The sequence below is a fragment of the Brevundimonas alba genome, assembly GCF_011927945.1.
GTDB classification, from domain to species: Bacteria; Pseudomonadota; Alphaproteobacteria; order Caulobacterales; family Caulobacteraceae; genus Brevundimonas; species Brevundimonas alba.
Map to the genome: position 1 here is coordinate 1 of NZ_JAATJM010000001.1, position 227,879 is coordinate 227,879.

Sequence of the window (227,879 nt, forward strand, 5' to 3'; positions counted from 1 at the left end):
CTGAGCAGCTCGCGGATTTCCATCTCGACCAGCTCGAGCAGCTCGGCGTCGTCGACCAGGTCCACCTTGTTCATGAACACCACCAGCGCCGGCACGCCGACCTGACGGGCCAGCAGGATGTGCTCGCGCGTCTGCGGCATCGGGCCGTCGGCGGCCGAAACCACCAGGATCGCGCCGTCCATCTGCGCCGCGCCCGTGATCATGTTCTTCACATAGTCGGCGTGGCCCGGGCAGTCGACGTGGGCGTAGTGACGGTTCGCCGTCTCATATTCCACGTGCGCCGTGTTGATCGTGATGCCGCGCGCCTTCTCTTCCGGCGCCGCGTCGATGTCGGCGTAGTTCATCGCCTTGGCGCCGCCCGCCTTGGCCAGCGTCATCGTGATCGCCGCCGTCAGCGTCGTCTTGCCGTGGTCAACGTGACCGATCGTGCCGATGTTGCAGTGCGGCTTGTTACGTTCGAACTTTTCCTTGGCCATTCTCTTCTCTCCGTCCCCTGAACAGGGGGCTTGTCCAGATTTTCAGGGGCCCCGGCGGACCATAGGTCCGCCGAAAGCAGGTTGGGTTAAGCGGAATACTTCTTGATCACTTCGTCGGCGACGTGTTGCGGCACCGGCTCGTAGTGGTCGTACTGCATGGTGAAGGCGGCGCGGCCCTGCGACATGCCGCGCAGCGTGTTCACATAGCCGAACATGTTGGCCAGCGGCACGAAGGCGTTCACGACGGTGGCGTTGCCGCGCATGTCCTGACCCTGGATCATGCCGCGACGGCCATTCAGGTCGCCGATGACCGAACCGAGGTAGTCCTCGGGGGTCACGACCTCGACCGCCATGATCGGCTCGAGCAGCTTGGGCGCGCCCTTTTCCTTCAGTTCGCGGAAGGCGGCGCGGGCCGCGATTTCGAACGCCAGCACGCTGGAGTCGACGTCGTGGAACTTGCCGTCCGTCAGGGTCGCCTTGAAGTCGATCAGCGGGAAGCCGGCCAGCAGGCCGCCGTCCTTGATGGACTCGAGGCCCTTCTGGACGCCCGGGATGTATTCCTTGGGCACGGCGCCGCCGACGATCGAGTTCTCGAACACGAAGCCCGAGCCGGGTTCACCCGGCTCGAAGGTGATCATGACGCGGGCGAACTGGCCCGTACCGCCGGTCTGCTTCTTGTGCGTGTAGTCGATGTCGACCTTGCGGCCGAGCGATTCACGATAGGCCACCTGCGGCGCGCCGATCGTGGCGTCGACCTTGTAGGTGCGGCGCAGGATGTCGATCTTGATGTCGAGGTGAAGCTCGCCCATCCCCTTGAGGATGGTCTGGCCCGACTCGTGATCGGTCGAGACGGTGAACGAGGGATCTTCCGAGGCCAGCTTGGCCAGGGCGACGCCCAGCTTCTCCTGGTCGGCCTTGGTCTTGGGCTCGACGGAGATCTCGATGACCGGCGCCGGGAATTCCATCTTCTCGAGGATGACGGGCGACTTCAGGGGATCGCACAGGGTGTCGCCGGTGCGGGTGTCCTTGAGGCCGGCCAAGGCGACGATATCGCCGGCGTAGGCTTCCTTGATGTCTTCGCGGTTGTTGGAGTGCATCTGCAGCATCCGGCCGACGCGTTCCTTGCGGTCACGGCTGGAGTTCAGCAGCGACATGCCGGTTTCCATCTTGCCGGAATACAGGCGGCAGAAGGTCAGGGAGCCGACGAAGGGGTCGTCCATGATCTTGAAGGCGAGCACCGACAGGGGCTCGTCGTCCGAGGCGCGGCGCACGACCGGCTCTTCGGTCTTGAAGTCGATGCCCGGGGTCGGCGGGATGTCCATCGGCGACGGCAGGTAGTCGACGACGGCGTCCAGCAGCGTCTGCACGCCCTTGTTCTTGAAGGCCGAGCCGCACAGGATCGGATAGAAGGCGCCGGTCAGCACGGCCTTGCGGATGCACTTCTTCAGCACCTCGGTCGAGGGCTCCTGACCGTCCAGGTAGGCTTCCATCGCCTCGTCGTCGAGTTCGACGGCGTTGTCGATCAGGTACTGACGGGCGGCCACGGCCTTGTCCATCAGGTCGGCCGGAATCTCGCCGACGGTGAAGTTGGCGCCCAGGGCGTCGTTGTCCCACACGACCGAGGTCATGGTGACCAGGTCGACCAGGCCCGACAGCGAGCTTTCGGCGCCGATCGGGAACTGGATCGGCACGGCCTTGGCGCCGAGGCGGTCACGGATGGACTCAACCGAGGCGTCGAAGTCGGCGCCGATCTTGTCCATCTTGTTGACGAAGACGATCCGCGGAACCTTGTACTTGTCGGCCTGACGCCAGACGGTTTCGGTCTGCGGCTCGACGCCGGCGTTGCCGTCAAGCACCGTCACGGCGCCGTCGAGGACGCGCAGCGAGCGCTCGACTTCAATGGTGAAGTCCACGTGCCCGGGGGTGTCGATGATGTTGAGGCGCTTTTCTTTCCAGAAGGCGGTCGTCGCGGCCGACGTGATCGTGATGCCGCGCTCCTGCTCCTGGTCCATCCAGTCCATGGTCGCGGCGCCGTCGTGGACTTCGCCGATCTTATGGTTCTTGCCGGTGTAATACAGGATCCGCTCGGTCGTCGTCGTCTTGCCCGCGTCGATGTGGGCCATGATGCCGAAGTTGCGGTAGTCCTCGAGCTTGTGCGTGCGGGCCATGAAAGCGTGCCTTGAAGTGAGTTCAGGACGCGTCAGGCGCCCTCGGGGAGATCGTCGATGTTCGGATAAGCGGGCGCGGGCGATTTAGCTCAAACCGCCCGCGCCGGATAGTCACTAGATAGGCGCCGAAGTGGGCGCCTTGAAGGCGTTTACCAGCGGTAGTGGCTGAAGGCGCGGTTGGCCTCGGCCATCTTGTGGGTGTCTTCGCGCTTCTTGACCGCGGTGCCGCGGTTGTTCGAAGCGTCCAGCAGCTCGGCGGCCAGCTTTTCCGTCATGGTGTTCTCACCACGCTTGCGCGCGGCGTTGACCAGCCAGCGGATGGCGAGGGCCTTGCGGCGGTCGGGGCGAACCTCGACCGGCACCTGATAGGTGGCGCCGCCGACCCGGCGCGAACGGACTTCGACCGCCGGAGCGACGTTTTCCAGCGCGGTGTGGAAGGTCGCGACGGGCTCCTGGTCCTTCTTCTTGTCGGCCAGGATGTCGAACGCACCGTAGACGATGTTTTCGGCGACGGCCTTTTTGCCCTCGTACATGACGTAGTTCATGAACTTGGTGACGGTCAGATCCTTGAACTTGGGATCCGGCAGAACTTCGCGCTTCTGTGCGCGGTGACGACGGGACATGGGCTGGGCCTTCTAAAGCGGTGTCGGACGGCCGGGCCAAAAGGAGAATGGCGCCGGCGAATGGAATGGGCGGTTCGCTTACTTCGGACGCTTGGCGCCGTAGTGCGAACGGCGCTGCTTGCGGTCCTTGACGCCTTGCGTGTCGAGCACGCCGCGCAGGATGTGGTAGCGAACGCCGGGCAAGTCCTTGACGCGGCCGCCGCGGATCAGGACCACCGAGTGCTCCTGCAGATTGTGGCCTTCGCCGGGGATGTAGCACACGGCTTCGATGCCGGTGGTCAGACGCACCTTGGCGACCTTACGAAGCGCCGAGTTCGGCTTCTTCGGGGTCGTCGTATAGACGCGGGTGCAGACGCCGCGGCGCTGCGGGCAGCCCTTCAGGGCCGGGACCTTGTTACGGACCGGCTTGGGGGCGCGCGGCTTGCGGATCAGCTGGTTGATAGTCGGCATCGAGTACTCGTTCTTCCAATCGATGGGGGCGTGTGCCTTTCGGCCGGAGCGCCCCGGTGAGCCTTCTTTTCGGACGACGCTGATGCGCCGCCCCGGGTTTGGTTTCGAGCAAGGACCGCGACAAACAGAAAAGCCGGAACGCGCGCTTCGGGCGTTCCGGCGGGCACAGCCCGGTCGTTCGATTGTCACGATCTCGATGAACGCTGACGCGCCCGCCTCGAAAGTGGGCGGCTTCTACGCCGGGAGGGGCGCGGGGTCAAGCCTGGCGGTCAGTGCAGCCGCCAGACGATGCGTTGCCGCACCAGCTGCCGATAGGGACGGCCCTCGATGGTGAAGGGCGAGGTCACGAGCGTCTCGGCGATGGCGACGGAGGGTGGACCGAATCCGCGGCCGCCGGGGTCCTCCCCGATGACCGTGCAGTTCTCCAGCGGCCCGGTCGCCGCCTGTGCGATGCACTCGAGGGTCACGGTCGCCTCGACGCCCGCCTCGAGAGCTCCCGGCGGATAGAGCCGGCTCATCATCTCCGGATCGGGCTGGGACAGGGTGACCGGATTTTCGGAGGCCGGCTCCGCCCCCAGCGTGGCGCCCCCGTCGAAGACGATGTTCAGGCGGACGAAGCGCCCGGCGCTTGCGGAGCCGTCCGCCGCCGCCGGTTCGAGCCGGACGTTGGCCGCCACCGCCCGGGCCCGGTTGGCGATCACCGTTTCCATCTCTTCTTCGATCGGTCGCTCGAAGATGCAGAGGTCGAGATAGCCGTCGGCCCGAACGCCGCACTGGAGCGGGATTTCGCCCGTCATCAGGGTCCGCCGTTCGGGCGGGGCGGGCAGGTAAGACAGATAGGGATCGAGGCTTTCGAGCGGGATAGACCAGACCGGGTCCGTCAGTTCAGGCCACCAGAACTCCCAATGTCGGTCCGTGTCGCGCACCGCCGTCGGCTGGGCCTCACCGGGCTTGAATTCCAGCGCGACGCGCCGGCGCAGCCCCGTGCCGACGAGATCGGGCCTCGGTCCGGTCCGGGTTTCCAGCCATCGGCCCGCATCTTCGGGCAGATCGAACCCATCCCGTGCGGCCGCGTCGCACCGGCGGCCCCCGCCGGCTTCGTACCGGCACCAGAAATCGATGGTGACGCTGGCGCGGCCTTCGAATGACGGGAAGGGTCTTTCCACGACGGGCGGCGCGACCTGCTGACCACCCCCGGCGGCCGCAAGCGTCATGGCCGCCGCAAACATGGCCTCGATCATCACCCCGCCCCGTTCCTGCCCTGCCTGCCTCGCTGCCCATTGCACGGCCAACGAGCCGGGCGTCAACGGTGCAACCCGAAGAGGCCGCAATACCGCCATGCTCGGCCCCTCCATTGGTCGCCGTGAGGACGGAGGGAGGATGCGCGAGCTCAGGCTGGTCTGGCCGTCGGGGGCCGAACGCTGGCGCAAGCCGGCGATCGTGGTCCTGTCCGTCGGCCTGCACGTCCTGGTGCTCGGCCTGATCGGTCTCCGCTCCATGGAACTGGGCCCGCCTCCGCCGCCAGTCGAGCAGACCATCTATCTGGAGATCGAACCGCGGCCCCTGCTGCAGGGCGAGGTCGCGCGGGTGCGCCCGCCGCCGGACCTGCCGGACACGCCGTCCCAGGCCCTGCCCAACTCCGGCGCGCCCGTCCTGCGGACCAACCCGTTCCAGCAGCCTGACGACGAGGAAGACCAGCCCGCGCCGCGCCTCGCCGCTCCGGGCGCCCCTGCCCCGCCCGCAGATGTCGGGACCGCTCCATGGCGGGTGCGGCCCGAGAGCGCCGGCGACCGGGTCGCGCGAGGCCTGCGCGTCAGTCCGGTCGGCTGCGCCAGCCCCCGGCTGCTGAGCGCGGCCGAGCAGGCGATCTGCGACGACCGACTGGGCGCGCGCGCCGCGGCCGCCGCGCCGATCGACGGCACGAACAATCCCGAACGCGACGCGCGCTTCGCCCGCGAGGGCCGGCGCGCGCTTGCGACCTACGAGGCCCGGCGGCAGCCTTTGGCGGGCGGCGTCGGCGTGGTGGGGCCGCAGGACGGACCCGGCTCGAACTTCGGCATGGGCGTGGCGGGGGCGCATCTGGACCCGGCCCTGCGGCCGGATTCGACCGCCAACGTCCGCACCCGACGCGACCGCGTCCGCGAGATCGAGGAAGAGTAGAGAGGCCCTGGCCGGCGGCCGCCGCGCCCGTGACGCTGTGCTGACAATCCGGGAATCTATAGTCGGATAGCGCGGAAAACCTCGTGTCTTTCCCGTGGCATAGGCTTTTCTCAAGCCGATCTTCTGAGCACGCTATCCGGCGGCCGTATAATGCCCGCGTTCGTTTCCGCCGCCGGTCTTTGACAATCGAATTCCGCATGCGCCGCAACAGGCGCGGCCTCCACGTCCGCCAGCCCGCCATCGAGCAAAACCGACTCTACGGACTCTACGGACTCCAATTTTTGGGTTTTACCCGGATTTAAAGGGCGGAGCCCGCCTCTTCCGGGACATCGTTGCAAGCCGCATCGCGCGCACGAAAAAGGCGGCGCTGTTTCCAGCGCCGCCCTCTTCAGTTCAGTCCGAACCCGGAGATCAGCCTTCGCTGCTCTCCAGTTCCAGCGCCAGATCGGCGGGGAGCGGCTCGATCGAGTCTTCGCGCGCCTGCGTCAGTTCGGCGTCGCGTTCGTTGGCCACCTTCTGCAGCGCCCGCAGATAGGCGCCGGTGCCCGCCGGGATCAGCCGGCCGACGATGACGTTTTCCTTCAGGCCTTCCAGCGTGTCCTTCTTGCCGTTGACCGAAGCGTCGGTGAGGACGCGGGTGGTCTCCTGGAAGGACGCCGCCGAGATGAAGCTGCGGGTCTGCAGCGACGCCTTGGTGATGCCCAGCAGGACCGGCTGGGTGATGGCCTGACGGCCGCCACGCTTCTCGACCTTCTGGTTCTCCAGCACGGCCTCGGCCACCTCGACCGTGTCGCCACGGATGAGGGTGGTCTCGCCCGAGTCGAGGACCTCGACCTTCTGCAGCATCTGGCGAACGATCACCTCGATGTGCTTGTCGTTGATCGGCACGCCCTGCAGTCGGTAGACCTCCTGCACTTCGTTGACCAGGTACTCGGCCAGCGCCTCGACGCCCTGGATGCGCAGCAGATCGTGCGGATCCGGGTTGCCGTCGATGATGTAGTCGCCCTTCTGGATCAGATCGCCGTCGTGGACGGAGATGTGCTTGCCTTTCGGGATCAGGAACTCGACCGCTTCACCCTGCACGCCGTCCGCATTGAGCTCGGGCGTGATCTTGATGCGGCGCTTGTTCTTGTAGTCGCGACCGAATTCAACGCGGCCGTCCATCTCGGCGATGACCGCGCAGTCCTTCGGACGACGGGCTTCGAACAGCTCGGCCACCCGCGGCAGACCGCCGGTGATGTCGCGGGTCTTGGCGCCCTCGGTCGGAACGCGGGCGATGATCTCGCCCGGCTTGACCACGTCGCCGTTGGACACGGACAGAACCGCGCCCACCGGCAGCAGGTAACGGGCGTCGGAGCCCGAGGCCAGCTTGGCGTAGGCGTCGCCCGAGGTGACGCCCATGGCCGGACGCAGGTCCGCGCCGCGCGGGCTGGCGCGCCAGTCGGAGACGACGCGCTGGGCGATGCCCGTCGCTTCGTCGGTTTCCTCGCGGACCGACAAGCCCTCGACCAGATCCTCGAAGCGGATCGTACCGCCGACCTCGGTCAGGATCGGAGAGGTGTAGGGGTCCCACTCCGCCAGACGCTGGCTGCGCTTGACGTCAGATCCCTCGACCACCCGCAGACGGGCGCCGTACGGGATCTTGTGGCTCTCGCGGTCCTTGCCGTCGACGACGATAGTCACCACGACGTTGCGGCTCATGGCCACCAGATCGCCGTGCGCCGCCTTGACGGTGGGGCCGGTGATGCGGGCGATCCCGGGGTTGGTCGCCTCGTAGAACGAGGTTTCCGCCACCTGGGCCGTGCCGCCGATGTGGAAGGTCCGCATCGTCAGCTGGGTGCCAGGCTCGCCGATCGACTGCGCCGCGATGACGCCGACGGCTTCGCCGATGTTGACGTTGGTGCCACGCGCCAGGTCACGCCCGTAGCAGAAGGCGCAGATACCGGCTTCGGCTTCACAGGTCAGGGCCGAACGGACCTTGATGGACTGGACGCCGGCGTTGTCGATGACCTCGACTTCTTCCTCTTGCAGGTAGGTGTCCGCCGGGAAGAGCACGGCGTCGCCGCCCGGCTCCCGGATGTCCTCGGCCGCATAACGGCCCAGCACCCGTTGACCCAGCGAGACCAGCACGTCGCCGCCTTCGACCACGGCGCGCAGGGTGATGCCCCGCGTCGAGCCGCAGTTGTCCTCGGTGACGATCGAGTCCTGCGCCACGTCGACCAGACGGCGCGTCAGATAGCCGGAGTTGGCGGTCTTCAGCGCGGTGTCGGCCAGACCCTTACGGGCGCCGTGGGTGGAGTTGAAGTATTCGAGGACGGTCAGGCCTTCCTTGAAGTTCGAGATGATCGGCGTCTCGATGATCTCGCCCGACGGCTTGGCCATCAGGCCTCGCATGCCGCCCAGCTGCTTCATCTGCGCCTGCGAACCACGGGCGCCGGAGTTGGCCATCATGAACACCGAGTTGATGTCCGGGTTCTGGCCCTTGGCCAGCACGCGGGGCTGGGCGATCTCGCCCATCATCGCATCGGCGATCTTGTCCGTGGCCTTGGCCCAGGCGTCGACGACCTTGTTGTATTTCTCGCCCTTGGTGATCAGGCCGTCGGCGTACTGTTGCTCGTACTCCTCGACCTGCGTCCGGGTGTCGGCGACCAGACCGGCCTTGGCGGCCGGAATGACGATGTCGTCCTTGCCGAACGAAATGCCCGCCTTGGCCGCCTCGCGGAAGCCCAGCTGCATCATCTGGTCGGCGAAGATGACCGTCGCCTTCTGACCGCAGTGGCGATAGACCTGATCGATCAGGTTGCCGATCTCCTTCTTGGTCAGGTTCTTCTCGAGCAGGCGGTAGCCGATGTTCGGGTTGTGCGGCAGCAGGGCGCCAAGCTTCATCCGGCCCGGGGTCGTGTCGATCACCTTGGTGATGACTTCGCCGGCGGCGTTCATCTCGGTCCAGCGGGCCTTGATCTTGGTGTGCAGGGTCACGACGCCGGCGTCGAGCGCCGCATCGATCTCGCCCATGTTGGCGAACAGCTTGCCCTCGCCCTTCTCGCCTTCCTTGACCAGCGAGAGGTAGTAGAGGCCCAGCACGATGTCCTGCGACGGCACGATGATCGGCTTGCCGTTGGCGGGCGACAGGATGTTGTTCGTCGACATCATCAGGACGCGCGCTTCCAGCTGCGCTTCAAGCGACAGCGGGACGTGAACGGCCATCTGGTCGCCGTCGAAGTCGGCGTTGAAGGCGGTGCAGACCAGCGGGTGCAGGCGGATGGCCTTGCCCTCGATCAGCTTCGGCTCGAACGCCTGGATGCCCAGACGGTGAAGCGTCGGCGCGCGGTTCAGCAGGACCGGGTGCTCACGGATGACCTCGTCGAGGATATCCCACACCTGCGGCTGCTCGCGCTCGACCATGCGCTTGGACTGTTTGACGGTGCCCGACAGGCCCTTGGCGTCCAGACGCGCGTAGATGAACGGCTTGAACAGCTCGAGAGCCATCTTCTTCGGCAGGCCGCACTCGTGCAGCTTCAGCTCGGGACCCACGGTGATGACCGAACGGCCCGAATAGTCGACGCGCTTGCCGAGCAGGTTCTGGCGGAAGCGGCCCTGCTTGCCCTTCAGCATGTCGGCGAGCGACTTCAGCGGGCGCTTGTTGGCGCCCGTGATGACGCGGCCGCGGCGGCCGTTGTCAAACAGGGCGTCGACGGATTCCTGCAGCATCCGCTTTTCGTTGCGGATGATGATGTCCGGCGCGCGCAGCTCGATCAGGCGCTTCAGGCGGTTGTTCCGGTTGATGACCCGGCGATACAGGTCGTTCAGGTCGGAGGTCGCGAAGCGGCCGCCGTCCAGCGGCACCAGCGGACGCAGCTCCGGCGGGATGACCGGGACGACCGTCAGGATCATCCACTCGGGCTTGTTGCCGCTCTCGAGGAAGGCCTCGATCAGCTTCAGGCGCTTGGAGGCCTTCTTGGCCTTCATTTCCGACGGGCTGTCGGCCAGTTCGCCACGGTGCTTCTCGGCCTCGGCGTGCAGATCGATGCCGATCAGCAGGTTGCGCACGGCCTCGGCGCCGATCTCGGCGGTGAAGCCGTCATCGCCGTACTCGTCTTGGTAGCGGTAGAACTCGTCCTCCGTCAGCAGTTGGTTCTGCTTCAGCGGGGTCAGGCCCGGCTCGGTGACGATGTAGTTCTCGAAATACAAGACCCGCTCGACGTCCTTCAGCGCCATGTCGAGCATCAGCGAGATGCGCGACGGCAGCGACTTCAGGAACCAGATGTGAGCGACCGGAGCGGCCAGCTCGATGTGGCCCATCCGCTCGCGCCGGACGCGGGCCAGGGTGACCTCAACGCCGCACTTCTCGCAGATGATGCCCTTGTACTTCATGCGCTTGTACTTGCCGCACAGGCACTCGTAGTCCTTGGTCGGGCCAAAGATACGGGCGCAGAACAGGCCGTCACGCTCGGGCTTGAACGTGCGGTAGTTGATGGTTTCCGGCTTTTTGATCTCGCCGAACGACCACGAACGGATCTTCTCCGGCGAGGCCAGGGCGATCTTGATCTGGTCGAAGGTCGGGGTGACCGGGACCGGGTTGAAGATGTTCAGGACTTCCTGGTTCATCTTGATTCCTTCTGCGGGGCTTCCCGCGTAATTTCATGTGGAGAGAGCGAGGGACCGTCCCTCCCCGCTTGCGCGAGGAGGGTTTGTTCGGTCGGTCAGCTGTTCTCCAGCTCCACGTTCAGGCCCAGCGAGCGCATTTCCTTGACGAGCACGTTGAAGCTCTCGGGAATGCCCGCCTCGAAGCTGTCGTCGCCACGGACGATCGCCTCGTAGACCTTGGTACGGCCGGCCACGTCGTCGGACTTCACCGTCAGCATTTCCTGCAGGGTGTAGGCCGCGCCGTAGGCTTCGAGCGCCCACACCTCCATCTCGCCGAACCGCTGTCCGCCGAACTGCGCCTTGCCGCCCAGCGGCTGCTGGGTGACCAGCGAGTACGGGCCGATCGAGCGGGCGTGGATCTTGTCGTCCACCAGGTGGTGCAGCTTCAGCATGTAGATGTAGCCGACGGTGACCGGACGCTTGAACTGCTCGCCGGTCTGACCGTCATAGACGATCGACTGGCCGGTGCGGTCCAGGCCCGCCTTCTCCAGCAGGTCCTCGATGTCGTTGATGTGCGCGCCATCGAAGACCGGCGTGGCGAAGGGCACGCCCTTCGACAGGTTCCGGGCCAGCTCGACCAGGTCCTCTTCGGAGTCCGGCAGCGGGGTTTCGGGTCCGTAGATGCTGACCAGATGGTCGACCAGCGCCTTCTTCTGTCCGCCCTGTTGCCAGGCTTCCAGCAGGCCCTGGATCTGCTTGCCGAGACCAGCCGCGGCCCAGCCGAGGTGGGTTTCGAAGATCTGGCCGATGTTCATGCGCGACGGCACGCCCAGCGGGTTCAGAACCAGGTCGACGGTGGTGCCGTCTTCCAGGTGCGGCATGTCCTCGATCGGAAGGATCTTGGAGATGACGCCCTTGTTGCCGTGCCGACCGGCCATCTTGTCGCCGGGCTGAAGCTTGCGCTTCACGGCCACGAAGACCTTGACCATCTTCATCACGCCGGGGGGCAGTTCGTCGCCGCGCTGCAGCTTCTCGACCTTGTCCTCGAAGCGGCGGTCAAGGGCCTTACGGGCGTCCTCGAACTGCTTCTTCATGGCCTCGAGCTCGCCCATCGCCTTCTCGTCGTCGAGGGCGATCTGCCACCACAGGCCACGCGACAGGTCGGCCAGCTTGGCCTCCGTCACTTCGCCACGGCCCAGGCCCTTCGGACCCGAGGTGGCGTTCTTGCCGATCAGCAGCGGCTTCAGACGGCCATAGACGTTGCGCTCGAGGATCTTGAGCTCGTCGTCGCGGTCCTTGCCGAGGCGTTCGATTTCAGCGCGCTCGATGGCGACCGCGCGTTCGTCCTTGTCGACGCCGTGGCGGTTGAAGACGCGCACGTCGACGATCGTGCCGGCGACGCCCGGGGGCAGACGCAGGCTGGTGTCGCGGACGTCCGAAGCCTTCTCGCCGAAGATGGCGCGCAGCAGCTTCTCTTCCGGCGTCATCGGGCTCTCGCCCTTCGGCGTGACCTTGCCGCAGAGGATGTCGCCCGGCTGAACTTCGGCGCCGATCGCCACGATGCCGGCCTCGTCGAGGTTGCGCAGGGCTTCCTCGCCGACGTTCGGGATGTCGCGGGTGATCTCTTCCGGGCCCAGCTTGGTGTCGCGGGCCATGACCTCGAACTCCTCGATGTGGATCGAGGTGAAGACGTCGTCGCGCACGATGCGCTCGGAGATCAGGATCGAATCTTCGAAGTTGTAGCCATTCCACGGCATGAAGGCGACGAGGGCATTGCGGCCCAGCGCCAGTTCACCGAGGTCCGTGGACGGGCCGTCGGCGATGACGTCGCCGGTCTTCACTTCATCGCCCACGCGCACGATCGGGCGCTGGTTGATGCAGGTCGACTGGTTGGAGCGCTGGAACTTCGACAGGCGGTAGATGTCGACGCCCGAACGGCTGGCGTCCTGCTCATTGGTGGCCCGCACGACGATACGGGTGCCGTCGATCTGCTCGACGACGCCGTCACGACGGGCGACCACGACGGCGCCAGAGTCCACGGCCACGACCGCTTCCATGCCGGTGCCCACCAGCGGCGCGTCCGACTGCACCAGCGGCACGGCCTGACGTTGCATGTTGGCGCCCATGAGCGCGCGGTTGGCGTCGTCGTTTTCCAGGAACGGGATCAGGGCGGCGGCGACCGAAACGACCTGTTTCGGCGACACGTCCATCATGTCGACGTCGGCCTTGGTCAGCAGCTGGGAGTCGCCGTTGATCCGGCCGGGGACCAGGTCCTCGACGATCTCGCCGTTCTTCAGCTCGATGTTGGCCTGGGCGATGGTGTATTTCGCCTCTTCCATGGCCGAGATGTAGACCACCTCGTCCGTGGCCTTGCCGTCCTTCACGCGCCGGTACGGGCTCTCGATGAAGCCGTATTTATTGACGCGCGCGTGGGTGGCCAGCGAGTTGATCAGGCCGATGTTCGGGCCTTCCGGCGTCTCGATCGGGCAGATCCGGCCGTAGTGGGTCGGGTGCACGTCGCGGACTTCGAAGCCGGCGCGCTCACGCGTCAGACCGCCCGGGCCAAGCGCCGAGAGACGGCGCTTGTGGGTGATTTCCGACAGCGGGTTGGTCTGGTCCATGAACTGCGACAGCTGCGACGAACCGAAGAATTCGCGCACGGCCGCGGCGGCCGGCTTGGCGTTGATCAGGTCGTGCGGCATCACGGTGTCGATATCGACCGAGGACATGCGCTCCTTGATGGCGCGCTCCATCCGCAGCAGGCCGACGCGGTACTGGTTCTCCAGCAGCTCGCCGACCGAACGGACGCGGCGGTTGCCGAGGTTGTCGATGTCGTCGATCTCGCCCTGGCCGTCCTTCAGGCCGACGAGGATCTGCAGCACCTTCAGCACGTCTTCCTTGCGGAGCACGCGGATCTCGTCCGACACCTCGGGGGTCTCCAGACGCATGTTCATCTTGACCCGGCCGACGGCCGACAGGTCGTAGCGCTCGCTGTCGAAGAACAGCGAGTTGAACATGGCTTCGGCGGCTTCCGGGGTCGGCGGCTCGCCCGGACGCATGACGCGGTAGACGTCGAACAGCGCGTCCTCACGGCCCGTGTTCTTGTCGATGCGCAGGGTGTTGCGCATGTAGGCGCCGACCGTGACGTGGTCGATGTCCAGCACGTCGATGGTGGTGAAGCCGTGGCTTTCCAGCAGTTCGATGGTCGGCTGGTCCAGCTCGTCGCCGGCCTCGGCGTAGATTTCGCCGGTTTCGTAGTTGACGGCGTCGGCGGCCAGGTACCGGCCCAGCAGGGCGTCGGCGGCCAGTGACAGCGAGGTCGTGGTGTCGCCCAGCTTCTTCGCCTGACGGGCGCTGATCTTGGTGCCGGCGGCGGCGATGACTTCACCGGTCTCGGCGTCGACCAGATCGAACTCCGGCTTCACACCGCGCCAGCGCTCGGCCTTGTACGGCGTGACCCAGCCTTCGTCGCGCTTCTCGTAAGGCACGGTCTCGTAGAAGGTCTTGAGGATTTCCTCGCCGTCCATGCCCAGACCCATGAGGAAGGTCGAGGCCGGCAGCTTCCGACGGCGGTCGATACGGACGTAGACGATGTCCTTGGCGTCGAACTCGAAGTCGAGCCACGAACCGCGGTACGGGATCACGCGAGCGGCGAACAGCAGCTTGCCCGAGCTGTGCGTCTTGCCCTTGTCGTGATCGAAGAAGACGCCCGGCGACCGGTGCATCTGCGAGACGATGACCCGCTCGGTGCCGTTGACGATGAAGGTGCCCTTGTCCGTCATGAGCGGGATGTCGCCCATGTAGACGTCCTGCTCCTTGATATCCTTGACCGAGCGGGCGCCCGTTTCCTCGTCCGATTCAAAGACGATCAGGCGCAGCTTGACCTTCAGCGGCGCGGCATAGGTCATGTCGCGCTGGATGCATTCCTCGACGTCGTATTTGGGGTCCTCGAACTCGTACGAGACGTATTCCAGGATGGCGCGTTCGTTGAAGTCCTTGATCGGGAAGACCGACTTGAACACCGCCTCGATGCCCTGATCCCGGCGCGGGCCCGAGCGGACCTCGCGCTGCAGGAACTGCTCGTAGGAGGCGCGCTGAACCTCGATCAGGTTCGGCATCTGCACCGCTTCCGGAATGCGTCCGAACGAGTGACGGATGCGCTTCTTGCCGGTGAACGAGGTGGCGGTGAGGAACTGACCGTTGACGGTGAGTTCCGCTTTGGACTTGGCCATTCTGTCTTCCCAATGCGGCGGGCCGGGCAGCCCGCTCAATGCAGCAGCCACGGCTCCGCCATTCCGGCGACCCGTGACCATCGGTTTCGGCGTCCACCCTCGGGCCTTGCGGTCCCAGGACACCTGAAATGTAGGGCTCCCTTGGGGAGGAGCGCGCCTTCGCACCGGTCGGAGGGCGACAAACCGGGCCTCGGCGCTTTCGCGCGTATCTCTTACGGAGTTAGCGGAACGCGCTGATATACTCGCTTTGACGGCGAAATAAAGACCGGATGCCCGGTTTTTCGCACAAGGCGCCGCCGGCTCTTCCCGCCCCCATTGCTTTGCAGCGGCGGTGAAAATAGCGTCGCCGCATGACACGCATCGCGCTCGCGGCCGCCGCCGCCCTGACCCTCTCCGCCTGCGCCACGGCGGGGCCCAATCCGTACGACTTTTCGGGGTCGTCGACCCAGGACAACTGGAACGCCGGCAATGCGGCGTACCTGACCTGGAACGAGGCCTACGGCCACGGCTGGACCACCACTGCCTCAGGCCTGCAGTACCGCCGGATCGGCTCGTCGCATCCGGAAGGCCGACAGCCGGCCTCGACGGATACGGTCAAGGTCCACTACCGCGGGACCTTCGTCGACGGACGCGAGTTCGACAGCTCATATTCCCGCAATGAACCGGCCGAGTTCCCGCTCAACCGGGTGATCAAGGGCTGGACTGAAGGCGTCGGCCTGATGCGCGAGGGCGAGAAGTTCGAGTTCGTGATCCCAGCCTCGCTCGGCTACGGCGAGCGCTGGGTGGGCGGGGACGAACTGCCGCCGAACTCGACGCTGCTGTTCACCGTCGAACTGCTGGAAGTTAAGGCGGCGGCCTGACGCTTTTGTCCCTGCTGCAGGTGTCCCGGTCGAGGAGACAGGTCAGGGACAAAGCGGGACAAAACAGCGACGGAAACTCGCGCGTTCGGCGTTCAACCGCACAGCGCGGGCGCTGAAGCGGAACCGCGAAGATGACAGCGATTTAATCCGGCAAGCGGTCGCGGCGCTCTAGCTTGCGGTCGACCCCCACTGACAGAGAGCCTCCGATGATGCGTTTCGCCCGTCCGCCCGTTGCGCGCCTGGTCGCCTCCACCTGCGCAGCGGCGCTGTTGCTCGGCGCGGCGCCGGCTCTGGCGCAGGTCGGAACGCCCGCCCTGCCCGTCGCCCTCGCCCCGATCCCCGCGCCTCGCGACGTGGCCTATCCGGGCGTCATTGCGATCGACGTGGACGCGACAGACATCGACCGCCGGATCGTCTCGGTGAAGCAGACCATTCCGGTCGCCGGCCCCGGCCCCATGGTGCTGCTGTTCCCGCAATGGCTGCCCGGCAACCACGGCCCGGTCGGACCGGTCGACGATCTGGCCAGCATCGTCTTCACCGCCAACGGCCAGCGTCTGCCGTGGGTACGCAACACGGTGAACACCGATGCCTTCCAGATCACCGTCCCGGCGGGCGCGACCACCGTCGAAGCCTCGTTCCAGTGGCTGACGCCGGTCGACGGCAGCCAGGGCCGGGTGGTCATCACCGACGAGATGCTGAACATCCAGTGGGAGAAGGCGCTGCTCTATCCCGCGGGCTACTACTCGCGCCAGATCACCTTCCAGCCGACGCTGCGCCTGCCGGCCGACTGGAAATACGGCACCGCGCTGGACACCCAGTCGTTCCAGAACGGCGTCGCGACCTTCGCCCCGATCACGCTGGAGCATTTCGTCGACAGCCCGGTCTTCGCCGGGAAATATTTCCGCCAGATCGACCTCGATCCGGGCGGCCGCTCGCCGGTGCGGCTGAACATAGTGGCCGACAAGCCCGAGAGCCTGAACGCCACGGACGAACAGATCCAGATCCTGCGCAATCTGGTCACCCAGGCAGATCGCCTGCACGGCGCACGGCACTTTAACCACTACGACTTCCTGCTGGCCCTCACCGACCGTTTGGGCGGGATCGGGCTGGAGCACCACCGTTCGTCCGAGAACAGCGCCGATCCGGAGTTCTTCACCGGGTGGGACACGCACCTGGGCGATCGCGACCTGCTGAGCCACGAGTATGACCACAGCTGGGACGGCAAGTTCCGCCGCCCGGCCGACCAGCTCACGCCCAACCTCAACGAGCCGATGCAGAACAGCCTGCTGTGGGTCTACGAGGGTCAGGACCAGTACTGGGGTCTGGTGCTGGCGGCGCGTTCGGGCCTGCTGACCAAGCAGCAGGCGATGGATTCGATGGCCATGTGGGCCGCCAACTACGGCACCATGCCGGGCCGGGCATGGCGTCCGATGCAGGACACGACCAACGACCCGATCATCGCCCAGCGCGCGCCCCAGCCGTGGGGCAGCTATCAGCGCAGCGAAGACTACTACGTCGAAGGCGCCCTGATCTGGCTCGACGCCGACACCTGGATCCGTGAGCAGACGAACGGCCGCAAGTCGCTGGATGATTTCGCCAAGGGCTTCTTCGGCGTGCAGGACGGTCGCTGGGATCCCCTGCCCTACACCTTCGACGACGTCACCGGCGTGTTGAACTCGGTGCAACCGCGCGACTGGGCGGAGTTCCTGCGCACGCGCCTCGACGCCACCGGCCCGGACGCCCGCCCGCCGCTGGACGGCCTCGAGCGGGGCGGATACCGCCTTGTCTACCGCGAGACGCCTTCGGACTATCAGAAGACCCTCTACAGCGAGCTCGGCCGCAACGACTTCCAGTATTCGCTGGGGATCTCGACCAACGCCCAGAACCGCATCACCGGCGTGCGCTGGGGCTCGCTGGCCTTCGATCAGGGCCTGACGTCCGGCTGGGAGATCGTCGCGGTCAACGGCCGCGCCGCCAGCCCGTCGGTGATTTCGGAGGCGATCACCGCCGCCAAGGGATCGACCACGCCGATCGAGATGATGCTCAAGCGGGGCGAGCGCTTCCGCACCATCCGCTTCGACTATCACGACGGCCTGCGCTACCCGCATCTGGAGCGGATCGAGGGCACGCCTGACCGGATCGGGGACATCTTCTCGCCGCGGCGTCGCTGATGCGGAGGGCCGCCATGCTCCGCTCCGCCGCCCTCGCCCTGCTGATCGCCGGCGCCGCTCTTCCGGCGTCGGCCCAGATTTCACAGGCGCAGACGCCCCTGCCGGCGCCCACGAGCCTGCCGCACGCCCTGCCGCCCATCCCGGCGCCGCAGGACCGCGACTATCCGGGCGTCATCGGCATCCGGACCGATCTGACCGACCTCGATCACCAGATCATCCGGGTGCGGCAGACGGTGCCCGTCAGCACGGGGCATCTGGTGCTCCAGTACCCGAAATTCATCCCGGGCAACCACGCCGACACCGGCCCCATCCAGCTGATCTCGGGCGTCACCGTCACCGGTAACGGCCAGCGGATCGAGTGGGTGCGCGACACGGTCGATCCGTACGCCTTCCACCTCGACATCCCCGCCGGTGTGACCTCGATCGAGGTGGCGTTCGAATGGCTGACCCAGCCGAGCAACGCGGTCTGGCGCGTCGTCATGACCCCGGAGATGGTCAATCTTCAGTGGGAGAAGGCGCTGCTCTATCCCGCCGGCTACAACCACAGCCGGATCACCTTCGCCCCGTCCGTCACCCTGCCGGCGGGCTGGCAACAGGGGTCCGCGCTGGAAGTGGCTGGCCGCGAGGGTGATGTCATCACCTTCAAGCCGATCTCGCTCGAGCATCTGGCGGATAGCCCGATGTTCGCCGGCGCCCACTATCGCCGCATCGATCTGGACCCCGGCGGCCGCTCCCCGGTGCATCTGAACCTCTTGGCCGACACCCAGGCCGGTCTGGCCGCGACCGACGAGCAGATCGCCAAGTTCCGCGCCATGGTCGACCAGACCGACTACCTGTTCGGCGCCCGGCATTACGACCGCTACGACTTCCTGCTGGCGGCGTCGGACGAACTAGGCGGAATTGGTCTGGAGCATCACCGGTCGTCCGAGAATACGGCGCCGGCGGACTTCTTCACCAACGGGATGCGCAGCTTCGGCACGCTCGCCCTGCTGCCACATGAGTTCACGCACAGCTGGAACGGCAAGTTCCGGCGGCCGTCCGATGAGTATGTGCCCAACCTGAACGTCCCGACCCAGAACTCGCTGATGTGGGTCTACGAGGGGCAGACGGAATACTGGGGCGAGGTTCTGACCGCCCGATCAGGCCTGGCGACGAAGGAAGAACAGCTGGCGACGATCGCCGAGGTGGCGGCCTTCTACGAGAACCAGCCGGGCCGCGAGTGGCGCGCGCTGCAGGACACGACCAACCACAACCTGCTCGGCTACCGGACGACCAATCCCTATTCGTCATGGATGCGGGGCACCGGCGACTACTACCGCGAGGCGCTGCTGATCTGGCTGGACGCCGACACCCTGATCCGCGAGGCGACCAACAACCGCAAATCGCTGGACGACTTCGCCAAGGCCTTCTTCGGCGTCGAAGACGGGGTCTGGGAGGCCCGGCCCTATACGTTCGACGATGTGGTCCGGACGCTGAACGCGGTGCATCCCTACGACTGGGCGACCTTCCTGCGCAGCCGCCTGGACGCCGTCGGTCCTGACGCCAAGGCGCCGCTCGACGGCATCGCCCGCGCCGGATACCGCCTGAGCTATGTCGACAGCCTGACCCCGACCGAGAAGCGCGTGCAGGGCGGATGGGCCACCGACTTCCAGTATTCGCTGGGCTTTTCACTGGGCTCCGGCAACCGCATCACCGGCGTGCGCTGGGGCGGTCTCGCCTATGAGCAGGGCATCGGCGCCGGGTGGGAACTGGTGGCGGTCGGCGACCGAGCGGCCTCGGCGGAGGCGCTGCGCAGCGCTGTGACGGCGGCCAAGGACGGGACCCAGCCGATCGTGCTGGTGGTCAAGCGGGGCGACGAATTCCGCACCCTGAGCTTCGACTACCACGGCGGCCTTCGCTATCCGCGCCTCGAGCGGGTAGCGGGCACGCCGGACCGGTTGGGCGACATCCTCACCCCGCGGCGGCGCTAGAGCCAGACACCTACCAGCACGCCGGTGGCCTGGGCGTCTTGCGCAGTTCGTTAGTTTGAGCCGCGCACTGGGCCGAAGCTTCGTCCGGCGTCAGTTTGTCGAGATTCCAGCGGAGGTCGCGGAGCCCGGTCCGGAGCGCCTCGTCGCTGGCGGGTTTGCCCTGCTTCAGCTCGCAGGCGTGGATGTCGTACTTGAGCGTCGCCAGCTCCATGCAGGTGGTGGACAGCGCGCCCATGATCAGGCGGGCCTTGGCCGCCGTCATGGGCAGGTCCGGCGACGGAGGAGCCGGTGGTCCGGGCGGCGGCGGAATTTCCCGGCCGGTCGCGAACTCATCGCAGGCCGCGAGGCCCAGGCTCGCCACGACCGCGGCGACGGCGACTGTCAGCTTCATGGACACCCCTCCCGTTATCGGCGCAGGGGGCCACAACCGGCGGCGGCTGTCCATGCAGAGCGCAAGCAAAACGGGCCGGGGATTGCTCCCCGGCCCGTTCGACGAATGTCCCGAGGGACGATCCGTTCTTACTTGATCTGCACCTTGGCGCCGGCTTCCGTCAGCTTCTTGGCTACTTCGTCGGCGTTCTGCTTCGAGACGTTCTCGACGACGTTCTGCGGAGCGCCTTCGACCAGGTCCTTGGCTTCCTTCAGGCCGAGGTCCGAACGGACGCCGCGGACTTCCTTGATGACGTTGATCTTCTTGTCGCCACCGTCCAGCAGGACGACGGTGAACTCGGTCTGCTCTTCAGCAGCTTCGGCCGGAGCGGCGGCGCCGCCACCAGCGCCCGGCATGGCCATGGCGACCGGAGCAGCGGCGCTGACGCCCCACTTTTCTTCCAGCAGCTTGGACAGTTCGGCGGCTTCCAGAACGGTCAGCGACGACAGGTCTTCAACGATTTTGGCGAGATCGGCCATGGTGTGTTTCCTTCGGAGGATTGGGTTTCAGTAGAGAGTTTGCAGAGATGAAAGAGGCGGGTCCGCTTACGCGGCGTCCTTCGTGGCGTAGGCGTTGAAAACGCGGGCCAGTTGGGCCGCCGGGGCTTGCACGACGCCAGCGATCTTGGTCGCGGGAGCGTTGAGCAGGCCGAGCAGCGAGGCGCGGATCTGATCCAGCGAGGGCAGCTTGGACAGGGTGTCCACGCCCTTGGCGTCCAGAACCTTCTCACCCATGAAGCCGCCCAGCACGACGAACTTGTCGTTGGCCTTGGCGTATTCAGCGGTGATCTTGGCGGCCGTCACCGGATCGTTGGCGTAGGCGATGCCCACGGGACCCTTGAACAGGCCGTGGTAGTCGCTGCCTTCGTCGGCTTCGAGCGCCTTAAGCGCCAGGCGGTTCTTGACCACCTTGAACGTGCCGCCTTCTTTACGAAGACGTCCACGCAGGTCTTCCATGTCCGCAACGGTCAGACCCAGGTTGTGGGTCACGACCACGGCGCCCGCGTCGGCGAAAACGCCCTTCAGCGTTTCGATCGACTCGGCTTTTTGTGCGCGGTCCATTGCGGTCTCCAGTCTGGTATTCGCCGCCGGGCTTATTCCCGACGACGGATTTGGCTCAAGCGCCGCGCATCGCTGCGAAGCGTTCAGGCCGGTCGTATTGTCCGAAGGAAGCTCAGACCCCGTGCCCCCGTAAACCGGGTGACGATGGCCGTCCGCATCCCCATCTCCCCACGGCGCCAGAGGGCTCTCTGGCATTTACGGCGCGGGTGACCCCCACGCCCCGAAGTTCTCGGACAGGACCGCCGCGGCCGAAGCTGCGACGGAGAAGGCGCGCTCTATACACGGCCCGGCCGGAAACTCAAGCGGGGGAAGCCTCTGCACGGCGTCTGCACGAGAAATCCTCAAGACGCGCAGGCCCGGTATGGTGCAGGTTGGGACCTTCCGGAGAAGAACCGCATGACCGACGCCATCGAAGCCACAGGGCGCAACAGTCTCGGGCGCACCGGGTCGCCGCTGCTGGTCGCGGCGCGGCTCGCCATCGGTCTGCTCCAGGGCGGAGCCCTTTGGTGGCTGTATCGGTCGACCCGCGATGGCGGGGCGATGACATGGCCTGCGACACAGCCGGAGCTGTTCGGGCCACTGGCGATGATCCTCGTCATGGTCCCCGTCCTGATGCTGGCGGGCGTAGGGCGGATGCGCTGGCCGGTCCTGCTGGGCTGGGCCGTGGCGGCGACCGCATTTCTTGCGCTGGTGGGCTGGCACGGCGTCGCCAGTCAGACGACTGGCGAATACGGACCGGGCCGTTACCCGCCCTTCCTGCCCTGGCCCATGCCGCTGTTCGCGGCCACGGCCCTGTTCATCGGCCACCATCTTGTCCTGCCCGCCGACATGGAGCGGCGGTGGATCGCCGCCTTCCCCACCTATTTCGACACGGCCTGGAAGGCCGGCGTGCAACTGGTCCTGTCGATCGGCTTCACCGGGGCGTTCTGGCTGCTGCTGTTTCTCGGCTCGGCCCTGTTCAACGTCATCGGCCTGCACTTCCTCGGCGACCTGATCGCGAAGGACTGGTTCTCCATTCCCGTGACGACGGTCGTGTTCTCCGTTGCGGTGCACCTGACCGATGTCCGTGACGGGCTGATCCGCGGCGTCCGCAGCGTCGTGCTGATGCTGCTGTCATGGCTCCTCCTGCTGATGACGGTGCTCGCCGCCGGCTTCCTTGCCGCCCTGCCATTCACCGGCCTGGAGGGCCTGTGGGAGACGGGCAGCGCCACAGCCTTGGTCCTGTCCGCTGCCGCGGCCCTGATCATCCTGATCAACACGGCCTATCAGGACGGCCGCGCTGACAATCTGCCGCCGGCGATCCTGAGGGCGACAGTCCGGGTCGCCGCTGTGCTGCTGACCCCGCTGGTCGTCATCGCCTTCTGGGGACTGGCGCTCCGCATCGGCCAGCATGGGCTGACTCCCGACCGGATCATCGCCTTCGCCTGCGCCCTGATCGGTGCGGCCTATGCCGGCGGCTACGGATTCGCGGCGCTGCAGCCGTTCTGGCGCAAGGGCGCCGCCTGGATGCACCCGCTGGAGAAGACCAATGTCTGGACAGCCGTGCTGGAGATCGCGGTGATCCTCGCCCTGTTCAGCCCCATCGCCGACCCCGCCCGTCTGTCCGTGGCCGATCAGGTGGCGCGGCTGGAGCGGGGCGCAGTGACACCGGACAAGTTCGACTATGCCTTCCTACGCTTCGAGAGCGGCAAGGGCGGCGAGGCGGCGCTGGCCCGACTCACCCGCTCCCGGACCCCTGAAGTCGCTCGTCGGGCCAAGGATGCCCAAGCAGCGGATAACCGCTGGGAGGCGCGTCAGGCGGCCCGCGAAGCGGCCTTCGTGCCGGTCGTCGGAGTCTGGCCAGCGGGCGGCGCGCTGCCGCCTCGCTTCCTGGGCAGCGATCCGCGAGACAACGACATCTTCGCCTGCCGCAAGACCGGGGACTGCGTCGCCACCGTTCGCGACTGGAACGGAGACGGCGTGGCGGAGGTGCTGATCGCCCGACGGATGAACCTCAGCGTCCATCAACAGCAGGCTGACGGACGCTGGGCCAAGGTCGGGGACTATTGGCTCGGGGCATGCCGCGGCCGACCGTCGCCCGACGTTCGCGAAGAGCTCAAGGCGGGCCGCCTGTCCCCGAGCCCCGCCCGCTGGCCAGACCTCGCGACAGGCTCAAGGGCCGCCGCCCGCTTCCGCGAAGAGGAACCGGATTGCGATGCAGCGGCTGCAGCGATTCAGCCAGCGCCCGTGTCTGCGCCGTCCCGTTAACCCAGCGCTCACCCTGCCTTCCAACCCGATCTTCACCTTGTGAGGGCTAAAACGTCCCGGAATGAGCCAGTCCCGCTTCAACGAGGACCGGCCGGACGAGATGATGAAGGGTGACTTCCGGATGAGCAGGACCGTACTCGTCGTCGACGACGATCCGACCCAGCGCCGCCTCGCTCAGGCGGTGCTGGAGCGCGAGGGCTACGCCGTGGTCCACGCCGAGTCGGGTGGCGAGGCCATCGACCGCCTGACCAAGGGCGGTGGGGCCGACGTGGTCCTGCTGGACATGGTCATGCCGGGGATGAGCGGCATGGAAGCCCTGGCCGAAATTCGCACCGCGGGTGTGACGACCCCGGTGATCGTCCTGACCGCTTCGGGCGGCGTCGATGCGGTGGTCAAGGCCATGCAGGCCGGCGCCCAGGACTTCTTCGTCAAGCCGGTGTCGGCCGAGCGTCTGCTGGTCGGCGTCCGCAACGCCTTGCAGCTGACCCAGCTGACCGCCGAAGTCGGCCGGCTAAAGAAACATGTGACGGGCCGCACCTCGTTCGACGATCTGGTGGGCCAGAGCCCGCCCATGCGGATGGTGCGCTCGCTCGGCGTCCGCGCCGCCAAGTCCGGCATTCCGGTGCTGATCACTGGCGAGAGCGGCGTCGGCAAGGAAGTCATCGCCCGCGCCCTGCACGGCGCGTCGGACCGCGGCGGCAAGGCCTTCGTGGCCGTGAACTGCGGCGCCCTGCCCGCCAACCTCGTCGAGTCGATCCTGTTCGGCCACGAGAAGGGCAGCTTCACCGGCGCCAGCGACAAGCATCTGGGCAAGTTCGCCGAGGCCAGCGGCGGCACCCTGTTCCTTGACGAGATCGGCGAACTGCCACTGGACATGCAGGTCAAGCTGCTTCGCGCCCTCCAGGAAGGCGAGATCGACCCCGTCGGCTCCAAACGCTCGGTCAAGGTGGATGTGCGGATCGTCTCGGCCACCAATCGCGATCTGGCCGAACAGGTGCGCGAGGGACGGTTCCGCGAGGACCTGTTCTATCGCCTGAACGTCTTCCCGATCGAGGCCCCCGCCCTGCGCGAACGCCGCGAGGACATCCCGGATCTGGTCGACCACTTCATCGCCCGCTTCAATGTCGAGGAAGGCAAGCGGGTCGCCGGCTGCGCGGGCGAGACCCTCGCCCTGCTGACCGCCTTCGACTGGCCCGGCAACGTGCGCCAGCTGGAGAACGCCATCTACCGGGCCATCGTGCTGTCGGACTCGCCCTTCCTGCAGCCCCACGACTTCCCGGCGATCTCCGGCGTCTCGGCGCCCTTCCTGTCTGGCGAGCAGGCTTCCGGCGAGGCAGTGGAAGGCGTGGCGTCCTTCCATGCCAACGACGTGGCCGACATGGCGATCCTGCCCGACACGCCCATTCGTATCCTCGACGAGCGGGGGCATCTGCGCACGCTGGAGGAGATCGAACGGGATCTGATCCAGCACGCCATCGAAGTCTATGCCGGGCATATGTCCGAGATCGCCCGTCGCCTCGGCATCGGTCGTTCGACACTCTATCGGAAAGTGCGCGAGCAGGGTCTTGAAGGCGCACTGCGAGACGCGGGCTGACTGCTTGCGGCCACGCTCCGGTTGTCCTGCAACGGTCGACCCCCGCTGGGAGTTGACGGGCCGGCCGGTCCGCGCCGCCAAGTCCGCAACTTTCGGTTTCGATGTTGAAACACGACGGAAATAGCGGCACGGCACGTTCAACGCCCGTTATCCTCCCTCCCCGGAAGGCCGTCGTATGCTGCTCGTGACTACCGCCCTGTCCGGCCTGATGGCCGGCGCGATCCAGACCGCGCCCGCCGTGGCGGCTCCGCCGCCTCAACAGCAGCCGCCCGTCCAGCAGGTCCCTGAGCCGGTCGCCGAGCCTCAGGAACCGGAGCAGGATCCTGCGCCGAGGGCCACGTCCGCTGACGTCGAGAACTCTGTCGATCTCGGCACTGTGGAAATCACCGGCCAGCGGCCGCGGGGCAGCGTCAACAGCGACATTCCGCCCGATCTGACCCTGACGGCGGAGGAAATTCAGGCTTACGGCGCCGCCGATATCTCCGAGCTTCTCACCTACCTTGAGCCGGTGACCCGCAGTTCCCGTGGATCGGGCGGGCAGCCGGTCACCCTGGTCAACGGTCGCCGCGTCTCCGGCTTCCAGGAAATCCGCGGCATCCCGCCAGAAGCCATCGAACGGATCGATATTCTGCCGGAGGAGGTGGCGCTCGAATACGGCTATCGCGCCGACCAGCGGGTCGTGAACTTCGTCCTCAAGAACAATTTCCGATCCATCACCGGTCAGGTCGAGGGTCGCGTCCCGACAGCGGGCGGCCGGACGGTCACCGAGCTGGACGCCAACATCCTCCGCATCGCCGGCGCCCAGCGCTGGTCGATGGAGCTCGAATACGGCCGGGCCACCCCGCTGTTCGAGAGTGAACGCGACATCAACCGCGAAACGACGACGACGCCGCCCGATCTGGTCGACCGGATCGGCGAGTACCGCACCCTGATGGCGGCCACCGAGCACGCCACCGTCGGCGGGACCGTCAAGCGCGATCTGAACAACACCACCCAGATGACGGTCAGCGGCAGCCTTGAGGACAATACCAGCCGCAGCTTCAACGGCCTGCCGTCGGTTATGCTGACGCTGCCCGCTGGCAATCCCTTCTCGTCGTCGGCGACCGACGAGATCCTCTTCCGCTATCTGGATGACGCGGGATCGCTGGGTCGCAAGACCGACTCGCTGAACGCGACCGCCGGGGTCCTGCTGGACGGCTTCCTCGGGGAGGATTGGCGGTGGACACTTTCCGGCAACTACAACCGCGTCGAGACCGACACGGTCACTGGCCGCGGCTACCTGCCGACGCCGTTCCAGACCCGGTTGACCGCCAACGACCCGGCGGCCGATCCCTTTGCGCCCCTGACCCCCAACGAGTTCACGATCCGGCCGAATGACACCGCCAACTCGGTCTCGGAGGTTTTGTCGACCGAACTCGTGCTGAACGGCGACATCTGGGAGCTGCCGGCCGGCGGGATCTCCTCAACAATCAAGTTCGGCGCGGACACGCGATCGCTGGACTCGGTCAGCGTCCGATCGGGCGTGACTACCGAGCGTTCCCAGTCGCGCGACCGCTACAATGGTCAGGCCAGCTTCAACATTCCGATCGCCAGCACCCGCTCCGAGGTCCTGCCTCTGCTGGGCGACATGTCGGTCAATCTGAACCTCGGCTATGAGGATCTATCGGACTTCGGCGGTCTCAGCAGCATCGGCGCCGGGCTCAACTGGACGCCGATCGAGCAGGTCTCCTTCCTGTTCAGCTTCACCGACGAGCAGGGCGCGCCCTCGATCGGCCAGTTAAATGATCCGGTGATCTCGACGCCTAATGTGCCGGTGTTCGACTTCTCGGCCGGGCCAAACGGCGAGACCGTGCTGGTCAACCGGATCGAGGGCGGCAATCCCGATCTGGATGCGGAGAACCGCCGCATCTGGAAGGCCGGGATCACGCTGCAGCCGCTCAAGGACGAGGACCTGCGGATCAGCTCGACCTGGACCCGCAACACGGTCGAGGACTCGATCAACAGCTTCCCGACCATCACCTCTGAGCTGGAAGCGGCCCTCCCTGACCGGTTCGACCGCGATCTGGCCGGCAATCTGGTTTCGATCGACGTGCGCCCCCTGAACTTTGCCCTGACCGAGCGCGAAGACATCCGCACCGGCTTCAACTTCTCCAAGGCGTTCGGTCGACCGTCGCCGACCGCGCCCGGCGCGGCAGGCAGGCCCGGAGCCGGCGGTCCGGTCATGATCGGTGGTCCGGGGCCCGGATCGGGCGGCGACCGCGGCGGTCAGCGCGGCGGTGGCGGCGACGGCCCGCAGATCCGCATGGGCGGCGGCGGCCGTGGGGGTCGCGGCGGCGGCATGCAGCCGGGCCAGGGCCGGTTCAACATCTCGCTGTATCACACCTACCGGCTGCAGGATGAGATCCTGATCGCCCCCGGCATCCCGGTCCTCGACCTGCTGGACGGCGCGGCGACGTCGAGCCGCGGCGGCAGCCCGCGCAACGAGATTCAGGGCCAGATGGGCGTGTTCAAGAACGGCATGGGCGCCTTCCTCAACGCCAACTGGCGTGAAGGCACCCGGGTAAACGGCGGTACGGGGCCGGACCTGTTCTTCTCGGACCAGACCACGGTCAATCTGAACGTCTTCGTCGATCTGGGGGCGCAGACCAGCCTGGTCGAGAAATACCCCTGGCTGAAGGGCACGCGGGTCCAACTCGGCATCCGCAACCTGTTCGACAGCCGCACCGAGGTGACGAGCAGCGCCGGCGACACGCCGCTGAACTACCAGCCGGATTACCTCGACCCTGAGGGCCGCAGCATCGGCATCTCGCTGCGCAAAATCCTGTTCTGATCAGTCCTCGGGCGGCTTGGGGGCCTTGCGTCCCCAGCGCCGCTTCGGCGCCTCGCCCTTCGCCTTGGCGGCGATTTCCTTGAGCTTGCGGCCCTGCATCGACGACAGGGCCTGACCGGGCGCGCCCAGTTCGGGGTCGCCGAACGCGCGGCCGTGGGTCTTCACCCGCTCGGACACCGAATCGAGGAACTCGCCCTCCCATTCGGACAGCGAAACGCCCGCCTTCTCTGCCGAGCGGCGGGCGCGTCTGAGAGCGTTGAGAGCGGCGCGCTGGGCCGCCTTGCGTTCGGCCTCGAACGGGCTCGGAGGCGGCTTCTTTGCGCCGCCCTTTCCCCCGCCGAAGCCGGTTCGCTTCAGTGTCAGATCTCGCCGAGGGCGGACATGTAGAGGTCGAGGATGGCGTCCTCTTCCTGGCGCTTGGCCTTGTCCTGCTTGCGGATACGAATGACCTTGCGGAGGATTTTGACGTCGTAGCCTTCGCCCTTGGCCTCGGCGAAGACCTCCTTCATGTCGGCCATGACCGCCGCCTTGTCCTCCTCGAGGCGTTCAAGGCGCTCGATCACGGTGCGCAGCCGACCCTGGGCGGCCGAGGTCAGGACGTCGGGGCTGGCGTCGAAGGATGCGTCGTCGGCCATGTTTTACTCCTGGGCGCTATCGCCCTTCGGGCTACATGAGCGCGTTCTGTGTGTGTTCGCGGACGCTAACCACGTCGCCGCGGCCGGCTCAACGCCGGGCACGAAAAAGGCCGCGGACAAAGCCCGCGACCTGTGGATAGCTCTTTGTGCGCTAACGCCCGCCGCGCGGCGACGGGCTGCTTGAGCGCGAGCCTAGCCCTGCTTCGCCTTGAAGCGCGGGTCGGTCTTGTTGATCACATAGACGACGCCCTTGCGGCGAACGACTTTACAGTCGCGGTGGCGACCCTTGAGCGACTTGAGCGAGCTGCGGACCTTCATGGTCGTCGTCCTGAGGCAAAGCAAAACAGAAAAGCCGCGGGACGAACCTGCGGCGGAGCGGTGCGTATAGAGAGGCTTCCCCGGTTCGTCAACCAGACAGGCAGGCGTTTCGAGCGGCTCTTGCATCGTCCCCGATTTCCGTCCCGGTGGCGGAAGAGACTGGAGGCCTGGCCTCCGGGTCGAACGGAGGGTCTTCGGGCTTGCACGCCCGACGCGTAGCCCCTCCGCCACCAGGCCAGATCGGTCTCAGAGAGCTGTCGCCTTGTGCGCCCTTACCCGTTACCCGGCCAATGAAATTGACGGTTAACGACGCAAAAGGGTGAATCTTACGGCAACGCTTTCTCCATGCAGGCGCTATAAGCATCGCAGGCGCGCAGAGCCGACTCGCGGACTTGTTATGAGGCCGCGCCCCGCCGGGAGACTAGCTTGGGAATCATGCGTTTCAGCCTTCGCCTCATCCTGATCGGAACCGTCGCCGCCTGCGCGCCCATGCTGCCGGAGCCCCCGCCTGTCGGACCGTCGCCGCAGCCTGCGCCGAGCCGGCCTTCGACACAGCCTCCCGCTGTGACACCGGCAGCCCCTGCGGCGCCCATCATCGATCAGGCCGGGTTCGATGGCTGGAAACAGGGCTTCCTCGCCCGTCACGGCGGCGCGCGCCGGGCGGAGTACGAGCGTGAGTTGGCGGGCCTGACGCCCGACCCGTCGGTGATCCGGCTGGACCGCAACCAGCCCGAATTCAGCCGTCCGGCCGGCGCCTACATCCAGAATGCCGTCACGGCCACGCGCATCGCCCAGGCCCGCCAGCGCACCGACCGGGTGCCGTGGTCGGTAGTTCAGCGGTTCGGCGTGCCGTCCGAAATCCTCGTCGCCGTCTGGGCGCAGGAGAGCGCCTTTGGTCAGGTGCAGGGCGACTATGACGTCGTTCGTTCGCTCGCCACCCTCGCCTATGACGGCCGCCGCCGGGACTGGGCCGAGGCGCAGCTGAAGGATGCGCTCGACATCGTGGTCGACGGCCGCCGCGAGCGCGGCGGGCTGAAAGGCAGCTGGGCCGGAGCGATGGGGCAGACCCAGTTCATGCCTGACAACTACCTGCGGCTCGGCGTCGACGAGAGCGGCGACGGCAAGGTCGATATCTGGGGGTCCGACGCGGACGCCCTCGCCTCGGCCGCCAACCTGCTGGCGCAGGCGGGCTGGAAGCGCGGCGAGACCTGGGGCTACGAGATCCGTCTGCCTGCCGACTTCGACTACGCCGACGCCGAGGGGCCGCGCCATCCGTGGTCGTACTGGGCGTCAAAGGGGGTGACGCTGGCGCAGGGCGGAACGCCGAACGCGGCCGAGGCGCGCGAGGAAGCGACCATCCTCCTGCCGCAGGGCGCGCGCGGGCCCGCATTCCTGGCGCTGCCGAACCACTATGTGATCCGGCGCTACAACAACTCGGTCAGCTATTCGCTGGCGATCGGGCTGACGGCGGACGGGATTCAGGGCAGGCCGGGACTGGTGGCCTCATGGCCCAACGACGCGCCGCTGTCGCGCGAGCAGCGGATCGGCGCGCAGAGGGCGCTGACGGCGCTGGGGTATGACACGCAAGGCGTGGACGGAGTGGTCGGCGCCAATACGCGGGCGGCGCTGCGCCGCTGGCAGATGGCGACCGGGCGACTGGCGGACGGCTATCTGACGGCGGACCTCGCCGACGAACTGATCCGCCGCGTCGGCTAGGTTCGGCGGCCTCGATTACGCGGCTTGTGCCGAACCCGGGCCGGCCAGGCCCTGCATGACCATCTTGTTGATGTCGATCAGCGCCTGGAAGTCGTCCTCGCCGCGCATGACGACCGAGGAATGCTTGCTGACGAACAGGCTGATCGAGATGATCGAGGCCCGCAGCGCCTTGTCCATGGCGTTGTCGGGATTGGCGCAGTCGGTGGCCAGCACCGACCAGAGGCGGCGGTTCCAGTCGAGCGCGTCGATGCGGGTCGCGATGTCCGAGGGATCGACCGTTGAGGCGTGCATCAGCGCCCGGGTCACCTGCCCGAACAGCCGGTACTCCATCTCACGCGGGTTTTCAGCCCGCGTCGCTGCGGTCTTGTACGCCTGAAGCGACATTCGCCAGACCTTCCTCGTAATCTACCAGTTTCCGGGCGGCCATCAGCGCCTTGTAGTATTCCCGCGACATGACGTGCCGGGAGGCGGCGACGCAGTCGGCCAGCACTTCGGGATTTCGGGTAGCGCCCATAAACTCGGTCAGGCGCATCGCGAACTCGTCATAAACCTTCGGCGCGGCGCTCTCGTCGAGATACATCATCATCACGGGGAAGTAGACGCGCCGGGCGGGGGTGTTGACCTCCTCCGGCTGCATGATGTCCTTCTCGCGCAGGACGCTGGCCTTGTTCTGCAGGATCAGCACGCCCCGGCGGTCGCCGTTCTGAACGACGGCGCCGTTGAGCACGAACTTCTCGCCGGGCTTGAGCGACAGCTTCAGCGGCATTCAGGCGACTCCAGACAGGGGGCGACGTTAGGGAGCCGCGGACCAACGCACCCTAAACAGGCGTGGTTAACCATCCCTTGTGATCCCGGTGGCAAAGCTCGGGGATCATCGCAGGATCACCGCATGTCCGCCGTCGAGTTGTCGCCCGAACAGGTCCACGGGATCGCCCCGTCAGCGCAGGGGGTCGCAGGCGACTCGGCCTCGCCCGAGGCCATTCGGAAGCTGTCGCACCAGCTGGCCAACCCGAAGCTGGCGGTGAAGGCGCAGCGCAAGGCGCTGGAGAAGCTGAAGGCCGCCCTGATGGCCATCCGGGCCGGCGACTTCCCGCTGGGCGCCAAACGGGCGCTGGACGCGCTGAAGCTGGACGAGACCAACGGCCTGGCCTGGCATGTGCTGGCCATCTGCCGCGAGAAGTCCGGCGATCTGGGACAGGCCCTGCTGGCCTATGAGGCGGCGCTGAAGCTGCTGCCGAACGAGACGGACGTGGCGCACGACCTGGGCCGGCTGGCGCAGCAGATGGGCTATCTGGAGATCGCCGAGAAGCTGCTGCTCAAATATCTGGCGGCCGATCCGGGGCATGTTGAGGCGACCAACAACCTGGCCTGCGTGCAGCGGGACCAGAAGCGGTATGGCGACGCGGTGGAGACGCTGCGGGCCCTGCTGGGGGTGGAGCCCGAATCGCCGGTGCTGTGGAACACCCTGGGTACGGTGCTGAGCGACCAGGGCGACATGGGCACGGCCCTGACCTTCTTCGAGGAGGCGCTGCGGCACGATCCGGCGTTCGCCAAGGCCCGCTACAACCGCGCCAACGCCCGCCAGCCGCTTGGTGACGCGCTTGGCGCGCTGGAGGATATCGAGGCCGCCCTGCCCGGCGCCGAAAGCCCCTATGAGCGGGCCATGATGACCATGGCCAAGGCGATGCTGCTCATGACGCTGGGCCGCATCCCGGAGGGGTTCGAGGCCTATGATGTGCGGCTGGACCCGCACCTGCCGGAATCGATGCGGGTGGCCGTGGCGGCGCCGCGCTGGGATCCGAAGACGGAGGAGATCCGCGGCAAGCGGCTGCTGATCGTGGGCGAGCAGGGCATCGCCGACGAGATGGTGTTCGGCACCTGCATCGGCGACGCCATCGAGGCCGTGGGACCGGAGGGGCAGGTCTACGTCGCCGTTGAAGCCCGGCTGGTGGGACTGTTCCAGCGGACCTTCCCGACGGCCATCGTCGGGGGGCACCGCGCGGTCAAGCTGGAGGGGCGGATCACCCGATATGTGCCGTTCGTCGAGGAGATCGAAGGCGGAATCGACGCCTACATCCCGATGGCTTCGCTGCTGGCGGTGTTCCGGCCTTCGGTCGAGGCCTTCCCCGACCGGCGGGGCTATCTGCAGGCGGACGCGGACAAGGTGGCCTACTGGACGGCCGAGCTGGAGAAGCTGGGGCCGGGCCTGAAGGTCGGGCTGCACTGGAAGAGCCTTGTGCTGACCGGGTCGCGGGCGCGCTATTTCTCCAGCTTCGAGCGCTGGCGGCCGGTGCTGACCACCCCCGGGGCGATCATGGTCAACCTGCAGTGCGGCGACGTGTCGGACGATCTGGCCGCGGCCGAGGCGGCGGGGGTGTCGATCTGGACGCCGCCTATCGACCTGAAGGACGATCTGGAGGATGTCGCGGCCCTGTCGAAGGCGCTGGATCTGGTCATCGGCCCGGGCATCGCGGGCACCAATCTGGCGGCGGCGGTCGGGGCGACGGCGTGGATGATCACCGCGCCGGACGACTGGCATTTCCTGGCGACCGACAAATACCCGTTCTACCCGCATCTGCGGTTCTTCCGGCGCGAGAGCTTCGCTGAGTGGGAAGGGGCTATCGCGCGCATCCGCGAGGCGCTGGAGGAAGCGGTCGAGCGGGGGAACGCCGCGTAAAGCAGAGGCGTTGATCTCCCGAAGACAGGGAGATTTCAGATGCCGGACCTCGACGCGACCCAGGACGACCAGGACCAGTCGGAAGTCTTCGACGAGGACAATTTCGACGAGGCTGACGCCGGCGCGGTGACCAACGAGTTCAAGACGTTCGAGGAACTGCCGGACGTGCTGGACGTGACGTCCGCGGCCGGTGACGCGGACGAGGAAGACCTGGACGATCTGGACATCGAGGACTCGGCCGCGGATTCGCTGTCGGCCTCAGGCGTCGAGCCGGAGGCGGACGAGCTGTACGGCGTCGACGGCGCCAAACTGACCGAGATCGACGCCGGCGGCGGCGACCTGCAGACCCATGACGAGGTCGAGCTGGTCTATTCCGGCCTGATGGAAGACGTGCGCGGGGCCCAGTCCAGCGCCGCCCACTGGGAAGCCAAGAACCTCTCGGACGATGACATCGCGGACCTCGGCTACGGCCCGGACGGCGACGAAGACCATCCGGAAAACTGAGGAGCGCAGAGCATGACCACCGATCACGACGCCCGGACCGACCATCAGCAGGCCCACCCGGAGGACGTGGCCGCCGCTCGCCGCGCCAGCCCCGGAACGGGCAAGCCCGACCAGCTGTGCGAAGAAGACCGCGACGCCGAAAACCGGCAGGAGGCGCTGGTGGACGAGGGGGTGGAAGAAACCTTCCCGGCGAGCGATCCGGTCAGCGTGAAACGGATCACCTGAGGCGAGTTTTGCCCGGGTATAAACCGGAAAAATTGGGTCCGAAGAGTCCGTAGAGTCGGTTTTGCCCGAATTTCTGAACGTTTTGAGCGCGATGCGGCGGTTGCTGCACCTTGGGCGGTGCGGGCGGGCTGGATTGTCAAAGACCGGCGGCGGAGGTGAACGCGCGCATTATACGGCCGCGGGATAGCGTGCGCAGAAGATCGGATTGAGAAACGCGGAAGTGGCTGGAAAGGCGGGGGTTTGTCCGCGCTATCCGACTATACAAACGCGGATTGTAAGCACAGCGTCATGCCCGTCTCCTCCTGTCGCGCAGCGATGGGGAGGGGGACCATGCGAAGCATGGTGGAGGGGCGATAGACCACGCTCCGGTCGTCGTTAGATCGCATGCGATCCCCCTCCACCCCTCCACCATTCCGGCTGAGTCGCCGGAATGGTCCCCCTCCCCATTCGCAAGTGGCGAACGGGGAGGAGACGCATATCCCCTACCCCTTCACCCGCCAGGTCGCGCCCGTCGGGCCATCCATCACCACGACGTCGAGGGCGTTGAGGCGGTCGCGGATGCGGTCGGCTTCGGGCCAGTCCTTGGCGGCGCGGGCGGCGGCGCGTTGTTCGAGGAGCGCTTCGACCTCGGTGCGGAGGTCGTCGGTGACTTCGCCTTCGAGCCAGCCGCCCGGATCGGACTGGAGCACGCCCAGAATGGCGGCGGCGGCGATCAGTTCGCCCTTGGCGCGGGCGACGACCCCCTGGTCGCCGGCCGTCATCCCCCGCTCGATCTCGCTGGACAGGGCGAACAGGGTCGCCATGGCGCCGGGCGTGTTCAGGTCGTCCTCGATGGATTTGAGGAAGTCGGCCGGGGGTTCGTCCGTGGACGCCTCGACGGCGGCTGCGCGGTGCAGGGCGCCGTAGAGCCGGTCCAGCGCCTTGCGGCTCTGCTCCAGCAGGGACGGGTTCCAGTCCAGCGGCTGGCGGTAGTGGGCCGACAGCAGGCCCCAACGGACCACCTCGCCGGGGATCGACTGGACGAGGTCGTGGAGCAGCAGGACGTTGCCGATCGACTTGGACATCTTCTCGGCGTCGACGGTCAGGAAGCCGTTGTGCATCCAGTAGCGGCTGTATTCGGCATGGGCCAAGGGCTCATGGGCGTGGCCGTGGGCGCATACGCCCTGGGCGATCTCGTTCTCATGGTGCGGGAAGACCAGATCGATGCCGCCGCCGTGGATGTCGATCGGCAGGCCCAGCGTCTCCTCGATCATGGCCGAGCATTCGATATGCCAGCCGGGGCGGCCCTCGCCCCACGGAGACGGCCAGGAGGGCTCGCCTTCCTTCGACGGCTTCCACAGGACGAAGTCGTGCGGGTTCTTCTTGTAGGGTGCGACCTCGACGCGGGCGCCGGCGATCATGTCGTCGAGGTTGCGGCCCGAGAGGCGGCCGTAGGTCTCGTAGGAGGAGACGTCGAACAGGACGTGACCCTCTGCGGCATAGGCGCAGCCCTGATCCATGATGGCGCCGATCTGGGCGACGATGGCGTCCATGTGATCGGTGACGTGCGGCGCAATGTCCGGGGGCGAGACGTTCAGCCGGCCCATGTCCTCGAGATACGCGGCCTCGTAGCGGGAGGTGACCTCGCCGATGGGGGTCCCTTCCCTCGCCGCCTTCGCGTTGATCTTGTCATCCACGTCGGTGACGTTGCGGGCGTAAATCACCCTGTCCGCGCCGTACTCGCGCCGCAGCAGCCGCACCAGCACGTCGAAGACGACCGGAGGGCGGGCATTGCCGATGTGGGCGTAGTCGTAGACCGTCGGGCCGCAGACGTAGAGGGTCACCCGCTCCGGATCGCGGGGCTCGAACACGCGCTTTTCGCGGTGGAGGGTGTCGTAAATCGTCAGCGGCATGGGGAGACTTTGCGGGAGAGTTTTCTTGCGGGACGGACTGGCGGTCCCATATACGCCGCCAAGCTGATAAACAGTCCCCCGCGACTTACAAAGCCGCGCGTTCGAGAACCGTCCCATGAGCCCCACTCCCGCCAAGCCCGTTCTGGTCGGCGACAACGATCCCGCCACGTTGCGCCCGTCGCGCGAGGAGGCCCTGAAGGCCGTCCGGACACTGCTGGCCTGGGCCGGCGACAACCCGGACCGTCCGGGCCTGATCGACACGCCCAAGCGGGTGGTCGACGCCTATGGCGAATGGTTCGACGGCTACGACGCCGACGTGGCCAAGGAGCTGTCGCGGACGTTCGAGGACGTTCAGGGCTATGACGACATGGTCCTGCTGCGCGACATCGAGGTCGAGAGCCACTGCGAGCACCATATGGCCCCGTTCCTGGGCAAGGCCTACGTCGCCTACATCCCGAACGAGAAGGTCGTCGGCATTTCCAAGCTGGCCCGGGTGGTCGAGATCTTCTCGCGCCGGCTGCAGACGCAGGAAACCCTGACCCAGCTGATCGCCGGGGCCATCGAATCACACCTGCAGCCCGCGGGCGTCGCGGTGCTGATCGATGCCGAACACCAGTGCATGACGACGCGCGGCGTGCATCACCGCCACGTTTCGACCATCACCACCCGGTTCACTGGCGACTTCAAGACCGACGCGGCGCTGAAGGACCGGTTCCTCAAGCTCGCCCAGGGTCGTTGATCGGGCTGAAGCGGCTCGCCTCAGAGGCGTAAATTGTTTGCGGAACCCGCGAGGGAACCGACTTCCACCTGAACCCGCTTTACAAGCCGGGCCCGGGACGCCAAGAGACGAACCGAAGCTTTAAGCGTCGCTCGCCGCGTGTCGCGTCGGGCCTGATGGAGAACCAAAGCGGATGGCCGCCAAACTTTCCGGACCGGGTGGTGGCAAGGGCCACACCATTGAACAGAACGCCGACATCAACGTCACGCCGTTCGTCGACATCATGCTGGTGCTGCTGATCATCTTCATGGTCGCCGCGCCGATGGCCACCGTTTCGATCCGCCTCGACCTGCCGCCGGCCGTGCCGCCGCCGCCTGACGCGCCGCAGAAGGATCCGGTCTACATCACGATCCAGGAAACCGGCTCGATCTTCATCGCCACCCAGCAGACGACGCTGGAAGGCCTGTCCGCCGACGTCTGCGCCGCCCTGGGCGGCGGCGATCCGGCCTGCAAGCAGGAGCGCGTGTTCGTGCGCGCCGACCCGGAAGTCACCTACAACCAGTTCATGGAAGTCATGAACGAGCTGCAGCGCAAAGGCTTCTTCAAGGTCGGTCTGCTGAACGAAGACATCGAATAGGCGTCACGCCCGTTCACACGATCAGGGGCCGCTTCCGAAGGGAGGCGGCCCTTTTTCATGGCCGCGATCCAGCCATTCCCGGGCCGCACAAAAGTCGCGGGACGGGCCCGACATCCTCATGCACCGTCGCGATGTCGCGCCGGGCGACAGGGAGGACGACAGGATGGGCTCGAAACTTTCAGGCGCCGACGGCGGCGCGGGTCAGACGATCGAACAGAACGCCGACATCAACGTCACGCCGTTCGTCGACATCATGCTGGTGCTGCTGATCATCTTCATGGTCGCGGCGCCGATGGCGACGGTGTCGATGAAGCTGGACCTGCCGCCGCCGAAAGCTCCCGACACGCCCCAGAAGGAGCCGGTCTACATCACGGTTCAGGAGTCGGGCTCGATCTACATCGCCGACCGACAGTCCTCGCTGGCCAGCCTGTCCGCGGACGTCTGCGCGGCGTTGGGCGGCGGCCCGTGCCGGGAACAGCGGGTGTTCGTCCGCGCGGAGCCGGAGGTGCCCTATGAGCGGTTCATGGCGGTGATGAACGGCCTCTACGGCTCCGGCTTCACCCAGGTGGGCCTGCTCAACGAGGATATCGAGTAGGCGTCACGGCCGTTCAACGATCAGGGGCCGCTTCCGCAGGGAGGCGGCCCTTTTTCCTTGCGCATCACAGCTTTCGTCATCCTCCGGCGAGCCCCGCGAGACCGGGGGACCCAGCGGCGCGCGAGAGCGCGAACCTGTCGCGGACATGCTGTCGGATACAGCCTGCCTGAACAGATCGCCTGCGGCGCCGCTGGGTCCCCCGGTCGCGGCGCTGAGGCGCCTTGCCGGAGGATGACGAAAGTTGGGGGCGGGAGCTACTGCACCGACTGGCGCGGGCGCTCGGGCGCCGGCGGCGTGGCGGCGGCGGCGGTCGGCTGATAGGGCCGTTCGCCGGCGGGTTCAGCCTGGGCGGGCGCCGGAGCGGGCGTGCGGGCCGCCGGGCGCGCGGCGGGACGGCGGGCCGGCGGACGGCTGGCGGGACGGGCGGCGGGCGGCGCGGCCGTGGTCGGCTTGGGAGCCTCCGTCGCGGCGGTGTCGGCCGGAGCCGGCGCGGCGACGGCCGGACCCTCGGCGGCGGCGGCGGCGCGGGCGGCGAGCTGACGCTGGGCGGCGAACCGGCCGGCGAGCTTCTCGGTGAGAACACGGGCCGCGGCCGGATCCATCTGGGCCATGACGGCAGCGAGGGAGCGCGGGCGCATGGCGGCGGCGACGGGCAGGCGCACGCTGTCGTCGAGGGTGGCGAACACCCGGGCCGCCTCGCGTGGACGCATGGCGGAATAGACGGCGACCAGACGATCGACCTCGGCCTTTTCGCGCTCGCCGACCTGACCGAGCAGGGCCTGGACCTCGGCCTTGACGGTGGCGAGGGCGGCGACCTTGGCGTCGAGTTTCTGCTCGGCCGTGGCCATCAGGGGCAGCATGGCGGCGAGGTCGGCGTCGCGGGCGTCCAGCTCGGTGCGGCGGGCGGACAGGGACTGGATGATGCGCAACTCGGCGGGCGAGATGCCGGCCTGCTGGGCCAGCTGTTCGGGCGTCAGGGCGCAGACGGCGGGCGCCGGAGCGGCGGGGGCGGCGGCGGGCACGGCCTCCTCGGCCCAGGCCTTGGCGCCTTCGAACAGGCCGGGCGCCACGCCGACGGCGCGGACGGCGACCACCCCGCCGATGGCGATGGCGATCAGGGGCAGCAGGCGGGGGATCTTGCTCATGATCGGGAACTCGAAAGGAGGGTGACCGCGGGATCAGGCGGCGAACAGGTCTTCGTCGAGGCTGCGACGGGCGCGGTTGAGGCTTTGCTTCGCGGTTTGGTTAGCGGTCATGGCGCCGAGGATGGCGGCGACGTTGTTGCCGCCGGGAGCCCGGGCCTTCGCGGGCGTGGCGAGGCCCTGGATGCGCTCGGCGAGAGCGGCCATGCGCAGGGCCCGCTCGTCGTCTTCCGGTACGGCGGCGGTGGGGGCGAGGCGGAGCGGAGCGGCTTCGCGGACCGGCTCGGGCGCAGGAGCGGCGACCGGAGCGGTGACGGGGCCGCGGGCGATGAGGGCTTCGAGCTGGGCCTTGACCTCGCGCGCCTTGACGATGCGGTCGTGCAGCAGGTCGGTTTCCTGACCGGAGGCCCGCAGGGAAGCGAGCGCGGACTCGGCCCGGCCGGCGGCGGCGTTGAGATCGGTGACGGCCGAGGCGAAGGCCAGCTGGCCCTCGCGCAGGGCGGTCAGCTTGCGCTCGAGCCGCACGCCGTAGCCGAGGGCGGCGACCAGCAGCAGCATCAGAACGCCGTCGAGGATCATGCCGGTCATCAGCGTCTTCCCTTCGCGAGGCTGGAGGCAGTGTCGACGTCGATCGGAGCCTCGACGCGGACGGCGATATGCTGGCCCTTGCGGCCCATCCGCCCGGTGGTCAGCGGGATCGAGCCAGCGCGGACCGAGATCTCCGAATCCGGGGTGGCGTTGAGCATCAGGGTGTCGCCGACCTTGAGGTTCAGCACCTTGGACAGCGGCATCTGCTGCTCGTCGAGGACCGCGCGGACCTCGGTGCCGGTGGTCCAGAGTTCGGTGGCCAGGTGGCCTTCCCAGATGTTGTCGCGGCCGAATTTCTCACCCATGAACTGCTGCAGCAGCATCTTCCGGATGGGCTCGAGGGTGGCGTAGGGCAGCAGCAGCTCGATACGGCCGCCGCGGTCTTCCATGTCGATGCGCAGCTTTACCAGGATGGCGGCGTTGGCCGGGCGCGCGATGGCGGCGAACCGCGGGTTGGTCTCAAGCCGGTCGAGGTTGAAGTGGACCGGGGTCAGGGGCTCGAAGGCGGCGCGGGCGTCGGCCAGCACGACCTCGACCATCCGCTGGACCAGCACCCGCTCGATGGTGGTGTAGGGCCGGCCCTCGATGCGCAGGGCGGCGGTGCCCCGGCGGCCGCCCAGCAGGACATCGACGATCGAATAGATCAGGTTCGAATCGACGGTCAGCAGGCCGTAGTTGTCGAGCTCCTCGGCCCGGAAGACCGCAAGGATGGCCGGAAGGGGGATGGAGTTGAGGTAGTCGCCGAAGCGGATCGACGAGATGTTGTCGAGGCTGACCTCGACGTTGTCCGAGGTGAAGTTGCGAAGGCTGGTCGTCATCAGCCGCACGAGGCGGTCGAAGACGATCTCGAGCATCGGCAGCCGCTCGTAGGAAACGAGGGCCGAGTTGATGATGGCCCGGATGCCGGACCGTTCGGAGCCGTCGTCCTCGCCAAGGTCGAAGCCGAGCAGGCTGTCGATCTCGTCCTGGTTCAGGACCCGTTCGGACATGACCGGCGCCTCGGCCTCGGCCAGGGGATCGGGCTCGGCGAGCGGATCGGGACTTTCGGCGAAGGCCGCGTCGGTCATGCCTAGTTCACCAGCATTTCTTCGATCAGCACGGCGTCGACCTTGCCGGGGGCGGCGATCAGGTTGACGCGGCGCAGGATCTCGGCGCGCAGCTGGAAGCTTCCGGCGGAGCCCGCGAGATCGTCGGCGGTGAGCTCGCGCAGGAAGGTCTGGAACATGTCCTGCATCCGCGGCATCTCGGACTGCAGCTGCTCGGCGAGGGCCGCATCCTGCATCTCGAGGGTCAGCTTCAGCTTGAGGAAGGTGGGCCGGCCGTCGGCGGCCTGGATGTTCACCACCATGTCCGGCAGGGTGTAGAAGGTGACGCCGTCGGGGCCCTCGGCGATGACGCCCAGGGCCGGGTTCGCCTCTGCGCCGGCGGCGGCGCCGTGGCCCCCGCTCTTCTTCTCGGCCTTGGCGTGGCCGCCCTTCTTCTCGGCGCCGTGACCACCGCTCTCGGCCGCCTCGGCCTTGGGCTGCATGAGGAAGAAGGCCGCGCCCCCGCCCCCGCCCAGCACCACCAGAGCGGCGGGGATGACGATGAAGAGCAGCGGCAGCTTCTTTTTCTTCGGCGCGGCGTCGAGGTCCCCGTCGACGGTCTCGCCGTCGGTGACGGCCGGCAGGGCGGCGTCTTCGCTCGCCGCCGCACCCTTCTTCTTGCCGAATTTGAACATGCCACGCGCCCCGAGAATCTCTCGATCCATTCGAGCGGTTTTTGGTTAACGAGGCGCTAAGAACCGGCAAATCCTGCCGGGCGCCATGGGCAGCTTTGCGGCTGAAACACCCGCCCCGCTTGGGTTGACCCTGTTGGCACGACCGTTGCGAAGGGCTTGGGGCGAAAGGAGCCGCCCGTGGAAAACGCCGCCTATGTTGGACTGTCACGCCAGATGACGCTGCGCCGCGAGCTCGACATCGTGGCCAACAACATCGCCAATGCGGACACCACCGGCTTCAAGGTCGAGCAGTTGCTGCTCGGCGAAGAGGTCGGCGAGCGGGCCCGCAACGCTTTTGTCCGGCCGGGCGTCAGCTTCGTCATGGATCAGGGCGTGGGCCGCGACTTCGGCCAGGGCGCGCTGGAACAGACCGGCCGCACGCTGGACTTCGCCATCGAGGGCGAGGGCGCCTTCTTCGCCCTGAAGGACGGGGCCGGCGACGCCTACACCCGCGACGGGGCCTTCACCCTCGACCCCGAAGGCCGGCTGACGACGCAAGGCGGGGCGGCGGTTCAGGGCGACGGCGGCGAGATCATCCTCGATCCCCTGCTGGGCCAGCCTGCGGTCGCGGCGGACGGCACCATCACCCAGAACGGGCAGCCGGTGGGTCGCCTCAGCGTGGTCCGGTTCGACAGCCTCGCCGTGCTCGAGAAGGGCGGCGACGGCCTGTATCGCAACGCCTCCAACGCTACCCCGGCCACCGCCAACGACGTGCAGATCCGGCAGGCGATGCTGGAAGGCTCCAACGTCAATCCGATCCTCGAAATCACCAATCTGATCGAGATCCAGCGCGCCTACGAGAGCGTGACCCGGATGATCGAAAACACCAACGACCTGTCCCGTCGCGCCGTCGAGCGCCTCGGGCGGGCCGCTTAAGGAGAGCAGGACATGAGAGCGCTCAGGACCGCCGCTTCCGGCATGGCCGCCCAGCAGCTGAACGTGGAGGTCATCTCCAACAACATCGCCAACATGAACACCGTTGGCTTCAAGCGTCAGCGCGCCGAGTTCCAGGACCTGCTGTACCAGAACATCGAGCGGATGGGCGCGCAGTCGTCCAGTCAGGGCACGGTGATCCCGACCGGCATCCAGATCGGCGCCGGCGTCAAGGCGGGCTCGGTCTATCGCGTCACCGAACAGGGCACGCCGACCCAGACCGGCAGCCGCTACGACATCGCCGTCGACGGGCGCGGCTATTTCCAGATCCTGATGCCGTCCGGCGAGACCGCCTTCACCCGCGCCGGAAACTTCTCGGTCAATGGCGAAGGCCAGCTGGTCACCGACGACGGCTATGCGGTGCAGCCGAACATCTCGATCCCGCAGGACGCCATCGACGTCTCGATCTCCAAGTCGGGTCAGGTGCAGGTCATCACCCAGGGCGAGACCGAACCGCAGGTCGTCGGCCAACTGGAACTGGCCACCTTCTTCAACGAGGCGGGGCTGGAAGCCGTCGGCGACAACCTGCTGCTCGAGACCGCCGCATCCGGCCCGGCCAATGTCGGCACGCCCGGCGAGGTCGGCTTCGGCGAGCTGCTGCAGGGCTACACCGAGGCGTCCAACGTCGACGCCGTGTCTGAGATCAGCGCCCTGATCATCGCCCAGCGGGCCTATGAGATGAACTCCAAGGTCATCACCACCGCCGACCAGATGCTGTCGGTCGCCGGCCAGGTGAAATCGTGAAGCTCCTGATCCTGGCCGCCGGACTGCTGCTGGCCGGTCCCGCATTCGCCGGCCCGGTCACCCTGAAGGCCAATCCGGTGGACGAAGACGGCCGGATCACCCTGGGCGACCTGTTCGACGGGGCCGGATCGGCCGCCGGCGTGGTGATCGGCGCCCGTTCGGGCCCGTCCGTGGTGTTCGAGGCCGGTCAACTTCAGGCCATCGCGCGTCAATCGGGACTCGACTGGGCAAATCCGACCGGGTTGCGCCGGGTGGTGGTCCGGCATGCCGCGGCAGCGCCGGCTTCGACGCCGGCGACGAATAACGCAGCGCCCGCCGCCGCCGCTCCCACGCCTGTCCGCATGGCTCCGGGCCGCGCCGCCTATGCCGAGCGGATCATCAGCCGCAACGACATCGTCGAGGTCGCCTACGAGGCCGGCGGCGTGCGCCTGACCATCGCCGGCCGCGCCGAAGGCAACGCCGCCGAGGGGCAGCGTATCGCCATCCGCAACCTGCAGTCCGGCCGCACCATCGACGCCGTCGCCACCGCCCCCGGCCAGGCCGTCGCCGGCCCGGCCGCCCACGCCTTCCGCACCCAACAGCTTGCCGCCCGATAGGGAAACAGTACCCATGCGCACCGTTCTGATCGTCACCGCCGCCGCCCTGTCCCTCGGAGCCTGCTCCACCGCCATCGAGGCGGTGCGTGGCCCGGAACTGGCCCCCATCGGCTATCCGGCCGCCCTGGTGCCCACCAACCAGGTCTATCTGCCCTCCCCCGAACAGCAGCAGGCCGAACGCGCCGCCAGCGCCAACAGCCTGTGGCGCACCGGGACCCGCACCTTCTTCGGCGATCAGCGGGCGCGCCGGATCGGCGACATCCTGACGGTGAACATCGACATCGACGATCGCGCCCAGACCCAGAACTCGACCCAGCGCAGCCGCTCGAACGACATCTCGACGGGCATCAGCAACTTCCTGGGCCTCGAGAACAGCCTGGGCCGGGCCTTCCCCGGCGGCTTCGACCCGGCCAACATGGTCGGCATGGAAGGCGAGCTGAACGCCAACGGCTCGGGTTCGGTGAACCGGTCCGAGAAAGTCAGCCTGACCATCGCCGCCGTCGTCACCGACGTGCTGACGAACGGCAATCTGGTGATCCAGGGCCGGCAGGAAGTGCGCACCAACCGCGAAGTCCGCGAACTGACCGTCGCGGGCATCGTGCGCCCCGAGGACATCAGCTCGGCCAACACCATCGCCCACACCCAGATCGCCGAGGCTCGCATCAGCTACGGCGGCCGCGGCGACATCAGCCGGGTGCAGGCGACCCCGGCGGCCCAGTCGCTGGTCGAGCGCTTCAGCCCGTTCTGATCCGCCTCGGGCGACAGCCCCGGCGACGGCAGGAACTGGACGCCCCGGACCGTGTCCGGGGAGTTTCAATTGTCGAAGATCGACATTTCCTCCAGCGGAGCCGTGAACCGTTAACGGAAACCGGCGTTTGGCCCTCCAGACGCGAGCACCGTTCCATGTTCAAATTCGCCATCCCCGCCGTCGCCGCCCTTGGGCTGATCGCGGCCGCCGCCCAGTCGCAGGCGAACAACGCCGACATCCAGACGGGGCCGTCGGCGATGAGCTGGCATCTGAGCCACGAGGGCGAGATGGCCAAGCTGGCCTACGGCATGGCGAACTCCGACCAGCTGGCCCTGATGATGACCTGCGAGCCCGGACAGGCGCAGGCGGTCGTCTATGGCGACGTGCAGCCGGATACCCCGCGCCTGGTCAAGGCCTCGATGACGGCCGCGCCGATCGACCCGTTGAGCGGCGGCATGGCCGACGAGACCCGGATTTCGCTGCGTGATCCGTCCCTGCAGAAGCTGGCCCGCAGCGGCAAGCTAGCGGTCGAGGGCGACGCCGGTCACTTCGAATTGACCGCCAGCGGCGACGAACGGCGCCTCGTGCGCGAGTTTTTCGCCTATTGCGGAAGCGAAGCGGTCTGATCTCATCCTGTGAGCGGACCTTCAGCGGGGGCTGAACCATGATCGTCATGTTTGCCGGCCTCGCCCTGACGGCGATGCAGGCCGCGCCGCCGGAAACGGCCTGGACGTGGACGCTTTATGCCGATGAAGCCCGCGTGGCGCTGGCCAACGAGGTTCCGGACACGCCCAATCTGCGCTTCACCGCCGAGTGCGATCCGGGGACGGGCGTCGCTCGCGTGACCCTGTATGGCGCCAACGGCGAGGCAGGGATGGCGCGGGTCATGGCGGGCGAGGCCTCGGCCGTGACGGAATCGACCGCGGAGCGCGGGGGACTGAAGATGGCGCTGCGGACCGATCATCCGGTGTTCGCGGCCTTCACAGCGGACGGCCGACTGTCGGTGGCGGTCGGCGAGAGCCGGAGCGCCGTCGAGGTTCCCCGGCCCCACCTTGCTAAACTGCGCCGCTTCGCCGAACTGTGCTCGGGCTGACCGCCCGGAGACACCTGATGCGCGCCCCTGCCATGCTCCTCCTGTCGGGCCTGGCCCTCGCGGCCTCGGCCTGCACGACCGTCGAGCCGACGCCCGCGCCGCTTCCCGTCACCGGCGGAAGCAGCGGCGCCCCGCAGCCCGTCGCAGGCTATGACTGGTTCTTCCATGCGGACGAGGAAAACGCCCGGCTGGCCTATGGGCTGGCGGAGAGCGACGATCTGAAGCTGGGAATGGAGTGCGCGCGGTCGACGGGGCGGCTGCTGCTGAACGCCATGGCCGAAAAGGGCGCCAAGGCCGAGATCCATGTCGAATCCGGCGGCGAGACGGAGCGATTCCCGGCGGAGGCCGAGCCGTCCCAGCTGAACGAAGGCGTCTTTCTGAGCGCCGAGGCGTCCGCCGCCGAGCCGGTGTTCCAGCGGTTCCGCCGAGTAGGCTGGCTGGCGCAGTGGCGCGACGGACAGCGCGAGGCCTATGCGCCGCATCCGGAATCCGCGGACGGCATCGAACGGTTCTTCGCCTTCTGCGGCTGATCCCCGGCTTGACGGGCGGGCCTGCGTCCGGTGCAGTCCGCGCCTGTTCGAGGGGGACGTCCATGAAGACCGTGATCGCCATCGGGGCCGCCGCCCTGTTCGCCGCCGCCGCGCCCGCGCTGGCCGGCCCTGCCCTGCAGACGCCGCCGTCGGTCGCCCGCAACGCCGAGGACCCCGCCCTCGCCGCCGTCCTCGCCGACTACGAGGTCTATCTGCGGGCCAATGACCCGATTTCGGCCGGGTTCGAGGGGGACCGCGAGGCGCTGGCCCGGCTGCCCGACGTGTCGCGCGCCTTCGAGCTGGCGCAGGCGCCGGTGCTGAAGGCGTTCGCTGACCGGCTGGCCGCCATCGATCCGGCGAGGCTGAGCGACGACGACCGGCTGAACCACGCCTTCCTCGGCTGGGTGCTGCAGCGGTCGCTGAGCCGTATCCCGCTGGATACCGACCGGATCGGCGCCTTCAACTCGGAGGGCGGGCCGGGACAGTCGGCCGCCTATATCGCCAGCGTCACCCGCATCACGGGACGCGAGGACGCCGAGGCGTGGATCGCCCGGCTGGAGGCCCTGCCGAAATTCTATCGCGACCAGCTGGCCAGCGCCCGGCGCGGGCTGGACAGCGGGCTGGTCCAGCCGCGCTCGATCGTCGAGAACGCCCTGACCCTGATGGAGCCGGAGACGGCCTATACGGCCCAGACCGATCCGCTACTGAAGCCGTTCGCCACCCTGCCCGCCTCGATCCCGGCGGAGGAACAGGCCCTGCTGCGCGCGCGGGCGCAGGCTGCGGTGGCCGGGGGCGTGATGGAGGCGCGACGCGAGTGGGCGCGGTTCCTGCGCGAGGACTACCTGCCCCGCGCGCCCGAGAGCCTCGGTCTGGTGCACCGGCCGGGCGGGCGCGATCTCTACGCCTTCTTCGTCCAGGGCTACACCACGACCGACCTGACGCCCGACCAGATCCACCAGATCGGTCTCGAGGAGGTCGCGCGCATCCGGGCGCGGATGGATACCGAGATGAAGGCAGCGGGCTGGACCGGCGACTTCGCATCGTTCCTGGCCTTCCTGCGCAGCGATTCGCAGTTCTATTCGACCACCCGCGAGGACCTGCTGGAGAAGGCGTCGGAAATGGCCAAGCGGGCCGACGACGGCCTGCCGGCGCTGTTCGGCACCCTGCCCCGCACGCCCTATGGGGTCCGTCCCGTGCCGGCGGAAATCGAGGCCAACTACACCACCGGGCGCTATTTCGGCGGCTCGATGGAGAACGGCGTTGCGGGCGGCTACATGGTCAACACCTCGGCGCTGAACCAGCGGCCGCTGTATGAACTGCCGGCCCTGACGCTGCACGAGGCGGTGCCCGGCCACCACATCCAGATCGCCCTGCAGCAGGAGGCCGAGGAAGGCCCCTATTTCCGCAAGAGCGTCGACGTCACCGCCTTCACCGAGGGCTGGGGCCTGTATGCGGAGTTCCTCGGCGAGGAGATGGGCTTCTACCGGACGCCCTACGAGCGGTTCGGACGGCTGAGCTACGAGATGTGGCGGGCCTGCCGCCTGGTGGCGGACACGGGCATCCACTGGCTGGGGTGGGACATCGAACAGGCGCGCGCCTGTTTCCGCGACAACTCGGCCCTGGCGCCGCTGAATATCGAGACGGAGCTGCAGCGCTATATCGGCTGGCCCGGTCAGGCGACGGCCTACAAGATCGGCGAGATCCGGCTGCGGGCGATCCGGACGCGGGCCGAGCGGGCGCTGGGCGACCGGTTCAACGTGCGCCGCTTCCACGACGCCCTGCTGGTGGACGGACCCCTGCCGCTTGCGCTGCTGGACCAGCGGATGGATCGCTGGATCGCGGAGGAGCAGGCGCGGCCGGCGGACTAGAGACCCAGCGCCGCCCTCGCCTTCTTCGTCAGTTTCGCCGCGACGATGCCGTGGGCGATGGCCAGATGCTCGGACAGTTCGTCGTCGGCCCAGTCGTCGATCCGCGGCAGGTTTACCCATTTGTTGCGGGCCATATAGGGCGCGGGGCGGGCGTGGCCGGTTTCGGTCAGCACCTCATAGGCGATGTCCGAGACCTTGAACGAGATGCCGCCGCTCTCCCCGACCATGGCGAAGATCTTGCCGCCGACGCGGTAGGCGTCGTGGTGCTCGCCGAACGGATGGTCCAGCGTCGTCGCCGGCAACGCCAGGCAGACCCTGCCGACCCCCGCCCGGTCCATCTAGGCCTCGACGCCGACGCCGATGGGGCAGGTCACGCCCGTGCCGCCGATGCCGCAGTAGCCAGCGGGGTTCTTGGCCAGATAGGCCTGGTGGTAGTCCTCGGCGAAGTAGAAGGGCCCGGCGGGGGCGATCTCGGTGGTGATGTCGCCGCGACCCGCCTGGCGCAGGGCGGACTGATAGGCGTCGCGCGACGCCTCGGCCTCGGCCTTCTGTTCGTCGTTCAGATAATAGATGGCCGAGCGGTAGGTGGTGCCGACGTCGTTGCCCTGACGCATGCCCTGGGTCGGATCGTGGTTTTCCCAGAAGGTCTTGAGCAGTTCGGCGTAGCTGATCTCCTGCGGATTGAAGACCACCTGCACCACCTCGGTGTGGCCGGTCAGGCCGGTGCAGGTTTCCTCATAGGTCGGATTGGGGGTGTAGCCGCCGGCGTAGCCCGCCGCGGTGACCCAGACGCCCGGCAGTTGCCAGAACACCCGCTCCACGCCCCAGAAACAGCCCATGCCGAACACGGCGGTCTCGAACCCCTCCGGGTGCGGACCCTTCAGCGGACGGCCGTTGACGTAGTGGACCTCGTCGGTGCGGACCGGCTGGTCGCGCCCCGCAAGGGCGGCTTCAGGCGTGGGCATTTCGTGGGATTTCTTGAACAGCATGGCGGGCCTCCGGGGATCGAACGTTCGAGGCCTATATGGGATGTTCGGCGGCGCTTGCCGAGGGGGGCCGGTTGTTCTAATCAGCGCCCCTCGCCGGATCGACCTCCGGCGTTCACGCAGGTCGTGGAAACGGACAGGTGGCGGAGTGGTCGATCGCGCACGCTTGGAAAGCGTGTGTAGGTGAAAGCCTACCGAGGGTTCGAATCCCTCTCTGTCCGCCACGCACTTCCTGAATAACCGCCGGGTCCCTGTAACCCGGGAAATAACCCCGACATTACCGTGCCTTCGCCGAACCCGGAGACGGACAGCCCGTCTCTGATCGTGGGATTTCGCCTGCAACACCCCGTTTTTGCCGCCGCCGTCTCCGTTCGCCAGGCGACGGGTCGTTTTCCGCTGCCTGGCGCCTATCCCTGAAAACAGGGAAGTACAGGGAAATCGCTCGAATTTTCGATCCGAACGCTCATCGTCGCAACCCGAAACGCCCCGCTACGACTGGGATTTCAGGCGAGCTCCCCTTCCTTTTCCCGTAACAGGAACAGGGAATTTCCCACCGGCGAACAGGGAATATTTTCAGAGGAACAGGGAAGCGCTCTGCCGGATCAGGGATCCCGCGTCTGGGTCTCAGCCGGCAGCGTAGAGACGGCGCTGCGCTTCCCAGTCGAGGGGCATCTCCTGGCGGGTGACCGCCTCCAGCGTCAGGCCGGCCGGCAGGCATCCATCGAGGATCGCCGCCTTCAGGTCCGGAGCCAGGAACGCCGTGCGGATGGTGCGGGCGGCGTAGGCTGCGGTCACGCCTTCAGCGTCGGCGATCTGGTTCAGGGTTTTTGTCTGGCCCGTTAGCAGCTGGCGCTTCCAGGCCTCGGCCCGGATCAGGGCGGCGCTGAGCGCAGGGTCGGTGGCGCGGTGATGGATCGCGGACTGGCCATCCGGCCCGATGGCCACCTTGGCCCCGCCGCGTTTCACGACCCGGACCGGGATGGTCAGAATCCGGTCGGGTCCCCGGCGCTCAAGCCGGTCGATCGAAATCCGGTCCTGCGGTCCCAGATTGCGGCTTGCCTGCTCAAGCATCGCCTCATCGAACTGGAGGGTAACGGCGTCGCTCGTGACTTCGACGCGGTCGATCAGGTTACGGATCGCCGACCAGTCCGGCGACGCCTCGGTCTGGATACACAGCTTCAGCTCGTGCAGGCGACGGGCCACGATCTCCTCGACGATGTGGGCCGAGACGCGTGTCACGGCGCCCAGGTTCTGACGCCGCCCGGCCTGGATCGGGCTCGAGACATAGTACCGGTAGGTGGTCTTGCCGGGCCGCGCCGCCTTGAGCGGCGTCATGCGATTGCCGGCGGAATCGAAGATGATGCCCTTGAACGGCGCACCTTTCTGGGGCCGCCGCACCTCGCCGGGCTTCCTCGTCTTGAGGTCGTTCTCGGCCAATCGTGCCTGGACTGCATCGAACAGGTCCCGATCCACGATGGCGGGATGCTGGCCGGGGTAGCTGGTCTTCTTGTGGGGGATTTCTCCAACGTAGGTCCGATTGTGCAGGATGTGGAACAGCGCCCCCCGGTCAATCCTGCGCCCACCCCTCAGCACGCCCGCCTTGGTGGACCAACTCTTGGATACGACACCCGCCGCCTCAAGCTCCTGGACGATCTTGTGGGCTGAGCCCACCTCAAGGTAGCGCCGGAAAATCCAGCGCACCGTTTGGGCCTCGGCCTCGTTGATCGTCAGGGTGCGGCCGGCGGCGTCATAGCCCAGCGGGAGGTTTCCCCCCATCCACATCCCCAACTTCTTCGAAGCCGCGATCTTGTCCCGGATCCGCTCCCCCGTGACCTCCCGCTCGAACTGGGCGAATGACAGGAGGACGTTCAACGTTAGGCGTCCCATGGAAGTGGTGGTGTTGAAGGCTTGGGTCACACTGACGAAGCTCGCGCCGGCCCGGTCGAGCACATCCACGATGCGGGAGAAGTCAGTCAGGGCGCGGGTCAGGCGATCTACTTTGTAAACCACCACCACGTCGATCAGCCCGGCCTCGACGTCATCGAGCAGACACTTCAAGCCGGGCCGAGCCATGTTGCCCCCGCTGAACCCGCCATCGTCATACACATCACGCAGAAGGGTCCAGCCTTCGCCCGCCTGGGAGAGCACATAGGCCGCGCAGGCGTCGCGCTGGGCATGCAGCGAGTTGTAGTCCTGCTCCAGGCCTCCTCGGTGCTCTTGCGCGTGTAGATCGCGCAACGGAGGGTGCGGCCAGTCGGGCTCATGCCGAGGCTCCCTCTCACAGTCCAAAGAACCGGGGCCCGTTCCAGCGAACCCCGGTGATCAGGCGAGCGACCTTGGACAGGCTCGCGTGCTTCTGGCCCTGCCAGACGTAGCCATCCGGCCGGACCTCGACCTCGTGGCGCACGCCCTGCCATTCCCGGATCAGGGTCGATCCCGGTTGGAAGGTCGAAGTCCGCAGCCGGGGCTTCTTGCCCGTCCGGTGTTGGCTCGCCGCGCGGGACAGCCGTTTGTCCAAGGCGACCGACTGGCCGCCGGCTTCGATCTGCAGCGCTTCAGCCAAAGACCGGCGAAGAATGTCGGTCGAGCGCACCGGGGGCGGCTCGCCGAGCCGCTCACGCCACACCGCACGAAGCCCCTCGATGTCCATGGCCGTGAGGCTGGCCAGCGTTTCGCGCAGGCCCTCCATCATTGAACGGGCTCCGTCGGGGCGCTGATCCGCCAGACTCGTCGCTCGCCATCCTTGTCGCTCGATACGGTATGGCCGCGCTTCTTCAGGGCTCGGGCTATGGCCCCGCGGATCGAGTGAGCCTGCCAACCGGTTGCCTCGATCATGGCGGGCATGTCGGCTCCATTCTTCCGCTGGAGCATGGTGACCAGCCGGTCGAGTTTGGACAGGGCGCGCGGGGTTGGGGCGGCGGGTTCGGTATTGGCTTTGCGGGACATGGTGACGTTCCTTCGGTTAAAGAGCGCGAGGTTGCGCCCTACTGAGCCGAGCCCGGACTGCCGGGCGGGAACGGGATCACTACCGCTTGCTGTGCAGCGCTAGTCCAGTCGAATAAGCGATCCTCCGCCTTGTCCTCAGGCTACGCCTCACCATCTGGGGATTGCCGAGTGGCTGTAGTCTTGATTGTGCTCTTGTTGGTGGACCCGAGGGTCCTGGTTCTGGGCTAGGCCCTTTGGCGCTGTAGCGCCCTCCCCCACATTGGAAGTCCGTAGTTTCCGGCGCGCGGCTGAACACCGCTGATCGGTTCCGCACCCTTCCCATCACCCCTTACCGGCGCCCGCCGCCAACGCGCTTTTGCGCGATCGCGGACCTGCGCCTGATCATCAGGAGAGCACATCATGTCGACCGATCCCGCCCAAACCATCGCCCAACAAATCCCTCCCTCGGTCCGCCTGGCGGTCGAGAACCTTCCCATCGCCGAGCTCGTGCTTGGAAGTCGCCAACTCCGGATTCGCAAGAAGAGTGTGCTGGAGGTCATGGGCGCTAGCATCCGGCAGTTCGGCTTTCTCGTCCCGGTTCTGATCGACGGTGAGAACCGGATCATATGCGGCAAGGGTCGCGTCGAGGCCGCCCGCTTGATTGGCATGACCGACGTGCCCTGCATCCGGATCACCCACCTGTCGGACGCCGAGCGCCGTGTCTTTGCTATCGCGGAGAACCAGCTGGGCCAGCTCGCCGGTTGGGATCAGGAGACACTGAAGATCGAGCTGAAGGAGCTGGCCGGCCTGGATCTGAGCTTCAGCCTGGAACTCACAGGCTTCTCGGCCCCCAAGATCGACAGCATCATCTTTGGCGGCGAGAGCGGAGACGCACGCGAGAACGCGATCCCGGCCCTGACCGATGACGTGGTCAGCCTCGTCGGCGACCTGTGGGAACTCGGTGAGGGCCGCCTCCTCTGCGGCGACGCCACCGCCTCGGACAGCTTCGTGACCTTGCTCGCTGGCGAGAAGGTCAGGGTGGTCTTCACCGACCCACCATACAACGTCGCCGTCGCGGGCCACGTCACCAGCGGCGGCAAGCATGGCGAGTTCGTCATGGCGTCAGGCGAGATGACGGATGGCGAGTTCACCGAGTTCTCGACCAAGGTAATGCGACGGGCGAGCGAGAACCTCATCGACGGAGGCCTCCTCTACTACTGCATGGATCACCGCCACCTTGAGCACACGCTGGCGGCCGCCAAGGCAGTGGGTCTGGAGCGGCTGAATCTGATCGTCTGGGACAAGAAGGCTGGCGGTATGGGCAGCTTTTACCGCTCCCGTCACGAACTGATCTTCCTGTTCCGCAAGCGTGGAGCCTCCACCTGAACCGGGTTGAGTTGGGAAAGCACGGTCGCGATCGTTCGAACGTCTGGACCTATGAGGGCGTCAACTGCGACACCCGAATCAAAAGCGGTGATTGAAGCATGCCCAAAACTGCAGAGGACGTCGCCGGTGAGGCCTATCAGGTGATCGGCTCTCTGGCTGCCACGGCCGGCATATTCAACCATCTGGAGGTGCAGCGCGCGCTCGACTACTTCAGCGGTGACCTGAAGGGCGAAATTCTGCCGTTCGTTCTGTCGGAGCCAGAAAAAGCGGACCCCGCAGTCGGTGTTGAAGCCTCCGAGGACACTGACATCCCCACCCTGACCGCCGAGGACTTCGCGCGCGCTCGCCCCGCGACGGAAGTGTTCTCCGCCGAGTCGCTGGAGGACTTCAGGTCTAAGCGCGACAAGAAGCCGGACGAGAAGCGCGAGGACGACGACGCCTAGGGCTTACGGTCCATTCCGGCGCGGATGAGGGCTAGCGCGACACCCGCGCTCGCCGCGACCAGAACAGCTAGCAAGCCCGGCAGTTCAGCTATGCTGATGAGCGCCACCACGCCGATGGCGACCACAACCGCGAACACCCTGAACAGTGTCAGCAAGGCTAGGCTCCGCGCGGGAACGACAGCAGCAGGAGCACCAGGCCGCTATTCATTGGCCGAATAGCCGCCCCCTTCCCGCCGCTCTGCACAATCGTCAGCGCCCCATCCGGCAAGGGCCACATGCCGTAGCCGACCGGATGCACACGTCCCCTGAGGATGGAAATCAAACATTGCTCAAGCTCCAGGGCCTCAGAACCAGCCGTTCTCGCGATAGGCCGGCAGGCCGGCCAGCTGACCGTCCGGATCCAGCGTCATCATCCAGTCGCCGAAGAACGACTGATGACCCTCCAGCCGCGCCTCGAGCCCGAGGAACAGCGGTCCCGTCTCGTCGGCTCCGGGCAGAACCAGCGGTTCGTCGGCGAATTTGAGCGCCTCGGCGCCCGGCAGGACGAGGGGCTGATCGTCTGCGATGGCCGGCAGGACCAAGCCATCGTCCACCAGCGTCGGCAGAACCAGCATTTCCCCATCCTTGGCCGCCGGCTCCAGCGGGGCCGGAGCGCCGTAGGTCAGGGTGGTGGTGGTGTTGTTGGCGTAGCGCAGCACCTCGATGGAGGTGACGAAGGTTGAGCCGTCGCGGCCGGCGACGCTGTCGACGATCCGCCAGCCCGCGCCTTCGGCCGTGATGGTGTAGTTGGCGGCGACGCCGCGCAGCTGCAGCTCGTCGCTACCCAGACCGCCGTTGATGGTGTCGTTGCCGCCGCCGCCGCGCAGGATATCGTCCAGAGCGCCGCCGGTGATGGTGTTGTTCAGGGCGTTGCCGCTGCCCACGAAGCTGCCGGGCCCGGTGTAGAACAGGTTCTCGACGTTATTGCCCAAGGTGTAGGAACCGACCCGCGCCTGCACGGTGTCGATCCCTTCGCCGGCCAGCTCCACGATCGTGTCGAAGGCGTCCAGGATGTAGAGGTCGTCTCCGGTCCCGCCCTGCAGCTGGTTGTTCACCCCGCCCGAGCCGCCCATCAGGATGTCGTTGCCGCCGCCGCCGACAAGGACGTCCGAGCCGATGCCGCCCTGGATGACGTTGGCGTTGGCGTCGCCGTAGATGACGTCGTTGTAGTTCGAACCGATGGCGTTTTCGACCGAGGTGAAGGTGTCGGTGGCCCCGTCGCCGTCGTTGGTGGCCCGCTGCAGGTCCAGCCGGATCACCGTCGCCGCCGCGGCCAGGGTGTAGTCCGCCGTGTCGGTTCCCGAGCCGCCGTTCATCACATCGGCCCCGCCGCGGCCGCGCAGCACGTCGTCGCCCGCGCCGCCGGTCATGACGTTGGCCGCCGCATTGCCGGTGCCAGTGAAGTTTCCGACGCCGCCGAAGATCAGGTTCTCGACATTGACGGCCAGCACATAGGTTCCGATCCGCGCATCGACGGTGTCGGTCCCCTCGCCCGCGGCTTCGAACACCGAATCCGCCGCCTCCAGCACATAGGTGTCGTCGCCGAGCCCGCCCTGGAGGGCGTTGAGCGCGCCGGAGCCGCCCCACAGCACGTCATTGCCCGCGAGGCCCAGCAGGGTGTCCGATCCCAGCCCGCCGCGCAGCACGTTTGCGCCGCCGTCGCCGATCAGGGTGTCGTTGAAGGCCGAGCCGGTCAGGTTCTCGACGCCCGTGAAGGTGTCGGTCCCGCCGTCGCCGTCGTTGGTCGACCTGTTGGCGTTCAGCTGGGCGTTCACGGCCCCCGCGGCGGTGGAATAATCCGCCGTGTCGATGCCGGCGCCGCCGTTCAGGACGTCCACGCCCGCGCCGCCCCGAAGAACGTCGTCGCCGTCGCCGCCGTTCAAGGTATCGGAGCCGCCAAACCCTTCGATCTCGTCGGCGAAGCCCGCACCGGCGAGAGTCTCAGCCGCATTGGTTCCTCCGAGATACTGGCCGCCGCCGGCGCCCACGACCAAAGTCATGTCGTCGAACCGCAGCCGCTCGACTGTCGTGAGGGTGTCGACGCCATCCGGGCCACTGACCGTTGTCGTCGCGCCCACGGTCGAGACGGTATAGGCCGAGCGCAGGCCTGCGAAGACCGCCGTATCGATCCCTGCACCGCCGTCGATGGTGTCATTCCCCTGCAGACCCGTGATCGTGTCGTCGCCCGCTCCGGCAGTAATGTTGTTGACCCCTGTGGTGCCGACCAGAACGTCAGCGCCGGCGGTGCCATTGACCGTTGTCGGGAATGGCGCGCCCTCGGGCGTGAAGAAACCGTCGGAGAACTGAAGTCGCTCGACCCCTCTCAAGGTATCGACTCCGTCTGGGCCTGACACGGTGGTCACGCCAGCGCTCGTCGAAATCACGTAACCGGAGCGGAGGCCGTTGAAGGTGGCCGTGTCCATTCCGTCGCCGCCGTTCAAGGTGTCGGCGCCGGCGCCTCCGGTCAGTGTGTCGTCGCCTGCCCCGCCGTCGAGGCCGTCATCGCCGACACTGCCCTGAAGGATGTCCGAGCCTCCGAGGCCGGTGAGCGCATCGTTGCCCGCCCCACCGTTCAGCGTGTTTGCCTCGGCCGACCCGGAGAGGGTGTCGTTTCCGGCGCCGCCGCTGGCGTTCTCGATCGAAACAAGAATGTCCGCCAGGCCGTCTGCGCCTCTTGCCGTCCCGGCCGCCAGATCGACCGCCACCGCGGTTGCCGAGGCCCCGAAGATCACAGTATCCCGGCCATCACCGCCTTCCAGACGATCGATCCCAGCGCCACCGTTCAGGCTGTCGTCGCCCGCGCCGCCGCGCAGAATGTCGGCGCCGTCGCCGCCATCGAGCACATCAGCCCCGGTCGCCCCGTCGATCGTGTCGTTTCCCGCGTCGCCAAACAGGCTGCCCTGACCGCTGATGAGATCGTCCCCGGCATCGCCATGCATGACCCCTGAAGCCGTGAGGGAGCCTTTGATAACGTCGGCGCCGTCGCCGCCGTTCAGCGTTCCCTGGCCGAACAGCCGGTCGTTTCCAGCGCCGCCGCTGATGATGTTGGCGCCGCTCGCGCCGTCCAGATAGTCGTCGCCCGTCGAGCCGGTGAAGCGGTCCGCGCCGGACCCGCCGACGACGGCTTCTATCGAGCGAAAGCGCTCACCGCTCCAGGTCACCCAGCCACTGGAATCGCGAGCCGCGTTCATGTCGACGGTGACGGCGACCGTTCCGCCGATCACGGCCATGTCCCAGCCGTCTCCGCCGTCGAATTGATCGACGCCGTCGCCCCCTATGAGGATGTCGTCGCCGCCATATCCCCAAAGTTCGTCGTTGCCAGCGGCACCGTCGATCCGGTTGGCGACATTGGTCCCACTGAGGCTGTCGCCAAAGCGCGAGCCGATCCAGTTCTCCACCGAGGTCATGCTGAGCGCGCCAATGACGGTACCGCCGGGCTGGTTGTCCAGCCGATAGGCGGAAATCCCGCTCGAATGGATCGGCCCTTCTCGATCCGCGAAGGACACGGTGTCATTGCCCCCGCGTCCGTCGACGACATCCCGCGTAGTGGTCTTGGCCTGACCGACAGCCCACTCCACCGTCATGAAGGTGTTGTCGGCGTCATTGCCGTAGAGGTTGTCGGCGAGATTGGTGCCGATAAGGTTCTCGATACTGATGAGGGTCAGGTCGAAGTTGGAAAAGCCGGCGCCAGAACCGGTGCTGTTGCGGCTGTTGTCCAGCAGATCGATCGTAACGCCGACGTAGCCTCGGAAGTCCGCCGTATCGATGCCCGCGCCGCCGTCGTAAACGTCGTGGTCGCCGCCCAGCGAATAATGAATGATCCGGTCGTCACCGCCGCCGCCCAAGAGATGGTTGTCGGCCTGGTTTCCGCGCAGAACGTCGTTGCCCGCGCCCCCCCAGACGTTTTCGAAATCGGTGATCGTATCGGTCCCGATTGCAGCCCCCGTCGCGCGTCCATTGCCGCCGTTCAGGCCCAGCTGGACGTCCACGCCTTGGGTGTCAGCGAGATAGATCAGAGTATCTTGGCCCGTCCCGCCATTGAGGATCTGGTTGCCGTCGTTCGCGCTTTGCGGCGCTTCGCCAGGCGCCGCCGAGACTTCAGGCGGCGCGCCCCGAACGCCAAAGGACACCCAGTGCACCGCATCATCGCCACCACCCGCGTCGATGTTGCGGCCGCCGGCGTTGATGAGCGTCTCATCGCCGTTGGGATCGCTCCGCGGTTGTTCGCGACCCTCGCGCACGGCCTGAATCGCGGCCGCGTCCTCTTGAGCCGCCTCCATGATCAGCCGCTGGAACTCAAGCCGATCATTGGTCATCGCCAGCTTCAGGATGTCGAATCCGACCTGGGTATCCCCCTCAGGCGTCACCAATGCGAGCATCCCGGAGCCGTTCTGCGGTGCGTCGCCCTTGACCCCGTCCGCCCAGGGATCCCACCAGTTCTTCTGGGGATGTTCGATCGCGACTTCGAGGCGCTCGCCCGGCGAATAGCCGAGCAGCAGGATCTTCGTCGCCGCCTCGGCAAGGCCTTTGACCCGGGCGCTGGCGCCGAGTTCCTGGTCCAGTGCGCCCCAGCTCCCGAAATGCTTCACCACCTTGCGGTCGATGGCGATGGCCAGGAAGCCGATGGCGAGGCCGAGGGTGATGGGCTCGATAATTCCCTGGGGATCGTCCGGATTGGACGGGCCGGCCTTGGCCGCTCCCGCCGGCGACAGGAGGCCGGCGTAGAGGTTGAGGCCGAAGTCCATCATGCCCGTGAACTGGAGATCCGCCTCGGCGAAGGCGGCGGACCCGTTGTAGGAAATCTCATCGAAAACTGTGACGGGGCCAGCCGCGCGGGTGAGCATGACCCCCGAACCGTTTTCTCCGTTGTAAATCTCGGCCTCGAAGCGCGTGCCGGCGGCGACGCTGTCGAGGCGGGCCGAGGTGAAGGTGGTGAAGGTGGCGTCATAGGCGCGTATGTCGCGCGACCCATCGGTGTTGACGTGCACCATGGTTCGACCCACCGGATGGGCGGTCTGGAACACCACCGCGTCGTCGTCCGCAGCGAACTCGGTCACCCGGTCGCCGGCGTCAACCAGATAGAAGTCAGACCCCGCGCCGCCTACCAGTACGTCCTGCCCGCTAGCCGAGCCGTCGGGATTGACGCCGATCAGGAAGTCAGCCCCGTCCTCGCCCTCAAGCCGGTCGGCGCCACCCATGCCGACGAGGGTGTCGCCGCCGATCCCTCCGCTGAGCGTGTTGACGCCCTGGTTGCCGACGAGGCTGTCGGCGAAGTGCGAACCGCGCAGATTCTCGATCGAGATGAGGCTATCCACGCCCGCGCCGAGGGTGTCCTGAAAGCCGAAGACCTGCAGATCGACGTCAACGCCGGCCGAGGCCAGGAAGTAGTCGGCGGTGTCGGTTCCGGCTCCGCCGTCGATTGTGTCGCGGCCGGCCTCGCCGCCGAGCACGTCATTGCCCCCCAGACCCTGGAGGTGATTGTCCATCTCGCCGGCGCGAGAGCTGCCCAGGATGCGGTCGGCGTTGGCTGAACCGATCGCGTTTTCGACGCTGATCAGCGTATCGGCACCGCCCGATCCGTCCGTGGCGGTTCCGGCGTGCAGGTCGACGTTCACCGCGGCTGCAGCCAGCCGGTACTCGACGGTGTCCAGCCCGGCGCCGCCGTCGTAGATGTCATTGCCGAAGTCAAACTCGCCGGCGGTCACTGCGGCTGCGAAGGTGTCGTTGTCCGCGCCGCCGAACAGCTTGTCGTTATTCAGGCCGCCGAACAACCTGTCGTCGCCGGCTCCCCCCTCAAGCCAGTCGTCGCCGCCCCGCCCGTGGATCTCATCGCGACCTGCCAGACCGATCAGCCGGTCCTTGTTGATGTTTCCCTCGATCACATCGTCGCCGGCGAGCACTGCATTGAGAAGCGCGGCCGAATTGCCGGCTGCCATCCAGTCGTAAACCTGACGCGCGCTGAGGTTCAGGCCCGTGATGCGGTAGACAAGCTGGCCGTCTTCAGCCTCGCCCGCCTGTGTGACCGTCCCCCCCACTATACGCGTGCCGGAATAGGTGAAGCCGAAGCCGCCGAGCGCGAAATAGGAATCGGGCTCCTCGCCGGGCTCAGGATAGGGCGGATAGAAGACGTAGGCGTAGGTGGCGGTGCACCAGTCCTCGTCGATCCGACCGGCCAGAAGGCTGCCGATCGACAGGCCGATCATATCGTTGGCGTACTCTTGCGAGGTGTCGCCAATGCCCAGCTCTACACGTGCCATCTGCCCAGTCCCATTTACAAAGAATGTTTGGCCTTGGAGACTTACCCCAAGTCCCCCGCCGCTCTTCCCACCCCAGCGCCGACGCGCAAGATGGGAAGGCGGCGGGGCTCAACTGCCGTCAGCGGCCCTCAGAACGAGAATCGGGCGCCGACCGTCACCGCGTGCGACGTCGTTTCAGCTTCAAGTTCGTAGGCGAAGCCGGGCTCGCTGTAGGCGGCGTCAAAGTCTGCGCCCCGGAAATAGCGATACCCGATGTCCCAGGACATGGTCTCGGAAGCCTTGATCGTCACGCCGGCCTTGACCTGCCAGGCGACGCCGGTGCCGACTTCGTCCTCGTCGAGGTCCGGCGCTTCGAAACGTGTGGCGCCATAGCCGACACCGGCCCCGATGTAGGGCTGGAAGCGCTCGCTGGAGCCGAGGTCGAACAGCACGTTCAACATCACTGCCGCTTGGCTGACCGACACCTCCCCCAGGTCGTAGGTGTCGGCGCCGTCGGTCACGATCGTGTCTTCAAGGTCGCCGTTCGAGTACAGGACCTCCCCCTCGAACCGCATCATCCCGTTGTCGCGGCCGAACGCACCGCTCACGAACAGTCCGCGATCGATGTCGAACTCCTCATCGGCTGTCAGGTTATCTGGCCCATCGACCAGCGACCCCGACAGGTCCGTCGACGAACTGACCGTCGCGCCCAGATTGGCTTGGAAATAGTTCTGGGCCGAAGCCGAGCCGGCCATGCCGAGGACCGTTGCGGCGACGCCGCAAAGCAGGATTGACGTTTTCATTCCCCATTCCTTTTCTTTTACGCGAGTTCGCGTAACGCTGTGCGTCCCGCGTGTAAGGAAACTCGTCGTCTACAAGATTGTAGAGGCGGGCCATCGAGAGGTTTGGAGATCGGCTTGAGCGGCGTTTCCTTCGATGACCGCGTCTTTGCTGTGACGGAAGCGCTCCAAGGCGCCGCCTTGGGCCTGTGTGAATGGAGCGACGCCATGAAGGCGCTCGCGGACGCCACGGGTTCGAAAGCGGGCGAACTCATCGGCCTTGGCCGCACCTCTTTCCAAGTCATCACTGAGATTTCGGCCGAAGAAATGCAGGGATTCACGGCCGCGAACGGGCATGACCCCGCGGTCAGCTCGCGCGTCCGCGTCGGCATGCGCGCGCCGGTGCTTCAACTGCTGGACGAGTCACATTTCGACAGGGAGGGCGACTTCAGGCGGAGCCCGGCTTATCGCGACGTCGTAGAGCGCCTGGACATCCCCTTTGCCCAGATCACGATCCTGCAGCGGTCACCCGAGGTGACACTGGGTTTGAGCATGCTTCGCACCGCTCGCGCCGGTGACATGCCCGCCGACCAGAAGATGTTGCTCCAGTCGGCCGCACGTCATGTCGCCGGGGCGGTAAGGGTGAGCATGGCCGCCGAAGGCCGGGCGATGGACCTGACTGCTGTGGGCTTCGAGCAGGCCGAACAGGCCGTGTTCATACTCGATCGGGCGGGCCGACTGCGCGCGATGTCGGCTCCCGCTGAACGGCTGATCACCGTTGGAGACCTCAGGCTGAAGGATGGAAGACTGTCCGTTCGGGACGTGACGGTGAATGCGCTGGGAGCGGCGATCGACCGCGCACGCGCCGTCAGAAACATCGCAGACAGTCCGGCGGGCACGGTCTTGGCGCAGGACGCCTGCGGCATTGCCTACCCCTTGGAAGTCCTGCCCCTGCCCTCCCGGAACGGGTTTGATTTCGAAGCCGGCGTTCTCGTGGTGGCGCGCCCACCCCGGGCTGTAGAGCATAGAGCCGCGGCCGTGGCTGCGAGCCTGTTCGGCCTGACGCGGGCCGAGGCCGCCGTTGCGGGACTCCTTGCCGCCGGCATTACCGCGACTGAGATTGCCGCAAAGCAGGGCGTCGCCGTCGGTACTGTACGCACGCATATCCGCCGCATCTTCGAGAAGTCTGCGTGTCGGAACCAGATGGCATTGGTAGCGGCGATCGTTTCGCGGATGTGAGGTCAAGGGGCGATGGCCCCGTCAGCCCGGACTTATCCATAGGTACCGCGGCATGCCTGGCGTGGCTCACGGCCCGCTCGACCAACTCGTTCCGCTCCTTCGATAGCTCGCCCGATTGGAGACGACCTAGCGTTGGACTGACCGCAACGCCACGCCTTTCCGAAACATCGGTCCGCCCGGCTTCTGCGGGCACGAGTCTCTGCAAATATGTGACCTCCCGCGTACGATCGCGCCCCATGACGTGAGGCCGGTCGCCTTCGGGCCTCACGAGCGGCGGCGCGACTTGGTGATGATCGCCACGATGATGATGACGAAGGCGCTGGCCCTGAGAAGATAGAACGGGCTCTGCTCCTCACGCGGTATGTCGAGTGCGAGGGTCAGCAGCGGCGTCGCGGCGAGAAGGAGGAAGGCTGCGGCAAAGGCAAGGAACAGCCGGTCGCCGGTGCGCCTCCAGAACTTCAGGAAGAACAGGGCGGCCACCGCGTAGCCCATGATGATCGCGCCGGTGGCGACGCCGGTCGGGCTCATCGATCAACCTCCCAGATGAACCCGTAGAGCAGCACCGCGACGGCGCAGAGCGCGGTCGCCTGCCGTGCGATCGAGAAATCGACGTCCGGCAGGATCACCATGTCCATCACAACGGCGAGGTTATTGAGCGCGAGGAGACTGAAACATCCCGCGCTCCAGAGCAGGAGCGGCTGGCGGGACCGCCGCCAGGAGCGGATCAGCAGCAGGGCGCAGATGCCGCTCGTCAGCAGGCACAGGGAGTAGATCAACGCGGGCGGCAGCAGGTTCATGGCTTCCACCCCCCCAGGCGGAACGAATCGGCGAAGCCCTTGAGCGGATCCGGACGGCGCGAGGTTATCACGCTCGTGACGGTGAAGGGCCTTTCGGCATAGGTCGACTGAAGATCGTCGGCGAGGGCCGACAGGGCGGCCGATGCCGGCCCGTACCGGTGTCCGCCTTCGACGGAGACGATCAGCCCGGCCCGATCGAGCCGCTCCAGGCAATCGCCGACCAGGGCCGTGCTGGCGCGAAGCTCGCGGACGAGGCCATCGACGCTCCAGACCGCCTCCGGATCGCGCTTGAGGGCGAGAAAGGTCTCGAGCGCCCACACGGAAGGGAAGGCGCTTTCGACGAAGCTGCGGAGCCCCGGCGCGAGGGGCGAGCCCTCGCCGGTCACGGCTGCCGGCCGGGATCTTGGAGCGGCTGCATGGCGCGGCAAACTACCGGCTCAGCCCCGCTTGGCAACTTGGGAGTTTTCGCGAACGGCCGGAACCGATCCCGCCGCCCGATCATTTAGCGAGGTTGGTTCGGGGGGAATTGGCATGCGCTGACGGAAGATCGAGGCTCGATGATCCATCGCGCCCGCCTGTCCGCGTCATGTCCGCCAGTCCGGATCGCCGTCCAGTCCGCTGATGGTGCTAAATGTCGCTCGCTGAAATTGTTCCCGACACCACTCTCGACAATCGCCAGCTACTGGCGGCGCTAAGGGCCTTCAGACGCGGCGACTTTTCCGTCCGCCTGCCCAGCGATCTGGATGGAACCGACGCCGAGATCGCCGAGGCCTTCAACGACGTGGTGGAGCTGAACGACCGCATGAGCCGCGAGTTCAGCCGGCTCGGCGAGGCCGTGGGCCGGCAGGGCAAGATCAACGCCCGCGCCCGGATGCCCGCCGCCACCGGCGCCTGGGCCGACAGCATCGAGGCGGTCAACACCCTGATCACCGACATGGTGCACCCGACGGCGGAAATGGCGCGCGTGATCGGCGCCGTCGCCAAGGGCGATCTGAGCCAGACCATGGATCTGGAGAACGAGGAGCAGCCGCTGCGGGGCGAGTTCCTGCGCATCGGCCGGGTGGTGAACACTATGGTGGGCCAGCTCGGCTCCTTCGCCTCGGAAGTGACGCGCGTGGCCCGCGAAGTCGGCACCGAGGGCAAGCTGGGCGGACAGGCCAATGTGAAGGGCGTGGCCGGCGCCTGGAAGGACCTGACCGACAACGTGAACTTCATGGCCGCCAACCTGACCGGTCAGGTCCGGAACATCGCCGAAGTGACCACCGCCGTCGCCAACGGCGACCTCAGCCGCAAGATCACCGTGGACGTGAAGGGCGAGGTGCTGGAGCTGAAGAACACCATCAACACCATGGTGGACCAGCTGAACGCCTTCGCCTCCGAAGTGACCCGGATGGCGCGCGAGGTCGGCACGGAGGGCAAGCTGGGCGGGCAGGCCCAGGTGAAGGGCGTGACCGGCACCTGGAAGGACCTGACCGACAACGTGAACTTCATGGCCGCCAACCTGACCAGTCAGGTGCGGAACATCGCCGAGGTGACCACCGCCGTGGCCAAGGGCGACCTGTCCAAGAAGATCACCGTCGACGTGAAGGGCGAAATCCTCGAGCTCAAGGTCACCATCAACACCATGGTGGACCAGCTGAACGCCTTCGCCTCGGAAGTGACGCGCGTGGCGCGGGAGGTCGGCACCGAGGGCAAGCTGGGCGGCCAGGCCCGCGTGGAAGGGGTCGGCGGCACCTGGAAGGATCTGACCGACAACGTCAACCTGATGGCCGACAACCTGACCGGCCAGGTCCGCAACATCGCCGAGGTGACCACCGCCGTGGCCAAGGGCGACCTGTCCAAGAAGATCACCGTGCAGGTGCGCGGCGAGGTGCTGGAGCTGAAGGACACCATCAACGTCATGGTGGACCAGCTGAACGCCTTCGCCTCGGAAGTGACCCGGGTGGCCAAGGAGGTCGGCACCGACGGCAAGCTCGGCGGTCAGGCCCAGGTCGAAGGCGTGACCGGGGCGTGGAAGGACCTGACCGACAACGTCAACTCGATGGCCGCCAACCTGACGGGTCAGGTGCGGGAAATCGCCGAGGTCACCACCGCCGTGGCCAACGGCGATCTGTCGAAGAAGATCACCGTCGACGTGAAGGGCGAAATCCTCGAGCTGAAATCGACCATCAACGTCATGGTGGACCAGCTGAACTCGTTCGCCTCGGAAGTGTCGCGCGTGGCCCGCGAAGTGGGCACCGAAGGCAAGCTGGGCGGTCAGGCCAATGTGAAGGGCGTCGGCGGCGCCTGGAAGGATCTGACCGACAACGTGAACTTCATGGCCGGCAACCTGACCGGCCAGGTGCGGAACATCGCCGAGGTGACCACCGCCGTGGCCAACGGCGACCTGTCCAAGAAGATCACCGTCGACGTGAAGGGCGAAATCCTCGAGCTGAAATCGACCATCAACGTCATGGTGGACCAGCTCAACGCCTTCGCCTCCGAAGTCACCCGGGTGGCTCGTGAAGTCGGCACTGAGGGCAAGCTGGGCGGGCAGGCGCAGGTGACCGGCGTGACCGGCGCCTGGAAGGACCTGACCGACAACGTCAACTCCATGGCCGACAACCTGACGGGTCAGGTCCGGAACATCGCCGAGGTGACCACCGCCGTCGCCAACGGCGACCTGTCCAAGAAGATCACCGTGGACGTGAAGGGCGAAATCCTTGAGCTGAAATCGACCATCAACACCATGGTGGACCAGCTGAACGCCTTCGCCTCGGAAGTGACCCGTGTGGCGCGGGAGGTCGGCACCGAAGGGAAGCTGGGCGGTCAGGCGCAGGTGAAGGGCGTCACCGGCACCTGGAAAGACCTGACCGACAACGTGAACTTCATGGCCGGCAACCTGACCGGTCAGGTCCGCAACATCGCCGAGGTGACCACCGCGGTGGCCAAGGGCGACCTGTCGAAGAAGATCACCGTCGACGTGAAGGGCGAGATCCTCGAGCTGAAGAACACCATCAACGTCATGGTGGACCAGCTCAACGCCTTCGCCTCGGAAGTGACCCGCGTGGCCAAGGAGGTCGGCACGGAGGGCAAGCTGGGTGGTCAGGCGCAGGTTCCGGGTGTGACGGGCGCCTGGGAAGATCTGACCGACAACGTGAACATGATGGCGGCCAACCTGACCGGTCAGGTCCGCGGCATCGCCGACGTCGTCACCGCCGTCGCCAACGGCGATCTGAAGCGCAAGCTGACCCTCGACGCCAAGGGCGAGATCGCCTCTCTGGCCGACACTATCAACGGCATGATCGAGACCCTGGCCATCTTCGCCGACCAGGTCACCAACGTGGCGCGCGAGGTGGGCTCTGAAGGCAAGCTCGGCGGTCAGGCGCGGGTGCCCGGCGCCGCCGGCCTGTGGCGCGACCTGACCGACAACGTGAACCAGCTGGCCGGCAACCTGACCACCCAGGTCCGCGCCATCGCCGAGGTCTCCACCGCCGTGACCAAGGGCGACCTGACCCGATCCATCACCGTCGAGGCCTCCGGCGAGGTCGCGGCGCTGAAGGACAACATCAACGAGATGATCCGGAACCTGAAGGATCAGACCCTGAAGAACACCGAGCAGGACTGGCTGAAGACCAACCTGGCCCGCTTCACCCGGATGCTGCAGGGCGAGCGCGACCTGGCCACGGTGTCGAACATGGTGCTGTCGGAGCTGGCGCCGCTGATCAACGCCCAGCACGGCGTCTTCTACGTCGCGGACAAGGACCCCGAGGACGTGCCGGTGCTGGTGCTGGCGGCCGCCTACGCCTCGACCGAGCGGGAGCAGCTGTCGCCGACCTTCCGTCTGGGCCAGAGCCTGATCGGCCAGTGCGCCAAGGAGAAGGAGCGCATCCTCCTGACCAATGTGCCGAAGGACTACGTCCAGATCGGTTCAGGTCTGGGCGGCGCGGCGCCGCTGAACGTCATCATCCTGCCGGCGCTATTCGAGGGCGAGGTCAAGGCGGTCATCGAGCTGGCGACCTTCGGAGAGTTCTCCGAGACCCACCAGTCGTTCCTCAGCCAGCTGATGGAATCGGTCGGCATCGTGCTCAGCACCATCGCCGCCAACATGCGCACCGAAGGCCTTCTGACCCAGTCCCAGCTGCTGACCGCCGAACTCCAGGCCCAGCAGGAGGAGCTGAAGACGACCAACGACCGCCTCGAGCAGCAGGCGGCCAGCCTGCGCCAGTCCGAGGAATTGCTCCGCGCCAAGCAGGAGGAACTGCAGCAGTCGAACGCCGAGCTGGAGGACAAGGCGGTGCTTCTCTCGGCCCAGAACAAGCAGGTCGAGGCCAAAAATATCGAGGTCGAACAGGCCCGCTTCGCCCTGGAGGAAAAGGCGGAGCAGCTGGCCCTGACGTCGAAATACAAGTCCGAGTTCCTGGCCAATATGAGCCACGAGCTGCGCACGCCGCTGAACAGCCTGCTGATCCTGTCAAAGATGCTGAGCGAGAACACGCAGGGGAACCTGACCGGCAAGCAGGTGGAGTTCGCCAAGAACATCCACGCCGCCGGCTCGGACCTGCTGGGCCTGATCAACGACATTCTCGACCTGTCGAAGATCGAGTCCGGCACCGTCACCCTCGACGTTGGCGAAACGAGCTTCTCGTCCCTGCGCGACCAGATGGAGCGGACCTTCGCCCAGATCGCCCAGGACAAGCGGCTCGACTTCAGGATCGACCTGGATCCCGCCCTCCCGGCCTCGATCTACACGGACGACAAACGCCTGCAGCAGGTCATCAAGAACCTGCTGTCCAACGCCTTCAAGTTCACCGCCGCGGGAGGCGTGGAGTTCAGGGTCGCCCGGGCCGACGCGGGCTGGAGCCCCGGCAACGAGACCCTGTCCAAGGCCGGGCAGGTCGTGGCCTTCTCGGTGCGGGACAGCGGCATCGGCATTCCCGAGGAAAAGCAGAGAATCATCTTCGAGGCCTTCCAGCAGGCCGACGGCACCACCAGCCGCAAATACGGCGGCACCGGCCTCGGTCTGTCGATCAGCCGGGAGATCACCCGGACCCTCGGGGGAGAGCTGCGCGTCGACAGCGAACCGGATCGCGGCTCGACCTTCACCCTGTATCTTCCGTTGCACTTCAGCGCCGCCAAGGCCGCCGTCGCCGCCGACCCTTCGATCAAGACGGTGGTGGTCCGCACCCAGCCGCTCGAGGAGGAGGTCGATGTCGTGGAGACGGTCGCGGACGACCGCGACGAGATCGCCCAAGGCGACGCCGTCATCCTCATCGTCGAGGACGATCCGCGGTTCGGCGGCATACTGTTGGCCCTCGTCCGCGACTGCGGCTTCAAGGGGGTCATCACGCGCGAAGGAACGGCCGCGGCCTCCCTCGCCCGCCGCTACGCGCCCCAGGCCATCCTGCTGGACGTGGGCCTGCCGGACATGGACGGACTGGCCCTGCTGGACCTGCTGAAACGCACGCCGGAGACCCGGCACATTCCAGTGCACGTGATTTCGGCGGACGACCAGGCGGGATTGGGCCTCGCCATCGGCGCCTTCGGCTTCACGGCCAAGCCCGTCGAACGCGACGAGGTCATCGCCAGCCTCGACCAGGTGCGGGACTTCGTCGCCGCACCGAGCCGTCGGCTGGTCTTCGTCGGGCCGCACAGCGACGCCGCGACCGCGCTGAAGGGCGCGTTCGGCCAGGTCACCCGGATCGAGGGGCTCGGCGGCCTGTCCAAGGCGAAGGTGAAGCCCGCGGACAGCGTGATCTTCGACACCGCGGCCGCGCCGGTGGAAGACATCGTCCGCACCCTGAAGAACCTGGCGCGCCCCGCTGTCATCTATGCGGGCAACGGACTCGATCCTGCGGACGAGCGCCGGCTTCGCCTCTCCGTGTTCTCGGGCGAGGCCCGACTCGCCCGGACGCCCGAACAACTGCTGGAACAGGCCACCATCCTGCTGCACGAGCCCGTCGACCAACTCTCCGAGACCGCACGGTCGACCCTCGCCGCCACCCGCCGTCAGGACGCGATCCTGAGCGGCCGGACAGCGCTTGTGATCGATGACGACATCCGCAACATCTTCTCGATGGCCAGCGCCCTCGAGGAGTTCGGCGTCGGTCTGCACTACGCCGAAAGCGGGCGGGCGGGTCTGGACCTGCTGGCTCAGCACCCGGAGGTCGACATCGTTCTCGTCGACATCATGATGCCCGACATGGACGGCTACGAGACCATGAGGGAGATCCGCTCCATGGCCCGCTACGCCAACCTGCCGATCATCGCCGTCACGGCCAAGGCGATGAAGGGCGACCGGTCCAAATGCATTGAGGCAGGCGCGTCCGACTACGTCTCCAAGCCGGTCGACATCGACTATTTGATCTCGGTGATGCGGGTGTCGATCCAGAGAACCGACGCGCAGCGGCTGTCGGTCGCAGAGCCGGCGGCCGTCTGATGGGCGGATCCCGCGCGCGCAAACCACCGCCCCCGCTTCGCGCGAGGGTCCTGATCGTCGACGACGATGAGCGCAACGCCTTCGCCGCCTCTGAAGCGCTGGAGGTGCTGGGCCATGATCTGGTCGTGGCCCGCTCGGGCGAGGAGGCGCTTCGCCGCCTGCTCAAGGAGGAGTTCGCGGTCATCCTCCTCGACCTGCATATGCCCGGGATGGATGGCTACGAGACGGCCCGGCTGATCCGCGAGCATCCGCGGACGCGCGACACCCCGATCGTCTTCGTGACGGCGGTGTTCCGCGACGAGACCCACATCTTTCAGGCCTATCAGGTCGGAGCGGTCGATGTGGTGTTCAAGCCGGTCGACCCCTTTATCCTGAGGGCCAAGGTCGCGGTCCTGACCGATCTGCATCTCAAGACGATCCAGATCCGGCGGCAGGCGGAGGAACGGCATCGGCTGATGCGGGAGAACGCATCCATCACGGAAGCGCGCCTCGCGGCTGAACTCGCCCTGCGCAAGACGCGCGAACGTCAGGACTCCATCCTTCGCTCTCTCCCGGTGGTTTTCACCTCCCGCACCGGCCTGCCGCCCTTCGGCGCCCTGTTCGTGAGCGACAGCATCACGCCTCTAACAGGGTTCGGTCCGGCCCGATTCATCGAGGAGCCGGAGATCGGGCTGGGCCGTATCCACCCCGATGATGTGGGTGGAGTCATCGAAAGCCTCATGCGGGTGTCAGAAACAGGCGCCTACGCCTGCGAATACCGCTGGCAGTGCGCCGACGGGGAATACCGCCGCTTCCTGGATCAGGGGGTCTGGGTGCCCGGCGACCACGGGGCCGAAGGCGAGATCGTCGGCACCCTGCTGGACATCACCGACCGGCGTCAACTCGAGGAACAACTGGCCCAGGCGCGCAAGATGGAGGCGGTCGGCCAGCTGACGGGCGGCGTGGCGCACGACTTCAACAACCTCCTGACCGTGGTTCTCGGCAATGCCGACATCCTCCTGCGGAAGATCGAGGACCCCAAGGCCCACAGTCAGCTATCGGCCATCCGGGCGGCGGCCGACCGCGGCCAGACCCTGACCCGTCAGCTCCTCGCCTTCTCCCGCCGCCAGCAACTCAACCCCCAGCCGGTGGAGCTCAACCAGCTGGTCAGGGCCTTCGCCCCACTGCTGAAACAGGCGGTTGGAGAGGGCGTGGTGCTCGACGTTCAGCCGTCCGAGACGGAGGTGTTCGTCTCTGTGGATTCGCACCATCTCGAGAATGCGCTGCTCAATCTGGCGGTCAACGCCAAGGACGCCATGGCCAATGAGGGGCGTCTGACCATCCGGATTGAACGGACGGCCGAACCCGCCGCGCTCGGAACGATCGTGGTCTCGGACACCGGTTCCGGTATGAGCCCGGAAGTCCGGGAGAAGGTGTTCGAACCTTTCTACACGACCAAGGAGGTGGGGCGGGGCTCCGGACTGGGCCTGTCCCAGGTCTACGGCTTCGTCAGTCAGTCGGGCGGGCGGATCGAAATCGAGAGCGAACCGGGCCGCGGCGCCGCCTTTGTCCTGCGGCTGCCTCTCACGGAAGACCGTCCGGGCCTCGCGGCGAACGTGAGCCCGACCGCCGCCATTCCCGCCGGATCGGAGCGCGTGCTCATCGTCGAGGACGATCCGGCGGTCCTCAGCGTCTGCCTGGATATGCTCGCCGGGCTGGGTTACCGCTGCGAGGTGGCGACCGACGCAGCTGGAGCCTTGGCGCGGCTGGAGGCGGACCCGTCCTTCGACGTCCTGTTCTCCGATGTGGTCATGCCGGGCGGCGTCAACGGCATCGAGCTTGCCCGTCGGGCCCAGCGGATGAACCCGGATCTGCGGATTCTCCTCACGTCCGGCTATGTCGGCGAGTCCTCCCTGAAGGAGGTCCACGAGTTCGAGGTGATCGAAAAGCCCTACCGCAACTCGGTTCTGGCCGAACGTCTGAGGGCGGTGATCGCCCGGTCGACGATGGAGCCGATGCCTGCCGAACAGACGCGGGCCGAACAGAAACGGGGATGATCGGAAGGCGAAGGGGGCGCGCCTGTCAGACCGGCTGGCTTGACCCGAGCCTTGCAAGGTAGCCGTCAGGCCCCGAGCGCATCGATGGCGAGCGCCACCGCACCCAGCGGCCCGGCCCTGTCCTTGAGTTCAGGGTGCTGGATCCATTGCTCGATGCCGCTCGCGATCGCTGGACTGCCGCCGTAGGCGTTCAGGCTCTCGACCACCGACCGGCGGACCCGCGGCAGGAGATGCGCCTGCCCCATGCCGACGCCGCCGCCGATCAGTACACGCTCGGGAGCGAGGGTCAGCGCGAGGTTATGAACCAGCATGGCCAGTCCGTGGACCACCTCGTCCCAGACGGGATCATCGGCGGCGAGCGCCTCCGCCGGGCGCCCGGCCGCGGCCTCGATGGCGGGGCCCGACACAAGGCCCTCGACGCAGTCGCCGTGGAAGCTGCAGATGCCGGGGAAGGTGGCGCCGGGCACGCGCGGCACGCGCAGGTGGCCGGCTTCTGAATGCCCGAGGCCACGCACCGCGCGGCCGTTGACGATCGAGCCGACGCCGACACCGGTGCCGACGGTGATATAGGCGAAGGTGCTCAGGCCCCGCGCCGCCCCCCAGCGCCCCTCGGCCAGCGCAGCGCCATTGACGTCGGTGTCAAAGCCCAGGGGCAGACCCAACCCCCGTCCCGTAGCGAGGACGTCGGCGCCGCTCCACCCCGGCTTGGTGGTGTTGACGATCCGCCCGTAATCCGGCGAGGCCGGATTGAGTTCGATCGGGCCGAAGCTGGCATAGCCGACGGCGGTGATCGGCTCGTTGCGCGCCCAATCCGCGAGCTGGTCATGGACGAGGCCCAGCGTCTCGGCCGGCGTCGTGGTGCGGATGCTGACCTCGGCCCGCACGTCGTCCGGTGCGGTGGCGAGTGTACAGATCACCTTGGTGCCGCCCAGTTCCACACCGGCGACCAGCGCTTGCGTCGATGTCATAGGCTCTTCCCCCGATCATCAGCAGCTATAGCCGCCATCGACCAGCACAATCGAGCCCGTCATGAGGCTCGCCGCGTCCGACGCCGGGAAATGCACCACACCCTGTGCCGTCGTGCAGTTTCGCAATGCCGGAACAGGCCGATCCGCTGAGCGGGCAGCACGGGGCGATGCCTCCGAACCTCCGCCCCGGTCTGAAAGGTCGCCTGCGGAGGAGGAGCTCTCCTCCGCAGACGTTGCGGTCTCCAGCGTCTCCGCGTCCGCGGACGTCCGGCTAGCCCAGAATACCGCCGTCGTGGTCGAGCGTGATCATCCAGTCACCGGTCGGCGCCAGATGCGTTTCAAGTCCCGCGAACAGGGGAGCCGAAGCATCCGCCGCCGGCAGTACGAGAGGGTCGGCGTCGATCTTCGCGAGGTCAGTCCCCGGCAATACGAACGGCTGATCATCGTGCTGCATCGGCAGGACGAAGGCGTCATCGACGGGGAGCGTCGGCAGCACCTGAGGCCCGGCGATCTTGTCCGAAGGTTCCAGCGGCGCGAGGCCGGCCGGCGGGTAGGTCAGGCTGACCGTCGTGTTGTTGCCAAAGCGAAGCACCTCGACGCTGTCGACCAGGGTTGAGCCGTCACGGCCGCCGACGGTGTCGACGATCCGGTAGCCGCTCCCCTCGGCGGTGATCGTGTACTCCCCGGCCACCCCGCGGAGCTGCACCTCGTCACGACCCAGTCCGCCGTGAATGGTGTCGTTGCCGCCCTTGCCACGCAGGATATCGTCCAGAGCCCCCCCGGTGATGACGTTGTCCAGCGCGTTTCCGTTGCCCACGAACGCGCCGGCGCCGGTGTAGGTCAGGTTCTCGACGTTGTTCCCGAGCGTATAGCTTCCAATGCGGGCCTCGACCGTGTCGGTCCCTTCGGCGGCGAACTCCACCACCGTGTCGAAGGCGTCGAGGATGTAGTGGTCGTCGCCGGCTCCACCCTGCAACTGGTTGGCCGCTCCGGCGCCGCCCATCAGCACGTCGTCGCCGCCGAGGCCGAGCAGGGTATCGCTGCCGGCTCCGCCGCTGAGGACGTTCACGCCGTCGCTGCCGACGATCAGGTCGTCATGGACACTCCCGACGATGTTTTCGACGGACACGAGCGTGTCGACGCCCCCCTCCCCGTCATTGACCGTTCCAGTGTTCAGGCGAACCGTGACGCCAGAGGAGGCGGCGCTGTAGTCGGCGGTGTCCGTGCCAGCCCCGCCGCGCAGCGAGTCGTTGCCGCCCCGTCCGATGAGGGTGTCGTTCCCGCCGCCGCCGTCCAGCACGTTATCGGCAGCGTCGCCCGTTAGGCGGTCGGCATAGGCTGAACCGCGGAGGTTCTCGATGCTGACGAAGGTATCGGCTCCGCCGTCCCCGTCGTTCGAGGCGCCGGACGCGACGTCGGCGGTCACGCCCGCGACGGCGCTGTAATAATCGGCCGTGTCCAGACCCGCGCCGCCTTGCAGCGTGTCGGCGCCACCCCGGCCGGCCAGAACGTCGTTGGCGCCGCCTCCGGTGATCGTATTGTCCAGCTCGTTGCCGACGCCCACGAACGATCCCGCGCCGGTGTAGGTCAGGATTTCGACGTTGGCCGCCAGGGTCTGCGTGCTGCGGTTAGTGCGGATTTCGTCCGTCCCCTGGTTCAGGAACTCGACGATGGTGTCGTTGGCCTCGACCACATAGATGTCGTCTCCGAGGCCACCCTGCATCTGGTTCGCCGCGCCGCTTCCCCCGATCAGGGTGTCGTTGCCGCCGAGGCCGACAAGGGTGTCAGACCCGAGGCCGCCATTCAGGACGCTGGCCGCTCCGTCGCCGATCAGGACGTCGTCGAAGGCCGAGCCGCTGACGTTTTCGATGCCGGTCAGGGTGTCCGTTCCGCCGTTCCCGTCGTTCGACGCCACGCCGGTGTTCAGCTGGACCCGCACGCCCGCGGGGGCGGCGGAGTAGTCGGCCGTATCCGTTCCCGCGCCGCCGACGAGGGCGTCATTGCCGACGCCGCCCCGGAGCACGTCGCCCTCGCTGTCTTCGCCGGTGAGGGTGATGATGACGGTGGCCGTATTCCCGTTCGCCAGGGTGTAGGTGAAGCTGTCGGAGCCCGTCCGGTTCGAACCGCCCGAGCTGGGTCCCGACAGGCTGTCGAAGGCGCCGTTCGGGTCGTAGACGTAGCTGCCATCCTCGTTGAGCGTCAGCAGGGCGCCCGAGGCGAGCGTGATCTCCACGCCCACTGAGGCCGCGGAGCCGTTGACCGCCGACACCGCCAGGGCCGGGCCGTCGGCGTCGCTGTCGTTGCCGAAGACGGAGCCGGACACAGGCGCGCTCTCGACCGTGCTGTCCGTGTCGTTGCCGGCGACAGCCGCATCCTCGACGGGCGTGACGGTGATGGTGGTGGTCACCGGCGCCGAGGCGTGCGGGCCGTCGGTGACGGTCCAGGTGACGGTGCGCGACGTGCCCGGCGCGTCGCTGCTCGAGATGAAGCCGATCTGGCGCAGCAGTCCCTGGTAGATACCGGTCGTCGCCGTCCCCGAGAGCGAAAGCACGCCCGTCGCGGCGTCGTAGGCGAAGGTTACGCCGTTCACCACACCGCTGGTGAGGCCCGCGAGCGTCAGGGAGTCAGCCGATGCCTGAAGGCCGCCCGTGATGCTGACAGTGGCCCCGGTCAGGGTGCTCGAGTCGACGTCGGACAGCAGCACGCCGGAGGCGAGAAGCACCCGCCCCGCGTTCTCGAGGTAGGTGACCGAAGAACCTGTCCCCGCGGTCGCGCCGTTGAGGTCGGCCGTGGGCGCATCGTTCACCGCCGTGACGTCGAAGGTGAAGGTGTTCGGCGACTGGTCGAGATTGACGCCGCCGCCGGTCGTGCCGCCATTGTCCCGGACCTGGAAGGTGAAGGTGTCGAAATCCTCGCCGTTCTCGTTCGCGTCCGGCCGATACTGGACCAGACCCGAGGCGATCTGGGCCGCGGTGACCGATTGACCGGCGGTCACCGTCTGGACGACCACGCCGCTGCCATTGACCACGACGATCGCGCCGTTGGCCGGCAGGGTCGTGAAGACCACGCCATCGAACGAGTCGCCGTCGCCATCGGTGAAGCCGAACTGCGCGGCGGTGAAGGTATGGATCCCGTCCTCGAGGACAGTCGCCTGAAAGTCTGCGCCGACCGGTTCGGCGTTCGGCACGCCCGGATCCTGATTTTCGAGGTAGACGCCGACGATCGAGCCCATGCCCGAGGCGTTCGTCGTCTCCCAGGTCAGGGTGACGTTGCCGGCGGCGTCCACGACCGCCACAGGCGACCGGTCGTGCACAGCGTTCGACGTCAGCAGTTCCGGTGCGCCCATGGCGACGTAGTTCAGATTATAGGTGCGCGAGTAGAGTTCGAGATCCTGCGACGTGGCCGTTCCGCCGGCAGGGTCCTGACCCCAGATCACCTGGAAGCCGCCGCTGGCGAAGGCCACGACCGCAACGCTGGTGACGCCGTTATCGTCGATGGTGGAGTTGATCTGCAGCGTCGACTTCACCGTCGACAGGTCGGCGCTGTAGATTCTCGCGGTGAGCTTGTCGTTGTCGTCGAGGGAGCCGCCCTGCACCGGGCCGCCGACGTAAAGGACCAGCACGTCGCCGTTGGCGAGATAGGTCATGCTGCGCACAGAAGTGTTGTTGCCCACGTCCACGTCATTGGGCGGCGACGCGGGCAGCGATCCGTTCACGCCGACGGTGAAGGCCGCCACGCGTGCATGAAGCGTCCCGCCCGTCGTCGGGTCGTTCTGGGTCCACGAGACGACGGCGTTGTAGCCGTTCAGGGTGACCTGTGGATTTGAGACGCCGGTATTGTTGAACTCGCTGATGCGGGTTTCGGCCGTCAGCGGATTGAAGTTGGCGTCGAACGTCCGGGCGACCAGCTGGGCGTTGCCGAAATTGTTCGTGAACTGAGCCCAGACGACGAGGAAATTGCCGTTGGGCAGGCGCAGGATCTGATGCTCGTTGCCGTTATCGTCGTTTGTCGTGGCGTAGTTGCTGATCGGCAGCTCGCCGCCTTGGGTCAGGTTTGCGCCGTTGATGGTGAACACCTGCGCCGTCAGCTCGACCGCGCCGCTGACGGTGCCGAAGTCCGACGCCACGATGGCGAAGTGCGTCGCGTCGATGGCGACGACCTGCGGCAGGATTCCGTAGCCGCCGATGTTGTCGAAGATCTCGCCGGTGACGGGCGTGCCATTGGGCTGAATGACGCGAATGGCGATGGTTGGGTCGCCGCCGTTATAGTGCTCGTAGACGACGACGATGTTGCCGTTCGGCAGGCGCGTCATGGACGGCCGGATGTCATTGTCCCCCGCGTTGAAGGGAGACACGACGAAAGGCGTGGCGATGGGCATGGAAAGCTCTCACAAAAAGCCGCTGCTACTGGGCAGCCGCTGTTACTGGGCACACATAGCGCCACCGCGGCTTCATGCCCCGGATCGCCCCCGGCGTGATCGCTACTAAACAGCCTGCGGCTATGCAAGCGACGCCAGACGCCTATGAGTTGAACAACTCACAGGACTTTATCGAACAGGATCGAGCTGCTGCTTCCATGTAACAGAAGTCTCGCCCCCCGCCTTTTCAGACCGCCACGGCGTGCGCAGCAACGTCCCCGCCCAATCCGGCCCGGATGCTGAACCTCGTGGTTGTACTGGGCGGCGCCGGAAGCGGGAACCTGCTCCGCCGAGCGGTTCGAGATTTCCGCCCAGCTGGCTTGCACCTGCTCGGCGGCGTCCGGCGCGGCGCCCACATAGACGCCGCGTGTCATGGTGACGTGCGCCTGTTCGAAAGCGCCCGCGCCGGCCAGCAAGATGGTGCGGGTGGGTGCGTCTTCGGCGGAAAGAGCGACCACACCCGGGCTGACCAGGTCGGACCCAAGCCCCCGCAGAGCTTCATCGGAATAGAGGCCTTCGGTCATCTGCGTCGCGGCGCTGGGAGCGAGGCAGTTGACGCGAATGCCCGACTTCTCGCCCTCCAGCGCGAGGGTCTGCATCAGGCCGACCAGAGCCATCTTGGCGGCGGAATAGTTGGACTGGCCGAAATTGCCGTACAGGCCCGAGGACGAGGTGGTGAAGATGACCCGCCCATAGGCCTGCTCGCGCATGTACGGCCATGCCGCCTTGGTCACATTGACCGAGCCCATCAGATGCACGTCGATCACCGCGGCGAAGTCGTCCAGATCCATCTTGGCGAAGGTGCGGTCCCGCAGAATGCCGGCGTTGTTGACCACGATGTCGATCGAGCCCCAGCGATCGACCGCATCGGTGACCATCGCCTGCACCGCCTCGCGGTCGGTGACGCTGCAGATCCATGCGATTGCCTCGCCGCCTTCGGCGCGAATCTCGGTGGCGACGGCATCCGCTCCGGCGGCCGACATGTCGTTGACGACGACCCGGGCTCCGTAGCGCGCGAGCGCCAGCGCATGGCTCCGGCCAAGGCCGCCACCCGCGCCCGTCACGATCGCCACGCGGCCGCTCAGATCGATGCTCATCGGTCACTCCATCACTGCGCCGCCCCCGGGACAACGAGCGCCGAACGTGGACCGACACTGGCCCGAAGGTCAATATTCACTCGTCGGCTAGTGAAGATTGACACGATGCAGGTTCGGTGAGACCGTCCGACCATGGACGCCGAAAGAGCGCCGAGGGAACATCGAGGGAGGAAGACCATGGGCCGCAAGCTCTGGATAACGACATCCGCCGCCGTGCTGCTGTGGGCCGGGGCCGCGCAGGCCCAGCAGGTTCCGGCGGCTCAGGCCGACCCGGCCGCCGAAAATCAGGCGACGGCCGTCGACGACGTGGTAATCACCGCTGAACGCCGCACGACCAACCTGCAGGAAACCGCCGTCGCCGCCACCGTGCTGAGCGGCGAGGATCTGGAGGACCGGGGCGTCACCTCGCTGGAACAGCTCCAGTTCGTGGCCCCCTCGACGACCGTCCAGAATTTCGGCCAGGGCAATTTCTTCAACGTGCGCGGCATCGGCAAGTCCGAGCCGACCACCGCCATCGGCGTCGGCGTCACCACCTACCGCGACGGCGTGCCGGTCTTCCCGGGCTATTTCCAGACCGAGCCCTACTACGACATCGGCAGCGTCGAACTGCTGCGCGGGCCGCAGGGCACCTTCGCCGGCACCAACGCCACGGGCGGCGCCGTCTTCATCAACTCCCGCAACCCCGATTTCTCGGGTGTGAACGGCTATCTGATGGGTCAGGTCGGCAGCTATGACAATGTGAAGCTGCAAGGCGCGATCAACGTGCCGCTCGGCGACACCCTGGCGGCGCGGTTCGCCGTCAACCAGGAAACCCGCGAGAGCTTCCACGACATCACCGGCTCCTACACCGGCCATCCGGGCGACATCGATTCCAGCAGCCTGCGCGCCAGCTTCCTGTGGACGCCGACCCCGGCCCTGCGAGTGCTGCTGAAGGGCGACTACAACTATCTCGACTTCGGCGGCTATCCCGCCGACCCGGCGCTGGCCACCAACGATCCGTTCGAGATCACCGCCAACGGGCCGCACTCGGGCGTGGACGAGACGGCGCGGGTGTCGCTGAACGTCAGCTATGTGCTCGACAACGGCATCACCCTGCGCTCGATCACCGGCTACCAGGACGGCATCAGCGAGTTCTCGACCGATCTGGACGGCACCAGCGCTCTGAACAACACCTTCTACGACCGGGTCGAGGAAGAGGTGTGGTCGCAGGAGTTCAACATCGTCTCCCCGAGCGACCAGCGCCTGACCTGGCTGCTGGGCGCCTTCTGGCAGTACGACGACGTGGTCTTCCCCGTCACCACCTTCCCGCAGGGCGCCTATCACGTCGGCTTCCCCGAGGGCGTGATCGATTATTACATCTTCGGCGAGACGCCGAAGGAGACCCAGGCCGTCTTTGGTCAGATCAGCTACGACGTCTCGGACCGCCTGCAAATCCAGCTGGGGGCCCGCTGGTCGGAAAGCACGTCGACCAACGACAACGTCTATACGACCTATCCCGCCTTCGGGCTGGCGCTGCTGCAGAACGACGAAGTCACCGCCGAAAAGACCACCGGCAAACTGAGCATCAACTACAAGGTCGACGACGATAATTTCGTCTACGGCTTCGTCGCCACCGGCTTCAAGATGGGCGGCCTGAACGCGCCGAACTTCTATGTGCCGGCCAGCTCGTTCGGGCCGGAAGACGTCATCGACTACGAGCTCGGCTGGAAGTCGACGATGTTCGACGGGCGGGTGCGCACCCAGCTGGGCGTCTACTACATGGCCTATGAAGGCTTCCAGGTCATCGTCGGCGATCCGACGGTGCCGCTGTTCAACTCGATCGTGAACGTGCGCGGCGAGACGGTGCTGAAGGGCATCGAAGGCTCGGCCCAGGCGCGGTTCGGCCAGTGGTCGGTCGACGTCGGCGCCTCGATCTCGAGCTCCGAGCTGGGCGACTTCTTCGCCAACGATCCGCGCCTGCCGCGCATTCCCTGCAACCCCGACACCGGACCCGCCGCGGGCAACTGCCAGAACCTGAACGGCAACAGCCAGAGCTATGCTCCGGAGGTCACCTTCAACGCCGGCGTCGAATACGAGTTCGCCTTCGCGGACGGGGCCACGCTGACGCCGCGCATCGACTACTCGCACATCGGCGAGTCGTGGACCTCGATCTTCAACAACCCGGCGCTCGGCGACCGGCTGGAGGCGCGGGACATCGTCAACCTCAAGCTGAGCTATGAGACCGGCCCCTGGACGCTGGCCGCCTATGCGCTCAACGCCACCGACCAGACCTACATCGCCGCGATCAATGCGGGCCTGCGCTACGCGGGGCCGCCGCGGCAGATCGGCCTGAACCTGATGCGGACCTTCTGAGGTCTCCCGTGAGGGCGGCGGCGCCTCCAGGCCGCCGCCCTCACGAACCTCGCCGGCAGACAGCGTCGGCGCTCCTGTAACGCGTGGATTTCCTCCCCATGGCCTTCGCCATTCCGCACCTCCCGACGCGGGCTTCAGTCGTCTCCGCATGACCGGGTCCGATCTCAGCCCGATGCAGGACTACGCCCTGACCGTGGATCGCTTCCTCGATCACGGCGCCAAGTGGCACGGCCGGGCGCGGGTGATCACGGCCGGGGCGAGCGGCGACACGGAGATCGGCTACGCCCTGCTGCGCGACCGGGCCAACCGCCTGTCCGGGGCCCTGCTCTCGCTGGGGCTGAAGCCGGGCGACCGCGTCGCCACACTGGCCTGGAACACCCAGCATCACGTCGAGGTCTGGTACGCCGCCATGGGCGCCGGACTGGTCTGCCACACGCTGAACCCCCGCCTGACAACCGCCCATCTGGCGGCCATGATCACCGAAGCCGGCGACCGGGTTCTGGCGGTCGGGGCCAGCCTCGGCGCGCTGGCCGAAGCGCTCCTCGCCGCCTGCCCGTGCCTGGAGCAGGTGATCCTGCTGGACGGTGACCGGCCATCGGCCGATCCCGGCCGCCTCCCGGCCCATGAGCTGGAGACGCTCCTGTCGGAAGCCGGCGCGCCGACGCCGTGGGGTCAGTTCGACGAACGCTCGCTCGCGGGCCTGTGCTTCACCTCCGGCACCACCGGCGCGCCCAAGGGCGTGGCCTATACGCACCGCTCCAACTACCTGCACACCCTCCGGTCGCTGCAGGCCGACGCAATGGCCCTGACAGCCGCCGACACCATCCTGGTCGCCGTGCCCATGTTCCACGCCAATGCGTGGGGGCTGCCGTTCGCGGCGCCGGCGGTCGGCGCAGGCCTGGTGCTGCCCGGGCGGGTCACCGACGGTCGCAGCCTGATGGAACTGGTCAACCGCCACGGTGTCACTGTGGCGGTCGGCGTGCCGACCGTCTGGCTGGGTCTTCTCGACCATCTCGACGCCGTCGGCGGAGACACGCCAGGCCTCGAGCGGATCATCATCGGGGGCTCCAGCTGCCCGGAGGCCCTCCTGACCCGGATGGAGGCCCGTCTCGGCGTCACTGTCCAGACGAGCTGGGGCATGACGGAGCTGTCGCCCCTCGGGGCCATTTCGCCGCGCAGCGACAAGCCCGGCGCGGCGCGTGGGGCCGGGCGTCCCCCGGTCGGCGTCGACCTTCTGCTGACGGATGCCGGCGGCACGCCCCTGGCCGAGCAGCGCAACACGCTCGGTCATCTGAAAGTGCGAGGGCAGAGCGCGGTGCAGAGCTATTTCGGCGCTTCGGAGAGCGCGCTCGACGCCGACGGCTGGTTCGACACGGGCGACCTCGCGATCATCGACGACGAGGGAAACCTGACCCTCGCCGGCCGCTCCAAGGACCTGATCAAGTCGGGCGGCGAATGGATCAATCCGGTCGAGATCGAGGAGATCGTCGGCGCCCTGCCCGCGGTCAATCTGGTCGCCGTGATCGGACGTCCTGACGCGAAATGGGGCGAGCGTCCGCTGATGGTCGTCGAGCCCGCCAATGGCGGCGACATCGACGAGGGGGCTCTTAAGGCGAGCCTGAAAGGGCGAGTGGCCGACTGGTGGATCCCGGACCGGATCGTCCGCGTCGAGGCCATGCCTCTGGCCGCCACGGGCAAGATCAACAAGACACAGCTTCGCGCCACCTATGGAGGTGCCTAGAATGACCGACGTCTCCGTCATCGAGTCGGCGCGCCGGTTTCAGGATGCGCCGGACCGTCTTGAGGTTCAGGTCATGTCCACGCCCGTCCGCACCCCTCGCCGCAAGGCCGAGCAACGCGCCGAGAGCCTCGAACAGATCCTCGACGCGGCGGAGGAGCTGTTCTCCAAACACGGCCTGCACGGGGTGACGGTCAAGGACATCGCCGACAAGGTGGGCGTCCACAAATCGCTGGTGCACTACTATTTCGAAGACAAGCAGGACGTCTTCGACAAGGTGATGGCCCGCCGCGCGCCGGTCACAAGCGGCCGACGGATGGAAGCGCTGGACGCCTATGAGAAGGCGGCGAACGGCAAGCCGACGGTGGAGGGCGCCCTGCGGGCCTTCCTCGACACCGATCTGGACACCTATTCGACGGGCGGCGAAGGCTGGCGCTATTTCGGGGCGCTGGGCGCACAGCTGAACAACACTCCCGCCTGGGGCGCGGAGGTCATGGACCGGCTGTTCGACCCGGTGGTCCTTCGCCTCATCGGCCTGCTGAAGCAGGCGATGCCGGGCTGTCCCGAGGAGGATATCTTCTGGGGCTACCATTTCACGACGGGGGCCCTGACGCTGAGCCTGGCCCGTACAGGCCGTATCGACCACCTTTCGGGAGGCCTGTGCCGGTCGGACGATTTCGAGGCCATCAAGGCGCGAATGGCGACCTTCATGGCCCACGGCTTCGTCGGCATGTGCGAGAGCCGGGCCGCGGAACGACGGAAGACGTCGCCCGATGAGTGAGGTCGGCGGCCTTCCGCTGGCGTCAGACGCCGGAGCCGCGGGCTTCGACGCGGCGCGTCTCGACCACATGGCCGCCTGGATGGCGGACATGGTCGGGACCGGACAGGTGGCGGGGGCCTCGACCCTGCTGATGCGGCACGGACAGGTCGTCGACTTCAGAACCTTCGGCAAGGCACGGCTCGGCGATCAAGCGCCGCTCGCCGCTGATACGATGTTCCGCATCTACTCCATGACCAAGCCGGTCACGGCCGTGGCCATGATGATCCTGTTCGAGGAAGGCCGCTGGCGCCTCGACGACCCGATCACGAAATTCCTGCCGGAATTCGAGGGGCAGAAGGTCTTCGCGGGCATGGACGCGGACGGCTCCATGCGGCTCGAGGACGCGACCCGTCCACCGTCAATGCGGGAGCTGATGAGCCACACGGCCGGCCTCGGCTATGGACTGTTCGACGTCCATCCGGTCGAGCGGGCCTATGGTGAGAAGGCCGTGCTCTCGGCGGGCAGTCTCGACGAGCTCGCGCGCCGCGCCGCCGACATTCCGCTGATGTTTCAGCCGGGTACGGAATGGTTCTATTCCGTTGCCTCAGACCTGCTGGGCCTGATCGTCGAAAGGCTCTCGGGCCAGACCCTCGGCGCCTTCCTTCAGGACCGCATCTTCGGCCCGCTGCGGATGGCGGATACGGGATTCCACACCCGCGCGGACAACGAACACCGCCTCGCCGGTCTCTATGCCGACGACGGCGCCGGCGGTCTGAAGACCGCCACCCACACCTTCGGCGTACCGATCCACGACATCACCACCCGGCCGCCGTTCGAGGGCGGTGGCGGCGGGCTTGTCTCGACGACGACGGACTATGCCCGCTTCTGCCAGATGATCCTGAACCGGGGAGAGCTGGACGGCGTCCGCATCCTGTCGCCTGAAACCGTCGCGCTTATGGGCACCAACGTCATTCCCGACGCCGTGCTGGACACAACCAATCCCCTGCGGCTGCTGCCGTTCAGCCGCGCCTTCGGCTTCGGGCTCGGCTTCTCCATCGTGCTCGACCCGACGGCTCTGGGCGTCTCCGAAGGCAGGGGCACGCTGAGCTGGGGCGGCGGCGGCGGCACCTGGTTCTGGGTCGACCCGGCCAGTGACATCGCCTTCGTCGGCATGATCCAGCGGATGGCCGACCCGGTCAGCGACACCTTCCGACGGACCGCCCGCACCTTCGTCTACCGGGCCCTGACCCATCCAGAAAAATAGACGGGCGCAAGACCCGCTTCATCGAGGAAACGATCATGAGCTCGACGCCTGTCGCATCCGGAGCCCCGCCCACCGCCAGATCGCCGGTCGGGCGAAGCGCATGGGTCGCGCTGGGCCTGTTGTGGTTCATCTATGTGCTCAACTTCCTCGATCGGCAGCTGCTGTCGATCCTGGCCAAGCCGATCCAGGACGCCCTGCACATCACCGACGGACAGCTGGGGCTGTTGGGCGGCCTGTTTTTCGCGTTCTTCTACTGCTTCATCGCCATTCCTGTTGGGTGGCTGGCGGACCGCACCAACCGGGTGGCTGTGGTGTCCATCGCCTGCGGCATCTGGAGCGCCGCGACCATGGCCTGCGGCCTGTCGCGCAACTTCGGTCAGCTTGCCGCATCGCGGATGACCGTCGGCTTCGGCGAGGCGGGCGGCGTGCCGCCGTCCTACGCCATCGTCACCGATTACTTTCCGCCGGGCCGCCGTGGAATGGCGCTGGGCATCTACAACCTCGGCCCTCCGGTCGGAGCGGCGCTGGGCATCGCCTTCGGCGCCTCGATCGCCGCCGCCTTCAGCTGGCGCGACGCCTTCGTCGCCATCGGGGTGGTGGGTCTGATCGTGGCCGTCGCCACGCCCTTCCTGGTCAAGGAGCCGCCGCGCGGCGGACTGGATCAGGCCGTCGGCGCGCCGCCGCCGGAACGCGCGCCCTTCTGGGGCACGGTGCGCATGTTCTTCTCGCGCCCGACGCTGGTGCTGGCAGCCTTCGCCAGCGGCATCACCCAGATCATCACCTATGGCCTGGGCAATTTCGCCGTCCTGTTCCTGATGCGCGAGAAGGGCATGACCCTGAACGACGTGGCGCTCTGGTACGCACTGGTCGTCGCCATCGGCATGGGTGGAGGGATCTTCGCTTCCGGCTGGCTGATCGACCGGTTCACCCGGCGCTCGAAGAAGGCCTATGCCCTGCTGCCCGCCATGTCGCTGGCGCTGGCCCTGCCCTTCTACGTCGCCTTCGTCTGGGCTCCGTCATGGCCGCTGGCGCTGGCCCTGCTCAGCGGCCCGACGTTCCTCAACTATTTCTACCTCTCGTCCTCGGTGGCCCTGGTGCAGGAAGAGGTGAAGCCGAACCAGCGGGTGATGTCGGGCGCCCTGCTGCTGCTGGTGATGAACTTCATCGGCATGGGCGTGGGCCCGACCTATGTCGGCGCCGCCAGCGACTTCTTCAGCGCCGCCCACCCGGACAACTCGCTGCAGCTGGCGCTCTACACCCTGACGCCCGTCTATGTGGCCGCCGTGTGCCTGTTCCTGTGGCTGGCCAAGCTGCTGGGGCGTGACACCTCGAGAGCCGGAGACGCCCAATGACCTCGTTGCTGAACCGCGTCGCCCGGACGGCGGCCGCCGCCTGCATTGCCGGCGTTCTGCTGGCCGGGGCCGGACGCGCCTCGGCGCGTCCCGAAATCCCCACCGTCACCGCGCCCGCCGGCGCCGTGCGCGGCCGGGTCGAGGGCGACATCCTGTCGTTCAAGGGCATTCCCTACGCCGCGCCGCCGGTGGGTCAGAACCGCTGGCGCCCCCCCCTGCCCGCCGCGTCATGGACAGGGGTGAAGGACGCTAGCGTCTATGGACCGGCCTGCATCCAGCCGACGCCCGGTGCGCCGAACGTCTATTCGGACAACCTCGGCGCCACGAGCGAGGACTGTCTGACGCTTAATGTCTGGACCGGATCGACGCACGGCAAGGCGCCGGTCATCGTCTGGATACACGGCGGCGCGCTCGTCGCCGGCTCCAGCAAGGAGAGACTGTACGACGGAGCCCGGCTCGCGTCCGAAGGCGTCGTGGTCGTCTCGATCAACTATCGTCTGGGCGTGCTGGGCTATCTGGCCCACCCCGATCTCAGCGCCGAATCCCCCGCCGGCATATCCGGCAACTATGGACTGCTGGACCAGATTCAGGCGCTGCGCTGGGTGCAGGCCAATATCGAAGCGTTCGGCGGCGATCCCGACAACGTCACCATCGCCGGGGAATCCGCCGGCGGGCTCAGCGTCATGTATCTGCTGGCGTCGCCCTTGGCCCGAGACCTGTTCGACAAGGCCATCGCCCAGAGCGCCTACATGATATCGACGCCCGAGCTGAAGACGGCCAGGTTTGGCGCGCCTTCCGCCGAAGGCGCCGGCTCGGCCCTCGCCCTGCGGCTCCAGGCGCCGAGCCTGCGCGTCCTGCGCGGCATGGACCCGCAGACCCTGACGGACCAGGCGGCCATGTCTGGCTTCGGGCCGTTCGGCGTCGTCGACGGCGTGGTCCTGCCGCGCCAGTTGGTCGATGTCTTCGACCGGGGCGAGCAGGCGCAGGTTCCGATCCTCGCCGGCTTTAACAGCGGGGAGATCCGGTCGCTGCGAATTCTCGCTCCGCCCGCCCCGGCGAGCGCCGCGGACTACGAGCGCATCATTCGGGAGCGCTACGGCGATCTCGCGGACGAGTTCCTGCGGCTTTACCCCTCCTCCGGGCTGGCCGAGAGCATTCTGGCGACGACGCGTGACGCCCTCTACGGCTGGACGTCGGAGCGGCTGGTGCGCTCCCAGACGGCGGCGGGTCATCCCTCCTTCCTCTACCTGTTCGATCACGGCTATCCGGCGGCGGACCAAGCGGGCCTGCACGGCTTCCACGCCAGCGAACTGCCCTACATGTTCGGCAATCTTCAACGGACGCCGCCGCGCTGGCCGCGGATACCGGCGGAACCGGGCGAGGCCGCCCTATCGGACGCCATGGTCGATTACTGGACCAGCTTCGCACGGACGGGACAGCCGGAAGCCGGCGGTGCGCCGCGGTGGTCACCCTACGCCGCCGATGGAGCCTATATGGCGTTCAGGGCCGCGCCTGAACCGTCCGCAGGTCTCATGCCCGGCATGTTCGCTCTCCATGAACAGACGATGTGCCGGCGACGGGCCGGCGGCAGCCTTGCGTGGAACTGGAACACAGGGCTGGCCTCTCCTGTCCTGCCGCCGGCCGATCCGGCCTGCCGGTGATCTGCTGGCCGGGCAGCGGTCAGTTCTGGCGCGCCGGAGACCTGTTCTGCAGTCGCGCCCGGACCGAAACCAGTCCGTCCAGCAGGAGAGCGGTTTCGTCCGTTTCACGGCAGCCGCCGCCGAGAATGCGGCGGATCGCCCGCACATGGACCTCGACTGAAGGCCAGTCCCAGACGGAGCCGCGGTCGCTGATCTCGCACAGGCTGAAGGCGGCCGGGTGGAGAGGCCCCGTGTCGAAGAAGCCCGCGAGGTCGAGCAGGGCCGCCGCGCCGTCATAGATTTCAGCCTGCCGCCGCGCCGCGCAGGCCTCCTCCAGCCGACTCAGGATCACTCCGAGAGCCTCCATCGCGGCGTCGCGATGATGCGCGAGGGCGCTGTCGGCCGCCCCCAGCGCCTCTTCCACGGAACGCCCACCGGGCGCGCTCATCTTCCGCGCCAGATTGGTGCGGTACTTGAAGACCTTGGCCTCGGTCATAGGGCGACCCTTCTGGGCTTGATGAGGGTGTCGATGTCGGCCTGATCCATATTGGCCTCGACGGCCGCTCCGACATGGGTGGACAGATCGCCCGCACGACGTCCGGGCACACCAAGGGGCGGGCCGAGATTCCGCACCCGGCGATCAGGCCCTACGTAGGTTTCCGACTTGACGAATTCGCGCTCGTCGCTCGCCAGCCACAGGATGCGCTGGAGCAGGACGCCGGGCGTGATGGGCTTGGTGACAATGAAACTGGCGCCGCAGTCGCGGCTTTTCTGCACGCTCGACGGGGCGGCGTGGCCGGTGAGCATGATGGCCGGTGTCAGGCAGGTCGGCTGAGGCGCCTCGCGGCGCAGCCAGCGGATGAAGTCGTAACCGTCCATCTGCGGCATCGCGCAGTCGACGAGGATCAGATCGACCATGCGGCGTCTGAGGATTTCGGTCGCCTCGATGGCGGATCCGCAGCGGATCTGCTCGCGCACTCCGAAACCCTGGACGACCGAGCTCAGGATATCGAGCGCCTGCGAGTTGTCGTCGATCAGCAGGACCGAGGCGTGCTCGAGGTTGACGCGTGCGGAAGATCGCGGCGAACGGCTCATCGGATCAGTCGAACAGCGCCAGATCGCCGGCCATGGCGGATTGCGGCGTCACGTCGCCGAGGTTCAGGACCGGGCCTCGCAACCGGTCAGCCAGATCGGTCAGTGGGACAAGGTCGAGGGCGGCGGCGATCGGATGGCCCTCCGCCACCCCTCGGGACAGGTCCTCCAGCGCCTGCAATCGCTGGCCGAGCGCGTCGATGGCCTGCGCCTGGACGAGCACCCCCGCCCGGTCCGCGGTCGCCACGACCCGGGCATGGTCCAGCACCAGACCCGCCAATCCGTCGACGGTCTCGCGCATCGTGGCGAACTCGGAGGACAGGGCAGAAAGCAGGCTGGTCGTCTGAGCCGGCGTCATCAGAACAGCTCCAGTGCACCGGCGTCGGCGACCGGCGCGGGTCGAATGACTTCCGGCGCAACAGCCATGGCGTCGGCCACCGGGCGCTGCATCGCGCGACCGGACACCGGCCAGTACTGCACGCGTCGCCCGCCCGCGCCACGCAGGCTGCCACCGACATGGGCGATGCCCTCGTCGCGCAGAAAACGCTCGGCGAAGTCGGCATTCGCCTGCCCTACATCGCGCAGCGCATCGAACATCCGCCCCCCGCCGAAAAGCTTGGCCTCGAGCCGGTCCCGCCGCCCGCCCGCCTTGAGGCAGTCGTTGATCAGCACTTCCATGGCGTAGGCCCCGTAGCGGCGGCCGGCGTCGGTCCCGCCGCCCTGCCCTTCCGGCAGCAGGAAATGGTTCATGCCGCCGACCCCGGCCACGGGGTCGCGCAGGCACATGGAGACGCAACTGCCCAGTATGGTGGTCAGCAGAACCGACGGGTCATCGGTGACCTGGTGCTCGCCCTGCCCGACATGGACCCGTCGGGACGGCGGCGCGAGGACGGCTGGCGCGGTCATGTCAGGGGGCCGAAGACGCCCTCGACCTTGTCCTTCAGCTGGGCGACGGTGAAGGGCTTCACGAGGTAGTTGTTGACCCCGAACTGCACCGCGCGCTGAACCAGCTCCCGGTCGGCCCGCCCCGTCAGCATGATGAAGGCGGCGCCCGCCGTCGGCGGGTGGGCCCGCACGGCGCGCAACAGGCCGAGCCCGTCGAGCTTGGGCATGTTGAAGTCCGAGATCACGAGATGCGCCGGTTTGACGATCATCTCGCGCAGCCCGGCCTCGCCGTCGGCCGCCTCCCGGAATTCGCGGAAGCCGAGCTGTTGCAGGCTCGTGCGGATCAGGGATCGCATCGACAACTGGTCGTCGACGATCAGGGTATGGATGGTGGACGCGGCGGGCATACTGATGGACCTCAGGCGGGTTCGGCGCACAGATCGAGAATGGCGGCGGGCAGGCGGGACAGGGGGAGCTGGCGCTCGACGGCGCCCAGCTCGAACGCGGCCTTCGGCATGCCGTAGACGACGCAGCTGGCCTCATCCTGACCGAGGGTGCCGGCGCCGGCCTGACGCATCGCCAGCAGGCCCTGGGCGCCATCGCGGCCCATGCCCGTCAGGATCACGCCCGTCATCGGCCGGCGCAGCGCCGCAACGGACCGGAACAGCACGTCCACCGACGGCCGGTGGCCGCTGACGGTATCGGATCGCACCAGCCGGCAGCGCGGCGTGACGCCGGCGACCTCGAGATGGGCCTCGCCGCCCGGCGCGATGTAGACGCAGCCGCGAGCCAACGGAGCGCCGTCCGTGGCCTCGCGGACCGTCGCCGCCGAGGCGCGGTCCAGCCGCGCCGCAAAACTGGGCGTGAAGGTGGCCGGCATGTGCTGGGTGACGACGGTGGCCGGGCAGTCTGCGGGGAAGGCCGAGATGATGCCCAGCAGCGCCTCGACCCCGCCCGTGGAAGCTCCGATGGCGAGCACATGGTCGGCGGCGGCGCGGTAGGTCGCGGACGTCGGCGCCGGTCTGGCGGTCGCGCCGCCGCCGGCCCTGACGCGCGAGCGGGCGGCGACCTTCACCTTTGTCGCCAGATCGGCGAAGGCTTCCATCGCCGTGACGCCGGCCCCCGGCTTGCCCACCGCGTCCACCGCGCCGAGCTCCAGCGCGGCGAGCGTCACCTCCGCGCCGGCCTGTGTCAGGGTGGAGACCATGACGACCGGCATGGGCCGCAGCCGCATGATCTTCTCGAGGAACTCCAGCCCGTTCATGTTGGGCATCTCGACGTCGAGGGTGATGACGTCGGGGTTCAGACGCTTGATTGCTTCGCGGGCTTCCAGCGGATCGCAGGCCGAGCCGAGCACCTCGATCTCGGGATCCCGGCGCAGCGCCGCGGTGATCAGCCCGCGCATGGTCGGGCTGTCGTCGACGACCAGAACGGAAACGGTCATGCGGCCAGCCTGTAGGTGGTCAGGCCGCTGGTGCTCAGCCGGGCGGCGGCGGGGCCGCTGACCCGTTCCGAATGGCCGATGTAGAGGGTGGCGTCGGGACTCATCACCGGCACGAACCGGCTCCACACCCGCTCCTGCGTCGCGTCGTCGAAATAGATCACGACGTTGCGGCAGAAGACGACATCGAACCGCCCCTTCATCGGCCAGTCGCCGATCAGGTTCAGCTCGCGGAAGCTGACCAGCCGGCGCAGGGTGTCGTTGGCGCTGAAGCGGTCCGGACCGTGCGCCGGAGCCTTGTCGAACCAGCGGTGGCGCAGTAGGGCCGGGGCGGCGGCGAGCGCCTCTTCCGAATAGATTCCGGCCGCGCCCTCGGCGACCATGTTCGGATCGATGTCGGTGGCGAGGATGCGGACGTCCAGTTCGGCGGCCTCGGGCAGGACCGACAGCACGGTCATGGCCATCGAATAGGGCTCCTGTCCGTTCGAACAGGCTGCGGACCACAGCCGCACCCGGCCGCCGGACCTCGCCCGGGCCGCCAGCCCCGGCATGACGACGTCGCGCAGGTGGTCGAAGTGGTGGGGCTCGCGGAAGAAGCGGGTCACATTCGTGGTCAGGGCGGCAGTCATGGCCTGCCGTTCGTCGACGCCGTCGACGCCCTCGATCAGGGCGCAGTAGTCGCGGAAGCTGCGCAGACCGAGCGCACGCAGCCGTTTGGCCAGCCGCGAATAGACCAGCGCCGCCTTGCCCTCGTTCAGCGCGATGCCGGCGTGGGCGTGCAGGATGTTGGCGATATGGCGAAAGTCCTCGGCGGTGAAGACGAACTCGCCTTCGACCAGGGCTTCGCGACCAGCGGCGTGGGTCATGCGGCCTCGGCCTCGCTCTCGGGAACGATCCACTCCAGTTCGAGCAGGCTGATCATCCGTCCATCGACGGCGAAGATGCCCTTGACGAAGGTGCGCACCTGATCACTGGCGACGTCCGGCGTCGGCTGAACCGCGTCCTCGGTCAGCTGGATGATGTCGGACACGGCGTCGACCAGCAGGCCGACGGTCCGCCCGCCGATGTGAGCCACCATGATGACGTGCCGCGCCGTCGGCTCGGAGGTGCTGAGGCCCAGCCGGGCGCCCAGATCGACGATCGGCAGCACGGCGCCGCGCAGGTTGATGACGCCCTTCATATAGCCCGGCGCGCGCGGCAGTGGGGTGGCGGGCGTCCAGCCGCGGATCTCCCGCACCGACATGATGTCGACGCAGAATTCCTGCCGGCCGATGCGGAAGGCGATCAATTCGCGGGCGGCCGCGGCGGCCGTCGGGACGATATCGGACATGGATCAGCTCGCGAGTTTCAATTCAGGTCGCGCCGAGCGGCGGCGTGCGTTGGCGACGATGGCGTCGACGTCGAGGATCAGGGCGACCCGCCCGTCGCCGAGAATGGTGGCGGCGGCGACGCCCTCGACCTGGCGGTAGTTGGTCTCGAGGCTCTTGATCACCACCTGGCGCTGACCCTGGATGGCGTCGAACAGCAGGGCGGCGCGGGCCCCGGACTCGGTCTCGACAATCACCGCCACGCCGTCGGACGGGGTCAGGGCCGCATCCCGGAAGCCCATCACCATGCCGACGTCGATCAGGGGCGTGAACTGCTCCCTGAACAGGATCACCGCATCGTGGCCGCCGACGTAATGCACATCGCCGGGGCGCGGCGTCAGGCTTTCAACAATCGCGGTCAGGGGCGCGACCAAGGTCTGGTCGGCGGCCGAGACCACCATCCCGTCCAGCACCGCCAGCGTCAGCGGCAGGCTGAGGGTGAAGGTCGAGCCCTTCCCCGGAACCGAGGCGATGGAGATGCGGCCGCCCAGCGCCTGGATCGACTTGCGGACGACGTCCATGCCCACGCCGCGACCCGAGATGTCGGAAATGGCGTCGGCGGTCGAGAAGCCGGGCAGGAAGATCAGGTTGTCGATTTCGTCGTCCGTCAGCACCGCGTCCTCCACGATCAGACCGCGTGAGACGGCGATGCCGCGCACCCGTTCGCGGTTGATGCCCCGGCCGTCGTCGCTGATCTCGATGACGATGCGGCCGGACCGGTGAAGGGCGGCGAGACGGACTGTCCCCTCGCCCGACTTGCCGGCCGCCAGCCGGTCCTCGGGCATTTCCAGCCCGTGGTCGATGGCGTTGCGGATCATGTGGGTGATGGGTTCCGCCAGCCGCTCCACCACCGTCTTGTCGACCTCGGTGGCTTCGCCCTCGGTGAGGAGGCGGACGCGCTTGCCGGTCATTTCACCGACCTCGCGCACCAGACGCGGCATGCGCTGGAACACGGACTTCACCGGCTGGGCCCGGATGGCCATGACGCTGTCCTGGATTTCGCGGGTCAGCAGTTCCAGGTCCTCGAGCCCGACAGAGATGCCCGATGAGCGGGCGAGGCCGCTCTCGATGACGCGCTGGGCCAGCATGGCCTGCTGGATGACCAGTTCGCCGACGACGTTGATCAGCCGGTCGACGCGGTCGAGGTCCACGCGGATGGTCACGGCCGCCTGTGCGGCGGGAGCCGGGGTGGCCGCGGCCGTGGGCGCGGCGACCGGAACAACCGGGGCAACCTCGACAACGGGAGGCGCGGACTCGATGACCGGCGCCTCGGCGGTCGCGCGGGCGAGGAGCGCGGCGATGTCCAGATCAGGAGCCGAATCCGGCGCGTCGGTCGCCGCGGGCGCGTCTGACAGGGCTTCCACCGTCAGGTCGCAGTCGGCTTCCACGAAGTCGAACGCTTCCCGGACCGACGCCTCGTCCACGACGGCGGCGAGGTCCAGGGTCCAGGTCAGATAGGCCTCTTCCGCCACGAGTTCCGCCAGGTCCGGCAGTGCGGAGGCGTCCAGCGCGACCTCGACGGGGCCGAGCCGCGACAGCTCGCGCAGCAGCAGGGCGGTCTCGTTGGCCTTGGCGTACATCCGCGCGTGAGGTCGGAATGTCACCCGCCATCCGGACGCAGCCGCCGGCTCGGGAGCCGCAAGCGTCGAGAAGTCGAAGGCGACGGGCCGGAAGCCGAACTCGTCCGCTTCCGGAAGGGCAAGCACATCGGCGATGGCCGCCGGCGCCGCGCCGCCGTGAGTCAGGGCCTCGAGCTCGGCCACGAGGGCGGCGGAGCGCGCCTCGTCCACCGGCGCCGCCTGGCCGCGGGCCGCCGATACGTGGTCGGCCAGCACGTCTGAGGCGCGGAGCAGCGCCTTGACGGTCGGCGGATCGCAGGGCTTGCGGCCCGCCCGCAGTTCGTCGAGCAAGGTTTCGAAGACGTGGGCGAAGCGGACGAGGTCTTCGAGACCGAAGGCCCCTGCCCCGCCCTTCACCGAATGGACGGCGCGGAAGACGGCGTTGATGGTCTCGTCGTCAGCCGAACCCGCCTCGATGGCCAGCAGGCCGGTTTCGAGGTCGCCCAGCAGTTCGTCGCACTCCTGGAAGAAGGTGACCTTGATGGCTTCAAAGGGATCGGCGGCGTCGGTCATCTCAGGCGGCCACCCGGCGCACGGCGTCGACCAGCTTGACCGGGTCGAACGGCTTGACGATCCAGCCCGTGGCGCCGGCGTCGCGGGCGCGCTGCTTCTTGGCGGCGTCGCTCTCGGTGGTCAGCACGAGGACCGGCGTGGCCCGGTGCTTCGGGTCGGCGCGCACGCCCTCGATGAAGCCGAAGCCGTCCAGCCGGGGCATGTTGATGTCGGTGATGACCACATCGGCGCCCTCGGCGCTGAGGGTCTCCAGCCCATCGACCCCGTCGACGGCCTGGATCACGCGGTAGCCGGCCTCGACCAGGGCCAGCAGCAGCATGTCGCGCATGGTCCGGGAGTCGTCGACGGTGAGTACGGTCTTGGTCACGCGGGTTCTCTCTGGGCCAGTGCGTAGTCGGTCGCGCCGAAGGCGTTCCATTGGGCGGCGAAGGCTTCCGACGCCTGATCGATCTGCAGGCTGAGGCCGTCCCGCGCCCATGTCTGCTGGGCGGAGATCAGCACCTGAAGGCAGAGGGCGCCGAGCCGTTCGACGGCCGAACCGTCGATGACGACAGGCTGTCCCCTCAGCGCCAGAAGATCATCACGGAGGGGGGCCGCCTGCTGGATATCCAGCACGGCAGGAAGGACGAGGGCGGCGGTCATCAGAACTCTTCCCAGCCGTCCTCGATCGCGTGGGGCTTCAGCGCCGCCCCTCCCCGACCGACCGTCTTGAGGGCTGCGACGGGCCGGCTGGCGGGCCGCGGAGCGGGACGGGCCGCCGGCGCCGGCGCGCCGATCTGGAAGCGGGCCACCGAGCCGGCGAGGCTCTCCGCCTCCTGCGACAGGGAGTGGCTGGCCGCGGTCGACTGCTCGACCATGGCGGCATTCTGCTGGGTCACCTGATCCATCTGGTTGACGGCGGTGTTGACCTGCTGAAGGCCGGTGGCCTGCTCCTGGGCGGAGGCCGCGATCTCGGAGACGAGGCCGTCGATCTCCGCCACGCGGCCGACGATGCGTTGCAGCGCCTCTCCGGTCTGTCCGACCAGATTCACACCTGAGTTGACCTGATTGGTCGAGGCCGAGATCAGCACCTTGATCTCCTTCGCCGCCTCGGCGGAGCGCTGGGCCAGAGCCCGCACCTCGGAGGCGACGACCGCGAAGCCGCGTCCTGCGTCACCGGCCCGCGCCGCCTCGACCCCGGCGTTCAGGGCCAGCAGGTTGGTCTGGAAGGCGATCTCGTCGATGACGCCGATGATCTGGCTGATCTCCTGGGCGGATTTCTCGATGGCGCCCATGGCGTCGACCGCATCGCGAACCACGACACCGCTGGTCTCGGCGTCGCCCTTGGCGGCCTTCACCGTTTCCGAGGCCTGACGCGCGCCGGAGGCGGTGCGGTTCACGGTGGCGGTGATCTCGTCCAGCGCCGCGGCGGTCTCTTCGAGACTGGCCGCCTGCTGCTCCGTGCGGCGCGACAGGTCGTCGGCGGCCTGGCTGATTTCGCCTGCGCCCGAACGGATGGCGGAGACGTTGCTCACCACCACCGACATGGCGTCCTTGAGCTGGGCGATCGCCGTGTTGAAGTCCGCCTGCAGCTTCACATAGTCGCCCGGGAAGGTCTGGGTCAGGCTGTAGGTCAGGTCGCCGCGGGTCAGGTGATCCAGACCTTCGGCCAAGGCCTCGACAACCAGCGCCTGCTCGCGCGCCTGGGCCTCGGTGACCGTCTGGTTGCGGGCCCGCTCGGCGTCGGCCGCGGCGCGCTGGGCGACGGCGTCGGCTTCAAGACGGACCTTCTCGATGGCGGCGTCGCGGAAGGCGATGATCGACCGGCCCATTTCCCCGAACTCGTCCTTGCGGACCACGCAGGGTACTTCGAAGTTGGTGTCGCCACCGATCAGGCGACGCATGTAGCCGATCATGTTGGTCACCGGCCCGGCGATGCCGCGGGTCAGAACCCAACCGGCCGCCACGGCGATGAGCAGAGCGGCCGCCAGCCCGGAGAACAGGGCGATCAGCGCATCGTTTGTGGCCTTGGCCTGAGCCGCCCGAACTTCCTCAAGACGGGCCATGCCGATCGTTTTCAGCGCGTCGATCGATTCCTCGATAGCGCCGATGTAGGTGTCCGCCGACCCGTTACGGCCGACCATGGCGATGGCCTGGGCGCGGGTCCCCGGGTTCGCTGCCAGCGCGGCGCCGGGCTGGACGACATTCTTGCGCCAGTCCTCGATGGCGGCTTGGATTTCACCGACATGGCCCTGGACGGCAGGATTTCCGCTCTTGCGCAGTTCCTCCAGAGCCGTCCGGAAATCCGTTCCGTGGGCATCCAGCCGCTCCAGATAATAGCGGTCGTTCGAGACGAGGAAGCCGCGATAGCTGTTCTCCTGTCGGGACAGCTTCAACTCGACCGCGGAGATGGTGCGCATATCCGCATTCGCGGCGCTCCGCGCTGCGCCGGCGACGTCAAGCGCCCGCAGATTCATGAACACGATGGCGCCCATGGCGGCGATGGCGAGCAGCACGGCGGAGAAGGCGATGGCCAGCTTGCGGCCGATGGGGACATTGGTGAGCAGCACGGAATGTTTCCTTCGAAATACGGCGACGCGAAGCGGCCGGAGCCGGAGTTCAGAGCGAGAGGGACAGGGAGCCGACGAGGCGGCCTTCGTAGGGTTCGCCGAAGTCATGGCCGTCGGTGTCGTACCAGCGGACATCCAGCGCGATGCGGTCGGAGAGCTTGCGTTTCACGCCGGCGTTCCAGGCGACGTATTCCGCTCCGCCGTCGGCGGTGCGCTCGCCGAGAGCGACAGAAGCCTTGGTGGCGGCGTCAAGGGCCAGTGACGCCTGCGCCTCAACCCACCACGCCTCGCGCGTCGCCGCGAAGCCGTCGGGCGTGTAGTTCACGCGCAGCCGGGTCCCGACGGGACCCAGCTTCCGCGACACGTCGGCCTGATATTCGATGTTGCTGGGGTCGACGCCCGCGCGCGAGCCCGGGAAGTCCTTGTTCATCGCGGAAAGGTCGAATTCGAAGCCCGCGAACTCCGGCCGGACGCCGATCGTGGTGACGATTTCCGCGTCGGAGCCCTGGCTCAATTCGGCGGTTGAAGCGAAGACGCCGGCGTAGAACAGGCCCGCCGTCGCCTCGACCGATCCGTAGAGGCTGGGCTCGTCCGAGCTCTTGCCGATACCCTTGCCGACGTACTGGCTTGCGACGCCGATCTGGCCGCTGATGTCCTGCGCGAGCGCCGCGGTTGGGGTCAGGACCAGGCCCGCGAAGGCGATGCCGGGGGTGATAAGACGCGTTCTGCGGGTCACGAAACTCTCTCGGAGGTTGCCCCCGCAAACTCCGCCGCACGCTGATATTATTTATGAATCCGGATATACGTAGGAATACCTATGTCGACCGGCCGACAGAGCGCCAGCGAACCTTGTGCGTGGAGGCGCGTATAGCCGCGCGCCGCCTGCGGCCGCTTCCACCGCCGCCAGAAGGATCTCCGGGGACACGGGCGCGGAGATCCAGCCGTTGGCTCCGGCCTCCGCCATGCGGCTGCGGGTCTCCGACGAATGCCCCGCCGAAAGCACGAAGACAGGCGTGTCCGACCTCCGTCCCGACCGGAGGGTCTGAACCAGCGCAGCGCCGTCCCAGCCGGGCAGTTCGACATCCGTCAGGATGAGATCCGGTTGCCTGAGCCCCGGCAGATCTATCGCCCCGCACGGATTGTCCGTCAGGAAGATCGTGTGGCCGGCAGAGGTCAGGATAGTGACGATCACCCCCCGCAGCTCAGTCTCCGGGCCGACAACCAGTATAGTGAAGGTTGATGGCATGCATGGTCCTCGCTTTGGCGGACCCTGACTGACGATGAAGAACAGGCTGTGAGTCCCGGGATAGGTAGAAACCCCTACTCATCTTCCAATCCACCCGATCGTCTGGTGAGATGAGGGCCGATTCGTCCCAAGGCCTTGCCGGGCGCCTCTCCGATCAGAGCGCGCTGGAACCCCAGTAGTTTGCGTATCCGACCGATTGTTTCCAGCGTGAGGCGCGACCGGACGGTCTGGCGCGAGTGTCTGATAGCGGTATTGGCGGTGGCGGCGTCCGTTGTCGCCCGGCAGTGCCTCGAGACCGTCGGCCACTTCTACTACCTGCCCTCCGTCCCGGCCGTGATGGCGACGGCGATGTTGACCCGACGGCTTCCGACCGCGCTCGCGGTCATACTCTCACTTGCCGTGAACATCGCGCTCGTCTCCCGCGAGAGCCTGACCGACACTGTCGCCAACGCCCTGTTGTTCGTCGCCGTCTCGTGGTTCGTCGCCGAGATGTGCTGGCGGCTGCGGGCGGCACAAGATCGCGCCCGCGATCTGTCTGATCGGCTGGCCCACCGAAACCGCGTGCTGGACGCCATCCTCGCTTCCACCCCGGTCGCGACGATCGACAGGGACGGCCGCGTGCGTTTCCTGACTACGCGCGCCTGCGCAGTCCTCGGGGCTTCCGCCGAAGCGGCCGTGGGCCGGGATCTGGCGGACTTCATCCAGGACTTCCGCCCAGACCAGCTGACCGACGGGGCCGATGCCGTCTGGACCGGCCGCCGGCCGGACGGCGTGACCTATCCCGTCAGTATCCAGGTCGGGCTGATCCCCGAGAACGCTGATGGCGTGCACGCCACCCTCTGCCTGACCGACCTGACCCAGGCACATGCCGCGAACGCCCGCGCGCGGGAGCTTCACGCCCAGCTGAACCGGGTCTGGCGCTTGAACTCGCTCGGCGAGATGGCGGCGTCGCTGGCGCACGAACTGAACCAGCCGCTCACCGCCGCGACCACCTACCTGCACGCCAGCCAGGATGCGCTCGAAAAGGTCGGTCTGATGGGCCAGAGCGCGGGCCGGACCATCGATCTGGCCAAGGCGCAACTGCTGCGAGCGGGCGCCATCATCCGGCGCATGCGGGAGCTGCTCGCCCACGAAAGCCGGAGCCTGCAGATGGAACGGGTCTCCGCCATGGTCGCCGACCTGCGCGGCATACTCTTGATGATCCAGAACGACGCCGGCGTCAGAATCGAAGCGGATATCGACGACCTGAACGACCACGTCCGGGCCGAACGCATCCAGTTCCAGCAGGCCATCGTCAATCTGATCCGTAACGCCGCCGAGGCTTTGCAGGGACGCGAGGACGGCCGCATCCGCGTCATCGGCCGCGCGCGCTCGGACACGGTGTTCGAGGTCCGGGTCGAGGACAGCGGCGAAGGCGTCGTGCCCGAACAGCTGGAGACGATCTTCCGCCCCCTGACGACCACCAAGAGCTCGGGCATGGGCCTCGGCCTCTCTGTGACGCGGACCATCGTTGAGAGTCACGGCGGCACACTGGCGGTCGAGAGGAGCGAACTGGGCGGCGCGGCGTTCGTCTTCGGACTCATGCGTGAGAGGGAGATGGAGGACGCATGAAGGGCCATTCGGTCTTCATCATCGACGATGATGAAGCGGTACGGGATTCGCTCGTCACGCTCCTGCGCGGTCAGGGCGTAAGGGCGCGGGCGTTCGTCAGCGGCGATGACTTCTTCGCGCGCCTGCCGGAGACCGAGAACGCCTGCGTCATCACGGATATCCGCATGCCGGGGATGGACGGCGCCGAAGTCGTGCGCCGTATCGATGACCTGCGCGACGGCGCCTGGCCGGTGATCGTCGTCACCGGACATGCCGACGTGCCCATGGCGGTCCAGTTGATGAAGGCCGGCGTCGTCGACTTCATCGAGAAGCCCTTCGATCCGAACCGGCTTTTTGAAACCCTGAAAGGTTGCCTCGGGTTGCTGACCGACCGCGTGACGCGGCAGGAGGCGGCCCGGCAGGCGGAGCAGCGGCTTCGTGAACTGACTCCGCGCGAGCGGCAGGTATTCGAGTCGCTGGTGGAGGGCCGGTCCAACAAGGAGATCGCCCTCGAACTGAATATCAGTCCGAGAACGGTCGAGATTTTCCGCGCCAAGGTCATGACGAAGATGCAGGCGGAGAGCCTGTCGGCGCTGGTCCGCATGGGGCTGAGCATCCGCCGTTAGGCGTATGCGCGCCGTTCGTCAGTTCCAGCCGCTCTCCCGCCAGCCCGGCTGGCCGAGGAGGTGGCCGTCCGGGTCAAGGGTGATCATCCAGTCGCCGTTGACCGCCAGATGGGCCTCGAGGTTCCCGAACAGCGGAGTCGCCGGTTCAATCCCCGGCAGTACCAGAGCGTCGTCGGCGAATTTGGATGCGTCCGCGCCAGGCAAGACCAGAGGCTGATCGTCGACGATCGCTGGTAGGACGAACGCGTCATCCTCCATCGTCGGCAGGGTCTGCGGGGCCTCGGCGAACTTGCCCAGCGGCTCCAGTGCTGCGGGCGCGCCGTAGGTCAGGATCCGGGTGGTGTTGTTGGAGAAGCGCAGCACCTCGATGCTCTCGACGTAGGTGGAGCCGTCCCGGCCGGCGACGCTGTCGACGATGCGCCAGCCGCTTCCTTCCGCCGTGACGGTGTAGTTGGCGGCGACTCCGCGCAGCTGGACCTCGTCGGTTCCGAGGCCGCCGTAGATGGTGTCGTCGCCGCCACCCCCGCGCAGGATGTCGTTGAGCGCGCCGCCCGTCAGCACATTGTTCATGGCGTTGCCGCTGCCGACGAACTTGCCCGGGCCGGTGTAGATCAGGTTCTCGATGTTGGCGCCCAGGGTGTAGGTGCCCACGCGGGCCTCGACCGTATCGATGCCCTCGCCGGCGAACTCCACGCAGGTGTCGAAGGAATCGAGGATGTAGCGGTCGTCGCCCACGCCGCCCTGCATCTGGTTGGCTGCCCCGCCCGAGCCGCCATACAGAATGTCATTGCCGCCCAAGCCGAGGATGACGTCCGAGCCGTTGCCGCCCTGGATAACGTTGTCGCCGGCGTTGCCGAAGATGGTGTCGTTGAAGTTCGAGCCGATGGCGTTCTCGATCGAGGTGAAGGTGTCGGTCGCGCCGTCGCCGTCGTTGCTCGCCCGCTGCAGGTCGAGGCGGATGACCGCTCCGGCGGCGGCAAGCGTGTAGTCCACCGTATCTATTCCCGCACCGCCGTTGAGGACGTCCAGCCCGCCACGTCCGCGGAACACGTCGTCGCCGATTCCGCCGGTAATGATGTTCGCCGCAGCGTTGCCGGTGCCGGTGAAATTGCCGGATCCGCCGAAGATCAGGTTCTCGACGTTGTTGGCCAGCACATAGGTGGCGATGCGAGCGTCGACAGTGTCCGTCCCTTCGCCGGCGTTTTCGATAACCGAGTCCGCGGCTTCCAGCACATAGACATCGTCGCCGACCCCGCCCTGCAGGGCGTTGAGCGCGCCGGCCCCACCCCACAGCACATCGTTTCCGACGAGGCCCAGCAGGGTGTCGGACCCCAGGCCGCCGCGCAGGACGTTTGCATTGCCGTCGCCGATCAGGGTGTCGTTGAAGGCTGAGCCGGTCAGGTTCTCGATACCACTGAAGGTGTCCGTGCCGCCGTCGCCGTCGTTCGTCGAGGCATTGGAGTTCAACTGGGCGCGCATGCCCGCCGCCGCGCCGGAGTAATCGACGGTGTCGATCCCTGCGCCGCCCGCAAGCACGTCGACGCCGCCGCCGCCACGCAGGATGTCGTCGCCGCCCAGTCCCGAGAGGTTGTCCGCTCCCGCGCCCCCGAGCAGCAGATCGCCCAACTCCGAGCCCGTCGCGACGATGCCGTAGGGATGCGGATAGCCGCCGGTGTTGACCGACGTCAGCATCGAACGATTGACGTTCTGGAGGATCAGGGCTGTCTGGCCGTCCACCAGGACGAGCACATTGGCGCCGCTCTGGACCAGCGCCAGCCGGCCATCGGCAAAGGGATCGCCGGTCAAGCCGAGGCGGCTGAAGTCGATGATGTCCCCCTGCTGGCCGGCCGCGAAGTCGGTGACCGTGCGCACGCCGGTGTTGCTGCCACCGAGGATGATGCGGTCGGTCCCGGCGCCGAGAGTGATGGTCGCCGACACGGTGTTGGCCGCGCCAAATTCCAGGGTGTCGTCACCCGCGCCGAGGTCGACCGTCCCGGCGTTCATCGAGCCGATCTGGACCGTGTCGGCGCCGTCGCCGGCCATCACGCTCGAGGTGTTCACGGTGGCGATGGCGGTGGTGGTCCAGTTCAGCTGGATCAGGTCGTCGCCCGCGCCGCCGTCCAGCGTCCCTTGGCTGACGGGTCCGGCTCCAGCATTGTGCATCAGGACAAGAGTGTCGTTGCCGGCGCCGCCCTGGAGACTGTCGACGCCGCTGACGGTGTCGCGCAGGATATCGTCGCCGTCGCCGCCGGCGAGGAGGTCGTCGCCGCCACGGCCGTCGAGCGTGTCGTTGAGGGCGCCGCCCGAGATGACGTCGTTGCCCGTATTGCCGGTGAGGTTGAGGCGTTCGACGTTCCGGACCGTCAGGCCCGCGATCTGTTGCTCGGCCGCTCCGGCCTCGAAGGCGACGTTGAGGCCTTCGCTCCCGCCATACGTCAGCTGGAGCGTATCCACCCCGGCGCCGCCGTCTACGGAGAGATCGTCAGTGTCGGCGTTCAGGCTGTCGTCGCCATCGCCGCCATCGAGGATGTCGCGGCCGGCGGACCCGAACAGACTGTCGTCGCCGCCGGCGCCCGTCAGGGTATCGTCCCCCGCCCCACCCGTCAGCGAGTCCGAGTAGGCGCCGCCGCCGAACTGATCCGCATGATCCGATCCCGACGCGGTCAGCCGTTCGATGGAATACAGGGTCGTGCTGCCGTTCGCCGTGGTCAGCACGGTGCCCTCGGCGAGCTGGAACGACAGGCCGCTCGTGGCGCCGAACAGGCTGATCGTCACGAGATCGATGCCCGCGCCGCCGTCCAGCACATTGACGCCCGTCATGTCGTTCAGGGTGTCATCGCCGTCCCCGCCGAAGAGGAAGTCCGCGCCCGCGCCGCCGTCCAGATAGTCCGCGCCGGCGCCGCCGGTCAGGACGTCCGAACCGCCCTGGCCGAACAGACGGTCGTCATTGCCGCCGCCAGTCAGCTGATCGTTGGCGCTTCCGCCAAAGACCTGCGCCGACTCGATCGAAACCCAGGTGTCGAGGCCTTCGCTGCTCAGGATGGTCATGTCAGAGGCGAAGACGAAGACAACCGGCGCGGTGAAGTTGGTGAAGGTGATGTCGATGCGGTCGATGCCGGCGCCGCCGTCGATGAAGTCGTTGCCGGTTCCGCCGCTCAGGCTGTCGTCGCCGTCGCCTCCGGCCAGCCGGTCGTCTTCCGTCCCGCCGTTCAGGTTGTCGTTGCCGGCCCCGCCATCGAGTGTGTCGCGCCCCGCCGCGCCGATGAGGTTATCCACGCCCATGCCACCGGCAAGCGTGTCGTCGCCGTTTTCGCCCTGCAGCACGTCATTGCCGTCACCGCCGTCCAGGACGTCGTTCTGGTCTCCGCCGCGCAGGCTGTCGGCGCCGAGGCCACCGCGCAGGACGTCGTCGCCGGCCTGGCCGTTGATGATGTCGTCGCCGGCGCCGCCGGTCACCGAATCCGTCCCACCGTTGGAGCCGGTGTAGTTCAGGCGCTCGATGTTGCGGACAGTCAGTGAGCCGAACTGGGCCGTCGCGCTGTTCAGGTCCAGGATGTTGCTCTGGGCCGTCGCCGTCAGGACCAAGGTATCGAGACCGGCCCCGCCGTCGACCAGCAGGTCGCTGGAGTCGGCGGTCAGGGTGTCGTCGCCGGCCCCGCCGGACATCTGGTCCGCGCCCAGGCCGCCGTTCAGGGTATCCGCGCCGGCGGCGCCGTTCAGAATGTCGTCGCCCGCGTTGCCCGTCAGTTGGTCCGCGAAGGCGCCGCCGGTGAGGATATCCGAGCCGCTGCCCGCGAACAGGGTGATCCGCTCGATGCCCCGAATCACCGTGCCGAGCACGGTCTGGTCCACGGCCGGATTGGAGAGGTCGAGCGTCAGATTGGCGATGGCGCTGCTGACGTTGAGATTGACGAAGTCGATGCCGGCCCCGCCGTCGATCAGCAGGTCACCCTGATCGGCGAACAGATTGTCGTCGCCGTCTTCGCCCATCAGCGAATCCACGCCCGAACCGCCGGTCAGACGGTCGCTGCCGGTTCCACCCCTGAGCAAGTCGTCGCCGCCATTGCCGGAAAGCGTGTCGTCGAGGGCTCCGCCGGTCAGGTCGTCATTGCCCGCGCCCGACTGGAAGCTGATGCGCTCAATGCCCCGGATGGTCGTGGCGCCGAGGATCTGGTCGATGGAGGGGTTGGAGAGATTGAGGACCAGCGCGTTGACCGCCTCGGTCATGCGGATGTCCGCGACATCGATGCCGGCGCCGCCGTCGATCAGGATGTCCACGCCGTCGTTCGAGACGATCGAGTCGTCGCCGTCGCCGCCGCTCAGGCTGTCCGCGCCGTTGTCGCCGTTGATAATGTCCGATCCGCCGCCGCCGAACAGAACGTCCGCGCCGGAAGCACCGTTCATGGAATCGTTCAGGGCGCCGCCGGTGATCGTGTCGACAGCCTGTCCCCCGATGTACTGGCTCAGCCGCTCGATGCCGACGACGGTGGTCCCGTTGGCGATCTGACTGGCCGCTGGATTGGCCAGGCTGAGGGTGATGTTCCCGATCGCCTGACTCCAGTTCAGGCTGACGGAGTCGATGCCCGCGCCGCCGTCGATCAGGCTGTCGGCGCCCTCGGTAATCAGCGAATAGATGAAGTCGTCGCCGTCGCCGCCGGACATGGAGTCCACGCCCGCACCACCATCCAGCACATCCGCGTCGGCGCCGCCGTTCATGACATCGGCGCCCGCTTCGCCGACCATGCTGTCCGCACCCGCGCCACCGTTCATGGTGTCACCATCGGCGCCGCCGTTCATGGAGTCCGCGCCGTCGTCGCCTGACATGATGTCGGCGCCTTCGCCGCCCTGAAGGCTGTCGTTGCCCGTGCCGCCCGTCAGGGTGTCGTCGCCCAGACCGCCCAGCAGTGCGTCGATGCCCGCGCCGCCCGACAGGACGTCATTGCCCGCGAAGCCCTCGAGCCGATCATTGAGCGCGCCGCCCGTGACCGTATCCACGGCCGAGCCGCCGAGCCAGGTCAGGCGCTCGACGTTGCGCAGCTGGGTCCCGTCGAAGGTCTGGGTGGTGGCGGGGACAGCGATGGAAACCGTCATGCCGACCGTGCTGGTCTGGCGGTCGACGATGGCGTGATCGACGCCCGAGCCGCCGTCGATCAGGGTGTCCCGCAGGCCGTCGTCGTAGCTGATGCTGGTCAGCACGTCGTCGCCGTTGGCGCCGGACAGACTGTCCGAGCCGCGGCCGCCGTCGATGGCGTCGCCGTCGTCGCCACCGTCGATGGTGTCGTTGCCGCCGCCGCCCGCGATGGTGTCGGCCCCCGCGTCTCCGAACAGCTGGTCGACGCCCTCGCCGCCGTCCACGAAGTCTGCGCCCGCGCCGCCCCTCAGGACGTCATTGCCCGCCATGCCACGCAGTGCGTCGTTGAGCGCGCCGGCCGTGATCGTGTCGATCCCGGTCCCGCCTGTGTAGTCCAGCCGCTCGACGCTACGCAGGGTGGTGGAATCGAACACCTGGGTGACGGTCGGGTCGGCGATCGTCAGGGTGATGGCCGACGTCGTCGATGTCCGGTCGATCAGGGCGGTGTCGATCCCCGCGCCGCCGTCGATCAGGGTGTCGCGCGTGCCGTCGCCATTTTCACGGCTGTTCAGGGTGTCGTCGCCGTCCCCGCCGCTCAGGCTGTCCGCGCCTAGACCGCCGTCGAGCGTGTCCGAGCCGAGGCCGCCCGTCAGAATGTCGATACCTGCGCCGCCGTTGAGAATGTCCGACCCCGCCGCGCCGTCCAGCACGTCGTTGCCCGCGGCGCCGCTGACCACGTCGTCGCGCGAGGTGGCTGTGATGGTGTCGACGCCCGAGCCGCCGACGTACTCGACCCGCTCTATGTTGGAGACGGTGGTGCCGTCAGACGTCGAGGAGACGGCGCCGAAGTCGAACGTCGCCGCCGCCGTGCCGCTGCTGCGGTCGATCACGGCGAAGTCCACGCCCGCGCCGCCGTCGATCACCGAATCGAGCGTGCCGTCGCCGGCGTTCCGGCTGTAGAGATTGTCGTCGCCGTCGCCGCCCGACAGACTGTCGACGCCCGCGCCGCCCTCGAGCGCATCGGCGCCCGCGCCGCCGGCCAGCAGGTCGGCGCCGCCGCCGCCGCTGAGGGTGTCGTCGCCCTCGTCGCCGGTCAGGCTGTCGGCGCCCTCGCCGCCCTGCAGGCTGTCGACGCCCGCCCCGCCGGCGAGGACGTCGTCGCCCGCGCCGCCCGAGAGAGAATCCGCCCCTGCTCCGCCCGCCAGCACGTCGGCGCCGTCGTTGCCCGCCAGGGTGTCGGCCAAGGCTCCGCCGGTTATGATGTCCGCGCCCGAGCCGCCGCTGTAGGACATGCGCTCGACGCCGCGCACCGTCAGTCCGGCCGAGACCTGATCCACCGAGGGATCGGCCAGGCTGATGACCGCGCCGTCTGTATTGGTGCGGACGATGGTCGCGAAGTCGACGCCCGCGCCGCCCTCGACGACGGTGTCCAGTGCGTCGCTGGTGATGGTGTCGTCGCCCTCGCCGCCGCTGAGGCTGTCCGCGCCCGCGTCGCCCTGGATCGTGTCCGCACCCAGCCCGCCGTCGATCACATCGTCGCCGGCGCCGCCGGTCAGCACGTCGGTCCCGCTGCCGCCGGACAGGTGATCGTCGCCGTTCTCTCCGTTTACGGTGTCGTTGTCGACGCCGCCATCGAGGGTGTCGTTACCCTCACCGCCCGACAGCTGATCCACGCCCGCGCCGCCAGTCAGGACATCCGCGCCGTTGTTGCCGAACAGACTGTCGTTGAACGCGCCGCCGGTGACCTGATCGTCGCCCGAGCCGCCCCGGTAGGTTATCAGTTCGACGCCCCGGACGATCGTGCCGCCGGCGTTCTGGTCCACCGCGGGATCTGCGATGCTGAAGACCACGCCCGTGGTCATGTTGCGCCGGTCGATGGTCGCGCTGTCCCGGCCCTCGCCGCCATCCAGGAGACTGTCGACGAGCGTCTCGTTGTCGCTGATCAGGGTGTCGTCGCCCGCGCCGCCCGAGAGGGAATCCACGCCCGTGCTGCCCTGCAACTGGTCGGCGCCCGCGCCGCCTTCCAGCACGTCGTCGCCCTGTCCGCCGTTTAGGAAGTCGACGCCGTCCCCCCCGCGCAGGATGTCGGCGTTGTTGCCGCCCTGCAGGTTGTCGTCGCCGGTCCCGCCTTCCAGCAGATCGTCGCCGTCACCGCCGTTCAGGGTGTCGGCCGCGCCGCCGCCCCGGAGTACGTCCGTGCCCGCATTGCCCTGCAGGTTGTCGCTCAGGTCGCCGCCGGTGACTGTGTCGGTGCCCGACCCGCCCTGATAGGATTCCAGCTGCTCGATGCCGCTGACCGAGGTCGTGCCGAACTGGGTGGTGGCGGCCGGGTTGGAGATATCGAGCACCAGATCCGTCGAGACGGCGCTGACGTTGATGGTCGCGCGGTCCACCCCCTCACCGCCCGAGGCGATCAGGTCCGCGGCGTCGAACACCAGCCGGTCGTCGCCGTCGCCGCCGGTCAGCGTGTCCGATCCCGCCTCGCCCTGCAGGTTGTCGGAGCCGGCGCCGCCGGTCAGCACATCGTCGGCGTCGCCGCCCGCGAGGACGTCGTTGGCCGCTCCGCCTGTGATCTGATCGACCCCGCCGCCGCCGCTGTAGTTGAGGGCTTCGATGTTGCGGACCACGAGGGGACCGGTGGACTGGTCGCCCGTCAGGGACAGGTTGATCGACATGCCCGTGGTCGCGGTGCGGCGATCCAGCGTCAGCTGGTCCGTTCCGTCGCCGCCATCCAGCAAGGTGTCCAGCGCATCGCCATTCAGCCGGTCTGATCCAACTCCGCCTTCCAGCCGGTCAGAGCCCGCGCCGCCGGTCATGTCGTCCGCGCCGGCGCCGCCGCGAACGATGTCGTCGCCGGCCTCGCCCTGGAGATAATCGTCACCGTCGTCACCGTTCAGGGTGTCGGCGCCGTCGCCGCCGTACAGCAAGTCTGTGCCGCCGCCGCCCGACAGGACGTCATTGCCCGCCGCGCCGAACAGCCGGTCCAGCGAAGCGCCGCCGGTGATGGTGTCGATGGCCGATCCGCCGCTGTAGGTCAGTTGCTCGATATTGCGGATGGTCAGGCCGTCCGCGACCTGCTGGACGGACGGATCGGCAATGCTGACGGTGATGTTGACCGTCGAAGACCGCCGGTCGATCTCGGCCGTGTCGAAACCCAAACCGCCATCGACGAGGGTGTCCCTGCCGCTGTCGACGACCGTGCCAAGGTTCGGGTCTTCGTAGGTCTGGAGACTGACGATGACATCGTTGCCGTCGCCACCCGAGAGCGCGTCCGAGCCACGTCCGCCATCGATCTCGTCGTCGCCCGCGCCGCCGTTCAGCGCATCGTTGCCGAGGCCGCCGGTCAGGGTGTCGTCGCCCCCCATGCCATTCAGGGTGTCGTTGCCGGCGGCGCCGTCCAGCGTCTCGGAGCTGCTTCCCGCGGTGACGTTGTCCGCGCCCGAGCCACCGATGTAGTCGATACGCTCGACGTTGCGCAGGGTCAGGCCATCGAACACCTGCTGCACCGAGGGGTCGGCGATGCTGAAGGTGATGTTGGCGCTGCTGCCCGTCCGGTCGATCCGGGCGTAGTCAAAGCCCGCGCCGCCATCGATCAGGCTGTCGCGCACCGTGTCCACGACGTTGGTGAAGGTGTCGAAGTCGAAGAAGCTGACCAGGCTGGTCAGGGTGTCGTCGCCGTCCCCGCCGAACAGCTGATCGACGCCGAGACCACCTTCGAGACCATCGTCGCCGGCATCGCCGCGCAGGATGTCGTCTCCCGCGCCGCCCTGAACGTAGTCACCGCCGTCACCGCCATTTTCCGTATCGGCGCCGGCCCCGCCGTAGAGGCTGTCGCCATCCGCCCCACCGTTCAGGGTGTCTGCGCCATCGCCCCCTTGCAGGGAGTCCGCGCCGAGACCACCCGTCAGGAGGTCGTTTCCGGCATTGCCGACAAGGGTGTCGGCCAGGACGCCGCCCGTGATCGTGTCGACGCCGCTTCCGCCGCTGAAGTTGAGGCGTTCGATGCCCCGGACCGTCGTGGGACCGAACACGGTGGTCGCGGTATCCGCGATGCTGAAGGTGTAGGCGGTCGTGAACGTGCTGACGTTGAGCGTCAGATAATCCGAGCCCACGCCCCCATCCAGCAGGGTGTCGACGCCGTCGGAGGTCATGAAGTCGTCGCCGTCGCCGCCGCTCAGGCTGTCCGCGCCCGCGTCGCCGTAGAGGTCGTCCGTCCCGCCGCCGCCTGCCAGCACATCCGCGCCCAGGCCGCCGCGAAGCGTGTCGTTCAGGGCGCCGCCCGTGATGGTGTCGACGCCCGAACCGCCGACGTAGCTCAGCCGTTCGATGCCGCGGATGACGATGCCATCGGCCGTCTGGCCGGCGCCCGGTTCGCCGATGTTGAGCGTGACCGCATTGACGCCCGTCTGCATGGACAGGTTCAGCAGATCGGTTCCCGCGCCCCCGTCGATGATGCGGTCGCGGGTTCCGGCGCTGTCGATGCCGCCGTTGAGCGTGTCGTCGCCCTCGCCGCCCATCAGGATGTCGGCGCCGTTGGCGCCGGTGATGATGTCGTTTCCGTCCTGGCCGTCGATCGAGTCTGCGGCGGACGAACCGTTCAGATTGTCCGCTCCGCTGGTGCCGTTCACGATGCGCAGGGCCACGTCCAGCATGGCGAAGGTGCCGTCACTGAAGGTCACCTGCTCGATGCCGACGACGCGGTTCGTCCCATCCGGGCTGCCGGGGCGCAGGTCGACGATGGTGACCACGCCCGCCTCGTCGGAGAAGGAGTAGTCGGCCCTCGCGCCTGTCAGAACCAGCCGGTCGTTTCCGAGGCCGCCGTCGATGTTGTCGTTGCCGGCCCCGTCCGTGATGACGTCGTCCCCGGCAACTCCGAACAGAACGTCGTTGCCCGCACCGCCGGCCAGCACATCATTGCCATTGTTGCCATAGAGCTGGTCGTTCAGAGCGCCGCCGGTGAGGGTGTCGACGCCGGAGCCGCCGTAGAAATCCACCCGCTCCAGCCCGCGGACCACGGTGCCGTCGATGGTCTGGTCGGTCGTCAGGCCAAGGTTGAACGTCAGGCCAACCGTGCTGGTCGTCTTTTCGAGCAGCGCGTAGTCGATGCCCTCCCCGCCATCCACGACCGTGTCCCGCGTCGTGTCGCCGGCGTAGGTCCGGCTGTCGATCACATCATCGCCGGCGCCGCCGGAGAGGCTGTCCGCCCCTTCGCCACCGGTCACGACGTCGTTGCCGTCCCCCCCGTTCAGGACGTCCGTACCGGCCCCGCCTTCGAGAACGTCGTTGCCGCCCATACCGGACAGCACGTCGTCGCCGCCGAGACCATAGAACCGGTCCAGCGATCCGCCGCCGGTGATCGAGTCCGCGCCCGTCCCGCCGTAATAGTCCGCCCGCTCCACGTTGCGGATGACCGTGCCGTCCGCTGTCCCGGCCTCGGCCAAGCCGAAGTTCAGCGTGACCCCAGCCGTGCCCAGCCGCCGGTCGATGACCGCATAGTCCAGCGAACCGGCCCCGCCGTCGATCAGGGTATCGTTCGCCGCGGCCGCATAGTTGAGGGAGTAGATCAGGTCGTCGCCGTCGCCACCGGATAGCGAGTCGCTGCCCTCGTCCGTATCGGCGCCGGTCGTGCCGTCGATGACGTCGTCGCCGGCGCCGCCGAGGATCACGTCGTTGCCGAAGCCGCCGTCGAGGACATCGTTTCCATCGCCGGCATCAAGGGTGTCAACACCGTCCCCGCCGACCATTCGGTCCGCGCCGAGACCTCCGGTCAGGGTGTCTGTGCCCAGTCCACCCGACAGCACGTCGTTGCCGTCGCCGCCGGTCAGGGTGTCGTTGCCGTCTTCGCCGAACAGACGGTCGAGGCCGCCATTGCCTACCAGAACGTCGTTCCCGCCCCGGCCCTGCAGCTCGTCGTCCAGCGCGCCGCCGGTCAGCTGGTCCGCGCCCGATCCGGTCGCGATGAACATCCGGTCGATGCTGCGGAACGTCGTGCCGTCCGTCGTCTGGTCGGTCGTCAGCGTCAGGTTCAGCACGATGGCCGCCGTCGCCGCCGTCCGGTCGGCGACCAGATAGTCGTCCCCGGCCCCGCCGTCGACGAGGCTGTCCCGCGTCCCGTCGACCCCGGTCGAGGCATAGAGGCTGTCGTTCCCCTCGCCGCCCGAGAGGGTGTCAATTCCCTCATTTCCGGACAGAAGATCCGCGCCAGCGCCGCCGGTCAGAGTGTCCAGCCCGTCGCCGCCATAGAGGGAATCGTCGCCATCGCCCCCGGCGAGATTGTCGTTGCCCACGCCACCGTCGAGGATGTCCTTGCCGCCCGCGCCGGACAGAACGTCATTGCCCGCGAAGCCGGTGATCTGGTCGTCGAGCGCGCCGCCGGTAACGGTGTCGACGAACGTCCCGCCGTAGTATTCGATCTGCTCGATGCCGCGCACGATCGTACCGTTCACGGTCTGGTCGATCAGCGGATTGGCGATGCTGAAATTGACCGGTCCCGTGGCCCAGGCCGCGCTGATGTAGGCGTAGTCGGTCCCGCTTCCGCCGTCGATCAGAACGTCCTTCTCGTTCTGCAACCCGGCGAAGGCGTAGCTGTAGATGCGGTCGTCCCCGTCGCCGCCCGACATGGTGTCGTTGCCGGTCCAGCCGGTCAGCCAGTCGTCGCCCGCGCCGCCGATCAGAACATCGTTGCCGCCGTTGCCGGTCAGCATGTCGTCCAGTGCGCCGCCGGTGACGTTGTCGACGCCCGAGGTGCCGTAGAAGGTGATCCGCTCGATGCTGCGCAGGATGGTCCCGTGCAGGTTCTGGTCGACCGAGGAGTCGGCGAAGCTGAGGGTTACGCCCGCCGCGCTGCCGCTGCGGTCGATGAACAGGAAGTCGCTGCCCTCGCCGCCGTCGATCAGGAAGTCGTAGCCGGCCGCGTCGCTCTCGACGTAGTTGGTGAAATAGTCGTCGCCGGCCCCACCGTAGAGGGTGTCGCGGCCGAGTCCGCCGATGATCGTGTCATCGCCGTCGCCGCCCTCGATCAGGTCGTCGCCACCGTAGCCGTAAAGGTTGTCGTCCCCGCCGAGGCCGGAGATGACGTCGGCTTCGTCGCCGCCTTCGAGATAGTCGCTGAACGACGATCCGATCCGCTCAACCATTGCTTACCCCGTCCCGGTTCGCGGGCATTCGCTACACACGCAGGCACAAAGTTAGCGGGGTTTCAGGCGCTCGTGCAACGGGAAGAGCGACGTTCGACGACTTATCAAACCTGATCGTTACGAAATTCGCGCAGCGCACGAACAACGGTCGGAAGCAGCGCCATGAGATGCCGGCCGAACGCGTTGAAGTTGACGGAAGCCGGTCCGGGGCGTCTGTAGAAAATGCGCCGCTCCGTCGGCGATTCTGGCTGGCCAAACCGCTTCATGCCCCGCTTCCTGCTCATCTCGCCAAGTCCGCCGTGGGATGCCGACTTCGCCGGCCTGATCGAGGCGGACGGAACGGCGGTGACGCGGGTGCCGCCGACCGCCATCGCCACGGTCGCGGCCTTCGCGCCTCCGGGTGTTGAAGTCGTACTGCAGGACGAGACGCTCGAGCCGATCGACTTCGACGCCGCCGCCGACTTCATCGGCATCACCGCCAATGTTTCGCAGCTGGCCCGCGCAAAATGGATCGCCGCCGGCTTCCGAGCCAAGGGCCGGACCGTCATCGTCGGCGGCCCTCACATCACCCTCGACCCCGGCGCGTTCGAGGGGCTCTGCGATGTGGCGGTGACCGGCGAGTTCGAGGGCGTGGCCGAGGCCTTCTACACCGACATGCTGAACGGAGCCCTGAAACCGCTCTACGCCGGCGGTCGACCCGATCTGACAACCTCGCCCATCCCCGCCTGGGACCTGTACGATAACGACCGGGCGCTGATCGGTATCGCCCAGACCAGCCGCGGCTGTCCGTTCGAATGCAATTTCTGCGATGTGATACAGTACGTCGGCCGCGCCCAGCGTCACAAAACGAACGACCAGGTGATCGCCGAGGTCCAGAAGCTCTACGACGTCGGCTATAACCGCATCTTCCTCGCCGACGACAACTTCACGGTCTACCGCAAGCGCGCGGCCAGCCTGCTGGAAGCGCTGGCGGCGTGGAACGGCCGCGACGGTCGTGGCTATGTGACCTTCCACACCCAGGTCTCGATCGACATCGCCGCAGACGACCGGATGCTGGCACTGTGCGCCGAAGCCGGGCTGACCAACCTCTTCATCGGGGTGGAGACGGTCAACGAGGAGAGCCTGAAGGAAAGCCTGAAACGGCAGAATGTCGCCGTCGACATGCGGGCACGGATCGCTAACATCGTGTCGCACGGCCTTGAGCCCGTCGCCGGCCTGATGGTCGGCTTCGACGCCGACAGCCGACGCATTTTCGAGCAGCAGTATGATTTCGCCATGCAGCTGCCGGTCGGCACGTTCAAGGTCTCTTCCCTCTCGGCGCCCGTCGGCACACCGCTGTACGAAGACATGCTTCGGGCGGGCCGCGTCGTAGCGGACGAAGACCGGACCCAGTACCAGGCCGGCGACCAGATCACGAATATCCATCCCGCCCAGATGACGCGAGAGGAACTCTACGTCGGTACACGCTGGCTGATCAGCCGCCTGTATCACCCTGACGGATTCTGGACCCGGCTTCAGGCCATGGCCGCCCGGCTCGCGCCGAGCCCCCTGCCCGCGCGCAGCCATCCCCATGACCCGCCCGGCCGCGCCCGGTCCAAACGGCTGTTCATGGAGATGATGGGAAGCATGCGCCGGCGCGATTCCGGTGTGGCCCGCGTGCTTGAGCAGACCGCGGATCTGATGCGCGCCCGGCCGGACATACGAGACACCCTGGCCGACATCCTGCACACCTGGTTGCTGAACTTTCACGGCCAGATCGCCAAGGGCGGCTATCACCCCGCCTGGGCCGAGCTGGACTCACCACCGTTCGACGATCCGGCCTTCGCCGATCAGCAGGCGCCGGCGCCTATGCCGCGCCCGGTGCGGGTGGACTCGATCCAGCCGCTACGCGCCTGACACCGACGGCCCGATCAGGCTCTGGAGGGCGATGGCGCCCAGAGCCGGCGAGAAGTGGGCGTAGTCGGACCAATTTTCGCGATCGCGCCAGAGCGCCTGCTGGCTCACATCGCCCGGCGGCGTGGTCGCGAAATTGACATAGCTGACCGCACATCCGCCTGCCGGGGTGGGGCGCCCCGCGAAATCGGCGGCGATCCGGTCCGCATTGGCTCTGAAAAGGCTGTCGTAGGCGGAGAACGGAGAGGATGCCGGGGAAGACGGAAGGGTGAAGAATACCAGCCGATGGCGCAGGCCCGTCCTCCGGCAGACGCGGTCGGCGCGGTCCGCCATCGCCAGCAGGTTGAGACGCCCCTGTTCCAGCGACGGCGTGCTCGTATCGAGCAGTCCAAGCGTGTAGCGGGCGCTGCGCTCGGCCTCGATCCAGTTCCGCTCCCCGGAGGCAAGCGGGGCGCAGGAGGCGGGGGTTGCGGCGGCGCCATTCAGACTGTGGCTCACGGTCTGAAGCGAGAAGGCGGTTGTGCGGGGCGACAGCGCGACCGACACCGCCGCCCGGGCCGGGCTGGTGATCGCCGGCCGTTCCGTCGTCGGCAGACCGATCTCGATCAGCAGGGTGGCCGGACGCTCGCGGTTCTCGAGCACCGTCGCCTCCACCCGCTCAAGTTCCCGCAGCCCCCAGGCCGAGCCGGCTACGCGCAGCACGTCTGACCGGCCGCAGGTGTCGAAACCGCGCCACGTCCGCGAGGGCCCGATCAGGAACACGTCACCCCGGCTTTCGCGGATGGCCCGGGTGAAGAAGGCGGGATTGTTGCCCGCCTCCCCCGCCGCGATCACCGCCGGGGGCGGCGCGCGGTTGAACGCGAACCGCCCCGACAGGCCGAACTCGCCGGTCGGATCGACCAGCACGTTCAACAGGCTCCAGACCCCCAGGGCTGCCAACCCGGCGAACAGTCCGGTCCACCAGCCTCGCGTCAGGCGCGGCGACATCTCCGGCTCAGAACTGGGCATAGATGAAGCCATATTGCTCGACCGGTCGGGTCACGCCGATCAGGGCCAGTGCGAGAAGGATGGCGGTCAGCACGCCCCACCGCAGGGTCGGACGCCAGCGCAGCCGGGCCGTGACGCCGCCGGCTCCCGCCATGCCGAAGATCTGCATGGTGTTCGGACAGGTCAGAACGATCGTCGTCACGACTGCGAGCATCGCCAGCGTCCGGGGCCCCGGAAGGCGGGCGTTGGGATAGAGTTCGGGCCAGCCGGCGGCGCCGGTGAACGCCGCCCGGGCCATATCGGCCCCCAGTTGCGTGGCCCCATGGATGTCCATCAACGCCAGCGTCAGCCGCGCCAGTTGATCCCCGCTGCCAGCCCGGAGGAGGAGGGCGATCACGGCCACGCCGCCAAGGATCAGGGCATGCCCCGCGAGCCGGCGCGCGGCGTGTTCCACTGGTCCGACCGTTCGTGGCGCGCCGCGGGCGGTCTGGCGCAGGAACTGCAGCAGGATGATCAGCAGGGCGACACAAAAGCCCTGGAACAACGGCAGCGGCGCCGCCGTATGCCAGGCGGCGACGACCAGATAGGCGATCAGGGTCGCTATCGCCCAGGCGATACCGTAGCGGCGGCTGGTCGGATTGATCGGCAGCTTGCGTGCGACCCGGAACACCGGCTCGAACACATAGTCCCGCACGAACGCCATCAGGCTCATATGCCAGCGCATGACGTATTGGCCCGGCGTCGTCGCCTTCAGCGGCGAGTCGAAATTGATCGGCAGCAGCAGGCCGAAGCAGAGGCCGACGCCGATGGCGATATCCGAATAGGCCGAAAAATCCAGGTACAGCTGCAGCATGAACCCCCATGCCGCCGTCCAGGCCTCCAGCGGGGTGACCGCGCCGAGGTCGGCTGCGGTGAGGACAGCATCCACCTTGCGTGCCATGGGGTCGGCCAGCCAAGTCTTCTTCACCACCCCCGCCAGCACCAGCGCGGCGCCGCGCGCCACATCGGCGGCCGCCGGCAGTGTCTGGCCCAGCCGCGCGAACTGCGGGGCCATGCGCGGCCAGGCTCCGATCGGCCCGGCGGGCAACTGGCCGAAGAACGATCCCCACGCCGCGAACCGCAGCAGGCCCAGCCTCTCCGCCCCAAGCTTCTGTCCGTCGATCAGGAAGGTGATCTGCTGCAGGGTATAGAAGGCAAGTCCGAGCGGCAGGGCGAGCGGCATGACCTGCTGCGCCAGTTTGAACACCACCAGCGGCGCCAGATTGGCGACGATGGCGGCGGCCGTCGCCAGCCGCCGCGCGGAAGAGCCCGGCGTCATCCGCCGGATCGCCGCCATCGCCGCAAAATTGCCGAGGATCGACAGGGCAACAAACATCAGCGACCGCGGTCCGGCCGCGAGGCAGAACAGCAGCGACGCCGCCACCAGCACCCACGGCGCCAGCCCCGGCCTCCAGCGGCAGGCGACGGCGAACAGCGCCACCGTCGCCGGCAGCCAGAGCAGCAGGAACTGGAGGCTTACGAACGGGATGGGATCACGCCGCCTTCTCGATCAGCACGTCCTCGAGCAATACGCCGTCGAGCCCCGTGGTGGCGAGCACCGCCATGGCGTCCTGAACGCTGTGGACGATCGGCTTGCCCATGACGTTGAAGCTGGTGTTGAGCACGATCGGCACGCCGGTCCGGGCCTCGAACGCGGAGAGCAGGCCGCTCATCCACGGGTCGGATGAGGCGTCGACGGTCTGGAGCCGGCCCGTGCCGTCCGCGTGAACCACCGCCGGAACGCGGTCGCGAACCTCGGCCTTCCACGGCAGGGTGAAGGACATATAGGGCGATGGCTGCGGACGGTCGAACCAGTCGCCGACCCGGTCGGCGGGCACAACGGGCGCGAACGGCCTGTAGGGCTCCCGGCCTTTTACGCGCTGGTTCAGCCGGTCCTTCATGTCGTGCGGCCGGGGATCGGCGAGGATCGAGCGGTGCCCGAGCGCGCGCGGGCCGAACTCGGCGGCGCCGCGCATCACGCCGATGATTTTGCCGGCGGCCAGACGTTCCGCCAAGATCGCCAGACCTGCCTCGCCCCCGGCGCGGGTCACCTGCGAATAACCACAGTTGGCGACCGCGCCGTCGATGACCTTGGGGTCCGCCCGGCTGCCCAGGAAGGGTGAGCCGAGGCCCGCCACCGCGGGCCGCTCCGGATGATCCTGCATCCACGACAGCAGGGCGGCGCCCAGGGCGTTGCCGTCGTCGGCGGGCGCGCTGGGCACATGGACCTGGTCGAAGCCGAAGCGCCCGCGGATCGTGCCGTTGTACGAGGAGTTCAGCGCGCAGCCGCCGCTGAGCACGAGGTTCCGTTCGCCAAGCCCGGCGCAGCTTTCCAGTATCCGGTCGACCAGCCGGGCATAGGCGGCCTGACCGCTGGCGGCGAGATCGGCGGCGCGCTCGATGGGGTCGCGGGGTCCGCGGCCGTACGGTTTCGCGCGGGCGACGGCGGCGTCGATGACCGCCTGCTCCGGCAGCCGTGGGCGGCCGTCGACGATGTCGAGCATCGACTCCAGCGCATTCACCAGACGCTCGTCGGGCGTGCCGAAGGCGGCGAGGCCCATAACCTTCCATTCCTCGCCCGCGCGCCAGTCGAAGCCGCACAGGCCGGTCAGCCAGGCATAGTAGGAGCCGAGACTGCCCGGCCCCCAGGATCGCCACACCCGGCCGAGACGACCCTCGCGCAAACGGAACAGGCTGGCAGCCCCGACATCCCCCTCCCCGTCGATTACGAGGCAGAGGCCATCCGCGAACGGCGCGCTGCTGCAGGCCGCCGCCGCGTGGGACAGGTGGTGATCGAAGTGCCGAACCTCGGGGCGGGTCTCCGCAAGGCCCAGCCGGAGCAGGGAATCGCCGGCCGAGGCCTGGGCATGGGCCTGCAGTCCGCGCAGCCACAGCCCGTCGGACACGGGCAGCATGGCGTTGGAAATCGACACCGGCAGGGCCGCCTTGACCCGCGCCCAGCTGGTCGAGACGACGACTTGATCGGCCGAGCGGTCGAAGCCGACGGCGGCCAACGCGCTTTCCAGATGCCCGACCAGATCCGGCGCCGCGCCCCACGCCCGCTTGTCCTGCAGGAAGCGTTCGGTCGCCTCGGCGAAGCGGATGCGTCCGTCTTCATCGATGAGGGCCAGCGCCGGGTCATGCCCCGAGGTCGACAGGCCCAGATAGAAGCGGCTCATCGCTTGTCGAACAGAGCCACGACCGCCGCAGCGACCTCATCCAGGGTCTGGTATTCAAACATGAGCGAGGGCTCCACCTCGATCTGGAACCTGTCCTCGATGTGGCCGGAGATCAGCACCGCGTCGATCGACTCCAGCCCGAAATCGACGAGCACCGTGGACCCCAGAATCTGTTCCGGCGGAACCTTGGTCCGCTGGCTCACATGGTCCCGCAGGAAGTCGGTGACTTCGGCGAGGGTCGGCTTGGTCATAAGCGTACTTTCAGGCGAGAGGGTCAGTGAAGGCGGCAGGGCAGTTCGGCGAGAATGACCGTCTGGGAGTTCTCGGCATAGCGCGGCGCCGCCGCCGCCAGCCGCAGGTCGGGGTAGCGAGAGAACAGGGCCGGCAGGGCTTTTCGGATCAACAGTCGCGACAGGGCCGCGCCGATGCAGCGATGCAGGCCGTGGCCGAAGGCCAGATGGCCGGCGCCGAGGTCGCGATTGATGGCGGCGAGTTGCAGCCGCATCGTGTCTCCCGGCGCGAAGGCCATGCCGTCGATCTCTCCCGCGACCCGGGCGATCCGGTAGATGAAGCGCGGCGAGGCCGCGTCCGGCACGATCCGGGTGTCCAGATGCGCGGCGATCCGCGCCGGATCCGCCGGGTCGCCCCGTTCCGCCACAGGTTTCGCGGCCAGGTCGAGAATGGCGTTGGCCAGCGTATGTGCGACGTTGAAGCTGGCTCCGTACAGGACGAGGACGAAGGCCTTGCGGTCCTCCACGTCCATCTCCTCCCGACCGTTCGCGGCGAGATGCGACAGCAGGGACATGGGCCCCTGCTCCCCCTCGTCGGGCGCGGGCTCATCGAACTGGTCCAGCAGGGTATCCACCATCGCCTGCACCTTGACGATGGCGCGCAGGGAACGAAGCGGCTCGAGTACTTCCTGCAGCATGGGCGCGAGCTGGTTGAACACCTCGGGCGAGCGCGGATGCAGGCCCATGATCGGCTGACACACGGCATGGAACAGGGGCTCGCAGAAGTCCCGGACCAGATCGGCCTCCGTCCGGCCCTCGAGCGCGGCGACCGCGCGGGCGATCTCCGCCTCGATCAGCGGTGTCCAGGCGGCCAGCCGATTGGAGCCCAGCGCCTCGAAGCCGAGCAGCCGCATCCGGGCGTGCCTCGGACCGGACTGGAAGAAGGGCGCGTTGCGGGCGATGCGAATGACGGTGGACAGGTCCTGGCCGCTGGCTTCCTGCAGGCTGATCAGATGGGACTCCATTCCCGGAGGGCTGAAGCGAAGGTCGTCCACGGCGATCGCGCGTGCGGTCGCGGCTTCGGTGACGTCCCACATCCGGGCTGAGCGACGTGTTGCAGCCGGCGCCAGCCGGCATGGCAGGGCCGTCGGGGCCTGCACCATATGGGTCCGCTCGATCCGGACCCCGGCCTCGTCGAGACGCAGCTCCGGAAAACGCTCGGCCATGGCCGGCAGCGCGCGCCGCATCATCAGCCGGGCCAGGGCGGCGCCCGGACATTTGTGCATCCCGTCGCCGAACGACAGCGATGTCCTGCCGCCATCTGACGCGCCATGCGGGCAGAGCGAGCGATTGGCGGCGGGGATATCCAGTTCGGCGACGTCGCCGGCCGCCACGGCCTTGCCGTTGAGCGCCGTCCCCGCGCCCGCCACCCGGTAGAGCCTGAGCGTCGACGGGTAGTCGCGGATGACCTGCTCGAGGTGAGCGTCCGCCCAGCCGGGCCGCGAGACCTCGCCCCAGGTCGGCGCGCCGTCGCGCAGAAGTCCCCAGAGCGCGTAGGCCAGCGACTCGGCGGCTGTATGAGCGGCCACCGTGATGGAGGCGATCAGGGTGGCGTCATTCACCCCCTCGGGCAGTTTGCTCCGGGCCAGAGCCCCGACAAGGGGGGCGGGGCCGGAGTCGCAACCCGGATAGTCACCCTTGGCCGACGCGGCCTCGACCAGGTGCCGATACGCATCCTGAACCAGCCGCAGTTCGCGAAGACGGAGAAGCGGTTCGGTGAAAATCCGCGCATTGTAGATGTGGCGCAGGAACTCGGCTTCGTCAGGAATGGCGAGGCCGAACAGGTCGCGGGCGCAGGCGACGAACAGCGGATCAGAGAAGTCCCTGACCAGATCGGGTTTCGAACTGGCCGCCAGCCGCGCCAGTCCCGAGCGGATATGCCCGTCGATCACCGGTTCCCAGCGAGCCGCCGCGGCGGGGCTCAGGAAGGGCGCCAGGGCGCGGCGGGTCATCAGGTGATCCGCTCCGGTCTGGTAGACCAGCGAGGCCCGCGTGGCCTCGATCAGCAGCGACAGGTCTTCCCCCGTCTCCGCCTGCAGCGCCTCAAGATAGGGGGTCACCGCCGTCACGCCCCAGCTACGGTCCTGGAAGACCTCGACCGCCTCGTCCGCGGTCGTCACCATGAAACGGGCGCGGTGGGGCCGCGGGCCAGTGGCCGGCTGCGGCGCTGTCGCGGATGACTTTGCGCCCTGCGTCACTGCAGCACCTCGTCCAGCCGGCCCGCTCGCCAGGCCTCGGCGACTTCACGCCGCCTGATCTTGCCGCTGCTGGTGCGCGGAAGGGTCCCGCTGGGCAGGATGCGGATTTCGTTCAGTTCTATACCCCAGGCGCCGGCGACGGCGCGGCGGATCAGCTCGCCCGCCGACGGTTCGTCCGCGACCCGCGCGCGCCGCTTCAGCTCGATCAGCAGCACGGCCTTTCCGGTGTCCAGCTCGTCCGGCATCAACGCCGCCGCCGCCATCGGATTGAGCGCCGAATCCTGCTCGCCGGCCAGCCATTCCACGTCCGTCGCAGGCACCTTGCGGCCATTGGCGAACAGAAGGTCCTTCAGCCGACCCGTGACATAGAGCCAGTCCCCCTGCCGCACGGCGATGTCGCCGGTTCTCAGCCACGTCCCCGAGGTTTCGTCGTCCGCAAGAACGGCGCGGAAGGTGGCCTCAGTTTCGGCAGGTTCGTTGTGATATCCAACCGCCACCGAGGCGCCGCGCAGCCAAATCTCTCCGGCCTGCCCCTCGCCGACGCCGCGCCGCGTGTCGGGATCGACGAGGCGCAGATTCTCCCGCATCGCCGGCGCGACGCGACAGGGCTCGATGTCGCCGCATCCCGCCGGAGGCGCCCCCTTGTCAGCATCGAGCGCCGGATTTCCTCCGGCCGCCATCAGCGTGTACTCGGCCAGACCGTAGCTGCCGAAGACCGCATCCGGCTTGAGTCCATACGGCCCGAAGCGCGCCCGGAAGGCGTTCATCAGCGCCGCCGGAACCGGCTCGGCCCCGCAGAAGGCGCTGGTCCAGCTGGAAAGATCGAGCCCGACGCACTGTTCGTCGGTCACCTGCTCCAGACAATGGGAATAGGCGAAGGCGGGGCCGCCGCTCATGGTCACCCCGTGTTCGCCGATCAGCCGCAGCCACCGCTCCGGCCGCTGGATCATGTGCAGTGGGTCGAGCAGCACGGTCCGCCCTCCGGCGAGGATCGGATAAAGGATGCCGCCCATCAGCCCCATGTCGTGGAAATGCGGCAGCCAGCTCAGGAAGACGCCGCGCTCGTCCATTCCCCAGGTGTCGTTGGCGAGCTCAGCATTGGCGACGATATTGGCCCCGGACAACTTCACAGCCTTGGGCGCCCGGGTCGATCCGGAGGTATATTGCAGGATCGCCGGAGGTTCTTCTCCGACCGGGGCCGGTTCGTCACTCGCACACCGCGGCCGCAAGCCTGAAACCGTCGACAGATCGACCACAGGCGCCGCCAGCTCCGCACCGGCGAGCGCCGTCTCCACGCGACCCCGCCAGTCCTCCGGGCAGAGGATCGCCACGGGTGCGCAATCCCGGACGATGGCTGCAAACCGCGCCGCGGGAACGCCCGGTCGAGGGGGAGCCAGGGCGGTGACTGTGAATCCGGCATAGATCGCGCCGAAGAGCATGGCGACGAAGTCCGCTCCACACGGCATCACCAGCGCCAGTGGGCCGTGCGCGGGTGAGAAGGCGCGCGACAGGACTGCGCTTCGTTCCAGCGCGGCTTCGTGCAGATCGAGCCCTGAAAAAACTCCGGTCGCCTGGCTTGCCCGCGCGCCGCACACCGTCACGACGGGATGATCCGGCCGTTCAAGAAGTCTCCGCCGAAGCTCCTCGGCCAGTACGCCCGCGCACCACATACGCGTGTTCTGTAGTGATTGCGGGCGACGCTCAAGGCCGACGTTTACCCTATGCACAGGCGACGACAACGGCCTTGGAATCCTGCGGTGCGCTTCACCAGCCGTCACCGCTTGGTTCGCCTGCCGATTGCCGTTACGCCTTTGGGTGAAGCGGGTCGCAATGGACCGGCGGGGGCGGATCATGGGCGACGACACCACCAAGCTGCATCGCAGCCTCTCCGCCGGGCAGTTGTCGATGATCGCCATCGGCGGCGCGATCGGCACCGGCCTGTTTCTGGGCAGCGGTTTCGCCATCAGCACCGCGGGCCCGAGCGTGCTCGTCAGCTATCTGATCGGCGGCGTGATCTCGTTGCTGCTGATGGGCGCGCTGGCCGAGATGACGGTCGCCGATCCCGCCGCCGGATCGTTCGGCGTCTTCGCCGACCGCTACCTGGGCCCGCTGGGCGGCTATGTGATCCGCTACGCCTATCTGGCGGGCATCATCCTGGCCGTCGGAACCGAGGTGACGGCCATCGCCATCTATATGAAATTCTGGTGGCCGGCCGTGCCCGGCCTCTATTGGATCCTCGGCTTCTCGGCCGCCCTGATCGCGGTCAACGCCTTCGACGTCCGGGTGTTCGGATCGGTGGAATACGTCCTGTCGCTGATCAAGATCGTCGCCATCGTCGGCTTCATCCTGCTGGGCGCCTGGTGGGTGTTCGGTTCCTCCCCCCTGCCCGGAGCGGGCCTGCAGAACTACACGGCCGACGGCGGCTTCTTCCCGCACGGCCTCGGCGGCATGTGGGTCGCGGTGATCATCGCCATCTTCAGCTATTTCAGCATCGAGATGATCGCCGTCGCCGCCGGGGAGGCCGCCGATCCCGAACGCGCCATCGTCCAGGCCTTCAAGGCCACCATCGCGCGGCTGCTCGTCTTCTACATCGCCACAATCGCCCTGATGCTGGCCATCGTGCCATGGGCGCGGGCCGGCGAAGGCGGCAGCCCCTTCATCATCGTCATGGCGGCCAGCGGCTGGCCGGCCGCGGCGGGGGTCGTCAATCTCGTCATCCTGATCGCGGCCCTGTCGGCGATGAACAGCCAGCTCTACGTCGCCTCGCGAATGCTGTTCGGACTGGCCGAGGCCGGCCATGCGCCCCGCGCCCTGGCCCGTGTCAGCCGCGCCGGCGTCCCCCGCCGCGCCCTGGCCGTCACCTCGCTCGGCATCGCCTGCGCCGTCGCCGTCTACGCCGCCCGCCCCGAGACGGCCTTCACCCTCATGATCTCGGTCGCGACCTGCGGAGCCATGGTGACATGGATGCTGATCTTCGTGACCCATGTGGCCTATCGGCGGAAGCATCAGCCGGAGCCCGGCCGCTTCCGCATGCCGGGCGGACAGTGGACCAGCCTGCTGGGCGCCGTGCTGATGGCCGCCATCCTGATCACGACCGCCTTCACCGAGGCCTTCCGGATGACCCTTGTGGTCGGCGTTCCCTGCTTCGCCGTGCTGCTGCTGATCTGGTGGCTCAGGCAGCGTCTGCGGCGGGGCGGCGTTGCTGAATAACGGAATGAACTCGCCCCCGAACCTCGCCCGCGATGGCTGGCGATTCTGGATCGACCGGGGCGGCACCTTCACGGACATCGTCGCCCGCGCGCCGGACGGCCGGCTGGAGACGCGCAAGCTTCTCTCCGACAATCCGGAGCAGTATGCCGACGCCGCAGTCGAGGGCGTGCGCCGCATCCTTGGTGCGGAGCCCGGCCCCCTGCCGGCCGGGCGGGTCGCGGATATCCGAATGGGCACGACCGTGGCGACCAACGCCCTGCTGGAGCGCAAGGGCGAGCCGACCTTGCTGGCGATCACACGGGGTTTCGGCGACGCCCTGCGCATCGGCTGGCAGAGCCGCCCAGACATCTTCGCCCGCCACATCGTGCTGAACGAGCAGCTCTACGATCGCGTCATTGAGATCGGCGAACGCGTGCGGGCCGACGGGACCGTCGAGCGCGCCCTCGACGAGCAGAGCGCCCGCGCCGACCTGTCCGCGGCCCATGCGGCGGGCCTTCGCGCCGTCGCCATCGTCCTGATGCACGGCTGGCGCTTCACGGACCACGAGACACGGCTGGCGGAAATCGCCCGCGAGGTCGGCTTCGAACAGGTATCGGTGAGCCACGAGGTCGGAGCCCTGATCAAGCTGATCGGGCGCGGCGACACCACGGTAGCGGACGCCTACCTGTCGCCGATCCTGCGGGCCTATGTGGATCGCGTCGGCGACGATCTGGGCGAGGCGACGCCGCTGCTGTTCATGCAGTCCAGCGGCGGCCTGACGGCGGCCGGGGCATTCCGGGGCAAGGACGCCATCCTGTCGGGACCCGCCGGCGGCGTGGTGGGCATGGCGCAGACGGCCAAGTCAGCGGGGTTCGACCGCGTCATCGGCTTCGACATGGGCGGCACCTCGACCGACGTGTCGCATTTCGCCGGAGACTATGAGCGGACGTCCGACGCCGTGGTGGCCGGCGTCCGGCTGCGCGCGCCCATGCTGGGCATCCACACCGTGGCGGCGGGCGGCGGGTCGATCTGTCGCTTTGACGGATCACGGCTGAGGGTCGGTCCCGAGTCCGCCGGCGCCGTGCCGGGCCCGGCCGCCTACCGGCGCGGCGGCCCGCTGACCGTCACCGACTGCAACGTCATGCTGGGCAAGCTGAGGCCCGACCAGTTCCCCTCTGTGTTCGGCCCGGACGGCGACCAGCCGCTGGACGCCGACGCCGTGCATGAGAAATTCGACGCCCTCGCCGCGGAAGTGTCCGCCGCCACCGGTCGCCCGACCACGCCCGAGACGCTGGCCGAAGGCTTCATCACCATCGCCGTCCAGAACATGGCCGAGGCGATCAAGTCGGTCTCGATCCAGCGCGGCTATGACGTGACCCGCTATGTCCTCAACTGCTTCGGCGGCGCGGGCGGCCAGCACGCCTGTCTCGTCGCAGATGCGCTCGGCATGACGCGGGTGATGCTGCATCCGTTCGCAGGAGTTCTGTCCGCCTACGGCATGGGGCTGGCCGAGGTGCGAGCGATCCGCCAGGCCACGGTGGCGGCGCTGCTCGGTCCCGACGGCGACTTGGCCCTGCAGCATCGCGCCGACTCCCTGAACGCCGAAGCCCGCGCCCTGCTTGTCGCCCAAGGTTTCACGGAGTCCTCGGTGACAACGGTCGTGAGGGCGGAGGTCAAGTTCGCCGGCTCCGACACCCCCCTGTCGGTGCCGTTCGGCCCTGCGGTCGAGATGCGCTCGGCATTCGAGGCCCTGCACCGCCTGCGCTTCGGCTTCTTCGCGCAGGACAAGGCGCTGGTCGTGGAAACGCTCGAGGCCGAAGCCGTCGCCGCCTCGGCCCAGACCTCGGCCGTCCCTTCCCCCGCCGCCGTCACCGGTGGAGCTACACCAGTTGCCCGCGCCCCCGTGCGGATGGCGGGCGTGGAGCACGACACGCCCCTCCGGAACCGCGTCGACCTCGGTCCCCGCGCCTCCGTCGACGGGCCAGCGATCATCCTCGAAGACACCGGCACTACGGTGGTCGAGCCCGGCTGGCGCGCCACGACAGACGAGGCCCTGAACCTGATCCTGACCCGCATCGCGCCCCCGCCGCCCCGCACCGCGCTTGGAACCGAGGCCGATCCGATCCTGCTCGAAGTGTTCAACAGCCGGTTCATGGCAGCGGCCGAACAGATGGGCGAGGCGCTGAGGGCGACGGCGTATTCGGTCAACATCAAGGAGCGGCTCGACTTCTCCTGCGCCGTGTTCGACGCGGGCGGCGCCCTGATCGCCAATGCGCCGCACATTCCGGTCCACCTCGGCTCGATGGGCGAGAGCATCCGCACCGTGATCCGCTCGCGCGGCGGCGCGGCGGACGGCCGGGGCATGCGGCGCGGCGACGTCTATATGCTGAACGCCCCCTACAACGGCGGCACCCACCTGCCCGACATCACCGTCATCATGCCGGTCTTCCTCGATGCCGATGCAACGCCTGCCTTCTTCGTCGCCGCCCGCGGTCACCATGCGGACGTGGGCGGAATCACCCCCGGCTCGATGCCGCCGACGTCCAGGACCGTCGAAGAGGAGGGCGTACTGATCGACGATTTCCTGCTGGTCGACGCCGGCCGGCTCAGGGACGCGGGGACCCGCGCCCTGTTCGCTTCGGGCCGCTATCCCTCACGGAACGTCGAACAGAACCTCGCCGACCTGAAGGCCCAGATTGCCTCCTGCGCGCGCGGCGCCGACGAGCTGACGCGGATGGTCGCCGAGTTCGGACGCGAGGTCGTCGCCGCCTATATGGGCCACATCCAGGACAACGCGGAGGAGGCCGTCCGCCGGGCCATCGCGGCCCTGAAGCCCGGCGCCTTTGCGCTGGAGATGGACGACGGTGCGGTCATCAAGGTCCGTATCGACGTGGACGCCAAGGCCCGGAGCGCGGTGGTCGACTTCACCGGGACCAGCGACCAGCGCCCGAACAATTTCAACGCCCCGCTGTCGATCACCCGGGCGGCGACGCTCTACGTTTTCCGCACCTTGGTCGACGACGCCATTCCGCTGAACGAGGGTTGTCTGAAGCCGATCCGGCTGATCGTGCCGGAGGGGTCGATGCTGAACCCCCGCTATCCGGCCGCGGTCGTGGCCGGCAATGTCGAGACCAGCCAAGCGGTGGTGGACTGCCTCTACGGCGCCCTCGGCGTGCTCGCCGCCAGCCAGGGGACGATGAACAATTTTACCTTCGGCGACGACACCCGGCAGTATTACGAGACCATTGCCGGCGGCTCGGGCGCCGGCCCCGGCTTCGGCGGCGCCTCCGCGGTCCAGACCCACATGACCAACAGCCGCCTGACCGATCCAGAGGTGCTGGAGACCCGCTTCCCGGTGCTGCTGGACTCGTTTTCCATCCGTCGGGGTTCCGGCGGCGGCGGCGCCAACCGGGGCGGCGACGGTGCAATCCGGCGGGTCCGGTTCCTTGAGCCTCTCACGGCGGCGATCCTGTCCAATCACCGCCGCACCGCGCCCTTTGGGATGGCGGGGGGCGAGGACGGGGCGACCGGCGCCAACCGGGTCGAGCGGACCAATGGCGCGGTCGAGGTGCTGCCCTCCACCGCCGAGGTCGCAATGGCGGCCGGCGATGTCTTCGTCATCGAGACTCCAGGCGGCGGGGGCTACGGCAAGGCCTGAGCCCAAGGCCGCGAAACCGCTTTCCACCGCCCGCTCAGGCAGACTAGCCTCGCGCCGCAGGGACGGGGGACAAAATCCATGTGGGTGTTGCTGGGCATAGGGGTGCTGGTCGCCGGCTTCGTCGCGCGGCTGAACCCGCTGGCCGTGATCCTCGTCGCGGCGGTGGTCACCGGCGTGGCCGCCGTGATCGCGCCCGGCGTCAGCCCCGCGGACCTGTGGCGGGCGGCGCTCGACACGGTCGCCGCCTTCGGCAAGGCCTTCAATGACTACCGCTACATCAGCGTCATCTGGCTGGTGCTGCCGCTGATCGGACTGCTGGAGCGCTACGGCCTGCAGGAGCAGGCGCGGGCCTTGGTCGGCAAGGTGCGGTCCGCCACCACCGGGCGCATCCTGCTGGCCTATTTCATCCTGCGCCAGATCAGCGCCGCCTTCGGCCTGACCAAGCTGGGCGGCCACCCGCAGATGGTCCGGCCCCTGATTGCGCCCATGGCGGAGGCTGCGGCCGAGACCCGCCTCGGCGTCCTGCCCGACGCGCTGCGTTGGAATATCCGCGCCCACGCCGCGGCGGTCGACAACATCGCGCTCTTCTTTGGCGAGGACATCTTCTTCGCCATCGCCTCCATCCTGCTGATCAAGGGATTCCTCGAGGCCAACGGCATTGTGCTGGAGCCGTGGCAGCTGGCGGTCTGGGCCATCCCCACCGCCGTCATGGCCCTGCTCATCCACGGCGCGCGCCTGATCCAGCTGGATCGCACGATCGGCCGGGAGGGCGGCCAATGATCACCCTCGACTGGGTCTACATCTTCGCCGGCCTGACCTTCGCGGGGTTCTCAGCCCTGACCGTTCTCGACCGCGATCACCCGCGGCGGTTCGGCACGGCGGCCTTCTGGGGCCTGCTGGCCGTCAGCTTCCTGTTCGGCTCCTATCTGGGAGACCTCGGCAACGGCTTGCTGGTCATCGCCTTGGCGGTGCTGGCCGGGTTCCGCCTGTTGGGCCAGAGCCATCCTGCGACCACCACCCCGGCTGAGCGTGCCGCCAGCGCGGCCCATAGAGGCAACTGGCTCTTCCTCCCGGCCCTGATGATCCCGCTGATCGCGGTGCTGGGCGTTCTGGTGCTGGAGAAGGTATCCGTCTTCGGCACGCCCCTGTTCGGCGCCGAGCAGCCGACCATCATCGCCCTCGGCCTCGCCGTCACCGTCGCCCTCATCATGGCCATGGCCTGGCTGCGGCCGCCGCTTCTCGCCCCCCTGCAGGAAGGGCGGCGGCTGATGGATTCCGTGGGCTGGGCCGGCATCCTGCCGCAGGCGCTGGCGGCGCTGGGGGCTGTCTTCGTCATCGCCGGCGTCGGCGACCGCATCGGGGAGTTGTTCGCCACCTACCTGCCGCTGGACCACCGCTTTCTGGCGGTGCTGGCCTACTGCCTCGGCATGGCGCTGTTCACCTTCATCATGGGGAATGCCTTCGCCGCCTTCCCGGTGATGACAGCGGCGGTCGGCCTGCCGCTGGTGGTGATGCAGTTCGGCGGCAATCCAGCCATCGTCTGCGCCATCGGCATGCTATCGGGCTTCTGCGGCACCCTGGCCACGCCCATGGCCGCCAACTTCAACGTGGTGCCGGCCGCTCTACTGGACCTGCCCGACCGCGACGCGCCCTTCAACGGCGTCATTCGGGTGCAGCTGCCGACCGCCGCCGCCCTGCTCGCGATCAACACCGCCCTCATGTATCTGCTGGCCTTCCGTTTCTGAGCATGACCCAGCGCCTGACGCCCGAAATCGCCGCCCTCTACGCCCGCACCGCCCTGGGCCATGTCACGCGCGAATACCCGAACAAGATGGACCACGTGCTCGCCGGCCCCGGCGACGTTCAGGGCCCGCGCGCGCTCCACCCGATCTTCTTCGGCAGCTTCGACTGGCACTCCTGCGTCCACGGCTGGTGGACCCTGTTCACCCTCGCCCGGCTGTACCCCGACAGGCCCGAGGCGGCAGACATCCGGTCGTTGGCCGATCAGCTGTTCACCCCTGAGAACGTCGCCGCCGAGACGGCATATCTCGCCCGCCCCGGGAGCCGCGGGTTCGAGCGCCCCTACGGCTGGGGTTGGCTTCTGATGCTGTCGGCGGAGCTGGAACGGCATGGCGACGGTCGCTCCGATGTCCTGCGCCCCCTCACCTTGGCCTTCGTCCGACGCTTCACAGACTTCCTGCCGCTGGCGGATTATCCGGTGCGGGTCGGGACCCACTACAACACCGCCTTCGCCCTGCGGCTTGCGCTCGAATATGCCGAGACTGTGGACGACGCCTCGCTTTCCACCCTGTGTCGCGAGCGCGCCCTGCGTTGGCATTCGGCCGACCGGGACTGCCAGGCGTGGGAGCCGTCGCAGGACGAGTTCCTGTCGCCGGCCCTGATGGAGGCGGTGCTGATGCGCCGGGTGCTGGAGCCTGACGCCTTCGCCCTCTGGTTCGAAGATTTCCTGCCCCGGCTCGACCGCCGCGAGCCCGCCAACCTGTTCCAGCCCGCGGGAGTCAGCGACCGCTCGGACGGCAAGATCGCCCATCTGGACGGACTGAACCTGAGCCGCGCCTGGTGCTGGCGCGAGATTGCCGCCGCGCTGGACGAAACCGATCCCCGCCGCGCGATCGCACAGGAGGCCGCCGGGGTGCATCTGGACGCCGCCCTGCCCCATGTCACCGGCGACTATATGGGCGAGCACTGGCTGGCCAGCTTCGCCCTGCTGGCGCTGCTGGCCGGGGACTAACGGCGAACCCGCCCGGAACGGGGTCTGCCGTGCAACTCTTATCAGCGCGATGACCCGCCGCCCTGACACCGGCCACGATCCCGAGCCTCCGGCTGCCCACCGGTCCGACTGGCTCATCGGCCTCGGGCTCGATCGCGCCGGCGACCGCCTCAGCCTCATCCTTCAGGCGACCGATCCGCACGGACCGCCCCGAACCGGCGCCTATGCGATCTCACTGTCCGACCACCGGAGCTGGTTCGACCTCTTCGCTGACCTGGCGCGAGAGTACGGAACTCGACCGGCCAAGGCCGTCGCCCCGATCAACCGGCCACCCCATTCCTCGGTGCGGCCCGTCCTCACCCGCAACCTCACGGACAGGATCCTCTACGGCTACGGCGATCCGGCGGTGACGCGGGTGGATGCGCCGGACGGCTCCACCCGCTGGTGGCTGTACGTCACCTCCAACGACGCCCCCGACGCCTTCCCGATCCTGAGTTCGGACGATCTGGAGTACTGGCGGCCCGAGGGCTTCGTCTTCCCCGAGGGCGCCGCCCCGGAATGGACCCGGACCGGAGCAAACCACGCCGACTTCTGGGCGCCTGAGATGCACCGGGTCGGTGAGGAATACTGGGTGTGCTTCGCCGCCCGCGAGCGGACGGGCGCCCTCGCCATCGGCATGGCAAGGGCGTCCCACCCGGCCGGGCCGTTCACGGCCGGCGACGCGCCGCTGCTCAGCGGCGGCGTCATTGATCCCCACATCGTCATGGACCCCGACGGCGAACCCTTCCTCGTCTGGAAGGAAGACGCAAACGACCGCTGGCCGCCCCTGCTGGCCACCTTGCTGAACCACGAGCCGCGGCTGATCAGTCGTCTGTTCGATCAGCCCCGCGACCGCCGGACCGCGGAACTGTGCAGCCGCCTTCTCGTGCTCTTCCCCGACGCCGCGCCGATGGAGGTCTTCTTCATCCTCCAGCCGATGATCGACGCGGCGGCGGATGACTTCCCGGCCTTCCGCGCCCGACTCTCCGAAATCTCCGACGACCCCGCCCTCGCCCCTGACCTGCGTCAGCTCGCGCGGGAGGCGCACGAGGCCACCGAGACCGCGATCCGCGCCCGGCGCCTGACCCCCGACGGCTCGGCCCTGACCGGCGAAAGCGCGGTGATCCTGCGGAACGACCAGGCATGGGAGGCCCATCTGATCGAGGGGCCGTGGATCACTCGCATCAAAGACGTCTACGCCCTGTTCTACGCCGGCAACGACTTCTCGACGGACCGTTACGGACTCGGCGTCGCCGTGGCCGAACACCCGCTCGGCCCCTACCGCAAGGCCGCCGAGCCACTGCTTCGATCGACCTCCGCATGGACCGCGCCGGGCCACCCCTCGATCACGACAGACGCGGATGGTCGCCCCCGCATGTTCCTGCACGGCTTCCACCCCCGAGACGCCGGATACAAGGTGTTCCGCGCCCTGCTGACGGCGCAGGTCCGCCTGGAAAACGGCGAAGTCTGCATTGGCGAGTAACGGCTACGCTATTGGTCTGTGTGACCATCAATCCACAGTGTCGAAATTCGTCATAGGGCCTGTGGATTGACCCGACTCGGCCGTTCCTGTTGGGGTTCCATTCATCATACGGGTGGCTATATCGGCGACAGTTCGAGTGTGGAGGGTCGAGTGACCCAAGTCAGCTATTCAGACCTGTACGACATCACCCATCACCGTGGGTATGACGAGGACATCCTGGTCGGTGATCTCGTCCGGACGGGCCCCAACCTCTTCCCCCATTTCACCGTGATCGCGGTCAACGGCGACAAGGCCTGGGTCCGCAATGTGCAGACCGGCGTCGACGGTCTGGCGGAGCTGGTTCGCTGCCGCAAGATCAACGGTCCGACCACCGCGGCCGCCGCCGCGGATTGAACCAACCCGCATCTTTCCTGTTCTGAAGCTGTCCATCGGGGACGCGACGACGGGAGGACGCCATCTCAGCCTTCATGTTCGCCACCGGGATCGAGAACTCGATCCCGCGCATCAAGAACGGCTCCGTGCGGGTCGATCAGATGGAGGCGTGCGGCCACTACAAGCACTGGCGCACGGACTTTGACTGTGTCGAGGAGATGGGAATCCGGTTCCTGCGCTACGGCCCCCCGCTGCACACAACGCTGCTCGGGCCGGGCCGTTATGACTGGTCGTTCGCGGACGAGACCTTCGGCGAGCTGAGACGGCGTCGGATCATTCCGATCGTCGACCTCTGCCACTTCGGCGTGCCCGACTGGATCGGTGACTTCCAGAACCCCGACTTCGCCATCCATTTCGAGGCCTATGCCGAGGCCTTCGCCCGGCGCTTCCCGTGGATCCAGTTCTACACCCCGGTCAACGAGATGTTCATCTGCGCCACCTTCTCGGCGCGCTACGGCTGGTGGAACGAGCAGGGCACGACCGACTTCACCTTCGTCACGGCCCTGAAGAATATCGTGAAGGCCAATGTGCTGGCCATGGAGGCGATCCTCGCCGTCCGCCCGGACGTCATCTTCATCCAGAGCGAGTCGTCGGAATATTTCCACGCCGAGAACCCGGCCGCGATCAAGCCGGCCGAGCAGATGAACTGCCAGCGGTTCCTGACCCTTGACCTGAACTACGGCCACCGGGTCGATTCAGGGGTCTACGAGTTCCTGATGGACAACGGCATGACGCGCGAGGAGTACCATTTCTTCCTCGGCCGCCGGCTCCGCCAGCACTGCATCCTGGGCAACGACTACTACTGGACCAACGAACATCGCGTCCGCGCCGACGGCTCGACGTCGGCGTCCGGCGAAATCTTCGGCTACAGCGAGATCACCCGCCAGTACTACAACCGGTATCGGCTACCGGTCATGCACACCGAGACCAACATCTCCGAGGGGCCGAACGGCGACGAGGCGGTGAACTGGCTCTGGAAGGAGTGGGCGAACGTCCTTCGCGTGCGCAACGACGGCGTGCCGACGGTCGGATTCACCTGGTACTCCCTGACCGACCAGATCGACTGGGACACCGCGCTGCGCGAACAGAACGGGCGGGTGAACCCGCTGGGGCTCTACGATCTCGACCGCAACATCCGCGCCGTGGGCCGGTCCTACAAACAACTCATCAAGGACTGGGCAGAAGTCCTGCCCACCCAGAGCGTCTGCCTCAGCGTCCCGATCGTGCCGCCCGAAGAGTTTGGCGACGACCATTCCATCGCCCAGCAGCGCGAGGCCGCCCAGCAGCGGCGCGAGGAACTCCGCATTGTCTGACCGCCCGGAACTTTTCGTCCGGTGATGAGTTGGCGGACGGGCGGAGAGCGACATGAATTTAGCGACCGGGCATATTCTGAACGACGGCGATGTGGTGGTTACGGACGCCGATCCGGGCGGCCGCTACACCGTAGTCGCCGTTCACGAGAGCAAGGCCTGGATCCGCGAACTGGCCGGGGAACGTGAGATGATCGTCGATCACCACCGCTGCGCGCCCGCCCTCCTGCTGAACTGATCAGCCTTTCCGGTTTTTCCAGGCCTGCACGAACGCCGCCGCCGCGTCGCCCGGCTCGGCCGCGCTGCGTCCCGGCTTGAAGATCGCCGATCCGATCCCGAAGCCCGAAGCTCCCGCGCCTACCCATGTCGGCACGCTCGCTGGATCGACGCCCCCCACCGCATAGACGCGCGTCGCCGCCGGCAAGACTGCTCGCACGGCCTTCAGCCCGCCGGGACCGGCGATCTCGGCCGGGAACAGCTTCAGCACATCGGCCCCCGCACCGAGAGCCACGAACGCCTCCGAAGGCGTGAAGAAGCCCGGCATGGACAGCAGCCCCGCCGCCTTCGCCGCCCGGATGACCTCGGCGTTCGTGTTCGGCGAGATGACGATCTGGCTTCCGGCCCTGGCGACGTCCGCCACCGCCGTGGGCGTAAGCACCGTGCCGGCTCCGACCACCGCCCGGCCGTCCAGCGCATCGCGCAGCCGCCGGATGCTATCGAGCGGCTCGGGCGAGTTCAGCGGCACCTCCAGACACCGGAACCCGGCGGCGACGATCGCCTCACCGACCTCCACCGCCTCGTCCGGCTTCAGCCCCCGCAGGATGGCGACGAGGGGCAGGTCGTCGAGAATGGCCAGCATCTCGGCGTCGGTCATGTGCGGGCCTCCCAAATGCGCCAGAGGCCGCGGGCGGTGACCTCCGCGGCGTCATGAATGTCGGCATGGCCAAGGCCCGCGATCTCCATCGCCCGAGCATAGCGCCGCGTCAGGGCTGCGGCTCCGATGAGCGCCAGCGCCTGCCCCCTCGCCTCGTCGGCCTGGGCCGCGATCTCCGCGCCGATCAGCAGGCCCGACAGATAGTCCGGCGCCGTCTCCGGCGTCAGCCGTCCGGCCAGAAAACCCACGCGAACCGAGAACAGCGCCGCGCTCAACGCCGGTTCCGCCAGCCCCCGCTCGACTCCCCGTCGGAACGCTGCGTCGTCAGGCCGTGTGTCAGTCCCGCCGCCGGTCAGGATCGTCCCCTCCTGGACCGCCGCGTAGAGCTCTCCGGTGGCGAAGGTCCGGAAGGCTGCAATCCGCCCGATCTCCAGCCGCACCCATTTGCTGTGCGTGCCGGGAGCGATAGCCCATCCGTCTACACCGGCATCCATGAGCCCCATCATCTGGGTCTCCTCGCCGCGCATGACGTCCGAGAGGCCTCCCGGCCCCATCTCTGCCACCCCCGGCACGATAAAGACCTCGCGCTTTGGGTCGGGCCTCACCAGCGCGGCGGCGAGATCGGTCAGCGACGCCGGGCAGGGCGCGTACGGCGCCTCCAGCCACCGCCCCTTCGCGCCCGCCATGCCGCAGATCAGCACCGGCGCCTCCGCCAGCCAGTCTCCCGCGACCTCCTCCAGCACACCGGCGAAGGCATCGCTCGTCAGTTCGCCGGCCCCGCGCGGATCGGCGCGCTCTTCCAGCACCCTTCCGCCCACCGCGAGCCGCATCACCCGGACATTGCTGGTGCCCCAGTCCACCCCGATGAGGGCGGTCGTCTCCAGTGCGGACGGGGAATGGGAGATGGCGGCCTCCGGCGCTCAGGTGCAGCAGGCAAAGTGCGTGAACCCGCGCAATGTTCATCCCTCGCGATCAGCCTGAACCCGACGACGCAGCCGGCGTTCACATCAGCACCGGCGGCGGCCCTGAACCGCGCGACGTCGAGCGAGGGAACAGGCATGGCCGCCATCTATCCGGACCTGTCAGGCAAGGTCGTCATCGTCACCGGCGGCGCGGGCGGCATCGGCGAGGCCATTGCCCGCAGCTTTGTCCGTCAAGGCTGCAAGGTCGGCGTCCTCGACCTCGACGCCGAACGGGGCCGCAGGCTGCAAGAGGAACTGGCCGATGGTGACGGAACCCTCCGCTTCGCCGCCTGCGACCTCACCGACATCCCGGCTCTCAAGGCCGCCATCGCAGATCTGCGCGCCGCCCTCGGCCCCGTCGACGTCCTGATCAACAACGCCGCCAACGACCAGCGGCATGCCACCCTCGAGGTGACGGAAGACTACTGGGACGGCCGCATCGCCGTGAACCTGCGCCACCAGTTCTTCGCCGCCCAGGCCGTCCTGCCCGACATGATGGAGAAGCAAGGGGGCGTGATCCTCAACATGGGATCGAACTCCTGGATGATCGGCCAGGGCGGCATGGCGGCCTATACCGCCTGCAAGTCCGCGGTGCTTGGCCTGACCCGGTCGCTGGCGCGCGACTTCGGACCCCACGGCGTGCGGGTCAACGCCGTCGCCCCCGGCTGGATCATGACCGAGCGCCAGCTTGAACTCTGGGTCACGCCGGAGACCGAGAAGGAAATCTACCAGCGCCAGTGCCTGAAGCGGAAACTGGTCCCCGACGACATCGCCCGCTTCGTCGTCTTCATGGCGTCGGAGGACGCCGGCGCCTGCACCAACCAGCACTATGTCGTCGACGGGGGCTGGGTCTGATGGCCGACAAGCCCCTGCGCTCGCGGGCGTGGTTCGACAATCCGGACAACCCGGACATGACCGCCCTCTATCTGGAGCGGTATCTCAACTACGGCCTGACGCGGGGCGAGCTGCAGTCTAACAAGCCGATCATCGGCATCGCCCAGACCGGCTCCGACCTCGCCCCCTGCAACCGACACCACCTCGTCTTGGCCGAGCGGGTCCGCGACGGCATCCGGGCGGCGGGCGGCATCCCCATGGAGTTCCCGGTCCACCCGATCCAGGAGACCGGCAAACGCCCCACCGCCGGGCTGGACCGCAACCTGGCCTATCTGAGCCTTGTCGAGAGCCTCTACGGCTATCCGATCGACGGCGTCGTCCTGACCATCGGCTGCGACAAGACCACCCCCGCCTGTCTGATGGCCGCCGCCACGGTCGACATGCCCGCCATCGCCCTGTCGGTCGGCCCCATGCTGAACGGCTGGCACGAGGGCAAGCGCACCGGCTCTGGCACCATCATCTGGAAGGCCCGCCAGATGCTGGCGGCCGGCGAGATCGACTACGACGGCTTCCTCGAGCTCGTGGCCTCGTCCGCACCGTCGGTCGGCTACTGCAACACCATGGGCACGGCGACGACGATGAACTCGCTGACCGAGGCGCTGGGCATGTCCCTGCCCGGCTCCGCCGCCATCCCCGCGCCCTACCGCGAACGGGCGCAGGTCGCCTTCGAGACCGGTCTGCGCATCGTCGACATGGTGCGCGAGGACCTGAAGCCATCCGACATACTGACCCGCGACGCCTTCCTCAACGCCATCGTCGTCAACTCGGCCATCGGCGGCTCGACCAACGCCCCCATCCACCTGACCGCCCTCGCCCGCCATGTCGGCGTCGACCTGCCGCTCGGAGACTGGGAGACCCACGGCCTGCATGTGCCGCTGCTGGTCAACCTCCAGCCCGCCGGAGAGTATCTGGGCGAGGACTATTTCCACGCCGGCGGGGTACCCGCCGTGCTCGCCGAACTGATCGGCCAGAACCTGATCCACACCGATGCCCTGACCGTCACCGGCCGCACCCTCGGCGAAAACTGCGCCGGCAAGACCAGCATCCTGCCCGACGTCATCCGCCCCTTCGGCGATCCGGTGAAGACCGAGGGCGGGTTCAAGATCTTCACGGGCAACCTGTTCAACTCGGCCATCATGAAGCTGAGCGTGATCAGCCCCGAGTTCCGCAACCGCTACCTGTCCAACCCCGACGACCCGAACGCCTTCGAAGGAGAGGCCGTCGTCTTCGATGGTCCCGAGGACTACCATCACCGCATCGATGACCCGGCTCTGGGGATCACCGAGACCAGCCTGCTGTTCATGCGCGGCGCCGGCCCTATCGGCTATCCGGGCGCGGCCGAGGTCGTGAACATGCGGCCCCCGGCCTATCTGATCAAACAGGGTGTCCACGCCCTCGCCTGCATCGGCGATGGGCGGCAGTCGGGGACTTCCGGATCGGCCTCGATCCTCAACGCTTCGCCCGAGGCGGCGGCAGGCGGCGCCCTGGCCCTGCTGCGCACGGGCGACCGGGTTCGCATCGACCTCAACACCGGCCGCGCCGACGTGCTGATCCCGGATGAGGAACTGGCGGAACGGCGCGCGGCGCTGGAGGCGGGTGGCGGCTATGCCTATCCGCCCCACCAGACGCCCTGGCAGGAAATCCAGCGCGGCATGGTCAGCCAGCTGGAGACGGGGGCGGTGCTCGAGCCCGCCGTCAAATACCGCCGCATCATCGACCGCTTCGGCCCGCCCCGCGACAGTCACTGACCTGCTGGGCGGCTACAGCTTCACCAGCGACGGCGGCAGGCCCGGCGTCTCCATCCGCATCCTGAACAGTCCACCCAAGGTCGGCTGCTCAGCCCGCCGATGCCCGTTCGCCAGCCAGGCCGTGGTGCAATACAGCGTCCGCAGGTCCTCGCCCCCGAACGCCGGCTTGGTCACCGTCACCACCGGGAACGGGATCACGCCCAGCCGCTCCCCCTCGGGCGAGTAGCGCGCCACCCCCGAGCCGTTGAACAACCCGACGTGCAGCACCCCCGCCGAGTCCACCGTCAGCCCGTCCGGGTACCCATCCTCTACCTCCACGAACAGCCGCTTGCGGCTCAGCACTCCAGCCGCATGGTCGAAGGCGTAGATGCGCCGCTCCGTCGTATCGTTGTGATAGAGCGTCCGCCCGTCCGGGCTCAGCGCCGGCCCGTTGGTGACCCGATAGCCGTCGTCGTGCCTCGTGATCTCGCCGCGATGATAGCGATACAGCGCCCCCGAAACCGTCTCCTCGCTGTCGTCCATCGAGCCGAACCACAGCGACCCGTCGGGCGCGACGAAGCCGTCGTTGAGCCGGTTCTGCGGCCGGTCCGGCTCGACCTCGGCGATCCTCTCGAACACGCCCGTCGTCGGATCGAACCGGTGCAGCCCGGTCCGCACGCCGCAGACCAGGGAGCCGTCCTCGGCCGGCAGGGCGAACCCCGTCTGATCCGGCGTGTCCCAGGACGCCCGCGAGCCGTCCTCGCCATAGCGGTGCAGCTTCCGCCCCTTGATGTCCACGAACCACAGACACCGGTCGCGCGCCGACCAAACCGGCCCCTCGCCGAGTTCGGCCTGCAGGTCCCAGACGAGTTCAGGCTGTTCCGGCATGCGGGCTCCGATCAGCGGGTGAAGAAGCGAAACCGGATGCGGTTCCGGTAGACCTGCCCCGGCTCCAGCCGGATCGAGCCGAAGGCAGGCTGGTTCGGCGTGTCGGGAAACATCTGCGGCTCCAGCACCACCGCATCCCCCTGCCGGTACAGACGCCCCGACTTCCCGGCCACCGTCCCGTCTAGGAAATTGCCCGAATACATCTGCACCCCCGGCTGATCCGACGACAGCTCCATCACGCGCCCGGACACCGGATCCTCCAGCACCGCGATGACGCGCGGCTCCGCGGCCGGCTCCCGGCTCACCACCCAGTTGTGATCATAGCCCCGGCCGATCGCGATCTGCTCGTCCCCCGCCTCCCGCACCCGCAGCCCGACCGGCGTCGGCGCGCGAAAATCGAACGGCGTGCCCTCCACCGATCGGAACTCCCCTGTTGGAATCGCGGTGGCGTCTGTCGGCAGAAACTCGTCCGCGAACAGGGTCAGACGATTCCCCATCGCCCCTTCCGGCGCGCCCTCCCCGGCCATGTTCCAGTAGGCGTGGCTGGTCACGTTCACCACCGTCGGCCGGTCCGTCGTCGCCGTGTAGTCGATGGCCAGCACACCGCCGGCTCTCAGACTGAAAGCCGCCGTGACCGTCAGTTCACCCGGATAGCCTTGGTCGCCGTCGGGACTGACGCATCGAAGCGTGACGCCCGGCTCGTCACCGTCGCGCACCTCGACGATGTCCCAGGTCCGCCGGTCCAGCCCCTCCGCCCCGCCATGCAGCGAGTTCGGTCCGTCGTTCGTCGGGACCTCGTACGTCTGACCGTCCAGCACAAACCGCCCCCGCGCCACCCGGTTTGCCACCCGCCCGACCGTCACGCCCATGTAGGCCGTGCTGGCGAGGCATTCCTCCAGCGACGAGAAGCCGAGCGCGACATCGGCCATCCGTCCCTCACGGTCCGGCACGATCACGGACTGGATCGCCGCCCCCAGGTTGAGGATGCGAACCCTCACCCCCGCTGCGTTGGTGAGGGTGACTGCCTCCACCGCTTCGCCGGACGGTGTCACGCCGAACTCCGCTCGCAAGGCGCCTGCGGCAGACTGAGAGTCAGGATGCATCGGAAGCCTTCGGACTGCCCGTCGCCGCCGGCTTCAGCCGCGGCCCGACAGCACAACCCTTTGCGCGCCGCCGGGTTTCGCTACCTCGCCAGCCGCGAAGAGTCGGGCCGCTCCACCGGCCGCAGCTGCGGAACATCGCAACGCTGCTCCCGGCAATGCCACATCAGCCTCAACAGCAGGCCGGCGAGCGACAACAGCGCCCCGCCGCCCAGCGCCGCCCGCACAGCCGGATCGGCATCGGCCTGCATCCACGACGCCGCCGCCAGCAGGCTGAGACCAAGGATCGAGAACAGATACGCCGCCGTCTTGAGCACTTTTTACTCCGTCATCGGATGGATTTCGCGAACCGCGCAGAGCCGGAACTGTTCCCGAGCCGGCGATGCCGCGTCATACGACGGCTCTCCGTGGCCTTCCCGACATAGGAACCGACGCTACGCCACCCGCTTTAGAGGCTCTCGAAAGGAGACGCCCATGGCGGAATTCACGGTCAAATTCATGGGGATCGGAACAGCGCCCCTTCGCGCCGAGCGGCTCTCGGCGCCCAATGCGCACGAGGCCCGGCAGGTGGCGGCGCAGCGCATCGGCTCAAGCCGCACCTTTGCCCGCGCCCTGGTCTACGAAGGCGCCGACCTCCGCTTCGAAATCGACAAGACAGGGTACAGCCGTGCCGCTGTTTGAGAACGAGGCCCGGCCATACCGGGAGCTGCTTCTCAGGGCCGAGCAGCTGCGCTACCGCGCCTCTGAGGCGCCGACGCCCCGCGTCCGTGAAAAGCTGAGCCATCTCGCCGGCCAGTACGAAGCCATGGCGCGGCGCGGCCTCGAAGCAGGGCCCGACCTGTGACCGGCCCCACTCTGGTCCCCTTCCCCCAGCAGGAACTGTCGCGCTTTCCAACCAGTTACGCAGAACCTGAGCAGGAGAATTCTATGTCGGACGCGCGGCGGGTGCTGGTCACGGGCGGAGCGGGCTACATCGGTTCGCATACGGCCAAGGCGCTGGCCAAGGCGGGCCATCTGCCGGTGGCCTTCGACGATCTGAGCAACGGCCATACTGAAGCGGTGCGCTGGGGCCCGCTCGTCATCGGCGACGTGCGTGATCCGGCGGCAGTCGAGGCCTGCATGCGCGAGCACCGCATCGACAGCGTCATCCATTTCGCCGGGCTGATCGAGGTCGGCCGCTCGGTCGTCGAGCCCGACATCTTCTGGGACGTGAACCTGAACGGCGTGGCCTCGGTGCTGAACGCCATGCGCGCCTGCAATGTGGATCGCCTGGTCTTTTCGTCGACCGCCGCCGTCTACGGACAGCCCGACGTCGCCTCGCTGGACCCGCTGGCCGAGACCCTGCCGACCCAGCCGATCAACCCCTATGGCGACAGCAAACTCGCCGCCGAACGGCTGATCGCAGCCCATGCCCGGGCCTTTGGCGTCAAGGGCATCGCCCTGCGGTATTTCAACGCCTGCGGAGCCGATCCCGACGGCGAGATCGGCGAAGCGCACCAGCCCGAAAGCCATCTGATCCCGCTGGCGATCGAGGCCGCCCTCGGGCTCGGTCCGGCGCTCACCGTCTTCGGCCAGGACTTCCCCACGCCCGACGGCTCCTGCATCCGCGACTACATCCATGTCGCCGATCTGGCCGACGCCCATGTGCGGGCGCTCGGCGCCGATGTGGGCGACGAAGGCTTCGCCGCCATGAACCTCGGCGTGGGCCGGGGCCGCTCGGTCCTCGAAGTCATCGAGGCGGTCAGCGCCGCCGTCGGCCACGCGACGCCGTATTCCGTGGGCCCCCGGCGGCCCGGCGACCCCGCCTGTCTGGTGGCCAATCCGGAGCGTGCGCAAGCCCGCCTCGGCTGGACGCCCCGCTACACCGATCTGGAAGAAATCGTCGCCACCGCCGTGGCGTGGCGCCGAGCGCCGGCGTTCGGCCCGAGGCTGCTCGACAGCCCGAAGGAGGTCGCGTGATCGCACCGGAGCTGTGGGGCGGACACGAATGCACCGTGAACCGGGTCGAGGACCGCTGGCGCGACCAGTCGCATCTGTCCGGCCACCACGACCGCATCGAGGATCTCGATCGCTTCGCCGAACTCGGCCTGAAGGCCCTGCGCTATCCCGTGCTGTGGGAGCGAACCGAGTTGCAGCCCGAGCGGTTCGACTGGTCCTGGCCAGACGAGCGGCTCGCCCGAATGCAGGCACTCGGCCTGCGTCCGATCGTCGGCCTGACGCATCACGGGTCGGGACCGGCATGGACCGATCTGCTCGATCCGGCCTTCCCCGTCGGTCTGGCCCGCTATGCCCGCGAAGTCGCCCGGCGCTATCCCTGGGTGCGCGACTGGACGCCGGTGAACGAGCCGCTGACCACCGCCCGCTTCAGCGCCCTCTATGGCCTCTGGTATCCGCACCGGCGGGACGAAGGCCAGTTCTGGCTGGCGCTCCTGAACCAGATCGACGCCGTCCGGCTGTCGATGCGCGCCATCCGCGAGGTCAATCCGGAGGCCCGCCTGATCCAGACCGAGGACTTCGGCCACACCTGGGGCACGGAGCCCTGCGCGACCCAGGCGAACTTCGAGAATGCCCGCCGCCTGATGACCTGGGACCTGCTGACCGGCCGCGTCGTGCCGGGGCACCCCGTCTGGTTGCGCATGGAAGCCTATGGTCTGGGCGCTCGCCTCGACGCCATCGCCGAGGATCCCTGCCCGCCGGACGTGCTCGGGCTCAACCACTACGTCACCAGCGACCGCTTCCTCGATCACAGGCTGGAGCACTATCCGCCGCAATTCCACGGAGGGAACGGCGAGATCGCCTATGCCGATGTCGAGGCGGTGCGGGTTCTGGCAGATCACCCGTCCGGCTGGGGGCGCAGCATCGCGGCCTTGTGGAACCGCTACCGGCTGCCGATCGCCGTCACCGAGTGCCACCTCGGCTGCACCCCCGATCAGCAGCGGCGCTGGCTGGCGAACTGCTGGCACGCGGCGGTTCAGGCGCGCTGTGACGGCGTCGATCTGGAGGCCGTGACGGTCTGGGCCCTGCTGGGCAGCCATGACTGGGACAGCCTGCTGACCCAATGGCGCGGCAGCTACGAACCCGGCGCCTTCGATGTCTCGACAGGCGAACCCCGCCTCACCCCGCTTGGCGAACTCGTGAAGGAACTGGCGGCAGACGGGGCGGTTCACTGCGATGAGCCGGGATGGTGGGAGCTCGATCAGCGACTGCTCTATCCCCCCGCCCACGGCGGCGCGCTAGTGTCCGGAAACCGACATTAGCCTGATCAAAAGCCTCGGCATTTCAACCAGATGGAACCATTCTGGCGAAATGCCGTTGCCGGTACTTCACTTTCGAAAGGCGTTCTATGGCCCAGCAACCGACCCCCTCGCACAGCGCTGACGTCATCGAATTGGGCAAGCCTCACGAGCGCAACGACCCGATCGTGTGCCTGTCGCACCTGCGTTGGGACTTTGTTTTCCAGCGTCCCCAGCACCTGATGTCGCGGTTCGCCGCCAACCGCACGGTGCTGGTGTTCGAGGAGCCGCTTCCGGCCGAGCCGGGCGCCGCCATGGGTCTGGACCTGCGCACCTGCGCCGACAGCGGCGTGATGGTCGCGACCCCGCGCCTGCCCGACGGTCTGGACGGAGCCTGCCGCAACGCCGTGCTACGGCAACTGCTCGACGAGGCCCTCGCCGCCCACGACATCAAGCGGCCGGTGCTCTGGTATTACACGCCGATGATGCTGCCGCTGGCGCGCCACATCGATGCGGCCGCCGTGGTTTACGACTGCATGGACGAGCTGGCCAACTTCAAATTCGCCCCGCCGGAGCTGACGGTGCTGGAGCGCGAGCTGTTCTCGACCGCCGACGTGGTCTTCACCGGCGGCTACAGTCTCTACGAGGCCAAGCAGGACCTGCACGACAACATCCACCCCTTCCCTTCCAGCGTCGACCGCGAGCATTTCGCCCGCGCGCTCGAACTGGGCAGCGGCTCCGGCGAGGGTCGCCCGCGTCTCGGCTTCTTCGGCGTGATCGACGAGCGGATGGACCTGGAGCTGATCGCCGCCGTCGCCGACGCGCGCCCCGACTATGACTTCGAAATGGTCGGCCCGGTCGTGAAGATCGCGCCGGAAGACCTGCCGCAGCGTCCGAACCTCACCTACCCCGGCCAGAAGTCGTACGACGAACTTCCCGCCTGCCTCGCCCGCTGGGACGTCGCCCTGATGCCCTTCGCGATCAATGAGTCGACGCGGTTCATCAGCCCGACCAAGACGCCGGAGTATCTGTCCGCCGGCCGCCCCGTCGTCTCGACGCCGATCCGCGACGTCGTTCGCCATTACGGCGACCTTCAGGCGGTGCAGATCGCCGACACGGCCGAGGCCTTCGTCAAGGGCTGCGACCGCGCTCTCGAACTCGCCCGCGGCTCCGACAACGCCTGGCGCGATCAGGTTACCGAGGCCCTCGCCAGCCTGTCGTGGGACCAGACCCAGCTGCGCATGACCGCCCTGATCGACAGCGCCGTCCAGCGCCGCCTGTCGCCGATCTCCCGCACCGCGCCCGCCTCGCCCTCAGTTTGGCCCGCGATGCGCCGGTCGCACTACGACGCCCTCATCGTCGGCGCCGGCTTCGCCGGGTCGGTGCTGGCCGAACGGCTGGCCTCGCAGGGCCAGAAGGTCATGCTGATCGACCGCCGTCCGCACATCGGCGGCAACGCCTTCGACCGGCTCGACGAAGCCGGCGTGCTGATCCACCAGTACGGTCCGCACATCTTCCACACCAACTCGGCTGAGATCTTCGACTACCTGTCGCGCTTCACCGAATGGCGGCCCTATGAGCACCGCGTCTTGGCGCAGGTGAACGACAAGCTCGTGCCGATGCCGATCAACCGCACGACGCTGAACGCCCTCTACGGTCTGGACCTGCGCTCCGACGAACAGGCCGAGGCCTATCTCGCCTCGCGCGCCGAGCCGGTGGAGCGCATCCGCACCTCCGAGGATGTCGTCGTCAACGCCATCGGCCGCGAGCTCTACGAGACCTTCTTCCGCGGCTACACTCGCAAGCAGTGGGGCCTCGATCCGTCGGAGCTCGACAAGTCGGTCACCGCCCGCGTCCCGACCCGCACCAACACCGACGACCGCTATTTCACCGACGCCTTCCAGGCCATGCCGCTGCACGGCTACACCCGGATGTTCGAGAACATGCTCGACCACGAGAACATCCACATCGAGACGGGCGTCGAATACCGCGACGTCGTCAACGAGGTGCTGGCCGACCGTCTGGTCTTCACCGGCCCGATCGACGAGTTCTTCGACCACCGCTACGGCGAACTGCCCTACCGCTCGCTCCGCTTCCGGCATGAGACGCTGGATCAGGAGTGGTTCCAGCCCGTCGCGACCGTGAACTATCCGGCCGAGGAGACCCCCTACACCCGGGTCACCGAGTACAAGCACCTGACCGGCCAGAACCACGGCCGGACCAGCATCACCTACGAATACCCGGCGGCGGAGGGCGACCCCTACTATCCGATCCCCCGCCCCGAGAACCAGGCCCTCTTCAAGAAGTACGAGGCGCTGGCTGCGACGCGTCCCGACGTCACCTTCGTCGGCCGTCTGGCGACCTACCGCTACTACAACATGGACCAGGTCACCGGTCAGGCGCTGGCCACCTGGCGTCGGCTCAAGCCGGTCGCCGCAGGCGATACGGCCGTCGAGGGCGCCGCCATCGCGGGCCTCTGACACAGGAACTGCTGCATCCCGGCCGGCGCCCGGCCCGGATGCAGCCTCCTGTCGGCATTACCACCGGTAGCGAAGTCCCGCGGACGTCTCCGTGGCCCGGTAGTCGTCATTCCACTTCAGCCCCCAGCTCAGGAAGCCCGCCAAGCCTGCATTCCGCCTGCTGTCCAGATCGACCGTTCCAGCCAGTTCGCTGAAGGTGCCGCCGAAGTCGTCCAGCGTCTCGATCTCGGCCCCGCCGATATCGATCGTCGTCCGGTTCGCCGCCTCGACCTCCTCCCAGACCCGCGCGGTAAGGCTGAACCTCGCCCGGACGTCTCTGTAATCGGCCCCGACCCCTATCCGGCCGCCCAGGCTCAGGCGCAGGCTGGTCGGGTCGTCCCAGTCGACCGTCGCCCCGGGAACCGTCAGGGCGTCGATGCGCGTGGTGACCCGTGACACGCCGACCAGGGGCTCAAGGAAGGTCCGTTCGCCGAGCCGGACTGTATAGCCGCCCTCGGCCTGGAAGCCCCAACTCCTGACCTGCCCGTCCGGAAGCGTGCCGGAGGGCGCCAGCGAGGGCGCGTCATAGGTCAGGTCCAGTTGGTTGGCGGCGACGAGAGCGTGAACGAAGGCCGGGCCGTGAACCACAGTCCCGTAAGCCCCGAAACTGGTTCCGGACAGGTCGAACCGCGTCGCCGACTGGTCGAAGGAAACGTCGGAATCGACATGGCCGATCATCGCGCCCGCCAGCCACCGCGTGCCCGCCGCCGTCTCTCCCGAGATCAGGTCAACGCCCGCAGTCAGGGCCGTCGTCTGCTGGTCGTGGCTGATGTCATAGGCATAGCTGGCGCCCGGCAGCACGTGGAAGCCCGCGGCTCGCCGATCGTGATCGCCGGTCGAAATCTTCACCCAGACGCCTGGGGACCCGACCGTGCCGGCGCGCGCCTCCAGATCGGCCTGCCGGTCCAGCCACGCCCCGGTGCTGCCGTGCCAGAGCGACTGCGTGGCGGCGCCCAGTGTCGGGAATTCGAACGCCTCGGCGTCCGGCGCGCCCACCAGCACGTGCTGCTTGTTCCCGTTCAGGACCAGGTCGTAGAAGAACAGCCCCTTGTCCAGCACGCCATCCGCCGATCCGTCAGCCCGCCAGTGCGAGGAGTTCGGATCGAGCACGAAATGCCCCGCGGCCGTGCTGCCCGCGCCCGACACATCGACGAGCACGATCCCGGGATTGTAGGCCCCTGCGCCGGTTGCGGCGATGTCGTTGACCAGTATGCGGGTGACCCCGGCGGTGGAGCCCCCGGTCAGGCTTAGACAGTCCGCCGCGGTCTGAACGGCGCAACTGGTCTGGGCCGTGCCTCCAAGGTCGACATCCATCACCAGCAGGCTGTTTCCGGCCCCGGTGAACAGGGCGCCCGGTGCGAAGATGCGGTCGTTGGCCTGACCGTCGAGCCCCGAGCCGGACAGGCCGAAGATCACCCGGCCGGCGTTGTTCCACCGCTCCAGCCCCATGAAGGTCAGGCTGGATGCCGCCGTCGTCCCCTCCCCCACGCCCAGCAGGCCGCCGTTGGCGAAGGTGTCGACGCCGCCCCCGAAATCCCACGTGGTTGCGGCGCCGTGGGCGCTGGTGAAGATCGCGCCCGACGCCGTGTTGTTCAGGGTGTCGGCGCCAGCGCTGAACACGCTGAGGCCGGTCGTATGCCATGAGAAGGCGGAGCTGTTGGTGAACACGACATTGTCCGTCAGGCCGCTGAAGTTGACCCGGCCGTTCAGCTGGCCCGCGTTGTTCACCACCGCGCTTCCGCCAACCGCCCTGATGGCCAGATCGCCATAGCCCCCCGCTCCCGTATTGACGGAGCGGACGATGGTGTTGGAGCCGATGTTGACGGTGTTCACGCCTCCCGCCGCATTGGTCATGTCGACCACCCACGAGTCCGCCGCAGCTCCCTGCCCAACGATCCCCGCTACGGTGGAGAGGCCCCCGCCGAGGTTGAGCGTCACCGCCCCCCCGTTGCTGACGGTCCGTATCGCGCTGCCGAGCGGAGCGGCGACGGTCTCCGTCGATATGCTTATGGACCCGGCGCCGCTGGTGACAGCCTCGATCGCGGCCGCCCCGCCTACCGACTGAGCGCCGAATACGGTGTTGGCGGCGAGGATCGTCGTCGTCCCCGCGCCCAGGTTCGATGTCTGGATGCCGTATCCGCCGCCGCTGATCACCCCCGCGCCCGAGTTCACGACCGAGATCGCGCCCCCCGAAGCGAAGACATCGATGGCCGTTCCGCCGGACGCCACGGTTCCCGAGTTTGCGACGGAAGCGCTCCCGGAGCCGGCCTGGGTCGCCCGCAAGCCGCGCAGCGAGCCGGCGACGGAGCCGCTGGAGTTGATCGACAGGTCACCCGTCGACGCGGCGTTGATCACCGCCGCGTCGATGCCCGCCACAGTCGGGGCCGTCATGGCGCCAATTGAGCCGGTGTTGACGACCACCACATCCCCGTCGCCCTGGTGCAGTGCGCGAACGCCGACGAAAGACGCCGACCCGGTGATCGCGCCGGCATTGCGGACGAAAATGTCACCCGAACCGCCCGTCTGCGCGAGAATGCCGAACGCCCCGCCGGCCGTGTTGCGGACGTCGAGGTCTGTCGCACTGTCGATCGACAGGCTTCCCGTGGCGGAGAAGGCCGCGATCGCGGCGCTGAAGCTCTGAATGTTGGCGGTGTCGGTTCCATCTCCGGCCCCGACCGAGATCAGACCGGCGCCCGCGACGATCGAGAGGTCTCCGGTGGACGTGCGGGCGAAGATCCCCGTGCTGTTGTCGCCGATGACCGAGAACGAAAGCGCGTCGCCCAGATCGATCGAGACCTCGCCGGACATCGTGCGGGCGAACAGGCCCATCGCGCCATCGACCTCACCCCCTGCGCCGTCGTCAACGATGACCCCGAGACCCGAGCCCGCCGTAATGCGCACTTCGCCAGCCGACCGCGCCGCAATGCCGGTCCGACCCGAGCGGACCAGGACGCCATCCGCGAGGACGACGGACGCGAGGCCTGAGCCATCATTCTGCGCCTGGATTCCGAAGTCGCCGCCCCTCAGGCTGGATCCGTCGCCGACATTGATCACGACGTTCGCCAGGCTGGCGCTGTTGAGGATGAAGCCGGCCACCCCGACGCCCGCCTCACCGACGACATTCACGCCGCTGAGCATTCCGACGTCGAGCACTACGGACCCCAGCCCGCTCGTCTGGCCAAGGATGCCGAAGTTGTCGGAGTATACGTCTCCGTCGCTCGATATGGCGGTTCGGCCGGTGCTGGCCGCGTCGCTGAAGCCGGCCGCTATGCCGAACGCCGTGGTCCCGTCCAGCGCCGAGCCGATCACGCCCGTATTGTCGATGTCGATGTCCTGACCGGTCGCGCCCGTGGCGATGCCATAGATGCCCGCGAACGTCGCCCCCCCGACATCGGCCCCGCTGATCACCGAATAGCCGCCGACCGTTTCGACCAGAATGCCGTATCCGCCTGCGGAATCGATGGTTCCACCCGACCCGACCATGACCGTGGTCGCGCCAAGGCCGGCGTTCTCGACACCGACGCCCGCAATGCCGCTCTCGAGGTGCGCCCCGTCGCCGACCTGCACCAGGATGTCGCCGTCGCTGAGCGCGTTCAGGATGGCCGCGCCGACGGCCGGAGCAGGGACCGACAGACCGGCCCCGCGGACCGTCACCGGTCCTTCGTCGCCGACGACGACCGTCAGGTCGCCCAGTCCGCCAGTCTGGGCGTAGACCCCGACACCGTCCGAATAGACGTCGCCGTTGGACTGGATGAAGACGTCGCCCTGGTTGTTGGCGTCGCTGAACCCGCCCACGATCCCGAAAGCCGTCACGCCGTCCGCGACCGATCCGATATCGCCCGTGTTGATGATCCGGATGTCCGAACCACCCGCGCCCGTCGCCAGACCATAGACGCCGGCGAAGGATCCGCCATTGATCTCGGCCCCGCTGTTCACGCTGTAGCCGCCACGCGTGTTCAGATAGATGCCGTAACCGCCCGTTGTCACCAGCGTCGCGTCATCGCCGACATTGACGGTCGTCTGCCCCACGCCGGAGTGGTCGGCCTGGATGGCGACCGTCGCCGCCTCCAGATGGCTGCCGGAGCCGACCTCGATCAGCAGATCGCTGGCATTCGCCGCATTGGCGAGGATGCTGCCGATAATCGCCACGCCGCTCCCTGAACGGACGGTCACTGGGGTGACGTCGCCGATCTGCAGCGTGACGCCTCCCAGTCCCTGGGTCAGAACCGCGATGCCAAAGGCGTCGGAATAGATGTCGCCGTTCGACCGGACAAAGATGTCCTCGGCATTTGCCGCGCCGCTGAAGCCGGCGGCGATGCCGTAGCCGGCGACCCCGTCCGCCGCGGTGCCGATGTTCCCCGTGTTGACGATCGAGATATCGTGGCCGTTGGAGCCGGTGGCGATGCCATAGATGCCGGCGAAGGAGCCGCCGTTGATGTCCGCTCCGCTGGTGACCGAGTATCCGCCGCGCATCTCCAGCAGGATGCCGCCGCCGTTGCTCGTGTCGATGGTGGTCCCTTCCCCGACCGTCACGGTCGCCAGACCGGTCCCTGTCGTCTCGACATGGATGCCGGCCATGGCGCCCTCGATGTGAGACCCGCCGCCGACGCTGACGGTCAGGTCGCCCGTACCCGCGGGATTCAGGATTTCGGCCGCCACTCCGTAATTGTTCACCCCGACCACCGTGCTGGGCGAGTTCATCCCTATGAGCAGCGTTACGTCGCCGTCGCTACGCCCGACGCCGATCACGCCCGCGCCGTTGGCGTAGATGTCGCCGTCCGTGCGAATGGTGACGGAGCCCGTGTTGGCCGTGTTGGTGATCAACCCCGCCACGCCCACGCTGTCGACCCTGTCCGCCAGCGAGCCGATGTCACCCGTGTTGGTGATCGAGACGTCGCCGGTCGCGCTCGTGGTCAGGTCGGCATAGAGGCCATGGATGGCCGTCCCCGCGATGGTCCCGGAGTTCACTATCGTGACGCCTGTCGCACCGGCGATCAGCATCCCCGCTCCGCCGGTCGCGTTCAGCGCGCTGCTGTTGTTGATCGTCACCGAACCGCCGGACGTGATCGAGATCGCGCTGCCGGCGCTTGAAGTGATCACGCTCCCGGAGGTGGCGAGAGAGACCGATCCGGTCCCCGTCGTCATGGCCGCGATGCCGAAAGCACCGGTGATGTCGCTGCCAGCCAGAATGTCGATATCGCCGTCCACTGTGACAGCCGAAATGCCGACGTTCAGTGCGACGATGTCCGCGTCGCCCATGTCGATGGAAATCGACCCCGAGCCGGTGGTCCCGGCCAGTATGCCGTTTCCGGTCAGCGCCGAAATGGAGCCGGTCGTCAGCACGATATCGACGTCGCCGCTGCCGCCGCCGGCCACGATCCCGCTGTTGCTGGCGATGATCTGAAGCGCCACGTCACCCGCGTCGCCGTCGGTCAAGTCGATCAGGATGTTGCTGTCGGGGCTCTCGACCCGGATGCCGTCTGCGGCGCTGACGATCGACAGATCACCGTCGTCGAGGGTCACCGTCTGCGTCTGCACGGTCAGGCTCTCGCCTGCGCCGCCCGTGACCCGGATCCCGTCGCCGGTCTGGACCGCATCCCTCAGCAGAAGGGCGAAATTCCCATCCACGGTCGTGGTGTAGTCGATCCCCGTCGGGAAGACGCCGGGCAGGCAGATCAGGACGTCGGACAGATTGCCGTTGGCCGCCGGATTGCCGCACTCGTCCCCGGCGCGGGCGGTCGTCGGCGCGAACAGGAGGACGCTGGAGCCGGCCGCGACGAGGGCCGTGCTGGCGAGAAGGGAGAGACGACGCCGAAACCGCGAGACCATGATTTTGCCCACCCGAAGCCGCCCGCGAAATCCGCCGCGACGCGAGTGACTCGTAGCGAGATGCGGCGCGCACCGTCTTGGACGTGGGAGCCTGGACTGGGCGCCGGGCGCACAACGGGGTCAGCCCGTGCATGCAACGGGCGCGTGGCCCCGCGATCGGGCGCGGTTGGCAGCGCCTGCTGCCAGAGGGCCGAATCTCAGGGCCGTCCGGCCGCCCTGTTCCGCACCAGATCGTCGACCACCGCCGGATCGGCCAGGGTCGAGGTGTCACCGAGCGCGCCGACCTCGTTCTCCGCGATCTTCCGCAGGATGCGCCGCATGATCTTGCCCGAACGGGTCTTGGGCAGGCCCGGCGCCCACTGGATTACGTCCGGCGCGGCGATCGGGCCGATCTCGCGCCGCACCTGCGCGATCAGGTCCTTGCGCAGCGCCTCGGTCGGCTCGACGCCCACGTTCAGCGTCACATAGGCATAGATGCCCTGCCCCTTGATCTCGTGCGGAAAGCCGACCACCGCCGCCTCCGCCACCGCCTCGTGCAGCACTAGGGCGCTCTCGACCTCGGCGGTGCCCATCCGGTGCCCCGAGACATTGATCACATCGTCCACCCGGCCGGTGATCCAGTAGTAACCGTCCTCGTCCCGGCGGCAGCCGTCGCCGGTGAAATACTTGCCGGGATAGGCGCTGAAATAGGTGTCGAAGAACCGCTGGTGATCGCCCCAGACGGTCCGCATCTGCCCCGGCCAGCTATCGGTGATGACCAGATTACCCGACACCGCCCCTTCCAGCACCATCCCGTCTGCGTCGACCAGTTCCAGCTCCACCCCGGGCAGCGGCTTCGTCGCCGAACCCGGCTTCAGGTGCGTCGCGCCCGGCAGCGGCGACACCAGCACGCCGCCGGTCTCGGTCTGCCACCAGGTGTCCACGATCGGGCAGCGCCCCTCGCCCACCACCTCGTGATACCAGCGCCAGGCCTCCGGATTGATCGGCTCGCCGACACTGCCCAGCAGACGCAGCGAGGCCCGCGATGTCGCCTTCACCGGCCCGTCTCCCTCGCGCATCAGCGCCCGCAGCGCGGTCGGCGCCGTATAGAAGATCTCGACCTGATGCTTGTCGATGATCCGCCAGAACCGGCTGTGATCCGGCCAGTTCGGCACGCCCTCGAACATCAGCGTCGTCGCGCCATTGGCCAGCGGGCCATAGACGCAATAGCTGTGCCCCGTGACCCAGCCCACGTCGGCGGTGCACCAGAACACCTCGCCCGGCCGATAGTCGAACACCAGCTCATGGGTCCACGCGGCCCAGAACAGATAGCCGCCCGTGGTGTGCAGCACGCCTTTCGGCTTACCCGTCGATCCCGAGGTGTAGAGGATGAACAGCGGGTCCTCGGCGTTCATCGGCTCGCACGGGCAGTCGTCGGACACGCCGTGCTTGGCTTCGCCGTAGCGCACGTCGCGGCCCTCGACGATCGGGATGTCAGCGTTGGTGTGCGAGACGATCAGCACCGTCTCGACGATCGCCCCCGCCGCCTTCTCCAGCGCGGCGTCGACGTTGGCCTTCAGCGGCACCCGCTTGCCGCCGCGCCGCCCCTCGTCGGCGGTGATCACCACCTTCGAGCCGCAGTCCTCGATCCGCCCGGCCAGACTGTCCGGCGAGAAGCCTCCAAACACCACCGAATGCACCGCCCCGATCCGGGCGCAGGCCAGCATGGCCACCGCCGCCGCCGGGATCATCGGCAGATAGATCGTCACCCGGTCGCCCTTGGCGACCCCCTGCCCCTTCAGCACATTGGCCATGCGGCACACCTCGCGGTGCAGCTCGCGATAGCTCAGCCGGCCCGACTGGTCGGGATCGTCGCCCTCCCAGATAATCGCCGTCTCGTCCCCGCGCGTCTCCAGATGCCGGTCCAGGCAGTTCCAGGCGACGTTCAGCACCCCGTCCTCGAACCAGCGGATGCGGAAGTCGGCCTTGTCGAACGACACGTCCTTGATCCGCGTCGGCGCCGTCATCCAGTCCAGCCGCCGCGCCTGCTCGCTCCAGAAGGCCTCGGGCGTTTCGCGGGCCGAGGTGCGGGCGGTCTCGTATCCATGGGCGTTCATGCGGGCCCGCTGCGCCCATTCGGACGGGACGGGATAGACGTCAGGCTGGTCGGTCATGGCCGCGGATGCTGCCCCCGCCGTCCCGCCGGGTCAACGCGCGCCGCCCCTCCTGCGGCCGCCTCAGCGGAAAATGATCGCCGGCATCGCCCCCACGACGGCGGCCGTCATCAGGGTCGCCAGGAAGCCGGCGAACAGCCCCTTCCACACCAGACCCAGCACCTCCTCGCGCCGCTCCGGCATCAGCACGCTCAGCCCCGTCACCGTGATCCCGACCGAGCCGATGTTGGCGAACCCGCACAGGGCATAGGTCATCAGCATCCGCGTCCGCTCGCTCATCTCGCCGGCCGGAACCTTGCCCAGTTCGATGAAGGCCACGAACTCGGTCAATGTCAGCTTGACCCCCAGCAGCCATCCGGCCCGGCCCGCCTCGGACCACTCCACCCCGGTCAGCCAGGCCACCGGCATGAACAGCCAGCCCAGCATCCGCTCGACCGTGACCGGCCCGTCGAACAGCCAGAACCCGCCCAGCATCACATTGACCAGCGCCACCAGGGCGACGAACACGATCAGCACCGCCGAGATATTCAGCACCACCATCAGACCATCGGCCGTTCCCTTGACGATGGCGTCGATGGCGCTGTCGTATTTGAGGGCGGAGTCGTAGTCGGCGTGCGCCCCGCCCATGCCGGGCGTCTCGGGGATCATGATCCGCGCCAGCAATATGCCCGCCGGCGCCGAGACGATCGAGGCGACCAGCACATGGCCCGCCGCGTTGGGCAGCACCGGCCCGAGGATCGCCGCATAGGCCACCATGGTCGACCCCGCCACGGTCGCCAGCCCGACGACCATCATCAGGAACAGCTCGGACCGGGTCAGCTTGTCCAGATAGGCGCGGATCACGATCGGGCTCTCGATCATGCCCAAGAAGATGTTGGCCGCCACCGCCAGCGCCGACGCCCCGCCCAGACCCATGGTGCGCTGGAACAGGATGCCGAAGCCGTGGGTGATCCACTTGAGCACCTTCCAGTGCCACAGCAGCGCCGATAGGGCCGAGATCACCAGGATCAGCGGCAGCACCTGGAAGGCGAAGGTGAACAGCGCCCCCTCGTTTCCGACGACGTAGGGCTGATCTCCCCCGGCCAGATAGCCGAACACGAACTGCGTGCCCCGGTTGGTCGCCGTCGCCAGCCCGTCCACCGCGCCCGTGATGGCGTGCAGCACGACCTGCGAACCCGGAATGCCGAACAACGCCAGCACCAGCCCGGCCTGCACCGCGATCGCACCCAGCGTCAGCCGCCAGGGAAAGGCCTTGCGGTTCTCGGACAGCCCCCAGCAGGCGGCGACGATCACGGCCAGACCCAGAAGGCTTTGCAGATTCAGCACGCTGAACATCGACGGTCATCCCCGTCCGGCTCCCCGCCGGCCCTGCCCCGTTGAACGCCACGCGAGGGGTTCTGGCAAGCCGCCGTCTGCCGGCGCCAAGCGGCCGGTGACCCTGACCTGAATTCGACTTCGCCCGGCCAAGGTTCCGCTTCACCTGCGCCCACAGTTCGCCGCGATCCGGGCGCGCCATCACGAAACCGTGATCACCACGGCGACAGGGAGAATGACGATGCGCAAGGCTCTGATGCTGGCCGCCGCCAGCGCACTGGTTCTGTCCGCCTGCCAACCGGCGGACGCGACGACCGATACCCCCTACGAAGCGGCCGAGGCGGTAGACGCGTCGGCCGCTGCGACGGAAAGCGCTGACACCGCCGCCGCCCGCGCTCCGCAGGCGTTGATCAAAACCACGCCCCCGGCGATCGCGTCCACGGCCCCCGAAGTCGCGCCGCTCTCGCCGGCCCCGCTCGCCCCCATCGCCCGGATTGCCTACGCCTTCAGCTATGTGATGTCAGTGCCGTCCGACCGCGGGGCGGAGCTGATGAGCCGTCACGAATACGCCTGCGTCACCGCCGGACCCGGCCTTTGCCAGGTCGTCTCGGCCAACGCCGACTGGGCCTCCCGCAGTCCGGGCGGTCGTCTGGAACTGCGCGGCCAGCCCGAATGGATCAACCGTTTCCGGGCCGGTCTGGCAGTCGACGCACAGAATGCCGGCGGCCGGCTTGAAGAGGCGCTCACCGAGGGCGAGGACGTCACCGGCGGTATCGACGCCGCCGCGACCGGCGCCAAAACCACCGCCTCGCTCGCCGAACGCATCCGCGAACTGCAGCGCCGCTCCGGCGGCACTCTGGCGCAGCGGCTGGAGATCGAGCGCCAGCTCGCGGACCTCCAGCGCCAGTATGACGCCCAGCAGCTGCAGCTGAAGGCCCTGAACGACCGGGTTCAGTCCGCGCGCCTGACCCTCGAATACCGCGAAGGCGGCGTCCTGGGCGCCAACAGCCCGACCCGCCCGGTCGCCCGCGCCCTCAGCGACGCCTTCGGCCTGTCGATGGGAATGCTCGCCGTCCTGATCACCGCCGGCTCGGTCCTCCTGCCGGTCGCCGTGATCGGCGGCGCCGTCTGGTGGGCCGTCGTCCGGCGCCGCAAGCCGGCTCCGACAACCGCCGCCTAGGCATCCCTCTCCCAATGGGAGAGGGCTTGAGCGCCCAGGAGCCTGCAGGGCGAGTGGCTGCGCGAAAGGGTGAGGGTCGGATGCGGGCCGACTTCCGCTGACGACAGCCCCTCACCCTTTCGCCTTGCCGATCACTTCGTTCCCGGAGGCTCAAGCCCTCTCCCGCCGGGAGAGGGCATCGGCGCTTGTCAGGAATTTATTCCTTTGATGCCCTTGATTACCGGCTTCGCCAGCCCACCTCAGAGGGCTGCGTTCACGCGCCCGGGTCTTTGACAATCTGACGATCGACGCAGCGACTCCAGCCGCGCCGTATGCAGCGCCCGTCTCGCATGATCTGGCACGCTTCGTCGGGCCGAAAAGTTCAAGTCGTTGTTTTCATTGAAACCGCGTGGCCGATTTTGGCACTGTTGGCACGCCGTTTTCGCAAAACAGTGCCAAATCTCAGGCCTGCCGCCGCACCAGTCGGCCGTAGTCTTCCATGATGCCGAGGCTCAGGGCGCCGGGGGTGAAGCGGTATTCGCCGATCTCGCTCACCGGCGTCACCTCCGCGGCCGTGCCGGTCAGGAAGCATTCGCTGAACGTGGCCAGCTCCTCGGGCCGGATGTGGCGCACGATGACTTCGATGCCCTTGGCGGCGGCCATCTCGATGATGGTCTGGCGGGTGATGCCGTCCAGGATCGCATCCACCGGCGGCGTGTGCAGCACGCCGTCCTGCACGAAGAAGACGTTGGCGCCGGTCGCCTCGGCGACGTAGCCGCGCCAGTCCAGCATCATGGCGTCGGCGTAGCCGCGCCGCTCCGCCGCCGTCTTCGACATGGTGCAGATCATGTAGAGGCCGGCCGCCTTGGCCGCCGACGGGGCCGTGGCCGGGTCCGGGCGGCGCCATTTGGACCACTCCAGCCGGATGCCCTTGGCCTTGGTTTCCGGGTCGAAATAGCTCGGCCAGTCCCAGACGGCGATGGCCACGCGCGCCTTGTTGTGGATCGCCGAGACGCTGATCGACTCGGACCCGAGGAAGGCCACCGGCCGCAGATAGCAGTCCGACAGGCCCATCTTCTCGCAGGTCGCCTTGCAGGCCGCGTCGATCTCGGCCACGCTGTACGGAAGGTCGAAATCCAGCAGGTTTGCAGAGCGCTTCAGGCGTTCGCTATGCGGGGTCAGCTTGAAGATTTCGCCGCCATACATACGCTCACCCTCGAAGACCGACGAGCCGTAGTGAAGGGCATGGGTCAGAACGTGCGTTTTCGCGTCCCCCCAGGGCACGAAATCGCCGTCCACCCAGATCCAGCCGTCACGATCGTCGAAAGGAACGAAGGCCATTGAATAACGTCTCCCGCGTCTGCCCCCGGGTTAGACCCGTCCGCACTGCCTCCGTCAACGGCTCGCCGGCCCGCCGGACCGTCGGCGCATGAGCGATGTGCGTCCCCATGGCCGCTCCGGGCCGATCGCGGGCCCCGGCGCGGGCCGCCACCTGCTGGTCGTCGATGACGACGATCGCATCCGCGAGCTGCTGAAGGAATTTCTCGCCCGCGAGGGCTACCGCGTCACCGGCGCGGCCCACGCCGCCGCCGCCAAACGGCTGATGGAGCTGATCGAGTTCGACCTGGTGGTGCTGGACGTCATGATGCCGGGCGAGAGCGGCTTCGACCTGACCACCTGGGTTCGCTCAAAGGCCGAGACCTCGAAGACCCCGGTGCTGTTGCTGACCGCGCGCGGCGATCCCGACGACCGCATCGAAGGTCTGTCCCGCGGCGCCGACGACTATATGTCCAAGCCGTTCGACCCGCGCGAACTGGCCCTGCGCGTCGACGCCATCCTGCGCCGCACCGGCGGGAAGCCCCTGACCCCGCGCGAGATCAAGCTGGGCCCGGCGGTGTTCGACATGGAGCGCCTCGAACTGTCCAAGGACGGCAAGCCCCAGCGCCTGACCGAGGCCGAGGCCCAGTTGCTCAAGACCCTCGCCATCCACGCCCACGCCCCGGTCGAGCGCATGAGCCTGTCGCCCGACACGGCCGACATCACCGGCCGCGCCGTCGACGTCCAGGTCACCCGCCTGCGCCGCAAGCTCGAGGCCGACCCCAAGAACCCGCGCTACCTCCAGACCGTGCGCGGCGTCGGCTATATGCTGGCCCCGGACTGAGCGGACGATGCGCCTGCTTCCCGCCGGCGTCTGGGCCCGGGTGCTGAAGCGGCGCCTGCCGACCTCCCTCTGGGGCCGGTCGCTGCTGATCATCGTCCTGCCCGTGCTGGTCATGCAGGTCGCCGTCACCTGGGCCTTCTTCGACATGCACTGGCAGACCGTCACGGCCCGCCTGTCCGAAGGGCTGGCCGGCGACATCGCCTGGGCCTCCGAAAGCTACGCCGAGGACCCGACCCAGCGGAATCTCGCGGTCATCGCCGACCGGGCCCAGCGCTCCATGTCGCTCTCCGTCGACCTGCGCGAAGGCGAGGTCCTGCCCCGCGAACAGGATCGCGGCCCCATCGGCGTCGTCGACCGGGCTCTCGAAGAGGCTCTGTCGTCACGGCTCGACCGCCCGTTCTGGTTCTCGACCACCCGCTACCCCGCCTATGTCGACATCCGGGTGCAGCAGCCCAACGGCGTGCTGCGCATCATCGCCCCCCGCGAACGGGCCGTCGCCACACAGGCCCATATCTTCGTCGTCTGGCTACTGATCGCCACCATCCTGCTGATGGGCGTGGCCATCCTCTTCATTCGCAATCAGGTCCGCGCCATCGAGCGGCTGGCCGAGGCGGCGGAGGCCTTCGGGCGCGGCGAGACCAGCGGTCGCTTCAAACCCCACGGGGCCCGCGAGGTCCGCGCTGCTGCCAAGGCCTTTATGGACATGCGCGACCGTATCCAGCGCCATATCGAGCAACGCACCGCCCTGCTCGCCTCGGTCAGCCACGACCTGCGCACCCCCCTGACCCGGCTGCGGCTGGAACTCGCCCTCGCCCCGCCGTTCAAACGCTCCACGGCCATGCAGGGCGATCTCGACGAGATGGAGCATATGATCGACGAATACCTCGCCTTCGCCCGTGGCGAGGCCGGCGAGGCCGCACAGACCGTCTCCATCGCGGACCTGCTCGCCGTCGCCGCCGAGGACGCCCGCCGCGCCGGCGCCGAGGTCGAGATCCAGGCGCCGCCCGAACTCACCGCCAGCCTGCGCCCGTTGGCCCTTAAACGAGCCCTCGCCAATCTCGCCGGCAACGCCGCCGCCCATGGCGAGCACGTCCGGCTCAGCGCCCGCGGCCTGGCCTCCGGTGGCCTCGAGATCACGGTCGAGGACGACGGCCCCGGCATTCCCGACGACATGCACGAGGAAGCCTTCCGCCCCTTCTCCCGGCTCGACGCCTCCCGCAACCAGAACCGCAAGGGCGTAGGCCTCGGCCTCGCCATCGCCCGCGACGTGGCCCGCAGCCACGGCGGCGACATCACCCTGGACCGCAGCGATCTGGGCGGCCTGAGCGCCATCATCCGCCTGCCCGGCTGAGCATTACAAATCGCCGCGCCCACTGGCGAAACGGGGGTGCAGGGCGCATCTTCCATTCGACAGGGCGTCTGGAGGATACACATGCGCAAACTGGCCTTTCTCGCTCCGCTGGCAACGGTTCTCGCGGTCGTCGCGACGCCGGCGCTCGCCGATCCCGCCTCGATCAACGTCACCCTCGGTCCCGACCTGCAGGACAAGGTCGAGGATCTCGGCCAACGCGATGTGAACGAGCAGGCTGACCGCCTTGCCGAAGTCGTTCGCCGGGCCCTGAGCCGCAGCGGCGGCCTCGACGGCGCCCGGATCGATCTCGTCCTGACCGATCTGAAGCCGAACCGGCCGACCTTCCAGCAGTTGGCGGATCGCCCCGGCCTCGACGGCCATCGCAGCATCTCCATTGGCGGCGCGACCATCGAGGGCAGCATCACCACCGCCGACGGTCAGGTGCTGCCGGTCCGCTACGACTGGTATTCGAACAACCTCGCCGACGTGCGTGGCTATGGCGTCTGGCAGGACGCGGACCGCGCCTACCAGCGGCTCGCGACCCGTCTTGCCGAAGGCCGCTACGTCAGCCGCTGATCGCCTGCGCGCGCCGCACGGCGGCTTCGACGGCGGCTTCGGCCGCCCGGTCGAGGTCACCGGCCGCCGCCATCGCCTCCAGCCCCGCCTGCGTCGTCCCGCCCGGCGAGGCGATGCGGGCGATCAGGGCCTCCAGCGGCTCGCCCGTCTCGGCCCCCGCACCCGCTGACCGCAGCGCGCCTCGCGCCAGCCGCTCCGCCGCCTCGCTGGACAGCCCCTGCGTCTCCCCCGCCCGCGCCAGCGCCTGAACGAAGGCGTGGATAAAGGCCGGCGCCGAACCGGCCACCGCCGTCGCCGCGTCCATCTGCGCCTCCCGCTCCAGATCGACGACGTCGGCCATCCGGGCGAACAACGCCCGCGCCGTCTCCCGCGCCTCGACGTCCGCCGACCAGAGCGCAGCCACGCCCCGGCCCTGCGCCACTCCCGTCGTGGGCATGACACGGGCCACGGAACGCGTCGAGGCCTCGGCGATCTCGCCCGCCCTCACCCCCGCCATGACGGAGATCAACACCGCGCTCTGCGCGAGGTGGGGCAGCAGGGGCCTCAGCGCCTCCCGCCAATTCGCCGGCTTGACCGCCAGAACGACGGCCCGCGCTTCAGCCAACGCCGCCCCGTGCGGATTGACCCGCGCGCCGAGGGCCCGCGCAGCCTCAGCGGCGGGCTTCTGCGACGGCGTAACGATGATCAGCTCAGCCGGCGCGACGGTCTCCGTCGCCAGCCAGCCTTCCAGAATGGCGGAGCCCAGCCGGCCGCAGCCCACCAGAACCACGGCGCCGTTTCCAGAGGACTGGCTCATGGCCTCAGGCCGTGCCGACGGTCTCGAACAGGCAGGAGTCGATCGCTTCCTGCGGCTTCTTGTTGCCGCGGATCATGAAGTCGAAGGCGGGGTAGTAGCGGTCCGCCGCCTCAACCGCCGCATCGATCATCGAAGCGGCCTGCCCCAGCGTCGGGCGCTCGCCCATCGGCAGGGCCAGCGAGTGGCGGAAGACGATCTCGCCGTCCTCTGCCCAGACCTCGAAATGACCCATCCAGGTCCGCTGATTGATCAGGCCGACCAGTTCATAGGCGGCCGCCCGGCGCGATTTCGACGCCTGCAGGTCCAGCGCGCAGCACAGCTGCAGGCAGTCGCCCTCCGGCCGCCAGGCGAACCACAGCTCATAGTCCTTCCAGTCACCGGCCAGGGCGAAGGCGAGATCGCCCTCGTCGGTGCGGTCGAACGGCAGGTTCTCGGCCACAAGGACGTGCTCCACGACATCCAGAGGATCGTAGGGTACGTCGACTTCTTCGGGCCGTGCAGTGTCCATCAAGCGGTCTCCGGGCGCGACTCACGCCCTCTGCAGGAACGGTAGGCGGGTTCGCAGATTCGGCTCAACCGGCTGCGTCCTGTGCGGGAGAAGCCGCTGTGGACGTTCCCTTTTGAGGCTTCTTCGCCGCCTTCAGCGCCGTAATTGCAGCTCGCAACGCCGCGATCTCGGCCTTCAGCACGTCGAACTCGTCGCGCCGAACCAGATCCATATCGGCGGCGAAACGGTCGGCCTGGGCGCGGAAGGCGGTCTTCGCCTCCTCCCCCGCGGCCTGCGCCAGTCCCATCGCGCCGGTGGTCAGCTTGGCGAACTCGTCAAGGATGGGGTTGCGGGTCTGCATCGAAACTCTCCGACTCGGCACACGCGAGCGTCGTTAAGGGATGGTTGCTCGATATGGTGAACGAAACCTTGCTGTCGATGCGGCGTATGGCGGCAATGGGGCGCGTCTTTGCCGAAATTTCAGGGACGGACGCTGCGACGCTTGCTAAACCCCGTCCCAGCAACCGCCCGCAGGAGCGCCCGTGCAGTTTCCCGAGTTCGACCCCGTTCTGTTCAGCATCGGTCCGCTGGACATCCGCTGGTACGCCCTCGCCTATGTGGCCGGCATCGTCCTCGGCTGGTGGTACGCCAACCGTCTCGTGCGCAACAATGCGGTCTGGCAGCCGGGCAAGCCGCCGGTCACGACCGTCCAGCTCGACGATCTGGTGCTCTGGATCACCCTAGGCATCATCCTCGGCGGCCGCTTCGGCTACGCCCTGTTCTACAAGCCGTCCCTCTATGCCGACCTGTTCGGCGGCGCCGGCTGGGGGGAGCGGCTGGCCCTGTTCCGCCTCTGGGACGGCGGCATGTCGTTCCACGGCGGCTTGATCGGCGTCACCCTGGCCATCGTCTGGTTCGCCTGGAAGAACAAGATCCGCCTGCTCAGCCTCGGGGACGTGGTCGCGCCCGTGGTGCCGATCGGGCTGTTCTTCGGCCGGGTCGCCAACTTCATCAACGGCGAGCTCTGGGGCCGCCCGACAGACGCGCCGTGGGGCATGAATTTCTGCAGCAGCCGGATGCGCGACATCTATGGCGCGAGTTGCGAGATCTTCGTCAACGGTCAGGCCCAGGGCCCCGGCGACGTCGCCCGTCACCCCAGCCAGCTTTATGAGGCCGGGCTTGAGGGCCTCGTGCTCGGACTGATCCTGTGGCTGGCCATCTACAAGGGCCGCCTGCTGGCCAAGCCGGGCTACGTCACCGGCATCTTCCTGTTCGGCTACGGCCTTGTCCGCGCCTCGCTGGAGAACGTGCGCCAGCCCGACTTCGGCATGGAGCACCTGCCGCTGGGCCTGACCATGGGCATGATGCTGTCGACCCCGATGATGCTGATCGGCGCCTGGCTGATCTGGCGCGCCTGGAGCCGTCCGCCGGTCGCCGCGGAGGCCTGAGTGTCACCGAAGGCCAATCCGCTCAGGGACCGGCTGGCGCGTGAGATCGCGCTGACGGGGCCGATGACGGTCGCGGACTACGTCACCCGCTGCCTGCATGATCCGCAGGGCGGCTACTACGCGACGCAGCCTGCCATCGGCGCGACGGGCGACTTCATCACCGCCCCCATGATCAGCCAGATGTTCGGCGAGCTGATCGGTCTGTGGGCGGTCGAGCTGTGGGAGCGGCTCGGAGCCCCTGAGCGCGTGCGGCTGGTCGAGGTCGGGCCCGGTGACGGCACGCTGATGGCCGACGCCCTGCGCGCCGCCCGGGTCGCCCCCGGCTTCCTTCAGGCGCTCGACCTGATCCTGATCGAACCCAGCGCCCCCCTGCGTGCGGCGCAGGCGCGGATGCTGGCCGACAGCGACGTCGAGCCTCGTTGGGTCTCCGCGCTCGACCGGATCGAGACCGACGCTCCTGTCATCCTGATCGCCAACGAGGTGCTGGACTGCCTCCCCGCCCGCCAGTTCGTGAAGACCGAGGACGGCTGGGCCGAACGCTGCGTCGGCGTCACCGACGACGGCGGGCTGACCTTCGGGCTGAAGACCATCACCGGCGGCTTCAAACGCCCGGCGTTCGACGTCGAGCCCGGCCAGACGGTCGAGATTTCGGACCAGCAGGCGGTGTTCGGCCGCGAGATCGCCACCCTGGTCAAGGCCGCCTCCGGCGCAGCCCTGCTGATCGACTACGGCCGCTCGCGCCCGGAGCCCGGCGACACCCTGCAGGCCCTCCGCCGCCACCAGAAGGTCGATCCCCTCGCCACACCGGGCGACGCCGACCTGACCCAGTGGGCCGACTTCCCCACTGTGCTCGAGGCGGCGGTCCACGCCGGCGCGGACGTCACCGGCTGTCTCGGCCAGGGTGAATTCCTGCAGCTCCTCGGCGTCGAGGCCCGCGCCGACCGGCTCAAGGCCGGCCGCCCGGACGCCGCCTCCATCATCGATCGGCAGCTGGCCCGCCTCACCGCGCCCGAACAGATGGGCACGCTGTTCAAGGCCTGCGCCATCTTCTCGCCCCGCACCCTCATCGTGCCGGGGTTCGAGGACTGAGGATGCCGCTGGAGCCGATCACCCACCCCCTGCTCGACCGCGCCGGGGTGCGCCACGGCTTCTTCACCCGGCAAGGCGGCGTCTCGACGGGCCTCTACGACAGCCTGAACACGGGCGTAGGCTCGAAAGACGATCCGGCCGCCGTGGCCGAGAACCGCCGCCGCGTCGCCGCCCACTTCGGCGGCGGCCCCGACGACCTCGCCGCCTGCTACCAGATCCATTCCGCCGTCGCCCGCGTCGCCAAGGCCGGCTGGAAGGGCGAACGGCCCGAGGGCGACGCGACGGTCACCGCCGCGCCAGGCGTCATCTGCGGCGTCCTTACCGCCGACTGCGCCCCGATCCTGCTCGCCGACCCGGAGGCGGGCGTCGTCGGCGCGGCCCACGCGGGCTGGAAGGGCGCGCTCGGCGGCATCGTCCACTCCACCGTCACGGCTATGGAGGCGCTTGGCGCCCGCCCCGCCCGGATCGTCGCCGTTGTCGGCCCCTGCATCGCCCAGGCCAGCTATGAGGTCGGCGCCGACTATCAGGACAGGTTCGAACACCACGACGCCGGCAGCGGCCGCTTCTTCGCCCCCGGCGCCGCCGCCGACAAACGCCTGTTCGACCTGGCCGGCTACGTCCTCTGGCGCCTCGAACAGGCCGGCGTCGCCGACGCCGCCTGGACCGGCCAAGACACCCGCGCCGACGAGACGCAGTTCTTCTCCAACCGCCGGGCTTTTCTGAATGGAGAGGCCGACTTCGGCCGGCAGATGAGCGCGATCAGCCTCGGCTGATCAGGGCGTTCAGCCCGCCATCGCCATTTCCGGCACGCGCACGACCTCGCGCCACGCCTGCGGATTGGCCAGCAGTTCGCGGACCAGCAGGTTGTTGATCGCGTGGCCCGCCTTGACGCCCTCGTAGCGGCCCAGAAGGGGCGCGCCGAGCACATACAGGTCGCCGATGGCGTCCAGCGCCTTGTGCTTCACGAACTCGCGTTCCATGCGCAGGCCGCCGGGGTTCAGTATCTGGTCGCCATCGATGACCACGGCGTTCTCCAGCGAACCGCCACGGGCCAGACCGGCGCGGCGCAGAGCCTCGACCTCGTGCGCGAAGCCGAAGGTGCGGGCAGCCATGATCTCGTTCCGGAAGGTCTCCTCGTCGACGACGAAGTCCACCACCTGATTGCCGATCACCGGCGTCGGGAAATCGATCTCGAACCGCATCTCATAGCGGTCGCACGGCAGCAGGGCGGCGCTCTTGTCGCCTTCCTGAACCCGGATCGGCTCGAGAATCTCGATATAGCGGACCGGCGCCTCCTGACGGCGGAAGCCGGCGCGGTCCAGCAGCTGGACAAACTGCAGCGCCGACCCGTCCAGGATCGGCAGTTCGGGGCCGTCCACCTCGACCACGGCGTTCGACACGCCGAGAGCGGCGAAGGCGGCCATCAGATGCTCGATGGTCGACAGGCGGACGCCGGCGCCATTCTCGATCATGGTGTTCAGCCGGGCGTCGACCACGGCCTCGCCCGAAACCGGGATACGGTTGTCGCGATCCGTGATGTCGGTGCGCACGAAGACGATGCCCGTGCCGACCGGCGCCGGGCGCACGGCCAGACGCACCCGATCACCCGTGTGCACGCCCACGCCGGCGATGATCGCGGGCGCGACGGTCGTCTTCTGGTGATGGTCGTTGCGGACCGGCAAAACTCAAACTCGCTTCAACTTGCGCCCCGCCTCTTCGTGCGGAGTTCGCCCCAAGAACCGTCTACCGGCCCGGGCGCTAGCGGAAAATGAAAGTCGGGTTTCGGATTGTTTCGGTCTGGCACAGCCCTGAAACGACGACCGCCCCGGAGCCGGAGCTCCGGGGCGGCCAGTATCATGGCGATCCGGCCTAGTTGGCCAGGCGGCGCAGGAAGGACGGGATTTCCAGATCGTCCTCGGCCTGACCCAGATCGGGCTCAGCTGCGGGCTGGACCTGGCTGGTGGCGCGCATTTCCGTGGTGCGGGACTGCGGCGCATAGGTCGGCTGCGCCGGCTGACGCTTGCCGCGGCCGAACAGGCTCCAGCCCGACTTGCGATGATCGCGGTCGTCGTGATCGTCGTAGGCCGGCTCGTCGCGGCGCTGTTCGGGCTGGGGCGCCGGGCGGTCGCCCATCCGGTCCATATAGAGGTCGCCTTGCGCCACGGGAGCCGTGGCCTGGGCGGCCGTGCGCGGCGAGGATTCATACTCCTCGACCCACGGATCGACGATGGGCTCCAGCGTGCGTTCCTCGGCGACGTGGATCACCGGCTCCGGGCGCGGCTCGGGAGCGCGGGCGACGGCGCCGTAGGTCGGCTGGGCGGACTGAAAGGTCGGGATGATCGGCGCCGGCTCGGGCTGACGCGGCGCCTCGGCGCGGACGGGCTCGCGCACGGGTTCGCGGACCGGTTCCCGCACCGAGTCCTGACGCACCGGCTCGGCGCGCGAGGCGGCGTAGGACGGGGTCGGACGGCGCGTGTCGAAGATCGAGGACGAGGTGTTCGACGGCGTCTGGGCCGCGGACAGGTCTTCCATGCCGGTGGCGACGACCGAGACGCGGATCTTGCCTTCCAGCGCCGGATCGAAGGCGGCGCCGAAGATGATGTTGGCGTCGGAGTCCACCTCGCCGGCGATGGCGTTGGCGGCCTCGTCGACTTCCAGCAGGGTCATGTCCATGCCGCCGGTGATGTTCACCAGAACGGCCTTGGCGCCCTTGAGCGAGGTCTCGTCCAGCAGCGGGTTGGCGATGGCGTTCTGCGCGGCCTGCAGGGCGCGGTCTTCACCCGCGGCCTCGCCCGTGCCCATCATCGCCTTGCCCATCTCGGACATGACGGCGCGAACGTCGGCGAAGTCGAGGTTGATCAGGCCCGGCAGGATCATCAGGTCGGTGATCGAACGGACGCCCGAGTGCAGCACCTGGTCGGCCATGCCGAACGCGTCGGCGAAGGTCGTGCGCTCGTTGGCGACGCGGAACAGGTTCTGGTTCGGAATGACGATCAGGGTGTCGACGTAGCGCTGCAGCTCGGCGATGCCGGCCTCGGCCAGACGCATGCGGTGACGGCCTTCGAAGGTGAAGGGCTTGGTCACCACGCCGACGGTCAGGATGCCGCGGTCACGCGCGCATTTGGCGATGACGGGCGCAGCGCCGGTGCCGGTGCCGCCGCCCATGCCGGCGGTGATGAAGACCATATGGGCGCCGTCCAGGTGCCCGTAGATCTCTTCGGCCGATTCCTCGGCGGCGTTCATGCCGACCTCGGGATGGGCGCCCGCGCCCAGGCCTTGGGTGATGGTTTCGCCCAGCTGGACGCGGCGGTCGGTCTTGGCGAACGACAGGTGCTGCGCGTCAGTGTTTGCGACGACGAACTCGACCCCTTCAAGGCCGGCGTCGATCATGTTGTTGACGGCATTGCCGCCTGCGCCGCCGACGCCGAAGACGACGATCCGGGGCTTCAGTTCCGTGTGTTGCGGACGCACCAGCGAAAGAGACATAATTGATATCCGACCTTATCCGACCCTGCCCTTGCCGCCCGATGCGAAACCCCGCCGATTCGCATTGGTTATGAGCGTGTTAAGGAAACACCCCATCTGCTTAAGCAAGTGTTACCGGATAGGCTGAGTCGGGCCGTCGGCCACGGAATTCATTAACCTTCGCCGCAGATTTCCCCCTGTGGACAACGAAAAGGGGCGGCTCTCGCGAGCCGCCCCTTCCGTCTTTGACGTGCTGTCCGGTCTTAGAACGGACGGTAGTTCAGGCCGATGTTGAAGCGACGGCCGTAGGGGTCGAACGACGAGGCGAAGCCCAGGTACGGGGGGCCTTCCGCGTCGAACACGTTGGTCACACCGGCCCGCAGGGTCAGGTCGTCGCGCAGGTCGTAGCGCACCGACAGGTCGTGGCGGACGAAGTTGCCCGTCGCGTTCCACTCGTAGGGCTGGTTGTCCAGGTTGCCGGTGGCCACCAGGTCGCGGATCTTGTTCAGGTCCTGCGAGGTCTGCCAGTCGGCGGTCCAGGTGACCGCGAAGGTGTCCGCCGGGCGCCAGGTGAGGCGCGAGACGAACTCCACCCGCGGGAAGAACACGCCGCTCGTCGAGTCCGTGAAGAAGTTCGGATTGACGGGGTCGGTGAAGTTCTTCTGGTCGATCAGCCACAGGCCGCCGAGGCTGTAGTCGAACTGGCCCCAGTTATGGCCGAAGGCTTCTTCGGTATCGAGCGAGTAGTTGACCGTGAAGTCCAGACCGCGGGTTTCCAGCTTGTTCCGGTTGATCGGGGCCAGGATGAAGCCGCCGATCGGGTCGCCGTTCGGGGCGCCGACCTTGAACACGTCGAACGGGTCGGCCGTGTTCGGGTTGTTACGGAACACCAGGCCGCAGGTCTGGGTGTTGAGCGTCGCGCCGCTGACGCAGTCGTCGGCGAGGAACTGGCCGCCCGGGGTGGTGATCACGTTGGTGACGGTGATCTCGTAGTAGTCGAGAACGATCGACAGGTCCGGGAACATCCGCGGAGCCAGCACCGTCGAGAAGGTGAAGGATTCCGACTCTTCCGGCGTCAGGGCGGGGTTGCCGCCGAGAACGCTGGCGATGCCAGCGTAGGCGTTCGGACGATAGTCGTCAGCCTGGGTCACCGTCAGCGAGCCGAAGTCGTACGCCAGACCCTTGGCCGCGGCCAGTTGGGTGCAGTTGGCGATACGGTTGGCCTTCACCTGCGCCGCGTCGTCGCCCTGGAAATTGGCGATGACCGGGGTGGAGCAGGGGTCCACGAAGCCGTTAACGAACGTCTGGCCGAAGGGCCGGAAGTTCTCGTTCAGGTTCGGAGCGCGGAACGAGGTGTTGAAGCTCGTCTTGACCGTGATGTCCTGGATCGGACGGTAGACCAGGTTCACGCCGTAGACGTCGCCCTCGCCGGCGTAGGTGTAGTCGAACGCGCGGTAGGAGCCGCTCAGTTCGGCGTATTCACCCAGCCAGGAGTCACGCAGCAGCGGGATCGAGACTTCCGCGAACCATTCTTCCGACTCGTATTCGGCGGGCAGGAAGTCGGCGCCGGTGTTCAGCTGGAGCAGACGGTTGTTGGTGTCCGCGCTGCGGCCCACGCCTTCGGTGTATTCGCGGCGGTATTCGGCGCCCACGGCGAGGCCGATCGGACCGGCGCCCCAGAGGTCGAACAGCTGGCCCGAGATGGCCGCCACGGCGCTTTCCTGCTCGTTGGTTTCACGAACGCGAATCGCAGTGGTGATGTAGTCGAGCGCCGCCTGGCTCTGGTTGCCGGCGCCGAACACGTTCAGCGGCACGCAGTCCTCGATCTCCGGGTTGGTGGCCGGATCCGTATAGAAGGTGGTCGCGGTGAACGGGTTCTGCTCAGCGATCTGCACGCCGCGGGCGCGAAGCAGTTGCACCCGGCAGACGATTTCGCCCGGGGTTCCGTTCACTTCACCGGCCAGGTCGACGACCGAGTCCATGGCGTGGGCGAAGCGGATCGCATCCGGCCCTTCTTCACGGTTGATGTTGTTCATCTCGCCGTGAACGTAGGACAGGGTCCAGTTCACATTGTCGACGAAGGCGACGCTGTCCCAGTTGCCTTCCAGGGCGGCGACCCAGCGGGTCACTTCCCGGTTGTTGGTCTGGTTGCGGTCGATGCCGAAGCCGCGGTGGTCGGCGATCGGGCCGGCCTGGGCCGGGTTGGCGACCGTGCCGTCAGCGTTGGCGGTGGCCGCGTTGTAGCGGACGAAGGTGTTGGTCTGGATCGCGGTGCGGACGTTGGCCGGAAGGAAGGCGTTGTCCGTGCGCGTCGAGAACTGCGACGTGCCGTTGATCAGGCCCGGGGCATTCACCGAGCCGCAGTTGTTACCGATACCGTTGGCTCCGCAACCGAACACCGCATCGGCGATGAAGATGTCCCAGAACGAAGCCTGACCGACGTCGAAGGTGTCTTCGGTCGTGTATTTGCCTTCGGCGTAGAAGTTGATGTTGTCCGTGAGCTGGAAGTTCAGGCCGGCCTGATAACGCTCCGACTCCTGGAACGGCGAGCGCGAGCGCTGGTCGAACTTGGTCTTGTTGGCCAGTTCGCCGTCGCCGCCGATGTTCCACGGACGGTTGGCGCCCGTGGTGCCGATGCGCTGGCCGAAGTTGGCCAGGCGGCCGACCGGGCCGTCATACCAGTAGGTGTAGGCCGGATCGACGTTGAAGCAGTTGGCCGAGGTCGACAGGCCGGCGCAGTTGGCGAACGGCACCAGCGGATTGCTGAGGCGGCTCGGGCGCTGCATGTTGGCCAGGGTCGTCGAACCCCACGCCGGACGGTCCAGACGGCGGGCGCCGTAGAACTCGGCCAGATCGATGAAGCCGTCGTTGACCGGGCCGAGCGCGGCCTGGGTCGGGTCGGCATCGATGCCGAGCGCCACGCGGCTGCGGTTCATCCAGTCGATGTGCTCGAGGTAGACTTCTTCCTGACGGTCCCACTCGCCGTGGACGTACAGGTTCAGGCGGTCGTCAAACAGGTTGATGCCGGCCAGGGCCGAGATCCGCTGCGTGTCAGCCTCGCCGCCCTGGACCAGCTGGCCGTAGTTGGCGTCGATTTCGAGACCTTCGAAGTCCTTGCGCAGGATGTAGTTGATCACGCCCGCGACGGCGTCGGCGCCGTACACCGACGAGGCGCCGCCGGTGATGATCTCGATGTTCTCGATCAGCAGGCGGGGGATGGTCGAAACGTCGACGGACAGGGTGCCGGCCGACGAACCCACGCGGCGGCGACCGTCGACCAGCGTCAGCGTGCGGCCGGTGCCGAGCGAGCGCAGGTTGGCGAACTCGAGGCCGCCGTCGTTCAGGTTGGAGCCGGTCGTGTCGGAGGGGACCAGCGAGTTCGACAGGGCCGGGATGGTGGCCAGATAGTCGATGACGGTCGCCTGACCGGTGCTCAGCAGGTCTTCGCGCTGGACCTGGATCAGCGGGGTCGGCGAGTTGACCGGGTCACGACGGATACGCGAACCCGTGATGACGACTTCTTCGATCTGCGTGGCTTCCTGGCCCTGCTGACCCGTGACGTTCACGCCCGGGAGCTGGTCCTGAGCCAGGGCCGGAGCCGCGGCGGCGACGACGCCCGCGAGGATCGTCGTACCGAAGAGAAACTTGCGCTTGAGAAGCATGTGTTGGGCCCCAACCGATGATGAATACGAGACGCGTCATCCGCCTTGCGACGGACTCCGCTTCGAATTTGCACGCTAACAGCAACGATGCGGTCGGCAAGGGAATGTGGCCGTTCGGCGCCCAATCAAGGCAGGCTCTGTTACAATCTGGACACAGTCCTGACGCGGAACAGCCAACCTCCGCATGCCCGCGGTCAGCGACCGGCCATTGGGTTTGCTAGAGATTTTCCCGCAACCAGCCCGCCGCGCGCGCCACTATCCCGCCCCGGTGCATTTTCGGCGCATCGGCGGCCGTAATCTGGCGCGACATGAGTTTTCGGGCCGAAACGGCCTCCCGAGGACCATAGGCGGCGCGCAGCAGCACGCCGGCGGCCGAGCAGAAGGCCGGGCCGGAGGCCGCGTCCGCCAGGTGGGGCGCGCGCTGCGGCTTGCCCAGCCGAACAGGCCGGTCGAACACCCGCACCGCCAACTCACGCACGCCGTTCAGCTGGCTCGCGCCGCCGGTCAGCACCAGGCCGGCGCCCGGCTCAAGCCCCACCCCGGCATTCCGCAGCCGGTCGCGCAGCAGCTCCAGAGTCTCCTCGACGCGCGGCGCGATGACCGTCTTCAGCATGGCCCGCGGCACCACCACCGGTCCGGCCGACGGATCCTCGCCGCGCGGCGGGGCCTCCAGCATTTCGCGGTCTTCGTTGGCGCTGGCCATGGCCGAGCCGTGCAGGGTCTTCAGCCGCTCCGCTCCGGCCCGCGAGGTCGACAGGCCGCGGGCGATGTCGGCCGTGACGTGGTCGCCGCCGACGTTGAGCGATTCGATGTGCAGCAGGCTGCGCCCGCCCCAGACCGCCGCCGAGGTCGCGCCGCCGCCCATGTCGATGCAGACGCAGCCCAGATCCATCTCGTCGTCTTCCAGCGCCGCCAGCGACGACGCCACCGGTGCCGCCACCACGCCCTGCAGGTCCAGATGCGCCAGCTCGAGGCAGTGGCTCAGCGCCGTGAAGGCGCTCTCGGCCATCGACACCACCAGCAGGTCCAGTCCCAGCGAATGTCCGCGCATCGCCCGCGGATCGTGCACGCCTCGCGCGCCGTCCACCGACCAGGCGATCGGCAGCACGTGGATCGGCCGGCGGTTCGGCAGGCGAATCTGCGCCAGGGCCATGGCGATGACGCGGGCCAGATCGGCGTCGCCGACCGGATTGGCGCCCAGCGACACGCGGGCCTGGACTCGGTGGCTGGCCATCTGGCCGATAGCGGTCGTCACGACCACGCCCGAGACCGGAGATCCGGCGGCCCGCTCGGCCCGCTCGACGGCGTGGCCGATGGCCTGCGCCGCCTCGTCCATATTGACGATGCCGCCGCCGCGGATGCCGCGCGACTGCACATGGCCCGCGCCCGCGACCCGGATGGTGCGGTCGGCGTGGCGCACGCCGTCGGGCTTCATGATGAAGCAGCCGACCTTCGACTGGCCGAGGTCCAGCGCCGCCACGACCGGCGCGCGGCCCGCCGCGCCCTTGGCGCCATCCACAGACTTGTCCACAGACCGTCCAGCCATACTGGTATCCCTGCCCTTACGCGTCGCCGGAAGAGGGCCGGACGGCGACCTCCTCGGGCGTTCTCAGATCGATGCGGGCGAACCCGAGTTCCAGCAGCCGCTCGCGCTGGTCCAGCGCGTCCAGCTGGATCAGGGCCGCGTCCTGATCCGTGGCCGGCAACTGGATCAGGCTGCCGTCCTTCAGACGCAGGTCCCAGCGGCGTTCGTCCACGCGCACCAGCGCCTCCAGACGCGCCATCAGCCGCGGCCGCTGCGCGATCAGCGGCAGCACTTCGGCCGCCGCCTGTTCGGCGCCCTTGCCGACGACCAGCGGCAGGTTCGGATAGCGGCCGGCGTCGGCGCCGCGGATCACCTGCCCGTGGCTGTCGATGACCATGTTGCGTCCACCGGCCTGCCAGATGGCCAGCCGGTCATGCTCCGTCACGTGCACGATCAGGGTGTTGGGCAGCAGCCGAACGACGCGCGCCGACTTGACCCAGCCCACGCTCTCGACCCGCTTGCGCACGGCGTCCAGGTCGATCGAGGTCATGGCCTGGCCGCCGTCCAACTGCACGGCCCGCTGGATCGCGCCCGTCGCCTCGGCGGACTCGCCCTCGATGAAGACCTTGTCCAGCTTCAGCCCCATGCCGACGGCCATGCCGTCCACGCCCTGGCTGAACGAGGCTCCGATCCGCTCGGCGCGGGCTCCGGTCGCCAGCACGCCCGCCAGCACGACCACGCCGGCGACGATGGAGATGACGACGGCGCGGGGCGACAGGTCCAGCCGCCCGATCGCCGCCACCTTGCCCGGCGTGGCCGGGGCGTTGCGGGGCGCGCGGCCCCTGCCCCCTGATTTGGGAGCCGAAGACCGCTGGGCGGGCTGTTTCGAATTCTGTCGCCGACCGCCGCGAACTACCGCGGGCATGAGGCGTCCTCCACCATCCACCGGACCAGGTCTTTGTACCCCATCCCCACATGCGCGGCCTGCTCGGGGACGAGCGAGGTCGGCGTCATGCCGGGCTGGGTGTTGACCTCCAGAAGAACGAGAACGTCGTTAAGATCGTCATAACGAAAGTCCGATCGGGAAACCCCGCGGCAACCAAGAGCGGCATGCGCCAGCTCGGATTGGCGCAGCGCCGCTTCGAATACATGGGCCGGCAGCTCGGCTGGCAGCTTGTGGACCGATCCGCCCGGCGCGTATTTGGCTTCGTAGTCGTAGAACCCCTTCACCGGCGTGATGTCGGTCACCGTCAGGGCCCGCGGCCCGGTCGCCTCTCCGATCACCGCGACCGCCAGTTCCTTGCCCCGGATATAGGGCTCGACCATCACCTGCTCGCCATAGGTCCAGTCGGGCGACCCCACTTCGGTCTGCGGACCGTTGGCGCCTTCCGGCACCAGATAGACGCCGACCGAAGACCCCTCGGCGTTCGGCTTGATCACATAGGGCGGCGCGATCACGTGGCGGCTGGCTACCTCGTGCCGGTCGAACAGGCCGCCGCCCGGCACCTCGACCCCGGCGGCGCGCAGCACCGACTTGGACTTGTCCTTGTCCATCGTCAGGGCCGAGGCCAGCACGCCCGAGTGGCTGTAGGGGATCTGCAGCGTCTCCAGAATGCCCTGGACGCAGCCGTCCTCGCCCCATTCCCCATGCAGGGCGTTCAGCACGACATCGGGCTTCAGCTGGGTCAGCACGGCGGCCAGATCGCGCCCGGCATCGACACGGCTGACCCGGGCCACCTGCCCCTCCAGCGCGTCGGCGCAGCCCGCCCCCGAACTCAGCGACACCTCGCGCTCCGACGACAGCCCGCCCATCAGGACGGCGACGTGAAGGTCTGCGAAGGGGCGGTTCATGACGGACTCCGGACTGGTCACCGCAATGCGGCGAATGTCCTTAACAACGCCTCAACCATCCTGCGCCCAGCGGCGGATGAAATCGTGGTGATCGGCCCAGTCCGCCCATGCGGCGGCTGCCCAGCGGCGCACCGCCGCCCGGTGCGCGTCCGGCTCCACCGCGTCCACCACGTCGGCGACCGTCACGGCATATCGGGCCCGCGGCGGCAGGTCCGGCAGCGAGCCCTTCCGCGCGGCGAAGCCCAGCATCGCGGCGTTGGCGGCCTCGCCTTCCAGCCCCTGTTCGATCTGCACCATCAGCCGCGCCAGATGCAGACCGACCGACTGGATCGCCCGCCGCGAGCCGTCGCCGGGATGTTGCACGGCCCAGGCGTCGACGCTCAGCCGATGCACGGCCATGAGCCCCGGATCCGAATACTCCCGCGCCATCACCGCGTTGAACGCGGCCCAGCAGGCCGGTGACGAGGTCATATAGGCGTGGGTCGGCCCCTCGACGGCTCTTAGCCGCGAGCCGCAGCCCGGACAGACGTCGATGTCAGCCGGGGCGTCCAATGCGCTTGATCTCCCAGTCGAGCTGCACGCCCGTCTTGGCCAGCACGTCCGCCCGCACCGCCTCGCCGAGTCCCTCGATGTCCGCCGCCGTCGCCTCGCCCGGATTGATCATGAAGTTGGAATGCAGCTCGCTGAACATCGCCCCGCCGCCGGTCACAGCGTGCAGCCTGCCGCGCCAGCCCGCCTCGTCGACCAGCTTCCACGACGAATGGCCGGGCGGGTTCTTGAAGGTCGAACCGCCGGTCTTTTCCCGGATCGGCTGGGTCTGTTCGCGGCGCGAGGTGATCTCGGCGATGCGCCCGGCGACGGCGTCCGGCTCGTCCGGCGTCCCGCGATAGGTCGCCTCGATCCAGATGATGTCCGCTGGCGCTTCCGAGTGCCGATAGGTGTAGCCGAAGTCGGCCAGAGCATAGTCGACCCGCTCCCCCGCCCGCGTCAGTCCCCAGGCCGCGACGAGTATGTCCTTCGTCTCCGAGCCATAACAGCCGGCGTTCATGGTCAGCGCCCCGCCGATGGTCCCGGGAATGCCCGCGTAGAATTCCAGCCCCGCCAACCCTGCCTTGGCCGAAGCCTTGGCCACCATCGAGTCCAGCGCCCCTGCCCCGGCCGTGATCGTGTCGCCTTCCGTCGTGATCCCCGCGAACGGCCGGCCGGCCAACCGGATCACCACGCCCTCAACCCCGCCGTCGCGCACGATGACATTGGAGCCTACCCCCAACACCGTCACGGGGACGGCCGGGTCCAGCGCCTTCAGGAAGTGGGCGAGGTCGTCGGGATCGGCCGGGATGAACAGGGCGTCGGCGTTCCCGCCCACCCGGAACCATGTGAACGGCCCCAGCGGCTCGTTAGCAAGTAGCTTGCCGCGAACCTGGGGCAGGGAGTCACGCCAGCTCAAGACAGCCCCTCCAGCTGCCCCGGCAGTGCATAGGCCCACTGGGTGATGTCACCCGCCCCCAGCAGCACCACCAGATCGCCGGCCTTGGCCTCCGCCGCGATCACCGCAGGCAGCGCATCCACCCCCTCGAGCGCCTGCACCGACCGGTGCCCGAACCGGCGGATGCCCTCGACCAGCCCATCCTTGTCGACCCCCTCGATCGGCGCCTCGCCCGCCGCATAGACGTCGGCCACGATCACCGCGTCGGCGTCCGAGAAACAGGTCGAGAACTCCTCCATCAGGTCGCGCAGCCGGGTGAAACGGTGCGGCTGGACCACGGCGATAACCCGCCCCTCCGCCACCTGCCGCGCCGCCTTCAGCACGGCGGCGATCTCAACCGGATGGTGGCCATAGTCGTCGACGATCCGAACCCCGCCGACCACGCCCGTGGTCGTGAACCGCCGCCGCACCCCGCCGAAGCCGGCCAGCCCGGCCTTGATCGCCTCGTCCGACACGTCCAGCTCGCGCGCCACGGCGATGGCCGCCAGCGCGTTCGACACATTGTGCCAGCCCGCCATCGGCAGGTGCAGGCCCTCGATCCGGGTCGGCTCGTCCATGGCGGCCATGCCCCGGCCCTGGATGACCACGTCGAAACGGCAGCCGTCCGCGCGCATGTCGCAGTTGTCCGCGCGGACCATGGCCTGGGGGTTGACCCCATAGGTCACCAGCCGCCGGTTATCGATCGAGGCGACCAGCCGCTGCACCTCCGGGTGGTCGAGGCAGACGGCGGCGAAGCCGTAGAAGGGGATGTTCTCGACGAAGTCCACGAACGCCTTCCGAACCCCGTCGAAGTCGCCGTAGTGGTCCAGATGCTCGGGATCGATGTTGGTGACGATGGCCACCGTCGATTTCAGGCGCAGGAAGCTGCCGTCGCTCTCGTCCGCCTCGACGACGATCCAGTCGCCGTCGCCGACCTTGGCGTTGGTGCCATAGGCGTTGATGATCCCGCCGTTGACCACCGTCGGGTCCAGCCCGCCGGCGTCCAGAATGGCCGCCACCATAGACGTCGTCGTGGTCTTGCCGTGCGTCCCGCCGACCGCGATCGAGAACTGCAGCCGCATCAGCTCGGCCAGCATCTCGGCCCGGCGCACCAGCGGAATGCGACGCTCGCGGGCCGCCATCATCTCGGGATTGCTGGCCTTGACCGCCGTCGAATAGACCACCGCCGAAACCGCGTCGCCGATGTGCGCCGCGTCATGGCCGATGAAGATGCGGGCTCCCAGCTTCTCCAGCCGTTCGGTATTGGCCGACGCCTTCGCGTCCGAGCCCTGCACCGAATAGCCGATCTTGAGCATGATCTCGGCGATGCCGCTCATGCCGATCCCCCCGATGCCCACGAAATGGACGGGACCGAGGTCGAAGGGAACGGGACGAAGGCGTGCGATCATCGCAGCGGCTTAGCAAGGCTTCGGAGCGATTGCGACACCCCCGGACGATCAGTCCTCAGCCACGAAGTCCTGCGCGAACTCCGGCGAGTCCTCCTCACCCGCCAGCAGCGGCGCGTCGTCCTCGTCCGACGCCCGCGACGGGTCCGGCACCTCGAAGCCGACAGGGATCGACAGGTCCAGCAGCCCCGCCGCCTTCATCTCCTGCACGCCCGGCAGGTCGTACAGGCTCGACAGGCTGAAATGCTCCAGGAACCGGTCGGCCGTCGCATAGGTCACCGGTCGTCCCGGCGTCCGCCGCCGGCCCTTCAGCCGCACGAACCCCATCTCCAGCAACAGGTCCAGCGTCCCCTTCGACAGCGACACGCCCCGCACGCTCTCGATCTCTGCCCGGGTGCAGGGCTGGTGGTAGGCGATGATGGCCAGGGTCTCGAGCGCCGCCTTCGACAGCCGCCGCGGCTCCTCCCGCTCCTCGGTCATCATGAACGACAGATCGGCCGCCGTGCGGAAGCGCCAGCGGTCGGCCACGCACTCCAGCTCCACCCCTCGCCCCTGATACCGCTCGCGCAGCGCCGAGATCGCCCCGCCCACGTCCGCGCCCTCCGGCAGCCGCCGCGCGATCTCCGCCGCCGACAGCGGCCCCGCCGCCGCGAACAGCAGCGCCTCGACCCGGCGCTCTATCTCGAGATGGTCCGGCGCGAACTGGATCACGGAACCAGCTCCAGCCCCTGCCCGACGCCGCGCCGCTTCAGATACAGGTCCGCGAAGGCCTCGGCCTGTTTCACGTCCATGGCCCCCTCCTTCACCAGCTCCAGACTGGCCGACAGCGTCGAGGCGGTGAAGCTGGCCTGCGACGGCCCCTCCCCGTCCTGCCGCTCCGGCGCCACCCGCTCCAGCGGCGTCCACTCCTCCAGCCGCGGCAGTATATCCCGCAGCCAGTCCCGCGCCGCCTCCAGCCCAAACGCCTCGACCCGCTGGCCGGGATTGTAGCGCCGCTGCTCCTCGCGCCGCCGCTGGGTCACATAGGCGGCCATCAGCTCATACAGGCTGGCGTCGATCCGGTCGGACGGCACGATCACCAGCGCCTCCGGATCGCCGCGGGTGAACACGTCCCGCTTCAGCTGCGGCCGCGAGGTGATCGCCTCCACCGCCTTGCGCATCGCCTCCAGCTTCTGCAGCCGGAACGCCAGCGCCGCCGCCATCTCCTCGGCCGGCAGCTCGTCGCCCTTGCCCTTGTCGGTGCGCGGCAGCAGCAGGCGCGACTTCAGATAGGCCAGCCACGAGGCCATCACGAGATAGTCCGCCGCCAGCGAGAAATTCCGCCGCCGCGCCTCCTGCACGAAGGCCAGATACTGCTCGGCCAGCTTCGTGATCGACAGCTTCAGCAGATCGACCTTCTGCGTCCGCGCCAGCGCCAGCAGGACGTGCAGCGGCCCTTCATAGCCCTCCAGATCGACCACGAACGCCTCGCGCTCGTCGGCCTGATCCGCCGCCGCGAAGTCCAGATTGGGCTGGAAGGCGTCCGTCACGCCTGCGCCTCCCCGACATCCGGCCCGCGCTTGGCCTCAAGCTTGCCGGCCATCAGTGCGTCGAACCGGTTCCGCGCCTCCATCGGATCCAGCGGCTCCACATCGCGCACGATCCGCGCCAGCGCCGCCTCGGCCCGCTTCGCCGCCCCGCCCTTCAGCCGGCCGACGCCCTCGGCCACTTCCCGCATCTCGTCGAGGTCGCCGTTGCAGTGCAGGACCGCGTCGCAGCCCGCCTTCAGCGCCGCCTCCGCCCGCTCCCGCAGGCTCCCGGACAGCGCCTTCATCGACAGGTCGTCCGTCATGATCAGCCCGCCGAACCCGAGCCCCTCGCGCATCAGCCGCACCGCCTTCTTCGAGGTCGTCGCCGGCCGCTTCGGGTCCACCGCGTCGAACACCACATGCGCCGTCATCGCCAGCGGCATGTCCGACAGCGCCCGGAACGGCGCGAAATCCCATCCCTCCAGCGTCTTCAGATCGGCATGCACCACCGGCAGGTCGTGATGGCTGTCCGCAAAGGCCCGGCCATGCCCCGGCATATGCTTGATCACCGGCAGCACCCCGCCGGCCAGCAGCCCCTCCGCCGCCGCCCGGCCCAGCATCGCCACCGTCGCCGGATCGCGCGCATAGGCCCGGTCGCCGATGATGTCGTGCGCGCCCGGCACCGGCACATCCAGCACCGGCGCGCAGTCGACGTTGACCCCCACCGACTTCAGGTCATGCGCCATCAGCCGCGCGCCCAGCCGGACCAGTTCCCGCGCCGCCAGCGGGTCGTTGGTCGCCTTCAGGAACGCGTCGCCCGGCGGATATTTCGGCCAGTGCGGCGGTCCCATCCGCTGCACCCGGCCGCCCTCCTGATCGATCAGCACCGGCGCATCGGCGTCGCCGACACAGTCGCGCATCTCGTCCGTCAGCGCCCGCATCTGCTCCGGGCTGTCGACATTGCGGCGAAAGACGATGAAGCCCCACGGCCGGACTTCGGCGAAGAAGGCCTTCTCTGCCTCCGTCAGCCGATGCCCGCTACAGCCGTAGATCGCCGCCGAACGGGTCACCGAAGGAGACAGTCCCCGCCCGAAGCCCGGATGGCGCCGCACAGGGCCCGCGCATCCTCCTGGCTCAGGCCGGTGACGGTGGTGCGATAGACGGTGGACCCGTTCGAGGCCGTCACCTCCTGCACCCGCCGGCTCGCGCCCGCGGTCAGGGCCGGGTAGCGGCCGACCACGGCGTTATATTCGCGCTCGGCCAGATTCGGGGTCGAGAAGGCTCCGATCTGCACGCCGGACGTCCCGCCCGCGGGCGCCGGACGCGGCTCGGCCTTCGGCAGCGGCGGCGGCGTCACGGGCGCCGGACGGGCCGGAGCCGGCGCGGGCGCAGTCTCGATCGGTGCGGGCGCGGGGCGCGGCTGCACCGCTTCCGGCGGCGGCGTGAAGACCGGCGCGGTCGCGGGCGCCTCGGCGCCGGAATAGACATCGATGCCTTCGGTCGGATCGACCGGCTGTGCGTCTATCGGCGCGGCGCCCTTCATCTCGCCCACCGGCGTGCCCACAGCCGGCGGCGCGTCGTCCGACGCCCGCAGCCCGCCCTGGCTGTAATAGACGGCGACGGCGATGATCAGCACCAGCAGCACGACCGCCGAGATGATCAGCGTCATGGGCGGGGCCTTGCCGCCGCCGCCGCCACCGCCGCCACCGCTCCGGCGCGGGTCATAGCCCTGCCGGTCGAACGGAAGATCGTCGTCCGTCGGCGGGGTATAGGCGCCGCGGTCACGGCCCTGGTTCGGGCGATAGGGATCTTCGTGAGACATGGCCGCGCCTTCCGTCTGCCGCGCGAATCGAGGCGCGGAACAGACACTCTATCCCGGTCCGAGTCCTTTTTCAGGCTGGTTCGCAGGTTGCTCGCTCAGAGGTCCAGCGCCAGATCGAGGCTGAACAGCTTCTTGTGCTCCTCGATCGCATACCGGTCGGTCATGCCCGCGATGTAGTCGCACACCGCCCGCGCCCGCCGCGTCTCGTCGGACGTCCCCGCCCGTCCCGACCATTCCGGCGGCAGCGTGCCCGGATCGGCCATGAACAGTTCGAACATCTCGCCCAGCAGCCGCCGCGCCTGACTGCGCGTCCGGTTGACGCGATAGTGCCGGTACATCCGCTCGAACAGGAATTTCCGCAGCACGCCCAGATCGGCCAGCATGGCGTGCGAGAACGCCACCAGCGGCCGCCGCGCCGTCCGCACGTCCTCGGTCGAGCGAATACCGTCCGCCTCGATCCGCGCCTCGGTCTCGGCCAGCACGTCCTCGACCATGGCCCCGATCATCCGCCGGACGGCCTCGATCCGGATCATCCGCTCGTCGATGTCAGGCCAGTCCTTGCGCACGCCGTGCAGCACCGGCCCGATCAGCGGCACTTCGCTGAGGTCGTCCAGCGTGAACAGCCCCGCCTGCACCCCGTCGTCGACGTCGTGGTTGTTATAGGCGATGTCGTCCGCGATCGCCGCCGCCTGCGCCTCCAGCGAGGCGAAACTGTCCAGTCTCAGGTCCCAGCCGGGTGCATAGTCGGCAATGGCCCGCCACGCCGGCTCGTCCAGCCGGTGCGACACCGGCCCGTTGTGCTTGACCACCCCTTCGACGGTCTCCCAGCTCAGGTTCAGCCCGTCGAACTGCGGATAGCGCTCCTCCAGCTTGGTCACCACGCGGAAGGTCTGGACGTTGTGGTCGAACCCGCCCCACGGCTCCATCCGCGCCTGCAGTTCGTCCTCGCCGGCATGGCCGAACGGCGGATGGCCCAGGTCGTGCGCCAGCGCCACCGTCTCGGCCAGGTCGGTGTCCAGCCGCAGCGCATGCGCCAGCGACCGCGCGATCTGCGCCACCTCCAGCGAATGGGTGAGCCGCGTCCGGTAGTGATCGCCCTCGTGCGCCACGAAGACCTGCGTCTTCTCCTTCAGGCGGCGGAAGGCGGTAGCGTGGATGATCCGGTCCCGGTCCCGGGCATAGGCGTTGCGCGTGCGGCTGATCGGCTCGGGCGTCAGCCGGCCGCGGCTGTGCTCGGGGTATTCGGCGTAGGCGGCGCGCTCGGGGATCAACGTCGGCTGCTCATTCGGTCGCCGGGCCTTTGCGATCGCCCGTCCGCGCCTCATATAGAGCCCCGTGAGCAGCGTCCAATCCGCCCCCGCCTTCCAGATATCGCCGGCCAGCGGCGGCCATGGCCTCAGCCTGTCCGGAACCGCCTCCCGCCGTCTCGCCAAACTCGCCGAGGCCGAGGGCCGTCCCGTCATGCTCCGCGTCGCCGTCGATGGCGGCGGCTGCTCGGGCTTTCAGTACCGGTTCGAACTGGTCGACAGCGCCGAGCCCGACGACATCCGCATCGAGGCCGACGGTCAGGCGGCCCTGGTCGACCCCGTCTCCCTGCCCTTCCTCAAGGGCTCCGAGGTCGCCTTCGTCGACGACCTCGCCGGCGCCCAGTTCGTGGTGCGCAACCCGAACGCCGCCTCCAGCTGCGGCTGCGGCGTCAGCTTCTCGATCTAGCTGCGCCTGGCGTCGTCCAGCTGACCGCGCACGGCGCCGCCCGGGTGCTCCGTATTGTGCACATTGACGTAGTAGTCCGCCGGGTTCTGCAGCAGTGAACGAGCGATCTCTGGCGCTACGGCCACGCAGCGCTCGCTGTCTCCGTCGGTAGGCGCTTCGAGCGGAACGACGATCGGTCCGCCCGACTGGCCCCTGGGCGATTTATGGATGTGGGCGAGCTGCGCCGGGGCGATACCCTCGACCGTCAGCAGATAGCAGACCCGGCCATGCGCGGCATCGATCAGCAGTTCCGCTGTCCCGCTGCCGTCCGGATCGCCCAGACCGGGCCCCTCGGCCGTACCAGTCAGTGGGATCACCAGCGACCGGCCGCGGGTCTGGTCCGATCCCCCCATGAAGGACGCGCAGCCGCTCAGCATCAGGGCGCCGGCGGCGATAAGGACACCCGAAAGGGACGATTTCATCCGGTGGGGCTCCGGCACGGCTGACACGATAGCGTCACCATCGCCCCGATCCCGAGTCGGCGCCAGCTTCGAACCGTTGGAGAGGGCGCGCCTCCGTCTCCTCCCCGTTCGCCCTTCGCGAATGGGGAGGAGACAGAAAGCCATGACGCTGTGCTTACAATCCGGGGATCTATAGTCGGATAGCGCGGACGATCTTCCGTGATTTCAGCGGCTTCCCCTTTTCTCAAACCAATCTCCCATCCGCATAAGTCCGCCGGCGCATAATGCTCCCGTCCCGTCGCACCGGGAGGCGCAAAGGCCTTGCGTCCTTTGGCGGCGGGATGTGGAGAAGCGGGGACAGGGGCGAGGGGGATACTCGTCCGGTCCGGGGACTGTGTCGCAAGCGCAGCCCGCCCGCCGGAGGCGCTGCGGTAAGGCGATAACACCGCCACCCGACGCAAGCTTCCGCCCCAATCTTCGCGCGGAGCGTCTGACTGCGTCGAAACGGTATTTCCATCCGAACTCCGGGCGCAGGCCCGGCGCTCCGCACGCCTCCCGTCCGTCCGTTCCAAAATCGCTTGCTATTAGGCACTTTCCTAATTAGGCTTCTTCCTATGAACGCACTGTTCAAGGCCCTGTCGCATCCCGTTCGCCGCAGCATCGTCGACATGCTGCGCAAGGGGCCGATGGCGTCCGGCGACATCGCCGCCGCCTTCGACATGAGCTGGCCGACCATCACCGGCCACCTCAACGCGCTGAAAGACGCCGGCCTCGTCTCGCCCGAACGCGACGGCGCCTCGATCCGCTACCGCCTCGAGATTTCGGCCGTCGAGGAGGCGCTCGCCTTCCTGCTCGCCATGACCGGCGCCCGTACCCCCGATACCGAGGAGGACCCCCGATGACCCTTTCCGCCACCGACCGGGCCACCGTCGCCGTCAGCCTGATCATCGTCGCGACCGGCGCCGCCATCGCCTTCGCCGGGCCGCTCGAGCTGATGCCCTGTCACTTCGGCGCCGACGGTCAGGCGGACGCCTGGGCCGGGCGCGAAGCCATCGGCGCGGGCATCGCCGGCCTCGGCCTGCTCACCGGCCTGCTAGCGGGCGGCATGGGCCTCGCCGCCGCCCGCGCGCCCGACGCCGCCCGCACGCGCTCGCTTCGCGCCGCCCAGATCCTGATCCTGCTGACCTTCCTTGCCCTGACCCTGTTTGCGGGCGTGACCAGCGTCAGCGGCGTGACCTCGCTCGGCGCCGCCCTGCCGATGGCTGGCCTCTCCGCCATATTCCTCGCCGTCGGCGCCGTGCTCGGCCGCGTCGGCCCCAACCCCATCGCCGGCGTCCGCACCCCGTGGAGCTACAAGAGCCGCCTCGCTTGGGACCGCTCCAACCGCCTCGCCGGACGCCTGCTCTTCCTCATCGGCCTCGCCGGCCTCGCCCTCTCGCCGATCGCGCCCCAGCCGCTCGGCTACCAGCTCATCATCGCCGCCGTGCTCGTCGCCGCCGTCCTCTCGGTCTTCGAGAGCTGGCGCGTCTGGCGCACCGATCCCGACCGCCAACCCTTCTAGGGAGATCGCCATGCTCAGCCTGATCCTCGCCGCCGCCCTGCTGACCGATCCCGTCGCCACGGCCGTGACCCTTCCATCGCAGCCCGCGCCCCTTCACGGCACCCTGCTGACGCCCGAGGCGCCCCGCGCCGCCGCCGTGATCCTCCCCGGCTCGGGCCCGACCGACCGCAATGGCGACAGCCTGCAGTTCGGCATTGTCGGCGGCAGCTACCGCCGTCTTGCCGAGGGCCTCGCCGCGCAGGGGATCGCCACGGTCCGGATCGACAAGCGCGGCATAGGCGAAAGCGCCGCCGCCGGTCTGTCGGAAGCCGATCTGCGCTTCACCCACCTTTCCGACGACGCCCGCGGCTGGGCCGCCGAGGCCGCGCGTCTGACCGGCCAACCCTGCGCTTGGCTGATCGGCCACAGCGAAGGCGCACTCGTGGCCCTCGCCGCGGTCCGCGACGGCGGCAACTCCGTCTGCGGCCTCGTCCTGCTGTCAGGCGCGGGACGCCCCGCCCGCGTCGTCCTGGAAGAACAGCTAGGCCCCCAGCTGCCCGAGCCGATGCGCACCCAGGCCTTCCATGCCCTCGCCGAACTGGAGGCCGGCCGCACGGTCGCCGACACCCCGCCCGCCCTCGCGTCGCTCCTGCGGCCCTCGGTGCAGCCGTACCTGATCTCGTGGCTGGCGCTCGACCCCGCCGCGCTGATCGCGTCGTACGATGGCCCGGTGATGATCGGCCAGGGCTCGACCGACCTGCAGACCACCGTCACGGACGCCCGCGCTCTCGCCGCCGCCGACCCTGAGGCCCGACTGATCATCTGGGACGGCGTCAATCACATGCTCCGGGTCGCGCCAGACGACCGCGCCGCGAACGTCGCCACCTATTACGACGCCGGCCTGCCGCTCGCGCCGGGCGTGGTCGACGATGTCGCCGGCTTCATCCTCGAACCGCGTTAGTGGCGGCGGTCGCCGCGGTCGCCCTGCCCCTTGCCGGCGTCGGATTTCGCCTGCCGCTTCTGGTCCTGCGCCGACGACCGGCCGACGTCGTCCATCTCAGTGAAGCGACCCTCGGCGTCTCGGCGGGCGTAGCGCTTGTCGCCGGGATTGGGCTCGATCAGTTCGCGTTTGCTCATGGCATGGCTCCTTTCACGAGAGAGGAATCGCCGTGAGTCCGGGAAGTTCCACCGCCGCGCTTCGTCCCAACCAGCCGCCGCTCGTCCCACGGCGCTGGCGAACCGCCGCCCGTCCGGCAAGGTCGGGGCATGGACACCCTCTTCCTCCCCACCCTCGCCCTGCACATCACCGCGGGCCTGCTGGCCGTGCTGGTCGGCATCGTCCCGATCATCACCCGCAAGGGCTCGCGGCTGCACCGGCTGGCCGGCCGCGTCTTCGTCGTGCTGATGGCCACCCTGCTCGCCTGCGCCTGGCTGATGACCGCCATCCATTTCAACGCCTACTTCCTCGCCCTCTCAGCCACGGCCAGCATGACCCTGTTCTCGGGTGTCCGTGTGCTCCGCCGCAAACGCCCCGACCTGCGCCGCGAGGACCGGGCCCGACCTCTGGACTGGGTCTTCACCCTGTCCGTGGTCGGCGTGGGCGTCTGGACCCTCGTGCTGGTCGTCACAGGCCGCACCGGCGCCACCGCTCCCGTCGCCGCCTCCCTCGCCTACGCCGCCCTGCTCTACGGCGGCTGGGACCTGTGGCGCTTTGCCCGCCCCACCGACTGGCCATTCTCCCCCGAGCTCTGGACCTACGAGCATCTGGCGAAGATGATGGGCGCCTATGGTGCGGTGCTGGCGGCCTTCTCCGGCAACTTCATGACCTTCCTGCCCACCCCCTGGAGCCAGCTTTGGCCAAGCCTCCTGTTGCAGCCGCTGGTGATCGGATGGATCGCCCTGATGATCGTCCGCAAGCGCTCGCGCCGGCTGGTCCCCGCCTGAAGCTCTCAACGACGGCGAGGGCCGTCTGGGCCTTCCTGATCTACAGCTATGTCGTCACCGTCCTGTCCGCGGCCTGGTTCGTGCGCCGTGCCGCCGCCCTCGACGGCGGTGATCTGGATGTCGGCTCGTCCATCGCCTGGCAGGGCGCGATCTACGCCCTCTGGCTGCCCGCCGCGGGCGTGGTCTGGCTGATCCAGCGGCTGTTCGGAACCGGGCTGAAGGCGCTGGCGGCTGCGACGGCGGCGGGCCTCGTCATCGTCCCGCTGGAAGCCGCCGCCTCCCTCGCCATCGACAGCCGGTTCAGGGGCGTGGACCTCGACTGGGAAGCCGGAATGCTGGGCCGCGCTCCCGTGGCCATCCTGATCTACACCGCCATCATCGCCTTCGGCGCCGCCGCCGTTCACGCCCGCCGGGCCGAGGAAGCCCGCCGCCAGATCGCCCGGCTCGAGACCGCCCTCGCCGACGCCCGCGCCGTCGCCGACGAACCCGCGGATCCGGCCGCCGAACGCCTGATGGTCTCCACCGGCTCGAAACAGGTCCCGGTCAGCCTCGCCGAGGTCGAATGGTTCGCCTCCGCCGGCAACTATGTCGTGGTTCACTGGGGTGAGCGCGAGGGCCTGGTCCGCGAAACCCTCAAGGCGCTGGAGGCGCGGCTCGACCCGCGCTTGTTCGCCCGCAGCCACCGGACGACGCTGGTCAACCTGTCCCGGGTCGCGACGGTCCAGCCCCTGTCCGACGGCTCCTGGCGTCTGACTCTCGACAGCGGAACCGAACTGGTCGTCAGCCGCACCTTCCGCGACGACCTCCTCAAACGGCTGGGCCGCTAGCTCAGGCCAGCGTCTCCTGGAACCGCACCGGCCGCCCATGCGCCGTCCCGATCAGGTCGCCGTCCCGCATCACCACCCGGCCCCGCACGATGGTCGCCACGGCCTTGCCGGTCGCCTCGAAGCCGTCGAACGGGGTCCAGCCGGACCGGGTAGCCATGTCCTCGTGCCTGAGGACATGCTTCGCCTTCAGGTCGACGATGGTCAGGTCGCCGTCATACCCCTCCGCCATCCGTCCCTTGCCCGCGATGCCGAACACCCGGTTGGCGCCATGGCTCGTCAGGTCGATGAACCGGTCCAGCGTCAGCCGCCCGTTGGCCACGTGCGTCAGCATCACCGGCACCAGGGTCTGCACCCCCGGCATGCCCGACGGCGAGGCCGGATAGGGCCGCGCCTTTTCCTCGAGCGTGTGCGGCGCGTGGTCCGAGCCCAGCACGTCCGCCACCCCCTGCTCGATGCCCCGCCACAGCCCGGCGATGTGGTAATTGTTGCGGATCGGCGGGTTCATCTGCGCCAGCCCCTTCAGCCGCTCATAGGCCTCGTCGCCGTCCAGCGTCAGGTGCTGCGGCGTCAGCTCCATGGTTGCCACATCCTTGTTCCCGGCCAGGAACTCGACCTCCTCGGCCGTGGTCACGTGCAGTACGTGAATCCGCGCGCCCGTCTCCCGCGCCAGCCGCACCAGCCGCCGCGTCGACATGATGGCGCTCTCGGCGTCGCGCACCTCGGGGTGGCTGGTCCAGTCGCCCGGCCGGGCCAGCGGCCGGCGATCCGCCAGCCGGTACTCGTCCTCGGAATGGAAGGTCGCCCGCCGCTTCACATGGCGCAGCACCTCCCGCACCCCGTCGTCGTCGGCGACCAGCAGGGTCCCCGTCGACGCCCCCATGAACACCTTGACCCCGCAGCACCCCGGCAGCCGCTCCAGCTCGCCAAGGAAGCGCGCGTTGCCGTGCGTCCCGCCGATGTAGAAGGCGTGATCGGTCCACATCCTGTCCCGCGCCCGGGCCAGCTTGTCGGCCAGCGTGTCCGGATCGGTCGTCGAGGGCTCTGTGTTCGGCATCTCGAACACGGCGGTGACTCCGCCCAGCGCCGCCGCCCGTGACCCCGTCTCAAGATCCTCCTTCCACTCCAGCCCCGGCTCGCGGAAATGGACTTGGGTGTCGATCACCCCCGGCAGGACCGTCAGGCCGGCCGCGTCCACCGTCTCGCCCGCGCTGGCCTGCGAAAGGTCGCCGATGAAGGCCACCTTGCCGTCGATCACGCCCACGTCGGCCATGCCGCGTCCCGCGTGATTGGCCACCTCGCCGCCACGGACGATCAGGTCGTATGTCTGGGTCATGGCCCGGCCCTATACGCGCTCGGCCAGCAGCTTGCGAGCGGCCTTCAGCACCCGGTCCGCCGGCAGGTCGTTCATGTGGAGAATGGCCTGGTCCAGCCTCGGATCGATCTTGCGGTACTCGTCGACCGAGCGCGGCCCGCGCACCGCGACCCCGCCCCAAGGCCCCCGCTCCACCTCGTCCGACGGCCCATAGGCCGCCACCACCGGCAGGCCCGACGCCACCGCCAGATCGGTCCACAGCGAGTCGCCGCCTACATAGAGGGCGCACCGGCTGACCGCCGCCACGATCTCCAGCGGCTTCAGCCGGCCCTGCAGTTCGACCGTGCGGTGTCTCGGCAGCGACAGCCGGATCGTGTGCGCCGCGTCCCGGTCCGTCTCGTCGCCGACCACCAGCACGCGCCCGCCCTCCAGCGGTCCGCCGTCGCCGACCAGCGTCGAGGCCACCTTGGCGAACCGTTCCGCCGGCCAGCGCCGCCCCATCCATTCCGCGCCGGGCCCGACGGCGAGGATCGGGCCCTCTCCCGCCGGGATCAGCGCGTCGGCCGCCGCCTGCGTGGCCTCGGACACGAACAGCCGCGGCCCCGGAACCTCGTCCAGCTGCAGCACCCGCGCCGCCAGTTCAACGGCGTGCACCCCCGCCTCGCCCTCGCCGCGCACCGCCCGTTTCTGCCGCTTCAGCTTGCCGGACAGGGCGGAGCCGCGCATGTCGACGACCAGCCCCCACTTCGTCGCCCGCACCTGGTTCCACAGCCCGATCCAGTCGAGCCGGCTCTCCTTGTCCAGCACGATCAGCCGGTCGAGCCGGGGCGTGTCCGCGAACAGCGGTGCGCTGGCCGGCGATCCGACGATGGTGAAGCTCGCCTGCGGCATGGCCCCGACCAGATACGCCAGCACGCCCGACGACAGCACCGCGTCCTGCGTGCCCGCCTCGGCGATATACAGGATGGGGAAACGGCCTGTCATGATTGGACCGTATACGGATTCTCGCGTTCCATCAGTGCCTGCGGGGTGTGGTCCACAGGCGCGAGCAGCCCTATGTACGGCGTATGACCACCCGCATCGCCCGCCTCGACAGCCGCGCCCTGATCCGGGTCGCCGGCCCCGACGCCCGGCCCTTCCTGCACAATCTCCTGACCCAGGACGTCGAGACCCTGTCGGACGGCGAGCTCCGCTTCGGCGCCCTGCTCTCCCCGCCGGGGCGGTTGCTGTTCGATCTGTTCCTGTTCGGCGAGGCGGATGGCGTCCTGCTCGACGTCGCCGCCGACCGCCGCGAGGCGTTGGTGCAGCGCCTCTCGATGTACCGGCTGCGGGCGCAGGTCACCGTCGAGGCCGACGACCGCGCGGTGTTCGCCTCCTGGCCCGACGCTCCTACCGGGTTCACTGCCGATCCTCGGGCCTCCGACCTCGGGGGTCGCTGCTATGGCGACACAGTCCCTGCCGACGCGGCGGAGGCCGACTGGCAGGCGCACCGCCTCGCTGTGGGCGTGCCTGACCCGACCGCCGACGCTCCCTCCGACAAGACCTATCCGATCGAGGCCGATTTCGACCTGCTCAACGGAATCGACTTCCAGAAGGGCTGTTTCGTCGGTCAGGAAACCACCTCCCGCATGAAGCGTCGCGGCGCCATCAAGACCCGCATGCTGCCCATCGCCTTCGAGGGCCGGCCTCCGCCCTTCGGCGCCGAGGTGCTGAACGGCGACCTCCGCGCCGGCGAGGTCCTGACCGGTCAGGACGGCGCGGCCATGGCCCTGCTCCGGCTGGACCGGCTGGACGGCGCCCTGACGGTCGATGGCCGCCCGGTCACAGTGCGCTTCCCGGACTGGACCGGCCTTCAGAACGAAAAACGCGCCCGGAGCTGACCCCGGGCGCGTCTCTGATCGGCTGATCCGTCGCTTAGTGGGCGGGGGTCTCGGCCGGCGTCTGCACGGCGGCGTCGACGTTCTCGGCCGCTTGGTTGGTCGCGGCGGCGGTGTTGTCGGCGGCGGCGTCGGCGTTGGCGGCGGTGTCGTCAGCCGCCGAGGCGACGGTTTCGCCGGCCGCGTCGGCGGTGGTGGCGGCCTTGTCTTCGGTCTGCTGCGAGCAGGCGGCCAGGGCGAGAGCCGTGGCGGCGACGGCGAGAATGGCGATACGCATGGATAGATTCTCCTTGGGTGGAGGTCCCTTGTTCGCGCTAAGGCGCCGCTTGTCCAGCCTGTCGCCGCTCATCGGAGGCGCGGGGCGCCTTTGACGTGTGCGGCGCAGCCCGCCATCGTTCAGGCCTCGCCGGAGTTCGTCATGCCCCTCATCGACCTCAGCCACACAATCGAAGCCGGCATGGTCACTTACAAGGGCCTGCCCGCGCCGCTGGTCTGCGACCACCTCAGCCGCGAGGCTTCACGCGCCAACTATGACCCCGGCACGGAATTCCAGATCGGCCGGATCGAGATGGTCGGCAACACCGGCACCTATCTGGACACGCCCTTCCACCGCTATGCCGACGGCGAGGATCTCAGCGACGTCGGCCTTGAGCGGGTCGCCGCCCTGCCCGGCATCGTCATCCGCGCGGAGGGGCTTCAGGCGGTCGACCGCGACCGCTTCGAGGGCCTCGACCTGCGCGGCAGGGCTGTTCTGGTCCACACCGGCTGGGCCCGCCACTGGCGCACCGACGCCTATTTCGAGGATCACCCCTTCCTGAGCGAGGCCGTGGCCGCCTTCCTCGTCGAGGCGGGCGCCGCGCTGGTCGGCATCGATTCCCACAATATCGACGACACCCGCACCCGCGCCCGGCCGGCCCACACGCTGCTGCTCGGCGCGGGCACCCCGATCTGCGAGCACATGCGCGGGCTGGAACTCCTGCCCGACGACGGCTTCCGCTTCACGGCCGCGCCGCCGAAACTCAAGGCGTTCGGCACCTTCCCCGTGCGGGCTTTCGCCGAGATCGGCTGAGCTCGCACGGAACACCCGGCCCCCGCCGCGGGTTAGCGCCCGGAACCGGACGCTTCCGCGTCCGCGTCAGGAGAGGGCTGCATGCACACTGAGTACGAGTTCATCGGATGGGAATCGCTCATCTACGACTGGGCCCCGCGCATACTGGGCGCGGTGGTCATCCTCATCGCCGCCTGGCTGGTCGGCAAGGCGGCCAAATGGGCGCTGGCGCGGCTGATCAACCGCATCCCGGGGGCCAGCAAGGCGAGCACAAGCGAGAATCCCAAACACAGCGTCGGCCACAGCATCGGTGATGTCGCCTTCTGGCTGATCCTGCTGTTCGGCGTCGTCGCCGCCCTCGGCGTCCTCAACCTCGGCCAGGTGGTCGAGCCGCTGAACTCCCTGCTGACCCAGGTCGCCTCCTTCATCCCGAATGTGCTCGGCGCGGTGCTGATATTCTTCATCGGCTTCATCGTCGCCACCCTGGCCCGGCGGGTCGTAGCCGCGGCGCTGGAAGCCGCCAACGCCGACCGCTGGCTCGAAAAGGCCGGACTGTCCCGCGCCACCGGCTCGACGGGCGTCAGCAGCGCCGTCGCGACCCTCGTGTTCGTGCTGATCCTGATCCCGATCACCATCGCGGCGCTGGAACAGCTCGGCATCGAGTCCCTGACGGTCCCCGCCGTCGCGGTGCTGTCCACGGTGCTTTCGGCCATTCCGAACGTGCTGGCCGCCGCCATCGTCCTCGCCGTCGGCTGGTTCATCGGCCGCTGGGTGGCGCAGCTGATCGAGCGGATCCTGCCCGCCACCGGCTTCGACCGCAGCATGTCCGGCCTGACCTCGCTGGCCACCGGCAAGCCCTCGGCGGAGCCCGCGCCGGGCCCCGCGCCCTACGCCGGCGACGTCACCCCGGCCACGGCGCGCGCCCTCGGTCAGGAGGCCCGCGCGCCCCTGACTCCGTCGGGCGTCGTGGGCAAGATCGCGATGGCCGCGATCGTCGTCTTCACCGCGGTGGAAGCGGCGCGGCTGCTGCAGTTCGGCACCATCGCCATGACGCTGCAGGAGATCCTGAACCTCGCAGGCCACGTCATCGTCGGCGGCGTCATCATCACCGCCGGCGTGCTGATCGCCGGCGTGCTGGCGCGGCTGATCAACAGCGGCACGGGCGGCGCCGACGGCTTCGCCTCGACGCTGGTGCGGTGGGCGACCATCGCCCTCGCCACGGCCATGGGTCTGCGCTTCATGGGCATCGCCGACGACGTGGTGCTGCTGGCGTTCGGCCTGATCCTCGGCGCCGCGGCGGTCGCGGCTGCGCTCGCCTTCGGCCTCGGTGGCCGCGAGGCGGCGGGCCAGATCGCCCGCAGCTGGGCTGACAAGGTGACCCGTCGGACACCGCCTACCGTTTAATACCCGGAGCCTCCTGGAGCCCCGCTCCGGGAGGCGTCCACCCTCGGACCGCTTGTCGTCATCCACCGCCCCGTGGCGCCCGTATCTCCCTGCCGGATTGAACCGGTGAAGGCGAACGGGATCCGTCATGGAAACTTCGGCGGCTCTCGCGGTCGTGGTCGGCGCGAACGGCGGCATAGGCAGGGCGTTGGCCACGGTGCTTGCCGACCAGGGACGGTACGACCGGATCATCGGAGTCTCCCGAACCCGCCCGGCGGACTGGCCTCACAATCCGCTCTTCGACTTCGTCGCCGCTGACATCACGGACGAGGAACAGGTCGCCGCAGCCGCAGCCATGATCAGACAGCAGGGTAGCCCTGACCGGATCGTCGTCGCCACGGGCCTGCTTCACGGCCCGGGCGTATCGCCCGAGAAGACGTTCCGCACCCTCGACCCCGAGGCTCTCGTCGCGCTTTTCCGCATCAACGCCATCGCACCGGCGCTCGTCGCCAAGCATCTGCTCCCGCTCATGCCGCGCGACCGTCTCAGCGTCTTTGCCGCGCTCTCGGCCCGCGTGGGCAGCATTTCCGACAACCGCCTCGGCGGCTGGTACGGCTATCGCGCCTCCAAGGCCGCGCTGAACATGCTGATCGCCACCCTGGCCGTCGAGCATCGCCGAAACCGGCCGCTCGGCGTCTGCGTCGCCCTCCACCCCGGCACTGTCGAGACCCCGCTCAGCGCGCCCTTCCGGCAGGGCGCATCGACGGCGGCGAAACGCCTGACCCCCGAGCAATCTGCGGGGGCGCTGGTCGATGTGATGGACCGGCTGCAGCCGGAGGACAGCGGCGGCTTCTTCGCTTGGGATGGCCAACCAATCCCGTGGTGAAAGCACCAGCCTTATCCCGGCGCAAACCAGCTACCTTGGGACATGGCCGACTCACTTCACCGCTGCGCCTGGTGCGGCATTGATCCGCTCTATGTCGCCTATCATGACGCGGAGTGGGGCGTGCCGGAGTACGACGCCCGCGCCCTGTGGGAGAAGCTGGTGCTGGACGGCTTCCAGGCCGGTCTGGCGTGGATCACCATCCTGCGGAAGCGGGAGGGCATGCGCGACGCCTTCAATGGGTTCGATCCGGAGAAGGTCGCCCGCTATGGCGAGGCGGACATAGAGCGGCTGCTCGGAGACGCCCGCATCATCCGCTCCCGCGCCAAGATCAACAGCGCCATCAAGGGCGCCCGCATCTGGCTGGAGATGCGCGAAAGCGGCGAAGACTTCAGCGAATGGCTCTGGTCCTTCGTCGGCGGCACCCCGATCCAGAACCAGTGGCCCGACAGCGGGGCCCGCCCGGTCGCCACGCCTGAATCAGAAGCCATGGCCAAGGCCTTGAAGAAGCGTGGCTTCACCTTCTGCGGCCCGGTGATTGTGTATGCCTTCATGCAGGCTGTGGGCATGGTCAACGATCACGGGATCGAGTGCTTCCGTCACCCGCAGGTTCGTGCGATGGCGGCCCGGTGAAGACCCCGTCGAAGAAGCCTGCAACGAAGAAGCCCGCCGCGAAAGCGCCGGCGAAGGCTGCGCGCGGCTTTCCCACGCTGGCGCTCGAAAGGGTGCTGATCCAGTCCTGCGGCGGTCTCGTCTGCGGGGTGGACGAGGCGGGGCGTGGCCCGTGGGCCGGTCCCGTGGCCGCCGGCGCGGTGATCCTGAACCCTGACGACCTGCCCGAGGGCATCGACGACTCCAAGGTCCTGACCGCCGAACGCCGGGAAACGCTGGAGGCCGAGATCAAGGCCCGCGCCGTCGCTTGGGGCGTCGGCTTCGCCTCGGTCGAGGAGATCGCGGAGCTGAACATCCTGCACGCGACCGGCCTGGCCATGTGCCGCGCCATCGAGGCGATGTCGGTGCAGCCGGTCGGCGCCCTGGTCGACGGCAACTACCGCTTCAAACTGCCCTGCGACGTCCAGACGGTGGTCGGCGGTGACGGTCTGTCGCTGTCGATCGCCGCGGCCTCCATCCTCGCCAAGACGGCGCGCGACCGGCTAATGGTCGCCATGGACGAGGAGTATCCCGGGTACGGCTTCGCCTCGCACAAGGGCTACAACGCCCCGGTGCATCAGCAGGCGCTGAAGGACCTGGGTCCCTGCCCGGCGCACCGCCGCGGCTGGGCCCCGATCCGGGCGCTGCTGGAAGACTGATCGGCCGGGAACTGGCCGGGAATTTCGTCGGCCACTTCGGCCACTTCCGGAATTCAGCTACGTTTCCAGCGACTTACGCGTTGGGGATGTGGCCGCTCGGCCACTTGGCTCTATGGACGATTTCAAAGACCCGAGGCCGGAAAGCCTGCGGACAGTGAAGCACGCCCATGCGTCAAGATCGGACGCAGCCGCGGATCCGGTCTCAGATGTGAAGCGCGCCGCCCAGCATGGCGCCGGTCAGCGCCGCGATGACCCCGCCGAGGGTGATCGTCAGCCAGGCCGGCACGCCGCCGGCCATATCGGAAAACGTCGGCTCGGGCTCCGGCCTCACGTCGTTGGCGACGCGTCCATCGAAGCGCGCCGGCGAGGGCGGCCTCCAGGCGACAGGTTCGAACGCGTCCACAGCCCGACCGTAGGCGTGGCGGGCCTCAAGGCGGCGGGAGGGGGTCATGGTCATCTGTTCCATGGCCGACAGAACGGCCCTGAGTCCTTCGCGTTCCGTACGCTGCCGCTCACGCGGCATCCGCCAGATTCACGCGCCGTTCGCTGACCACGAACAGGTATTCGACGTTGCGCAGCCGCCCCACGGCGCCGACCTTCTCGCCCTTGGGATTGTGGATGCCGATGCGGGCCCCGACGTAGCGCGGTCGGGCGATCTCGATGACCTGCACCTCGCCCCGGCCGGACAGCATCTCGACCAGCTGATCGCGGCCCAGATAGCCCTCGTCGTTAAACGAAACGATCAGGTTGGGCGCCTTCACCCCCTCGATCACCGCCTTCAGCGCTGGCGCAATGCCGGGCCGGCTGTTGAAGGCGCTCTTGCGGGTGCGGACATCGACCCGCTTGTTGGCGATCCCGTAGGTCTCCGGCTTGTCCCACAGCACCAGACTTTCCCAGCAGTGGTAGTTCCCGAGGTAGGAATGCTGGTTGTAGGGCGGGTCCAGATAGACCAGATCGGCCTCAACCGACGGGGCCAGTTCCACCGCATCCGCCCGCGTCGCCTTGCACGGCCCCGCGGCCACGCCGGGCAGGACGTCCGGCATCCGCAGATCCAGCGGCTTCAGCGCCCGGCTGGCCCATGACTTCATATAGGCCATCTGCAGTCCGGCCGTGGAATCCACCCGGTCGGCGGCCTCCATCAGGCTGACCAGGGCTATGGCCTCGAGCTCCGGCTCCAGCGCCATGGCCGCGATCCGGTCGCGCATGGCGTCGATCCGGGCGCCGTTCTCCGGCGTGAAATAGCGGGCGTCCTCGCAGAAGCTTTTTGTGAACCAGCCCGCCGCCGGCGTCACGCCGCGAAGCTCCGCCAACACAGCCTCCGCCCGCTCCAGCCAGCGCTCCCGGTCAGCCTGGACATAGGCGGTCGCCAGCACATGGGCGTAGGCGTTGTGGTCGTTCGACCAGACCCGGAAGCCCTGCTTTTTCAAGGCATGCCCGACCCGGGCCGACCCGGAGAACAGGTCGCAGACCGTCCCTCCATCGGGCAGCACGCGCGCGACCGCGCCGACGATCTCCGCCAGCAGCGCGCGCTTCGAGCCGATGTATTTGATCATGCCGACCCTTGCGGAGTTCAGCCGCCTCGGCCGCGCCCCTTCGTCGGAACATGCGCCAGTCGCAGCAGATTCGCAGCCCCCGGAGCACCGAACGGCGTGCCGGCGAGGATCAGAAGCCGCTGACCCGGCTCGGCCAGTCCGAACTCGACGGCCTTCTCGACCGCGTCGTCGGTGACTTCCTCCAGCGAGGCGGGCTCCCGGCTGAGCCGCGGCTCCAGCCCCCAGACCAGCGAGAGCCGCCGCGCCGTCTCCGGCTTGGGCGTCAGGGCCAGCACCGGCTGCAGCGGCCGTTCGCGCGACATCCGCCGCGCCGTGCCGCCCAGCGTCGTGAACACCACCACGCACGCCGTCGACTGCGCCTCGCCGGCCTTGCGGGCCGCGGCGACCAGGGCGTCAACGTCGTGCTCGTCCATGCCGGCGTGCTCGGCGTCCATCAGCCCGGGCCACATCGGGTCGCGCTCCACCCGCTCGATGATCCGGTTCATGATGCCCACGGACTCCAGCGGATAGTCGCCCGACGCGGTCTCGGCCGACAGCATCAGGGCGTCCGCGCCTTCATAGACTGCGTTGGCCACGTCCGACGCCTCGGCCCGCGTCGGGGCCGGAGACGCGGTCATGGATTCCAGCATCTGCGTCGCCACGATCACCGGAACGCCGCGCTGGCGGGCCGCGCGAATGATCTGCTTCTGCGCCACCGGCACCTCTTCAGGGTCCAGTTCGACGCCGAGATCGCCCCGCGCCACCATCACCCCGTCGCAGTAATCGAGGATCGCCTCCAGCTCGTTCAGCGCCTGCGGTTTCTCGATCTTGGCCAAGCAGGCCGCCCGGCCCTTCACGATCTGCTTCAGCTCGGCCATGTCCTCCGGCTTCTGCACGAAGCTGAGGGCCACCCAGTCGACGCCGATCCGCAGGGCGAAGGCCAGGTCCTCGCGGTCCTTTGGAGTCAGCGCCGACACCGGCACCACCGCCTCGGGCACGGCCACGCCCTTGCGGTCCGACAGCTTCGAACCGCTCTCGACCGTCACATCCGCCCACTCGTCCGATCGCTCACCGACCCGCAGCCGGACCCGGCCGTCGTCGAGCAGCAGCAGCATGCCGGTCCGCAGCGCCCTGAAGATTTCCGGATGCGGCATCTGCACCCGCGTCGCGTCGCCCGGCGTCGGGTCGAGGTCGAAGCGCATCTTGTGGCCCGGTCCGACGTCGATCTCGACATCCTTGAACTTGCCCAGACGCAGCTTGGGCCCTTGAAGATCGGCCAGCACGCCCAGCGGCCGCTTCAGCGCCAGCTCCGCCCCACGCACAGCCTTCAGCGCCGCCGCGTGATCCTCATGCGAGCCGTGGCTGAAGTTCAGCCGGAACACGTCGACCCCGGCCTGGGCCAGGGCCTTGACCGTGCCGGGCGCCCGACTTGCGGGCCCCAAGGTCGCGACGATGCGGGCGCGCCGGGCTCTTTTCATCGAATATCCATACGGCCTGAAAGGGGAAGGCGTCCCTTGTGCCCATGAAAGCGGGCGCGGTTAAGGGCGGTTCGCCGCCGGACACACAAAGTTATGGGCCGCTGGCTCATCGCAGCGTGCGGAACGTCACCGAATAGCGGAGCCGGTCGCCCGGCGCGATGCTGTGCTGCCAGTCCTGCCGCGCGGCGCCGTCCAGCAGATAGGCCGAGCCCGGGGCCAGCGGCAGCGATGCGCGCTCCCAGCCTGCATCGCACCGTCGCCGGAAGCGCATCGTGGCCTCCGATGCGAAGGACAGACCGATCACCTTGTCGAACTCCGGCCGGTCGCGGTGCCAGCCGATGCCCGCCCCCGGTGCGTATTCGGTGACCATGGCGTGGTGGATCGCCTCCGGCTCCAGCCCCGCGAACGCCGCCGCCGCCGAGCGCACAGGCAGCAGGAAGTCCGGGATCGGCTCTGCGGCCTCCAGCCGGCTGGCGGAGAAGTCGTACCGGCCGCCGTAGGAGACGATGCGCCGGTTGCCCTTGAAGCCGTGGAAGTCGAAGGCCTGGAACGGCAGGTCGGCGAACGCCGCGACCAGCCGCGCCGCCTCGTCTGGCCCGATCACCTCCGGCGCATATCGCAGCCCCTCGGGCAGCGTCGGGCGCGGCGCGCCGAACAGGTCGAACTGGTCCCTGGCCGCCGGCATCAGGCCTCCAGCTGATCCATCCGGCACTGTTCCGGCGTCTTGTCGGGCCGGAAGCGCAGCAGCCGCGTGCCATGCCGGAACCGCTCGTCCGAGACGTGGTCGAAGGCGACCTCGACCACCAGCTCGTGCCGCAGCGGCTCCCATTCCGCCGAACGCTCGGTCGCCCACCGGCTCGGCCCGCCCGGGGCCCGGCCCGTGAAGCCCTGCCCGCCCCGCAGCGCTTCCAGCCGCCGCGTCAGCTCGTCCTTGTCGAGCCCCGCGAAACCGGAGGTGAAGCCGACATGGTTGAGCCGCCCCTCGTCGTCGTAGAGCCCCAGCAGCAGCGACCCCACCCGTCCGCCCTCGCTGGCATAGCGGAACCCGCCCACCACGCAGTCCGCCGAGCGCAGCCGCTTGACCTTGACCATGGCCCGCTCGCCCTCGAGGTAGACGCCGTCGCCACGCTTGGCGACCACGCCCTCCAGCTTGCGGTCGTCCAGCCAGGACTGCGCCAGCGCCGGGTCGTCCGTGCCCGGCGACAGGGTCAGCCGTGGCTCTCCGAACCGGACGACGAAGGCGTCCAGCCGTTCGTGCCGCTCCCGATGCGGCCGGTTCCTCAAATCGGCGCCGTCGATGTCCACCAGCATGTCGAACAGGGCGAAGGTCGCGGGTGTCTCGAGCGCCAGCTTGCGGATGCGCGACGCCGCCGGATGCAGCCGCTGCTGCAGCACCTCGAAGGCGAACCGGTCGCCATCCTGCGCCAGCAGTTCGCCATCGAGCGCAAACGTCTCCGCCTCGATCCGTTGCAGCCGCTCGACGACCTCGGGGAAGAAGCGCGCCAGCGACTTGCCCGACTTGGCCAGCAGTTCAACGCGCCCGTCCGCCTTGAAGGCGAGGCAGCGGAATCCGTCCCATTTGGGCTCGTACCACCAGCCCTCGCCTCCGGGCAGCTCGCGCTCGGACCGCGCTTCCATCGGCGTCGCCTGCATCAGGGTCATGCCGTCGCCGCCATGGCGGGAAACGGGCGGCTGAGAAAACGCGAGCCCTTGAGGCCGAACCGCCACGGCGTCTCCGCCCCCTTGGTGATGCCGATCCGCACCCCCTGCACCAGCTCCGGCGGCTGCGCATGCAGTCTCAGGGCGAACGGCGCCTGGTCCAGCGGCCGCCCGTTCAGGCTCCCGTCGATCCCCAGCGCCTCGCACAGCTTGCCCGGCCCCGAGCAAAGCGACGCGGTCGGCAATAGCCCGCGCCGCTCGTGCATCCGCTCCAGCCCCGTGCGCGGCTCCAGCGCCCGCACCAGCACCGCGCTGCCCGGCTGCCCCGCATCGCAGACGACGTTGAAACACCAGTGCAGGCCGTAGATTCGGTAGACGTAGGCGCACCCCGTGGCGCCAAACATCGCTGCATTGCGCCGCGTCGGGCCGCCAAAACTGTGCGAGGCCGGGTCTGAGATGTCATAGGCCTCGGTCTCGACGATCACGCCGCCGACCCCGTCGACCTCAAGCTCGGCCCCGATCAGGGTCCGGGCCACCGTCTCCGCCGGTTCATTGAAAAGCGCATGCGGCATGTCACGCCAACGCCGGAGCGCCTCTCCCGGTTCGGTGGTGCGAGCGGCGGGGGTCGAACCCGCATGACCGAAGTCGAGGGATTTTAAGTCCCTTGCGTCTACCAGTTTCGCCACGCTCGCAGGGTCGTCAGTGCGCCGCCGCCTCCGCCGGACGCATGGCCCGGAAGTCGACGTCGGAGTCGGCGATCAACCAGACCAGCCCTGCCCAGGCGGCGACGTTCTGGTTCAACTGAGCCGGATCGATCTTGTCCAGGGTGTCGTCCGCCGTGTGGTGCAGGTCGAAATAGCGGCTGCCGTCCTGGTTGAGCCCGAACACCGGCACCCCGGCGCCCGCCAGCGGACCGATGTCGACGCCGCCATGCAGTTCCGGATCGGGCGAGGGCAGCACGCCGATCGGATAGAGGACCTGCGCCGCGGCCCGGGCAAAGTCCGAGGTCTGCGCACCCGGCGGCAGGCCAAGCGCATAGACCCGGTCCGCGCCGAAATCGCTCTCGCCGGCGATCACATGCTTCTCCAGCGCCGCGCCGACGCCGCGCAGATAGGCGCCGCCGCCGTTGCCGGTGTCGGTCGGTTGCGCGACTTCCTCAGAGCCGTACAGCACGACCCGGATGGTCCGCGCCGGCCGCCGGCCGCTCTCGGCGATGGCCTTGGCCGCGGCGAGGGTGATGGCGCCGCCCGCGCCATCGTCGATGGCGCCGGTGCCCAGGTCCCAGCTGTCCATGTGCGAGCCCAGCACGATGACCTCCTCGGGCCGCGACCGGCCAACGATCTCGCCGATCACGTTCTGGGAGACGGTTTCATAGGTGTGGGCGGTCGACGACAGCCGCAGCGTCACCGTCTCGTCCATGCCGATCAGGCGCGAGACCTGGTCTGCGTCGGGCGCGCTCAGCGCGAACGCCGGCACCGGCACCCGGCCCTCGACATAGCGGGTCGTGCCCGTGTGCGGCATGCGGTGCTCGTCCGAGCCCGCCGACCGCATGATGAAGGCCACCGCCCCCTTGGCCGCTGCGGCCGCCGGCCCCGCCGCGCGAATGCGGCTCAGCGGGCCATAGCCGGAGCCGTTCTGCATCCGCACCATCTGGCCGGCGTCGATGTAGGCGATCTTGCCGGCCAGCGATCCGGCGGGCGCCGCGTTCAGGTCCTCGAGACTGTCGAACCGCGCCACCGGCGCCTCGATCACGCCGTTCGTGCCGGGCGAATGCCCCAGCGCCGCCACGACCAGCCGCTGCGGCCGGGCCCCGACGATGGACGCGCTTTCCTCGCCGCGCTCCCAGCCCACCAGCGGGAACTCCTCGATCCGCACATTCCGGAAGCCCTGGGCGCGCATGTAGTCGGCGGCCCAGGCCGCGGCGTTCTGCTCGGACTTCGATCCGGCCGGCCGCGGACCGAACCGGGTCGTCAGCTGGGTGACGTAGTCGAGGGCGATGTTCCGCTCCATCGCCGCGTCGCGGACGGTCTCCGCCCGCTCGATGGTGGCGGCGTCCTGCGCGAGGGCCGGCGCGGCGACGAGGGTCAACGCCAGAGCGCTGGCGGCGAGAGACAGAACGGATCGCATGGTCACTCCTAGGGGATTCTCCGGACCGTAGCCCCCGGATGCGGACGGGTGAAGCGTTCCCGCGCACCGACACGAAATCGCCGCCATGCGGGTTCGCACTGGAGCCATGCGCGTCCTCCTCATCGCCCTGTGCCTCGCCGCCTGCAGCCCATCGCCAGTGCCGCCGCCAGCCGTTCAACAGGAGGCGGCGAATACGCCCGCACCGCCGGCCGCTCCGGCCGACATACGCGGCGAATGGCGGCTGACAGCCATGAACGGCCGCCCGGCTCCCGCGCCCGACGACGCCGATTCCATCCATCCGATCACCATGACCGTGGGCGACTTCAGTTTCCGGGCGCGCTCGCAGTGTGTGGCGTTCTGGCGCCGCTATGAGCGGGATGCAGAAAAGCTCGTCGTCACCACCGCCAATCCCGGCGCCATGTGCGCTCGCGGCCTCAGCCACTGGGAGCAGGAATTCGACCGGACCCTCTCCGGCGTTGACCGGGCCACGGTTCGCGATGGCAGGCTGACCCTGACTGGCCCCGGCGCCGATCTAACCTTCGAGCCTGCTCCGCCCGCTGCGCCGGAGCCGATCACCGGCCGCTGGCGGCTCCACGTCATGCACGGCGTTTCGCCGCCCGCCGGAGCGGAGCCCATCGAGATCACCATCGGCGGCGGCCAGATCGAGGCGAACGCCTGCGTCTTCGCCGGCTGGCGCTATCGGCTGGACGGGACCCTGATGGAGATCACGCCGCAGACCGAGCCGGTCTGCCAGCGCGGCACGACCGGGTGGGAAAAGCGTTTCGGGGGCTTCATGGCGGGCGTCAACCGCGCCACCATCGTGCAGAACGGCGCCCTGATCCTCGACAGCGCCCTGGAGCAGGTCGAGTTCCGACGCGTCCCCTAGGCCTTACTCGCCCTTGATATAGGGCTCGACCGGACCCTGCAGCTTGACCGTCAGAGCCTTGCCGCGCCGGTCGACGCGGTTGCCGACGGCGAGACGGACCCAGCTCTCGGACACGCAGTATTCCTCGACATTGGTCTTGTCCTCGCCCTTGAAGCGGACGCCGATCCCCTTCGCCAGCAGATCGGCGTCGTGGAAGGGGCTGTCGGGATCGACGGACAGGCGGTCGGGAAGATCGGTCATGGTCAGGCGCTCGGCGAAGTTCAGGCCGGGCCTTTAGCCGAGGACGGGCCCGGCTCCAAGAGAGCTTGACCTGACGCAGCGTCAATCGGCTAGGTTCGTTTCGAATAGCTACGGACCTTCGATGAGCGATACGGTCATCCGCGACTTCACCGCCCCTGCCGCCGACGGTTTTCCGCTGTCGATGCGGCTGACGTCGTCCGCGGATCCTGCCGTCGCGGTCCTCGTCACCTCGGGCACCGGCTTCCCCAAGGGCTTCTACGACCGCTTCGCTCGCCATCTGGCCGGACGCGGCGCGGCGGTGCTGACCTTCGACTATCGTGGCATCGCCGGCTCCCGCCCCGACGATCTCGCCGCGATGAAGATGGACTATCCCGACTGGGGTCGTCTCGACATGCCGGCGGCGCTCGAGGCCCTCATCGAGGCCGCGCCGGGCGTGCCGGTCGTTCATGTCGGCCACAGCGTCGGCGGTCACTTCCTCGGCTTCATGCCCAACCAGCATCTGATCGCCCGACACGCCTTCGTCTCGGTCGGCAGCGGGTACTGGGCCCGGCACCATCGGTCCTACAACCCACTCGAGCTGTTCTTCTGGTTCGGCTATGGCCCGTGGAGCCTGCTTCGCCACGGCTACATCAAGGGCGGAGGTCTCTGGGCCGGAACAGACCTCCCGCGCGGCGTCTGGACCACCTGGCGGCGCTGGTGCCTGAAGGCGCCCTACTTTCTCGACGAACTGAAGGACCGGCTGCGCCCACACCATTTCGACGCCGTGACGGCGCCCATCCGCTCGTGGATATTTACCGACGACCCTATCGCCACGCTCGAGACGTCACCGATCCTGCTGCAGGTTTATCCGAACGCGCGCAGGGAAGTCGTTGTCCGTCAGCCTGCGCACTACGGGGCCGCTCGCATCGGGCATGAAGGCGCTTTCCGCCGAGGGATGGAGCCGCTCTGGGACGAGATGTTCGACTGGCTGCTTGAACCAGACGGTGTAGCGCCCAGTTAAGCCAGACCTTCTCCGGAGTCCGCCATGACCGACCAGCCCGCCATCACCGTCGACGGCCACGCCATTCCCCTGCTCGGCTTCGGGACCTGGCAGCTGGAGCCGGCCGACGCCCGGCGCATGGTCGCCGAGGCCCTGCGCATCGGCTACCGCCATATCGACACGGCCTGGATCTACCACAACGAGGCCGCGGTCGGTGACGGCATCCGCGACGCCATCGACGCCGGCGTGGTCGCCCGCGAGGACGTCTGGCTGACCACCAAGATCTGGGTCGCCCATTTCGAACGCGACGCCCTGCTCAAACAGGCAGAAGAGTCCGCCGCCAGCCTCGGCTTCACGCCTGACCTGCTGCTGCTGCACTGGCCGAAGAAAGAGCCGTCCTTCAAGGAGACCCTCGACGCGCTGAACGATGCGAAGGACCGCGGCCTGACCCACGGGATCGGCCTGTCCAACTTCCCGTCGGCCGAGTTCCGCGAGGCCCAGGGCCTGTCGAAGGCCCGTCTCCTCACCAACCAGGTCGAATACCATCCCTATCTCAAGCTGACGAAGCTGCGCGAAACGGCGAAGGAACTCGGCTCCTCGATCACCGCCTGGTCGCCGCTGGCGCAGGGCAAGATCGCCGACGACGCCACCCTGAACGAGATCGGTCGCGCCCATGGGAAGACGCCCGGTCAGGTCACCCTGCGCTGGCTGATCCAGCAGAATGTCATCGCCATCCCCCGCACCGCCAAGGAAAGCCGGGCGGCCGAAAACTTCGACATCTTCGACTTCGAGCTGACGGCCGAGCAGATGGACCGCATACACGCCCTCGCCCGCCCCGACGGCCGTCTCGGCGACTGGATTGATCCCGCCTTCAAATGGGATGAAGAATGGGCCTGAGGCGGTCCGCGTAGAGACCGCCCGCTGGGAGTGTACGCCAATGGGTTCGGTGCTGGGATTTCCCGGCGTCGATCCGTCGGATGCGGCGGTCGGCGCAAGGCTGAAGCGGTGGCGCGAGCAGCGCGGCATGAGCCTCGACGACCTCGCTGTCCTTCTGCACATGTCCCCCGAAGAGACCCGCCGCGCCGAGAGCGGCCGCGGTCATCTCAGCACCGCCCAGCTCGGCGCGGCCACCAGCGCCCTCCACCTCCCGCTGTGGGCGCTGGTCTCGGACGTCCGCGCCTACTGAGCGCAGGTGACAGGCGCTCCGCCTCCGCCTAAGCCTCGCCGCATGGCCTACAAGTCCCTGCGCGATTTCATCGACATCCTCGAAGCCGACGGCGAGCTGGTGCGGGTGTCGGAGCCCGTCTCCACCCATCTCGAGATGACCGAAATCCAGACCCGGCTGCTGCGCAATGGCGGGCCGGCTGTGATCTTCGAGAAGCCGGTCATGCCCGACGGCTCGATCAGCCCGATCCCCTGCCTCGCCAACCTGTTCGGCACCGTGAAGCGCGTCGCCATGGGCGTGACGCTGGACAAGAAGAACCGCACCACCGCGGGCGAACTGCGCGAGGTCGGCGAACTTCTGGCCTTCCTGCGCAATCCGACGCCGCCGCGCGGCCTCGGCGACGCCATGGAGATGCTGCCGCTCGCGCAAACCGTCATGTCGATGCGGCCCAAGGTGGTGAAAACCGCCCCCGTCCAGCAGGTCGTGCTCAAGGGCGACCAGATCGATCTGACCAGCCTGCCGATCCAGGGCTGCTGGCCCGGAGAACCGGCGCCGCTGATCACCTGGGGGCTCGTGGTCACCAAGGGCCCGTCCGACGACCGCGAGGACGACTTCAACCTCGGCATCTACCGCATGCAGGTGCTCGGCAAGGACCGGGCGATCATGCGCTGGCTGGCCCACCGGGGCGGGGCCCAGCACTACGCCCGGCACAAGAAGGCCGGCAAGAAGGGGCCCTTGCCTTGCGCCGTCGTTCTCGGCGCGGACCCCGGCACGATTCTCGCGGCCGTGACTCCGGTCCCGGACACGCTGAGCGAATACCAGTTCGCCGGCCTGCTGCGCGGCGCCAAGGCCGAGCTGGTCCCCTGCAAGACCGTGCCGCTGATGGTCCCGGCCAACGCCGAGATCGTGCTGGAGGGCCATGTCCTGCTGGACGAGCACGCGCCCGAGGGCCCCTACGGAGACCACACCGGCTACTACAATTCGGTCGAGACCTTCCCGGTCTTCCAGGTGACCGCAATCACCATGCGGCGCGACCCCATCTATCTGACCACCTTCACCGGCCGTCCGCCGGACGAACCCTCGGTGCTTGGCGAGGCGCTGAACGAGGTCTTCATCCCCCTGCTGCGCGCCCAGTTCCCCGAGATCACCGACTTCTGGTTGCCGCCCGAGGGCTGCAGCTATCGCATCGCGGTGGTGTCGATGAAGAAGGCCTACCCGGGCCACGCCAAGCGGGTGATGCTGGGCGTCTGGAGCTATCTGCGCCAGTTCATGTACACCAAATGGGTGATCGTCGTGGACGACGACATCGACGCCCGCGACTGGAAACAGGTCATGTGGGCCATCTCGACCAAGATGGACCCGGCGCGCGACATCACCGTCATCGAGAACACCCCGATCGACTACCTCGACTTCGCCAGCCCCGAGAGCGGCCTCGGGTCGAAGATCGGCCTGGACGCGACCGACAAATGGCCGCCCGAGACGAAGCGGGAGTGGGGCGAGGAAATCCGCATGGACGAGGCGGTGGTCGAGCGCGTGTCGGACCTTTGGGACAGGCTCGGCCTGCCGGGCGACGGCTCGCCGATCTGGAAGCCACGGCGCTGAAAGCGCGCAGAGCGCCGCTCGCTCGAATGTGTCTGAAAAGTGCTTTTCAGATGACGAGAATGTAATCTACAAATGAGGTTCGCTTCCTTCCCGGAGAGGCCCTCATGAAACGCACCCTGGTCATCGCCCTTGCCCTGGCTACCGCCATGCCCGTCATCGCCGTTCCGGTGATGGCCGATGCACAGGTCCTGACCGGTCGGGGTGCGCCACGCCGGGCCCCGGCTCCCCGCCCGCGCCTGTCCGAGGCCGAGCAGGAACGCCTGTTCGAAGCCGAGGATCTCGTGGCCGAACTCGAGGGCCAGATCGCGGACATCCAGACCACGGCCGAAGGGCAGGAAGGCGGCCTCACCGCGGCCCAATCGGCCCAGGTCGCCGAACTGACCCGCCGCCGCGAGGAAGCCCAGCGCACGGTCGACAGGCTCGAGGCCAAGCGCAACCGCTAGGCCTCAGGCGGGTAGATCGCCGCCAGCCGCTGAGCCGTTCGGCGCATCTCCGACCTGAGCGCCGGCGGCGCCAGCACCTCAGCCTCCGCGCCCAGCCGCAGGAAGTCGACGGCCGCGTGCTCGACCGACTCGATCGGAACCACGGCCTCGGCAGATATCAGAGCCGGCCCCCCGCTCGAGTGAGCCGGGGGTGACGCTGGCCGACGTCTCCCCTAGCCTCACCTTGGGGGACACTCATGAGCGCGTTCGAATTCTTCTTCAGCTTCTACGGTCTGCTGCTGGGCCTGTCGGTCGCCGAACTGGTCGGGGGATTCGCCCGGATCCTCCACGAGCGCCAGCGGGTGCGGTTCGGCTGGCTGACGCCGCTGCTGGCGGTGTTTGTCGCCATCGACCTGGCGACCTTCTGGAACCAGGCCTGGGTGTTCTTCCGCGGCGCACCGTTCAACCCGGCCCTGCTGCTCGTCGGCCTCGTCATCGCCGGCACCTTCTACGTGGCGGCCAGCGTGACCTTTCCCCGCGTCAGCGCTGAGGGCGTCGACACGCGCATCGATCTGGACGACCATTTCTGGGCCCACCGACGCGTGGTGTTCGGCTGCGTCCTGGCCGCCAACGCCATCGTCTGGATCCTGCTCGGGGCGCTGGCGCTGGCGGACCCCGACTGGGCGGCCGTGTGGTCACCGAGGCTGATCGTCGGGGTGTCGATCTTTGCTGCAGGCACCGCGACGGCCGCGTTCGCGCCGGGACGGCGTACGGTCATCGCCGCATTGCTGATCGTCATGGCCTACACCCTGTGGAACATGGCGCGTGCCGGCGCGATCCTGATCGCCTCGGGCGGCTGGTCGCCGATGACCGGGGGCTGAGCGGGCCACGCTTGATCCGCCGCCGCGAATAGCCGAGGAACCTGCCATGCGCTCCTCCCTGATCCTCGCCGCCCTTGCGGCCCTCGCGTCGAGTCCCGCCATGTCCCAGTCCGTGCCCCCCGTCCTGCCGAACGCCGCGCCGTGGGACCAGCCGTTCCTGCCGCCCGTGCCCGCCTGGGACGGCGCCAGCCGGGCCCTGCTGCGCGACGCCTCCGACCCTTGGGTGACCGCCTTCGAGGCCGATCCGGCGCACGACTTCAGCCCGACCTATGCCGATACCCGCGCCTGGTTCGACCGGCTCGACGCCGCCTCGGACCTGATCCGCATCGAGCAGTTCGGCGTCTCGCCCGAGGGCCGGCCGATCTACGCGGTGATCGCCTCGAAGGACGGTGCATCGTTCGATCCGTCCAAGCCCGTGCTGCTGGCCCAGGCCGGCATCCACCCGGGCGAGATCGACGGCAAGGACGCGGGGATGATGCTGCTCCGCGACATCGCCTTCAACGGCAAGTCGGACCTGCTCGACCGCGCCAACCTGATCCTGATCCCGATCCTGTCGGTCGACGGGCACGAGCGCGCCAGCGCCTACTCGCGGCCCAACCAGCGCGGCCCCCGCATCCAGGGCTGGCGCAACACGGCGACGAACCAGAACCTCAACCGCGATTATCTCAAGCTCGACCAGCCCGAGATGCGGGCCGTGCGCGGCCTGATCCTGAAATACCGCCCGGACCTGTACGTCGACATCCACGTCACCGACGGCATGGATTACCAGTACGACGTCACCTGGGGGTACAACGGTGAGAACGGCATCTATTCGCGCTCGCCGGACACCGCCGCGTGGCTGGACTCGGTCTTCAAGCCGGCGATGAACGCCGCCCTCGAGGCGCAGGGCCACATCCCGGGCGAACTGGTCTTTGGCGTCGACGACAACAATCCGCGCGCCGGCCTGTCCGACGGCGGTCTCGGCGAGCGGTTCTCCAACGGCTGGGGCTCGGCGGCCCACGTCCCGACCATCCTGATCGAGAACCACAGCCTCAAGCCGCACGAGCAGCGCGTGCTCGGCACCTATGTCTTCCTCGAACAGGCGCTGCGCACCCTCGCCACCCAAGGTCGCGACCTGCGGGCCGCGATCACCGCCGACAGCGCCTTGCGGCCGGCCGAGATTCCGGCAAATTTCGAGCAGGACGAACAGCCGTCGACCACGCGGGCCTTCAAGGGCATCCGTTACGAGACTTATGACAGCCCCGCCTCCGGCCGGAAGGAAATCCGCTGGCTGGGTCAGGCCGATCCCGAGGTCTGGCAGCTGCCCTTCTATTCGTCGCACCCCACCCTGACCCTGCACCGGCCCGAGGCCTATTGGGTGCCGTCCTACCGCTCCGACCTCATCGAGCGCCTGCGCATCCACGGCGTGGCGATGGAGACGCTCGACGCGCCGCGCGCCGTCTCCGTCGACATGCTCCGCCTCGACGACCCGAAGCTGGGCGCCCGGCCGAACGAGGGCCATGTGCCGGTGACCGTCACCTCCGTCACGCCCGAGCGGCGCGACTGGACCTTCCCGACCGGTTCCGTCCGGGTGCCGACTGACCAGGCGCTCGGAGACGTCGTGGTCCTGCTGCTGGAGCCGCAATCTTCCGAGAGCTTCTTCGCCTGGGGCCTGTTCCCCGAGGTGCTGAGCCGCGTCGAATACATCGAGGGCTACGCCATCGCGCCGCTCGCCGAGCGGATGATGGCCGCCGATCCGGCTCTGAAGGCCGAGTTCGAGGCCAAGCTGGCGGCCGAGCCGGCCTTCGCCGCCGACGGCGATGCGAGATTGCAGTGGTTCTATGAGCGAACCCCGTTCTATGATGACCGCTACCGGCTCTATCCGGTGGGGCGCGAGAACTAGACCATGATCGACATGACCGCTGCGCAAGCCGCCGCCCTCTGGAGCGGTCTGCTGATCCTGCTGCTCGTCGTCCTGTCCGTGCGTGTCGTCATGGGGCGTCAGAAGCATCGGGTCGCGCTCGGCGACGGCGGCAACGACGACATGGTGCTGAGGGGTCGGATCTTCGGCAATGCGGCGGAATACATTCCCGTCGGCATCGGCGCCCTGGCCGTCCTGACCCTGCTGGGCCTGCCTGCCTACTGCCTCCACGCCGTCGGCGGGGTGCTGTTCCTCGGTCGCCTCCTGCACGCCTCCGGCCTGACCGCCGGCAAGCCCACGCCGGGACGTCTGTTCGGCATGGTCCTGACCTATCTCGCCCTGCTCGCCGCCGCGGCCATGCTGCTGGTCCACGCGTTCGTGGGCGGGGGACACAGCTAGCCGGGCCTCTGCCGTTGCGGCGCGGAGCCGCGTCCGCCATATCGGGGCATGTCCGACAGCCTGCCGTCCTCCGCCTCCCCCGACATCCTCAATGATCTGGTCGCCGCCGCGCTGAAGGCCGGCGCCGACGCCGCCGAGGCCGTCTCCGCCGAGCGCGCCGCCCTGTCCGTCGGCGTCCGCAACGGCGCCCTCGAGGACGTCGAGCGCGAGGAAAGCCGCGACCTCGGCCTGCGTGTCTTCATCGGGCGGCGTCAGGCCACCGTCTCCGCCTCCGACCTGTCCGACGCCACGCGCGCCCGCCTTGTCGAACGCGCCGTCGCCATGGCGAAGCTCGCCCCCGAAGACCCCTATGCCGGCCTCGCCCCGCAGGACCGCCTCGCCCACGGCCCCTTCGCTGACCTCGACCTGTTCGACCCGTCCGAGCGCAGCGCCGCGGAACTGGAAGCCGTCGCCGCCGAGGCCGAGGCCGCCGCCCTCGCTGTGCCCGGCGTCGCCCGGTCCGAGGGGGGCCACGCCTCCACCTCGTCGAGCCGCTGGCGGCTGGTCACCTCGCACGGCTTCGACGGCGCCTATCACGGCTCGGCCTTCTCGCTGGGCGTCGGCGTCATCGCCGAAAAGGATGGAGCGATGGAACGGGGCGGCGAACATCGCGCGAGCCGTCACCTGTCGGACCTGCCGACCGCCGTCAGCATCGGGGCCGAGGCCGGCCGCCGCGCCGTCGCCCGCACCGGCCCGCGCAAGATCGCCTCGACCACCGCCCCGGTCATCTTCGAGAACCGGCTGGCGATGCAGATCCTCTCGCCCCTGATCGGCGCCATCTCCGGCCCCTCCATCGCCCGTGGCACCTCCTTCCTGAAAGATCGGCTCGGCCAGGCCGTGCTGCCCAAGGGCGTGAACCTGATCGACGATCCGTTCCGTCCGCGCGGCATGGGATCGACCCCGTGCGACGACGAGGGGGTGACGGTGACGCAGCAATCAATCATTGACGACGGCGTCCTGACGACCTGGCTGCTGAACAGCGCCGCCGCCGCCCAGTTGGGCCTCGCCTCGACCGGCCACGCCTCGCGCGGTCTCGCCGGGCCGCCCGGCGTCTCCACCCACAGCCTTCACCTGGAACCCGGCGAGCGCGATCTGGACGGCCTGATGGCGGACGCGGGCGCGGGCTTGCTGGTCACCTCAATGTTCGGCCCGTCGCTCAACGCCAACACCGGCGACTGGTCCGCCGGCGTATCCGGCTTCTGGTTCGAGAACGGCCAGATCGTCTGGCCCGTCAGCGAGATCACGGTGGCCGGCAAGCTGACCGATCTCTACGCCCGGATGCAGCGCGGCTCCGACCTGGAGTTCCGGGGCGCCAACAACAGTCCGTCCCTGATGTTCGACGCCGTCGCCATCGCGGGCAAATGATCGATCTGGAAGCCGACCTCGACCTGATCCGCACCGCCGCCCTCGCGGCGGGCGAACTGGCGCTGGCCGAACGCGAGGCCGGGCTGAAGATTTGGTCCAAGTCCGGCGGCTCGCCGGTGACCTCCGCCGACATGGCCGTCGACCGGGTGCTGCACGACGCCCTGATCGGCGCCCGCAACGGCTATGGCTGGCTGTCCGAGGAAACCGCCGACAGCCCCGAACGCCTCGCCGCCCGCCGCATCTTCGTGGTCGATCCGATCGACGGCACGGTCGCCTATATGAAGGGGAAGCCGTGGTGGTGCATCCCCATCGCCGTGGTCGAGGACGGACTGCCGGTCGCCGCCGTCATCCACGCCCCGGCGCTCGGCGAGACCTTCACCGCCGTGCGCGGCGGCGGCGCCTTCCTGAACGGTCGGCCGATCACCGCCTCGGACACCGCCGACCTCGACGACGCCTCGGTGCTCGCCGACGCCCGCCTGATGGAAGGGCCGCAGTGGCCGGAGCCCTGGCCGGCCATGCGCTTCGAGAAGCGCAACGCCATCGCCTACCGCATGGCGCTTGTCGCCGCCGGCGCCTTCGACGCCGCCATCGCCCTGACCCCCAAATGGGATTGGGACGTCTGCGCCGGCGCCCTGATCGTGGAGGAGGCGGGCGGCCGGGTCAGCGATCACCACGGCGGCGCCTGGCGCTTCAACCAGCCTGATCCGCGACAGAACAGCCTCGTCTGCAGCGCGCCGGCCCTTCACCCGTTGATCGTGCGCCGCACAGCGCCTATTCCGCTCGCGCCCCGCTAGTTCACCCCCGACCGGACGCTCCATGACCCAGACCGCCGACGCCGAAGCCCCGCAACTGCTCCACCTCGTGATCGGCGGAGAGCTGCGCCACCTCGACGCCCCGGTGTTCCGCGACCTCTCCAAGGTCGAGTTCGTCGGCGCCTTCCCCAACTACGAGGAAGCCCGCAAGGCATGGAAGGCCCGGGCACAGGCCACGGTCGACAACGCCCACATGCGCTATTTCATCCTGCACGCGCACCGGATGATCGATCCGCGCGGCGACGCCCACGAGCACTGATCGGGGAACCGCCTCCGGGCCTGACGCGCTTTCAGAACGTGCCGTCACGCTGCTCCGGGAGAGACCCATGCTGCCCCCCGCCCTTATCGTCCTGGTCCTGATCGTGCTGGGCGTCGGCATCGTCGTCTGGGCCACCCGCCGCAAGCCGGCATCAGGCCCCGCAGGACCGCGCGAGACTGACACCGGCTGGAACGATCCCGTCACGCCCGGCGACGTGACCACCCCGCGCGAGACCTTCACCCACGGCGACCCGCACGCGGCCGCGTCTCAGGAACCGCGGCCCTAGGTCGGGCTATTCCCGCCGAAGCAGCCGCTCGGTCAGCAGCGTGCCCCACCACTGACCCTTGAACTCGGCCCGGATCGCCTTCGGGTCGTAGGCGTCGCTGTCGATCCAGTCGATGAAGCTGACCCCCGTCGGCTCCACCTCCTTCAGATATTTCTCCAGCGTATAGTCCAGCACCCCGGTCAGACCCTCGCGGTGGTGCAGGTATTTCTTGTCCAGCTGCCGGATGGCCTCCGAGATCGGCTCGCCCAGATGGAAATGCCGGTACAGCACCGCCATCATCCCGGCCCGGTCCGCCCCTGACTTGCAGTGGATCAGCACCGGATATTCGATGGTCCGGAACAGCTCCCGCGCCCGATGCACCCGGTCCTTCTGCGGCGGATCGCGCGAATCCAGCGGCGCATCGATCAGCGTCAGCCCCAGCCGCGCGCAGGCGTCCTTCTCCAGCGCGTAATAGGCCTCGTCCCGCACGCCGCGCAGGTTGATGACCGTCTTGATCCCCCTAGCCTTCCATCCGGCCAACTGACGCGGCGAGGGCTGGTTCGTCCGCACCAGATCGGGCCCCAGCCAGTGGGCGTTCGAGAACCACCGCCGCAGGAAGGCGTGATCCTTCCACACATAGTCCCAATGCGCCCTGAACCGGCCGGCGCGCGTGGTGAGATCGTAGCGGGACATGGGGTGGAGATAGAGGTTCGGGGCGCATCCGTCATCCCGGCCTCTTGCCTTCCTTCGGCGACCCATCACCATGCGCGCTCCCACGGTCGAGGCGGGGACGCCGAAAGACAATGCGCATGTTTCGGCGCATTCTCGCTGGTGCGACCTGAAGGCGGTGCCGTTCTCGCCGCTGAGCAGGCCGCCCCGAGAGGTCGCCAGAAGGGGAGGCTTGCATGTCAGACCACCGGTCGATCCCCTTCCTGCCGATAGTGTGCGCCGGCGCCATACTCGCGGCTTGTTCTCCACAGGCGACGCACACCCCACCGGCTCCTCGGGTCACTCCCGCCGCCCTTGCCCGGCCGACAGCGCCCCAAGACTTCGCTCCGACGGATGGCGCGTTCATCCTTGGAGAGGTCGATGACCGACAGGCGCTCGCCGCCTTCCTGCGCGTCTACGCCGCTGAGGCCCGGGCGCCCCAGCTCAAGGCAGTCGTCGCCCGCACGGTGGACGGCGGCCCGGCCCATCCCCGGATCACCCTCGTCTATCTGGCGGACAGCGGCTGGTGCGGCTCGGGCGGCTGTAACCTGCTGGTTCTGGAGCCGGATAGCGAAGGGCTGAAACAACTGAGCCGCACAACCGTGTCTCACGCGCCCGTCCGGGTTTTGACGACGCGGACAAACGGCATGCCCGACCTCTCGGTCCGGGTGCGCGGCGACTACTACCCCGGCGAGGGTCCGAAGTTCGTCGTCCTGCCCTTCGACGGCGATTCCTACGCAATGAATCCCACGATTCCTCCAGCCCAACTTCTGCGGGGTCCCATAGACGGCGAGATCGCTATCACCGAAGAACAGGTCGCGACGGCCTTCCGCCAGTAGCGATCCATCCCCGCTTGACTTCCCCCCGCTCCCGTCCGACCTCGGACCGATGACGACGCCCGCGCCCGCCGCCGACGAGAAGGAGTCCACGCGCCCGCTCCTGGGCCGAATCTGGCGCGACTATCTCTCGCATCACAGGACGCCGCTGTTCCTGTCGATCGCCTGCGCCGCCGTCGTCGGCGTCATGGCCGCCACGGTGCTGCAGCTGCTCGAGCCCGCCATCGACGGCCTGTTTCTCGGCAAGCCCGTGACGATCTGGAAGGTCTTCACCGTGCCCCCCGGTCAGGCCCTGACCGGCATTCCCCTGATCATCATCGGCGCGGGCCTGATCTGGACCGCCGCCGCCCTCGGTCAGGCCGCGCTCGTCAACCGGCTCGGCCACGGCATCGTTGGCGACATTCAGGTGCGGCTGTTCGGCTCCATGATCCGGGCCGATCTCGCCCGCCTGCGCAGCCAGCACTCGGGCGGTTTCGTCTCCTCGGTGCTGTTCGACGCCAATCTGGTGCGCGAGGCCTTCACCAACGGCGTCGTCAACTACACCCAGCACGCCCTGACCCTGATCGCCGTGCTCAGCTATATGGCCTGGACCGACTGGCGTCTGACGGCGATCGTCCTGCTGGGCGCGCCGATCATCGCACTGGTCCTGCGCCGCTTCGGCAAGCGGATGCGCAAGGCCACCACGGGCGCCATGGTCGAGACCTCCAACCTCTCCACCGCGCTGATGGAGAACCTCGACGGCGTCCGGCTGATCAAGATCGAGAACCGCGAGGCGGCCGAGGAGGCGCGCGTCGGCGAGGTCGTCAACCGCCGTCAGCGCCACGTCATCAAATCCGCCGACAGCCGCGCCTTCGCCGGGCCCTTCTCCAATCTCGTGGCCATGTTCGTGGTCGCCGCCGTCATGGCCTATGCCGGCTGGCGCGCGCGGGACGGCGCCATGACCGTCGGGGCCTTCGCGGCCTACATCGGTCTGCTGATGGCCGCGGGTCAGTCGCTGCGGCAGGTCACCAACCTCCAGACCGTCATGGCCGAGGGCCTGACCGCCGCCCGCCGCCTGTTCGGCGCCCTCGACATCCAGCCCGAAATCCGCGAGGCGCCCGACGCCGCCGCCATGGACCACGGGCCCGTGACGGTCGCCTTCGACCACGTCAGCTTCGCCTACGCACCGACCGTCGAGGGCGGCGCACCGACCCTGTCCGACGTGTCCCTGACCGTAGCCCCCGGCGAAACCGTCGCCCTGGTCGGCCCGTCCGGCGGCGGCAAGAGCACGATCCTCAGCCTGTTGCCCCGCTTCTACGACGTCACGGCCGGCGCCGTGACCCTGAACGGCCGGGACATCCGCGAGCTCAAGCTGCACGACCTGCGCGCCCATATCGCCCTGGTGACGCAGGAGCCCTTCCTGTTCGACGACACCATCGCGGCCAACATCTCCTACGGCCGCCCCGGCGCCTCGCAGGCCGAGATCGAGGCCGCCGCCGCGGCCGCCGCCGCCCACGACTTCATCACCGCCCTGCCCGAGGGCTATCAGACGCGCGCCGGCGAGGCCGGCCTGCGCCTGTCCGGCGGCCAGCGTCAGCGCATCGCCATCGCCCGCGCCTTCCTCAAGGACGCGCCGATTCTGCTGCTCGACGAGGCCACATCGGCCCTCGACACCGAGAGCGAGGCGCTGGTGCAGGCCGCTCTGGAACGGCTGATGGAAGGCCGCGCCACCCTGATGATCGCCCACCGCCTGTCGACCGTCCGCAACGCCGACCGCATCTATGTCATTGAGGCCGGGCGCGTGGTCGAGACCGGCTCCCACGCCTCGCTGGTGCGCAAGGGCGGCCTCTATGCCCGTCTGGCCCGGCAGCAGTCTCTGGACGGCGACCCCGCCACCGTCGCGGCGGTCTCATGAGGCCCCTCCGCAACCCCGTGATCCAGAGCGTCCTCGCCTGGCTGCTCGCCCGGTGGATGCGCTTCTGCTACGCGACCATCCGCTGGGAGCACCGCAATCAGGAGGTCGCCGAGGCCGTCTGGAAACAGGGCGGCGGGGTCCTCGTAGTGTTCTGGCATTCGCGCACCTCCCTCGCCCCCTACAGCTGGCCGCTCGACCGCGCCCCGCCGGTCAAGGGCGTGATCTCGCGCAGCACCGATGGCGAGTTCGTCGCCAAGGCCGTGGCACAGCTCGGCATTCCGGCGGTGCGCGGCTCCTCGTCCAACAAGGACAAGGCGGATCGCGACAAGGGCGGCACCCAGGCCCTGCGCGACGGTCTGCGCCAGCTCAAGGTCGGCGGCCTCGCCATTACGCCGGATGGCCCCCGCGGCCCGGTCCGCAGCATGGCCGAGGGCCTGCCGCTGATGGCGAAACTGTCAAAGGCGCCGGTTCTCTTCATCGGCCTGTCCTGCAACCCCGCCATCCGCCTCAACAGCTGGGACCGGTCCCTGCTGCCCATGCCGTTCGGCAAGGGCGCGGTGATCTGGGACATCGACACCTTCCCCGAAGGCGGCGATCTGGCCGAGGTGGCCGACCGGTGGCGGGAGAAGACCAACGCCCTCGAAATCGCCGCCGACGCCCTGACCGGGCTGGAGCGGGTCTGACGTGAGCCTCGCCCTCACCGCATACCGGCTCCTGACCCGCATTCTGGAGCCGCTGGCCCCGCGTCTGCTCGACGCCCGCGCCAAACAGGGCAAGGAAGACCCCGCCCGCGTCGACGAGCGCCTCGGCCTCGCCTCCGTCGCCCGCCCCGCCGGCGACCTCGTCTGGCTGCACGGCGTCAGTGTCGGCGAGACCCTGTCCCTGCTGCCGGTCGTCGAGCGTCTGCGCGAGAAACGCCCCGACCTGACCGTTCTGGTCACCTCCGGCACCCTGACCTCGGCGACCCTGCTGGCGAAGCGGCTTCCGCCCGGGGTGATCCACCAGTTCGCGCCGGTCGACGCCCCGGGCACGGTGACCGCCTTCCTCGACCACTGGCGGCCGGTCGCCGCCGTCTTCGTCGAAAGCGAACTCTGGCCCAACCTGATCCTCGAGGCTCGCCGCCGCGGCGTGAAACTGATCCTCGCCAGCGCCCGCATCACGGAAACGACCGCCGACGGCTGGCGCCCCTTCCCCGCCGCCGTGCGTGAAATCCTCTCGGCCTTCGACCGCGTCCTGCCGCAGGACGAGACCTCAGCCGCCCGGCTGGAGAGCCTCGGCGCCCGCATCGACGGCCATGTGAACCTGAAACTGGCCGGGGCCGCCCCGCCGCACGATCCGGGGGCCTTCACCCGCCTCAGCGCCGCCATCGGCGACCGGCCCGTGGTCGTGGCCGCCAGCACTCACGACGGCGAGGAGATCGCCCTCGTCCGCGCCCTCGACAAGCTGGCCGACCGGCTGTGCCTGATCCTCGTGCCCCGCCACCCGGAACGCAGCGCCGCCATCGCCGCGGCCCTGACCCGCGACGGCTACCGCTTCGCCCTGCGCTCCGAGGGCCGGGAGCCTGACCGCGACACTGATCTCTACGTCGCCGACACCCTTGGCGAGATGGGCCTGTTCCTGCGCCTCGCCGACGTCGTCGTCATGGGCGGCTCCTTCTCCGCCGCCCTGGAGAAGCCCCCTGTCGGCGGCCACAACCCTCTCGAGCCCGCCCGCCTTGGCAAGCCCGCTGTCACCGGTCCCGACATGTCGAACTGGGCCGCCGTCACAGACGCCCTGGTGCAGGCCGGCGGCCTCGCGGTCGTCGACGCCCCGTGGGATCTGCCCGCCGCCCTCGCCCCCCTGCTCGCCGATGACAAGGCCGCCCGGGCCATGGGCGAGCGCGGTCGCCGCGCCGCCGCCGAGGCCGGCTCGGGGCTGGACCGCCTGTGGGACAGCCTGACGCCCCTGCTGCCCCCGCCGCCCTCGCGAGGCGGACGATGAAGCTCAACACGCCGCGCTGGTGGTACGACCGCGAGCGCCGCCACGCGCCGATGACGCGGATGATGCTCAAGCCCGTCTCATGGATCTGGGCCGCCGCCACCGCCCGCCGCATCGCCCGCGCCACGCCGGTCGACCCCGGCGTCCCGATCATCTCCATCGGCAATCTGACCGTCGGCGGATCGGGCAAGACCCCGGTCGCCCGCGAGGTGCTCCGCCTGCTCCGGGCCGCCGACATCGACGCCCACGCCCTGTCGCGCGGATACGGCGGCGCGCTGGAAGGCCCGACACGCGTGGACCTCGCCGTCCACAGCGCCAGCGACGTCGGCGACGAACCCCTGATGCTGGCGCTCGACAGCCCCGCATGGATCGCCCGCGACCGCGTCGCCGGCGCGCGCGCCGCCGCCGAAGCGGGGGCGCAGGCCATCGTTCTCGACGACGCTCACCAGAACCCCGCCCTGAAGAAGACCCTCAGCCTGATCGTGGTCGACGGCGAGACCCGCGACGACGAATGGCCCTTCGGCGACGGCTCGGTCTTCCCGTCAGGCCCCATGCGCGAGCCGCTGAAAGCCGGCCTCGCCCGCGCCGACGCCGTGGTCATCCTGCTGCCCGCCGACGCGCCCGCCGCCGACCCTGAACTGGTCGAGACCTTCGGCGCCCTGTCCGTCTTCATCGCCCGGCTCCAGCCAGCCGCCCCGCCCCCGCCCGGACCGCTCGTCGGCTTCGCCGGCATCGCCAAGCCGTGGAAGGTCGAACGCTCGCTCAAAGCCGCCGGCGCGGACCTGAAGGATTTCGCCCCCTTCCCCGACCACGCCGCCTTCCGCGAGCAGGACCTCCGCTTCCTCGCCGACCGCGCGGAGCAGTTCGGCGCGACCCTGATCACCACCGAAAAGGACTGGTCCCGCCTGCCGCCCGAGTGGCGCGCGCGGGTCGTCAGCTGGCCGGTGAAAGCGGCCTTCGAGGATGAGGCTGGATTCTTCCGGTTCCTGCTCCCCTTGCGGGAGAAGGATCACTCGGCGCGGTAAACCACCCCGCCCCGCATCACGAACCGCACCCGTTCCAGCTCCGTGACATCCGCCAGCGGGTCCCCGGACACCGCGATCAGATCCGCCGGCAGGCCCGGCGCGATCCGCCCCGCCTCCTGCGAAATCCGCAGATGCGCGGCCGCATTGACCGTCGCCGTCTGGATCGCCTCCAGCGGCGTCAGCCCCGCCCGCACCAGCAGGGCGAACTCGCCCGCATTGTCGCCGTGCGCCGATACACCGCTGTCCGTGCCGAAGGCGATCCGCACTCCGCCGTCATGGGCCCGCCGCGCCATGTCCAGCATCAGCGGCCCGGCCTGCATCGCCTTGGCCGTTTGCGCGGGGGTGAAGAAATTGTCCGGGCCCGAGGCGATCCGCGCCACATAGTCCCCCGCCATCAGGGTCGGCACCAGATACACGCCCTCGCGCCGCATCAGCCGGATCGACTCGGCATCCAGATAGGTGCCGTGCTCGATCGAGTCGCCCCCGGCCCTCAGGAAGCTGTTGATCCCGTCCGCCCCGTGCGCATGGGCCGTCACCTGCCGCCCCATCCGGTGGCCCGCGTCGACGATCGCGGCCAGTTCGGCGTCCGAAAACTGCTGGCCCAGCCCCGCCGCCGTGTTCGAAAGCACCCCGCCCGTGGCGGTGATCTTGATGATGTCGGCCCCCGAGCGGACCTGCAGCCGCACCGCCCGCATGCAGTCCTCCGGCCCGGAGCAAACGCTCTCGGGCGACAGCAGATGCATGACGTCCTCGCGGAAGCCGTTGATGTCGCCGTGTCCCCCATGGATCGACACCGCCTGTCCAGACGCGATCATCCGCGGTCCGGGCACGTCGCCCCGTCGGATCGCGTCACGCAGGGCGAACACCGCCTCGTTGCTTCCACCCAGATCGGCCACCGTGGTGAAGCCCGCCATCAGCGTCCGCCGGGCGTAACGCGCCCCCACCATCGCCTGTTCGGCATTGGACTGGGTCACCTCCTCCAGCCGCCCGTTAGGGTTCTGCTGGCCCGTCAGATGCACGTGGCTGTCGATCAGCCCGGGCAGCACGAACGAGTCGCGCAGATCGACGATCCGCCCCTCGCCGACAAAGCCGTCGAGCACCTCGACGATCTGGTTCCCTCTGATCACGAGAGTTTTATCTCGCGCGACCTCGCCCGTCGCCGGATCGGCCATAAGCCGCCCCACTTGCACGAACGTGGTTCCCTCAGGTGGGGAAACGGGTGCGACAGCCGGTGTTTGCGCGGCGACGCTTGTGGCGGCGAATAAGGCGGCGGCGGCCACCAGCGATGTGATCGTCTTCACGAAACCCCTCCCGAACAGCGCCCGCACCTTAGACCTCCCGCCGTTTCCGCCAAGGCTCAGGTTGCTCCGGGCGCCATGATTTGAAACAACCCGTGACTTCTTCAACGTGCGAGGGGCGTCGCATGCAGTTGGCGAGACGTGGATTCATACTGGGCGGCGCGGCTCTGATGTCGGGGTGCGCCACCGCGGCGACCCGGCCGGCCGTCACGGTCGCACAGGTCCAGGTTCCGCCGGCCCCGACCATTCAGGTCGAGCGCGCACCCGAGGTCATCACCTCGCAGCTGAACTCCACCCGTCCGCTCGACCCGCGAGGCTCGGTCCGCAAGGAACTGATGGAACGGGCCATGGCGGCTCTCGACATCCACAAGGACCGCATCACCCAGCGCGACCGCATGTATCTGGTCGACTTCAAGAAATTCTCGGGCGACGAGCGGCTGTACGAGGTCGATCTGCACGGCGGCGCCGTCACCCTGATGCGGACCAGCCATGGCCGCGGCTCCGATCCGGCCCATACCGGCTTCGCCGAGCATTTCTCGAACACGCCGGACAGCTACATGTCCTCGGTCGGCGCCTACGCCACGGCCGGCGCGGGCTTTGGCGCACAGCAGGGTCCCAACGTCCTGCTCGACGGTCTGGAATACACCAACAACATGGCCCGAGAGCGCGCCATCATCGTCCACGGGGCCGACTACGCCGACCCGGACTTCCTCGCCCGCGAAGGCAAGCTGGGCCGCAGCTACGGCTGCTTCTCCGTCGCCCACCACGATCTGCCGGTCCTGCGCGAACGCATGGGCGAAGGCCGCCTGCTCTTCGCCTGGGCCTAGGGTTCAGGCCGACGGGCGGCGTGGCGGATGAAGGCTATTCTAACCTCGTCGGGCAAGACCACATATCGGATAATGTAGGGCGGAGCGCTCGTCAGCTCGCGCAGGCCTGACCGCACGGGTCGTCCCCGATCTGGAAAGGCGCCCAAGGCATTGGCTGTATCCACCAACCTCGCAGCCACGCGTGACGCAGCGAGTGGATTGGTCTCTGCGATGTAGGATCGGATCGCCCGCAGGTCGTCGATCGCATCGGTCGACCAGATCAGTCGCCGCATTTGGGTGGCGGCAGCTCGTTGTCCGTTCCCCAGGATTTCAGCCAGCGCACCACGGCCTCATGCGTCACGAACCGGCCGGCGTCGATGTCCGCCATCGCCTTCTGTTCGCGCGCGTCCAGCTCGCCCGCCTCTTCGAAAACGAAGACGACGGCCTCCTCGGAAAACTCATTGCCTGGATCGCTCATCGCGGGACGATAACACAGCGGGCGCCTCGCCTCATCCGCCTTCAACCTGACCGGTGGTTCGACCGCCCGCTCAACCCGCGGAGCTGCCCGGCTCCCGCTCCATCGCGCGCCAGCCGATATCCGTGCGGTGGAAGCCGCCGGGCCAGTCGATCTTCTTGATCACCGCATAGGCGCGCTGACGAGCCTCGGCGATGTCCTTGCCGCGGGCGCAGACATTCAGCACCCGGCCGCCCGCCGCGACCAGCTGCCCGTCCTTCTGGCGCTTCGTGCCGGCGTGGAACACCTGCACATGCGGGCCGAAATTCTGCTCCGCTCCGCGGATGATCGACCCTTCCAGAGGGCTGTCCGGATAGCCGCTCGCCGCCAGCACCACGCAGATCACCGTCTCCGGCCGGAATTCCGGCGGCGCGACGCGTGTCAGGTCGCCCCGCGCGCAGGCCAGCAGCAGCGGCACGATGTCTCCGTCCAGCCGCATCATCAGCACCTGGCATTCCGGGTCGCCGAAGCGGGCGTTGAACTCGACCACCTTGGGCCCGTCCTCGGTCGCCATCAGCCCGGCGTAGAGTACGCCGCGGTACGGCATCCCCTCGCGCGCCATTCCAGCGATCACCGGCGTGACGATGTCCCGTTCCGCCGCTTCGACCAGCTCCGGCGTGAACACCGGCGCCGGCGAATAGCTGCCCATGCCGCCGGTGTTAGGCCCCAGATCGCCGTCATAGGCGCGCTTGTGGTCCTGCGCCCCGCCCAGCAGCAGCGCCCGCTGCCCGTCGCAGACCGCGAACAGCGAGCCCTCCTCGCCGTCCATGAACTCCTCGATCACGACCCGCGCCCCGGCCGTGCCGAACCGGCCGCCGAGCATATGCTCGATCGCCGCCTCCGCTTCGCGCTTGTTGGGGCAGATGGCCACGCCCTTGCCGGCCGCCAGCCCGTCGGCCTTGATCACATAGGGCGGCTTGAACACCGTCAGCGCCTGCCGCGCCTCGTGCAGCCGCTCATAGACGCCGTAACCCGCCGTCGGGATTTCGTGCCGCTCCATGAAGGCCTTGGAGAACGCCTTCGAGGTTTCCAGCTGCGCCGCCCGCTTGGTCGGACCGAAACAGGGGATCCCCGCGACGGCCAGCCGGTCGGCCAGCCCCGCCTCCAGCGCCGTCTCCGGCCCGACGACCACCAGATCGGCCTTCATCTCGCGCGCCAGGGCGCACAGGCCGTCAGCGTCCGTAACCTTCAGGGGCGCCCGCTCGCCCAATTTATCCATGCCGGGATTGCCCGGCGCGATGACCAGCCGCCGCACGAGGGGCGACTGGGCGATCTTCCACGCCAGGGCGTGCTCGCGTCCGCCCGATCCCACCAGCAGGATGTTCATCCCCGCGCAATGACCGCACCTGCGAAGGCGGTCAAGCGCCAGGGAGGGTTATTCGCCCCGGCTAGCGCGCCGGAGGGGTCCAGTCCGGCAGCGCCTGCAGCTGGGCCGCGGACAGGTCGGTGATCAGATCCTTCGAACTGCCGTCCGTCTGTTCCCCGACGCCGAGATTGTTCAGCGGGACGACCTTTTTCAGATCGCCGCCCTCCAGCTCGACCACGACATGGGTCAGCGTCCCATTACTGTCGACCACCAGCGTCTCGACGTCGCCCAGATCGGTGTTGTTCTCCGACAGCAGGTCTGCGTCCTCCAGCTGCTCGCGGCTCATGCCGAAGGCGAGGGCGACCACCTCCGTGGCCTTTTCGGCGGCCGCGCCTTCGATAGCCACAGGCGCAGCGCCGGGCGCGGGCACCTGCGCGACCTCGTCATCGTGGTTTCCGCAGGCCGCGACGCCGAACGCCAGCAGGCCGAGGGCGGCGATGGAAATGCGGTTCATGGGCGAAGTCCTTCCAGTTGGGTCACAGCATCGCCGAAACGACGTAGACGAGCGCGCCGAGGATGAAGATCAGGCCGACGATCACCCATGGGCTGACAGCCGGCCCTTCGCTCCGCCGCTCCAGCCCCCGCTCGCGCGGCTGCTGGTCTACTGGGTCGGTGTTCGGAGGATCGGCGGCCATCCATCGCCAACGACGGCGCATGGCCCCGGTTCCGCGCCCGTCCCGCGGCCCGTTCCCGAAAACCCTCCGCCCACGTCCCTATCGCCACGCGACCGACACGCGAACAACAAGCAAGCTTCGCCGAAGGTGCAACGAGCCGACACGAACGCGGCCTATGGCCCGCCGTACACACAACGGGGGTTACCTGGATGCTCGCTCGCTCTCACCTGCGTCTCAAGCTCATGCTCGGGACGGCTCTGATGACCCTGGCCGCCGCGCCGGTCGCCGCCCATGCACAGGCCATCGTCACCGATCCGGACGCCGTCATCACCGATCCGAACGAGGATCCGATCAGCGGTCTGGATGACGTCATCGTCACGGCCACCAAGCGCGAGACCAATCTCCAGGACACGCCCATCTCGATCACGGTGACCAGCGCCGAGGACCTTGAGAACCGTCACGTCCAGAGCCTCATCGACCTCGCCGACGGCGCCGTTCCCGGCCTGCGCGTGGCGACTTTCGAGGCCCGCCAGTCGGCCTTGACCATCGGCATCCGCGGCATCGTTCCGCTCGACGCCAACCAGCCCGCCCGCGAGCAGGGCGTCGGCGTCTATGTCGACGGCGTCTACCTGGGCCGTCAGCACGGCCTCGGCGCCGCCCTGCTCGACATCGAGCGCATCGAGGTCCTGAAGGGGCCGCAGGGCACGCTGTTCGGCCGCAACACCGAAGGCGGCGCCCTGTCGCTGGTGACGCGCAAGCCGACCGGCGAGTTCGGCATGCGCGCCGTCGCCGGCGTCGGCAACCTCGAGTCCTACAGCTCGGAAATGCACATCGACTTCCCGGCTCTCGGCGACTTCGCCTTCAAGGTCGACGGCGTCATCCAGGTGCAGGGCCCGGTCACCGAGAACATCCTCCCCGGCGAGGAAGGCTTCGGCCAGTACGACCGGCGCGGCCTGCGCGGTCAGGTCCGCTGGACCCCCACGGACAATTTCACCGCCGATCTGGCCGCCGACACCGGCACCGACAAGAACACGCCCTTCTACAGCCAGCTGCTGAACTTCAACCCGCTGGGCCGCCCGGTCGTGCCGTTCACCTCCCCGACCGTCCCGGCCGGCAGCATCCGCGGCCTGTCGCCCCTCGTCGTCGTCGAGGGCGAGAACCGCATGACCCGCGCCGACATCGGCGTGCCGCAGCAGTGGAGCACCGACGAAACCAGCGGCGCCGACCTGCACCTGTCGTGGCGTCCGACCGACGAGCTGGAGATCCGCTCCATCACCGCCTACCGTGAAGTCGACGTCGAGCAGTACGACAACATCGCCGGCGCCCACCGTCCGCCGGTCGTCGGCCCCAACGCCAACTTCAGCCGCTACTCGCTGGCCGGTCTGTGGCAGCACCAGTTCAGCCAGGAGTTCCAGGCCGTCGGCTCGCTCGGCGACCGCCTCGACTACGTCGGCGGCCTCTACTACTTCAAGGAAACCGTCTCGGACGACGCGGCGACGCCCTCGACCAACCGCTGGAACGCCGACGGCACCGGCTACACCATCCTCGACCCGACCCCGACCATCCGCGGCTTCCGCTCGCTGGACCGCGCCTCGACGGCCCACTCGGAATCCAAGGCCGTCTACGGTCAGGCGACCTTCACGCCCGACATCCTCGAGGACGCGCTGCACCTCACCGTCGGCGGCCGCTACACCTGGGACGACAAGGACGGCGTGCTGTCCAAGGTCAACAACGTGGCGACCAACTTCACTTTCGACACCTCGACCGACCGCTTCGATCCGCTGGTGACCCTGGCCTATGACGTGACCAACCGGGTCAACCTCTACGCCAAATATTCGACCGGCTACCGGGCCGGCGGCGCGTCCTCGCGCTCGCTGACCTACCGCTCGTTCGACGCCGAAGAGGTCAAGGCCTACGAGATCGGCCTCAAGAGCGACCTGTTCGACAACCGGGTCCGCCTGAACGCCGCCGTCTACGCCATGGATCGCGAAGGCAGCCAGATCGACTTCAGCCTCGTCACCGTGATCGGCGCCTCGACCCGGAACACGCTGGAAACGATCAACGCTCCCGGCACCACGAAAATCCGCGGCGTCGAGCTCGAAGGCATGGCCCAGATCACCGACAACCTGCGTCTGTCGGCCTCCTACACCTACACCGACACCGAAATCCCGCCGACCCAGAACCCGTTCACGGGCGTGGTCCAGCCGGTGTTCATCGTCTTCACCCCGCCGAACGCCGCCAGCGTGGCCGCCGACTGGGAATCGTCGTTCGAGAACGACGTCACCTTCCGCGCCCACATCGACGCCAACTATGCCGACGCGACCCAGACGTTCGACCAGACGGACGTGAAGAACGACTCTTCCTTCATCGTCAACGCCCGCCTCGCCATCGCCGATATCGCCACCAACCCCGGCGGTCCGACCCTCGAGGTGGCGCTCTGGTCGCGCAACCTGTTCGACGAGGCTCACGTCTACCGCCGCGACCCGGCCAACCGGGCGACCCTCGGCGACTACGGCAACTTCAACGCCCCGCGCACCTTCGGCATCGAGCTGCGCGCCGCCTACTGATCTCCCCCAAGCGAAGACCCTCCAAGGCCGGCGGAGCGATCCGCCGGCCTTTTCTTTTGGCTCAGACCGCCAGCCCCGGATCGCCTTCGAGGACTTCCTGCGTCAGTCGCGGAGCCTCCCCCGCCCGCCACAGCGGAACCCGGTGCGCCACGCGATACCGCAGCGGCCCGCCATCCTCCGTTTCGCTGCGCTCCAGCGGCACCGGAATACAGACGAACTCGGTCTCCAGTTCGTCGCGCGACGCTCGCACCGTCGTGTAGCCATGGCCGGCGTAGTCGAGGAATTTCAGATGCGGCGCCAGTTCCGGATTGCGCGCCGCCCGCGCCCGATCGGCATCCCCTGTCTCCTTCAGCACGAGCGAGGACTGCACCCCGTGCAACAGGGTCATGTTCCAGGCGCACTCCATAGAGCCGTCCGGCCTGTCGTGAATATTGAGCGCCCGCAGCGGCCGGTCCTTCGGCATCGTCAGCGCCTGGACCTCCCCGAGCGTCTGGGCCGAGATCGACCCCGTGACGAACTCGACGCCGACCGGATCGAACGCCCGCGGCGGCAGGGTCTTGCTCGTATAGCCGGCCCAGAACGCATGTCTGTCGCCCGCCAGAATGGTGAAGCCGGTGATCCCCTCCTCGCGCACCATGTCGAAGATCTCGCCGTGCTCCAGCCCATAGGCGCCGGTCGTCACGCCGTACCCGGCGCCCGCCGGCCACTGGTCAGCGAACGCCTCGGGCAGGTTCTGCGGATCGGTGCGTCCGGTCAGGGTGCCGAAGGAATGACCCCAGATCTTCCACGGCGCCTCGGCGCCCCGCAGCCGGTCCTTGAACCACGCCATCTGCTCGAGCCCGAGATAGGCCTCCGGCGGAGCGTCCACGTGGGGATTGGGAAACTCGATCTCCTCCCCGACCCGGATGGTCGCGGGCGGCGAACCGCCACCGTATTCGCGGGCCTGATCGAGGATCTCCAGCATCTCCTCCGGCATGGCCGCGAACTTGATCTCCGGCAGCCCGCTGTAATCCCCGCCGGGTGAACCGAACGACCGGTTGTCGGTCAGGATCATCTCGACGTTCCGGCCGTACCGGAACGCCCGCCGGATCTGCAGCGCGTTGATGGCCGCCAGATTGTTCGGCTCCTGCCCGAGGCCGCGCGCGTCCAGCGCGGTCAGCGGCTGGTTCTCGACCGCCGGCGCCTCGAACACGTCTCCGCTGCCCGGCTTGCGCACCCGCGCCGGCTGGAACTCGTACCAGGCCTGGCTCGCCGCGACCTTCAGCGTCTGAGCCGGCCGGATCTCGCCGTTGATGATCTGCTGGCTCTGGTACGAGCGCCAGTTGAACTCGTGATTGTCCCACACGGGCACGAACGGCCATTGCGCCCGGGCGTCCTGCAGGTCCGGGTCCGACAGATAACCGCGCCAGGCCGTGCGGTAGTCCTCCAGATTCGCCGGAATGTGGAAGGTCCCGACCTTCTCGCCGGTCGGATAGCGCACGATATCGCGCAGCCGCCGCCCCCGCTCCATG

The 227,879-nt window shown here is 68.3% G+C and carries 195 protein-coding genes and 2 tRNA genes (1 of these 197 running past the window's edge); 92 read left to right on the forward strand and 105 right to left on the reverse strand.

Going from position 1 to position 227,879, the window contains the following annotated elements; genetic code table 11:
* The 5 genes from GGQ87_RS00005 to GGQ87_RS00025 all read right to left on the reverse strand — a co-directional run.
* On the reverse strand, nucleotides 1–476 hold a 476-nt coding region (locus GGQ87_RS00005; RefSeq protein WP_168044694.1), incomplete at its 3' end, for a GTP-binding protein.
* Between the two features lie 86 nt (nucleotides 477–562).
* Complete coding sequence (gene fusA, locus GGQ87_RS00010; protein ID WP_168044695.1) at nucleotides 563–2,644, reverse strand: elongation factor G; 2,082 nt, start codon at nucleotides 2,642–2,644, stop codon at nucleotides 563–565.
* A gap of 149 nt (nucleotides 2,645–2,793) precedes the next feature.
* On the reverse strand, nucleotides 2,794–3,267 hold the full coding sequence (gene rpsG / locus GGQ87_RS00015; RefSeq protein WP_168044696.1) for a 30S ribosomal protein S7: 474 nt from the start codon (nucleotides 3,265–3,267) through the stop codon (nucleotides 2,794–2,796).
* Nucleotides 3,268–3,345: 78 nt separating this feature from the next.
* Complete coding sequence (gene rpsL / locus GGQ87_RS00020; protein WP_056453566.1) at nucleotides 3,346–3,717, reverse strand: 30S ribosomal protein S12; 372 nt, start codon at nucleotides 3,715–3,717, stop codon at nucleotides 3,346–3,348.
* A 269-nt stretch (nucleotides 3,718–3,986) separates the two neighbouring features.
* Nucleotides 3,987–4,958, reverse strand: coding sequence for an energy transducer TonB (locus GGQ87_RS00025; protein ID WP_168044697.1), 972 nt, complete (start codon nucleotides 4,956–4,958; stop codon nucleotides 3,987–3,989).
* Nucleotides 4,959–5,097: 139 nt separating this feature from the next.
* Between GGQ87_RS00025 and GGQ87_RS00030 the strand changes: the two genes are divergently transcribed.
* Nucleotides 5,098–5,877 carry a hypothetical protein gene (locus tag GGQ87_RS00030; protein WP_168044698.1) on the forward strand — a complete coding sequence of 260 codons (780 nt, stop codon included), beginning with the start codon at nucleotides 5,098–5,100 and terminating at the stop codon, nucleotides 5,875–5,877.
* Nucleotides 5,878–6,288: 411 nt separating this feature from the next.
* Here the strand turns inward: GGQ87_RS00030 and rpoC are convergent, their stop codons facing one another.
* Together rpoC and rpoB are read right to left on the reverse strand one after the other, a co-directional pair.
* On the reverse strand, nucleotides 6,289–10,485 hold the full coding sequence (gene rpoC / locus GGQ87_RS00035; RefSeq protein ID WP_168044699.1) for a DNA-directed RNA polymerase subunit beta': 4,197 nt from the start codon (nucleotides 10,483–10,485) through the stop codon (nucleotides 6,289–6,291).
* 95 nt (nucleotides 10,486–10,580) lie between these two features.
* The gene (rpoB, locus tag GGQ87_RS00040; RefSeq protein WP_168044700.1) at nucleotides 10,581–14,696 is read right to left on the reverse strand and encodes a DNA-directed RNA polymerase subunit beta; all 4,116 of its coding nucleotides are present in this window, start codon (nucleotides 14,694–14,696) and stop codon (nucleotides 10,581–10,583) included.
* 350 nt (nucleotides 14,697–15,046) lie between these two features.
* Between rpoB and GGQ87_RS00045 the strand changes: the two genes are divergently transcribed.
* The 3 genes from GGQ87_RS00045 to GGQ87_RS00055 all read left to right on the forward strand — a co-directional run bounded on the left by GGQ87_RS00045 (nucleotide 15,047) and on the right by GGQ87_RS00055 (nucleotide 19,697).
* Nucleotides 15,047–15,556: an FKBP-type peptidyl-prolyl cis-trans isomerase gene (locus GGQ87_RS00045; protein WP_168044701.1), complete on the forward strand. Its 510-nt coding sequence runs from the start codon at nucleotides 15,047–15,049 to the stop codon at nucleotides 15,554–15,556.
* A gap of 206 nt (nucleotides 15,557–15,762) precedes the next feature.
* Nucleotides 15,763–17,727, forward strand: a complete 1,965-nt coding sequence (locus tag GGQ87_RS00050) for a M61 family metallopeptidase (RefSeq protein WP_245161381.1) — start codon at nucleotides 15,763–15,765, stop codon at nucleotides 17,725–17,727.
* A gap of 14 nt (nucleotides 17,728–17,741) precedes the next feature.
* Nucleotides 17,742–19,697, forward strand: a complete 1,956-nt coding sequence (locus tag GGQ87_RS00055; protein ID WP_245161382.1) for a M61 family metallopeptidase — start codon at nucleotides 17,742–17,744, stop codon at nucleotides 19,695–19,697.
* 10 nt (nucleotides 19,698–19,707) lie between these two features.
* Here GGQ87_RS00055 and GGQ87_RS00060 read toward each other — a convergent pair whose 3' ends face one another.
* The 3 genes from GGQ87_RS00060 to rplJ form a co-directional block, all read right to left on the reverse strand.
* The gene (locus GGQ87_RS00060) at nucleotides 19,708–20,088 is read right to left on the reverse strand and encodes a hypothetical protein (protein WP_168044703.1); all 381 of its coding nucleotides are present in this window, start codon (nucleotides 20,086–20,088) and stop codon (nucleotides 19,708–19,710) included.
* A gap of 128 nt (nucleotides 20,089–20,216) precedes the next feature.
* Nucleotides 20,217–20,606: a 50S ribosomal protein L7/L12 gene (rplL, locus tag GGQ87_RS00065; RefSeq protein ID WP_168044704.1), complete on the reverse strand. Its 390-nt coding sequence runs from the start codon at nucleotides 20,604–20,606 to the stop codon at nucleotides 20,217–20,219.
* A 66-nt stretch (nucleotides 20,607–20,672) separates the two neighbouring features.
* Entirely contained in the window at nucleotides 20,673–21,188 is a 516-nt protein-coding gene (gene rplJ, locus GGQ87_RS00070; RefSeq protein ID WP_168044705.1) for a 50S ribosomal protein L10, read from the reverse strand.
* A 396-nt stretch (nucleotides 21,189–21,584) separates the two neighbouring features.
* Between rplJ and GGQ87_RS00075 the strand changes: the two genes are divergently transcribed.
* From GGQ87_RS00075 to GGQ87_RS00085, 3 genes are all read left to right on the forward strand, one after another.
* Nucleotides 21,585–23,435, forward strand: a complete 1,851-nt coding sequence (locus GGQ87_RS00075) for a DUF4153 domain-containing protein (RefSeq protein WP_168044706.1) — start codon at nucleotides 21,585–21,587, stop codon at nucleotides 23,433–23,435.
* 121 nt (nucleotides 23,436–23,556) lie between these two features.
* Nucleotides 23,557–25,029, forward strand: coding sequence for a sigma-54-dependent transcriptional regulator (locus tag GGQ87_RS00080; protein ID WP_168047167.1), 1,473 nt, complete (start codon nucleotides 23,557–23,559; stop codon nucleotides 25,027–25,029).
* Nucleotides 25,030–25,204: 175 nt separating this feature from the next.
* Nucleotides 25,205–27,859 carry a TonB-dependent receptor gene (locus tag GGQ87_RS00085; protein ID WP_168044707.1) on the forward strand — a complete coding sequence of 885 codons (2,655 nt, stop codon included), beginning with the start codon at nucleotides 25,205–25,207 and terminating at the stop codon, nucleotides 27,857–27,859.
* Here the strand turns inward: GGQ87_RS00085 and GGQ87_RS00090 are convergent, their stop codons facing one another.
* From GGQ87_RS00090 to ykgO, 3 genes are all read right to left on the reverse strand, one after another.
* Nucleotides 27,860–28,216, reverse strand: a complete 357-nt coding sequence (locus tag GGQ87_RS00090; RefSeq protein ID WP_168047169.1) for a hypothetical protein — start codon at nucleotides 28,214–28,216, stop codon at nucleotides 27,860–27,862.
* A gap of 2 nt (nucleotides 28,217–28,218) precedes the next feature.
* Complete coding sequence (gapR, locus tag GGQ87_RS00095; protein ID WP_168044708.1) at nucleotides 28,219–28,494, reverse strand: nucleoid-associated protein GapR; 276 nt, start codon at nucleotides 28,492–28,494, stop codon at nucleotides 28,219–28,221.
* Nucleotides 28,495–28,686: 192 nt separating this feature from the next.
* Nucleotides 28,687–28,812 carry a type B 50S ribosomal protein L36 gene (gene ykgO / locus GGQ87_RS00100; protein WP_168044709.1) on the reverse strand — a complete coding sequence of 42 codons (126 nt, stop codon included), beginning with the start codon at nucleotides 28,810–28,812 and terminating at the stop codon, nucleotides 28,687–28,689.
* A gap of 435 nt (nucleotides 28,813–29,247) precedes the next feature.
* Between ykgO and GGQ87_RS00105 the strand changes: the two genes are divergently transcribed.
* The gene (locus GGQ87_RS00105) at nucleotides 29,248–30,528 is read left to right on the forward strand and encodes a lytic murein transglycosylase (RefSeq protein WP_168044710.1); all 1,281 of its coding nucleotides are present in this window, start codon (nucleotides 29,248–29,250) and stop codon (nucleotides 30,526–30,528) included.
* A 15-nt stretch (nucleotides 30,529–30,543) separates the two neighbouring features.
* On the opposite strand, the gene flaF is transcribed toward GGQ87_RS00105, so the two are convergent.
* Both flaF and flbT read right to left on the reverse strand, forming a co-directional pair.
* On the reverse strand, nucleotides 30,544–30,912 hold the full coding sequence (gene flaF, locus GGQ87_RS00110) for a flagellar biosynthesis regulator FlaF (protein WP_168044711.1): 369 nt from the start codon (nucleotides 30,910–30,912) through the stop codon (nucleotides 30,544–30,546).
* Nucleotides 30,872–31,294, reverse strand: a complete 423-nt coding sequence (flbT, locus tag GGQ87_RS00115; protein WP_168044712.1) for a flagellar biosynthesis repressor FlbT — start codon at nucleotides 31,292–31,294, stop codon at nucleotides 30,872–30,874. The genes flaF and flbT overlap by 41 nt, the downstream gene beginning before the upstream one ends.
* A 123-nt stretch (nucleotides 31,295–31,417) precedes the next feature.
* Here flbT and GGQ87_RS00120 point away from each other — a divergent pair, with 123 nt between their 5' ends.
* From GGQ87_RS00120 to GGQ87_RS00130, 3 genes are read left to right on the forward strand one after another with little or no spacing between them, the layout of a single operon-like run.
* Nucleotides 31,418–33,205, forward strand: coding sequence for a tetratricopeptide repeat protein (locus tag GGQ87_RS00120; RefSeq protein ID WP_168044713.1), 1,788 nt, complete (start codon nucleotides 31,418–31,420; stop codon nucleotides 33,203–33,205).
* Nucleotides 33,206–33,244: 39 nt separating this feature from the next.
* The gene (locus GGQ87_RS00125; RefSeq protein WP_168044714.1) at nucleotides 33,245–33,709 is read left to right on the forward strand and encodes a hypothetical protein; all 465 of its coding nucleotides are present in this window, start codon (nucleotides 33,245–33,247) and stop codon (nucleotides 33,707–33,709) included.
* A gap of 12 nt (nucleotides 33,710–33,721) precedes the next feature.
* Complete coding sequence (locus tag GGQ87_RS00130; RefSeq protein ID WP_168044685.1) at nucleotides 33,722–33,934, forward strand: hypothetical protein; 213 nt, start codon at nucleotides 33,722–33,724, stop codon at nucleotides 33,932–33,934.
* A gap of 482 nt (nucleotides 33,935–34,416) precedes the next feature.
* Here GGQ87_RS00130 and cysS read toward each other — a convergent pair whose 3' ends face one another.
* On the reverse strand, nucleotides 34,417–35,826 hold the full coding sequence (cysS, locus tag GGQ87_RS00135) for a cysteine--tRNA ligase (RefSeq protein ID WP_168044715.1): 1,410 nt from the start codon (nucleotides 35,824–35,826) through the stop codon (nucleotides 34,417–34,419).
* 115 nt (nucleotides 35,827–35,941) lie between these two features.
* Here cysS and folE point away from each other — a divergent pair, with 115 nt between their 5' ends.
* From folE to GGQ87_RS00150, 3 genes are all read left to right on the forward strand, one after another.
* Nucleotides 35,942–36,565 carry a GTP cyclohydrolase I FolE gene (folE, locus tag GGQ87_RS00140; protein ID WP_168044716.1) on the forward strand — a complete coding sequence of 208 codons (624 nt, stop codon included), beginning with the start codon at nucleotides 35,942–35,944 and terminating at the stop codon, nucleotides 36,563–36,565.
* A gap of 172 nt (nucleotides 36,566–36,737) precedes the next feature.
* Nucleotides 36,738–37,181, forward strand: coding sequence for a biopolymer transporter ExbD (locus GGQ87_RS00145; RefSeq protein WP_168044717.1), 444 nt, complete (start codon nucleotides 36,738–36,740; stop codon nucleotides 37,179–37,181).
* 163 nt (nucleotides 37,182–37,344) lie between these two features.
* Nucleotides 37,345–37,776, forward strand: coding sequence for an ExbD/TolR family protein (locus tag GGQ87_RS00150; protein ID WP_168047171.1), 432 nt, complete (start codon nucleotides 37,345–37,347; stop codon nucleotides 37,774–37,776).
* Between the two features lie 254 nt (nucleotides 37,777–38,030).
* Here GGQ87_RS00150 and GGQ87_RS00155 read toward each other — a convergent pair whose 3' ends face one another.
* From GGQ87_RS00155 to GGQ87_RS00170, 4 genes are read right to left on the reverse strand one after another with little or no spacing between them, the layout of a single operon-like run.
* Entirely contained in the window at nucleotides 38,031–38,921 is an 891-nt protein-coding gene (locus tag GGQ87_RS00155) for a MotE family protein (RefSeq protein ID WP_168044718.1), read from the reverse strand.
* Nucleotides 38,922–38,954: 33 nt separating this feature from the next.
* On the reverse strand, nucleotides 38,955–39,506 hold the full coding sequence (locus GGQ87_RS00160; protein WP_168044719.1) for a DUF6468 domain-containing protein: 552 nt from the start codon (nucleotides 39,504–39,506) through the stop codon (nucleotides 38,955–38,957).
* Nucleotides 39,506–40,573, reverse strand: coding sequence for a flagellar motor switch protein FliM (gene fliM, locus GGQ87_RS00165; protein ID WP_168044720.1), 1,068 nt, complete (start codon nucleotides 40,571–40,573; stop codon nucleotides 39,506–39,508). Before fliM ends, GGQ87_RS00160 begins: the two co-directional genes overlap by 1 nt.
* Nucleotides 40,574–40,575: 2 nt before the next feature.
* Nucleotides 40,576–41,226, reverse strand: coding sequence for a flagellar basal body-associated FliL family protein (locus GGQ87_RS00170; RefSeq protein ID WP_168044721.1), 651 nt, complete (start codon nucleotides 41,224–41,226; stop codon nucleotides 40,576–40,578).
* 177 nt (nucleotides 41,227–41,403) lie between these two features.
* On the opposite strand from GGQ87_RS00170, the gene flgF reads away from it, so the two are divergent.
* From flgF to GGQ87_RS00210, 8 genes are all read left to right on the forward strand, one after another.
* The gene (flgF, locus tag GGQ87_RS00175; protein WP_168044722.1) at nucleotides 41,404–42,141 is read left to right on the forward strand and encodes a flagellar basal-body rod protein FlgF; all 738 of its coding nucleotides are present in this window, start codon (nucleotides 41,404–41,406) and stop codon (nucleotides 42,139–42,141) included.
* Nucleotides 42,142–42,153: 12 nt separating this feature from the next.
* A complete protein-coding gene (gene flgG, locus GGQ87_RS00180) occupies nucleotides 42,154–42,942 on the forward strand; it encodes a flagellar basal-body rod protein FlgG (protein WP_168044723.1) in 789 nt (262 codons plus the stop codon).
* On the forward strand, nucleotides 42,939–43,538 hold the full coding sequence (locus GGQ87_RS00185; RefSeq protein WP_342448274.1) for a flagella basal body P-ring formation protein FlgA: 600 nt from the start codon (nucleotides 42,939–42,941) through the stop codon (nucleotides 43,536–43,538). The genes flgG and GGQ87_RS00185 overlap by 4 nt, the downstream gene beginning before the upstream one ends.
* A gap of 13 nt (nucleotides 43,539–43,551) precedes the next feature.
* Nucleotides 43,552–44,286 (forward strand): flagellar basal body L-ring protein FlgH, encoded by a 735-nt coding sequence (gene flgH / locus GGQ87_RS00190; protein WP_168044724.1) that lies wholly within the window; start codon nucleotides 43,552–43,554, stop codon nucleotides 44,284–44,286.
* A 155-nt stretch (nucleotides 44,287–44,441) separates the two neighbouring features.
* On the forward strand, nucleotides 44,442–44,912 hold the full coding sequence (locus GGQ87_RS00195; RefSeq protein ID WP_168044725.1) for a hypothetical protein: 471 nt from the start codon (nucleotides 44,442–44,444) through the stop codon (nucleotides 44,910–44,912).
* 38 nt (nucleotides 44,913–44,950) lie between these two features.
* Nucleotides 44,951–45,379 carry a hypothetical protein gene (locus GGQ87_RS00200; RefSeq protein WP_168044726.1) on the forward strand — a complete coding sequence of 143 codons (429 nt, stop codon included), beginning with the start codon at nucleotides 44,951–44,953 and terminating at the stop codon, nucleotides 45,377–45,379.
* Between the two features lie 17 nt (nucleotides 45,380–45,396).
* Nucleotides 45,397–45,909, forward strand: coding sequence for a hypothetical protein (locus GGQ87_RS00205; protein ID WP_168044727.1), 513 nt, complete (start codon nucleotides 45,397–45,399; stop codon nucleotides 45,907–45,909).
* Nucleotides 45,910–45,971: 62 nt separating this feature from the next.
* Nucleotides 45,972–47,777, forward strand: a complete 1,806-nt coding sequence (locus tag GGQ87_RS00210; protein ID WP_168044728.1) for a DUF885 domain-containing protein — start codon at nucleotides 45,972–45,974, stop codon at nucleotides 47,775–47,777.
* On the opposite strand, the gene GGQ87_RS00215 is transcribed toward GGQ87_RS00210, so the two are convergent.
* Nucleotides 47,774–48,115, reverse strand: coding sequence for an MmcQ/YjbR family DNA-binding protein (locus tag GGQ87_RS00215; RefSeq protein ID WP_168044729.1), 342 nt, complete (start codon nucleotides 48,113–48,115; stop codon nucleotides 47,774–47,776). The genes GGQ87_RS00210 and GGQ87_RS00215 overlap by 4 nt on opposite strands.
* Nucleotides 48,116–48,766, reverse strand: coding sequence for a peptide-methionine (S)-S-oxide reductase MsrA (msrA, locus tag GGQ87_RS00220; protein ID WP_168044730.1), 651 nt, complete (start codon nucleotides 48,764–48,766; stop codon nucleotides 48,116–48,118). It abuts the gene before it with no gap.
* Between the two features lie 131 nt (nucleotides 48,767–48,897).
* On the opposite strand from msrA, the gene GGQ87_RS00225 reads away from it, so the two are divergent.
* Nucleotides 48,898–48,987, forward strand: a tRNA-Ser gene (locus GGQ87_RS00225).
* A 400-nt stretch (nucleotides 48,988–49,387) separates the two neighbouring features.
* Here the strand turns inward: GGQ87_RS00225 and GGQ87_RS00230 are convergent.
* The 3 genes from GGQ87_RS00230 to GGQ87_RS00240 are packed head-to-tail and all read right to left on the reverse strand — an operon-like array spanning nucleotide 49,388 to nucleotide 51,709.
* A complete protein-coding gene (locus GGQ87_RS00230; RefSeq protein ID WP_168044731.1) occupies nucleotides 49,388–51,001 on the reverse strand; it encodes a recombinase family protein in 1,614 nt (537 codons plus the stop codon).
* Between the two features lie 40 nt (nucleotides 51,002–51,041).
* Nucleotides 51,042–51,455, reverse strand: coding sequence for a DUF2924 domain-containing protein (locus GGQ87_RS00235; protein ID WP_168044732.1), 414 nt, complete (start codon nucleotides 51,453–51,455; stop codon nucleotides 51,042–51,044).
* Nucleotides 51,452–51,709 carry a DUF3489 domain-containing protein gene (locus GGQ87_RS00240; RefSeq protein ID WP_168044733.1) on the reverse strand — a complete coding sequence of 86 codons (258 nt, stop codon included), beginning with the start codon at nucleotides 51,707–51,709 and terminating at the stop codon, nucleotides 51,452–51,454. The genes GGQ87_RS00235 and GGQ87_RS00240 overlap by 4 nt, the downstream gene beginning before the upstream one ends.
* A gap of 399 nt (nucleotides 51,710–52,108) precedes the next feature.
* Between GGQ87_RS00240 and GGQ87_RS00245 the strand changes: the two genes are divergently transcribed.
* Nucleotides 52,109–53,074: a site-specific DNA-methyltransferase gene (locus GGQ87_RS00245; protein ID WP_168044734.1), complete on the forward strand. Its 966-nt coding sequence runs from the start codon at nucleotides 52,109–52,111 to the stop codon at nucleotides 53,072–53,074.
* Between the two features lie 98 nt (nucleotides 53,075–53,172).
* Nucleotides 53,173–53,517: a hypothetical protein gene (locus GGQ87_RS00250; RefSeq protein WP_168044735.1), complete on the forward strand. Its 345-nt coding sequence runs from the start codon at nucleotides 53,173–53,175 to the stop codon at nucleotides 53,515–53,517.
* Here the strand turns inward: GGQ87_RS00250 and GGQ87_RS00255 are convergent.
* The 3 genes from GGQ87_RS00255 to GGQ87_RS00265 form a co-directional block, all read right to left on the reverse strand.
* Nucleotides 53,514–53,672 (reverse strand): hypothetical protein, encoded by a 159-nt coding sequence (locus GGQ87_RS00255; protein WP_168044736.1) that lies wholly within the window; start codon nucleotides 53,670–53,672, stop codon nucleotides 53,514–53,516. The two genes, GGQ87_RS00250 and GGQ87_RS00255, sit on opposite strands and share 4 nt — an antisense overlap.
* 189 nt (nucleotides 53,673–53,861) lie before the next feature.
* Nucleotides 53,862–59,813 (reverse strand): calcium-binding protein, encoded by a 5,952-nt coding sequence (locus tag GGQ87_RS15520; RefSeq protein ID WP_168044737.1) that lies wholly within the window; start codon nucleotides 59,811–59,813, stop codon nucleotides 53,862–53,864.
* A 128-nt stretch (nucleotides 59,814–59,941) separates the two neighbouring features.
* Nucleotides 59,942–60,595: an outer membrane protein gene (locus GGQ87_RS00265; protein WP_280644076.1), complete on the reverse strand. Its 654-nt coding sequence runs from the start codon at nucleotides 60,593–60,595 to the stop codon at nucleotides 59,942–59,944.
* A gap of 114 nt (nucleotides 60,596–60,709) precedes the next feature.
* On the opposite strand from GGQ87_RS00265, the gene GGQ87_RS00270 reads away from it, so the two are divergent.
* Nucleotides 60,710–61,810, forward strand: coding sequence for a helix-turn-helix transcriptional regulator (locus GGQ87_RS00270; RefSeq protein WP_168044739.1), 1,101 nt, complete (start codon nucleotides 60,710–60,712; stop codon nucleotides 61,808–61,810).
* A 264-nt stretch (nucleotides 61,811–62,074) separates the two neighbouring features.
* Here GGQ87_RS00270 and GGQ87_RS00275 read toward each other — a convergent pair whose 3' ends face one another.
* From GGQ87_RS00275 to GGQ87_RS00285, 3 genes are read right to left on the reverse strand one after another with little or no spacing between them, the layout of a single operon-like run.
* The gene (locus GGQ87_RS00275) at nucleotides 62,075–62,338 is read right to left on the reverse strand and encodes a DUF5985 family protein (RefSeq protein WP_168044740.1); all 264 of its coding nucleotides are present in this window, start codon (nucleotides 62,336–62,338) and stop codon (nucleotides 62,075–62,077) included.
* Nucleotides 62,335–62,607: a DUF5985 family protein gene (locus tag GGQ87_RS00280; protein ID WP_168044741.1), complete on the reverse strand. Its 273-nt coding sequence runs from the start codon at nucleotides 62,605–62,607 to the stop codon at nucleotides 62,335–62,337. The genes GGQ87_RS00275 and GGQ87_RS00280 overlap by 4 nt, the downstream gene beginning before the upstream one ends.
* A complete protein-coding gene (locus GGQ87_RS00285) occupies nucleotides 62,604–62,993 on the reverse strand; it encodes a hypothetical protein (protein WP_168044742.1) in 390 nt (129 codons plus the stop codon). The genes GGQ87_RS00280 and GGQ87_RS00285 overlap by 4 nt, the downstream gene beginning before the upstream one ends.
* Before the next feature lie 245 nt (nucleotides 62,994–63,238).
* On the opposite strand from GGQ87_RS00285, the gene GGQ87_RS00290 reads away from it, so the two are divergent.
* The gene (locus tag GGQ87_RS00290; RefSeq protein ID WP_168044743.1) at nucleotides 63,239–69,025 is read left to right on the forward strand and encodes a HAMP domain-containing protein; all 5,787 of its coding nucleotides are present in this window, start codon (nucleotides 63,239–63,241) and stop codon (nucleotides 69,023–69,025) included.
* On the forward strand, nucleotides 69,025–71,061 hold the full coding sequence (locus GGQ87_RS00295) for a response regulator (protein WP_168044744.1): 2,037 nt from the start codon (nucleotides 69,025–69,027) through the stop codon (nucleotides 71,059–71,061). The genes GGQ87_RS00290 and GGQ87_RS00295 overlap by 1 nt, the downstream gene beginning before the upstream one ends.
* 65 nt (nucleotides 71,062–71,126) lie before the next feature.
* Here the strand turns inward: GGQ87_RS00295 and GGQ87_RS00300 are convergent, their stop codons facing one another.
* The 3 genes from GGQ87_RS00300 to GGQ87_RS00315 all read right to left on the reverse strand — a co-directional run bounded on the left by GGQ87_RS00300 (nucleotide 71,127) and on the right by GGQ87_RS00315 (nucleotide 77,543).
* Complete coding sequence (locus GGQ87_RS00300; RefSeq protein ID WP_209282362.1) at nucleotides 71,127–72,029, reverse strand: ROK family protein; 903 nt, start codon at nucleotides 72,027–72,029, stop codon at nucleotides 71,127–71,129.
* A 271-nt stretch (nucleotides 72,030–72,300) separates the two neighbouring features.
* Nucleotides 72,301–76,407 carry a beta strand repeat-containing protein gene (locus tag GGQ87_RS00310; RefSeq protein WP_168044745.1) on the reverse strand — a complete coding sequence of 1,369 codons (4,107 nt, stop codon included), beginning with the start codon at nucleotides 76,405–76,407 and terminating at the stop codon, nucleotides 72,301–72,303.
* A 158-nt stretch (nucleotides 76,408–76,565) separates the two neighbouring features.
* Nucleotides 76,566–77,543 (reverse strand): SDR family NAD(P)-dependent oxidoreductase, encoded by a 978-nt coding sequence (locus GGQ87_RS00315; protein WP_168044746.1) that lies wholly within the window; start codon nucleotides 77,541–77,543, stop codon nucleotides 76,566–76,568.
* A gap of 177 nt (nucleotides 77,544–77,720) precedes the next feature.
* Between GGQ87_RS00315 and GGQ87_RS00320 the strand changes: the two genes are divergently transcribed.
* From GGQ87_RS00320 to GGQ87_RS00345, 6 genes are all read left to right on the forward strand, one after another.
* Nucleotides 77,721–79,895 carry a TonB-dependent receptor gene (locus tag GGQ87_RS00320; RefSeq protein ID WP_168044747.1) on the forward strand — a complete coding sequence of 725 codons (2,175 nt, stop codon included), beginning with the start codon at nucleotides 77,721–77,723 and terminating at the stop codon, nucleotides 79,893–79,895.
* 148 nt (nucleotides 79,896–80,043) lie between these two features.
* The gene (locus GGQ87_RS00325; RefSeq protein ID WP_245161383.1) at nucleotides 80,044–81,636 is read left to right on the forward strand and encodes an AMP-binding protein; all 1,593 of its coding nucleotides are present in this window, start codon (nucleotides 80,044–80,046) and stop codon (nucleotides 81,634–81,636) included.
* Nucleotides 81,637–81,709: 73 nt separating this feature from the next.
* Complete coding sequence (locus GGQ87_RS00330; RefSeq protein WP_168047179.1) at nucleotides 81,710–82,414, forward strand: TetR/AcrR family transcriptional regulator; 705 nt, start codon at nucleotides 81,710–81,712, stop codon at nucleotides 82,412–82,414.
* Entirely contained in the window at nucleotides 82,407–83,657 is a 1,251-nt protein-coding gene (locus GGQ87_RS00335) for a serine hydrolase domain-containing protein (RefSeq protein WP_168044748.1), read from the forward strand. Before GGQ87_RS00330 ends, GGQ87_RS00335 begins: the two co-directional genes overlap by 8 nt.
* Nucleotides 83,658–83,692: 35 nt before the next feature.
* The gene (locus tag GGQ87_RS00340) at nucleotides 83,693–85,009 is read left to right on the forward strand and encodes a spinster family MFS transporter (protein WP_168044749.1); all 1,317 of its coding nucleotides are present in this window, start codon (nucleotides 83,693–83,695) and stop codon (nucleotides 85,007–85,009) included.
* A complete protein-coding gene (locus GGQ87_RS00345) occupies nucleotides 85,006–86,670 on the forward strand; it encodes a carboxylesterase/lipase family protein (RefSeq protein ID WP_168044750.1) in 1,665 nt (554 codons plus the stop codon). The genes GGQ87_RS00340 and GGQ87_RS00345 overlap by 4 nt, the downstream gene beginning before the upstream one ends.
* Before the next feature lie 19 nt (nucleotides 86,671–86,689).
* On the opposite strand, the gene GGQ87_RS00350 is transcribed toward GGQ87_RS00345, so the two are convergent.
* Genes GGQ87_RS00350 through GGQ87_RS00415 form a run of 14 tightly spaced genes read right to left on the reverse strand, consistent with a single transcriptional unit; the run spans nucleotide 86,690 to nucleotide 97,361 of the window.
* Nucleotides 86,690–87,145 (reverse strand): chemotaxis protein CheE, encoded by a 456-nt coding sequence (locus GGQ87_RS00350; protein WP_168044751.1) that lies wholly within the window; start codon nucleotides 87,143–87,145, stop codon nucleotides 86,690–86,692.
* Complete coding sequence (locus tag GGQ87_RS00355; protein ID WP_168044752.1) at nucleotides 87,142–87,744, reverse strand: response regulator; 603 nt, start codon at nucleotides 87,742–87,744, stop codon at nucleotides 87,142–87,144. Before GGQ87_RS00355 ends, GGQ87_RS00350 begins: the two co-directional genes overlap by 4 nt.
* A 4-nt stretch (nucleotides 87,745–87,748) precedes the next feature.
* Nucleotides 87,749–88,099: a hypothetical protein gene (locus tag GGQ87_RS00360; protein ID WP_168044753.1), complete on the reverse strand. Its 351-nt coding sequence runs from the start codon at nucleotides 88,097–88,099 to the stop codon at nucleotides 87,749–87,751.
* Nucleotides 88,099–88,647 (reverse strand): chemotaxis protein CheD, encoded by a 549-nt coding sequence (locus GGQ87_RS00365; protein WP_168044754.1) that lies wholly within the window; start codon nucleotides 88,645–88,647, stop codon nucleotides 88,099–88,101. Before GGQ87_RS00365 ends, GGQ87_RS00360 begins: the two co-directional genes overlap by 1 nt.
* The gene (locus GGQ87_RS00370; protein WP_168044755.1) at nucleotides 88,644–89,033 is read right to left on the reverse strand and encodes a response regulator; all 390 of its coding nucleotides are present in this window, start codon (nucleotides 89,031–89,033) and stop codon (nucleotides 88,644–88,646) included. The genes GGQ87_RS00365 and GGQ87_RS00370 overlap by 4 nt, the downstream gene beginning before the upstream one ends.
* An 11-nt stretch (nucleotides 89,034–89,044) precedes the next feature.
* On the reverse strand, nucleotides 89,045–90,070 hold the full coding sequence (locus GGQ87_RS00375) for a protein-glutamate methylesterase/protein-glutamine glutaminase (protein WP_168044756.1): 1,026 nt from the start codon (nucleotides 90,068–90,070) through the stop codon (nucleotides 89,045–89,047).
* On the reverse strand, nucleotides 90,067–90,933 hold the full coding sequence (locus GGQ87_RS00380; RefSeq protein WP_168044757.1) for a CheR family methyltransferase: 867 nt from the start codon (nucleotides 90,931–90,933) through the stop codon (nucleotides 90,067–90,069). The genes GGQ87_RS00375 and GGQ87_RS00380 overlap by 4 nt, the downstream gene beginning before the upstream one ends.
* On the reverse strand, nucleotides 90,930–91,397 hold the full coding sequence (locus tag GGQ87_RS00385; protein WP_168044758.1) for a chemotaxis protein CheW: 468 nt from the start codon (nucleotides 91,395–91,397) through the stop codon (nucleotides 90,930–90,932). Before GGQ87_RS00385 ends, GGQ87_RS00380 begins: the two co-directional genes overlap by 4 nt.
* Before the next feature lie 3 nt (nucleotides 91,398–91,400).
* Nucleotides 91,401–93,566 (reverse strand): chemotaxis protein CheA, encoded by a 2,166-nt coding sequence (locus GGQ87_RS00390; protein ID WP_168044759.1) that lies wholly within the window; start codon nucleotides 93,564–93,566, stop codon nucleotides 91,401–91,403.
* A gap of 1 nt (nucleotide 93,567) precedes the next feature.
* Complete coding sequence (locus tag GGQ87_RS00395; RefSeq protein WP_168044760.1) at nucleotides 93,568–93,933, reverse strand: response regulator; 366 nt, start codon at nucleotides 93,931–93,933, stop codon at nucleotides 93,568–93,570.
* Nucleotides 93,930–94,208 carry an STAS domain-containing protein gene (locus tag GGQ87_RS00400; RefSeq protein ID WP_168044761.1) on the reverse strand — a complete coding sequence of 93 codons (279 nt, stop codon included), beginning with the start codon at nucleotides 94,206–94,208 and terminating at the stop codon, nucleotides 93,930–93,932. Before GGQ87_RS00400 ends, GGQ87_RS00395 begins: the two co-directional genes overlap by 4 nt.
* A complete protein-coding gene (locus tag GGQ87_RS00405) occupies nucleotides 94,208–96,115 on the reverse strand; it encodes a methyl-accepting chemotaxis protein (RefSeq protein WP_342448275.1) in 1,908 nt (635 codons plus the stop codon). Before GGQ87_RS00405 ends, GGQ87_RS00400 begins: the two co-directional genes overlap by 1 nt.
* 49 nt (nucleotides 96,116–96,164) lie before the next feature.
* On the reverse strand, nucleotides 96,165–96,851 hold the full coding sequence (locus tag GGQ87_RS00410) for a TorF family putative porin (protein WP_342448276.1): 687 nt from the start codon (nucleotides 96,849–96,851) through the stop codon (nucleotides 96,165–96,167).
* Between the two features lie 51 nt (nucleotides 96,852–96,902).
* The gene (locus GGQ87_RS00415; protein WP_168044762.1) at nucleotides 96,903–97,361 is read right to left on the reverse strand and encodes a response regulator; all 459 of its coding nucleotides are present in this window, start codon (nucleotides 97,359–97,361) and stop codon (nucleotides 96,903–96,905) included.
* Between the two features lie 258 nt (nucleotides 97,362–97,619).
* Between GGQ87_RS00415 and GGQ87_RS00420 the strand changes: the two genes are divergently transcribed.
* Both GGQ87_RS00420 and GGQ87_RS00425 read left to right on the forward strand, forming a co-directional pair.
* Entirely contained in the window at nucleotides 97,620–98,972 is a 1,353-nt protein-coding gene (locus GGQ87_RS00420) for a two-component system sensor histidine kinase NtrB (protein ID WP_342448277.1), read from the forward strand.
* Entirely contained in the window at nucleotides 98,969–99,577 is a 609-nt protein-coding gene (locus GGQ87_RS00425) for a response regulator transcription factor (RefSeq protein ID WP_168044763.1), read from the forward strand. The genes GGQ87_RS00420 and GGQ87_RS00425 overlap by 4 nt, the downstream gene beginning before the upstream one ends.
* 18 nt (nucleotides 99,578–99,595) lie before the next feature.
* Here the strand turns inward: GGQ87_RS00425 and GGQ87_RS00430 are convergent, their stop codons facing one another.
* Both GGQ87_RS00430 and GGQ87_RS00435 read right to left on the reverse strand, forming a co-directional pair.
* Nucleotides 99,596–111,784, reverse strand: coding sequence for a calcium-binding protein (locus tag GGQ87_RS00430; RefSeq protein ID WP_168044764.1), 12,189 nt, complete (start codon nucleotides 111,782–111,784; stop codon nucleotides 99,596–99,598).
* Nucleotides 111,785–111,888: 104 nt separating this feature from the next.
* Nucleotides 111,889–112,050, reverse strand: a complete 162-nt coding sequence (locus GGQ87_RS00435; protein WP_168044765.1) for a hypothetical protein — start codon at nucleotides 112,048–112,050, stop codon at nucleotides 111,889–111,891.
* On the opposite strand from GGQ87_RS00435, the gene GGQ87_RS00440 reads away from it, so the two are divergent.
* Nucleotides 112,049–113,680 (forward strand): B12-binding domain-containing radical SAM protein, encoded by a 1,632-nt coding sequence (locus GGQ87_RS00440; RefSeq protein WP_168044766.1) that lies wholly within the window; start codon nucleotides 112,049–112,051, stop codon nucleotides 113,678–113,680. The two genes, GGQ87_RS00435 and GGQ87_RS00440, sit on opposite strands and share 2 nt — an antisense overlap.
* Here the strand turns inward: GGQ87_RS00440 and GGQ87_RS00445 are convergent.
* The 6 genes from GGQ87_RS00445 to GGQ87_RS00470 all read right to left on the reverse strand — a co-directional run bounded on the left by GGQ87_RS00445 (nucleotide 113,669) and on the right by GGQ87_RS00470 (nucleotide 122,334).
* On the reverse strand, nucleotides 113,669–114,664 hold the full coding sequence (locus tag GGQ87_RS00445; protein WP_168044767.1) for a hypothetical protein: 996 nt from the start codon (nucleotides 114,662–114,664) through the stop codon (nucleotides 113,669–113,671). The genes GGQ87_RS00440 and GGQ87_RS00445 overlap by 12 nt on opposite strands.
* 7 nt (nucleotides 114,665–114,671) lie before the next feature.
* On the reverse strand, nucleotides 114,672–116,144 hold the full coding sequence (locus tag GGQ87_RS00450) for an MBOAT family O-acyltransferase (protein ID WP_168044768.1): 1,473 nt from the start codon (nucleotides 116,142–116,144) through the stop codon (nucleotides 114,672–114,674).
* Nucleotides 116,145–116,196: 52 nt separating this feature from the next.
* Nucleotides 116,197–117,882, reverse strand: coding sequence for a carbamoyltransferase family protein (locus GGQ87_RS00455; RefSeq protein ID WP_168044769.1), 1,686 nt, complete (start codon nucleotides 117,880–117,882; stop codon nucleotides 116,197–116,199).
* Entirely contained in the window at nucleotides 117,879–118,133 is a 255-nt protein-coding gene (locus GGQ87_RS00460; protein WP_168044770.1) for an acyl carrier protein, read from the reverse strand. The genes GGQ87_RS00455 and GGQ87_RS00460 overlap by 4 nt, the downstream gene beginning before the upstream one ends.
* A gap of 23 nt (nucleotides 118,134–118,156) precedes the next feature.
* Nucleotides 118,157–120,295 (reverse strand): cytochrome P450, encoded by a 2,139-nt coding sequence (locus GGQ87_RS00465; protein WP_168044771.1) that lies wholly within the window; start codon nucleotides 120,293–120,295, stop codon nucleotides 118,157–118,159.
* Nucleotides 120,296–120,366: 71 nt separating this feature from the next.
* Nucleotides 120,367–122,334: an AMP-binding protein gene (locus tag GGQ87_RS00470; protein WP_342448278.1), complete on the reverse strand. Its 1,968-nt coding sequence runs from the start codon at nucleotides 122,332–122,334 to the stop codon at nucleotides 120,367–120,369.
* Here GGQ87_RS00470 and GGQ87_RS00475 point away from each other — a divergent pair.
* The 9 genes from GGQ87_RS00475 (at nucleotide 122,222) to GGQ87_RS00515 (ending at nucleotide 133,450) form a co-directional block, all read left to right on the forward strand.
* Complete coding sequence (locus GGQ87_RS00475) at nucleotides 122,222–123,580, forward strand: amino acid permease (protein ID WP_209282364.1); 1,359 nt, start codon at nucleotides 122,222–122,224, stop codon at nucleotides 123,578–123,580. The two genes, GGQ87_RS00470 and GGQ87_RS00475, sit on opposite strands and share 113 nt — an antisense overlap.
* 4 nt (nucleotides 123,581–123,584) lie before the next feature.
* A complete protein-coding gene (locus tag GGQ87_RS00480) occupies nucleotides 123,585–127,217 on the forward strand; it encodes a hydantoinase B/oxoprolinase family protein (protein WP_168044774.1) in 3,633 nt (1,210 codons plus the stop codon).
* A 78-nt stretch (nucleotides 127,218–127,295) separates the two neighbouring features.
* On the forward strand, nucleotides 127,296–127,997 hold the full coding sequence (locus GGQ87_RS00485; protein WP_168044775.1) for a DUF969 domain-containing protein: 702 nt from the start codon (nucleotides 127,296–127,298) through the stop codon (nucleotides 127,995–127,997).
* The gene (locus GGQ87_RS00490) at nucleotides 127,994–128,962 is read left to right on the forward strand and encodes a DUF979 domain-containing protein (protein WP_168044776.1); all 969 of its coding nucleotides are present in this window, start codon (nucleotides 127,994–127,996) and stop codon (nucleotides 128,960–128,962) included. The genes GGQ87_RS00485 and GGQ87_RS00490 overlap by 4 nt, the downstream gene beginning before the upstream one ends.
* Nucleotides 128,963–128,964: 2 nt before the next feature.
* The gene (locus GGQ87_RS00495) at nucleotides 128,965–129,969 is read left to right on the forward strand and encodes a DUF2891 domain-containing protein (protein ID WP_168044777.1); all 1,005 of its coding nucleotides are present in this window, start codon (nucleotides 128,965–128,967) and stop codon (nucleotides 129,967–129,969) included.
* A gap of 49 nt (nucleotides 129,970–130,018) precedes the next feature.
* Nucleotides 130,019–131,470, forward strand: a complete 1,452-nt coding sequence (locus GGQ87_RS00500; RefSeq protein WP_168044778.1) for a family 43 glycosylhydrolase — start codon at nucleotides 130,019–130,021, stop codon at nucleotides 131,468–131,470.
* A gap of 150 nt (nucleotides 131,471–131,620) precedes the next feature.
* The gene (locus GGQ87_RS00505) at nucleotides 131,621–131,863 is read left to right on the forward strand and encodes a hypothetical protein (protein ID WP_168044779.1); all 243 of its coding nucleotides are present in this window, start codon (nucleotides 131,621–131,623) and stop codon (nucleotides 131,861–131,863) included.
* Nucleotides 131,864–131,937: 74 nt separating this feature from the next.
* On the forward strand, nucleotides 131,938–133,215 hold the full coding sequence (locus GGQ87_RS00510; RefSeq protein ID WP_168044780.1) for a family 1 glycosylhydrolase: 1,278 nt from the start codon (nucleotides 131,938–131,940) through the stop codon (nucleotides 133,213–133,215).
* Between the two features lie 52 nt (nucleotides 133,216–133,267).
* Entirely contained in the window at nucleotides 133,268–133,450 is a 183-nt protein-coding gene (locus GGQ87_RS00515) for a hypothetical protein (RefSeq protein ID WP_168044781.1), read from the forward strand.
* On the opposite strand, the gene GGQ87_RS00520 is transcribed toward GGQ87_RS00515, so the two are convergent.
* Both GGQ87_RS00520 and GGQ87_RS00525 read right to left on the reverse strand, forming a co-directional pair.
* Nucleotides 133,451–134,086, reverse strand: a complete 636-nt coding sequence (locus GGQ87_RS00520) for a 2-dehydro-3-deoxy-6-phosphogalactonate aldolase (protein ID WP_245161385.1) — start codon at nucleotides 134,084–134,086, stop codon at nucleotides 133,451–133,453.
* Nucleotides 134,083–134,946 (reverse strand): 2-dehydro-3-deoxygalactonokinase, encoded by an 864-nt coding sequence (locus GGQ87_RS00525; RefSeq protein ID WP_209282365.1) that lies wholly within the window; start codon nucleotides 134,944–134,946, stop codon nucleotides 134,083–134,085. Before GGQ87_RS00525 ends, GGQ87_RS00520 begins: the two co-directional genes overlap by 4 nt.
* 198 nt (nucleotides 134,947–135,144) lie before the next feature.
* Here GGQ87_RS00525 and GGQ87_RS00530 point away from each other — a divergent pair, with 198 nt between their 5' ends.
* Together GGQ87_RS00530 and GGQ87_RS00535 are read left to right on the forward strand one after the other, a co-directional pair.
* Nucleotides 135,145–135,903, forward strand: a complete 759-nt coding sequence (locus tag GGQ87_RS00530) for an SDR family NAD(P)-dependent oxidoreductase (protein ID WP_168044782.1) — start codon at nucleotides 135,145–135,147, stop codon at nucleotides 135,901–135,903.
* On the forward strand, nucleotides 135,903–137,690 hold the full coding sequence (locus GGQ87_RS00535; RefSeq protein WP_168044783.1) for an IlvD/Edd family dehydratase: 1,788 nt from the start codon (nucleotides 135,903–135,905) through the stop codon (nucleotides 137,688–137,690). Before GGQ87_RS00530 ends, GGQ87_RS00535 begins: the two co-directional genes overlap by 1 nt.
* A 12-nt stretch (nucleotides 137,691–137,702) precedes the next feature.
* Here GGQ87_RS00535 and GGQ87_RS00540 read toward each other — a convergent pair whose 3' ends face one another.
* The 3 genes from GGQ87_RS00540 to GGQ87_RS00550 form a co-directional block, all read right to left on the reverse strand.
* On the reverse strand, nucleotides 137,703–138,557 hold the full coding sequence (locus tag GGQ87_RS00540; RefSeq protein ID WP_168044784.1) for an SMP-30/gluconolactonase/LRE family protein: 855 nt from the start codon (nucleotides 138,555–138,557) through the stop codon (nucleotides 137,703–137,705).
* An 11-nt stretch (nucleotides 138,558–138,568) separates the two neighbouring features.
* Nucleotides 138,569–139,609 carry a galactose-1-epimerase gene (locus GGQ87_RS00545; RefSeq protein ID WP_209282366.1) on the reverse strand — a complete coding sequence of 347 codons (1,041 nt, stop codon included), beginning with the start codon at nucleotides 139,607–139,609 and terminating at the stop codon, nucleotides 138,569–138,571.
* A 131-nt stretch (nucleotides 139,610–139,740) separates the two neighbouring features.
* Nucleotides 139,741–139,974, reverse strand: a complete 234-nt coding sequence (locus tag GGQ87_RS00550) for a hypothetical protein (protein ID WP_168044786.1) — start codon at nucleotides 139,972–139,974, stop codon at nucleotides 139,741–139,743.
* 157 nt (nucleotides 139,975–140,131) lie between these two features.
* Between GGQ87_RS00550 and GGQ87_RS00555 the strand changes: the two genes are divergently transcribed.
* The 5 genes from GGQ87_RS00555 to glf all read left to right on the forward strand — a co-directional run bounded on the left by GGQ87_RS00555 (nucleotide 140,132) and on the right by glf (nucleotide 145,370).
* Nucleotides 140,132–140,338 carry a hypothetical protein gene (locus GGQ87_RS00555; RefSeq protein ID WP_168044787.1) on the forward strand — a complete coding sequence of 69 codons (207 nt, stop codon included), beginning with the start codon at nucleotides 140,132–140,134 and terminating at the stop codon, nucleotides 140,336–140,338.
* Nucleotides 140,325–140,501, forward strand: coding sequence for a hypothetical protein (locus GGQ87_RS00560; RefSeq protein ID WP_168044788.1), 177 nt, complete (start codon nucleotides 140,325–140,327; stop codon nucleotides 140,499–140,501). The genes GGQ87_RS00555 and GGQ87_RS00560 overlap by 14 nt, the downstream gene beginning before the upstream one ends.
* 83 nt (nucleotides 140,502–140,584) lie before the next feature.
* Nucleotides 140,585–141,616, forward strand: a complete 1,032-nt coding sequence (gene galE / locus GGQ87_RS00565; RefSeq protein ID WP_168044789.1) for a UDP-glucose 4-epimerase GalE — start codon at nucleotides 140,585–140,587, stop codon at nucleotides 141,614–141,616.
* Nucleotides 141,613–142,914, forward strand: a complete 1,302-nt coding sequence (locus GGQ87_RS00570) for a glycoside hydrolase family 1 protein (protein WP_245161386.1) — start codon at nucleotides 141,613–141,615, stop codon at nucleotides 142,912–142,914. The genes galE and GGQ87_RS00570 overlap by 4 nt, the downstream gene beginning before the upstream one ends.
* Before the next feature lie 86 nt (nucleotides 142,915–143,000).
* Nucleotides 143,001–145,370, forward strand: a complete 2,370-nt coding sequence (gene glf, locus GGQ87_RS00575; protein WP_245161387.1) for a UDP-galactopyranose mutase — start codon at nucleotides 143,001–143,003, stop codon at nucleotides 145,368–145,370.
* A 57-nt stretch (nucleotides 145,371–145,427) separates the two neighbouring features.
* Here glf and GGQ87_RS00580 read toward each other — a convergent pair whose 3' ends face one another.
* The 3 genes from GGQ87_RS00580 to GGQ87_RS00590 all read right to left on the reverse strand — a co-directional run bounded on the left by GGQ87_RS00580 (nucleotide 145,428) and on the right by GGQ87_RS00590 (nucleotide 154,726).
* Entirely contained in the window at nucleotides 145,428–151,238 is a 5,811-nt protein-coding gene (locus GGQ87_RS00580) for a hypothetical protein (RefSeq protein WP_168044790.1), read from the reverse strand.
* A gap of 197 nt (nucleotides 151,239–151,435) precedes the next feature.
* The gene (gene acs / locus GGQ87_RS00585) at nucleotides 151,436–153,391 is read right to left on the reverse strand and encodes an acetate--CoA ligase (protein WP_168044791.1); all 1,956 of its coding nucleotides are present in this window, start codon (nucleotides 153,389–153,391) and stop codon (nucleotides 151,436–151,438) included.
* A 63-nt stretch (nucleotides 153,392–153,454) separates the two neighbouring features.
* The gene (locus GGQ87_RS00590) at nucleotides 153,455–154,726 is read right to left on the reverse strand and encodes a NupC/NupG family nucleoside CNT transporter (RefSeq protein WP_168044792.1); all 1,272 of its coding nucleotides are present in this window, start codon (nucleotides 154,724–154,726) and stop codon (nucleotides 153,455–153,457) included.
* A 220-nt stretch (nucleotides 154,727–154,946) separates the two neighbouring features.
* Here GGQ87_RS00590 and GGQ87_RS00595 point away from each other — a divergent pair, with 220 nt between their 5' ends.
* Nucleotides 154,947–155,885, forward strand: a complete 939-nt coding sequence (locus GGQ87_RS00595) for a DUF4349 domain-containing protein (protein ID WP_168044793.1) — start codon at nucleotides 154,947–154,949, stop codon at nucleotides 155,883–155,885.
* A gap of 441 nt (nucleotides 155,886–156,326) precedes the next feature.
* Here the strand turns inward: GGQ87_RS00595 and GGQ87_RS00600 are convergent, their stop codons facing one another.
* On the reverse strand, nucleotides 156,327–157,205 hold the full coding sequence (locus tag GGQ87_RS00600) for a branched-chain amino acid aminotransferase (protein WP_168044794.1): 879 nt from the start codon (nucleotides 157,203–157,205) through the stop codon (nucleotides 156,327–156,329).
* Between the two features lie 88 nt (nucleotides 157,206–157,293).
* Between GGQ87_RS00600 and GGQ87_RS00605 the strand changes: the two genes are divergently transcribed.
* The 3 genes from GGQ87_RS00605 (at nucleotide 157,294) to GGQ87_RS00615 (ending at nucleotide 159,952) form a co-directional block, all read left to right on the forward strand.
* Nucleotides 157,294–158,025 (forward strand): response regulator, encoded by a 732-nt coding sequence (locus GGQ87_RS00605; RefSeq protein ID WP_168044795.1) that lies wholly within the window; start codon nucleotides 157,294–157,296, stop codon nucleotides 158,023–158,025.
* Between the two features lie 7 nt (nucleotides 158,026–158,032).
* Nucleotides 158,033–159,376, forward strand: coding sequence for an ATP-binding protein (locus tag GGQ87_RS00610; protein ID WP_168044796.1), 1,344 nt, complete (start codon nucleotides 158,033–158,035; stop codon nucleotides 159,374–159,376).
* Between the two features lie 81 nt (nucleotides 159,377–159,457).
* Nucleotides 159,458–159,952 (forward strand): hypothetical protein, encoded by a 495-nt coding sequence (locus GGQ87_RS00615; protein ID WP_168044797.1) that lies wholly within the window; start codon nucleotides 159,458–159,460, stop codon nucleotides 159,950–159,952.
* Here the strand turns inward: GGQ87_RS00615 and GGQ87_RS00620 are convergent.
* The 3 genes from GGQ87_RS00620 to GGQ87_RS00630 form a co-directional block, all read right to left on the reverse strand.
* Nucleotides 159,942–160,748, reverse strand: a complete 807-nt coding sequence (locus GGQ87_RS00620; RefSeq protein ID WP_168044798.1) for a pyrroline-5-carboxylate reductase family protein — start codon at nucleotides 160,746–160,748, stop codon at nucleotides 159,942–159,944. The genes GGQ87_RS00615 and GGQ87_RS00620 overlap by 11 nt on opposite strands.
* Before the next feature lie 4 nt (nucleotides 160,749–160,752).
* Complete coding sequence (locus GGQ87_RS00625; RefSeq protein WP_168044799.1) at nucleotides 160,753–161,256, reverse strand: type III secretion system chaperone family protein; 504 nt, start codon at nucleotides 161,254–161,256, stop codon at nucleotides 160,753–160,755.
* Between the two features lie 64 nt (nucleotides 161,257–161,320).
* Entirely contained in the window at nucleotides 161,321–161,596 is a 276-nt protein-coding gene (locus GGQ87_RS00630) for an accessory factor UbiK family protein (protein ID WP_168044800.1), read from the reverse strand.
* Between the two features lie 181 nt (nucleotides 161,597–161,777).
* On the opposite strand from GGQ87_RS00630, the gene lgt reads away from it, so the two are divergent.
* The 3 genes from lgt (at nucleotide 161,778) to pgeF (ending at nucleotide 164,545) form a co-directional block, all read left to right on the forward strand.
* A complete protein-coding gene (gene lgt, locus GGQ87_RS00635; RefSeq protein ID WP_168044801.1) occupies nucleotides 161,778–162,683 on the forward strand; it encodes a prolipoprotein diacylglyceryl transferase in 906 nt (301 codons plus the stop codon).
* Between the two features lie 63 nt (nucleotides 162,684–162,746).
* A complete protein-coding gene (locus GGQ87_RS00640) occupies nucleotides 162,747–163,772 on the forward strand; it encodes a class I SAM-dependent methyltransferase (protein ID WP_168047196.1) in 1,026 nt (341 codons plus the stop codon).
* A 2-nt stretch (nucleotides 163,773–163,774) separates the two neighbouring features.
* On the forward strand, nucleotides 163,775–164,545 hold the full coding sequence (pgeF, locus tag GGQ87_RS00645; protein WP_168044802.1) for a peptidoglycan editing factor PgeF: 771 nt from the start codon (nucleotides 163,775–163,777) through the stop codon (nucleotides 164,543–164,545).
* Between the two features lie 9 nt (nucleotides 164,546–164,554).
* Here the strand turns inward: pgeF and lpxC are convergent, their stop codons facing one another.
* From lpxC to GGQ87_RS00715, 14 genes are all read right to left on the reverse strand, one after another.
* Nucleotides 164,555–165,454, reverse strand: coding sequence for a UDP-3-O-acyl-N-acetylglucosamine deacetylase (gene lpxC, locus GGQ87_RS00650; protein WP_168044803.1), 900 nt, complete (start codon nucleotides 165,452–165,454; stop codon nucleotides 164,555–164,557).
* 187 nt (nucleotides 165,455–165,641) lie between these two features.
* Nucleotides 165,642–167,258 (reverse strand): cell division protein FtsZ, encoded by a 1,617-nt coding sequence (ftsZ, locus tag GGQ87_RS00655; protein WP_168044804.1) that lies wholly within the window; start codon nucleotides 167,256–167,258, stop codon nucleotides 165,642–165,644.
* A gap of 242 nt (nucleotides 167,259–167,500) precedes the next feature.
* On the reverse strand, nucleotides 167,501–170,899 hold the full coding sequence (locus GGQ87_RS00660) for a TonB-dependent receptor domain-containing protein (RefSeq protein ID WP_168044805.1): 3,399 nt from the start codon (nucleotides 170,897–170,899) through the stop codon (nucleotides 167,501–167,503).
* A 217-nt stretch (nucleotides 170,900–171,116) separates the two neighbouring features.
* The gene (gene ftsA, locus GGQ87_RS00665; RefSeq protein ID WP_168044806.1) at nucleotides 171,117–172,445 is read right to left on the reverse strand and encodes a cell division protein FtsA; all 1,329 of its coding nucleotides are present in this window, start codon (nucleotides 172,443–172,445) and stop codon (nucleotides 171,117–171,119) included.
* Nucleotides 172,446–172,461: 16 nt separating this feature from the next.
* Complete coding sequence (locus tag GGQ87_RS00670) at nucleotides 172,462–173,349, reverse strand: cell division protein FtsQ/DivIB (protein ID WP_168044807.1); 888 nt, start codon at nucleotides 173,347–173,349, stop codon at nucleotides 172,462–172,464.
* The gene (locus tag GGQ87_RS00675) at nucleotides 173,337–174,275 is read right to left on the reverse strand and encodes a D-alanine--D-alanine ligase (RefSeq protein ID WP_168044808.1); all 939 of its coding nucleotides are present in this window, start codon (nucleotides 174,273–174,275) and stop codon (nucleotides 173,337–173,339) included. The genes GGQ87_RS00670 and GGQ87_RS00675 overlap by 13 nt, the downstream gene beginning before the upstream one ends.
* 51 nt (nucleotides 174,276–174,326) lie before the next feature.
* The gene (locus tag GGQ87_RS00680) at nucleotides 174,327–174,827 is read right to left on the reverse strand and encodes a DUF5946 family protein (protein ID WP_168044809.1); all 501 of its coding nucleotides are present in this window, start codon (nucleotides 174,825–174,827) and stop codon (nucleotides 174,327–174,329) included.
* Nucleotides 174,811–175,722, reverse strand: coding sequence for a UDP-N-acetylmuramate dehydrogenase (gene murB, locus GGQ87_RS00685; protein ID WP_168044810.1), 912 nt, complete (start codon nucleotides 175,720–175,722; stop codon nucleotides 174,811–174,813). Before murB ends, GGQ87_RS00680 begins: the two co-directional genes overlap by 17 nt.
* The gene (murC, locus tag GGQ87_RS00690; protein ID WP_168044811.1) at nucleotides 175,719–177,149 is read right to left on the reverse strand and encodes a UDP-N-acetylmuramate--L-alanine ligase; all 1,431 of its coding nucleotides are present in this window, start codon (nucleotides 177,147–177,149) and stop codon (nucleotides 175,719–175,721) included. The genes murB and murC overlap by 4 nt, the downstream gene beginning before the upstream one ends.
* A 48-nt stretch (nucleotides 177,150–177,197) precedes the next feature.
* Entirely contained in the window at nucleotides 177,198–177,854 is a 657-nt protein-coding gene (scpB, locus tag GGQ87_RS00695) for an SMC-Scp complex subunit ScpB (protein ID WP_168047198.1), read from the reverse strand.
* Nucleotides 177,854–178,675: a segregation/condensation protein A gene (locus GGQ87_RS00700; protein WP_168044812.1), complete on the reverse strand. Its 822-nt coding sequence runs from the start codon at nucleotides 178,673–178,675 to the stop codon at nucleotides 177,854–177,856. The genes scpB and GGQ87_RS00700 overlap by 1 nt, the downstream gene beginning before the upstream one ends.
* Nucleotides 178,672–179,724 (reverse strand): beta-N-acetylhexosaminidase, encoded by a 1,053-nt coding sequence (gene nagZ / locus GGQ87_RS00705; RefSeq protein ID WP_168044813.1) that lies wholly within the window; start codon nucleotides 179,722–179,724, stop codon nucleotides 178,672–178,674. Before nagZ ends, GGQ87_RS00700 begins: the two co-directional genes overlap by 4 nt.
* Nucleotides 179,721–180,476, reverse strand: a complete 756-nt coding sequence (locus tag GGQ87_RS15525; protein ID WP_168044814.1) for an SPOR domain-containing protein — start codon at nucleotides 180,474–180,476, stop codon at nucleotides 179,721–179,723. The genes nagZ and GGQ87_RS15525 overlap by 4 nt, the downstream gene beginning before the upstream one ends.
* Nucleotides 180,477–180,571: 95 nt before the next feature.
* Nucleotides 180,572–181,801, reverse strand: coding sequence for a deoxyguanosinetriphosphate triphosphohydrolase (locus GGQ87_RS00715; protein WP_168044815.1), 1,230 nt, complete (start codon nucleotides 181,799–181,801; stop codon nucleotides 180,572–180,574).
* Nucleotides 181,802–181,811: 10 nt separating this feature from the next.
* On the opposite strand from GGQ87_RS00715, the gene erpA reads away from it, so the two are divergent.
* Nucleotides 181,812–182,189 carry an iron-sulfur cluster insertion protein ErpA gene (erpA, locus tag GGQ87_RS00720; RefSeq protein ID WP_168044816.1) on the forward strand — a complete coding sequence of 126 codons (378 nt, stop codon included), beginning with the start codon at nucleotides 181,812–181,814 and terminating at the stop codon, nucleotides 182,187–182,189.
* On the opposite strand, the gene GGQ87_RS00725 is transcribed toward erpA, so the two are convergent.
* Complete coding sequence (locus GGQ87_RS00725) at nucleotides 182,186–182,650, reverse strand: CHRD domain-containing protein (protein ID WP_168044817.1); 465 nt, start codon at nucleotides 182,648–182,650, stop codon at nucleotides 182,186–182,188. The two genes, erpA and GGQ87_RS00725, sit on opposite strands and share 4 nt — an antisense overlap.
* Before the next feature lie 593 nt (nucleotides 182,651–183,243).
* On the opposite strand from GGQ87_RS00725, the gene GGQ87_RS00730 reads away from it, so the two are divergent.
* From GGQ87_RS00730 to GGQ87_RS00740, 3 genes are read left to right on the forward strand one after another with little or no spacing between them, the layout of a single operon-like run.
* Nucleotides 183,244–183,531 (forward strand): metalloregulator ArsR/SmtB family transcription factor, encoded by a 288-nt coding sequence (locus tag GGQ87_RS00730; RefSeq protein WP_168044818.1) that lies wholly within the window; start codon nucleotides 183,244–183,246, stop codon nucleotides 183,529–183,531.
* Entirely contained in the window at nucleotides 183,528–184,190 is a 663-nt protein-coding gene (locus GGQ87_RS00735) for an SdpI family protein (RefSeq protein ID WP_168044819.1), read from the forward strand. Before GGQ87_RS00730 ends, GGQ87_RS00735 begins: the two co-directional genes overlap by 4 nt.
* Before the next feature lie 10 nt (nucleotides 184,191–184,200).
* On the forward strand, nucleotides 184,201–185,130 hold the full coding sequence (locus GGQ87_RS00740; protein WP_168044820.1) for an alpha/beta hydrolase: 930 nt from the start codon (nucleotides 184,201–184,203) through the stop codon (nucleotides 185,128–185,130).
* On the opposite strand, the gene GGQ87_RS00745 is transcribed toward GGQ87_RS00740, so the two are convergent.
* Entirely contained in the window at nucleotides 185,127–185,306 is a 180-nt protein-coding gene (locus tag GGQ87_RS00745) for a hypothetical protein (protein WP_168044821.1), read from the reverse strand. The two genes, GGQ87_RS00740 and GGQ87_RS00745, sit on opposite strands and share 4 nt — an antisense overlap.
* A gap of 129 nt (nucleotides 185,307–185,435) precedes the next feature.
* Here GGQ87_RS00745 and GGQ87_RS00750 point away from each other — a divergent pair, with 129 nt between their 5' ends.
* The gene (locus GGQ87_RS00750) at nucleotides 185,436–186,113 is read left to right on the forward strand and encodes a DUF2306 domain-containing protein (RefSeq protein ID WP_168044822.1); all 678 of its coding nucleotides are present in this window, start codon (nucleotides 185,436–185,438) and stop codon (nucleotides 186,111–186,113) included.
* On the forward strand, nucleotides 186,059–186,940 hold the full coding sequence (locus GGQ87_RS00755) for a LytR/AlgR family response regulator transcription factor (RefSeq protein ID WP_168044823.1): 882 nt from the start codon (nucleotides 186,059–186,061) through the stop codon (nucleotides 186,938–186,940). The genes GGQ87_RS00750 and GGQ87_RS00755 overlap by 55 nt, the downstream gene beginning before the upstream one ends.
* A gap of 1 nt (nucleotide 186,941) precedes the next feature.
* On the opposite strand, the gene GGQ87_RS00760 is transcribed toward GGQ87_RS00755, so the two are convergent.
* On the reverse strand, nucleotides 186,942–188,273 hold the full coding sequence (locus GGQ87_RS00760; protein WP_168044824.1) for a dihydroorotase: 1,332 nt from the start codon (nucleotides 188,271–188,273) through the stop codon (nucleotides 186,942–186,944).
* A 9-nt stretch (nucleotides 188,274–188,282) separates the two neighbouring features.
* Nucleotides 188,283–189,236, reverse strand: a complete 954-nt coding sequence (locus GGQ87_RS00765) for a glycosyltransferase family 9 protein (RefSeq protein ID WP_168044825.1) — start codon at nucleotides 189,234–189,236, stop codon at nucleotides 188,283–188,285.
* A gap of 83 nt (nucleotides 189,237–189,319) precedes the next feature.
* Here GGQ87_RS00765 and ygfZ point away from each other — a divergent pair, with 83 nt between their 5' ends.
* A complete protein-coding gene (gene ygfZ, locus GGQ87_RS00770) occupies nucleotides 189,320–190,132 on the forward strand; it encodes a CAF17-like 4Fe-4S cluster assembly/insertion protein YgfZ (RefSeq protein ID WP_168044826.1) in 813 nt (270 codons plus the stop codon).
* Nucleotides 190,133–190,166: 34 nt separating this feature from the next.
* On the opposite strand, the gene GGQ87_RS00775 is transcribed toward ygfZ, so the two are convergent.
* A complete protein-coding gene (locus tag GGQ87_RS00775; protein WP_168044827.1) occupies nucleotides 190,167–190,406 on the reverse strand; it encodes a hypothetical protein in 240 nt (79 codons plus the stop codon).
* A 141-nt stretch (nucleotides 190,407–190,547) separates the two neighbouring features.
* Between GGQ87_RS00775 and GGQ87_RS00780 the strand changes: the two genes are divergently transcribed.
* The 5 genes from GGQ87_RS00780 to GGQ87_RS00800 all read left to right on the forward strand — a co-directional run bounded on the left by GGQ87_RS00780 (nucleotide 190,548) and on the right by GGQ87_RS00800 (nucleotide 194,753).
* Nucleotides 190,548–191,198, forward strand: a complete 651-nt coding sequence (locus tag GGQ87_RS00780; RefSeq protein ID WP_168044828.1) for a cyclase family protein — start codon at nucleotides 190,548–190,550, stop codon at nucleotides 191,196–191,198.
* An 81-nt stretch (nucleotides 191,199–191,279) separates the two neighbouring features.
* The gene (locus tag GGQ87_RS00785) at nucleotides 191,280–192,581 is read left to right on the forward strand and encodes a mechanosensitive ion channel (RefSeq protein WP_168044829.1); all 1,302 of its coding nucleotides are present in this window, start codon (nucleotides 191,280–191,282) and stop codon (nucleotides 192,579–192,581) included.
* A 127-nt stretch (nucleotides 192,582–192,708) separates the two neighbouring features.
* Complete coding sequence (locus tag GGQ87_RS00790) at nucleotides 192,709–193,446, forward strand: SDR family NAD(P)-dependent oxidoreductase (RefSeq protein WP_168044830.1); 738 nt, start codon at nucleotides 192,709–192,711, stop codon at nucleotides 193,444–193,446.
* A 42-nt stretch (nucleotides 193,447–193,488) separates the two neighbouring features.
* Nucleotides 193,489–194,076, forward strand: a complete 588-nt coding sequence (locus GGQ87_RS00795) for a DNA-3-methyladenine glycosylase I (RefSeq protein ID WP_168044831.1) — start codon at nucleotides 193,489–193,491, stop codon at nucleotides 194,074–194,076.
* Between the two features lie 77 nt (nucleotides 194,077–194,153).
* Nucleotides 194,154–194,753, forward strand: coding sequence for a ribonuclease HII (locus GGQ87_RS00800; protein ID WP_209282441.1), 600 nt, complete (start codon nucleotides 194,154–194,156; stop codon nucleotides 194,751–194,753).
* 202 nt (nucleotides 194,754–194,955) lie between these two features.
* Here the strand turns inward: GGQ87_RS00800 and GGQ87_RS00805 are convergent, their stop codons facing one another.
* The 8 genes from GGQ87_RS00805 to GGQ87_RS00840 form a co-directional block, all read right to left on the reverse strand.
* The gene (locus GGQ87_RS00805) at nucleotides 194,956–195,204 is read right to left on the reverse strand and encodes a hypothetical protein (RefSeq protein WP_168044833.1); all 249 of its coding nucleotides are present in this window, start codon (nucleotides 195,202–195,204) and stop codon (nucleotides 194,956–194,958) included.
* 61 nt (nucleotides 195,205–195,265) lie between these two features.
* The gene (locus GGQ87_RS00810; protein ID WP_168044834.1) at nucleotides 195,266–196,306 is read right to left on the reverse strand and encodes a DNA adenine methylase; all 1,041 of its coding nucleotides are present in this window, start codon (nucleotides 196,304–196,306) and stop codon (nucleotides 195,266–195,268) included.
* A gap of 17 nt (nucleotides 196,307–196,323) precedes the next feature.
* Nucleotides 196,324–197,763, reverse strand: a complete 1,440-nt coding sequence (pyk, locus tag GGQ87_RS00815) for a pyruvate kinase (protein ID WP_168044835.1) — start codon at nucleotides 197,761–197,763, stop codon at nucleotides 196,324–196,326.
* A gap of 106 nt (nucleotides 197,764–197,869) precedes the next feature.
* Nucleotides 197,870–198,448, reverse strand: coding sequence for an alpha-ketoglutarate-dependent dioxygenase AlkB (locus GGQ87_RS00820; RefSeq protein WP_168044836.1), 579 nt, complete (start codon nucleotides 198,446–198,448; stop codon nucleotides 197,870–197,872).
* Entirely contained in the window at nucleotides 198,448–199,425 is a 978-nt protein-coding gene (locus tag GGQ87_RS00825; RefSeq protein WP_168044837.1) for an ATP-dependent DNA ligase, read from the reverse strand. The genes GGQ87_RS00820 and GGQ87_RS00825 overlap by 1 nt, the downstream gene beginning before the upstream one ends.
* Nucleotides 199,422–199,994 (reverse strand): DNA-3-methyladenine glycosylase, encoded by a 573-nt coding sequence (locus GGQ87_RS00830; protein ID WP_168044838.1) that lies wholly within the window; start codon nucleotides 199,992–199,994, stop codon nucleotides 199,422–199,424. The genes GGQ87_RS00825 and GGQ87_RS00830 overlap by 4 nt, the downstream gene beginning before the upstream one ends.
* A 35-nt stretch (nucleotides 199,995–200,029) precedes the next feature.
* Nucleotides 200,030–200,114 (reverse strand) — tRNA-Leu (locus tag GGQ87_RS00835).
* Between the two features lie 7 nt (nucleotides 200,115–200,121).
* Nucleotides 200,122–201,549 (reverse strand): M20/M25/M40 family metallo-hydrolase, encoded by a 1,428-nt coding sequence (locus GGQ87_RS00840; protein ID WP_168044839.1) that lies wholly within the window; start codon nucleotides 201,547–201,549, stop codon nucleotides 200,122–200,124.
* Nucleotides 201,550–201,655: 106 nt separating this feature from the next.
* On the opposite strand from GGQ87_RS00840, the gene GGQ87_RS00845 reads away from it, so the two are divergent.
* Entirely contained in the window at nucleotides 201,656–202,435 is a 780-nt protein-coding gene (locus tag GGQ87_RS00845) for an META domain-containing protein (protein WP_168044840.1), read from the forward strand.
* Between the two features lie 3 nt (nucleotides 202,436–202,438).
* On the opposite strand, the gene GGQ87_RS00850 is transcribed toward GGQ87_RS00845, so the two are convergent.
* On the reverse strand, nucleotides 202,439–202,675 hold the full coding sequence (locus GGQ87_RS00850; protein WP_168044841.1) for a DUF3297 family protein: 237 nt from the start codon (nucleotides 202,673–202,675) through the stop codon (nucleotides 202,439–202,441).
* 121 nt (nucleotides 202,676–202,796) lie between these two features.
* Here GGQ87_RS00850 and GGQ87_RS00855 point away from each other — a divergent pair, with 121 nt between their 5' ends.
* The 5 genes from GGQ87_RS00855 to GGQ87_RS00875 all read left to right on the forward strand — a co-directional run bounded on the left by GGQ87_RS00855 (nucleotide 202,797) and on the right by GGQ87_RS00875 (nucleotide 206,864).
* Nucleotides 202,797–203,675 (forward strand): alpha/beta hydrolase family protein, encoded by an 879-nt coding sequence (locus GGQ87_RS00855; protein WP_168044842.1) that lies wholly within the window; start codon nucleotides 202,797–202,799, stop codon nucleotides 203,673–203,675.
* A gap of 24 nt (nucleotides 203,676–203,699) precedes the next feature.
* Nucleotides 203,700–204,551 carry an aldo/keto reductase gene (locus GGQ87_RS00860; protein ID WP_168044843.1) on the forward strand — a complete coding sequence of 284 codons (852 nt, stop codon included), beginning with the start codon at nucleotides 203,700–203,702 and terminating at the stop codon, nucleotides 204,549–204,551.
* Between the two features lie 40 nt (nucleotides 204,552–204,591).
* Complete coding sequence (locus GGQ87_RS00865; protein ID WP_168044844.1) at nucleotides 204,592–204,840, forward strand: helix-turn-helix domain-containing protein; 249 nt, start codon at nucleotides 204,592–204,594, stop codon at nucleotides 204,838–204,840.
* 42 nt (nucleotides 204,841–204,882) lie between these two features.
* A complete protein-coding gene (locus GGQ87_RS00870; RefSeq protein WP_168044845.1) occupies nucleotides 204,883–206,421 on the forward strand; it encodes a UbiD family decarboxylase in 1,539 nt (512 codons plus the stop codon).
* Between the two features lie 104 nt (nucleotides 206,422–206,525).
* Nucleotides 206,526–206,864 carry a hypothetical protein gene (locus tag GGQ87_RS00875; protein ID WP_168044846.1) on the forward strand — a complete coding sequence of 113 codons (339 nt, stop codon included), beginning with the start codon at nucleotides 206,526–206,528 and terminating at the stop codon, nucleotides 206,862–206,864.
* On the opposite strand, the gene GGQ87_RS15530 is transcribed toward GGQ87_RS00875, so the two are convergent.
* Nucleotides 206,861–207,007: a WCX domain-containing protein gene (locus GGQ87_RS15530; protein WP_209282367.1), complete on the reverse strand. Its 147-nt coding sequence runs from the start codon at nucleotides 207,005–207,007 to the stop codon at nucleotides 206,861–206,863. The genes GGQ87_RS00875 and GGQ87_RS15530 overlap by 4 nt on opposite strands.
* Before the next feature lie 93 nt (nucleotides 207,008–207,100).
* Here GGQ87_RS15530 and GGQ87_RS00885 point away from each other — a divergent pair, with 93 nt between their 5' ends.
* The 7 genes from GGQ87_RS00885 (at nucleotide 207,101) to GGQ87_RS00915 (ending at nucleotide 212,784) form a co-directional block, all read left to right on the forward strand.
* Nucleotides 207,101–207,724, forward strand: coding sequence for a hypothetical protein (locus tag GGQ87_RS00885; protein ID WP_168044847.1), 624 nt, complete (start codon nucleotides 207,101–207,103; stop codon nucleotides 207,722–207,724).
* 46 nt (nucleotides 207,725–207,770) lie between these two features.
* The gene (locus tag GGQ87_RS00890) at nucleotides 207,771–209,606 is read left to right on the forward strand and encodes a M14 family metallopeptidase (protein ID WP_168044848.1); all 1,836 of its coding nucleotides are present in this window, start codon (nucleotides 207,771–207,773) and stop codon (nucleotides 209,604–209,606) included.
* A 3-nt stretch (nucleotides 209,607–209,609) separates the two neighbouring features.
* Nucleotides 209,610–210,023, forward strand: a complete 414-nt coding sequence (locus tag GGQ87_RS00895; protein WP_168044849.1) for an MAPEG family protein — start codon at nucleotides 209,610–209,612, stop codon at nucleotides 210,021–210,023.
* A gap of 48 nt (nucleotides 210,024–210,071) precedes the next feature.
* Nucleotides 210,072–211,427: a TldD/PmbA family protein gene (locus tag GGQ87_RS00900; protein WP_168044850.1), complete on the forward strand. Its 1,356-nt coding sequence runs from the start codon at nucleotides 210,072–210,074 to the stop codon at nucleotides 211,425–211,427.
* Entirely contained in the window at nucleotides 211,424–212,221 is a 798-nt protein-coding gene (locus tag GGQ87_RS00905; protein WP_168044851.1) for a 3'(2'),5'-bisphosphate nucleotidase CysQ, read from the forward strand. Before GGQ87_RS00900 ends, GGQ87_RS00905 begins: the two co-directional genes overlap by 4 nt.
* A gap of 22 nt (nucleotides 212,222–212,243) precedes the next feature.
* Entirely contained in the window at nucleotides 212,244–212,498 is a 255-nt protein-coding gene (locus GGQ87_RS00910) for a DUF4170 domain-containing protein (protein WP_168044852.1), read from the forward strand.
* Nucleotides 212,499–212,565: 67 nt separating this feature from the next.
* The gene (locus tag GGQ87_RS00915) at nucleotides 212,566–212,784 is read left to right on the forward strand and encodes a hypothetical protein (RefSeq protein ID WP_168044853.1); all 219 of its coding nucleotides are present in this window, start codon (nucleotides 212,566–212,568) and stop codon (nucleotides 212,782–212,784) included.
* Nucleotides 212,785–212,790: 6 nt separating this feature from the next.
* Here GGQ87_RS00915 and GGQ87_RS00920 read toward each other — a convergent pair whose 3' ends face one another.
* Nucleotides 212,791–213,456: a protein tyrosine phosphatase family protein gene (locus GGQ87_RS00920; protein WP_168044854.1), complete on the reverse strand. Its 666-nt coding sequence runs from the start codon at nucleotides 213,454–213,456 to the stop codon at nucleotides 212,791–212,793.
* A gap of 212 nt (nucleotides 213,457–213,668) precedes the next feature.
* Here GGQ87_RS00920 and GGQ87_RS00925 point away from each other — a divergent pair, with 212 nt between their 5' ends.
* From GGQ87_RS00925 to lpxK, 5 genes are read left to right on the forward strand one after another with little or no spacing between them, the layout of a single operon-like run.
* Nucleotides 213,669–214,310: a hypothetical protein gene (locus GGQ87_RS00925; RefSeq protein ID WP_168044855.1), complete on the forward strand. Its 642-nt coding sequence runs from the start codon at nucleotides 213,669–213,671 to the stop codon at nucleotides 214,308–214,310.
* Nucleotides 214,311–214,359: 49 nt separating this feature from the next.
* Nucleotides 214,360–216,201, forward strand: a complete 1,842-nt coding sequence (locus GGQ87_RS00930) for an ABC transporter ATP-binding protein (RefSeq protein WP_168044856.1) — start codon at nucleotides 214,360–214,362, stop codon at nucleotides 216,199–216,201.
* Nucleotides 216,198–216,884, forward strand: coding sequence for a lysophospholipid acyltransferase family protein (locus GGQ87_RS00935; RefSeq protein WP_168044857.1), 687 nt, complete (start codon nucleotides 216,198–216,200; stop codon nucleotides 216,882–216,884). The genes GGQ87_RS00930 and GGQ87_RS00935 overlap by 4 nt, the downstream gene beginning before the upstream one ends.
* Nucleotide 216,885: 1 nt before the next feature.
* Nucleotides 216,886–218,181 (forward strand): glycosyltransferase N-terminal domain-containing protein, encoded by a 1,296-nt coding sequence (locus GGQ87_RS00940; RefSeq protein WP_168044858.1) that lies wholly within the window; start codon nucleotides 216,886–216,888, stop codon nucleotides 218,179–218,181.
* Complete coding sequence (gene lpxK, locus GGQ87_RS00945; protein WP_168044859.1) at nucleotides 218,178–219,203, forward strand: tetraacyldisaccharide 4'-kinase; 1,026 nt, start codon at nucleotides 218,178–218,180, stop codon at nucleotides 219,201–219,203. The genes GGQ87_RS00940 and lpxK overlap by 4 nt, the downstream gene beginning before the upstream one ends.
* Here the strand turns inward: lpxK and GGQ87_RS00950 are convergent.
* Nucleotides 219,188–220,504, reverse strand: a complete 1,317-nt coding sequence (locus GGQ87_RS00950; protein WP_425339261.1) for a metal-dependent hydrolase family protein — start codon at nucleotides 220,502–220,504, stop codon at nucleotides 219,188–219,190. The two genes, lpxK and GGQ87_RS00950, sit on opposite strands and share 16 nt — an antisense overlap.
* A 122-nt stretch (nucleotides 220,505–220,626) precedes the next feature.
* Between GGQ87_RS00950 and GGQ87_RS00955 the strand changes: the two genes are divergently transcribed.
* Nucleotides 220,627–221,328 carry a murein L,D-transpeptidase catalytic domain-containing protein gene (locus GGQ87_RS00955; protein WP_168044861.1) on the forward strand — a complete coding sequence of 234 codons (702 nt, stop codon included), beginning with the start codon at nucleotides 220,627–220,629 and terminating at the stop codon, nucleotides 221,326–221,328.
* Here GGQ87_RS00955 and GGQ87_RS00960 read toward each other — a convergent pair.
* The 5 genes from GGQ87_RS00960 to GGQ87_RS00980 all read right to left on the reverse strand — a co-directional run bounded on the left by GGQ87_RS00960 (nucleotide 221,325) and on the right by GGQ87_RS00980 (nucleotide 223,843).
* On the reverse strand, nucleotides 221,325–221,600 hold the full coding sequence (locus GGQ87_RS00960; protein ID WP_168044862.1) for a type II toxin-antitoxin system RelE/ParE family toxin: 276 nt from the start codon (nucleotides 221,598–221,600) through the stop codon (nucleotides 221,325–221,327). The genes GGQ87_RS00955 and GGQ87_RS00960 overlap by 4 nt on opposite strands.
* Nucleotides 221,588–221,785, reverse strand: a complete 198-nt coding sequence (locus tag GGQ87_RS00965) for a CopG family transcriptional regulator (protein WP_245161388.1) — start codon at nucleotides 221,783–221,785, stop codon at nucleotides 221,588–221,590. Before GGQ87_RS00965 ends, GGQ87_RS00960 begins: the two co-directional genes overlap by 13 nt.
* A gap of 70 nt (nucleotides 221,786–221,855) precedes the next feature.
* Nucleotides 221,856–223,148 carry a phosphoribosylamine--glycine ligase gene (purD, locus tag GGQ87_RS00970; RefSeq protein ID WP_168044863.1) on the reverse strand — a complete coding sequence of 431 codons (1,293 nt, stop codon included), beginning with the start codon at nucleotides 223,146–223,148 and terminating at the stop codon, nucleotides 221,856–221,858.
* A gap of 61 nt (nucleotides 223,149–223,209) precedes the next feature.
* Nucleotides 223,210–223,641, reverse strand: a complete 432-nt coding sequence (locus GGQ87_RS00975; RefSeq protein ID WP_168044864.1) for a hypothetical protein — start codon at nucleotides 223,639–223,641, stop codon at nucleotides 223,210–223,212.
* Between the two features lie 22 nt (nucleotides 223,642–223,663).
* Nucleotides 223,664–223,843 (reverse strand): hypothetical protein, encoded by a 180-nt coding sequence (locus GGQ87_RS00980; RefSeq protein ID WP_168044686.1) that lies wholly within the window; start codon nucleotides 223,841–223,843, stop codon nucleotides 223,664–223,666.
* 218 nt (nucleotides 223,844–224,061) lie between these two features.
* On the opposite strand from GGQ87_RS00980, the gene GGQ87_RS00985 reads away from it, so the two are divergent.
* Entirely contained in the window at nucleotides 224,062–226,368 is a 2,307-nt protein-coding gene (locus GGQ87_RS00985; RefSeq protein ID WP_209282368.1) for a TonB-dependent receptor, read from the forward strand.
* Between the two features lie 61 nt (nucleotides 226,369–226,429).
* Here GGQ87_RS00985 and GGQ87_RS00990 read toward each other — a convergent pair whose 3' ends face one another.
* Nucleotides 226,430–227,879, reverse strand: partial view of an alkaline phosphatase D family protein gene (locus tag GGQ87_RS00990; RefSeq protein WP_209282369.1) — the 3' portion only. 605 nt of this gene lie beyond the right edge of the window; the window shows 1,450 of its 2,055 coding nt (coding positions 606–2,055); its start codon lies off the right edge, out of view; its stop codon occupies nucleotides 226,430–226,432.

Bases quoted from the DNA above. Each gene is read 5' to 3' on its own strand.
- fusA (WP_168044695.1), bottom strand. From the start codon at position 2,644: ATGGCCCGCACGCACAAGCTCGAGGACTACCGCAACTTCGGCATCATG.
- rpsG (WP_168044696.1), bottom strand. From the start codon at position 3,267: ATGTCCCGTCGTCACCGCGCACAGAAGCGCGAAGTTCTGCCGGATCCC.
- rpsL (WP_056453566.1), bottom strand. From the start codon at position 3,717: ATGCCGACTATCAACCAGCTGATCCGCAAGCCGCGCGCCCCCAAGCCG.
- GGQ87_RS00025 (WP_168044697.1), bottom strand. From the start codon at position 4,958: ATGATCGAGGCCATGTTTGCGGCGGCCATGACGCTTGCGGCCGCCGGG.
- GGQ87_RS00030 (WP_168044698.1), top strand. From the start codon at position 5,098: ATGCGCGAGCTCAGGCTGGTCTGGCCGTCGGGGGCCGAACGCTGGCGC.
- rpoC (WP_168044699.1), bottom strand. From the start codon at position 10,485: ATGAACCAGGAAGTCCTGAACATCTTCAACCCGGTCCCGGTCACCCCG.
- rpoB (WP_168044700.1), bottom strand. From the start codon at position 14,696: ATGGCCAAGTCCAAAGCGGAACTCACCGTCAACGGTCAGTTCCTCACC.
- GGQ87_RS00045 (WP_168044701.1), top strand. From the start codon at position 15,047: ATGACACGCATCGCGCTCGCGGCCGCCGCCGCCCTGACCCTCTCCGCC.
- GGQ87_RS00050 (WP_245161381.1), top strand. From the start codon at position 15,763: ATGATGCGTTTCGCCCGTCCGCCCGTTGCGCGCCTGGTCGCCTCCACC.
- GGQ87_RS00055 (WP_245161382.1), top strand. From the start codon at position 17,742: ATGCTCCGCTCCGCCGCCCTCGCCCTGCTGATCGCCGGCGCCGCTCTT.
- GGQ87_RS00060 (WP_168044703.1), bottom strand. From the start codon at position 20,088: ATGAAGCTGACAGTCGCCGTCGCCGCGGTCGTGGCGAGCCTGGGCCTC.
- rplL (WP_168044704.1), bottom strand. From the start codon at position 20,606: ATGGCCGATCTCGCCAAAATCGTTGAAGACCTGTCGTCGCTGACCGTT.
- rplJ (WP_168044705.1), bottom strand. From the start codon at position 21,188: ATGGACCGCGCACAAAAAGCCGAGTCGATCGAAACGCTGAAGGGCGTT.
- GGQ87_RS00075 (WP_168044706.1), top strand. From the start codon at position 21,585: ATGACCGACGCCATCGAAGCCACAGGGCGCAACAGTCTCGGGCGCACC.
- GGQ87_RS00080 (WP_168047167.1), top strand. From the start codon at position 23,557: ATGAGCAGGACCGTACTCGTCGTCGACGACGATCCGACCCAGCGCCGC.
- GGQ87_RS00085 (WP_168044707.1), top strand. From the start codon at position 25,205: ATGCTGCTCGTGACTACCGCCCTGTCCGGCCTGATGGCCGGCGCGATC.
- gapR (WP_168044708.1), bottom strand. From the start codon at position 28,494: ATGGCCGACGACGCATCCTTCGACGCCAGCCCCGACGTCCTGACCTCG.
- ykgO (WP_168044709.1), bottom strand. From the start codon at position 28,812: ATGAAGGTCCGCAGCTCGCTCAAGTCGCTCAAGGGTCGCCACCGCGAC.
- GGQ87_RS00105 (WP_168044710.1), top strand. From the start codon at position 29,248: ATGCGTTTCAGCCTTCGCCTCATCCTGATCGGAACCGTCGCCGCCTGC.
- flaF (WP_168044711.1), bottom strand. From the start codon at position 30,912: ATGTCGCTTCAGGCGTACAAGACCGCAGCGACGCGGGCTGAAAACCCG.
- flbT (WP_168044712.1), bottom strand. From the start codon at position 31,294: ATGCCGCTGAAGCTGTCGCTCAAGCCCGGCGAGAAGTTCGTGCTCAAC.
- GGQ87_RS00120 (WP_168044713.1), top strand. From the start codon at position 31,418: ATGTCCGCCGTCGAGTTGTCGCCCGAACAGGTCCACGGGATCGCCCCG.
- GGQ87_RS00125 (WP_168044714.1), top strand. From the start codon at position 33,245: ATGCCGGACCTCGACGCGACCCAGGACGACCAGGACCAGTCGGAAGTC.
- GGQ87_RS00130 (WP_168044685.1), top strand. From the start codon at position 33,722: ATGACCACCGATCACGACGCCCGGACCGACCATCAGCAGGCCCACCCG.
- cysS (WP_168044715.1), bottom strand. From the start codon at position 35,826: ATGCCGCTGACGATTTACGACACCCTCCACCGCGAAAAGCGCGTGTTC.
- folE (WP_168044716.1), top strand. From the start codon at position 35,942: ATGAGCCCCACTCCCGCCAAGCCCGTTCTGGTCGGCGACAACGATCCC.
- GGQ87_RS00145 (WP_168044717.1), top strand. From the start codon at position 36,738: ATGGCCGCCAAACTTTCCGGACCGGGTGGTGGCAAGGGCCACACCATT.
- GGQ87_RS00150 (WP_168047171.1), top strand. From the start codon at position 37,345: ATGGGCTCGAAACTTTCAGGCGCCGACGGCGGCGCGGGTCAGACGATC.
- GGQ87_RS00155 (WP_168044718.1), bottom strand. From the start codon at position 38,921: ATGAGCAAGATCCCCCGCCTGCTGCCCCTGATCGCCATCGCCATCGGC.
- GGQ87_RS00160 (WP_168044719.1), bottom strand. From the start codon at position 39,506: ATGACCGGCATGATCCTCGACGGCGTTCTGATGCTGCTGCTGGTCGCC.
- fliM (WP_168044720.1), bottom strand. From the start codon at position 40,573: ATGACCGACGCGGCCTTCGCCGAAAGTCCCGATCCGCTCGCCGAGCCC.
- GGQ87_RS00170 (WP_168044721.1), bottom strand. From the start codon at position 41,226: ATGTTCAAATTCGGCAAGAAGAAGGGTGCGGCGGCGAGCGAAGACGCC.
- flgG (WP_168044723.1), top strand. From the start codon at position 42,154: ATGAGAGCGCTCAGGACCGCCGCTTCCGGCATGGCCGCCCAGCAGCTG.
- flgH (WP_168044724.1), top strand. From the start codon at position 43,552: ATGCGCACCGTTCTGATCGTCACCGCCGCCGCCCTGTCCCTCGGAGCC.
- GGQ87_RS00195 (WP_168044725.1), top strand. From the start codon at position 44,442: ATGTTCAAATTCGCCATCCCCGCCGTCGCCGCCCTTGGGCTGATCGCG.
- GGQ87_RS00200 (WP_168044726.1), top strand. From the start codon at position 44,951: ATGATCGTCATGTTTGCCGGCCTCGCCCTGACGGCGATGCAGGCCGCG.
- GGQ87_RS00205 (WP_168044727.1), top strand. From the start codon at position 45,397: ATGCGCGCCCCTGCCATGCTCCTCCTGTCGGGCCTGGCCCTCGCGGCC.
- GGQ87_RS00210 (WP_168044728.1), top strand. From the start codon at position 45,972: ATGAAGACCGTGATCGCCATCGGGGCCGCCGCCCTGTTCGCCGCCGCC.
- GGQ87_RS00215 (WP_168044729.1), bottom strand. From the start codon at position 48,115: ATGGACCGGGCGGGGGTCGGCAGGGTCTGCCTGGCGTTGCCGGCGACG.
- msrA (WP_168044730.1), bottom strand. From the start codon at position 48,766: ATGCTGTTCAAGAAATCCCACGAAATGCCCACGCCTGAAGCCGCCCTT.
- GGQ87_RS00235 (WP_168044732.1), bottom strand. From the start codon at position 51,455: ATGATGGAGGGCCTGCGCGAAACGCTGGCCAGCCTCACGGCCATGGAC.
- GGQ87_RS00240 (WP_168044733.1), bottom strand. From the start codon at position 51,709: ATGTCCCGCAAAGCCAATACCGAACCCGCCGCCCCAACCCCGCGCGCC.
- GGQ87_RS00245 (WP_168044734.1), top strand. From the start codon at position 52,109: ATGTCGACCGATCCCGCCCAAACCATCGCCCAACAAATCCCTCCCTCG.
- GGQ87_RS00250 (WP_168044735.1), top strand. From the start codon at position 53,173: ATGCCCAAAACTGCAGAGGACGTCGCCGGTGAGGCCTATCAGGTGATC.
- GGQ87_RS15520 (WP_168044737.1), bottom strand. From the start codon at position 59,813: ATGGCACGTGTAGAGCTGGGCATTGGCGACACCTCGCAAGAGTACGCC.
- GGQ87_RS00265 (WP_280644076.1), bottom strand. From the start codon at position 60,595: ATGAAAACGTCAATCCTGCTTTGCGGCGTCGCCGCAACGGTCCTCGGC.
- GGQ87_RS00275 (WP_168044740.1), bottom strand. From the start codon at position 62,338: ATGAGCCCGACCGGCGTCGCCACCGGCGCGATCATCATGGGCTACGCG.
- GGQ87_RS00280 (WP_168044741.1), bottom strand. From the start codon at position 62,607: ATGAACCTGCTGCCGCCCGCGTTGATCTACTCCCTGTGCCTGCTGACG.
- GGQ87_RS00290 (WP_168044743.1), top strand. From the start codon at position 63,239: ATGTCGCTCGCTGAAATTGTTCCCGACACCACTCTCGACAATCGCCAG.
- GGQ87_RS00295 (WP_168044744.1), top strand. From the start codon at position 69,025: ATGGGCGGATCCCGCGCGCGCAAACCACCGCCCCCGCTTCGCGCGAGG.
- GGQ87_RS00300 (WP_209282362.1), bottom strand. From the start codon at position 72,029: ATGACATCGACGCAAGCGCTGGTCGCCGGTGTGGAACTGGGCGGCACC.
- GGQ87_RS00310 (WP_168044745.1), bottom strand. From the start codon at position 76,407: ATGCCCATCGCCACGCCTTTCGTCGTGTCTCCCTTCAACGCGGGGGAC.
- GGQ87_RS00315 (WP_168044746.1), bottom strand. From the start codon at position 77,543: ATGAGCATCGATCTGAGCGGCCGCGTGGCGATCGTGACGGGCGCGGGT.
- GGQ87_RS00320 (WP_168044747.1), top strand. From the start codon at position 77,721: ATGGGCCGCAAGCTCTGGATAACGACATCCGCCGCCGTGCTGCTGTGG.
- GGQ87_RS00325 (WP_245161383.1), top strand. From the start codon at position 80,044: ATGACCGGGTCCGATCTCAGCCCGATGCAGGACTACGCCCTGACCGTG.
- GGQ87_RS00330 (WP_168047179.1), top strand. From the start codon at position 81,710: ATGTCCACGCCCGTCCGCACCCCTCGCCGCAAGGCCGAGCAACGCGCC.
- GGQ87_RS00335 (WP_168044748.1), top strand. From the start codon at position 82,407: ATGAGTGAGGTCGGCGGCCTTCCGCTGGCGTCAGACGCCGGAGCCGCG.
- GGQ87_RS00340 (WP_168044749.1), top strand. From the start codon at position 83,693: ATGAGCTCGACGCCTGTCGCATCCGGAGCCCCGCCCACCGCCAGATCG.
- GGQ87_RS00345 (WP_168044750.1), top strand. From the start codon at position 85,006: ATGACCTCGTTGCTGAACCGCGTCGCCCGGACGGCGGCCGCCGCCTGC.
- GGQ87_RS00350 (WP_168044751.1), bottom strand. From the start codon at position 87,145: ATGACCGAGGCCAAGGTCTTCAAGTACCGCACCAATCTGGCGCGGAAG.
- GGQ87_RS00355 (WP_168044752.1), bottom strand. From the start codon at position 87,744: ATGAGCCGTTCGCCGCGATCTTCCGCACGCGTCAACCTCGAGCACGCC.
- GGQ87_RS00360 (WP_168044753.1), bottom strand. From the start codon at position 88,099: ATGACGCCGGCTCAGACGACCAGCCTGCTTTCTGCCCTGTCCTCCGAG.
- GGQ87_RS00365 (WP_168044754.1), bottom strand. From the start codon at position 88,647: ATGACCGCGCCAGCCGTCCTCGCGCCGCCGTCCCGACGGGTCCATGTC.
- GGQ87_RS00370 (WP_168044755.1), bottom strand. From the start codon at position 89,033: ATGCCCGCCGCGTCCACCATCCATACCCTGATCGTCGACGACCAGTTG.
- GGQ87_RS00375 (WP_168044756.1), bottom strand. From the start codon at position 90,070: ATGACCGTTTCCGTTCTGGTCGTCGACGACAGCCCGACCATGCGCGGG.
- GGQ87_RS00380 (WP_168044757.1), bottom strand. From the start codon at position 90,933: ATGACCCACGCCGCTGGTCGCGAAGCCCTGGTCGAAGGCGAGTTCGTC.
- GGQ87_RS00385 (WP_168044758.1), bottom strand. From the start codon at position 91,397: ATGTCCGATATCGTCCCGACGGCCGCCGCGGCCGCCCGCGAATTGATC.
- GGQ87_RS00390 (WP_168044759.1), bottom strand. From the start codon at position 93,566: ATGACCGACGCCGCCGATCCCTTTGAAGCCATCAAGGTCACCTTCTTC.
- GGQ87_RS00400 (WP_168044761.1), bottom strand. From the start codon at position 94,208: ATGACCGCCGCCCTCGTCCTTCCTGCCGTGCTGGATATCCAGCAGGCG.
- GGQ87_RS00415 (WP_168044762.1), bottom strand. From the start codon at position 97,361: ATGCCATCAACCTTCACTATACTGGTTGTCGGCCCGGAGACTGAGCTG.
- GGQ87_RS00425 (WP_168044763.1), top strand. From the start codon at position 98,969: ATGAAGGGCCATTCGGTCTTCATCATCGACGATGATGAAGCGGTACGG.
- GGQ87_RS00430 (WP_168044764.1), bottom strand. From the start codon at position 111,784: ATGGTTGAGCGGATCGGATCGTCGTTCAGCGACTATCTCGAAGGCGGC.
- GGQ87_RS00440 (WP_168044766.1), top strand. From the start codon at position 112,049: ATGCCCCGCTTCCTGCTCATCTCGCCAAGTCCGCCGTGGGATGCCGAC.
- GGQ87_RS00435 (WP_168044765.1), bottom strand. From the start codon at position 112,050: ATGAAGCGGTTTGGCCAGCCAGAATCGCCGACGGAGCGGCGCATTTTC.
- GGQ87_RS00445 (WP_168044767.1), bottom strand. From the start codon at position 114,664: ATGTCGCCGCGCCTGACGCGAGGCTGGTGGACCGGACTGTTCGCCGGG.
- GGQ87_RS00455 (WP_168044769.1), bottom strand. From the start codon at position 117,882: ATGAGCCGCTTCTATCTGGGCCTGTCGACCTCGGGGCATGACCCGGCG.
- GGQ87_RS00460 (WP_168044770.1), bottom strand. From the start codon at position 118,133: ATGACCAAGCCGACCCTCGCCGAAGTCACCGACTTCCTGCGGGACCAT.
- GGQ87_RS00465 (WP_168044771.1), bottom strand. From the start codon at position 120,295: ATGGTGACGACCGCGGACGAGGCGGTCGAGGTCTTCCAGGACCGTAGC.
- GGQ87_RS00475 (WP_209282364.1), top strand. From the start codon at position 122,222: ATGGGCGACGACACCACCAAGCTGCATCGCAGCCTCTCCGCCGGGCAG.
- GGQ87_RS00470 (WP_342448278.1), bottom strand. From the start codon at position 122,334: ATGGCGAAACCGCTGCCCAGAAACAGGCCGGTGCCGATCGCGCCGCCG.
- GGQ87_RS00480 (WP_168044774.1), top strand. From the start codon at position 123,585: ATGAACTCGCCCCCGAACCTCGCCCGCGATGGCTGGCGATTCTGGATC.
- GGQ87_RS00485 (WP_168044775.1), top strand. From the start codon at position 127,296: ATGTGGGTGTTGCTGGGCATAGGGGTGCTGGTCGCCGGCTTCGTCGCG.
- GGQ87_RS00490 (WP_168044776.1), top strand. From the start codon at position 127,994: ATGATCACCCTCGACTGGGTCTACATCTTCGCCGGCCTGACCTTCGCG.
- GGQ87_RS00495 (WP_168044777.1), top strand. From the start codon at position 128,965: ATGACCCAGCGCCTGACGCCCGAAATCGCCGCCCTCTACGCCCGCACC.
- GGQ87_RS00500 (WP_168044778.1), top strand. From the start codon at position 130,019: ATGACCCGCCGCCCTGACACCGGCCACGATCCCGAGCCTCCGGCTGCC.
- GGQ87_RS00510 (WP_168044780.1), top strand. From the start codon at position 131,938: ATGTTCGCCACCGGGATCGAGAACTCGATCCCGCGCATCAAGAACGGC.
- GGQ87_RS00515 (WP_168044781.1), top strand. From the start codon at position 133,268: ATGAATTTAGCGACCGGGCATATTCTGAACGACGGCGATGTGGTGGTT.
- GGQ87_RS00520 (WP_245161385.1), bottom strand. From the start codon at position 134,086: ATGACCGACGCCGAGATGCTGGCCATTCTCGACGACCTGCCCCTCGTC.
- GGQ87_RS00530 (WP_168044782.1), top strand. From the start codon at position 135,145: ATGGCCGCCATCTATCCGGACCTGTCAGGCAAGGTCGTCATCGTCACC.
- GGQ87_RS00535 (WP_168044783.1), top strand. From the start codon at position 135,903: ATGGCCGACAAGCCCCTGCGCTCGCGGGCGTGGTTCGACAATCCGGAC.
- GGQ87_RS00540 (WP_168044784.1), bottom strand. From the start codon at position 138,557: ATGCCGGAACAGCCTGAACTCGTCTGGGACCTGCAGGCCGAACTCGGC.
- GGQ87_RS00555 (WP_168044787.1), top strand. From the start codon at position 140,132: ATGGCGGAATTCACGGTCAAATTCATGGGGATCGGAACAGCGCCCCTT.
- galE (WP_168044789.1), top strand. From the start codon at position 140,585: ATGTCGGACGCGCGGCGGGTGCTGGTCACGGGCGGAGCGGGCTACATC.
- glf (WP_245161387.1), top strand. From the start codon at position 143,001: ATGGCCCAGCAACCGACCCCCTCGCACAGCGCTGACGTCATCGAATTG.
- GGQ87_RS00580 (WP_168044790.1), bottom strand. From the start codon at position 151,238: ATGGTCTCGCGGTTTCGGCGTCGTCTCTCCCTTCTCGCCAGCACGGCC.
- acs (WP_168044791.1), bottom strand. From the start codon at position 153,391: ATGACCGACCAGCCTGACGTCTATCCCGTCCCGTCCGAATGGGCGCAG.
- GGQ87_RS00590 (WP_168044792.1), bottom strand. From the start codon at position 154,726: ATGTTCAGCGTGCTGAATCTGCAAAGCCTTCTGGGTCTGGCCGTGATC.
- GGQ87_RS00595 (WP_168044793.1), top strand. From the start codon at position 154,947: ATGCGCAAGGCTCTGATGCTGGCCGCCGCCAGCGCACTGGTTCTGTCC.
- GGQ87_RS00600 (WP_168044794.1), bottom strand. From the start codon at position 157,205: ATGGCCTTCGTTCCTTTCGACGATCGTGACGGCTGGATCTGGGTGGAC.
- GGQ87_RS00605 (WP_168044795.1), top strand. From the start codon at position 157,294: ATGAGCGATGTGCGTCCCCATGGCCGCTCCGGGCCGATCGCGGGCCCC.
- GGQ87_RS00610 (WP_168044796.1), top strand. From the start codon at position 158,033: ATGCGCCTGCTTCCCGCCGGCGTCTGGGCCCGGGTGCTGAAGCGGCGC.
- GGQ87_RS00615 (WP_168044797.1), top strand. From the start codon at position 159,458: ATGCGCAAACTGGCCTTTCTCGCTCCGCTGGCAACGGTTCTCGCGGTC.
- GGQ87_RS00620 (WP_168044798.1), bottom strand. From the start codon at position 160,748: ATGAGCCAGTCCTCTGGAAACGGCGCCGTGGTTCTGGTGGGCTGCGGC.
- GGQ87_RS00625 (WP_168044799.1), bottom strand. From the start codon at position 161,256: ATGGACACTGCACGGCCCGAAGAAGTCGACGTACCCTACGATCCTCTG.
- GGQ87_RS00630 (WP_168044800.1), bottom strand. From the start codon at position 161,596: ATGCAGACCCGCAACCCCATCCTTGACGAGTTCGCCAAGCTGACCACC.
- GGQ87_RS00640 (WP_168047196.1), top strand. From the start codon at position 162,747: ATGACGGTCGCGGACTACGTCACCCGCTGCCTGCATGATCCGCAGGGC.
- pgeF (WP_168044802.1), top strand. From the start codon at position 163,775: ATGCCGCTGGAGCCGATCACCCACCCCCTGCTCGACCGCGCCGGGGTG.
- ftsZ (WP_168044804.1), bottom strand. From the start codon at position 167,258: ATGTCTCTTTCGCTGGTGCGTCCGCAACACACGGAACTGAAGCCCCGG.
- GGQ87_RS00660 (WP_168044805.1), bottom strand. From the start codon at position 170,899: ATGCTTCTCAAGCGCAAGTTTCTCTTCGGTACGACGATCCTCGCGGGC.
- ftsA (WP_168044806.1), bottom strand. From the start codon at position 172,445: ATGGCTGGACGGTCTGTGGACAAGTCTGTGGATGGCGCCAAGGGCGCG.
- GGQ87_RS00670 (WP_168044807.1), bottom strand. From the start codon at position 173,349: ATGCCCGCGGTAGTTCGCGGCGGTCGGCGACAGAATTCGAAACAGCCC.
- GGQ87_RS00675 (WP_168044808.1), bottom strand. From the start codon at position 174,275: ATGAACCGCCCCTTCGCAGACCTTCACGTCGCCGTCCTGATGGGCGGG.
- murC (WP_168044811.1), bottom strand. From the start codon at position 177,149: ATGATCGCACGCCTTCGTCCCGTTCCCTTCGACCTCGGTCCCGTCCAT.
- GGQ87_RS15525 (WP_168044814.1), bottom strand. From the start codon at position 180,476: ATGTCTCACGAAGATCCCTATCGCCCGAACCAGGGCCGTGACCGCGGC.
- GGQ87_RS00715 (WP_168044815.1), bottom strand. From the start codon at position 181,801: ATGAGGCGCGGACGGGCGATCGCAAAGGCCCGGCGACCGAATGAGCAG.
- GGQ87_RS00725 (WP_168044817.1), bottom strand. From the start codon at position 182,650: ATGAAATCGTCCCTTTCGGGTGTCCTTATCGCCGCCGGCGCCCTGATG.
- GGQ87_RS00730 (WP_168044818.1), top strand. From the start codon at position 183,244: ATGAACGCACTGTTCAAGGCCCTGTCGCATCCCGTTCGCCGCAGCATC.
- GGQ87_RS00735 (WP_168044819.1), top strand. From the start codon at position 183,528: ATGACCCTTTCCGCCACCGACCGGGCCACCGTCGCCGTCAGCCTGATC.
- GGQ87_RS00740 (WP_168044820.1), top strand. From the start codon at position 184,201: ATGCTCAGCCTGATCCTCGCCGCCGCCCTGCTGACCGATCCCGTCGCC.
- GGQ87_RS00745 (WP_168044821.1), bottom strand. From the start codon at position 185,306: ATGAGCAAACGCGAACTGATCGAGCCCAATCCCGGCGACAAGCGCTAC.
- GGQ87_RS00750 (WP_168044822.1), top strand. From the start codon at position 185,436: ATGGACACCCTCTTCCTCCCCACCCTCGCCCTGCACATCACCGCGGGC.
- GGQ87_RS00755 (WP_168044823.1), top strand. From the start codon at position 186,059: ATGGATCGCCCTGATGATCGTCCGCAAGCGCTCGCGCCGGCTGGTCCC.
- GGQ87_RS00760 (WP_168044824.1), bottom strand. From the start codon at position 188,273: ATGACCCAGACATACGACCTGATCGTCCGTGGCGGCGAGGTGGCCAAT.
- GGQ87_RS00765 (WP_168044825.1), bottom strand. From the start codon at position 189,236: ATGACAGGCCGTTTCCCCATCCTGTATATCGCCGAGGCGGGCACGCAG.
- ygfZ (WP_168044826.1), top strand. From the start codon at position 189,320: ATGACCACCCGCATCGCCCGCCTCGACAGCCGCGCCCTGATCCGGGTC.
- GGQ87_RS00775 (WP_168044827.1), bottom strand. From the start codon at position 190,406: ATGCGTATCGCCATTCTCGCCGTCGCCGCCACGGCTCTCGCCCTGGCC.
- GGQ87_RS00780 (WP_168044828.1), top strand. From the start codon at position 190,548: ATGCCCCTCATCGACCTCAGCCACACAATCGAAGCCGGCATGGTCACT.
- GGQ87_RS00785 (WP_168044829.1), top strand. From the start codon at position 191,280: ATGCACACTGAGTACGAGTTCATCGGATGGGAATCGCTCATCTACGAC.
- GGQ87_RS00790 (WP_168044830.1), top strand. From the start codon at position 192,709: ATGGAAACTTCGGCGGCTCTCGCGGTCGTGGTCGGCGCGAACGGCGGC.
- GGQ87_RS00795 (WP_168044831.1), top strand. From the start codon at position 193,489: ATGGCCGACTCACTTCACCGCTGCGCCTGGTGCGGCATTGATCCGCTC.
- GGQ87_RS00805 (WP_168044833.1), bottom strand. From the start codon at position 195,204: ATGACCCCCTCCCGCCGCCTTGAGGCCCGCCACGCCTACGGTCGGGCT.
- GGQ87_RS00810 (WP_168044834.1), bottom strand. From the start codon at position 196,306: ATGATCAAATACATCGGCTCGAAGCGCGCGCTGCTGGCGGAGATCGTC.
- pyk (WP_168044835.1), bottom strand. From the start codon at position 197,763: ATGAAAAGAGCCCGGCGCGCCCGCATCGTCGCGACCTTGGGGCCCGCA.
- GGQ87_RS00820 (WP_168044836.1), bottom strand. From the start codon at position 198,448: ATGCCGGCGGCCAGGGACCAGTTCGACCTGTTCGGCGCGCCGCGCCCG.
- GGQ87_RS00825 (WP_168044837.1), bottom strand. From the start codon at position 199,425: ATGACCCTGATGCAGGCGACGCCGATGGAAGCGCGGTCCGAGCGCGAG.
- GGQ87_RS00830 (WP_168044838.1), bottom strand. From the start codon at position 199,994: ATGCCGCATGCGCTTTTCAATGAACCGGCGGAGACGGTGGCCCGGACC.
- GGQ87_RS00840 (WP_168044839.1), bottom strand. From the start codon at position 201,549: ATGCGATCCGTTCTGTCTCTCGCCGCCAGCGCTCTGGCGTTGACCCTC.
- GGQ87_RS00845 (WP_168044840.1), top strand. From the start codon at position 201,656: ATGCGCGTCCTCCTCATCGCCCTGTGCCTCGCCGCCTGCAGCCCATCG.
- GGQ87_RS00850 (WP_168044841.1), bottom strand. From the start codon at position 202,675: ATGACCGATCTTCCCGACCGCCTGTCCGTCGATCCCGACAGCCCCTTC.
- GGQ87_RS00855 (WP_168044842.1), top strand. From the start codon at position 202,797: ATGAGCGATACGGTCATCCGCGACTTCACCGCCCCTGCCGCCGACGGT.
- GGQ87_RS00860 (WP_168044843.1), top strand. From the start codon at position 203,700: ATGACCGACCAGCCCGCCATCACCGTCGACGGCCACGCCATTCCCCTG.
- GGQ87_RS00865 (WP_168044844.1), top strand. From the start codon at position 204,592: ATGGGTTCGGTGCTGGGATTTCCCGGCGTCGATCCGTCGGATGCGGCG.
- GGQ87_RS00870 (WP_168044845.1), top strand. From the start codon at position 204,883: ATGGCCTACAAGTCCCTGCGCGATTTCATCGACATCCTCGAAGCCGAC.
- GGQ87_RS00875 (WP_168044846.1), top strand. From the start codon at position 206,526: ATGAAACGCACCCTGGTCATCGCCCTTGCCCTGGCTACCGCCATGCCC.
- GGQ87_RS00885 (WP_168044847.1), top strand. From the start codon at position 207,101: ATGAGCGCGTTCGAATTCTTCTTCAGCTTCTACGGTCTGCTGCTGGGC.
- GGQ87_RS00890 (WP_168044848.1), top strand. From the start codon at position 207,771: ATGCGCTCCTCCCTGATCCTCGCCGCCCTTGCGGCCCTCGCGTCGAGT.
- GGQ87_RS00895 (WP_168044849.1), top strand. From the start codon at position 209,610: ATGATCGACATGACCGCTGCGCAAGCCGCCGCCCTCTGGAGCGGTCTG.
- GGQ87_RS00900 (WP_168044850.1), top strand. From the start codon at position 210,072: ATGTCCGACAGCCTGCCGTCCTCCGCCTCCCCCGACATCCTCAATGAT.
- GGQ87_RS00905 (WP_168044851.1), top strand. From the start codon at position 211,424: ATGATCGATCTGGAAGCCGACCTCGACCTGATCCGCACCGCCGCCCTC.
- GGQ87_RS00910 (WP_168044852.1), top strand. From the start codon at position 212,244: ATGACCCAGACCGCCGACGCCGAAGCCCCGCAACTGCTCCACCTCGTG.
- GGQ87_RS00915 (WP_168044853.1), top strand. From the start codon at position 212,566: ATGCTGCCCCCCGCCCTTATCGTCCTGGTCCTGATCGTGCTGGGCGTC.
- GGQ87_RS00920 (WP_168044854.1), bottom strand. From the start codon at position 213,456: ATGTCCCGCTACGATCTCACCACGCGCGCCGGCCGGTTCAGGGCGCAT.
- GGQ87_RS00925 (WP_168044855.1), top strand. From the start codon at position 213,669: ATGTCAGACCACCGGTCGATCCCCTTCCTGCCGATAGTGTGCGCCGGC.
- GGQ87_RS00930 (WP_168044856.1), top strand. From the start codon at position 214,360: ATGACGACGCCCGCGCCCGCCGCCGACGAGAAGGAGTCCACGCGCCCG.
- GGQ87_RS00935 (WP_168044857.1), top strand. From the start codon at position 216,198: ATGAGGCCCCTCCGCAACCCCGTGATCCAGAGCGTCCTCGCCTGGCTG.
- lpxK (WP_168044859.1), top strand. From the start codon at position 218,178: ATGAAGCTCAACACGCCGCGCTGGTGGTACGACCGCGAGCGCCGCCAC.
- GGQ87_RS00955 (WP_168044861.1), top strand. From the start codon at position 220,627: ATGCAGTTGGCGAGACGTGGATTCATACTGGGCGGCGCGGCTCTGATG.
- GGQ87_RS00960 (WP_168044862.1), bottom strand. From the start codon at position 221,600: ATGCGGCGACTGATCTGGTCGACCGATGCGATCGACGACCTGCGGGCG.
- GGQ87_RS00965 (WP_245161388.1), bottom strand. From the start codon at position 221,785: ATGAGCGATCCAGGCAATGAGTTTTCCGAGGAGGCCGTCGTCTTCGTT.
- purD (WP_168044863.1), bottom strand. From the start codon at position 223,148: ATGAACATCCTGCTGGTGGGATCGGGCGGACGCGAGCACGCCCTGGCG.
- GGQ87_RS00975 (WP_168044864.1), bottom strand. From the start codon at position 223,641: ATGAACCGCATTTCCATCGCCGCCCTCGGCCTGCTGGCGTTCGGCGTC.
- GGQ87_RS00980 (WP_168044686.1), bottom strand. From the start codon at position 223,843: ATGCGCCGTCGTTGGCGATGGATGGCCGCCGATCCTCCGAACACCGAC.
- GGQ87_RS00985 (WP_209282368.1), top strand. From the start codon at position 224,062: ATGACCCTGGCCGCCGCGCCGGTCGCCGCCCATGCACAGGCCATCGTC.